This window comes from Primorskyibacter flagellatus (assembly GCF_900176485.1).
Classification (GTDB): domain Bacteria; phylum Pseudomonadota; class Alphaproteobacteria; order Rhodobacterales; family Rhodobacteraceae; genus Primorskyibacter; species Primorskyibacter flagellatus.
Genome location: NZ_FWYD01000004.1, coordinates 1 through 227,748 on the forward strand (window position 1 = coordinate 1; position 227,748 = coordinate 227,748).

Sequence of the window (227,748 nt, forward strand, 5' to 3'; positions counted from 1 at the left end):
CTACACTCAGCACTGGGTTGGAAAAGCCCCGTCGCTTTCGAACGAAAGGTGGCTTAAACGAGCACTTGGAGCGGCACAAAAGCGCGACAGGTCCATGAGGCCCAGCGCGGGCGACCTGAGCTTGTCCCTCATCCTGTTACGCATTGCCAAGATAACGTCACGCGGCAGCGGGTCGCGTTTATCCCATTCAGTGTCAGGTGCAGCGTTGGCTTTAGCAACCTCAAGCCCGTCAAAGGGATTATGAGCTTTCCCATGGAGGTCATGCTCGGTGATTGCGATGGAGACTATTGCCCTAATCATGTCGAGCTCACGCCTAACGGATGATGAGGACAGTGGCGAGCCATCCTTCTTCTTCGCGGCCAGCATGTCATCCCTGAGCTTTCGCGCATGCTCCCTCTTGAGGTCCACCAAAACGAGCTTGTCAAGGGAACCGAGGGAGCTCTCAATGCGCTTGCAAACGCGCTCGAGACGGTTCTTCTGATTGCGCCCGTGCGCCCCTGCCATGCGCTCGGTGCGATACATCTCTTTAGCGTCCAGCATCGTGATTGGCGGTTCCTCCGCCTCGGGAGACATCACAGCGCGATATAGGACAGGGTCAGCTCCCCGGCGCTTAAGGTCATCACCCACCACTTGCCGGGCTTCATCCTCGCTATTCACGCCAGAGACTCCCGCTACCAGTTCCTCCGCTTCCTTCACGGCCTCGCGCCAATGCTCAAAAGGCGAGAGCTGGCCATCCTCAGCAGCCTTGCGCCGAGCCTTGTCCACGATCTTCTCATATTCAGTGAGGAGCTTTGCGTGCTCGGTGAAGAGCTCCGCACCCTCACGGGCCTTCATGGCCACCTGAAAGACCGAGTCGCCCAGCGCCCGAGCAACAGCTTTCGGATACCTGCGGCGGAACCGCTTACGGCCCCCCGACAATTCGTCAACGTGTTTGAGTTTCATTACAACAACCATGCAAAGTGTCCCCAAAGTGTCCCAATTTGTGTCTCGGGAGGGGCGCTAGTGTCATGTTATGCTTGAAAAACAATACCCTCAAGGGGTGGTGATGGTGCGGTCGAGAAGACTCGAACTTCCACGGGTGTTACCCCACAGCGACCTCAACGCTGCGCGTCTACCATTCCGCCACGACCGCACATGATCAGGTAGTGACGCGCCGTATATCCAAGCCCGCGCGCGATGTGAAGGGCATTTTTGCGCAAAATCCACCGATCATCTGCAAAGCTGCCAGGTTCCGTCAGTTTTCTCATATATCTGGCGTGAAATTCGACTGAAATCCTGCACACCAAGGTCTGCGGTGTGACGTTCCACCGTTAGACGCTTTCCGTCTATTTCCAGTAGGTTGAGGTCGTTCGGCTCGCCTCTTACACGACTGGACAGACCAGTGCCTGCCTGAAGCAGCAAGATGCCCTCGGCGTCGCGAAGAATCCGCGTGCTCCATGTGTGCAGGTGTCCGCACAGAACGATATCCGCACCACAGCTGTTCAGCTCTCGCAAGCCGACTTCGGCATTGCGCATCGGGCGTTTATGGGTGTCCGGTTGATGTTCGGGCGGATGGTGCATCATCACGATGCCCAAGCGGTCGTCGCGGCGTCCATCAGGGCCGCACAGCAGATGATTGCAGACCCGGCGCAGGCTGGTCCGACGCAGCTTGCCACGCTGCCATGCACGGGAATCGGCGGTATTGATGCCGTTGACAAGAACATCGTCCGATTGCCAACAAGGCTCCAGATCGCGGGCGATGTGCTTGCGAAAGCGCGACCACGGCCACAAAAAACGTACAAGAAGGTTATCAAGCGGCGTGTCGTGATTGCCCGGCACCGACAGCACTTGCGGTGACAAGCGGTCAATAAAGGCCCGTGCGTCCTTGAACTGGCTATGGCGGGCACGCTGCGTCAAATCGCCGGACAGCAGAACAAGGGCCGCCCCTGACCCGTTGATGAAGCGCACCAAGGGATCCAGAAGTTCTGGCCGGTCCTTGCCGAAATGCAGGTCCGAGATATGAACGATGCGCGTCATGCCGGAGCGATCACCCGCAACGCATCATCCCGCAGTCGAAAATTGAACGGTCCGCTCATCGGAAAGCGTTCGCCGTCCATGGCGATCACATGGCTCGGTTGCAGCGTTTCAATCTGGATGTCATGTCCGCAGATCAGCTCGAAGTCACGCTGTGGGTCCATCCCCCTGCGTGCAAGCTTCAACGCGCCGATCAACAGTTGCATACGCGTACTGTCAGGTGCCAAAAACAGGGCGAACCCACCGTCCCGGATACATTCGGCCCCGTCCAGCCCGAAATGTTCCAGTTGGAATGCGCTCCGTGCCACAAAGGCCAGCGGAGTCTTGGCGCGGTGGACCTTGCCATCCACGGTGACTTTCATCCTCAGGGGGGAATGGAACGTGGCAAAGGCACGCAGCACCGACCAATGTGCCGCCAGTTGCGATCTGCCCCAGCGTCTGTAGGTGCCTTCGCGCTCCTTCAACACCTCGGGATAAACCCCAAGACTGGCATTGTTGACGAAAGGCCGACCATTCACCTCGCCAAGCGTGAAAGCGCGCGACTGCCCCTCCGCAATCAGATCTATCGCTTCATCGATCTGTTCCGGGATACCCAGCCCCCGTGCAACAAAGTTAAACGTCCCTTGCGGAATGATGCCCATCGTGCGTCCGGACCCGGCCAGCTGTCCGGCAATACCCGAGATCGTGCCATCCCCACCCGCAGCAACAATTGTACGAAACCCGTCCTTCATGGCCCGGCGACAGGTATCGGCAAGCAGATTGCCGCCGTCCAGCATCCGAAGTTCAAACATGCCGGGATGGCGCGCAAAGGCGGTTTTCAACGCCGCCATCGTGGCATCGGTTTCCCCTCGTCCAGACGACGCATTAAGGAGAACACAGACGTCTGCGGCAGGCTTGCCGTCCGGTCCCATTTTCATTGTCGCCTCATGCGTTGACACCGGTGCTCTCCTGCCATGCTGTACATCCAACGCCACGGAGCGTTATGGGTTCCTTTTTGTTCTGGCCTTCAATAAGAGTTGATCGGCAATTTCGGCAGGTCGCCACAGCGGAGCGCAACAAATGGTCGACTGGATCACCACCGATGGGCTGACTGATTACGAAGAGGCGGTCGCCTTCATGGAAGCCCGCGTCGCAGCCATTGCGGCGGGGACTGCCGACGAATGCGTCTGGCTGCTGGAGCATCCACCGCTTTACACGGCCGGGACGTCGGCCAAACCCGATGATCTAACCGATCCGGACCGTTTTCCCGTCTACCAGTCCAAACGCGGCGGACAGTATACCTATCACGGACCAGGCCAGCGTGTGGCGTATGTCATGCTGGATGTCGGACGTCGTGGACGCGACGTGCGCCAATTCGTCAAGACGCTGGAAAACTGGGTCATCGCAACATTGGACGAATTCAACCTGCGCGGCCACATCCGCGACGGTCGGGTCGGCGTCTGGATCGAGCGCGACGACAAACCGCTGACCGCCACCGGTGCCAAACAGGAAGACAAGATCGCCGCCATCGGCATCCGCTTGCGCAAATGGGTCAGCTTTCACGGCATTTCGATCAATGTAGAGCCCCAGCTTGATGATTTCAGTGGCATCGTGCCCTGCGGCATCACCGAACATGGCGTGACCAGCCTGGTCGATCTGGGCTTGCCGGTGACCATGGCAGATCTCGACGTCGCCCTTCAGCACAGTTTTGACACGGTGGTGGGCGAGATCCCCGGCCGCCAAGGTCAGCACCGCATTTGACCGGCCCGCACCGGCAGAAAAAGAAAAGGCGCATCCCGCGATGCGCCTTTTACCTTCATGTGAAATCAGAAACGTTCAAAGGGTGCTTGAAAAGGTCTTGGTTGTAAGATCGGGAACAGGATAAATCTGTTGTCGAAATGTCTTTCAGGCAAAAACGTGCCAAAGAATGTCAGCGCGTCGCATGCCAAGCCGCGCCAATGCGTCATCGTCCAGTGCCCGCAACCGTTCGACTTCGGTCCTGAGGGCATCGTGGCGTTCGTCAAACGGCGTTCTCAAAGAAAATCGCAGGGCGTGAAGAAAACCAACCAATCGAGCAGGCATCCATATGGAGAAGGGCCGCGATACCGGCTTCAGACTGTCCTGATACGTCATCGTCATTCTTCTCCCTTGGGGCAGGCCCGGTTTGGTCCGGACCCGGAGGTTGTGGCAGCAACCTGCGTTAATATTACAATAACAAGTGCCCGAATTATTCGACAGTCAGGTATTCCTGACTGTCGCATGTACTGGCGCAAGGGAATCCATGCCCTTCGCCAGACCCGCCTGCGACAAAAATGTTTGATCTGCGTCAAAGTCTGACATTGCCCATGCCGCCACCGCATTCTAAAACGTGCATAGATTATCGGGGCGAGTGCGGGCTGTGCGCGTCCCTGTCACCATACCAGCAGGAGGCAAGACATGGCTGACGCCGCCATTCACGGCCACGAACACGAGGACGAGCGCGGTTTTTTCACGCGTTGGTTCATGTCGACGAACCACAAGGATATCGGGATACTCTACCTGATCGTTTCCGGCCTTGCGGGATTCATCTCGGTGGCATTCACCGTCTACATGCGGTTGGAGCTTATGGATCCGGGCGTGCAATACATGTGCATGGAAGGCGCGCGGCTGATTGCTGCGGCAGCCGGCGAATGTACGCCCAACGGACATTTGTGGAACGTGCTGATCACCGGCCACGGCATCCTGATGATGTTCTTCGTGGTTATTCCGGCCCTGTTCGGCGGTTTCGGCAACTATCTGATGCCGTTGCAGATCGGCGCGCCCGACATGGCATTCCCGCGTCTCAACAACCTGTCCTTCTGGCTTTATGTCGCGGGCACCTCGCTGGCAGTCTGTTCGCTGCTGGCCCCTGGTGGCAACGGTCAGGCCGGTTCCGGCGTCGGCTGGGTGCTTTACCCGCCCCTGTCGGTCCGCGAAGGCGGCATGTCGATGGATCTGGCGATTTTTGCGGTTCACGTGTCGGGTGCAAGCTCGATTCTGGGCGCGATCAACATGATCACAACATTCCTGAACATGCGTGCCCCCGGCATGACACTGTTCAAGGTGCCGCTGTTCTCGTGGTCAATCTTCGTCACCGCCTGGCTGATTCTTCTGGCGCTGCCGGTTCTGGCCGGTGCTATCACCATGTTGCTGACAGACCGCAACTTCGGGACCACCTTCTTTGATCCTGCGGGTGGCGGCGATCCGATCCTCTACCAGCACATCCTCTGGTTCTTCGGTCACCCTGAAGTGTACATCGTGATCCTGCCCGGTTTCGGTATCATCAGCCACGTCATCGCGACCTTCGCCCGCAAGCCGATCTTCGGCTACCTGCCGATGGTCTGGGCACTTATCGCGATTGGCGCACTGGGCTTCGTTGTCTGGGCCCACCACATGTATACCGTCGGCATGTCGCTGACCCAGCAAAGCTACTTCATGCTGGCGACGATGGTCATCGCGGTGCCCACAGGGGTCAAGATCTTCTCGTGGATCGCAACCATGTGGGGCGGGTCGATCGACTTCAAGACACCGATGCTCTGGGCGTTCGGCTTCCTGTTCCTGTTCACCGTCGGTGGCGTGACAGGCATTGTTCTCAGCCAGGCAGGCGTCGACCGCGCCTATCATGACACCTACTACGTTGTGGCGCATTTCCACTATGTGATGAGCCTGGGTGCCGTGTTCGCGATCTTTGCGGGGATCTATTTCTACTTCCCCAAATTCACCGGCAAGATGTATCCTGAATGGGCAGGCAAGCTGCACTTCTGGGCCTTCTTCATCGGCGCGAACCTGACCTTCTTCCCGCAGCACTTCCTGGGCCGTCAGGGTATGCCGCGCCGCTATATCGACTATCCAGAGGCGTTCGCCACATGGAACGCAGTGTCGAGCTGGGGTGCCTTCCTGTCCTTCGCGTCCTTCGTGTTCTTCATCGGTGTCATGGTCTACTCTCTGCGTTCTGGATCGAAATGCACCGCAGCGAATCCCTGGAACGAATATGCCGATACGCTGGAATGGACCCTGCCCAGCCCGCCGCCCGAGCATACGTTCGAGATCCTTCCGAAGCAGGAAGACTGGGACAAGGGCCACGCGCATTAGTGGCAGCGCCCGACTGAGGCAATCGAAGGGCCCCGGACTTGATCCGGGGCCTTTTGCGTTCTGACTCTCAATCCTGCGCCCCTGATATTTCAGGACATCAGGGCACCGTCCACCCTGCCCCAGAGGCGTCGAGCCCACACCCTCACTGCGCGCCGCCAGCAGCCCAGGCCAACGGGTGCGGCAGAATGCCCATCGGCGTTGCGACACTTAACATCACGCTCAAACGTATTATTCTTGGCCCCATGCCCTATTCTTGGTCAGAAAATCCGCGCCCCACAGCCGAGACCGTACTGCGCCTCTGGCCGCACAACTCGCTTCCGCGCAAAGGATTCGCGGCGTTCATCCTCGCAACCTTTTTGCTAATCAGCATGCCACTCTTCGGTCTTTTGGGGACGGTTCTGCTTTGGGGCCTTCTGCCTTTTGGAATGCTTGCCCTTGCGGGTTTGTGGTACGCCCTGCGTCGCAACGAGGCTGATCGCGAGATTCTCGAAACCTTGACGATCGGCGCGGACAGCATTCACCTGGTACGGACAAATCCGCGCGGTGCAGAGCAGGAATGGCAGTGCAATCCGTACTGGGCAAAGTTGACCATGCATCCCCAAAATGGCCCGGTGCCGCATTACATCACCCTCTCCGGTGCGGGACGCGAGGTTGAAATCGGCGCGTTTCTAAGCGAAAACGAAAGAATGGCGCTTTACTCCGAACTCACAGACCGGATGCGACGCATCACGTCGTTTCAGAAAGATTAGTCATGGCGCAGGCCCCGGCCTCTCCGAAATTGAAGCGCGCGGCTCTGCTGGCGGCGGCGGCGGTCGTGGGTCCAAAGCGGGCCGGTGGAGGCGAGGCGCAGGCCGCGTCCGAACGTGCTGCGCTGCGCCTCAGGGCACCGGCACAAGGACACGAATGGGCCGCTCCGCAACAGGTGGTGTTCCTGATCCCGCTGGTCGGACAGGATCATGTCGGAGATTGGCAAGCTGTGGTGCTGCGGCTCCGCCTTACGCTAAGCAGTCTGATCGCGCAGGACAATCCAAACTGGTGCGCTGTGATCTGCTGTCAGCAACGCCCCGCCCTGCCCGACGATCCGCGCATAAGTTACCTGCCCTTCGACGACCCGGCACCCGGTAATGACAAATGGCGCAAGCTCGCCTGCCTGTACGATCACTTGCCAAGCCTCGACATCAACGCGGGCTATGCCATGAGCTTTGATGCGGACGATCTGTTGCGCCAGGGCACCGTGGCAGAAATGCTGAGCCGGAACGTCAAAGGCGGCTATCTCGTGCAAGCCGGCTATGTGATGGATGCCAGAACGGGCGCGGTGGGGCTGGCAGATGCACCGGATCTAAGGCAACCCTTGCGCAAACCGTTCTGGAAGCTCTGCGGATCCTGCGCCGCGTTGCGGTTCGATCTGTCTTTGCCCGGCATGGTAGATTTTCTGCGCGAGATGACCCAGCACGAACATCGCATGTTTCCCTACCTTGCCCGTTTGGCCGGACAAAGGTTGCAGCCGCTATCGCGACCTTCGGTGCTTTATGTGCTGAACCACGGCGAAAACTTCGGTGCCCGCAGAGGGCGCGTCGGGTTCAAGAGCCGTTTCGTTGTCCGTTTTCAGATAGACGATCCCACCGAACTGGACGCGATCAAGGCCGATTTCCCCGCCCTCTAATCATAAGGGCACCAGATCAGCCTGCGCAGCGCCGCTAGGCTGACAGGCGTTGCTTGACCATCGGGCCGACGGCACCAAAATCCATTTGTCCAGTATACTTGCTCTTCAGCACGGCCATGACCCGGCCCATATCACGGATTGAATCTGCGCCAACTTCCGACATTGCATCGTTGACGGCCTTCTCGACGTCTTTGTCGGACAGTTTGCGTGGCAGAAATTCCTCGATCACTTCTATCTCGGCCAGTTCCCGCTCTGCCAGATCCACGCGGCCACCCTCTTCGTAGGTGCGTGCGCTTTCCTGCCGTTGCTTTACCATTTTTCCAAGGATCGCAAGCACTTCGGAATCAGGCACCCCGTCATCTCCGCCTTCGCTTCGGGCCGCAATGTCCTTGTCCTTGATTGCCGCATTTACCAGGCGCAGGGTCGAAAGTCGCATGGTCGCCTTGTCCCGCATCGCTTGTTTCATGGCGGAGTTGACCCGCGTACGAAGTTCCATTGTCGATCCCATCCCCATGGTTTACGCGAAATCTAAAGATACCTAATCGACGCCCAAGGCGCAACCGCTCGTTATTTCTTATAACCTACTGAATCAAAACAATATCATCTTGCCTCTTGCCACTTGACCACCGTCGCCAGCCCCCGTAGGTTCGCGCAAATCCACGCCAGAGAAAGAGTCGCGCCATGGTCTCCTCGTCCCATGCCAAGCCCACCGCCTGCCTCGCGCTTGCGGATGGAACGGTTTTTTACGGTCAAGGCTTTGGCGCGACCGGCGTCACGGTGGCAGAGCTGTGTTTCAACACCGCCATGACCGGCTATCAGGAAATCATGACCGATCCCTCCTATGCCGGGCAGGTCGTCACCTTCACCTTCCCGCATGTCGGCAATGTCGGGGTCAACCCTGACGATGACGAAACTGCGGATCCGGTCGCCGCTGGCATGGTTGTGAAATGGATGCCCACGCAATCCTCCAACTGGCGCGCTGTTCAAGAACTGGGCGATTGGCTGGCAGCGCGCGGACGCATTGCGATCGGCGGCGTTGATACGCGGCGGCTGACCCGTGCGATCCGCCAGCAAGGCGCGCCGCATGTCGCACTGGCGCATGATCCGGACGGCAATTTCGACACCGAGGCGCTGGTCGCCCAGGCGCGCGGGTTTGCCGGGCTTGAAGGTGTTGACTTGGCCCGTGATGTGACCTGCGCACAAAGTTATCGCTGGGATGAGATGCGGTGGGCATGGCCCGATGGCTATGCCAAACAAGAGTCACCGCGCCACAAGGTTGTTGCGGTGGATTACGGTGCCAAGCGCAATATCCTGCGCTGTCTCGCCTCTGCGGGCTGCGATGTGACCGTCCTGCCCGCCACCGCCACCGCCGAGGAGATCATGGCGCATGAACCGGACGGTGTGTTCCTGTCCAACGGTCCCGGCGATCCGGCAGCGACCGGGGAATATGCCGTGCCGATGATCAAATCCCTGCTGGAGCAGACTGATCTGCCGATCTTTGGCATCTGTCTGGGCCACCAGATGCTGGCACTGGCGCTTGGCGCACAGACCGTCAAGATGAACCACGGCCATCACGGTGCCAACCACCCCGTGAAGGATTACACCACCGACAAGGTCGAGATCACCTCGATGAACCACGGATTTGCCGTCGACAGCCAGACCTTACCGGAAGGTGTGGAAGAGACGCATGTTTCGTTGTTTGACGGGTCCAATTGCGGTTTGCGTGTAAAGGACCGCCCGGTATTCTCTGTCCAGCATCACCCCGAGGCCAGCCCCGGACCGCAGGACAGTTTTTACCTTTTCGAACGGTTTACGGACTACATGTCCGCCCGGTGAAAGCCATTCTCTAAAGGCCGGTTAAGCCTCCCTTAAGTTTCTACCGCCAAAACTTGGACGGTAGAAACCAGGGTGGCGGCTCAGCGATGAGTGAACCGAAGCTAGACCTTTCACGCGCGGAGCTTCCGGTTCAGCACGGTCGCCCAGTGGGGCAAATGCTGCTGGAGGCAGGCGCGCTGGAAACCGGCGACCTGTTGAATGCGCTTGCAGAAAAAGGTCGCAGCGGCGCAAGGATTGCGCGCATCTGCGAGGCTGATGCCTTGGCGGATCCGTCGCAGATCGTGGCCGCGCAAGCGCGTCACTGGGGCGTCATGGCGCTTGACCGGGACGATCAGCCGCCCGATCCCGACTTACGTGACATGCTCAGCGCTGAGTTCTGTCTGGAACATCTGGTCCTGCCTTGGCTGCGCATCGGCAAGACATTGGTGATTGCCACCGCCCGCCCCGATGCGTTCGAAACCCTGCGCACGCGTCTTCCCGACGGTATCGGCTCGGTCCAAATGGCTGTGACCCACGAGGCCGACATCCATGCGGAGATTGCCGCGCGTCATGGCGCTGCACTGATGCACGCGGCCGAAACGCGCGTCCGCACCGACGAAAGCTGCCGGGACCTTGCCCTGATGACACGTCCCAGGGCCATTCTTGCCGGTCTACTGGGGCTTGGGGCGCTTTCGTTGCTTGCACTCATGCCGGGGCTGTTTTTCGCCTGTCTCGCAAGCTGGGCGATCGTCGCATTGATCCTGTCGGGCTTGTTGAAAGGCGCAGCGTTTGTCGCGCAGTTCCGCCACAGGCCGGTTCATCGTCACGACCCACCACCATTCCCATGGCCGACCGTTTCAGTAATGGTGCCATTATATCATGAGGATGATATTGCCGGAACGCTGGTCAAGCGGCTGTCACGACTAACCTATCCGCGCGCATTGCTGGATGTGGTACTGGTGCTGGAAGCCAAGGATGACCGCACGCGCAAGGCACTGGTTCCGGCGCTGCTGCCACCCTGGATGCGGGTAATCGAAGTCCCCGACGGCAGTGTCACCACCAAACCGCGCGCGCTGAACTACGCGCTGGGATTCTGTCGGGGCGAGATTGTCGGCATATACGATGCCGAGGATGCCCCCGCCCCTGACCAGCTTGATCGGGTGGTGGCGCATTTCAACCGTGCCCCCGCAAAGACCGCCTGCCTTCAGGGCATTCTCGATTTCTACAACCCGCGCGCCAACTGGCTGTCGCGCTGCTTTTCCATCGAGTATGCAAGCTGGTTCCGCATCCTGCTGCCGGGTTTTGCCCGCTTGGGATTTGCAATACCTCTGGGAGGCACGACAGTGTTCTTTCGCCGCAAGGCATTGGAACATGTCGGCGGATGGGATGCACACAACGTCACCGAAGACGCCGATCTTGGTTTCCGGCTGGCGCGTTACGGCTATCAAACCGAACTTTTGGCCTCGGTCACGCGCGAGGAAGCCAACAACCGGTTCTGGCCCTGGGTCAAACAACGCTCGCGCTGGCTCAAGGGATACATGATCACATATCTCACGCATATGCGCTCTCCCCGCAAACTCTGGCGGACGTTGGGACCGTGGAAGTTCACCGGTTTTCAGGTGTTTTTCCTGACCACGATCAGCCAGTTTCTGCTGGCACCGATCATGTGGTCCTTCTGGCTGGTGCTCTTCGGCATGCCGCATCCGATGTCCGCGCTTCTGGACAATGCGGGATTGCGGGTACTCACCGGCATTTTTCTGGCATCCGAGGCATTGGCGATTGTCATCGGACTTGCCGCAGTTGCGCGAACGCGACATCGCGGGTTGTGGATGTGGGTGCCTACTTTGTTGATCTACTACATGATGGGCTGGCTTGCCGCGACGAAGGCCGCCTATGAGCTGCTTGTCCGGCCTTTTTACTGGGACAAGACCGCCCATGGTCATTCCCCCCCCGATGCCGGCCAAGATACCCCGTCCAGGCCAGCCCAACAAACAGGCGCGGCACGCTGAATTGACCAAGACGGAAACGCATGTAATTGTCGAAACCAACGGTCTTTCCACGCTGTCGGAACCGGGGCGACTCCTCAATCGGTTACTCTTCTGCCAACCCCTGACTGTCCTGTTTCAGCCGTGTCACGAAAGCCGCTGAAATATGGTCGCGTAACGCCGCGTAGGCCGCGTCCTCATCGCGCCGGGCAATCGCATCGACAATCGCCAGATGCTCTTCAAGCGCATTCGCGCCCCGGCCCTGTGCCGCCAACGAGGTCGTCGCCATCAGCGCCATCGACCGGTAGACCAGATCAAGCTGCTGAACCAGATAACGGTTATGAGAAGTCAGGTGGATCTGCTTGTGGAAGCGCCGATTGGTGCGCGCCAGTGCCGCCGGATCCGACAGCAGCGCGCGATCTTCGATCACCATATCGCGCAGGACCTGCACTTCTTCTTCGGTTGCATGTCGCGCAGCCAGCCGCGCGGCCAGCCCTTCAAGCTCTGTGCGCACGACATAAAGTTCTGCCATCTGGTTATGATCCAGTGACGCCACGATCAGGCTGCGCCCATCGCGCGCCAACAGTGATTGCGTTTCAAGCCGCTGCAACGCTTCGCGAATCGGCGTCCGGGAAACGCCGAACCGATCTGCCAGATCGCTTTCCACCAACCGGTCGCCTGGGCGAAACACGCCAACGTCGATCGCGTCGAGGATCAACGAATAGGCATCCTTTTGCGGCGGTTTAATCTGGTTCATGGCGCGATCTTGTCCTCCGGGAATGCGCGTCAGGATAACCGCTCGCCGCAAGCAAGGCCACCCATTGCGCGCCTCAGTGCGGACCATTACATTTGCCCGATGACACGCGCCGCCTTCTCTCATATCCGCCAATGGGTGTTCGATCTGGACAACACCCTGTATCCGCCCGCCGCCCGACTTTTCGAGCAGATCGAAACACGGATGACGTCTTTCGTGATGTCGGCACTTGGGGTCGAGCAGGACCGCGCCAACCATCTGCGCAAACATTACTGGGCAACATATGGCACGACTCTGGCCGGGTTGATGCGTGAACATCAGGTCGATCCCGGTCCCTATCTGACACAGGTTCACGACATTTCCTTCGACAGCCTTCAGCCTGATCCATATCTTTGCGAAACCATTGCGCGCCTTCCCGGCCGCAAGATCGTCTATACCAATGGCACCGCACCCTATGCCGCACAGGTGCTCAAGGCCCGCGGTCTGGAGGCCGCGTTCGATGCAATCTATGGCGTCGAAGAGGCCGGATTTCTACCCAAGCCCGAACGCGCCGCCTTCGAGGCCGTGTTCGCGATGGACGGTATCACGCCAAGCGCCGCCGCGATGTTCGAAGACGACCCGCGCAACCTTGCCGAACCTCATGCGATGGGCATGCGGACGGTTCATGTCGCGCCGGAGCGGCTGGAGGCACCACATATCCAGCATCACACCGGGGATCTGGCCGCATTTCTGGCACGGCTGACCTAGCGCCGCGCGACCAAAAGCCTGATCTGTCGCATGGATGGCCCCTTCCCTCCGCGCTAGGTTTGCACACGGCAAGACGGAGGCGCATATGAACTACGATATTGTGATCAGCGGCGGCGGAATTGCCGGCCTTGTGGCGGCTGCCGGATTCGGGCAAGCCGGGTTTTCTGTATTATGCGTTGATCCCGCAGCGCCGATAACTGACCGCGATGCCGCCGGATCGGACCTGCGCAGCACCGCATTTTTGCAACCGGCCCAGACCTTTCTGGACCGGATCGGGCTTTGGGACAGGCTCGCGCCCCATGCCACGCCTTTGCAGGTAATGCGCATCGTCGATGCAGGCGGCCCAGCACCAGAGCCGCGCCTCATCAAGGAATTTGACGCCGCAGATATTTCCGACAAGCCCTTTGGGTGGAACCTGCCAAACTGGCTGCTGCGCCGCGAAATCCTTGCGACGCTGAAAGATCTGCCCAATTTCGAATTTCGTCCCGGCATCGGCGCCACTGCCCTGTTCACCCGGATGGCAGAGGCACGCGTCACGCTCAGCGATGGCAATCGCATCCGCACCCGGTTGGTGATTGCCGCCGACGGACGCAATTCTCCGATGCGCGCGGCGGCGGGTATCCGGTCACACACCACCCGTTTCGGCCAAAAAGCACTGGCCTTCGCCGTCACGCACCCGATCCCGCATGGCAATGTCTCCACCGAAATCCACCGCACCGGCGGGCCTTTCACGCTGGTCCCTCTGCCCGATTGGGAAGGCCGCCCCTCTTCCGCCATTGTCTGGATGGAGGAAGGCCCAAAAGCCAAGGCGCTGATGGAATTGGACAACTACGCTTTCGAAGAAGAGATGAGCGCACGATCGTGCCACCTGTTCGGACCGCTGAAGCTGAATTCACGCCGGACGATCTGGCCGATCATCAGTCAAAAGGCCGAACGGCTGGCGTCGGAACGGCTGGCACTGGTGGCCGAAGCCGCGCATGTCGTGCCACCCATCGGCGCGCAGGGCCTGAACATGAGCCTGACCGACATCAGCACCCTGCTTGATCTGGCCGAAGCAGCACCAGAATCGCTGGGCAGTTCAACGATGCTGGACAGCTATCATAACGCCCGCATCGGCGACATTCGTACCCGCGTCGCCGGGATCACGCTGCTCAACCGCACGTCCATGCTGGCGAATCCGCTTCTGCGCAACGCACGGGCCGCCGGGCTTGGCGCGCTTTACGATCTCAAACCGCTGCGCCAATCCGTGATGCAACTGGGCCTGGGTGCCCGTCAGGGTTAAGCGCCCCGTTCACGGTCCTGCGCCGGGGGAGGTCGCCTTGGCGACCGGGGGCGCAAGCCCCTGCTGCGTGCGAACGCGAACTTTCCGGCGCGCCCCGCCAAGGGGCGCACCTTGCGGTCAAACCCGGCAGCCTCAGGTCTTCGCCAGAACCGCGTCCAGCGCCGTTTCCAGCCGTGCGACGGTGGCATCGACATCCGCCAGCTTATCCAGTCCGAAAAGCCCCAGACGGAAGGTCGAAAACCCCTCAGGCTCGTCGCATTGTAACGGCACGCCTGCCGCGATCTGCACGCCCTCGGCGACAAAGGCCTTGCCCGACTGGATGTCCGGCGACCCGGTGTAGCTGACCACAACACCCGGCGCGGCAAAACCGTCCGCCGCAACCGAGGCAATCCCGCGCGCAGCCAGCGCCGCTTGAACCTTTGTCCCCAGATCCCATTGCGCGTCCCGCATCTTCGCGAAACCCAGTCGTTTGGTCTCTGTCATCGTGTCACGGAAGGCGCGCAGACCATCGGTGGGCAATGTCGCGTGATAGGCATGACCGCCGCCCTCATAGGCCTGCATGATCTGCCGCCATTTTTTCAGATCAATGGCAAAGCTGTCCGACGTGGTCTCGGCCATCCGCGCCTCGGCCCGTTCCGACAGCATCACCAGCCCCGCGCAAGGCGTCGAGGACCAACCCTTTTGCGGTGCCGAGATCAGCACGTCCACGCCCGTCGCTTTCATATCGACCCAGATGCAACCCGACGCGATGCAATCCAGCACCATCAGCGCGCCGACCTCATGTGCCGCTTCCGCCATCTGCCGAATATAATCGTCAGGCAGGATCACACCCGAGGATGTCTCGACATGCGGTGCAAAGACAATATCCGGCCGGTCGGCACGGATGCGGGCAACTACTTCGTCGATCGGCGCGGGTGCAAACGGGGCCTGTGTTTCGTTGCCCATGCGACGCGCCTTCATCACGGTCGTGTCATTGGCAATGCCGGACGCGTCGAAAATCTGGCTCCAGCGGAACGAAAACCAGCCATTGCGCACCACCAGTACCTTGGCGTCCTGCCCGAACTGGCGCGCCACGGCCTCCATCCCGAAAGTGCCGCCACCGGGCACCAGCGCCACGCCATCGGCATTATACACCTCGCGCAGCATCTCCGAGATGTCCCGCATCACCTGCTGGAACGCCTTGGACATGTGGTTGAGCGACCGGTCGGTGAAGACAACCGAAAATTCAAGCAACCCGTCGGGATCGACGGTATCAAGCAAAGCAGCCATTTTTGGACCTCCATAGCGTTATCACTAGCGCTAGCAAGTCAGCGGCGGAATGGCAAAGCCTACCTGCGCCTTGGGTGCGGCTAGACCGTCAACCCAACGGTCCGGGGCGTCTTTCCTCGCTCAGCAACACATTGGCATCGACACTGCCCACCCCCGGCAATGTCATCAGCCGCCGTCGCAACACGCGCTCGAAATCAGGAATGTCGCGCGCCACCACCCGCAAGCGATAATCATACATGCCCAACACATGTTCGACCGTCTGCACCTCGGGGACGGCCGCGACAGCGCGTTCGAAATCCTCAAGGCTGACGCGGCCCTTGGTTGCCAGCTTGACCCCCAGAAACACCGTCACACTGAATCCAAGTGCCGCCTTGTCCAGATCCAGCCGCACGCCGCGAAACACACCCGCCTCGCGCAATCGCTTGATCCGCCGCCAGGCCGCAGGCTGCGACAGGCCGAATTGCCGACCCAACGCGCCCGCGCTGGCCTGCGCATCCTGCGCAAGCGCGCGGATCAACCCGCGGTCAATCTCGTCCATATCCATCATAAGGGCAGCGTCTCATCCGTTTTCAACCGCGCCACATGCATCAGCGCATCCAGATCCGAGATATGCGGCAAGGTCAGGATGCGGCTGCGATAAAGGTCCTGATAATGCGCCATGTCCCGCGCGATCACCGAGAGGCGCACATCGACCTGCCCCAGAAAGGTCTGGATCTCGATCACTTCGGGAACCTCGCGCGCGGCTTCGATGAAGTCGTCGAACGCGCGGGGCTGGGTCTTGTCCAGCGTCACCCTCAGGCTGACCTCGACCGTGTAGCCCAGAACCGGCCAGTTGATCTCTGCCCGCGCGCCGCGCAGCACGCCCCGCGCGCGCATGCGCTCCAACCGGCGCGCCAATGTGCTGGACGTGACCCCTGCCCGGTCCGCCAGATCGGCCGAGGCCGATTCCGGCGCGGCCTGAAAATGCCGCAGAATGCGTCTGTCGATATCGTCCAGCATGAATTTACCGAATTTTTTCCGTTATACGAATGGAACCTCCTACAATTTCCAGATTTACGCGAAAAACGCAAACACTATCGCGGCATGGTGGGTAGAGTGCGCCCAAACAAACACCAAGGAAGGATTCCTCATGCGCGTTTACTACGACCGCGATTGCGACATCAATCTCATCAAGGACAAGAAAGTGGCCATTCTGGGCTACGGCTCGCAAGGCCATGCCCACGCGCTGAACCTGCGCGATTCGGGTGCCAAGAATGTCGTCGTCGCCCTGCGCGAAGGCTCCCCCTCTGCCGCGAAGGCCGAAGGCGAAGGGCTCAAGGTCATGGGCATCGCCGAAGCTGCGGCCTGGTGTGACCTGATCATGTTCACCATGCCCGACGAACTTCAGGCCGACACCTACAAGAAATACGTCCACGACAACCTGAAAGAAGGCTCCGCCATTGCCTTTGCCCATGGTCTGAACGTGCATTTCGGCCTGATCGAGCCCAAGCCCGGCGTTGACGTCATCATGATGGCGCCCAAAGGCCCCGGCCACACCGTGCGCGGCGAATACACCAAAGGTGGCGGCGTGCCCTGCCTCGTGGCAGTCGAGAATGACGCCACCGGCAAGGCGCTGGAAATCGGCCTGTCCTACTGTTCCGCCATCGGCGGCGGGCGGTCCGGCATCATCGAGACCAACTTCCGCGAGGAATGCGAAACCGACCTGTTCGGCGAGCAGGCCGTGCTGTGTGGCGGACTGGTCGAACTGATCCGCATGGGGTTCGAGACGCTGGTCGAGGCAGGGTACGAGCCGGAAATGGCTTATTTCGAGTGCCTGCACGAGGTGAAGCTGATCGTGGACCTGATCTACGAAGGCGGCATCGCCAACATGAACTACTCGATCTCCAACACGGCCGAATATGGCGAGTATGTCTCCGGCCCGCGCATCCTGCCCTATGCCGAGACAAAGGCACGGATGAAAGAGGTTCTGACCGACATCCAGACCGGCAAATTCGTGCGTGACTTCATGCTGGAAAACGCCGTTGGCCAGCCGTCCTTCAAGGCGACACGCCGCATCAATGACGAGCACCAGATCGAAGCCACCGGCGAAAAGCTGCGCGGCATGATGCCCTGGATCTCTGCCGGCAAGATGGTCGACAAAGCAAAGAACTGATCTGATCCACAGGATCAGCGCGAAGGGGCGCCCCTTGTCGGGTGCCCCTTTTTCGTTCCACCGCGCCAATGCCTCGGTTCACTGACTGAAATTTTGAAGCCCCCGCAAAGCTTACAAGGTCATCGCATGACGCAACCTGCCGAGATCACTTCGAGAAGTTGGTTCATGGTGCTGGCCCTGGGCGTGGTCTGGGGGGCGACCTTCCTTGTCATCGAACTGGCGTTGCAAGGCATCACCCCCTTTTGGCTGGCCGCCGCGCGGATCGCTTTTGCCGCCACTCTGACGGTGGCCGTCTGGGGCTTGCGCGGCTTTCCTTTATTCCTGACCGAACAGAAAGACTGGCCCGCCCTTGCCTTTGCCGGTGCGTTCAGCGCCGCCATTCCTTTCGCCCTGCTAAGCTGGGGGCAGCAATTCGTCACATCGGCATTTGCGGGCGTGTCGATGGCGGCGGTGGCGCTGATGGTTTTGCCACTTGCGCATTTTCTTGTGCCCGGAGAACGGATGACGCTGCGCCGCACGATCGGTTTTCTGATCGGCTTTGCTGGCGTCGCCGTGTTGATCGGCGGACAGGCACTGGCCACAACCGGCGCGGCATTGGAGCCTTGGGGCCGTGTCGCCTGCCTTGGGGCCGCCGCCTGTTACGCGATCAGTTCTGTCATGATGCGACGGCTGCCACCGATAGACGGTATCGGGCTGGCCGCGATGCCCCTGATCTTCGGAAGCCTCTTTGTTGTGCCCATGGCATGGATCGCCGAAGGGCCGCCGCCACTGCCCGATGGCCGGACCCTGATGTTGCTTGCCTTGCTGGGCCTGATCCCCACGGCAGGTGCCAACCTGTTGCGGGTCCTGGTGATTCGCAGCGCCGGACCGGTCTTCATGAGCCTGACCAACTACATCGTGCCGCTTTGTTCGGTCACGCTTGGTGCCCTGCTTCTGGGAGAGCCGCTGCACCGATCCCTGCTTCTGGCGCTTGTGCTGATCCTGACAGGCGTCGCGCTGAGCCAATACGGTGCGTTGCGTCGCATGTTCCGGCGCGCCGGCGAAAAATCCGGCTGAGGCGCTGGGGGTTACTTGTTCTTGGGGCAGTGTTTTGGCGACACGAAGGAAGCGAGGGGCCAGCCCCTCGCGCTCCCCGGAGTATTTTGACCAAGAAGAAGGGGGAAGGAGCGTTACGGCGAGGTTTCGATATGTCGCGCAGGCCTTAGATAACGGCTTCGACCGAGGCGACGACGTCGTTCACCACCCGGTCAAGCAGGTCTTGGTCTTCGGATTCGGCCATCACCCGGATCAACGGCTCGGTTCCGGATTTGCGGATCAAGAGGCGACCATTGCCTTTCAGGTCCGCTTCGGCCGCTGCGATGGCCTTTTGGACACTGGCAACCTCCAGAGGGGCGCGGTCCGCGGCGAAGCGCACATTCTTGAGCATTTGCGGCACCGGTTCGAAATTCCGCGCAAGTTCGCTGGCGCGTTTGCCGGATTTTACCATCGCCGCAAGGAATTGCAGGCCTGCCATCAGACCATCCCCGGTGGTGGCATAATCCGTCATCACGATATGGCCCGACTGTTCGCCGCCCAGGTTCCAGCCGCCACGGCGCATCGCCTCGACCACATAACGGTCGCCCACGGCGGTGCGTTCCAGCCTTAGCCCGCGCGCGTCGAGGAACCGTTCCAGCCCCAGATTGGACATGACCGTTGCGACCAGAACGCCATCGCGCAACCGCTGTTCCTCGGCCCAGCGAGCGGCCATCAGCGCCATGATCTGGTCGCCATCGGCGACCGTGCCGGTCTCGTCAATGATCATCACCCGGTCGGCATCACCGTCAAGGCAGATGCCGACATCCGCCCCATGTGCGACCACGGTTTCCGCAGCGATGCGCGGCTTGGTCGATCCGCAATCGTGATTGATGTTCTCGCCATTGGGTGACACGCCGACCGGAATCACGGTGGCACCCAGTTCCCACAGGACTTCAGGTGCTGCGCGGTAGGCAGCGCCATTGGCACAATCCACAACGACTTTCATCCGGTCCAATGACAGGCCTTGCGGCAATGTCGATTTCACACGTTCCTGATAGCGGAAACGCCCATCGTCGATCCGGCGGGCACGGCCGATCTCGTCCGCCGGGGCGACGTCAACCCCGGACGCGACCATCGCCTCGATCTGTGCTTCGGCGTCATCCGACAGTTTGAAACCGTCCGGCCCGAAGAACTTGATGCCGTTATCCTGGCTGGGATTGTGGCTGGCAGAGATCATGATCCCCAGATCGGCGCGCATCGACGGCGTCAGGAGGCCCACCGCAGGCGTCGGCACCGGCCCCAGCAGCAGCACGCTCATTCCGGTCGAAGTCAGCCCGGCCGTCAGCGCGTTTTCGAACATGTAGCCCGACAACCGTGTGTCCTTGCCGATCACTACGCGGTGAACGCCATCCCTGTCACGGCGAAAATAGCGCCCGGCGGCGGCCCCGATGGCCAGCGCCATTTCTGCGGTCATCGGATGGCTGTTGGCCCTGCCCCGGACACCGTCCGTGCCGAATAGCTTACGCCCCATACTGCTCTCCTTGTTCTATTGCCGACCAGAGCGCCAGTGCCTGCCGTGTCTCATCCACGTCATGTATGCGCAGGATCTGCACGCCTTGCGCCGCCCCTGCCAGCGCCACCGCGACCGAGCCCGCGACCCGCGCGCCCGCCTCTGCCGTGCCGCCAATCGTGCCAATGAATTTCTTGCGCGATGCGCCCAGAAGAATGGCGCAGCCCAGCCCGTGAAACAATGAGATGCCGTTCAGCAGCGCCAGATTGTGGGCTTGGGTCTTGCCAAAGCCGATCCCCGGATCGACGACGATACGTCCCCGCGGCACACCGAGTTGTTCCAATCGCGCCACGCGGGCGGCAAGAAAATCATACACATCCAGCAACACATCGCTGTAGCGCGGATCGTCCTGCATGACCTCTGGGTCGCCCTGGCTGTGCATCACGCACACCGGCAGCTTCGTGCGCGCGACATACCCCGCCATAGCGGCATCATGGTCCAGACCCGAGACATCGTTGACCAGCCCGGCACCAGACGCGACGGCCTGCTCGGCAACGGGCACCTTGCGTGTGTCGATGGAGATCGGGCCGATACTTGCCTTTGTCAGCGCAGCGATCACAGGCGCGGTGCGGGCGATTTCTTCTTCGATCGGAACGGGTTTGGCACCGGGCCGGGTGGATTCTCCGCCGATGTCGATCAGATCGGCACCCGCCTGCTGCATGGCGGTCGCATGGCAGATCGCGGCATCGTAACCGTCATGTTGTCCGCCGTCGGAAAAGCTGTCGGGTGTGACGTTGAGAATGCCCATCAGGCGTAGCCTGTCCAGGGCCAGCCCGGCCACATCAGCACGCGGCGCGGAGATTGCGGCTTGCCAAGCCGCTGGCACCGCGGACAACGGCACACGTTTTCGCGTTCCGTCGCGCAGCCGCATCTCGGCCTCGCAGAACCAATGGGGGCCGCCCGCCACGTCAAGCGCAGTGTCAGGGCGTGGGCCGTTACGGCAGATCAGCGGTCGGTAATATGCGTTCATGGGTCTTGAATGCGTCACACTCACGGGCTTGGCAAGAGATCAGAACAGCTCTGCCCCCTTGGTGAGCGCGCGCACCGGCACGGGCACATCGCCGGGCGGAGTTTCGCCGATCACCAGCATTTCGCAGGCACCTAGCAGCCCCGAGAACCATGCTGCAAGCGCAACGCCTTCGCTGTGCTGTGTGACCGGGCCGTCCACCGCGTCCAGCACGATCTTCGAAGGAGCCCATACACAGATCTGACCATTCTTCATCGCCCAGTCGAGCTCTGTCCGGGTTTCCACCACGACGCAGCGTCGATCAAGCCCTGCAAGCACCCAGCCATTCTGCTCGATAGCGAGCAGATCGATTCGACGTTGCGCGAGAGGCGCGCCCGCAATCGGTCCGGCCTGATCCGGGACACCAACACAGAAGATCAGCGGCGCGTCAGACGCCACCAATTTGTCGATCATCTTGCCAAGATCCGGATCGGCCATCGCCGCGTTGGACAGATAGACAACGCGCGGATGCGGAATATCATCCGGCAAGGGCCGCCTTGCCGAACTTTCACGCCGGGCGCGGACGATTTCCACGCCCAGGGCACCGGGACCACGGTCCAGCTTTTCGATGCGAACAAAGACGCGGATGGCCTGAGGTTCCAGAAGGATCCGCTCGGCAATGCGTTCTGCCAGAGTTTCCAGAAGATTGAGGCGTTCAGCACCCAGCTCGTGTGCGATCGCCTCGGTGACGCGGTCATAAGATAGAATGCGGTCCACGTCGTCATCGACATCGCCGGTCAGCGGCTGAACCTCGACCACGACATTGAAACAGATGCGCTGCGTGGTGCCGCGTTCTGCCTGAAAGGCACCGATCTCGATCTCGGCAATATGGTCGCGCAGCGAAATGCGGTCCAGCGGAGCGTGATCAGAACTCTCCTCTGCGCGTTCCTGTGGATGTGCAAAGGCAAGACGGACTTCGTTTGACATGCGCGAGACGCTCCGGTGTAGCAATAAAGTTGTGTCACATGAACAGAGCAGACGGGCAAGCGCGAATACCGGATGGCGGATCAGCCGCCCAAAACGGCCGCCTCCGCGATCAGTTGCTGGAGATCTGCGTACCCCGGCGGTAGAAATGATGCACGCCGATCGTGGCGGTCCGGGCAAATTTGCGCGCCCATTTCGGGCTGACGGCAGAGGTGTGATAAAATGTGGCACCATCGGTCAGATCCCGCGGTGCGCCGTCCAACATCGCGCGCGCGACCTTGCCGACGCGGCGGAAAGCGGCTGGTTCGCCGATATGTTCAGCGACGCCATCACAGGTATAGGTGAATTGGCAGCCAAATTTACGGCCTGTGCCCTGCTTGATCACACCGCAGACCGAATCGGGATAACGCGCACTGTCGACCCGGTTCATGATCACCTCGGCCACAGCGAACTGTCCTTTCAGCGTCTCGCCCCGCGCCTCGAAGTAAAGCGCCTCGGCCAGGCAGCGCCATTGCGGACCCCCCTGGGTCGACGGTTGGCCGGCAAGCCATTTGCTGCTGTAGCTGATCTCGTTTGGCGCAGGCTTGTAGGTCTCGGTCACAGATGCCGGTGTCGGCGTGACCATCCACTTCAACCGGGCGCGGTTTACACCCTGAAGGCTGGTTTTTTCCAGCCGGATCAATTCATGTGCAGCGTTGGAACTCAATTCAGCAAATGCGGGTTGAGTTGTCAGAAATGCAGCGGTAAAGGCAATTGTCAGGCAGCGAAACATCGGTCAGGTCCTCAGGCAGGGCAGCAGGTGATCACGGGCGCTGCCGCGATCAAACGATGTGTGCCTAAAGATTTTGTCTAGATCCGTCCAGCTTACGCACGGGAACCAGCAATTATCCGCCCGACGGAAATAATGCTGCGCAAAAACCTATGGAATCGGCATATTTGATGCCTTCATGGCATCCCGGATTGCCAGTTGTGCCGCAGCCAACCGAGCACCCGGCACGCGAAATGATGAGCAACTGACATAATCCACACCAAGCTGACGGCAATATGCTATCGATTCGGGGTTGCCGCCATGTTCGCCGCAAACCGACAAGGTGATGTCGGCCCGGCTTTTCCGGCCGCGTTCAACCCCCAGACGCAACAGCTCTCCCACACCTTCGATGTCAAGAATGTGGAACGGATCCTCGGGGAATACCTGTTGACGGACATATTCCGACATGAAGCGCCCGGCATCGTCGCGCGACAGCCCGTAAGTCATCTGCGTCAGGTCATTGGTTCCGAAGGACAGGAATTGCGCATGGGCCGCGATGTCGGCGGCGCGCAGACAGGCGCGCGGCGTTTCGACCATCACCCCCAGCCGGTAATCGAACTCTGTCTGCTGCTCGGCCTTCACGGCGGCGGCGACCGCATCTATCCGCTTGCGCACCAGTTCCACCTCGCGGCTGGCCGACACAAGCGGGATCATCACCTCCGGCACGACCGGGTCGCCGTCGCGGCTGGCCTCTATCGTGGCCTCGAAAATGGCGCGGACCTGCATGTCGTAGATTTCCGGCACGGTGATGCCCAGACGGACGCCGCGCATGCCCAGCATCGGGTTGTATTCCCCCATCGCCTCGACCCGGCGCGTCACATCGCTGACCGGCAGATCCAGCGCCTCGGCCAGATCGCGCAGGCCCGCGCGGTCCGAGGGCAGGAATTCGTGCAGGGGCGGGTCGAACAGGCGGATACAGACCGGCTGACCCTGCATGATGCGGAACAATTCGGTGAAATCGGCGCGCTGCATCGGGAGCAATTGTTCCAGCGCAGAGCGGCGGTCGTCAGGCGCATCGGCAAAGATCATCTCGCGCATCACCGTCAGACGGTCCGCCTCGAAGAACATATGTTCGGTGCGGCACAGGCCGATGCCCTGCGCATTGAAATTCCGGGCGGTCTGCGCGTCCATGGGCGTATCGGCATTGGCGCGGATGCCGATGTCGCGTTCTTCGTCAGCCCAGGCCATGAAGGTCTTGAAGCTTTCGCCAAGGGCCGCCTCGATCATCGGCGGCGCCCCGGCAAGCACCTCGCCATTGGTGCCGTCGATGGTGATCACGTCGCCTTCGCGGAAGGTGCGCCCGTCCTCTGCCGTCAGAAGGCCGCGCCGGATCTGGAACCGCATCCGCGCCGCGCCCACCACGCAAGGCAGCCCGATCCCCCGGCCAATCACCGCCGCATGGCTGGTGATCCCGCCGCGTTCGGTCAGCACCGCGCTGGCCGCATGCATGCCGCGAATATCCTCGGGCGAGGTTTCGCGGCGCACCAGCACACAGGACTCGCCCCGCGCCGCACTCGCCTGTGCGGCATTGGCCGAAAACACGATCCGGCCGGTCGCCGCGCCGGGGCTGGCATTGATCCCGGTGCCAAGCCTGTCACGCGCCGCCGCCGTATCGACCTGCCGGTGCAGCAATTCGCTCAGCGCCCGCGGCTCGACCCGCATCAGCGCTTCCTGACGCGAGATGATGCCGTCATTGGCCAGCGCAACCGCGATCCGCAAGGCCGCGCGGGGCGAACGCCGGACCCGCACCCCGTCCAGAATGAACAGCGCGCCATTGTCGATGGTGAACTCGATCTGCATTTCCTCGCGCAGCTTCCGGCGCATTAACGCCCCGTTCACCTTCAGCGCGGCGAACGCCTCGGGGGCGAGCTCCTCCAGCGACGGGCCGCGCGTGTCGCGCTCCAGATAGATCGCCTCGGGGCCGGACAGGGCTTCGCGGCCCTGGCTCTGGCTCAGGTAACGGCCGGTGATCTGCGGCAGCCCGGTATCGGAATTGACCATTTGCAGCACGCCGGAGCCGCATTCGGCCTGCCCCACGCCAAGCGCCATTTCCTGCACCACAAGCCCCAGCCCGGCATCGACCGGTGCGCCTTTGGCCTCGCGCAGAAGCCGCGCCGTGGTGCCGCCCCAGGCCCGCGCCATGGATCGCAACACCTCTGCCAGTTGCACGGCGGTCGATTGCGGAAACGCCTCTTCGGCCTCTTCCTCATAGGCGGCCAGCGCCTGCGCCAGCCTGCGCGGCCCGGCGCCGTCGATCCCGTCGAACATATCCGGATCAAGCCGCGCCACATGCGCCGCATAGGCCTGAATGAACCGCATATAAAGTTGCGCCGCCGCGTCCTGGCCAATCTTTTCGGTCAGATCGGCAAAGCGGGCGTCATTCATGCCGATATTCAGCACCGCCCCCGGCCCGCCCCAGTCGGGGTCTTCGGATGAGGGGCGCACACACAGCAGCGCACCGTCGGGAAATTCCTCCAGAATGGCGGGCACGTCCGGCATGCTGCCCTGCGCGATCTTCTGCACGGTATCAAAGGACAGCGCCACCGTCCGGGGCACCGGCAGATCGAGCCGCACCAGCCGTTGCAGGCATTTGGCACGGCCGCCATGGGTGGGCGCGGACACCGGAGAGGTTGGCGTGATCAGAGTGACGGCCGGATCATCATTGTGCACATGCAGCATCCTTGTATCTGCTGCGCAGCATACGCCGCCAGTGGCATATGCCAAGTGTTACGGTCATCGCAGACGCTCAACCTTCGATTGACGTAAGGTCCGCGACGGCCAGACAGGTCTGCCGGATCCGGCTGAGCAGGTTCAACCGGTTGCGCCGCAGCACCGCGTTGTCGTCATTGACCTGCACGGCCTCGAAGAACGCATCAATCGGCGCGCGCAGATCGGCCATGGCGGCCATCGCCTCGGCAAAGTCTTCCTTGGCCATCGCGGGTTTGATCCGGGCATCGGCGACATCAAGTGCGACAAACAGCGCTTTTTCCTCGTCGCTCTCGGCGAATTTCACATCCGCGCCGAAGGAATATTCGACGCCGTCGTTTTCCTCGGCGTCCTCCAAAATCTGAATTGCCTTAAGAAATAACTCATCATCTTCAACGCCGGCTTTCTTCATTTCATCTCTCCAAAGATTGTTGGCGCGCTTGAAGCCCTGCACCAGATTGGCCCCGTCTTCGGTTTTGAGAACATCCGACAAAGCCCGCGCCCGTTTCACCAACAGTGTCAGATCGTCATTGCCGGGCATGGCTAGGCAGGCGTCAATGGCGTCATGCCGAATACCTTCGTCGCGCAGGTGAACCTTGAGACGGTCGTGGATGAAGGAGAGGAGGTCGGCAGCCGTTGTCTGAAGTTTCATCAAATCGGCCTGAAACAAATTTGGTTCGACTGGTTCACCTTTGCCTTCTGACGAAAGTAACTCTCTAAGGTCCGATATTATCGCTTGTTTGACGGAAGAGTTGGGCGGTCTAACCGTACCTTTGCGTAAAACAAAAATGAATGTGATGTGATCAAGAATTATTTGGTCCATGCTGGCGTGAAGTTCATTTGCCAACAAAAGCCTGATCACCCCCAGCGCTGCTCGACGAAGGGCATAGGGGTCTTTCGAACCGGTGGGTTTTTCGTCGATCGCCCAGAAGCCAATCAGCGTGTCCAGTTTGTCGGCCAGCGCCACGGCGACGGAGACTGGGGCCGTTGGCACGTCGTCAGACGGGCCGAGGGGGGAGTAGTGTTCCTGACAGGCCGCCCCCACTTCGGGCGGCAAGCCTGCGGCGTCACTGTAATATCGCCCCATAAGTCCTTGAAGTTCTGGAAATTCATAGACCATTTCCGAGGACAGATCGGCCTTGGCGACCTTCGCGGCCTGTTCGGCCAGATCGGCATCGGCGCCCACCATCGGCGCAATCTCGCGCGCCAGCGCGCCGATGCGGTTGATCCGGTCGGCCTGACTGCCCAGCTTGGCATGGAAGGTCACATCGGCCAGACGGTTGGTCCAGGCGGTCATGCCCTCGCGCTTTACCGTGCGCAGGTCATTCTCCCAGAAGAATTTCGCATCCGCCAGCCGCGCCGACAGAACCTTCCGGTTGCCCGCAAAGATGGTCGCGCCTTGATCGGCGGTTTCGCGGTTGGCGACGGTCACGAATTGCTCGATCCGCCCGGTCTTGGCATTCCTGACGGAAAAGAACTTCTGATGCTCTTTCATCGAGGTTTGCAGCACTTCGGGCGGCAGGCCAAGAAAAGCCTCGTCAATCGCGCCCATCAGCACGACCGGCCATTCGACCAGCCCCGCAACCTCGGCCAGCAAGCCGCGATCCTCGACCACTTCCAGCCCGGATGCAAAAGCCATGTTGCTGGCCTCCTGCCAGATATGGTCGGCGCGCTCGTCTGGCGTCAGGATCACCTTGGCGCGCTTCAACTTCGCCGCGTAATCCTCGAACGACGTTACGGAAAACGCGCCCGGCGCCATGAAGCGATGGCCCTCTGTCACGTCTGCGGCCTTGATCCCGTCAATCTCCAGCGGAACAACTTCCGCGCCTGCCTCGGTGGTCAGGATGCACAGGATCCGGTGCAGCGGCCGCACCCAGCGCAGGCTGCCATCGCCCCAGCGCATCGACTTGGGCCACGGGAAGTTGCGCACAACGCCTTCCAGCACCTCGGCCACAATCACGTTTGCGTCGCGGCCCGGCTTTTCGACCACGGCAAAGAAGAACGTGCCTTTCTTCTCTTCGCGGCTTTCCAATTGATCGCGCGTCAGACCGGCACCGCGCAAGAACCCCTCGACGGCCTTTTCAGGCGCATCGACACGCGGCCCACGGCGTTCCTCGCGCAATGTAGGCGAGCGGCCGGTCAGGCCTTCGACAGCCAGCGTCAGACGGCGCGGCGTGGCAAAACCGGCCGCGCCTGCATAGGTCAGGCCCGCCTCGACCAGCCCTTCCGTCACCCGCGTCTTCAGATCCTCTGCCGCACGCGCCTGCATGCGCGCTGGAATTTCCTCGGAGAACAGTTCGATCAGAAGATCCGGCATCGGTGGCACCCTTGCGTCATCGCCCCCTGCCCACGGCAGGACGCCTCATTCGCGGTTTGGATAACGGCAAGGCTGGCGAGGGTCCAGTGCAAGCGCAGAAAATCGCACAGACAATCCGCATCCGTGCAAGGCCCGCCCGCCTTGCCATCAGTTCGGTCGGTCGGGACAGGTTTCATCGACCGGGCTGCCGTCATAGGCCTTGTCGCCGCAGTCGTTGATCTCGTGCCAGACAAAGCCGCGGCCATCGTCAAAGACCGCAACCACCCGGTCGATCCCGTATTCGATGTTGCGCTGCCCCAGAAAGGCCAGCGCGCTGCCATCGGCCAGCGCATCGCCGATTTCCTCGGCATCGAAACAGTCGAACCATCCCGGTGCCACGCGCGGGGCAGCGCCTTCATAGGGGGCAAAGGCACCGTCCAACGCGTCAAGGCTTTGCCGTGTGGAAAAACATGCGCGGTAACGGATTGGAGAGCTGTCCGCGTCAATCGCACGGAACGCGTCGTAAGGGATCGGCTCCCGCTCACCAGTGGTCATGGAGGTCAGCATCACGTCATCGGTGCCGTGCGGTTCGACCTCTGTATAAAAGCCGTAGACCTGAAAATAGTAGATTGCGATGCCCGCCGCGAGTGCTGACAGCAGGATGACCGCGCCAAGAAGCTTGCCCATCATCGAATCGTGTCCTGTCTTCTGAGGCAATGATTGCCTTGTTTCGCGGATTGTCCGCCCCTCGGCGTGCCCCGGTTTGATGGGCGGCGCAGGCCGTTCGATATGGACGGCATCAGGCTTGCCGGGACGTCAGGCCGCCCAACCCCCGGCGTCGGTCTGCACGAACGCATCGGCACATTGCTTGGCCAGCGCGCGGACCCGGCCGATATAGGCTTGACGTTCGGTCACGGAGATCACGCCGCGCGCGTCCAACAGGTTGAAAAGATGGCTGGCCTTGATGCATTGATCATAGGCTGGCTGCGCCATCACGATCCGCCGCCCGGTTTTGGGGTCGTCCTCGGGCTGGGCCAGAATGCGGTTGCATTCGGCCTCGGCATCCTTGAAATGCTGCATCAGCACATCGGTATCGGCCACGTCGAAATTCCAGCGCGCATATTGTGCCTCTGCTTCGCGGAACACATCGCCATAGGTCAGCGGGATCGGCGCGTCCGGGTCGTTGAACGGCATCAGATTGCCGTCGTCAAAGCCCAGAACATACATCGCCAGCCGCTCCAGCCCATAGGTCAACTCACCCGAGACGGGGTGGCAATCATGCCCGCCAACCTGCTGGAAATAGGTGAACTGGCTGACTTCCATCCCGTCGCACCAAACCTCCCAGCCCAGACCCCAGGCACCCAGAGTGGGGCTTTCCCAGTCATCCTCGACAAAGCGGATGTCATGCAGTGCCATGTCGATGCCGATCGCCTCCAGCGAGCCGAGATACAGATCTTGCAGATCCGGCGGGCTGGGTTTGATGATGACCTGATACTGATAATAGTGCTGCCAACGATTGGGGCTGTCGCCATAGCGCCCGTCGGTCGGACGGCGCGAGGGCTGGACATAGGCCGCAGCCCATTGGGTTGGCCCCAAAGCGCGCAACGTCGTGGCCGGGTGAAACGTGCCCGCGCCCACTTCCATATCGTAGGGTTGCAGCATGGCGCAGCCCTTGCTGGCCCAATAACTTTGAAGCCGCAGGATAATCTCCTGAAAACTGCGCGGTTTGCCTGAGCGTGCGTCCATGACCTGCCCCTTTGTGATCCACGGCCTACCTATTCTCAGGTGCGTCAAGCGTCAATCACGGCTCTGACCATAATTTGTAGTGCGCTCACCGTCCTATTTGATAAAACTGCCAAAAAGGCCCAAACCCAAAAAGACGAAGAGCAGGAATTACCATTCGTATGCCAAAGTTCATATTTTCGCTGGTCGCAGCATTTTTCATGGCACAGGCCGCTATCGCGCAGGACATGGCCTATATCCAGATCGAAGCACAACCCAGCCTGACACGCGCCGAGGATCGCGCGCGCGACTACGCGTCGGTGCTGAATGATGTGAACGGCTTTTCGCTTGGAGGCGGCTGGTACGGGTTGGCTCTTGGTCCCTATCCGCGCGCAGAGGCCGAGGCATTGCTGCGGCAACTGCGCGGGAATGGTCAGGTGCCGCGCGATTCCTATATCGAGGAGCCGGGCCAATACGGACGTCAGTTCTGGCCGGTTGGTGCCGCCCTGAACGCGCCGCGCCCCCAGCCGGTTCCGCAGGTCGAAACGCCAGAGCTGCCTCAACAGGCTGTGCAGACACCCGCGGCTCCAGCAGTCGTTGACGAAACCCCGCGTCAGGCCCGCGCCAGCGAGGCGCAACTGACCCGCGCAGAGCGTGAAGAGCTACAGATCGCCTTGCGGTGGGCCGGGGTTTACAACGCAGGCATAGACGGTGCTTTCGGGCGCGGAACCCGTGGGTCCATGGCGCAATGGCAACGTGACAACGGGTTCGAGGCGACCGGCATTCTGACCACGCGCCAGCGCGCCGACCTGCTGAAACAGTATAATGCGGTGCTGGACGGGATGGGCCTGCGGCAAGTGACCGAATCCAAGGCAGGCATCACCATGCAGCTGCCAATGGGCATTGTTGCATTCGATCATTACGAAGCACCGTTCGTACATTACACGCCGACAACAGACTTTGACGCGCGCGTCATCCTGATCTCGCAGCCCGGCGACCGCGACACGCTTTATGGCCTGTACGAAATCATGCAGACGTTGGAGATCGTGCCGCTGGAAGGCCCGCGTGAACGGCAGCGCAACAGCTTTACCCTGACGGGCAGCAACGCCCGCATCACCAGCCATACCGAAGCACGCGTCGTGAATGGCACCATTAAGGGCTTCACCCTGGTCTGGCCCGCAGGCGACGAAGAACGCCGCACGCGCGTCTTGGCCGAGATGCAGAAATCATTTGCCACCACCCCCGCCGTGCTGGACCCCGCTCAATTCAAGGATGACGCGCAGAACATTGATCTGGTCGCAGGGTTAAACGTACGTCGGCCGAAGATTTCGCGCTCGGGCTTCTATATCAGCCGCGATGGATCGGTCGCCACCACCAGCGAGGCCACGCAGCAATGCGCACGCATCACGCTGGATGGCGAACATGAGGCCACCGTGATTGCCAGCGACCCCGATCTTGGGATTGCCGTGCTGCGTCCTGCGTCGCAGCTGGCACCAATCTCGGTGGCATCCTTCCGCCAGACCCCTCCCCGGTTGCAATCCGAAGTGGCAATTTCCGGCTACAGTTTCGGCGGCGTTCTCAGCGCGCCGACCGTGACCTATGGCACGCTTCAGGATCTGCGCGGCCTGTCGGGCGACGAGCGGCTGGAACGACTGGCGGTGAACGCCCATCCCGGCGATGCAGGCGGCCCGGTCTATGACACGGGCGGCGCTGTTCTGGGCATGCTTCTGCCGCGTGACGAAGGCGGCAAACAATTGCCCGATGAGGTCAGCTTTGCCGCCGATGCCAACACCCTGCGCGAGTTTTTCGGCACGCTCGGCGTTACGATAGACCCCGCGGCAGCCGCCACACCAATGGCACCCGAAGACCTGACCCGACTGGCCAGCGGCATGACCGTTCTGGTCAGCTGTTGGGAATAACCTTCATGGCGCAATCTTCTTTAGGTTGCGTCAGATTGCCGCCAGACACCGGAATATCGCTTCTCGCGCCAATGTTACCGCTAATTCGCCGCTTGGCGCATCTATTTGTGATCCTTTCGTGACACTCGGCAGATCACCCTCTAAGACGGGGCACAAGATCTGACCTGGGATTCGGAGCCTTCTGTCTTGTCCAAGATCATGCCCACGACCGACCCTTTCGATGATGACAAACTGCGCGAGGAATGCGGTATCTTTGGCGTTGTCGGCGTCACCGATGCGGCCAATTTCGTAACGCTTGGCCTGCACGCGCTGCAACATCGCGGTCAAGAGGCCGGCGGCATCGTCAGCCACGACGCCGAGCAAGGTTTCAACTCTGCCCGGCGCTTCGGCTATGTCCGGGATAATTTCACCTCGCAATCGCTGATGGAAACCCTTCCCGGACCGCTGGCCATCGGGCATGTCCGTTATTCCACCGCCGGATCGAAGGGGCCGACGCAAATCCGCGACGTGCAACCTTTCTTTGGCGAGTTCTCGATGGGTGGTGCGGCGATTGCGCATAACGGCAATATCACCAATGCCGACGCGCTGCGCCGCGAGCTGATCGAACGCGGCTCGATCTTTCAGTCCTCAAGCGACAGCGAATGCATCATTCATCTTATGGCGCGGTCGTTGCAACGCAATATCCCCGAGCGGATGGAAGATGCGCTGCGCCGTGTCGAAGGCGCGTTTTCCGTGATTGCCATGACCCGGACAAAGCTGATCGGTGTGCGCGATCCGCTGGGCGTGCGTCCGCTGGTATTGGGCAAGATCGGAGACGGCTGGGCGCTAAGCTCGGAGACCTGCGCGCTTGACATCATCGGCGCGGAATATGTGCGCGAGATCGAGCCGGGCGAAATGGTCGTGATCACCGCCGATAAGGGTGTCGAAAGCATCCGCCCCTTCCGCGCGCGCAAGCCCCGCTTTTGCATCTTCGAGCATGTCTATTTCAGCCGCCCCGATTCGATCATTGGTGGCCGGTCTGTCTATGAAACGCGTCGCCAGATCGGTGTTGAACTGGCCCGCGAGGCACCGGTGGACGCCGATCTCGTCTGCCCCGTGCCCGATAGCGGCACACCGGCGGCCATCGGCTACAGCCAGGAATCTGGCATTCCCTATGCGATGGGCATCATTCGCAACCAATATATGGGCCGAACCTTCATTGAACCGACCGAGCAGATCCGCAACATGGGCGTCCGGCTGAAGTTGAACGTGAACCGCGCGCTGATCAAGGGCAAGCGCGTCATTCTCGTCGACGATTCGGTTGTGCGCGGCACCACCAGCCGCAAGATCAAGGAGATGATCCTTGATGCAGGCGCGGCAGAGGTGCATTTCCGCATCGCTTCGCCCCCCACGGCTTGGCCATGCTTTTACGGGGTCGATACGCCACAGCGCGAAAAACTGCTGGCCGCCACCATGTCCGAAGACGAGATGTGCGCACATCTTCAGGTCAACTCGCTGCGCTTCATCTCGCTTGACGGGTTGTACCGCGCCGTGGGCGAAGCCGAAGGCCGCGATCGCAAACAACCGCAATATTGCGATGCGTGTTTCTCGGGCGAATATCCGGTCGAACCTGCGGATATGATCGAAAAAGGCTTCAAGATGAAAACGGCCGCCGAATAAGGCAGGGCTCTGGCCACGGATGAACCTGCCGCGCCCGCATCTCGGCGCGCTTCCGGCGGAACTTTGCCGATACTAGGCGCGTTTACTCCTGCCTTTACAGCAGGAGAGTGTTTTTGGAAGAAGTTGACGCCAACCCCGGACTGATTTTCGACAAACTGGATGCGTGGCTGGACGGGTTGTTTCGCCTGCTGCCGAACATTGCCGTCGCCATCGTGGTCTTTGTCCTCTTCTATTTGATAGCGCTTGGGCTTGGAGGTCTGGTCCGTCGGTTCGCGCGCAAGCGTGACCGCCCCAGTCTTGGCGATGTCGGTGGCAGCCTGCTACGCTGGACCGTCACAATCATCGGTTTGATGCTCGCCGTCACCATCGTGGCCCCCAGCCTGACCCCCGGCGACCTGATCGCGGGGCTTGGCGTCAGTTCGGTCGCCATCGGTTTTGCCTTCAAGGACATCCTCCAGAACATGCTGGCAGGTATCCTTATACTTCTGCGTCAGCCCTTCGAGGTCGGCGACCAGATCGTTTCCGGCGGGCATGAGGGCACGGTCGAACGGATCGAAACCCGCGCCACCCTGATCAAGACCTATGACGGACGCCGCGTTGTGATCCCCAATGCGGAAATCTACACAGCCAGCGTGATCGTCAACACGGCCTTCGAAACGCGCCGTTCCGAATATGATATCGGTATCGGCTGCAATGATGACTGGAACGAGGCCCGCAAGCTGATGGTCAGTGCCGCAAGCCGCGTCGAGGGGGTGCTGGACGACCCAATGCCCGAAACCATTCCCGTGGAACTGGGCGATTCGGCCAATGTCGTCCGTCTGCGCTGGTGGACCAAATCCGACCGCGCGTCCCAGATCCACACATTTGGCGAGGTGCTGCAAGCGGTCTATATCGCGCTCGACGAGGCGGGCATCGATATGCCCTACCCGACCCAGGTGCATCTGTTCCACGATCAGACCGAGGAAACAGACGGCGACCGCGCAAAACAGCGCGAAGGTTGGCCCGCCACGGGCGACGACCCGAAACCGCGCGAACGCGTGCGGATGGAGGCCAGCAAAGGCTGAATCCGGGCGCTTTGCCTTACCGGACGGCGGTTTCCCGCCATCCGGATGCCGGGTTGAGCCAACGGGGTTTAATTATGCTGCATTGCAGCATAGATCCCGTCAGTCACAATCAGCACAAGCAAAGAACATGGCTCAATCAGAAACGACCTCCACGCCGCAATTTGTCTTCGACAAGGCGACCGAGCAGAGCAAGAGCAACCTGCGAAAGTTGATCCTGCTCGGCACCTTCGGGCCGGCAAACAATCCCAAGGCATTGCTGCGACTGTCCAGTGGACGGGTTGCGCGCGTCGCCATCGGCGACAAGATCGGCGGTGCCAAGGTGCTGGCCATTGACGAAGGCAAGCTGGCCCTCGCGCAAAATGGCAAGACCAACTGGCTGGCGGTGCCCTGATCGCCAAGACGGGCGCGGGCCTCCCCCTTGACCGCGCTGTGCTCTTGTCGCAAGACGCAGCCATGGATCAGAAAATCGCCCTCATCACCGGTGCCTCTCGAGGACTTGGCGCGGCTCTTGCCGAAGCGCTTTGCGAGACGCATCACATCGTTGCGGTTGCCCGGACGACCGGCGCGCTGGAAGAGCTGGACGACCGCATTCAGGCCAAGGGGGGCAGTGCCACCTTGGCACCGATGGATGTGACCAATGTCGATGCCATGGCCCAACTGTGCCGGTCGATCTATGATCGGTGGGGCCCCGGCTCGGAGGCCGGGGCGGGTCCCGTGGCACTTTGGGCGCACACGGCGATCCACGCCGCCCCCCTGTCACCGGCCTCGCATATGGATGCAAAGGATTGGGGCAAATCCGTCGACGTGAATGTGACCGTTATGGGGGCGCTGATCCCGTTTATCGCACCACTGCTGGGCAGTGACGGGCAAGCGCTGTTCTTCGACGATCCGCAAGCCGGGCGTAAGTTCTTCGGAGCCTATGGCGCGACCAAGGCGGCACAGATGGCCCTTGTCCGGTCCTGGGCGGCGGAATCGGTCAATACCGGACCACAGGTCCACGTTTTGACCCCGCAACCTATGCCCACCGCAACACGGGCACGGTTTTTCCCCGGAGAGGACCGAACGCCCCTTGCGCGTCCCCGAAGCGAAGCCGACAGACTACTGGCGCAGATCCGGTAAACGGTCAGACATTCGAACGCGCCAAAACCACATTGTCACCCCTCATGCCTGGCAACTCCGATTTCGCAACGCCGCGCCCGAATGGGCGCACGCCTTGCGAGGGCAGCAGGGAGGGTGGGCGGGCGCTGTCCGAGCAAGGCGTTCCGCCGCTTGCCCCGCGCGCGCCCCTCTACTATTGAGTGCCAAAGGCACCAGGGGGCAAAACATGCGTATTCTCATCACCAACGACGACGGCATCAACGCGCCGGGTCTGAAAGTTCTGCATGACATCGCCAGAGACATCGCAGGAGGCGACGGCGAGGTCTGGACCGTCGCCCCGGCCTTTGAACAATCCGGCGTCGGCCATTGCATCAGCTACACCCACCCTTTCATGGTCATCCAGATGGACGAACGCCGTTTTGCCGCCGAGGGCAGCCCGGCTGATTGCGTACTGGCGGGCCTGCATGAGGTGATGAAAGATACCCGCCCCGACCTTGTGTTGTCAGGGGTGAATCGGGGCAACAACTCGGCGGAAAACACGCTGTACTCGGGCACAATCGGCGGCGCGCTCGAAGCCTCCCTGCAAGGCCTGCCCGCCATTGCACTGTCGCAATATTACGGCCCCGGAAACAATATGCTCGATAATCCATTCGAGGCCGCAGCAAAACATGGCGCGGACACCATCCGCCGCATTCTCAATTCTAAACCATCCAATACGCCCGGCTACCAGACGTTCTACAACGTCAACTTTCCGCCGGTCCCGGCCGCGGATGTCAAAGGCACACGCGTTGCGCCACAAGGTCTGCGCCGCGATACGTCCTTCTCTGTCGAACCGCATGACAGCCCTTCGGGCCGTCGTTTTCTCTGGATCAAGGGCGGTGACCAGCGGGCGCAAACCGATGCAGGCGCGGATGCCGCCGTCAATCTTGACGGCTATATCTCGGTAACACCAATGCGCGCGGATCTGACGGCGCATGATCTTCTGGATCCGCTCAAAGACGTCTTCGCATGACAGCAGAGGCCACGCAGAAAATGCAGTTCCTCTACGCGCTGCGCTCCAAGGGCGTGACCAACTCGCGGGTTCTGACCGCGATGGAAAAGATCGACCGCGGTCCTTTCATTCGCGGCTATTTCTCCGAACGCGCCTATGAGGACATGCCGCTTCCCATCGCCTGCGGACAAACCATCAGCCAGCCCTCGGTGGTGGGGTTGATGACACAGGCGCTCGACCTTGGTCCTCGCGACAAGGTGCTGGAGATCGGCACCGGCTCTGGCTACCAGGCCGCGATCCTCAGCCAGCTTGCCCGCAGGGTCTATACGATCGACCGCCACCGACGACTTGTACAAGAGGCCCGCGCGATTTTCGAAAGCCTCGCCCTGTCCAATATCACCACATTGACAGCGGATGGCAGCTTTGGTCTGCCCGATCAGGCACCGTTTGACCGGATTCTGGTCACTGCCGCGGCCGAGGACCCCCCCGGACCGCTCTTGGCGCAGCTCAAGATTGGCGGTATCATGGTGCTGCCGGTGGGGCAGTCTGACACGGTGCAAAGCCTGATCAGGGTGACGCGCCACGAAGACGGGTATGACTATGATGAATTGCGCTCCGTACGGTTTGTGCCGCTGGTTGAAGGTCTGGGCAAGGACGGCTGACCAGCCCTTGAGTTAATTGCCATGACGCCCCGGTCCAACAAGGGGCGCATTGAGGATATCGAGATGACGCTTTACGCGACCCGACGCTTTCCCGCCGCACTGCTTGCCAGCAGCGCCCTTGTGCTGCTGACCGCCTGCGAACGCCCCTTGGATCTGGACCTGCGCGGCAGGATCGGCGGCGCGTTCGATACATCGGACGCCGCGCAATCGGCCACCGCATCAAGGCCGAAGCCGGATGATCGCGGCATCATTTCTTATCCGAATTATCAGGTTGCCATCGCCCGGCGCGGCGACACCCTGCAAAGCGTCGCAAACCGGATCGGCCTGCCTGCCGACGAACTGGCGCGTCACAACGGCATCCAACCCGGCGACTCGCTGCGTAGTGGGGAAGTCATCGCCCTGCCCCGCCGCGTTGCGGAACCCTCATCCGCCACCGGGACAAGCGCGGCCGGACAAATCAGTGTGACCGAACTGGCAGGTGCCGCAATCGACAGCACGCCCGCGACGCCCGCGCGTCCCACCGCCTCGCCTGCCTCTGGCCAGAGCGGGCTGGAACCGATCCGCCACAAGGTCGCACGCGGCGAGACCGCATTCACCATATCGCGGCTTTACGGTGTGTCGGTACGCGCCCTGTCGGAATGGAACGGGCTCGATGGGGAATTCACGATACGGGAAGGTCAATACCTGCTGATCCCACCCGTCACACAAGCGCCAAGCTCTGCCGCATCCGCGTCCTCCAGCCAGGCAATCCGAACGACCGAAGCTCCTGGTACCGGCAGTCCGACGCCAACGCCGCCAAGCGCCTCCAAACCGCTGCCGGCTGAAACACCGGCAGCGGCGTCAAAGCCGACACCCGCTCCGGCCTCGCCAAACCTTGCGGCGCAGACCACCCAGCCCACGTCGAATGCGAAGATGAGCATGCCGGTCGACGGCTCTATCATCCGCGAATACAGCAAGGGTAAATACGAAGGCATCGACATCTCTGCCAACCCCGGCACCCCGGTCAAAGCGGCTGCAAGCGGCAAGGTTGCGGCGATCACCACCGACGAGAACAATATCCCCATCGTGGTTGTCAAACACCCAGACAACCTGATGACGGTTTACATCCGGGTGGACGATATCAGCGTCTCCAAGGGCGATAATGTCAGCCGTGGTCAGTCAATCGGCAAAATCCGGTCGGGGAACCCGTCCTATGTGCATTTTGAGGTGCGCGAAGGCTTTGAAAGCGTCGATCCGACGCCGTATCTGCGCTAAGATTGATCCGCTAAACCAGTTTCTGCATGGCATTTCAGGAATGAAAGGCCATGCAACGAAGGTCATTCTCAGAAAAACGGTACCGAGGCGGCAGATCTTTTGGTGCCGCGTCTATAATCCGCACAGCTGGCCGGATTAGCTGTAAGCGACGCCCCTGCGCCCAGCCAGATCCGTGAAATATTGCCAGGCGACGCGGCCCGACCGGGCCCCTCGCGTGGCTTGCCACTCGATCGCTTCGGCACGCAATGTCTCGTCGTCGATCTCAACGCCATAAGCGTCACAATAGCCCCGGATCATTGCGAGATATTCGTCCTGACTGCACGGATGGAAGCCCAGCCAAAGCCCGAAACGGTCCGAAAGCGAGACCTTCTCTTCGACCGCCTCGGACGGGTTGATCCCGGACGAACGCTCATTCTCAATCATGTCGCGCGGCATCAGGTGGCGGCGGTTGGAGGTGGCGTAGAACACCACATTGTCCGGGCGCCCTTCGATCCCGCCATCCAGAACCGCCTTGAGCGATTTGTAATGCTGGTCGTCATGGCTGAAGGACAGATCATCGCAGAACAGCAGGAACCGGTGGTCAGAGCCGCGCAGCAGCGCCAGAAGACGCCCCACCGACGGCAGATCCTCACGTTGCAATTCGACGATCTTCAGCGGCAGCCCGTCTGCCAGAACCGACGCGTGAACCGCCTTGACCAGCGAGGATTTTCCCATCCCGCGCGCGCCCCAAAGCAACGCATTATTGGCGGACAATCCGCGGGCGAATTGCAGCGTATTTGCCAGCAACGTGTCACGCGACCGGTCAACACCGATCAGCAGCGACAGATCCACCCGGTTGACCCGTGGGACGGGTTGCAACCGATCGGGCGCGACATGCCAGACAAACGCATCGGCCTGATCGAAATCCGGGGCATCCAGCGGTGCAGGTGCCATACGCTCCAGCGCCTGGGCGATACGTTTCAGCGACTTGGATTTTCTCATTTATCGTCGAAGTCCTTCATCAGCGGATCTTCGATGTCCTCATCGTCATAGTAGCCTTCGGCGCGCAGACGTGCCTCGCGCTTGGTCTCTACCCGGCGGACCAGCCAGATCGAGATTTCGTAAAGCCCGTAGACCACGACGAACAGGATCACCTGCGTGATGACGTCAGGAGGCGTGACAAGGGCTGCCAGCACCAGAATGGCAACCACGGCATATTTGCGCACATTGCCCAGACCTTCGGCCGACACCAGCCCCGCCTTGCCCATCAGCGTCAGCAGGACAGGCAGTTGGAAACACAGCCCGAAGGCCACGATAAACTTGATCGTCAGGTTCAGGTATTCCTGCGCAGAGCCCTGAAAGGCGATGCCTGCCGTCCCATTGGACACCTCTTCGTTCAGCACCGTCCCCGGTTGCTGGAAGCCCAGAAAGAAATCAAAAGCCAGCGGCGTGACAATGTAGAACGCAAAGGACGCGCCCAGAAAGAACATGAAGGGCGAGGCGATCAGGAAAGGCAGGAACGCCCCCTGCTCGGATTTATACAATCCTGGCGCCACAAACCGCCACATCTGATAGGAGATATACGGAAAAGACAGCATCAGCCCGCCCATAAGCGAGATCGAAATCGCAACAAAGAAGCCCTCTTGCAGCTTGATCAGGATCAGCCCGCAATCGGCCGTGCCGCGCGCCGCCATCGCATCACACAGCGGATGCGTCAGAAAGTTGAAGATCGGGTTCCAGACGGTGAAACAGATGATCATGCCCAGAACGAAGGCAAGGGCCGAATGCATCAGCCGGGTGCGCAGTTCTGCCAGATGTTCGATCAGCGGGGCAGAGCTGTCCTCGATCTCGTCGTGATCGATTTGGGTCATGCGTCACCTGCCGGTTTGGCCGGGGTGTCATCCGGCGCGGGCTTGGGGGCCTCGGACGTTGCAAGCTCGGCCTCTGCCAACTCGGCGGCCTTAAGCGCGTCTTCTGCCTCGCGGGCCTTGCGTTCTGCGGCCTTGCGCGCGGTACCTGCCTTGATCTTGCGGGCGGCCTCGGCGCGTTCTTCAGCCAGCTTTCCAGTCTCGCTTTCCGGATCGAGCTTCAAATCGGTCATCGACCGCGCGGCATCCTTCACCCCGTCGAGCGCGCTGCCGACAGGGTTGGTCGCCGTGCGGATGGATTTTTGAATGTCCTTCACCCCAGCCTCGTCAGCCGCGTCTTCCATCGCACGGCTGAATTCGCGCGCCATGCCACGCGCCTTGCCAGCAAAGCGACCGACATTGCGAAACAGAACAGGCAGGTCCTTCGGGCCCACCACGATCAGCGCAACAACACCGATGACCAGAATTTCAGTCCAGCCCATCCCGAACATGGTTCAGACCTTGTCTTTGTGGTCTTCAGCGTTTTCAGGCGTCACGTCCTTGGCCTCTTCGGAGCGTTCGTCCTCAAGCTCTTGTGTGCCATCGCTGACACCTTTCTTGAAGGCCGTAATGCCCTTGCCAACCTCGCCCATGAGCGAGGAAATCTTGCCGCGCCCGAAAAGCACCAGCACGACAACGGCGATCAGCAGCAGGCCTGGCAGACCGATGTTGTTCAGCATCTTTCAATTCTCCCGTCTTTCGAGGCCACGCAGTCCATACAACGCCCCCTCAACCTTGATCGTTGTCTACGACAGTCATGGGACCAGTTGAAAGTGCCAAAACAGCACCATCAGCCGATTTGCTGCGCGGTTTGGTGCATTTTATGTCAGCATCTTGTCAGTTGTCAGAATTTTGTCAGAATACGGGTCTCGCCGGACAGGCAGGCACGTCGGAAAGGGCCGCATGAAACGCAGTGACAGGCTTTACGCGCTGATTGAGATTCTAAAGGATGGCAGGCTGCACAGGGCCGAAGACATGGCCAAACGTCTGGACGTGTCCATCCGCACGATCTACCGCGACATGGACGTGCTGGCCGCGTCCGGCATCCCCATCGAGGGCGAGCGCGGTCTGGGCTATACCGCACGCGCCGCGATCACCCTGCCGCCGCTGAACCTGACCGAGGCAGAGCTTGAAGCGCTGCACCTTGGGCTGGCAGTGGTTGGGGAAGGTGGCGACGAGACATTGCGAGGTGCGGCAAAGGCTCTGTCGGAAAAGATCGACGCGGTGCTTCCGGCCGATCTGTCCAGCGCGCCGCAAAGCTTTGGCTTTGCCACCGGACCGTTCGCAGACGCAGCGCGCGGCTTTCGTCACATGCCGGGCTTTCGCGCAGCGATACGCGCGCGGCAAAAACTTCGGATCAAACGGGACGATGCAGCCGCGCCGGAAACCATTCGCCCGCTGAAACTCGATTACTGGGGCCGCGTCTGGACCTGCGTTGCATGGAACGAAGACCTGTCCGATTTCATGACCTGCCGGATCGACCGGATTGAGACCTTGCAGCCCCTGCCCGGCCTGTTTGTCGATGAACCCGGCAAACGCCTAAGCGATTTCGAAGCCAGAGACACCTGACCAACGATCCGACGCAAACCAGCGCGAGGACCGGATCAATCCTTCGCGGAAAAAACGAAACAGCGGTCCCGGCGAATGGTCAACCAAAGCGGCTGGCCCTTTTTGGGAAGAAAGACGTTCGGGACGGTCGCACGCAACAAGGATCCGTCATGCGCCATGCGAAACTCGATCAGGCTTTCGGATCCCATGAACCGCGCCCGTTCGACAAATCCACGGGCTGGCGTTCCTTCGCGCGGTGTCGGGTTGGGGCCACGGCCATCGCGGTCAAAGTCGATGCCGACATGCTGCGGGCGAAAGACTATATCCACCTCTGCGCCGTCCGGCACGCCGGGACACAGGAACTGCCCAAAGGCGGTTTGCGCCAGCGCGCCCTGTACCGTGCCGCGCAGGGCGTTGATGTCACTGAAAAAAGCGACCGCCGCCTTGTCTGCCGGCGCATTGTAGATGTTGTAGGGGGCTCCCTGTTGCACGATCTGGCCGTCGCGCATCAAGGCAATCTCGTCGGCCATGCGCATCGCCTCTTCCGGCTCATGCGTGACCAGCAGGACCGAGGCGTCCTCGTCTTTCAGCAAGGCCAGCGTCTCGTCGCGGATGCCGTCGCGCAAGCGGTTGTCCAACCCCGAAAACGGCTCGTCCATCAGCATGATCCGGGGTTTCGGTGCCAAGGCGCGGGACAGGGCCACGCGCTGCTGTTCGCCCCCCGAAAGCTGATGCGGGTACTCGTCGATGAAATGGACCAGCCCGACACGATCAAGCAACGTCCTGACCCGCTCGCGTTTGGCAGCACCGCTGCCGCTCAGCCCGAAGGCGACGTTTTCGCCGACGCTGAGATGCGGAAACAGCGCAAAATCCTGAAACATCAGCCCGATGCCACGGCGTTCCGGCGGGACACGAAAGACCGTATCGCAGACCAGCTTGCCATCGACATAGATCTCGCCCGCATCCTGCATATCGACGCCGGCGATCATCCGCAAAGTTGTCGATTTCCCGCAGCCCGACGGCCCCAGCAGACAGGTCACATGACCCGGCTGAATGGACAGGGAGACGTCGTTCACCACAGCTTTGCCGTCATAGCGACGGACCAGATGCCGAACCTCAAGTCGGGGGGGGGCCTGTTCGCTCACCTCTGCCTCTCACGGAACCCGATGAAAAGCATCGGAATTGGCGCGAGCCGTATCAGCCCGCGCGAAGCATCGCAACCCTGCGCCTGCGCGGCTTTGCATGAGCCCTGTCACTCTGCCTGCTCCAGATCGAACGGCGTTTCAGCAATGATGCAGCCATTGACCTGAAGCTCTGCCCGGTGCGGGCCGGGATGAAGGCGAAAGGTCGTGGCATCGCCTTTCAACGGATGCCGACGCAGCAAGACAAGCGGCGTTCCAGCCGTCACCTCTGCCTGCTTCAGTTTGAACACCTTGCGGCCCGGTTTGCCGTTGGGGCGGTGAAAATGCAGCACATAATCGACCATCACCGGGAGGTCGGTGGCACAACTCACTTCGACCTCCAACGACAACACGCCGCCAATCTTCGCAGGCTGCGTTACCCTCAGTGTTGCCTGTACCGGCACATCTGTCCGGTAGCCAAGAAGCTGCAGCGCGCCGGGATGCCCCTGCTTGACGAGACTGCGCAACGCGTGGCGCGTCATCCAGGCCAGCTCTGCCGTGTCTTGCCGACCCTCGGCCCGCCAGCGTGTCAGCCGGTCCACCACAACACCCGGCGCGGTTTTTGCAATGTCGTTCAAGTGGTTGGCGACCGATCTTGTCACATAGCGGGTCGGGTCGGCATGCAGCACATCAAGAAACCGCAACGGCTCCAGCGGGTCCAGCGTGATCGCCCGTGCCCAAGGCAGCTTTGGCCGCGTCCCCTCGCTGACCAACCGCCGGACATGGTAGTTGTCGTCTTTCGCCCATAGGTCAAGCCGCGCCAGGGTGTCGTCCGGCCAGCGGTTCAGAAAGGGGCGTATATAGAATTCCATTGAAAAACAGCGCGTTGCGGCATGTAACAGATCCAGCGCTCGGTCATGATGCGCCTCCAATCCGTGCCGCACAGCCAACACGCCGTAGATGCCGTGGATGAAGCGCCCGAAATCATCGTCGGTCAGATCCGGGTCCAATGGCGGCGGCAAGGATGCTTCAAGACAGTCCGCCATTGCATTGAAATCTTGTGGTAATTGCGCCTCGGCGCAATCTGCGATCCAATCCAAGCGCGCCAGCAGCGTGCGGTCCGCCAGCCCTGACATGACCTCTGATGAAAAACGCGCGGCGTCGAAACCCGGAATGCCTGTCGCAAGTTCTGACGCCAGATCCCCGACGGATCCGGCGTTGAAAAGCTGGTCGGCGAGCGAGAACCCCGCACCGCCGCCCTTGCCATCCGGTCCGCGTGCCACGGACCTACATCGTCGTGATCAGCGCGCCACCATCCAGCAGCACGTTCTGTCCGATCATGTAGCCCGCATATTGCGAGCACAGGAACGCGCAGGTCGCACCGAATTCCTGCGCCGTGCCATAGCGCCCGGCGGGGATGCCTGATGCCCGCTGAGCCGAAGCCTCTTCCAGCGTGATGCCTTCCTTTTCCGCGACGCCAGTGTCCAAAGACTTCGCGCGATCCGTGGCATGGATGCCCGGCAGCAGGTTGTTCATCACAACGCCCTTGCCCGCGACCTGACGCGACGTGCCCGCGACATAGCCGGTCAGGCCCGCGCGCGCCGAGTTCGACAGCCCCAGCACCGCGATCGGCGATTTCACCGATTGCGAGGTGATGTTGACCACCCGGCCCCAGCCGCGATCCATCATCCCCGGCACCAGCGCCTTGATCAGCGCAATCGGCGTCAGCATGTTGGCATCCAGCGCCTTGATGAAATCCTCGCGCTCCCAATCTGTCCACATGCCCGGAGGCGGGCCGCCTGCATTGTTGACCAGAATATCCACCGCGCCTGCGGCCTTCAGCACCTGTGCACGCCCCTCTTCGGTGGTGATGTCGGCGGCCACTGCCGTCACCTTCACGCCATAAGTGTCCCGCAACGCCTTTGCTGTTTCCTCCAACGGTCCTTCGCTGCGGGCGTTGATGATCAAATCGACGCCAGCCTCTGCCAGCGCCTCGGCACATCCCCGGCCCAAACCCTTGCTTGAGGCGCAGACCAGCGCGCGCTTGCCCTTGATTCCCAGATCCATGACAGTCTCCCTTTGTCTTTTCAGGCAAATCCGTAACACCGGGCCGCGCGGCACGCCAGCACAACGCCGCAAAATACCGCGCATAGGTCGATACGACCCAAGCTTGCCAAGGCTTCGGCCCCGACCTATACGCGCGGACATGCTAGACGCCCTGCCAAACCGCCCCGACCTGCCTGCCGAGATTGCCCGCCGCCGGACCTTTGCGATCATCTCGCATCCCGACGCCGGCAAGACCACGCTGACCGAAAAATTCCTGCTGTTTGGCGGGGCCATTCAGATGGCCGGACAGGTCCGCGCCAAGGGCGAGGCGCGGCGCACGCGATCCGACTTCATGCAGATGGAGAAGGATCGCGGGATTTCCGTGTCCGCCTCTGCCATGTCCTTCGATTTCCGCGAGTTCCGCTTCAATCTGGTGGACACGCCCGGCCACTCGGACTTTTCCGAAGATACCTACCGAACCCTGACGGCGGTGGATGCAGCCGTGATGGTGATCGACGGCGCCAAGGGCGTGGAAAGCCAGACGCAAAAGTTGTTCGAGGTGTGCCGCCTGCGCGACCTGCCGATCCTGACCTTCTGTAACAAGATGGACCGCGAAAGCCGCGATACGTTCGACATTATCGACGAGATTCAGGAAAATCTGGCCATTGACGTGACCCCCGCAAGCTGGCCCATCGGCGTGGGCCGTGATTTTCTGGGCTGCTATGACATGCTGCGCGACCGGCTGGAGCTGATGGACCGCGCCGACCGCAACCGCGTCGCGGAATCGATCGAGATTGACGGGCTGGAGGATCCCAAGCTGGCCGAACACATACCCGCGCATCTGCTTGACCAGTTGCGCGAAGAGGTCGAGATGGCCCGAGAATTGCTGCCAAAACTGGACCCGCAGGCGGTGCTTGAAGGGCATATGACCCCGATCTGGTTCGGCTCTGCCATCAACAGTTTCGGCGTCAAGGAACTGATGGACGGTATCGGCACCTACGGGCCAGAACCGCAGGTACAGCGGGCCGAACCACGGCAAATCTCTCCGGATGAGAAGAAGGTCACCGGTTTTGTCTTCAAGGTGCAGGCCAATATGGACCCCAAGCATCGCGACCGCGTGGCCTTTGTCCGGCTCGCCTCGGGTCACTTTCACCGCGGCATGAAATTGACCCATGTGCGGTCGAAGAAATCAATGTCGATCACCAATCCGGTGCTGTTTCTGGCCTCTGACCGGGAACTGGCGGAAGAGGCCTGGGCCGGCGATATCATCGGCATTCCCAACCACGGGCAATTGCGCATCGGTGACACGCTGACAGAAGGCGAAGCGATCCGCGTCTCGGGCATTCCCAGCTTTGCACCGGAACTGCTGCAATCTTGCCGCGCGGGCGATCCGCTGAAATCAAAGCATCTGGAAAAGGCGCTGATGCAATTCGCCGAAGAAGGTGCCGCGAAGGTCTTCAAACCCGAGATCGGGTCAGGCTTCATCGTCGGTGTCGTGGGCGCGCTGCAATTCGAGGTTCTGGCCAGCCGGATCGAGCTGGAATACGGCCTGCCCGTGCGGTTCGAGCCGTCGCAATTCACCTCTGCTCGCTGGGCGTCGGGTCCGAAACAGGCGCTGGACAAGTTCATAGACGCGAACAAGCAGCACATCGCCCATGACAATGATGGCGACATCGTGTACCTGACCCGCCTGCAATGGGACATTGACCGGATTGGCCGCGACCATCCGGATGTGACCCTGTCAGCCACCAAGGAAATGATGGTCTGATCGGCGCGACGACCGGTCGAGGCGGGTGGTGCTCCCGCAACGCTTGCGCGTTGCTCCGCGGCGCGGCATCTTCGCGCCCATGAGCGAGCAAGACAACGGCACCTATCCGGGCGGTTTCCCGGCGATCCTTCGGCAGATGGATGGGCGGCGCAAGCCCCTGGCCTTTGGTCGGGACGAGGCGCTGCCCCCGTTGGATACCGACCTTACCGTGCTGCTGGAACGCGTGGTTCTGGACCCTGCAAGCGACCCGGACGAGCAAACGCCGCTCAATTCGTCGCATCAGCGTAAACGGCGCGAGATCCGGGCAGAGCTTGCAGGAGCGTCAGAGCTGTGCGCCCTGAACGGGTTGCTGGTCGCGCATCTGCGCAAGCGCGCGCAACCCGGCCATACCGCAGCGCTGTTCCACCGGCTCTGGGCCGAGCATGCCGATCACCTGCTGGCGGGACTCGATCTGCGGTGGTTGGTCTCGTCGATCACGACATTCGGCGATCACGGGCTGACGGATGCGCAACGCCAAACCGGGCAAGCGATGACCGTGCTGTTCGGCACGATGAAACTTTACGAGACGGAGCGGCTGTATTCCGGGTTTGCGCCCGGCCGGCCGTTCAAATTGTCGGGCAGGACGTCCGAGGCGCTGCCGATGCAAATGGATGCCTATTCCATGGCCTATGGCGGACTGGATGTGAACATGCTGGGGCGGCTCTGGCAGGATGCGGACCGGGACGCCGTCATCCGCCCGCTGGCGCATCACCTGCTGGACCAGTTGATCGCGGATGAACGCACCGTCTTTCGGCGGCTTGCGATGATGCGTCACCGCCTGGACCGCCGTCGCCGCCAAAAATCAGAGGCCAAGTCAGCGCCACCCCCCGCCCCGGCCCAGAGCCGGGGCCTCGCGGCCAACACCCCGCGCTGGGGTTTGGTGTCGACAGTGAAAGGTCCGCTACGCCAGATCGCCCGGTTTGCAGCACATCACATCGAACTGCGCGCAGACCGGATCGACCTTTACCTCGACGATCCTGACCCTGCCAAGATTGCGGCGCTGTCCCATCCCCGCCTGAACATGATTGCCTGCGATGACGTTTGGTGGCACGCGACGGGCAAGGAACGCCCCCCGCAACATCAGCTGCGCCAGGCCCATAATGCGACGCTCAGCTACCGGGCAAGCGATCTTGACTGGCTGGGCCATATCGACATGGACGAGTTTCTGCTGACCAACGCTCCGGTTGCCGCCACTCTTGGCGACGCGGACAAGACGTTCGGCCAGGTTCGCATGCTGCCGGCCGAAGTCCTGTCCTCGCCTGACGGCGCAATCCGCCACTTCAAACTGACGCGCGAAGCCGCAGGACAACCCGTCGCGGCGGCCGAAGAGATTTACCCGACATTCGGCATGCATCTGCGCGATGGGTTCATCAGCCACACGACCGGCAAGGTCTTTGCCCGCACCGGGATTGAAGACGCCCGGATGGGCGTGCATTCCCTGAAAGTCAGGGGCGCGCGGCTTGCCAGTACCGGCCCGCTTCCCGGCATTTTCGTCGGGCATCTTCATGCACCGGATTGGGCGCATTTCCGCGCGCATCTGGAGTTTCGGCGCGCCAAAGGATCGTATCGTGAACGTCCGGATTCGACCCGGCTGGGAATGGCACCACTGCTTGATTTTCTACGCGATGAAAGCGGCGAAGACGGGGTCCGGCGGATGTTTGACGAGCTTTGCCTGGACACGCCGGACCTGCGCGCCCGGCTGGCCAGCCACAATATGCTGCTGATCCACAACCTTGACCTCGACGCCGCTGTCGCCCGCGTCTTCGGCGACCTGCCCGATGGTTGATATGCGCTGGGGCATCGTTTCGACCGTCAAGGCACCGTTGGAGCAGATCCTCGACTTTGCCGCCTGGCATCTGGATCTGGGCGCGCATCGGCTGTTTCTGTATCTCGACGATCCAGACCCCGAAGCGATCTCCGTTCTGAAGGCGCATCCCAAAATACGCGTCACCGCCTGTGATGCGTCCTACTGGGCGAAAAAGGTACAGCGCCCCGCCAAACATCAGGCGCGGCAGTCACTGAATGCCCGTGACGCGTTCAACCGCAACACACAGGTCGATTGGCTGGCCCATATCGACGTGGATGAACTGTTGCACCCGGTCAAGCCCTTGGCCGAGCAGTTGCACGCCCTGCCCGCAGATTGCATGACGGCCCGCATCCGCCCGGTCGAGGCATTGGCACCGGGCACCGGCACCGCCGATGGCGAAACCGCGTTCAAGGCGTTCCACATTGACCAGAAGGCGCGTCAGGCCGCGTCCGAACGGTGCTTTCCGACCTGGGGGCGCTACCTGTCAGGTGGGTTTCTCAGCCATGTCGCCGGCAAGCTGTTCATCCGCACCTCGCTGCAAGATCCCCGGATCAAGATCCATAATGTCATCGCGAATGGCATCGAGAACCCCGGCGAACAGCCACTGCCCGACACGGATCTGCTGCATCTTCATGCCCCAAGCTGGCAAGACTGGCAGCGCACCTACCGGTTCCGGCTTCAACGTGGCTCTTACCGGGCAGAGCTGAAACCGCAGGTACGCAGCGTGGCGCAAATGCCGAACCTGCATGACCTTTTCACCCCGATCGAAGCGACCGAAGGCAAGGCCGGCCTGCGCGCGTTCTACGAAGAGGTCTGCACCGCACACGCGCCCCTGTGCCAAAATTTGCAGGACGAAGGCCTGTTGCGACGCCTGCACCTTGATCTGGCGACAAGGCGCGCCCGGCATTTTCCGGGCCATTGACCCGGCACCAAACTTCCCTGACCCTTTGTCCGGTCGCGTGACCAGTTCAAAACGGACCGTGTTGTCCTGCCGCATCCTGCCAATCTGGCGGTCCATCCGACCGGTTTCCGGTCAATCGAGGGCTATCGGCGAAAACTGCACGCATTTGTGTTGCCTTATCGCCCGATCCGACTAATTTCCTGTTCAGAACTGCTGCCAAAGCGCATCCGCATTGACCCCAAAGGTGCTTTTCGGCTACACACCGCGCGTGGATCGCGCATGTGGAAAACCACTGGGCCATACGGGCCTGATCCTCACCAGAAGTACGGGCCAGACAGTGTCCGTTATAATCGGATACAGATGACAAAATTCTCTGACCTGAACCTGAACCCCAAGGTTTTAAAAGCCGTAATCGAAACTGGCTACGAAACGCCCACGCCAATTCAGGCCGGGGCCATCCCCCCGGCGCTTGAAGGCCGTGACGTGCTGGGCATAGCCCAGACCGGCACCGGCAAGACCGCCGGTTTCGTATTGCCGATGATCACCATGCTGGCCCGTGGCCGTGCGCGTGCGCGCATGCCGCGCAGCCTTGTGCTGTGCCCGACCCGGGAACTGGCCGCGCAGGTGGCCGAAAACTTCGACACCTATGCCAAGCATGTAAAGCTGACCAAAGCTTTGCTGATCGGTGGCGTGTCCTTCAAGGAACAGGACGTCCTGATCGACAAGGGCGTTGACGTTCTGATCGCGACCCCCGGTCGCCTGCTCGATCATTTCGAGCGCGGCAAGCTGCTGCTCACCGGCGTGCAGGTCATGGTGGTGGACGAGGCTGACCGGATGCTCGACATGGGCTTCATCCCGGATATCGAACGCATCTTCTCGCTGACGCCTTTCACGCGGCAGACACTGTTTTTCAGCGCCACTATGGCCCCCGAGATCGAGCGTATTACCAACACCTTCCTGTCGAACCCCGCCCGGATCGAGGTTGCACGTCAGGCCACTGCCTCCGAGACCATCGAACAGGGTGTGGTCATGTTCAAAGGCTCACGCCGGGAACGTGAAGCGACCGAGAAACGCGCGGTTCTGCGCGCGCTGATCGAGGCTGAAGGCGAGAAATGCACCAATGCCATCGTTTTCTGCAACCGCAAGGTGGACGTGGATATCGTCGCCAAGTCGTTGAAGAAATACGGACTGGATGCGGCACCGATCCATGGCGATCTGGACCAGTCACAGCGCACACGCACGCTGGACGGCTTTCGCAATGGCGAATTGAAAGTTCTTGTCGCCTCTGACGTGGCGGCGCGTGGTCTGGACGTGCCTTCGGTCAGCCATGTGTTCAACTTCGATGTGCCCAGCCATGCCGAGGATTATGTGCACCGCATCGGCCGGACCGGCCGTGCCGGGCGCGACGGCAAGGCGATGATGATCTGTGCGCCACGCGACGAAAAGAACCTTGATGCCATCGAGAAGCTGCTCCAGAAAGCCATCCCGCGTCTGGACAATCCGCTGAAGTCGTCAAAATCTGACGAAGCATCGCCACAAGCCGACGATACCGCCGAGAAAAAGCCCGCGCGCACCCGCAGCCGGTCGCGGTCGTCGAAAGCGGCCACTCCGGCAGCGACAGAGACCACCGAAGCGCCCGCGACGCCGGCCAATCTGAAAGTGGTCGAGGCGGCCGAGAAGCCTGCCGACGCCCCTGCTGCGAAGGTCGAGAATACCGAAAACGGTGATCGCGACAGCCGGTCGAAATCGTCGCGCGGTTCCGACAAACGGTCAGATAAGCGGCCTGAGAAACGCCCGGACAACAAGGTTGTGGGCATGGGCGACCATCTGCCCAGCTTCATCGCGCTCAGCTTTGAAGAACGCCGCGCCAGCTAAAGGCTGCACCGAATTTTCTAAAAGGGCCGGTTTTCACCGGCCCTTTTTTGTTGTCTGCGGCCCGACCGAGCCAAGACACCGTTGGCGATCATTCGCAAACGGTGCCTCCGGTCCTAGCCCAGTCTGCTGACGATCACGGTGACTTCCGGCTTTTTGCCGATCTCGTCATTTGTGGTCTGGCGCGCGGTGCGGCGCAGCCCCTCTTCCAGCTTGCTGTCATCGGTCAGCGTCTTGGCACCTGCGCGGCCCAGGAACTGGCTCAGATCCGCCTCCAGCACATCGACCAAAGGCGCGTTTCCACGCCCCTGCGCGGGCAGGCCCATGACATCGCACCAGGGGTCGCCCAACGGTTCATCCTCTTCATCCAGGATGACTGTGACGATCACATGCCCGTTCAGCGCCATCCGGATACGGTCACGCACGACCCCGTCCATCGCGCCGATCTGCACGGAACCGTCAAGATAGGTGCGCCCGGTCTCGACATATTCGGCAACCGTCGGCGCATTGCCCGACAGGTTCAGCATCATGCCGTTGACCGCCACGATGCCTGCGCGCCCCTTGGATTCGGCAAGCTTGGCGTGTTCGCGCAAGTGGCGATGCTCACCATGCATCGGGATAACCATCTGCGGATTGACGATGTCATGCATTGCCGCCAGATCCGGCCGGTTGGCATGGCCCGAAACGTGATAAAGCCCATTTGAATCGTCGATCACATCAACGCCCAACTCAGAGAACTGGTTGATAATTCGGATCACGCCCCGTTCATTGCCCGGAATGGTCTTGGACGAAAAGAGGAACGTATCGCCCTCTTTCAACACCAACCCGTTATATTTTCCGCGCGCCAGCTGGGCCGAGGCCGCACGCCGTTCGCCCTGACTGCCCGTGACCAGCAGCATCACGTTTTCACGCGGCATCTGCACCGCGTCTTCGGGGCCGATCACGTTGGGAAAATTGGTCAGAACACCGGTTTCGATGGAGGCTTCGATCATCCGGCGCATCGCGCGTCCCAACAGACAGATCGAGCGGCCAGCCCGGTCGCCCGCCTCTGCCAGCGTTTTGACGCGCGCGACGTTGGACGCGAATGTGGTGGCAACCACCATGCCTGTCGCGTCGCTGACCAGCTTTTCAATATCAGGGCCAAGCGTGGCCTCCGACCGTCCGGCATGGGGCGAAAAGACGTTGGTGGAATCGCAGACCAGCGCCTTGACGCCCGGTTTGGCAACCTCAGCCCAAAGCGCCGGGTCATACGCCTCGCCCACAAGCGGGGTCTGGTCCAGCTTGAAGTCACCCGTGTGCACGATCCGCCCGTCCGGACAATCCAGAACCAACGCAGAGCTTTCGGGTATGGAATGCGAAATCGGCAGGAACGAGACCTCAAACGGCCCGGCCTTCACCTTTTCGGGCCACGCCCCCACCGTTTTGACCGCATCGGCACCAATGCCATATTCTTCCAGCTTGCGGCGCGCGATGTTTGACGTGAAGGCACGCGCATAGATGGGCACGCCCAACTGTTCATAAAAATGCCCGACCGCGCCGACATGGTCCTCATGCGCGTGGGTGATGAAAATCGCCTCCAGCCGATCGCGGCGTTCTTTCAGCCAAGTGATATCCGGCAGGATCAGGTTCACACCTGGAGTGCCGTCCATATCCGGGAAGGTGACGCCCAGATCCACCAGGATCAGACGTTCCTGATCCGGCTTTCCGTAGCCATAGACATAGGCGTTCATTCCGATTTCGCCAGCCCCGCCAAGGGGAAGGTAGATGGCGCGTTGCGCTACCATATGAGTTAGTCCTCGTGTTGATTGAATTTATGGATGACGGTCAGCCCGTGCATCGTGAGTGTGTCCTCGACGGCATCGAACAGCTCGTCGGTCTGCTGGAACAACGGCGCCAGCCCGCCGGTCGCTATGATCTTCATTGGGCGTTCGCGCTCTTGCTTGATGCGCGAACAGATTTCGCGGACGAGGCCAACATAGCCCCAGAAAACGCCTGACTGCATACAGGTGACGGTATTGGTGCCCACCACCTGTTGCGGCTTGGTAATATCCACATGCGGCAGGGCGGCGGCGGCCTGATGCAATGCCATGAGGGACAGGTTCACCCCCGGTGCGATCACTCCGCCGACATAGGCACCGTCTTCATCCACCACATCGAATGTCGTCGCCGTGCCGAAATCCACGACGATAAGATCGCCGCCGTACAGATCATACCCGGCCACGGTGTTGACCAGCCGGTCCGGCCCAACCTGAGTGCCTGCATCAACACGCACACCCACCGGCAGCGCGCAGTCGGGTTTACCCACCACCAGCGGACGGGTGTTGAAATAGCGATCCGCCAGAACGCGCAGGTTGAACACGACGCGCGGCACGGTCGAGCTGATGATCATGTCGGTGATCTGGGCGTCGATCTTCTGAAATTTCATCAAGGTCGATAGCCAGACGTAATATTGGTCTGCCGTGCGCTGGGTCTCGGTCGAGGTCCGCCAGGTGGCAATGAAACGCGCGCCATCCCAGAGCGAGAAGACCGTGTTGGTGTTACCGCAATCAATCGCCAGAAGCATCTCAACTCTCCTTGAAAAAGACATCAGCGGCGGGGATGGCCACTCTGCCCTGCGACGTGGTCAGAACCAGATTTCCCGCCTGGTCTACAGTCTCGAACACGCCGGTGGTCTCGGTTGTTCCGGTGCGCGCGGTGATGGTTTCACCTAGGCGCGCCGCACGGTCCAGCCAAGCCCGGCGGATCGGGGCAAACCCATGTGTTACGAACTGTTTTTCCAGTTCGGCATAAGACGTGGCAAGCGCATCAAGGAAAATCTCGGGTGCCACATCCAGCCCGGTTTCTCCCTGAAGGCTGACGGGCCGCAGAGCATGTGCCTCGACCTGCGCCGCCTCAGGGGCGTTGCGAAGGTTGACACCAGTGCCGATTGCCAAATGCCGCACGCCTCCGACCTCAAAGCTTTCAAGCAATATCCCCGCGACCTTACCGCCGTTCAGCAGCACGTCATTGGGCCATTTCAGCGAGAACGGCGCGACCCGACCGGTCAACACCACAAAGGCATCAAACAGCGCCAGTGCGGCCACGAAACTGCGCAGGGCGGTGACGTCGGGCGCATCATCCACACGCAGCACCAACGTCGCTGCAAGGTTGCCCTGTGGATCGGACCATGCCCGGCCGCGACGTCCTTTGCCAGCGGTTTGACGCAGCGCGCAGATCCACTCTGGCCCGGCAAGGGTTGCGGCGATCCGCACCGCTTCGGCATTGGTGCTGTCAAGCTCTGGCAGAATGCGTCGTCCGTATCCGGCGGGCCAGTTCATTGGCAGCGCCTCGTGCGAAACTCGTGGCAAGTCAGAACCTTCACCGCGTCCGGAAAACGAAAGCGACGCGCCCTTGGCGCGCCACGTTCGAAAACCGTATGGGCGGGTCGCTTAGTTGACAAGCGTCGCAGCCGCTGCCGCAGCCGCCCCTTCTATTCCGAAAAGGTTCACGACACCCAGCAACATGATCGCCGCAGAGACCATCAGGAAACCCGAAAGAATCGCTGATTGTCCGCCATCCAGGGCATCGTCGGTCTCTTCTCCGAAATACATGTAGAACACGATCCGAAGATAATAGAATGCACCGATGACCGAGGCCACCACACCGGCAACCGCCAACCAGGCCAACCCGCCCTCATAGGCGGCGCGCAGAACATAAAGCTTGCCGAAGAAACCGACCAGCGGCGGCACGCCTGCAAGGCTGAACATCAGGATCAGCACGGCCAATGCCTTGGCTGGCTCTTTCTTCGAATACATGTTCAGGCTTCTGATGTCAGTGACCGGCTGGCCGTCGCGTTCCATCGACAGGATAAACGCAAACGTGCCAACATTCATCGTCACATAGATCGCCATGTAGATCAGCAGCGCCTGCACACCAAAGGCCGTGCCCGCAGCCAGCCCCATCAGCGCATAGCCCATATGGGCGATCGAGGAATAGGCCATAAGGCGTTTGATATTGGTCTGTCCGATCGCCGCAACCGCACCAAGAAACATCGACAGAAGCGACAGGAAGGCGATCACCTGTTGCCAGTCCCCTACAGCGCCGCCGAATGCATCATGCAGCACCCGCGCGAACAGGGCCATCGCCGCGACCTTCGGGGCCGTTGCGAAGAAGGCCGTAACCGGTGTGGGCGAGCCTTCGTAGACATCCGGCGTCCACATATGGAACGGCACGGCAGAGACCTTGAAGGCCAGACCGCAGGCGATCAGGACCAGGCCGAACAGCAGGCCAAGCGAGACATGGCCTTCGGTCGCGGTCTGCACGATGCCGGAAAACAGCGTGGTCCCCGCAAAGCCGTAGGTCAGCGACGCGCCGTACAGCAGCAGGCCCGAGGACAGCGCGCCCAGCACGAAATATTTCAACCCGGCCTCTGTTGATTTTGCGCTGTCACGACGAATGGCCGCAACGACGTAAAGCGCCAGCGATTGCAGCTCCAGCCCCATATACAGCGCCATCAGATCGCCCGCGGACACCATCATCATCATGCCGACAACCGCAAGGGCAATCAGCAACGGGAATTCAAACCGCAGCAGACCGCGGCGCGACAGGTAGTCCTGGCTCATCACCAGAACGGCCGCCGCCGATAGAAGCAAGGTCACCTTGGCAAAGCGCGCGAATCCGTCGTCGATGAACATCCCGCCAAAGGCCGGACGAATGCCCTCGCCACTGGTGCCGATCCACGCGGCCAGCAGGACAAAGACGCCTGCCGTGGCCCAGGTCAGCATCGGGGCCAGCGCATCCTTGCCCGTATAGACCGCGCCAAGCAACGCGAGCATCGCGTAGACCGAAAGCACGATTTCGGGAAGGATAATTGTCAGGTCAGCCTGTAGCATGTCCAAGATCCCTCAGTGCGACGCCACCTGGACGGCGTCGGAAGACGCGGCCAGTGCGGTGTCGTAGTTTGAAACCAGCGCCTCTACCGAGGGGCCGATGATGTCTGTTACCAGGCTGGGATAGACCCCCAGCAGAAGCGTCATGGTCACGAGCGGCGCAAAGATCCACTTCTCGCGGCGCGTCATGTCGGAGATCGAACGCAGGCTTTCCTTGATCAGGTCGCCCATCACGACCCGGCGATAGAGCCACAGCGCGTAAGAGGCCGACAGGATCACCCCTGACGTCGCGACCACCGCCACCCAGGTGTTGACCTGGAATACGCCCATCAATGTCAGGAATTCACCGACAAAGCCCGACGTGCCGGGCAAGCCGACATTGGCCATGGTGAAGAACATGAAGATCAGCGCATAGGACGGCATCCGGTTCACCAACCCGCCATAGGCGTCGATGTCGCGGGTGTGCATCCGGTCATAGATCACGCCGACACACAGAAACAGCGCACCCGAGATGAAGCCATGGCTGAGCATCTGGAAGATCGCCCCGTCAACGCCCTGCTGGTTGGCCGCGAAAATCCCCATCGTCACATAGCCCATATGGGCGACCGACGAATAGGCAATCAGCTTTTTCATGTCTTCCTGCACCAGCGCAACAAGGCTGGTATAGACGATGGCAATCGCGCTCATCCACAGGACCAGCGGGGTCAGCACATCGGCCCCCACCGGGAACATCGGAAGGCTGAACCGCAGGAAGCCATAGCCGCCCATCTTCAGCAAGATCGCCGCCAGCACGACCGAACCTGCCGTCGGGGCCTGAACGTGCGCGTCGGGCAACCATGTGTGGACCGGCCACATCGGCATCTTGACCGCGAAGCTGGCAAAGAAGGCCAGGAACATCAGCGTCTGCATCCCGCCGACGACATGGATCCCAAGAACAGAGAAACCGGCGGACGAGAACTGATGCGTCATTAGCGTCGGGATGTCGGTGGTTCCGGCCTCTGCGAACATCGCCACCATGGCGACCAGCATCAGGACCGACCCGAGGAAGGTGTAAAGGAAGAACTTGAAGCTCGCGTAAATGCGTTCCTTGCCACCCCAGATACCGATGATCAGGAACATCGGTATCAGGCCGGCCTCGAAGAAGACATAGAAGAGAACCAGATCCAGCGCCATGAACACGCCCAGCATCAGCGTCTCAAGCAGCAGGAATGCGATCATGTATTCCTTGACGCGCGCCTTGACGCCCCAGCTTGCCGCAATGGTCAGCGGCATCATGAAGGTGGTCAACAGCACGAAAAGCACGGAAATCCCGTCCACGCCCATCTTGTATTTCAGCCCAAGCAGCCAGGCACCCTCTTCCACCATCTGAAAGCCGGTATCGGCGGGGTTGAACTGAAACAGGATGAACAGCGAAATCAGGAAGGTCGCCCCAGTCGCAAACAGCGCCAGCCATTTGGCATTGCGATCCGCCGCCTCGTCTCCGCCACGCAGGAACACGGCGAGGATCAGCGCTGCCAGCGCGGGCAGGAAGGTGACAATCGAAAGAAGGTTGTCCATCAGTGCGCTCCTCCGCTGAGCGTCATCCAGGTGATGAAGATCGCTACCCCGATCACCATGGCGAAGGCATAGGTAAAGATGTAGCCGGACTGAGCGCGCCCCGCGAGCCGTGTGAAGAAGGGCACAATCCCCATTGCGACACCATTCAGCGACCCGTCGATGGCCTTGCCGTCACCGCCCTTCCACAACAGGCGGCCAAGCGATTTTGCAGCGCGGATGAAGATCACATCGTACAGCTCGTCGAAATACCACTTGTTCAGCAGGAACAGGTACAACGGACGTTGCTGCTCTGCCAACTTGCGCGGCATGGCGGGGTTCACGATGTAGAACCAGTAGGCCACGACAAAGCCGATCAGCATGGCGATGAACGGGCTGACCTTGACCCAGACGGGTGCGTGATGCGCGTCGTCCATGACATGGTTGGCCGGTCCGGTGAAGATCGCGCCTTGCGGCGCCATCCCGGAAACAACGGGCGCATGATCCGCGTCTGCCTCACCATGCGCTTCATCAACCAAAGCGTCCCCTTGCGCAGCCTCCGCCGCAACAGTTTCGCCATCGGCCGCGGGTTCAGCATCACCGGCATCTGCAACAACCGCTTGGCCATCGGTGGCGGATTCATCATCCCCGGTGTCGGCAACAACCTCTTGGTCGGTTGCGGCGGGTTCAGCTTGGCCCGCCTCGGCAGTGGGAGCCTCATTGCCGGTATCGGCGGCATGATCTTCGGTCGCGGCGGTTTCGCCGTGCCCCTCGGACGCCTCGGCATGGGCCGGGACACCGAAGAAACGGTTAACGGTATTATGGTCGCCGAAGAAACTGTTATACCAGACCATCCCGGCCAGCACCGAACCGACCGCCAGCACACCCAGCGGGATCAGCATCACTTTGGGAGACTCATGCGCATGTTCATGCGTATGACGGTCGCCGCGTGCCTTGCCGTAAAAGGTCAGGAACATCAGCCGCCAGCTATAGAAACTGGTGAAAAGTGCCGCGACCACCAGCATCCAGAAGGCATAGCCGCCTTGCGTACCGGCCCAGGCGCTTTCGATCACGGCGTCTTTGGACAGGAATCCGGCAAAGCCGATATGGGTCAGCGGAATGCCCACCCCGGTGATGGCCAGCGTGCCGATCAGCATCGCCCCGAACGTATAGGGGATCTTTTTGCGCAGGTTGCCGTAGTTCCGCATGTCCTGTTCGTGATGCATGGCGTGGATCACCGAACCGGCCCCCAGAAACAGCATCGCCTTGAAGAACGCGTGTGTCAGCAGGTGGAACATCGCCACCGAATAGACGCCGACACCGGCGGCCACAAACATATAGCCAAGCTGCGACATGGTCGAATAGGCGATCACACGCTTGATGTCGTTCTGTACCAGACCGATCGTCGCCGCGACAAAGGCGGTAGACGCCCCCATGAAGGTGATGAAGGTCAAGGTTTCAGGCGCGTATTCCATCAAGGGTGACATGCGACAGACAAGGAAGACACCGGCAGTGACCATCGTCGCGGCGTGGATCAGCGCCGACACCGGCGTCGGACCCTCCATCGCGTCGGGAAGCCATGTGTGCAGGAACAACTGCGCCGATTTCCCCATCGCGCCGACAAAGAGCAGGAAGGCAATCAGGTTTGCCGCGTTCCACTCGGTCCACAGAAAGGTCAGTTGCGTATCGGCCAGACCGGCAGAGGCGGCAAACACGTCGTCAAGCCTGATCGAGTCCGTCAGGTAGAACAGCCCCAAGATCCCCAGCAAAAAGCCGAAATCACCGACCCGGTTGACCACGAAGGCCTTGATCGCGGCGGCATTGGCGCTTGGCTTGCGGTAGTAGAAACCGATCAGCAGGTATGAGGCGACACCGACGCCTTCCCAGCCAAAGAACATCTGTACAAGGTTGTCGGACGTGACCAGCGCCAGCATGGCAAAGGTAAAGAAGGACAGGTAGGCGAAGAAACGCGGCTTGTAGACTTCACCCTCGCTCCATTGCGGATCATGATCCATGTAGCCGAAGCTGTAGAGATGAACCAGCGCGGAAACGGTTGTCACAACGATCAGCATGATCGAGGTCAGACGGTCCAGACGGATCGACCAATCCGTCGACAGCGACCCGGATTCGACCCAGCGCAGGATCTGAATGTGTTGTGTTTCCGGGCCATGGGTCAGAAAGACGATCCACGAAAAGAAACAGGCCACGAACAGCAGACCGGTGGTGATCCACATGGCCCCACGCTCGCCGATCAGACGCCAGCCGAAACCAGCGATCAGGGCACCGACCAAGGGCGCGTAGAGGATGATCGTTTCCATGTCGGTCAGCCTTTCATGACGTTGACGTCTTCCACGGCGATGGTGCCGCGGTTCCGGAAGAAGCAGACGAGGATGGCAAGGCCGATGGCCGCCTCGGCCGCGGCGACGGTCAGGACGAACAGCGTGAATATCTGCCCCACCAGATCGCCCAGAAAGGACGAAAAGGCCACAAGATTGATGTTCACCGCCAAGAGCATCAGTTCGATGCTCATCAGCAGGATGATCACGTTCTTGCGGTTCAGGAAAAGCCCGAAGATGCCGATGACAAACAGCGTCGCCGCGACCGTCAGGTAATGTTCAAGTCCGATCATCTTGTCCCTCAAGAAGTCTTGCCCGGATTTCCGGGTCGTTTCGGCGTCCGGCGGTCAGCCCAGAAAGGAGTAGCCGCCCAACACGATGATCAGAACGACCACCACGATGATTATTGTATTTGTCGACATTACATGTCCTTTCGTTTCCAGACAGGGCGCGATCGCGAGATCACAACCCCTGCCCCGGTTTCACGTCACGCAGTTCCATCGCCTTGGCCGGATCACGCATCATCTGCGCGATAATATCCTGGCGCTTTACATCCTTGCGGTGGCGCAGGGTCAGCACGATGGCACCGATCATGGCGACCAGCAGGATCAGCCCGGCCAGTTGGAACAGCAGGAAATACTGATCGTAAAGCAGCAAGCCCAAAGCCTCGGTGTTGTGCCGCCCGTCGGGCATCACTGCCGCGCGCATGCCTTCGGCAGCGTCGGAGGTCTGCCAGACCCCAAGCGCCATGCCAAGCTGCATCAGGATGATCACCCCGAACAGCAGTGCCAGTGGCATGTAGCCCGCCATTTCGGCCCGAAGTTCGGCAAAATCCACGTCCAGCATCATCACGACGAAGAGGAAAAGCACCGCAACCGCGCCAACATAGACGATGACCAGCAGCATCGCGACGAATTCTGCCCCGAGCAAAACAAAAAGCCCGGCCGAGCTGAGGAAAGCCAGGATAAGCCACAGCACAGAATGCACCGGGTTTCGGCTGACAACGGTGAACAGTCCACCGGCAATCGTGCACAGTGCGAACAGATAGAAAGCGAACACCATCATGTTTCGTTATCCTTGTTATCTTCCATCACCGCGCGCGCAAGATCCATCGCGCGGGTCATGGCCGGAATGCCCGCGAACATCGACATCTGGGCGATGGTCTCGGCAATCTCGTCATTGGTTGCGCCGGCTTCCATGGCGTGTCGGACGGTCATGCGCAATGGGGTTTCTGCCTGCGCGCCCTGCATGGTCAGACCTGCCAGCGTCAACAAAAGCCGCGTCTTGGCGTCCAGCCCTTCCTTGCTAAGGCCCCGCCCGAACCACATTTCCATGCTGTCCTTGGGCATGGTCGGCCAAAGCTTCTCGAAGCCCTTGGGATTGAACGTCTCCATCGCCGGATTGAAGGCCTTGGCCATTTCCTGCGCCTGAGCCATCATCAGTTCGAAAGGGGTCTTTGCATCCGTCATAGCGTGCCTCCATTCAACCGTTCCCTGAGCCCGTTCACAACGCCAAGCCATTCGGCCAGCGAATCCGACTCCGTCCACATATCGTAAAGCTCTGACGTACCGTCATCCGTCACGACAACATCAACCGTGCGGGGTGCCAGACCTCGCGCATCCGCCGAACCCGCCACATCCGCTTCGTGCAGGCGGATCACATTACGCTCATCCTCACCCAGGTCATCCGAGGGTTGCCCGAGGCTGGTGCCGACGATCTCGGCCGCCGCTAGACCGATGGCTCCGACATCGGCATCGACATAGCCCGCCGAGGCAGACGCGATCACGTCTTCAAACGCCTCAATCACGGCACCGACGCCCCCGGCCTCGTACTCCCCCAGGAAGTCCGCCGCGTCGTCATTGTCGAATATTCCGATGCCCCAGGCACCCATGTCGTTTCTCCCGGCGTTAGCGGTAGGGCGCGTCCAGTTCGAGATTGCGGGCAATCTCTGATTCCCACCGGTCGCCATTCGCAAGCAGCTTTTCCTTATCGTAGAACAGCTCTTCGCGGGTTTCCGTCGAAAATTCAAAATTCGGGCCTTCGACAATCGCATCCACCGGGCACGCCTCCTGGCAGAAGCCGCAATAGATGCACTTGGTCATGTCGATGTCGTAACGTGTCGTGCGGCGGCTGCCGTCGTCACGGGGTTCCGCGTCAATCGTGATGGCTTGCGCCGGGCAGATCGCCTCGCACAGTTTGCAGGCGATGCAACGCTCTTCACCGTTGGGATAGCGGCGCAGCGCATGTTCGCCACGGAAACGCGGGCTGAGCGGGCCTTTTTCATGCGGGTAGTTCAGCGTCGCCTTCGGAGCGAAGAAATACCGCAGCCCCAGCTTCATGCCGATCACGAAATCCCAAAGAAGAAAGTATTTCGCGGTCCGCCTGTAGTCGATCTGGGTCATAGCACCACCTCTGGGTCAGCTTTATAACAGTTTGCCAGCGTGTTCATCTCAGGCCCCCGTCGACCAGCGGGCGAAGATGCCCCAGAACCAGCCGAACTTTGCGGCGAAGGAGACGAAGACCACCCAGAACAGGCTGAACGGCAGGAACACTTTCCAGCCAAGGCGCATCAGCTGGTCATAGCGGTAGCGCGGGGTGATCGCCTTGACCATCGCGAAGAGGAAGAAGAAGAACGCCATCTTGCCGACCATCCACAGCGCCCCGTCCGGCAGGCCCGGAATGGGTGACAGCCAACCGCCGAAGAACAGCAGCGAGGTCAGTGCGCACATCAGGAAGATAGCGATATATTCGCCGGCCATGAACAGCAGGAAGGGCGTCGCGGAATATTCCACCTGGTAGCCCGCAACCAGTTCCGATTCCGCCTCTGGCAGGTCGAATGGCGGGCGGTTGGTTTCTGCCAGCGCCGAGATGAAGAACAGGAACACCATCGGGAAATGCGGGATCCAGTACCAGTTGAACAAGCCGAAATCGCCGTCCTGTGCCCGGACAATGTCACCAAAGTTCAGCGATCCGGTCGAAATGATTACCCCGATGATGATGAGGCCAATCGAGACCTCATAGGAAATCATCTGCGCCGCCGACCGCAACGAGCCGAGGAACGGGTATTTGGAGTTCGAGGCCCAGCCGCCCATGATGACGCCGTAAACCTCCAGCGAGGAGACAGCGAAAACATACAGCACGGCGACGTTGATATCCGACAGCACCCAGTTGTCGTTGAACGGGATCACCGCCCAGGCGATGATTGCCAGCACGAAACTGGTCATCGGCGCCAGAATGAACACGGTCTTGTCGGCACCCGCAGGCACGACAACTTCCTTGAGAACGTATTTCAGCGCGTCGGCCACCGATTGCAGAATGCCGAACGTACCGACCACGTTCGGACCCCGACGCATCTGAACCGCAGCCCAGATCTTTCGGTCGCCATAAACGAGGAACAGCAGCGAAATCATCACGAAACCGGTCATCGCCAGGCATTGCGCGGCGACGATCAGCAGGATCCCCAGCGGGGTGGAAAAGAATTCAGCCATCAGGTCCTCACACCATCGGTATTCCGTTCTGAGCGCAGGCTTCGGCGACGACTTCGGCGTCGATCGTCATCAGCCCGCGCGGCAGCGTTGGCGAGATGGTGTAAACCGCATCTCCCCGCCAGAGGCCACCCTCTTCTGTCACATTCGTGCGCAAATGACGCGCAAAACCGTAGTCCCGGTCAAGGGTGTAGCGCGACACGGCACATTCGGCGTAGCGCTCGATGTCTTTCGGCCCCTGCCCGCCCTTCAGCGCGACAAATACATTCACCAGATCATCATCCAGCGCCTCGGTCTCGATTCCCATATATTCAGGCGCGATCGCAGGCTCTGCCAGATCGGTCGTGTCCTTGGCACCGCAGGCCGAGACTGTCCCGGCCAGCGTCAGCGCGCAAAAGGGTATCAAGCGGCGACGGCTCATTCCGCTGCCATTGGTTTTTTCGCACGCGCCGCCGCGTTTGCGGACAGTTCGGCCATCAACTGGCTGGACCGCGCAATCGGGTTGGTCAGGTAGAAATCACCAAGCGCGTGACGGAATGTCGCCTCGCCCAATTCGCCCAGATCCAGCGGAGTCCACGCGTTTTCAGGCACAGAGTCGATCTCTGCCAGATGCGGCACCGCCTCGACCAGCGCGTTGCGCAGTTGCGCCAGGCTGTCGAAGGGCAGCTTTGCGTCCAACTCGGCTGACAAGGCGCGCAGGATGGCCCAGTTTTCCTTGGCCTCGCCGGGGGCGAACCCCGCCCGAAGCGCCAGTTGCGGGCGGCCTTCGGTGTTCACGAACAGGCCGCTTTCCTCGGTATAGGCGGCACCCGGCAGAATGATGTCGGCACGGTGCGCACCGCGGTCGCCATGGCTGCCCTGATAAATCACGAAGGCACCGTCGGCGATATCCACCTCATCCGCGCCAAGGTTATAGACCAGTTCGGCGTCTTTCAGTGCGTCCATGCCACCTTCGGTCACAGCCCCCACATCTAGCGCGCCGACACGCCCGGCCGCCGTGTGCAGGATCAGAAAGCCGGACCCGGTGACATCAGCGAATTTCATCGCCTGCGCCAGAACCGCAGCACCGTCAGCTTCCTGCAAGGCACCCTGCCCGACGATCACCAGCGTGTTCTTGTCCTTTGCCTCGCCCTCATGGTCCTTGGTCATTTTCTCAAGTGCCGCGCGATCATCGCCCGCGTGCCAGTATTCGTAGGACAGATCCAGCTTGGGTCCGACAACGCCAACCTTCGCGCCGCGCAGCCACGCCATCCGGATGCGCGCGTTCAGCACCGGTGCCTCGATTTCCGGGTTGGCGCCGATCAACATGATCGCATCGGCGCTGTCGATGTCCTCGATCGCGGCCGTTCCGACATAGGCGGACCGGTTGTCAGCGGGCAGCTTTGCGCCATCCGTCCGGCATTCAACGCTGCCGCCCAGCCCTTCGATCAGTTGCTTCAATGCGTAGGTCGCCTCGACCGGGGCCAGATCGCCGATCAGCCCGGCAACTTTCTTTCCCTTCATCGCCTCTGCCGCCGCAGACAGGGCCTCTGGCCATGTCGCGGGCTTCAGCTTGCCGTCCACGCGGATATAGGGCTTGTCCAGACGCTGACGCCGCAGACCGTCCCAGACAAAGCGCGTTTTGTCGGAAATCCATTCCTCGTTCACGCCGTCATGGTTGCGCGGCAGGATGCGCATGACTTCGCGCCCCTTGGTATCGACGCGGATGTTCGACCCGAGCGCATCCATCACGTCAATCGTCTCGGTCTTGGTCAATTCCCAGGGCCGCGCGGTGAACGCATAGGGTTTCGACACCAGCGCTCCCACCGGACACAGATCAATGATGTTGCCTTGCAGGTTCGAATCCAGCGTCTCGCCCAGATAGGACGTGATCTCGCTGTCTTCGCCCCGGCCGGTCTGGCCCATCTGGGTGATGCCCGCGACCTCTGTCGTGAAGCGCACGCAGCGGGTGCAGGATATGCAACGCGTCATATGCGTCTCGACAAGCGGGCCGAGGTTCAGGTCGTCCACCGCGCGCTTGGGTTCGCGAAAGCGGCTGAAATCGACACCGTAGGCCATCGCCTGATCCTGAAGGTCACACTCACCGCCCTGGTCGCAGATCGGGCAATCCAGCGGGTGGTTGATCAGCAGGAACTCCATCACGCCCTCGCGGGCCTTCTTGACCATAGGCGAGTTGGTCTTGACCACCGGCGGCGCGCCTTCCGGGCCGGGCCGCAGATCGCGGACCTGCATCGCGCAGGAGGCCGCAGGCTTGGGCGGGCCGCCCACGACCTCGACAAGGCACATCCGGCAGTTGCCCGCGATCGACAGACGCTCATGGTAGCAGAAACGCGGAATTTCCACGCCCGCCTGCTCGCATGCCTGGATCAGGGTCATTGCCCCGTCCACTTCAACTTCCTGCTCGTCGATGATGATCTTGCGTAGGTCCGACATCGGTCTCACTTTGCTCTGAGCAAGGCGCCAACCTGGCTGTTCCTTGCGATTTCCCTGCGCCCCAGCGCGCAAAATCCGCTCTCGTTCGTGGCCCCGTTGGCCACCAGAAAGGCCTTTGCCTCGGCCTCAAGACGTTTACGATCCGCCTTGCTTTTCACGAAGTCCTCGATCTCATCCTTGCTGTAGCCCTGCGCCTGCGCATGGTTTTCCAGCTTGTTGATGAATTGCAGCGCCGCAATCATCCGGGCCCCGATGGACCCGCAATTGCTGCGGATCTCATCCGCGATCGCAATGTTGCGCAACCCGTCATTCACAAACTTCACCGAGCTCAGCGGCGGCTGGGCCGCAGAGGCCGTTCCCGCCGCCAGCAGCGCGAGGATCAGGGGCAATTTCAGTGCCATATCGTTATTCCTTTCCATGTCCTGGAAAGCCCGCGCGAAACGCGGACTCCACCACTTGGCGACATGGGTCACAGCTGCCTGTTATACAATAACAGACCCCGCAACCACCTGATATGACATACCCTTTTATCATTCAACACAACGTCCGACAAAGGTCAGCGTATCGTCGGATACGCGTAGCTGATCGGCCGGGGTATCCGGGCCGATCGTCCAGTCGATGTTGGACGTGCCGTAATACCGGATACAGTATTTCGTCCCCTGATGACGCCCGGCTTCGCGCGCCGCGTCCAACCCGCTGGAGACCGGACGCGCCGTCGCTGTGAAGTCGTGCTTGTCATCACCCGAACCGCGCGCCTTGCCCGAGAAATACTGGCCGTCGATCACGCTTTGGTTTGAGCGCAGCTTGGAGCATCCGCCCAAGGTCAGCGCGACACAGGTCAGGATCAGAATTGTCCGCATTGGCCTACTCCGCCGCCACGGCGCTGACGCGGCCTGTGCGTTTCGCCTTGATCCGGTCCTCGATCTCGTCGCGGAAGTTGCGGATCAGGCCCTGAATGGGCCAGGCCGCCGCGTCGCCAAGAGCGCAGATCGTGTGGCCTTCGACCTGCTTGGTGACGTCGAACAGCATGTCGATTTCCTCGACCTCCGCCTCGCCCCGCACCAGACGCTCCATGACGCGCATCATCCAGCCCGTGCCTTCGCGGCAGGGCGTACACTGTCCGCAGGACTCGTGCTTGTAGAATTTCGCCAGACGCCAGATCGCCTTGATGATGTCGGTGTCCTTGTCCATCACGATCACCGCCGCCGTGCCCAGGCCAGAGCCAAGCTCGCCACGCAGGTAGTCGAAATCCATGATGGCGTTTTTCATCTTTTCGCCGCGCACACAGGGCACGGACGATCCGCCGGGGATGACGGCCTTGAGGTTGTCCCAGCCGCCACGGATGCCGCCGCAATGCGTCTCGATCAATTCCTCGAAGGAGATCGACATCGCCTCTTCAACCACGCAGGGGTTGTTGACATGACCGGAGATCGCAAACAGCTTCGTGCCCGCATTGTTCGGACGCCCGAAGCCCGCGAACCATTCCGCGCCGCGCCGCAGGATCGTCGGCACAACGGCGATGGATTCGACGTTGTTCACCGTCGTCGGGCAGCCATACAGACCCGCGCCCGCCGGGAAAGGCGGCTTCATGCGCGGCATGCCTTTCTTGCCCTCAAGCGATTCCAGCAGCGCAGTTTCCTCGCCGCAGATATAGGCACCCGCGCCATGCGCGACGTAGATGTCGAAATCCCAGCCCGACCCGGCCGCGTTCTTGCCGACCAGCCCGGCGTCATAGGCCTCGTCGATCGCGGCCTGAAGCGCCTCCTTCTCGCGGATATATTCGCCGCGGATGTAGATATAGCACGCGTGCGCCTGCATCGCGAAAGAGGCGATCAGGCAGCCCTCGATCAGCGTATGCGGATCGTGGCGCATGATCTCGCGGTCCTTGCAGGTGCCGGGTTCGGATTCGTCGGCATTCACCACCAGATAGGACGGCCGCCCGTCGCTTTCCTTGGGCATGAAGGACCACTTCAATCCGGTGGGGAAGCCCGCACCGCCGCGACCACGCAGGCCAGAAGCCTTCATCGTGTCGACGATCCAGGGTGCCCCCTTCTTGATGATGTCGGCCGTGCCATCCCAATGGCCCCGCGCCTGCGCGCCCTTCAGCGTACGGTCATGCATCCCGTAGAGGTTGGTGAAGATCCGGTCCTGATCCTGCAGCATCGCGTGCCTATCCTTCATTGTCCCGGCGTTTCCGCCAGATCTGGTATGTCACGACCATCGCCCAGAAGAGCGCGGCCAGTACGGCGAGATCTATGAGCAGGGCATACCGTCCCGGCAAACCCAACATCGGTCCCACCCATTGGGCCGCAATCCAAAACAGCATAGAGCCAGCAATGACAAGGGCGACAAACCGTCCCTGCCGCGCCGTTTGCTGATCTTGGTCACGTCCCATCGTATTCAGTATCCGTCAGTACACGTCGCCCTTGTCGACGCGTTTGGAAAATTCGGTGTCCCCGCCGGCAGCGAGGATTTTGGCCTGTTCGACCCAATCGTCTCGGCTGACACGCCCCTTGAAGCCTGACAGGTTGGCATCCACCCACGCCACCTCGCCCGCCGTCCAATTGGCGACCTGATCGAAGTGGTAAAAGCCCATTTCATTCAGCAGGGTTTCCAGTTTTGGCCCCACGCCCTTGATTTCCTTCAGGTTATCAGCACCGCCATCGCGCGCCTTTGTCAGCGTCTCGGGCTTGGAGCCTTCAAGCGCGTCACCGCCGTCATGATCACCACCGCTATCGGCCGATGTCGGCTCAGCCTTGGCCGGGTTGCTTGCGTCATCCGGCTTGGCGGCCTCATATTTCCAGCTGCCCTTGCGGCTGGACAGTTCCGCCTCACCCGAAAGGACAGCAGAGGGTTTCACAACGGGCCCGTTCGCCGTCTTATCACCGGCGGCTGTCTTCGGCGTCGCGGCATCCGCGTTCTTGGCTTTGGCTGCGGCATCGTCTTTCGCTTTGGCCTGCGGTTTATCTGCTGTCGCTGCCTCCGTCGGCGTGGTTCCGGCGCTGGCTTCGCTTGCCCCATCGGTGGCAGTTTGGCCCACCACCTTCTTTTCAGCTGGCGCTGGTTCAGCCGTCTTGGACCCTTCGGCATTGGGTGTCGACGACTTGGCCGCCGGGCGTGCAGATTCCGTTCCGGTCACGCCCTCCAAGGACATAGGACTGTCGGAACCGCTACCGGCGCCAGCAGTTCCCGGCCCATTTGATATGCCTTTGGCACGCATGCTCTGCCCCAGCTTGGGAACGTCCGAGCACATCAACCAAGTCAGCAGAAGCCCCAGCAAAGCCACCACAAGCACCCCAAGGAAAATCGATGTGCCCCACCCATATCCCCTGACGCTGAGCGCCAGGATCAGTGTGACAACACCAAGTGCCGCGGCCAAGCCCCAGCATTTGGTCTGACAGCTATATCCAGAACCGGATTGGGTCATCGTTACTCTCCCTGAAAAATCTTATGCGGTGGTTACGTTTCGTCTTTGCCACCTTTCTTAACACGCGCCGAAAATTCCGTCTCTCCCCCCTCGGCCAAGGTTCTTGCCTGCGACACCCATTCGTCGCGGGTCACACGCCCTTTGAAGCCTTCGAGGTTCTCATCGACCCAGGCAATTTCCGCCTCGGACCAGTTTGCGATCTGGTCAAAATGATAAAAACCAAGCGAATTGCACATTTCTTCAAGCTTCGGACCGATGCCCTTGATCTGCTTGAGGTCGTCGGCCTTGCCGTCACGCGGACCATCCAACGCTTCCGGCCGGGAGCCGGAGGTCGAAGACGTATCCGCTGTCGCCGCAGCCTCGTCAGATGGCGCTTTCTTGGCTGGCGCATCACTGCTGTCGGTTGTCCCGGAAGCGGCCGCTTTGCCGGATGTGTCAGATTTCTCGGGCTGGCCGGCCGTATCCGCGGTTCCTTTTTCTGCGGCGGGTCTGGTCTTGGTCGAGTCCGCCGCCTTCGCACTGGCAACGGGCTTGGCCACGGTCTTTGCTTCGGCCTCGCGCTTGTCTATTCCCGTCTCGTCGATCGTCTCATCCGCGCCGGGTTTCGGTTGTTTGGCAGGGCCAGCCGAATCCCGGACCGGTCTATCCACCTTGTTCTGCCAAGGTGCCAGCAAGGGCACTTCGGTGCCGTCGATACGTTTGATCGTATCGCCGATATCCGTCGCAAGCTGGGCGCTCGCGTTATATTTGGTATGGCCGCTGTCATATTCCTTCAGGCTGGTCAGCCCCGATTTCGGTTCCGAGGCAAAACGGCCATTCTGCGGTCCCGGCACCGGCACCTTGCCCGCGGCCAGTTCGTCCAGAATTTCGGCCAGACGTTCGGTCGTCAGATCCTCGTAGTAATCCTTGCCGATCTGCGCCATCGGCGCGTTGGCACATGCCCCGGCGCATTCGACCTCTTCCCAGCTGAACTTGCCGTCAGCAGAAAGCTCGTGCGGCTTATCGGCAATCTTTTCGCGGCACACGGCCATCAGATCCTCGGCCCCGCAAATCATGCAGGACGTGGTGCCGCAAATCTGAATATGTGCCACAGTCCCAACAGGTTGCAGCTGGAACATGAAGTAGAACGACGCCACTTCCATGACCCGCATATAGGCCATGCCCAGCATCTCGGCGACAGCCTCGATCGCAGGGCGGGTCAACCAGCCTTCTTGTTCCTGCGCGCGCCACAGAAGCGCGATGACCGCGCTGGCCTGTCGGCCCTCGGGGTATTTGGTAATCTGGGCTTCGGCCCAGGCCAGATTTGCATCTGTGAAGGCGAAACTTTGCGGTTGGTCGTGATACAGGCGTCTCAGCATGGTCGTTCCTATTGCGTCAGCACGCAGGCGACGGGAATGTTTGGCACAGTCCGGTCGGGGTTTTCTCCGTTCAGCTCGGCCACCAGCGCTTGCTGGCGAATGGCAGAGTCGGTCATGTTGTCAGCGATGAAGCACAGGTAGAGATCCGCGCCCTTCTGCATTCCGAAGGTCGCGCCGCCGGTGCTGCTTGTAGCAAAAGGTTCAAAGCCTTGCGCGGCCAGATCCGACACATAGACAAAATCGCTTTTGCCGGCCTCCGAGGCAAGCGCGGGCGCGGCACACAGAGCCAGTATGCAGCCGATGCGGATCATGCCGCGCAGGCCCCCGTGGTCAGCCGCACGCCGCCATCCGACAGTTTTACCGCCTCTTCGCGGGCCAACTTGTACTCGGTGACCTGAATCACCTGCTCACGCGTCAAACCGGTCTGAAGTTCCACCGGCAGATAGTCGCTTTCGGCCACCATATCGCAGCCGATAGAGGTTACGGCCGCGTCATATGCGGCAATCTGCTCGGCCGACACACCGTCGGGCGGCAGGGCAAGACAGCCGCTCAGGCCAAACGCTGCAATGGTCAAAAGGATCGTCGGTCGCGTCATGGTCATTCCTTCATCGATCAATCTCGCCGAAGACCACGTCCATCGTGCCGATGATCGCCGCCACATCGGCCAGTTGGTGACCGCTGGCCACATAGTCCATCGCCTGCAAATGCAGAAAGCCCGGTGCACGGATCTTGGAGCGATAGGGTTTGTTGCTGCCATCCGACACCAGATACACGCCAAACTCGCCCTTGGGCGCTTCGACGGCGGCATAAACCTCGCCTGTGGGGACGTGAAAGCCCTCGGTATAGAGCTTGAAGTGATGAATCAGCGCCTCCATCGAGGTCTTCATCTCGCCGCGCTTGGGCGGGGTGATCTTGCCGCGGGCCAGAATGTCGCCCTGGCCTTCGGGGGCTTGCAGCTTTGCGATCGCCTGTTTGATGATGCGCAGAGATTGGCGCATTTCTTCCATCCGCACCAGATAACGGTCAAAGCAGTCGCCATTCTTGCCGACAGGGATCTGGAAGTCGAACTCGTCGTAGCATTCATAGGGCTGGGCGCGGCGCAGATCCCAGGCAAAGCCCGACCCGCGCACCATGACGCCCGAGAATCCCCAATCCAGAATGTCCTGCTCGGAAATGATGCCAATATCGGCATTGCGCTGCTTGAAAACCCGGTTCTCGGTCAGCAGTTCGTCAATGTCGTCCAGAACTTTCGGGAACTCATCGGCCCATTCGTCAATGTCGACCAGCAGTTGTGGTGGCAGGTCCTGATGCACGCCGCCGGGACGGAAATAGGCCGCGTGCAAACGCGCACCGCAGGCCCGCTCGTAGAAGACCATCAGCTTTTCGCGTTCCTCGAAGCCCCAGAGCGGCGGCGTCAGCGCGCCCACATCCATTGCCTGCGTCGTCACGTTCAGCAGGTGGCTGAGAATACGCCCGATCTCGGAATAGAGCACCCGGATCAGACTGGCGCGGCGCGGCACCTCGACCCCGGTCAGCCGTTCGATGGCCAGACACCAGGCATGTTCCTGATTCATCGGTGCCACGTAATCCAGCCGGTCGAAATAGGGCAGGTTTTGCAGGTAGGTCCGGCTCTCCATGAGCTTTTCCGTACCCCGGTGCAGCAGGCCGATATGCGGGTCGCAGCGCTCGACGATCTCGCCGTCCAGCTCCAGCACCAACCGCAAAACACCATGCGCTGCAGGGTGTTGAGGCCCGAAGTTGATGTTGAAATTGCGGATCTTCTGCTCGCCCGACTGCGCGTCGGTGCTGCCGTCATCGAATTTGGAGCCGTCCATCATGAACACACCCTTTCGTTTGTGAACCTATGCACATTTCGTAAACGTCGGCAGTCGCCATAAAAATCAAAAGGTTGGGATGTCACTTGAACCTGAGAACACTTCGTATTCGCCAACAGATTTTTTAAAAAAGGCAGAGATCCGGCCAACAGCAGCCCAGCGACCAGTAACTCCAGAACCTCAGTCAGAAACGGGATCATCTCAACGCTTCTCCAACTCTTGCAGCTTCACGCCCATCCACCACAGCAGCGCAATCGTGCCGAGGGGGACAAGACAGGCCGCTGCCCAGTATTTATTTATGCCGAAGAACGGCAGCAGCTTGACCATCGGAATGGCCGTCAATGCCGACAGAACAAGCCACCAGAAACCGCCCATTACTTCGCCTCTTCCTGCTTTTCATCGCCCGGCAGAATGTAATGCGCGCCTTCCCAAGGGGACATGAAATCAAACTGACGATATTCCTGCACAAGGCTGACCGGCTCGTAGACGACGCGCTTCTTCGACTCGTCGTAGCGCACTTCGGTATAGCCCGTGGTCGGAAAATCCTTGCGCAGCGGATAGCCCCGAAACCCATAGTCGGTCAGGATGCGCCGCAGGTCCGGATGACCGGAAAAGAGAATGCCGAACATGTCGAACACTTCGCGTTCGAACCAGTTGGCAGATGCATGCACATCCGTGATCGACGGCACCATCTCGTCATCGCGCACCGCGACGCGCAGGCGAATGCGGTGGTTCTGATACATCGACAGGAAGTGATAAACCACGTCAAACCGCTGCGCCCTCTCGGGATAATCAACGGCGGTGATATCAACGAGGGTCGAGAACTGGCACGTCCGGTCAGCTTTGAGAAACTCGACAAAGCCGACGATGTTGGCGCGGGCCACATCCACGGTCAATTCATCAAAGCTCACATCCCAGGACAGCACGCAATCGGGGCGCTTGATCTCGATATGGGTGCCAAGCTCTTGCAGGGCGGTGGTCATCAGAATGCCTCCGGTGCTGAAAGGTATTTGCCGCAGCGGGCGCTGAATGCGGATGTCGAAATCATCGCATGATCGTCCCGGTCCGGCGGATCTTTTTCTGCAAGGCCATCACGCCATATAGCAGCGCCTCTGCGGTTGGCGGGCAGCCGGGCACATAGACATCCACCGGCACGATCCGGTCGCAGCCCCGCACCACGGAATAGCTGTAGTGATAATAGCCGCCGCCATTGGCGCAGGACCCCATGGAGATCACATAACGCGGCTCCGGCATCTGGTCGTAAACCTTGCGCAGCGCGGGTGCCATCTTGTTGGTCAGCGTGCCCGCAACGATCATCAGGTCCGACTGGCGCGGAGAGGCGCGTGGCGCGGTGCCAAAACGCTCAAGGTCGTAGCGCGGCATTGCCGTATGCATCATTTCAACAGCGCAGCACGCCAGCCCGAACGTCATCCAGTGCAGCGATCCGGTACGCGCCCAGTTGATGATGTCCTCGGTCGAGGTCAGCAGAAACCCTTTATCCTGAAGCTCTGCGTTCAGGGCCTGGGTCGCGACCTCGTTATCGCCACCGGCGGTATTGTTGCCGTAAGGAGCCAGCGCGGAGGGTCCGGATTTGATGCGGTCCGCCTGTTTGCCGTCGCCCTGCACCTCCGTGACAAGCGGCTTGTCGTCGGTCACTCCCATTCCAGGGCTCCCTTTTTCCATTCATAGGCAAAGCCGATGGTCAGCACGCCCAGAAATACCATCATCGACCAGAAGCCTGTCATGCTCACATCCTTGAAGGCCACGGCCCAGGGAAAGAGAAAGGCTATTTCCAGATCGAAGATGATGAACAGAATGGCCACAAGATAGAATCGGACATCGAATTTCATCCGCGCGTCATCGAAGGCGTTGAAGCCACATTCATAGGCCGACACCTTCTCGGGGTCCGGGTTGCGCACGGCCAGAACCACCGCAGCAAGAATGAGCACAAGGCCAAGTCCGATCGCTATGGCCATAAAAACGAGAATGGGGAGGTACTCCCTCAGCATCTCTTCCATGTGACAGGCTCCTTTCAGGTCGCGCCGCAGCGCGCCTTCGCAAGACGGTATGGGCTAGAGCAGGTTCTAGCCCCGGCACCGGTCAGGGTCAACCGCGGGCACATATATTCACGGCACCGAAACGAATTTGAATTTCATCGACTTAGGCCAAGAAATCGCGGCCAGACAACATCGGTTGCGGCAAATTGTCAGCCAGACCGCGAAATCGCCGCGCAGCGTCGGGGTCGCATTGCTCCGGCTGCACGCACATTCCCGCAGGGCTGACCAACGCGCTGGCCCAGACGTAAACCACGCGTTTGTCCGGTCACACCATTGCCGGTGCCGACGCTTGGCATCGCGTCAATCAGCCCTGCGCGACCTCGCGGCAAGCGATGTCAAACTTCTGGCGCGTCGGTTTCCTCTTCAAGCCGGATCACCGCGGCACCTGCCGCGACCTGATCCCCCTCGGCGACCAGCACCTCCGCAACGATACCGTCGCGCGGTGCCTGCAAGGCGTGTTCCATCTTCATCGCCTCCAGCACAGCAAGACGATCACCTCTGGTCACCGCCTCGCCGACACGGGCCGTAACCATCCGGACCAATCCCGGCATCGGCGCCTCGACCAGATCACTGCCACCCGACGCATCCAGCGCCCGTTCCAGCGGATCGACCATCGTAAACCGCTGGCCATAATCGGCAAATACGGTGACGTCGTGCCCGGTGGTGATACAACCATGCCCGGCCTGACCGTCAAAGCGCCACTGCCCATCGACGCGCGTGGCAAGGATTTGGGATCCGTTCACCGTCACCCTGCGTTGATCCCGTGACAGGACCTCGACTGTCGCCGCATGCGCGGTCTCGCCTTGCTCCAGGTCGAACTTGCGGTCGACCGGCGTCCAAAGATGCACACCCTGGACGGCATCGCCCGGCCCCAACAAGCCAAGCAAGGCCAGCGCCGCTTCGGCCACGACGGCATCTGACACTTCGGGCACGGCGGTCAGCGCGTCGATGTCTCGCGCGATCAGCCCGGTATCGACCTCTCCGGCCGCAAATCCCGCATGACGCGCCAGACGTCCCAGAAACGCGAGGTTGGTCACTGTCCCGGCGACTTCGCAAGTCTCGATGGCGCGGGCCAGACGTTTCAGCGCCACGTCCCGAGTCGGACCATGCACAATCAGTTTTGCAATCATCGGATCATACCAGGGGCTGATCTCGTCCCCTGCCCGGACACCGCTGTCAGCGCGCACGCCTTCCGGAAATTTCAGATGCGACAAACGTCCCGTCGCGGGCAAGAAGCCTTTGGGAACATCTTCAGCATAAAGCCGTGCCTCGAAGGCGTGGCCGTTGATGCGCAAGTCCTCTTGCCGGGCGGGCAATGGCTCGCCAGCGGCAACACGGATCTGCCATTCCACCAGATCGACACCGGTGATCGCCTCTGTCACCGGATGCTCGACCTGAAGACGCGTGTTCATCTCCATGAACCAGAACCCGTCAGACCGAAGCCCGCCCGAGCCGTCCACGATGAACTCCACCGTACCCGCCCCGGAATAGCCGATGGCCTCGGCCGCGCGGACCGCCGCCTCGCCCATCGCGGCGCGCATCTGGGGTGTCATGCCGGGGGCTGGCGCTTCTTCGATCACCTTCTGATGGCGGCGCTGCAACGAACAATCCCGTTCGAACAGATGCACCGCGCGGTTGCCGTCGCCAAACACCTGCACTTCGATATGCCGGGGCTGTTGCACGAATTTTTCCACCAGCACGGCATCGTTTCCAAACGCGCCACGCGCCTCGGATTGTGCACTGGCCAGGGCGTCGGCGAATTCCTCGGGCCGCTCGACAAGGCGCATGCCTTTGCCCCCGCCGCCCGCCACGGCCTTGATCATCACAGGATAGCCGATCCGCTCCGCCTCCTGCGCCAGACGCGCGGGATCCTGATCCTCACCGTGATAGCCCGGAACGACCGGCACACCTGCCTTTTCCATCAGCGCCTTGGCCGCATCCTTCAGCCCCATAGCCCGGATCGCCTTTGCGGATGGACCGATAAAGGTCAGCCCCGCCGCCTCTACCGCCTCGACGAAATCCGGGTTCTCGGACAGAAAGCCATAGCCCGGATGGATCGCCTGCGCGCCCGTCGCCTCTGCCGCCGCGATGATGGCATCCCCGCGCAGATAGCTGTCAGCCGGGGCCGCCCCGCCCAAGCTAATGGCCGTATCGGCCATCGCCACATGCGCAGCCCCCGCATCCACATCAGAATGTACCGCCACGCAGCGAAGCCCCATGGCTTGCGCCGAGCGTATCACCCGGCAGGCAATCTCGCCCCGGTTGGCAATCAGGATCGTGTCGAACATCGCATTTCCTCCGCGCGCTTCACGCATGTTGTCTTTTCATACCGCCAGAACACAGGTTGCCCCACCCGTCGCCCGGCGATCCGTCCCGCAACGTTCTGCCCAACAGGAGCGGCACAGACCGACCGGGCAAAGCCCCGGCACGGGCGCGGGGTGGGCGGGTGGGCGCGCCCGTGCCGGGGCGACGGGTGCCACCGCTCACATCCGGAAGACACCAAAGCGCGTCTCCTCGATCGGTGCATTCAGCGCCGCCGAAAGCGACAGCGCCAGTATATCGCGCGTCTTGCGCGGATCGATGCAGCCGTCATCCCAAAGCCGCGCCGAGGCATAAAGCGGATGCGCCTGGCGCTCGAACATCTCGACTGTCGGGCGCTTGAATTCCGCCTCCTCCTCGGCAGACCAGGTGCCGCCCTTCCGCTCGATCCCGTCGCGTTTGACCGTGGCAAGAACGCCGGCCGCCTGTTCCCCGCCCATGACAGAGATCCGGCTGTTGGGCCAACTCCACAGGAAGCGCGGCTGATAGGCGCGCCCGGCCATGCCGTAATTGCCCGCGCCGAAGGATCCGCCGACCAGCAGCGTGATCTTGGGCACGCTTGTCGAGGCCACCGCCGTTACCATCTTGGCGCCATGCCGCGCGATACCCTCGTTTTCGTATTTCCGGCCGACCATGAATCCGGTAATATTCTGCAAGAAAACCAGCGGGATACGACGCTTCGAACACAGCTCGATGAAATGCGAGCCCTTCTGCGCGGCCTCGGAAAACAACACGCCATTATTGGCGATGATCCCGACCTGAACGCCCATGACTTCGGCAAACCCGCAAACCAGCGTTTCTCCGAAGCGCGGCTTGAATTCATCGAACCAAGACCCGTCGACGACGCGCGCAATCACCTCGCGGATGTCATAGGGTGTTCGCAGGTCAGCAGGCACGACACCCAGAATCTCTGCCGGATCATAGGCCGGATCGGCCCCGCCCGGCAGCGCAAGAAACGGCGCATTCTCGGGTCCGACAAGGCTGCGCACGGCACGACGCGCCAAAGCCAGCGCATGCGCGTCATCCTCGGCCAGATAATCCGCCACGCCCGACAGCCGCGTGTGCACGTCACCGCCGCCCAGATCCTCGACCGAGACAACCTCTCCGGTCGCGGCCTTGACCAAAGGTGGACCGGCCAGAAAAATCGTGCCCTGCTCGCGCACGATGATCGTCACATCCGACATGGCCGGCACATAGGCACCACCCGCCGTACAGGACCCCATGACGACAGCGATCTGCGCGATGCCCTTGGCGCTCATCCGCGCCTGATTGTAGAAGATCCGTCCGAAATGGTCGCGATCCGGAAACACCTCGTCCTGATTGGGCAGGTTCGCGCCACCGCTATCGACAAGATAGATGCAGGGCAGATGGTTTTCCTCGGCGATCTCCTGCGCGCGCAAATGTTTCTTGACGGTCATCGGATAATAGGTGCCGCCCTTCACGGTGGCATCGTTGCACACCACCATGACCTCGCGCCCCTCGACCCGGCCGATCCCGGCGATCACGCCGGCCGCAGGGGCCACGCCATCATAAAGCCCATGCGCTGCCGTCGCGCCGATCTCCAGAAACGGCGAGCCGGGATCAAGCAGGTTCGCCACCCGGTCCCGCGGTAACATCTTGCCGCGGGACAGGTGCCTTTCGCGCGCCTTTTCTCCGCCGCCTGCCGCAGCCTGTTCCGCCGCCGCACGGATAACCTCCAACGCCTCCAGATGGCCCTTGGTATTGGCCTTGAACGCGTCCGAGGACGGGATCGCCTGGGATTGAATCTTCATGGTGCAGTCTCCGTTACGGACAGGGGCGCGAATTGAGGGACGGCCTTCCAGGCGCGGCGGCGATCATTCGTGACGACCGTCACCCCATCGCTCCCATCATCTCGCGGCCCACCAGCATGCGGCGGATCTCGGACGTCCCAGCGCCGATCTCCATCAGCTTGGCGTCGCGGAACAGGCGCGCGACGGGGGCGTCTTGCAGAAAGCCCGCACCGCCCATGGCCTGCACGGCCTGATGCGACTGAACCATCGCTTGCTCGGACGCGTAAAGACAGCAGGCCGCCGCATCTTGCCGCGTCACGTCACCCCGGTCGCAGGCCTTCGCGACCTCGTAGACATACGCGCGGGCAGAGTTCATCGCGGTGTACATATCCGCGATCTTGCCCTGCATCAGCTGAAAACTGCCAATCGGTTGGCCGAACTGTTTCCGCTCTGCCATGTAGGGCATGATCTCGTCCAGACAGGCGGCCATGATACCGGTGCCGATGCCTGCAAGCACCACACGCTCATAGTCCAGCCCGGACATGAGAACGCGCACGCCGCGACCCTCTTCGCCCAGTATGTTCTCGAACGGCACTTCCACGCCGTCAAAGATCAACTCGGCCGTGTTGGACCCCCGCATCCCAAGCTTGTCGAAATGCGGCGAGGTGCTGAACCCGGCCATCGACCTTTCGATCAGGAACGCGGTGATGCCTTTCGACCCGGCATCCGGATCGGTCTTTGCATAGACAACAAGCGTCTCGGCATCCGGGCCATTGGTGATCCAGTATTTATTGCCGTTCAGCACAAACCGGTCATTCTTCTTCTCCGCCCGCAGCTTCATGCTGACAACGTCGGACCCTGCCCCTGCCTCTGACATAGCCAGCGCGCCGACATGTTCGCCCGAGATCAGGCCGGGCAGGTATTTGCGCCGCTGCTCATCCGTGCCGTTCAGCTTGATCTGATTGACGCACAGATTGGAATGCGCGCCGTAAGACAGGCTGACACTGGCAGAGGCGCGGGCGATCTCTTCAACCGCGATCACATGCGCAAGGTAGCCCATGCCTGCACCGCCGTACTCTTCCGGCACGGTGATCCCCAGAAGGCCCAGATCGCCCATCTCGCGCCACAGCTCCGCCGGGAAGGTGTTGGAACTGTCGACCTCGGCCGCGATCGGCTTGACCCGCTCCTGCGCCCAGCGATGCACCATCTCGCGCAGCGCATTCACGTCCTCACCAAGATCGTATTGCATGACAGCGTTGTACACAGGCGCCTCCCCTCGCTTTATTGAACACTTGTTCAAATACTACGCGTCCCGGGTCTTCCGGTCAAGCGTTCTGGTCGATCACAAGGAACCGCAACGCTGCATGGCGCGTTGGAATGCCAAACGGGAATGATGAAAGGTAAGCAGCAATGGCACAGATGGAAAAGAACCTGAAAAACGACTTCTGGACCCGCATCGAGAACGTGCAGGCGGGCATGATGACTGCTGAAGGCGGACGCGCGGTTCCGATGTCGCCCATGGCGGACAGCGACAATAACGCCGTCTGGTTCATCACCGCCCATGGTACAGACGTGGCGGACGCGGCCGTGCGTGGAAGCTCGGCAACGTTTCTGGTGGCGGACCCAAAGGCGAATATCTACGCCAGCGTGATTGGTCATCTGGAAATTGTCGACGACGCTCAGAAGCTTGACGAACTGTGGAACGCGGTTGTCGCGGCATGGTTTGAAGAAGGCCGCGACGATGATAAGGTGCGCCTGGTAAAGATGACCCCCACCACGGCAGAGATCTGGGCCACGGATGGCGCGGCAGGCTTCCTGTACGAGATTGCGAAAGCGCATATGAGCGACGAGAAACCCGATATGGGTGATCATGGCACGGTGACCTTTTGATGGGTCGCCTGCGTGTTGCCGCCCTGTTGTCCTGTCTGCCGCTGCTTGCCCAAGCAGAGCAGGTGGGCGAGATCGGCGTCGACTGGGTTGGCAATGACATCATCATCGAGGCCGTTGCCGACCCGCAAGTCGAGGGCGTGACATGTCACATCGCTTATTTCGACCGTGGGTTGATTGATCGTCTGTCAAAGGGCAATTGGTTTGAGGATCCGTCAAACGCCTCGATCGCGTGTCGCCAGACCGGACCGATCACACTGGGCGACATTGATCGTGACGAGAGCGGCGAAGACGTGTTCCGCACCTCGCGCTCGATCATCCTGAAAAGCCTGCGGGTCAAGCGGATCTATGACGAGGCGAACCGCACATTGATTTACGTCGCCCACGCAGCAGAGTTGACCGACGGGTCGGCTAAAGTGGCGATCTCTACCGTGCCGCTGTATCAACCGGGCCAGTAGGTTCGGCGACCTGACCCAGGCAAAGGCATTAAAAGGGAAAGGACAGCTATGTCTCTTTTCCCGAAATGCCTTGTCATGCGCAGATCTCGCGCGCACCGCCGGGGTGTTCCGGGTTGGTTTGGCATCCTGCCCTCATATGGCTGAAAACCACGGCCAGCCAGCGCGAAACGTCGTCAGTTTTTAAGCAGTTCAGAGGCGAGCCGCGTGACTGTCCGGTCCAACTGCGCCACCGAGGATTCCCGGCAATCCGCGAGGTTCAGGATCATCAGCCAGTCCGTCAACCCGCCATGCACCTCGCGCCAGTAAACCGGCCAGAGGAACTCAAACCCTGCGCGCTTGTTGCGCAGTCGGGCGACCATCAACTCCTCCTGACACTCCGGCGATTGGATATATTCGGGGCTGAGCAAGCACAGGACCCTGTCGCTTTCGGCAAGCGCCTCATCGATGCGGGATTGATAGGAGACGCCGATGGGAATGTCGCGGCGGAACTCGAAAACCTTGACGCCGGGCGACGCCATGTGGAAGCCATCAAGCACCCGCCTTGCCGCTTTGGCGTCTGTTGACGAATAACTCAGAAAGATCTTTTTATCATACCCGACAAGTTCAGGCGCATCCAACTTGTCGAATTGTCTGTTCGACGACGGCACCAGACCGAGCCTGGAAAGACTGTCTCTGATCCACCAGACATAGAGACCCGCCACCAATCCTACGCCGATCGCCGCCGACACGATCGCAGTCCAGGATGGCGGCCAGACGGACCGGTATTGCAGGTCGATCACTGCGACGAGGAAAAAAGGAGCAATCGTCATCAGCGCGAATAGAAGGGTTTTGGTTCTTGATTGCCCAAGTCCGAATACGCGCTTCCTGCGGACTTCCAGTCGATAAGCGGGCAAAAGACCCAATAGCATCACGCCGAGAAGTCCCAACGACAGCAGGTCAACTGCATCGGCACCGATCAGGACCCACGACAAGCCAGACAGCGCGAGCGCCACCAACAACGCGAACTGTAGGCTGACCGACCCGCGAGAACGGCCACGCGAACTCCACACGGCGGAGTCGAAGCCGGCTTGCTGACCGCTTACCGGAACGTCGGCTTCCTTAAGGTTATCGTCTTCAAACGCAAATTCCGACGCGACTGGCGCAAACGTCCCCGAGGCTGGCGGATCATCTTCCTTGAACTCGGAAAAAGCCGCTTTCATAGCAGCTGCCTTTGGCGCGTTATGCGCCACGATATACAGCGTCGAGATCGGCAGCCCAAGTTGCAGCCAGCGCGTTGCGGCCTCCAGCAGCGGCGCCATCATCTGACTGTCGCTCCAGCCCGCATCCCCCGTGGCAAGCAGCGGCATCGCGACAGAGTGATCGCGGTTTTCGTCACCATCCAAAGATTCGAGAAACGGAAACAAAGCGCGAAACAGCTCTCCAACCACGACGGGCGGCGCGCCGAGCGTTTGTGGCTCGAAACAGACCAACCGGTCAAAGCCCGCAGCCTCCACCGGGCGCGACAGCCACGCACCGCTTTCGGCGCGCAGATCCATCGCTTTCATGCTGGCAAGCTCTGCCACGGACACGCCGTTGCGCGCCAACTGTCCGACCATAGAGGTCGGCGTCGGCGTATAATCGCCCGGAAAGGCCGAGATCACCAGAAGATCAACCCGTTGCGCCGCATCAATGCGTGCAAGATTGCCCTGCGCCAGAACAATGCTGCGCGTCTTGCCGTTTACGACTACGTCAATCCGGTCCAGTTCTTTCAACATCGCTTCAGTAAAGCAGCGAGAGATGTGCCGCACAAGCGTGGCATGAGGCGCGGAGTGTCACGCGGCCTGCCAGACCGCGCTGACCTCGGCCCGGATGATACGGGCGATCAGCGCGCAATCCTCCAGACTGAAGGTCAAGGGCAGACGCAGATCCACGATCCCCGCCAGAACGCGGTCGGTGGCGGGCATGGCTTCCGCATCCGCGTAGCGCCAACTGTCATAGCGAGAGGTATAGCCTGCGGGTTCTGGCGCGCCGAACCACTTCAACTCCACCCCGCGGGCGGCACAGCGGCGCAAGACATCCGTCACCTTTTCTGCGGGCCAGTCGAGCAGAAGGAACTGGAACGACGACGCGACAAAGCGCTCTTGTTCCGACCGCGAGATCAGCCGCAGACCCGCCGTGTCGCGAAGCCCTTCTTCGATCACTGCGTATCGGGCGTTCCAGCGTTCTTTCTGCGCCTCAAGCTGGCGCAGTTGCGGCCGCAGAATCGCGGCGCGCAGATTGTCCATTCGGCCCGAAATGTTGGGCGTGTCGTATTTCGCCTGGGCAAATGCCTCTGGCGGCGGTCCGGCAAGGTGCCGGTCAAACAGCATATAGGACCCCGACAGCATCACCGCTCGCGCCATGACGTCCGCATCATCGGAGACCAGAAAGCCGCCCTCGCCGGAATTCACATGCTTGTAGGTTTGCGTGGAATAGCAGCCGATCAGACCGTGGCGACCGGATGGCACGCCGGCCCAGTCCGCGCCCATCGTATGCGCGCAATCCTCGATCACGGTCACGCCGTGCGCGTTGCAGATCGCCATAAGCGCATCCATGTCGCAGATATGCCCGCGCATATGGCTGAGCATCAGCACATCGGCGCGGTCCAGCTTGGTGCGCAGATCCTCCAGGTCGATCACCAGATCCTCTGTCACGCCGACGAAAACCGGCCGCGCCCCGACGCTGGCAATCGCCCCCGGTACAGGAGCCAAGGTAAAGGCATTGGTCAGCACCCGGTCGCCCGGTGCCACCCCTGCTGCACGCAGCGCCGTGGCCAGCGCATAGCCGCCCGAGGCGACGGCAAGGCAAAACCGCGCGCCGGTCATGCGGGCGAAATCCTGTTCCAACAACGCGGTTTCGCCCGCCTCGCCCTCGGCCACGTTGTAACGGTGCAGGCGCCCGCTGCGCAGCACCTCCAGCGCGGCGGCGATGGCCTCTTCGCTGATCGGTTCCTGCTGGGTGAAACTGCCGGTGAAAATTTCGCTCATGTCGCAATCTCTCGTCAGCGCGCGCATTGGTCAATCACGGAATGCGCCGGTTGGTCAGGTGATAAAGTCTGGCGGCAGGTCACGCCGCCACGACCGGCAGCAGACGCGCGACAAGCGCGGGCAGGTCGTCATAATGCGCAAGCAGCTCTTCCGGCTCCAGCGCGGCAACATCCCCACCCGTGGGTCCAAAGGTCACCAGCACGCAAGGCACCCCGGCGGCGCGGGCGGTTTCCCGGTCGGTCGTGGTGTCGCCAATCAGGCAGCTTTGCGCCACCGACCCGCCTGCACGCTCGACCGCCGCGACATAGGGCGCAGGATCAGGTTTGCGCACCGGCAGGGTATCGGCCCCGATCATCGAGGCGAACGCATCGCGCACCCCCAGCCGGGTCAGCAAGGTATCGGCCAGCCTTTCGGGTTTGTTGGTACAGATCCCCACCCGCACACCGGCGTCGCGCAGGGCCGTCACAGCCTGCATCGCGCCGGGATAAAGCGTCGTGTGAACGTCAATGGCCGCGCCATAGGCCGCCAGAAGTTCCGGATACCAGCGCTCAACCTCACCGTCCGAGTGTTTTTCCAGCCGCGTCAGCCCCAGCGACAGCATCGCCCGGCCGCCGTGAAAAGCCGTGGCGGCATCGGCCACCGGATCCAGCACATCGCCCGCCCCCATCGCCCGAAAGCAATGGTTGGCGGATGCAATCAGGTCCGCGCTGGTATCCGCCAACGTGCCATCAAGGTCGAAAATCACTGTCCGCATTGTCTGTCCCTACCCGATTACCTGTCACAACCCGCAATCAGACGTGATACCACGCTGCTTGCAGTCCATCACCAGACCGATAAAACGGGCCGCAAGAAATAACAAAGAGAAACCGCATGAGCATCGCACTTGTCATCCTTGCCGCAGGCAAAGGAACCCGGATGCAATCCGACCTTCCCAAGGTGCTGCACAAGCTGGCAGGCGCACCGCTTTTGGCACATGCCATGCAATCGGGGGCAGCCCTTGACCCAGAGCATACGGTGGTTGTTGCAGGCCACGGTGGGGATGCCGTCACCGCCGCGGCACAGGATCAACACCCCGAGGCGCGCGTGGCTCTTCAGACGGAACAGTTAGGCACCGCACATGCCGTGGCGCAGGCGCGCACGGCGCTTGAGGGCTTCGGCGGCGACGTGATCGTGCTGTACGGGGATACGCCCTTCATTTCGGAAGACACGCTGCTGACGATGCTGGAGGCCCGCACCCGTGCCGATGTCGTGGTACTGGGCTTTGAGGCAAGCGATCCGGGCCGCTACGGCCGCCTTGTGACGGAAGGCACCACCCTGACCCGCATCGTCGAGTTCAGGGACGCGACCGAGGCAGAGCGCGCCATCACCCTGTGCAACTCCGGCGTGGTCTGCGCCGATGCGGACACGCTGTTTGATCTGATCGACGCGGTCGGCAATGACAATGCGAGCGGGGAATACTACCTGACCGACATCGTCGCCATCGCGCGCAACCGCGGCCTGAATGCCACCGCCGTGACCTGCGACGAGGGCGAAACGCTGGGCATCAATTCACGCCCCGAACTTGCCGCCGCAGAGGCCGCTTTTCAGACCCGCCGCCGTGCGGAACTGATCGAGGACGGCGTGGTCATGCAAGCCCCAGACACGGTGATTTTTGCCTTCGACACCGTGATCGGCAATGGCGCAGAGGTCGAACCCTATGTGGTCTTCGCCCCCGGTGTGACCGTGGAATCCGGGGCGCGTATCCGTGCGTTTTCGCATCTCGAAGGCGCGCATGTCAGCCAGGGGGCCATCGTCGGGCCGTATGCACGCCTGCGCCCCGGCACGGAACTGGACGACAATGTGCGCGTCGGCAATTTTGTCGAGGTTAAGAACGCGCATCTGCACGAAGGTGCCAAGGCCAACCATCTCAGCTATATCGGCGATGCAGAAGTGGGAGCCGCCGCAAATATTGGCGCGGGCACGATCACCTGCAACTATGACGGGGTGATGAAACACCGGACCAAGATCGGAGCGCGCGCCTTTATCGGCTCGAACACCATGCTGGTGGCACCTGTCGCGGTCGGCGACGAGGCCATGACCGGCAGCGGATCGGTCATCACGCAGGATGTGCCGGACGGGGCGCTGGCAATTGCGCGCGCCCAGCAGCAGACCAAGCCGGGCTTGGCGCGAAAGCTGGTTGAAATGCTCAAGGCCAAGAAGGCGAAGCAGAAAAAAGAGGCGTCATAGATGTGTGGTATCGTTGGGGTTCTAGGCAAACACGAGGCCGCCCCGCTGTTAGTGGAGGCCCTGAAACGGCTGGAATATCGCGGCTATGACAGCGCCGGCATTGCGACAGTCAACGAAGGCGCACTTGAGCGTCGCCGCGCTGTTGGCAAGCTGGTCAACCTGTCGGATCTGCTTGTGCATGAACCACTGGTTGGCAAAGCCGGCATCGGCCATACCCGCTGGGCCACGCATGGTGCCCCGACAGAGGTGAACGCGCACCCGCATCGCGCGGGCTCCGTCGCCGTGGTGCATAATGGCATTATCGAGAATTACCGTGAATTGCGCGCCGAACTGGCCGAGCAGGGCATCAAGTTTGTCACCGAAACCGATACGGAGACCGTGGCGCTTCTGACGCAGCACCACATCGCCCAGGGCAAGTCACCGGTTGAGGCGGCTATGGCAACGCTGGACCGTCTGAACGGCGCGTTCGCATTGGTGTTTCTGTTCGAGGGCGAGGATGATCTGCTGATTGCCACCCGCAAAGGCTCTCCACTTGCGATCGGGCATGGCGATGGCGAGGTCTATGTCGGCTCTGACGCGATTGCGCTGGGGCCGCTGACCGACCGCATCACCTATCTGGATGAAGGCGACCGCGCCGTTCTGACGCGCTCCAAGATCGAGATCCGCGACGAAACGGGCGCAGTGGTCGAACGTCCCGTCAAGAAAATCCGGATAGACGCCGCGCGCGTCGACAAAGGTGGCCACAAGCACTTCATGGCCAAGGAAATCGCCGAGCAACCCACGGTTCTGGCCGAAGCGATCCGGTCCTACCTGACGCCGGATGGCAAGGGCATCGCCCTGCCCGGCGACGGGATTGATTTCACCGCCGTTGACCGCCTGACCATGGTGGCTTGCGGCACGGCGTCCTACGCGTGCCTCACCGCGAAATACTGGTTCGAGCAATATGCGCGCATCCCAGTGGATGTCGATATCGCGTCGGAATTCCGCTACCGCGAACCGCCGATCCCCGCGCGCACAACTGCATTGTTTGTCAGCCAATCAGGCGAGACCGCAGATACGCTTGCCGCCCTGCGCTATTGTCAGCGCAAGGCAGAGCGGATCGTCTCGGTGGTCAACGTCCCCGAAAGCTCGATCGCGCGGGAAAGCGATCTGGCGCTGCCGATCCACGCGGGCGTAGAGGTCGGCGTAGCTTCGACCAAGGCGTTTACCTGTCAGCTGGTGGTGCTGCTATTGCTCGCGCTCAAGGCGGCATCGGACCGGGAGGAGATAACCGCCGAAGAGCTTGCCGCCCATCTGGCCGATCTGCGCGCATTGCCCGGCGTTCTGAACGCCGCACTCGATCGCGGCAAGGATGTCCGCAAGGTCGCCCGCAAGCTGGCAGAAGCCCGCGACGTGCTGTTTCTGGGTCGTGGCCTGATGTATCCACTGGCTCTGGAAGGCGCTTTGAAACTAAAAGAAATCAGCTATATACATGCCGAAGCTTATGCATCAGGCGAACTGAAGCACGGCCCCATCGCGCTGATCGACAAGACCGTTCCCGTGGTGGTCATGGCACCGCGCGATGCGCTCTTCGACAAGACCGTATCGAATATGCAAGAGGTCATGGCCCGTGGCGGCAAGGTCGTTCTGGTGACCGATGCCGAGGGCCTTCGGGACGCGGGCGATGGTGTCTGGCAACAGATCACCCTGCCGAGCGTTGCCCCGATCCTGACGCCGATCCTTTATGCCCTGCCCGCGCAGCAACTGGCCTACCATACAGCCATCGCCAAGGGCACGGATGTTGACCAACCTCGCAACCTGGCGAAATCGGTGACGGTGGAATGACAGCGGAAGGCTGGCTCGTTGTTCTGGAAGCACTAGCCGATCCGGCCTTCTTTGAAGGCTGAGGCAGGCAAGTCTTGAAGAAAAGTTCGCCCGCAACTGCGGACGCCAAAACGTCAGGACCCGTAGACTTCCAGTGTCGGCAGGTCAGTCAAGGGCGCGCCGATCAGTTGCATGGCTGACAGGGAAAGCTGACTGCCTGATCCGGGTGCCGCGTCCAACGGGATCAGATCCACCTGCGCCGATTTTCCGGACCCCGGAAACACCACCCGGCCCTTGCGCGCGGTCTTCACAAGCGGCGTCTTCATCCACAAACCGCTTTGCGAAGGATCGCCCAGCGACGCAACGGTGGTCCCCAACCGGCTTTCGCCACCCGACGGGACTTTCGCGGCTTCTGCGCGGTCTTCCAGGCTGACCGTATCGAAGGCTTCGGCCGTGCGGGCGTTTGCAGGCGGTTTCGGCGCGGGCCGCGCTTGAGGTCGCTGCGCTACATCGTCAGGCGCGCGGGATGTTCCGGGCGTGCCCGTAAGGCCATCGACGCAGCCTGCAAGGGCCACGACACAAAGCAGGGAAACTGGAAGCGTGAGTGTTTTCATGGCCGTGAAGATAGGACCAACGTCGCCCCGCGTCCAGACCGCGCAGCCCTTGCAGGCGGACCTCCGCGACGTTACCTTGATTGCATGAACACGCCATTGATAGACCCATTCCTGCGCCCGATCACCTACCTTCGGGTTTCGGTCACCGACCGGTGCGATTTCCGCTGCGTCTATTGCATGTCGGAGAACATGACCTTTCTGCCCAAGAAAGAGCTTCTGACGATGGAAGAGCTGGACCGGATGTGTTCGACCTTCATCGGTCTGGGCGTTGAAAAGCTGCGCATCACCGGGGGCGAACCTCTTGTGCGCAAGGGCATTATGACCTTCTTCAATGATATGTCCCGGCATCTGGAAAGCGGCGCGCTGCGCGAATTGACGCTGACGACCAATGGATCGCAGCTGGAACGGTTTGCTCAACCGCTTTGGGATGCGGGCGTGCGGCGGGTGAATATCTCTCTCGACACGCTGGACGAAGGCAAATTCGCCGAGATCACCCGCTGGGGGCGTCTGCCGCAGGTTCTGCGGGGCATAGATGCGGCACAGAAGGTCGGCATGCGGGTGAAGATCAATACCGTCGCGCTGAAAGGCTTCAACGAGGACGAATTGCTGCCGCTGGCAGAATGGTGCGCCGAACGTGACATGGACATGACCTGGATCGAGGTCATGCCGATGGGCGACATCGGCAATGAGAACCGTCTGGGACAATATTGGGCGCTGTCCGACCTGCGAGAGACACTTGGCCAGCATTACACGCTGACCGACCTGCCAGAGCGCACGGGCGGGCCTGCGCGCTATGTGCGGCTGGAAGAGACCGGGCAAAAGATCGGATTCATCACGCCGCTCAGCCACAATTTCTGCGAAAGCTGCAACCGTGTTCGGCTTACCTGCACGGGCGAATTGTTCATGTGTCTGGGCCAGGAAGACAATGCCGACCTCCGCTCCGCCCTGCGCAACCATCCCGGCAGCGATGCGGCCTTGCAGGACGCGATCCGCGACGCCATCGCGCACAAGCCTAAAGGGCACGACTTTGATTATTCCAGACAGGCGCTGGACGGCCAGATGTCACGCCATATGAGCCATACAGGCGGCTGAAAACGCCGCCTTGCGTCCGCGAAACGGGTGTCTGAGTGGCGAAATTTGGCGGGGCGCAGCATGATGCGAAAGCAGTTCCCGGTCCGATATACTGAAAGCACCATCCGGTCCGACAAGCTGACAGGATCAGGCCCAGTCCGGGCCCAGGTCGGCCTCCGCGCGATCAATCCAGTGGTCTTTCAGCCAGGCACAGGGCCGCGAGTGGCGGATCCACGATCCTTTGTACCCCGTCACCGCCTCTGACATTTTTGGACGTCCGTGAAAGCAGACGACGCGCGCCTCGGGTGGCAGGATGGGATCGCGCAGGTAGTTGATCGGCGGCAGGCCAAGACAATCATATTTGAAGCTGACCACCAGTTCGCCGGGGATATAGGCAAAATCACTGTTGTCCATCGCCTTGTGCGAGGTGTAGCGCTGCTCCGATCCGCGCGCCTTTTCGACCTCTGCATAGGGGTTCGCGGCAAGGTCATTATACAGATAGCCGTGCCGCGCCGGATCGAAGCGAAAGACAGAGCCATGCCCGGTCGGGCGGCCCTTGCGCTTTTCCGTCCAGTCATGGCGCATCGCGATCTTGTCGGCGGGCATCTGCCAGATCGGCGTCAGATCGCCGGTGATGACCACATCCAGATCGAACCCAAGGAATGGGCCATCCAGATCCGGCACAAGACCTGGCCGAAACAGCGAGACCTTGCGCATCGCACCCTGCCGGTTGGCCACGGCGAGGGCTGCCGCCATCGGCTCTGCGTAGGGTTCGACGGGCAGAGGCAGCACCTCTATATCCGGGTGCAGTCCGTCGGTTTCTTCTGTCATGCAAAAGAACCGCACCGGCTGGGACAGGTTGCGCCGCACGCCTGAATACAGGCGGTTGACGTATTCCGGCCCGAACAGCGTGCCCCATTTGATACAGATGATATTGGCGACCAAGCTGGGACCCTCCTGCGGCTTTCAGCGGGTGTTACTCTGGAACGATGCGGCATGCCAGAGGCGCGACACCGCTGCACAGGCAAATCACGATGGACTTTGCCAGAGCCATCGGACTTGCCGTTGATGATCTCAACAACGCCGGCACGGGGCGAACCGCGTCTCAGCTGAACGGTTCGCAGCGTACCGGCGATGGTCCATACCGCGCGGCGAACGTCATGCGTAAAGCCGGGATGCGCATAGAAAAACCTGCACCATTCGCTGATCTCCAACTATATCGCGAATGCGGTTCTTGACGGCATCTCAGGCCTCCTTCAGGCGGGACAACAGACGGCGCATGAAATCATGGCCCGCCTCGAACTGTTCAACGGTGATATATTCGTCGGGCTGGTGGGCCTGTGCGATGTCACCCGGCCCGCAGACAACCGCCGAGTAACCGGCATTCTGGAAATGCCCGGCCTCGGTGCCGTAGCTGACGACGTGGTTGCCATTGTCGCCTGTCAGCGCGCGCGCCAGTGCCTCGGCCTCGCCATCCTGTTCGGGCTGAAGGCCGGGGACTTCGTAGCGTTTGGTGATCTCGATATGGGTTTCGGGCCGGATCGCCTGCATGTCCGCCTCTATCTCGCGAACACGGGCCAGGTAGGCGTCCTTCCAATCCGTCAGAGACTCGCCGGGGACCACCCGAAAATCCATCCCCAGCCAACAGTGCTTGGCGGTGATGTTATGCGCAGTGCCGCCTTCGATCTCTCCGACATGGCAGGTCGTCCAAGGTGGATCGAACATCGCGCCCAAAGTCGATGGTGTGCGCGCGCGGTTCTCGGCATTGCGTTCATTCGCCCAGACGATCAGTTTCGCCGCCTCCATGATCGCATTCACGCCGGTATGCATCAGCGAACTGTGCACCTCGAACCCGACCACGCGGGTGTGAAACCCCTGACTGCCCTTGTGGCCGGTGACGGCCCGAAGCGTTGACGGCTCACCGATCAGCGCGGCGCTGGCTTTTGGCAGCTTGGCCGCCATCGCCTCGATCAGTGGCGGCGCGCCGGTGCAGCCGATTTCCTCGTCATAGCTGAGCGCCAGTTGCAACGGCCGCGCGACGCCATTGTGATGTGCCTCGACCAGCGCCCAGATCGCCAGCGCGTCAAAGCCCTTCATATCGGTGCAGCCGCGCCCGTAAAGACGCCCGTCGCGTTCGGTCACGGTCCAGGGGTCGGATGTCCAGGGCTGACCATCGACCGGCACGACATCGGTATGCCCCGACAGAACCAGACCGCCCTCGACCTCCGGGCCGACATGGGCAAACAGCGCGGCCTTGTTGCCATCCTCGTTATAGTGGCGATGGCAGGTGATGCCCTGCCCGGTCAGATAGGTTTCAACCCAGTCAATCAGGTCGAGGTTGCTGTCCCGGCTGACGGTGGGAAACCCCACCAATTTGTCCATGATCGCGCGTGGTGACAGTATATCAGACATTTGCCCTCTCAATACCCGCTATCCGATGTCAGCACCTTGTGACCTCCGCCCAGATCGGCATAGATCGACGGTCCGGGTTCATGGCCGACAGGGTGGATCGGAGACGGGATCGGTTTGAAATTCAACTCATGCTCGGATTTGCGGCGGCGTGGATCGGCGATCGGCACCGCCTTCATCAAGGCCTGTGTATACGGATGCTGCGGGTTTTCAAAGACCGCAGCGCGAGGGCCTATTTCGACAATCCGGCCCAGATACATGACGCCGACATGGTGGCTGACACGCTCGACCACGGCCATGTCGTGACTAATGAACAGGTAAGACAGCCCAAGATCGGCCTGCAACTCCATCATCAGGTTCAGCACCTGCGCCTGCACTGACACATCCAGCGCCGAGACAGCCTCGTCCGCGACGATCAGCTTGGGGTTCAGCGCCAGCGCGCGGGCAATGGCGATGCGCTGGCGCTGCCCGCCTGACAGTTCGTGCGGATAGCGGCGCAGGAAGCTGCGCGGCAATTCAACCCTGTCAAACAGCATCTCGACCCGCTCTTGCCGCGCGCGCCCGGTATGCGTTGTGTAGTTGCGCATCGGTTCGGCCACCTGATCCGCAAGCGTCATCTGCGGGTTCAGGCTGGCGAACGGGTCCTGAAACACCATCTGCATGTCCAGCCGCGCCTTGCGCAGATCACCCGCATTCAGCGCCACGATGTCCTTGCCGTCAATCTCGATCTCTCCGGACAGCGGTTCGACCAGCCGCAGGATCGACCGCCCGGCGGTGGACTTGCCGCACCCGCTTTCGCCTACCAGACTAAGCGTCTGGCCGCGATTGAGGTCGAAAGACAGATCCTCGACCGCATGCACATTGGCGATGGTGCGGCGAAAGAAGCCGCCCTTGACCGGAAAACGCGTGGTCAGGCCGCGCACTTTCAACAACACCTCGTTGCTTCCATGGATCGGCTTGGCGGCAAAGCGGTCATCGCCCAACAGGCGCATCGGTTCGGGACAGGCCGTCCCGCGCATTTCGCCCAGTTTTGGAACCGCCGCCAGCAACGCCTTGGTATAGGCGTGCTGCGGGTTCTCGAAAATTTCCTCGACAGTGCCTTCCTCAACCTTGTTGCCGCGAAACATGACCACGACCCGGTCGGCCATCTGCGCCACCACCGCCATATCGTGAGTGATGAACATCACCGCCGTTCCGGTTTCACGCTTCAGACGGTCGATCAGGGCAAGGATCTCGGCCTGAATGGTCACATCCAGCGCGGTTGTCGGCTCGTCCGCGATCAGCAGGCGCGGCTTGCAGGCCAGCGCCATGGCAATGACAACGCGCTGGCGCATGCCCCCGGACAATTCATGCGGATACTGCTTCAGCCGTCTTTCCGGTTCCGGAATTCGGACCTGCCGCATCAGATCCAGTGCCTCTGCCACGGCCTCGCTTTTGGTCATGTCCTTGTGCAGGCGCAGCCCTTCTGTCAATTGCCGCTCGACGGTGAAGACAGGGTTCAGCGCCGTCATCGGTTCCTGAAAGATCATCCCGATTTCATTGCCACGGATCGCGCGCATTTGGTCCTGATCGGCGTGCGTCAGATCGATTTTGTCCCCGTCCTTGGGATCAAACAGCAGGTGCCCGCCGGCAATGGTTCCGCCACCGTATTCCACCAGCCGCATCAACGACAGCGAAGACACAGATTTGCCGGATCCCGACTCTCCCACGACGCAGACGGTCTCTCCGGGGTTGATGTCGAATGACATATCCTCCACCCCGACCACGGTACCGCCCTTGGTCTCGAACGTAACCCGCAGATTCTCGATGCGGGCAATAGCGTGGTCGAGCATGACACGTCTCCGGGTTTCGCAGAGCCCGACGCTAGCGACAGAGAACATGTTGTGTCAAATCCGGACAGGTATTTCCCGCAGCCAAGTCTTGATTTTTTGCGAAAGTCTGTTTCGATAGGTAGATGAGGGATCGAAACCGATTGCAACGATTGGAAAAACGGCAAATGCGACCCGTCCTGCTTTTTACAACCGCACCGCGGCATTCTCTCCAAAAGTTCAACTCGGAGCTATGAAATGACACTGAAAACCTTCCTTATCGGTGCCGCGGCAACGACCGTTTTTGCGCCGATGGCCATGGCCGAGCGTGGCGCGGATGGCCATGTCGGGATCATTTACTGGCAGGCACCGTCGATCCTGAATGCCTATCTGTCGAACGGCACCAAGGACATCGAATCGGCATCACTGGTCAGTGAACCGATGGCGCGTTTTGATCCAACGGGGCAACTGGTTCCCTTTCTCGCGGAAACTGTTCCCACGGTGGATAACGGCGGGGTCAGCGAAGATCTGATGTCGATCACATGGAAGCTGAAAGAAGGCCTGCTATGGTCTGACGGGACGCCGGTCACATCGGCGGACGTGCTCTTTAGCGCAGAATATTGCATGCATCCCGAAGGCGGTTGTTCGCAATTTGCCAAGTTCGACGGCATCAAGGATATCGAGGTGCTCGACGAGCTGACCGTCAAGGTAAATTTCGAAGAACCCAAGCCCTACCCCTACACCGCCTTCATGGGCAACCAGTCGCCGATCATTCAGAAGGCGCAATTTGAAAGCTGCATGGGTGCCAAGGCCCCGGAATGCACCGAGGCAAATTTTGCGCCCATTGGCACCGGCCCTTTCGTTGTCACCGACTTTCGGCCAAATGACGTTATCCAGATGAAGGCCAATCCCCACTACCGCGATCCCGAAAAACCGGCCTTTGCAACGCTGACCTTCAAAGGCGGCGGCGACGCCATGGCCGCGGGCCGGGCGGTTCTGGAAACCGGCGAATTCGACTATGCATGGAATCTGCAACTGTCGCCAGACGTGCTGGCCGATATGGCGGACGGCGGCAAGGGCAAGCTGGTATCCGCCTTCGGCACGTTGGTGGAACGGCTGGAAATGAACTTGACCGACCCCTCGCCCGACCTGGATCCGGATATGCGCGCCACACGCGAGGCACCGCACCCGTTCCTGACGGATCAGGCCGTGCGCGAGGCGCTGTCGATGGCCATCGACCGTGATTTGCTGGTCGAGATCGGCTATGGTCAGGCTGGCCGGCCCACATGCAACCTGGTCCCCGGCCCCGAGATCTATGCATCCGACAACACCGGATGTCTCACCCAGGACATCGAGGGTGCCAAGGCGATGCTGGATGAGGCTGGCTGGGTGGACAGCAATGGCGATGGCATCCGCGACAAGGACGGTGTCGAACTGTCGATCCTGTTCCAGACCTCGACCAATGCCGTACGTCAGGACTTTCAGGCGCTGATCAAGCAGTGGTGGTCCGAACTGGGTGTCGAGACAGAGCTGCGCAACATCGACGCTTCGGTGTTTTTCGGTGGTGATCCGGGCAGCCCGGACACGTTCCAGAAATTCTATGCCGACGTTGAAATGTACGCCAACAATTTCGACGGCACCGACCCGCAAGCTTTTCTGGCCAACTATCGCTGTGACAAGGAACCCCAGCCGGACAACCAGTGGCAGGGACAAAACATCAACCGCTATTGCGATCCCGAATACGATACGTTGATCGACGAGCTGTCCAGAACGGCAGAAATCACTAAACGGTCGGAGCTGGCCAAGAAGCTGAACGACATGCTGACCAAGGAGACCTTCACCATCGTTCCACTGGTTGACCGTGGTCGCGTGTCCGCACATGCCAATGACCTTGGCGGCGTGCGGCTTAATACATGGGACTCCGAGATCTGGAACGCTGCGGATTGGCACCGTATCAAGTGATCTCATGCCTTGGGGCGGGCCAAAACCCGCCCCATGACTGACCCGCCGCAACGCCCCAACCCTGTGGCGCAAATTCAGTCACTCCGACAGCAAGACTGACCCGCAAAGGCGCCGTGCATGCTGACCTTCACGATCCGACGACTGGTCCTGTCGATCCCGACGCTTTTGCTCATCAGCCTTGTGATTTTTCTTCTGCTGGAACTTGCACCGGGCGATCCCACGGCCGCACAACCCCTGACAATCCCGCCCGAAGTCAGAGAGCGTCTGCGCGAGGCGTTGGGACTGGGCGAGCCGCTTCATGTCCGCTTTGTCAAATGGATCGTGCAGTTTTTCTGGGTCGAACCGCAGGTCCTGATTGACCATGTGTTCGGCACCACATTCTCTGAAGGCAAGCAGCGGCTGATCAGCTGGCAAACCCGTTCGCCCATCATGGACATTGTGGTGCAACGCATGCCGCAAACGCTGTGGGTGGTGGGGCTAAGCTATGTCGTCGGTGTCTTGATCGCCCTGCCCATCGGCATTCTTTCCGCCTACCGGCAATATTCCATTTTCGACCAGATCGGCACATTCGTGTCGATGCTGGGCTTTTCGGTGCCGACCTTCTTTACCGGCGTTCTGTTGATCGTGATCTTCTCGGTCCATCTGGGCTGGTTCCCGTCGATCTACGACACCACGCTTGTGGTAAATTCATGGGATAACTTCCTGGCGCAACTGCGCCAGATGGTGATGCCGGTCTTTGTGCTGGCGCTGTTCAATGCCGCGCAGATCAGCCGGTTCATGCGCGCCTCCATGCTGGACAACCTCAATCAGGACTATGTGCGCACGGCACGCGCCAAGGGCCTGTCCGAACGGGTCGTCGTGCTGGTCCACGTGCTGCGCAACTCCATGATGCCGGTGGTCACGGTGATCGCGCTTGGCGTGCCGCAGGTCTTTGGCGGCGCGATCATCACCGAACAGGTGTTCAAGGTGAACGGGATCGGGCAGTTGCTGATCACCGCCATTCAGGCCAATGACCTGCCGATGGTGCAGACCCTGACCTTCATCTTCGCAGTCCTCATCGTGCTGTTCAACCTGATCGCGGACGTGCTTTACGGCGTGCTTGACCCCAGGATCCGCTATGACTGAGCCCACCTCCAAGGTCATTCCCGGATCAGGCGGGGCAACCCCGGCGGGGGCATTGCCCGACCCGATCCCGGTCACACCGCCGCGCAGCCACTGGCGCGATGTCTGGGACCAGTTCAAGCGCCACAAAGGTGCCTTGCTGGGCGGGATCATCTTTATGCTGATCGTTCTGGCGGTTTTCCTGGGCCCGTTTTTCTGGTCGATCGACGCCGGTTACATCGACATTCGCGCCCGCAATCAGGGCCCGAGCCTCGCCCATCCGTTCGGCACCGACCAACTGGGCCGGGACACGATGGCGCGGATGATGGCGGGCGGGCAAACCTCTGTCGCGGTGGGCATCACCGCAATGGCGCTGGCACTGGTGCTGGGCAGCTTCGTAGGCCTGATCGCGGGCTATTTTCGCAAACTCGACGGGCCACTCATGCGGCTGACGGACCTGTTCCTTGCCTTGCCCCTGCTGCCGCTCCTGTTGGTCATGGTGATGCTGTTCCGAGGCGCGCTCAACCAGGCTTTCGGCCCCGAGACCGGCATCTTCATCCTGATCGTCGGTGCCATCGGCCTCACAAGCTGGATGCCCACGGCCCGGATCGTGCGCGGCGATGTGCTGGCGCTGAAAGAGCGCGAATTCGTACTGGCCGCGCGTTCGATCGGGACGACCAACACCAAGATGATCATCCGGCACATTCTGCCCAATGTGATGTCGCCGATCATGGTGTCCGCGACATTGGGCATTGCCAACGCGATCATCACCGAAAGCGCGCTGTCCTTTCTGGGGCTGGGCTTTCCGCCCGACTTCCCCACCTGGGGCCGGTTGCTGTTCGACGCAGTCGATTACCTCCAGCAATATCCAGAGCGGGTGATCTGGCCGGGCGTGGCGATCTCCTTGACGGTGCTGAGCGTGAATTATCTCGGCGACGGGCTGCGCGATGCGCTGGATCCGCGCATTCGTGGGCGCTAAGCGCGCCAACGCCAGAAAGGTCCAGTTTCCCACAACTGTCGAGCGTTGCAGTCCGCATGTTTCGTGCTGCTCGCTCGGCACGGACGAATACACCGCGCGGCCTGCCAATGTAGAACATCATTCCAAACACACGCATCCACACGGCCAATTTTTGCTTGATTGCAGCAAAAATTTGGCCCAGATGCGGACAGTTTTCCAAACAGGGGCCGCGCCATGTTCGAATCCTTCGGCTTTGAAGAAACCACCGCGAAACAGGCCAGCGTCGTGCTGGCACTGGTCATCGGACTGCTGTTCGGCGTCTTTGCCGAGCGCACGAAGTTCTGTTTTCGCCGTGGCCTTGTGGGCGAGGACCGTCGCGCTGCACTTGGTGTCTGGCTGACGGCGCTTGGTGTCGCTGTGATCGGCACGCAGCTCGCCGTGGCCTACGGATTGATCGGCTTTGACGGGCATCGTTTCATGGCCGCGGATCTGCCATGGCTGGCCATCGTCGCTGGCGGTGCGATGTTCGGCGCAGGCATGGTCCTGACGCGCGGCTGCGTGTCCCGGCTGACGGTCCTGACCGGATCGGGCAACCTGCGCGCCCTGCTGGTCCTGCTGGTCTTTGGCGTGGTCGCCCATGCCACGCTCAAGGGCGTTCTGGCGCCTGTCCGCACGACGCTTGGCGCAGTGACGCTGCCCCTGGGCGAAACTGTCAGCCTGGCGGCCCTGCCCGGCGGCGCAGTGCTTTGGGCCGCTATTGTCGGTCTGGCAGCATTGGCGGTGGGTTTGCGCTCGGGAAACCGCGCGGGGACGCTGCTGATGGCCGGACTGCTGGGCTTGCTTGTGCCTGCCGCTTGGGTCGGCACCGGGTTCATCCTGCTGGACGAGTTCGACCCGATCGCGATGGAAAGCCTGTCCTTTACCTCGCCCTCTGCTGACAGCCTGTTCTGGCTGGTCGCCTCGACATCTATCCCTGCGGGGTTCGGCGTGGGCCTTCTGGGCGGTGTGCTGGTGGGCGCATTGGCGTCTTCGCTGGTTTTCCGCAGCTTTCGCTGGCAAAGTTTCGAAAGCGCCGCACAGACCGGCCGCTACCTGACGGGCGCGGCGCTGATGGGCGTGGGCGGGGTATTGGCAGGCGGCTGCACCGTGGGCGCAGGCCTGTCGGGCGTCCCCACACTGTCCTTCGCCGCGATCCTCGCGATCCTGTCGATTGCGGGCGGCGCGCTGGCGGTCAATGTCGCGCTGCGCGGTGTCACTCCATCCGGGCGCGTATCCGACGGATTGCCAGCCACACCAGCACAACAACCGGCAGAGTGACCGCCGCCTGAAGCAGCCCCTTGCTCAGCCCGACAAGCTCTGCAAGCGGGTAAAGCAGATAGCCTGCAAGCGACACGGCGTAATAGCTGATCGCGACGACCGACAGACCCTCGACTGTCTCTTGCAGACGCAATTGCATATCGGCACGCTTGTCCATGCTTTCCAGCAGCTTCTGGTTCTGGGCAGAGCGTTCGACCTCGACCCGCGTGCGCAGCAGATCGCCCGCCCTGATCGCCCGGTCGGCCATCGCCTCCAGCCGCCGTTCGCTGGATTTGACGGTGCGCATGGCCGGATCGAAGCGGCGCATCATGAATTCGGCAAAAGTCTGACGGCCGCCGAACCGCTCTTCGCGCAGCACCTCGACGCGCTGACTGACAAGCGCCTCATAGGCACCGGTGGCACCAAAGCGGAACGCCGATTGCGCCGACAAGGACTCCAGCTCTGCCGAGACGCGCAGCAGCCCGCCCAGCGTTGCCTCTGAGGGATCGTCGCCAGAGGTCATCTGAACCATCAACTCGGAAAGTTCTGCGTCGATCACGCTCATTTGCGGCGCAAGTTCGCGCACCCGCGCAAAGCCCAGCATCGACATGGTCTTGTAGGTCTCGATCTCGCACAGGCGCTGCACCACGCGCCCGACCCGCCGCTCGCCGGTCTGTTCGCCCACAAAGGCGGCGAACCGGGAATGGCCCGCAGAGTCGATGCGAAAATCGCCCGCAATGACCACCTCGCCGTCCAGCACGTCACTGACGGCAAGGCTTTCCGGCACAAACCAGTCATTCACCTTGGCCGCCACATCTTCGTCGGAAATGCGACGTTCCACCCGGATCATTGCCGAGGTCATCCGAACCCCCGGCGCCGCCTGCAACCAGTCGTCGGGAAAGACGTCAAAATCGGTGGGATCGAATGGCCGTTGCCCAAGCCCGGACAGGAACACCGTGTAGGTCACGAACTCCGTATGACTTTCCCATTTGATCGAGTGTTTGCCGATCTCACCCGAGAAATGCGTGGCCCCCGGCTGAGGATGCGCAGCACCGTGACGATCCAGAAGATCCGTCAGATGCGCCAGATCGGCGGCGCGGTCCCGCGATGCGGCGTCGTCAGGTCGTTTGACCGCCAGAAACACCGCACGACATGGCGTGGTCAAAAACGGAAACGGCCGGGCGTGCAGTTCATTGGCCAGACGGTAGCGCAAATCATGGTCGGATATGGGCATCGGAGAAGCGGATCCAGATCAAGTCAGTTGCCCTCGCATAGGCAGAGCGCGTGGCGCTGTAAACAGAAATATTCAATTAATTCCACAAGTTACAGGAATACAACTGTATACCGAAAGCGCCTGTGCGGCCCAGAAACGCAGCATTCCACCGCTTTTCCAAAGGGATAGCGGCATCAGTCAACGCGGCGCGGATTTGCGACTGCTCCACAAGGCGGTCCAAAGCATCGCAAACGCTCAGGCGGGTTGCCACAACTCCACCGGATTGCCCTCCGGGTCGTGGATGCGGGCAAATTGCCCGACCTCGGGACTGTTCCATTCGTCACGGGTCTCAACTTCGATGCCCGCGCGTTTGAGTTGCGCGATCATACCCTCCAGATCATCGACGCGGTAATTCAGCATCCACTGCTGGCCAGAGCGGCTGAAATAATCGGTATCTGCCGGAAACGGCGCAAAAACAGTATAGCCTTCGCGCTGCTGCCAAGGCGCATCCGTCACCGGATCGACGCCAAGATGCTGGCTGTACCATTGCGACAGCGCCGCGGGATCTTTCGCCCGGAAGAACACCCCGCCAATGCCGTTAACCTTGTGCATGATCGTCTTCCCCAAAATCTCATTTCAGCCATGGAACGCGCCGTTCCCGCCCAGTGTGGCCATCTGGATACCGCCGCCGTCAGCGCCGAAACCCACCGACACGTTCGAAATAGACCGCGCCGAGCGGATCAAAGAGCGCACGCACAGCTTCGTTGGCAGGACCGTACACAACCAGCCGCGTGGACGTGAACACATCCGAAAACCGTGCGCCGAAATTTGGACCAAAGCTTTGCATATGGGCGACGGCTGAGGCATTGTCAGCATAGCGATCCTGAAGATGCACCAAATCGCCCGAGCGTTGAAATTCGTAGCGAAGCGTTCCGTCCTCGGTCTGGGTCGAGGTGATCATGTCGGCCATAAGTGTCTGGAACGCCTCCTCTTTCCCATCCTTGATTGTCACCTCGACAAGCAGTTGAATATCATCGGCGCTTTCGTCCGAATGGCCATCTGCATGTGCCGCACCGGAAAGCACGAAGATCACGCCGACGGCAGATAGAAAACGATGGAAATATCGGGTCATCTGTGGTTCTCCAAAAACTGGACGACGGCAGCAGGGCTGTAAAGATACTATGCGACGGTGACCCAAGGTTAACATCATTGCGCATTTCCGGCAACGAAAGCTGCGTCGCAAGCGACGTCTGAATGCAATAAGGCCCCGCGGATCAAAGCGGGGCCTCACGATGAAGGTTCAAAAAGGGGCGCGCTTAGCTGATCTTGGCCAGAAGCGCGTTCAGGCTGTCCTTGGCATCGCCGTAGAACATGCGCGTGTTGTCCTTGAAGAACAGCGGGTTCTCGATGCCGGAATAGCCGGTGCCCTGCCCGCGTTTGGAGACGAAGACCTGCTTGGCCTTCCAGCATTCCAGCACCGGCATGCCAGCGATGGGGCTGTTGGGATCGTCCTGTGCGGCCGGGTTCACGATGTCATTGGACCCGATCACGATGGCGACGTCCGTATCGGGGAAGTCGTCGTTGATCTCGTCCATCTCCATCACGATGTCATAGGGCACTTTGGCTTCGGCCAGAAGCACGTTCATATGACCCGGCAGACGGCCCGCAACGGGGTGAATGGCGAAACGCACGTTCTTGCCCTTGTCGCGCAGGCGTTTGGTCAGTTCAGACACCGATTGCTGGGCCTGGGCGACCGCCATCCCGTAGCCCGGGATGATGATGACGCTGTCTGCCTCGTCCAATGCGTTGGCCACGCCATCCGCGTCAATCGCGATCTGCTCGCCCTCAACCGCCATCTGCTCGCCCGCGGGGCCACCAAAGCCGCCCAGGATGACAGAAACGAAAGAGCGGTTCATCGCCTTGCACATGATGTAGGACAGGATCGCACCGGATGAGCCGACCAGCGCGCCGACCACGATCAGAAGATCGTTGCCAAGGCTGAAACCGATCGCAGCCGCCGCCCAGCCGGAATAGCTGTTCAGCATCGAGACAACCACCGGCATGTCGGCACCGCCGATGCCCATGATCAGGTGATAGCCGACAAACAGCGCCGCCAAGGTCATCAAGAACAGCGGGAAGAAACCGCCCGTATTCATGTACCAGATCAGGCAGAGCAGCGACAGAACCGCCGCCCCGATGTTCAGCAGATGCCCACCCGGCAGCTTCTTCGCCGCGCTGGTGACCTTGCCGGCCAGTTTGCCGAACGCCACAATCGAACCGGTGAAGGTGATCGCACCGATCAGGATGCCAAGGTAGAGCTCAACCCGCAGGATGCCCTGCTCGACGCCGTCTTTCTTGGCGATCAGCGCCGCAAAGCCGTCAAGAGCCAGTCGCGCGGTTTCGTCCATGGCCAGCACCCGACCCAGTTCGAAATGCGCGTTGAAGCCCACAAAGACTGCCGCCAGACCGACAAGGCTGTGCATCGCGGCCACCAGTTGCGGCATCTCGGTCATTCCGACGCGCTTGGCGATGATCCAGCCGATGGTGCCGCCTGCCGCGATCAGGATCAGGGACAATAGCCACAACCCCGAGCCCGGCCCGATCAGCGTTGCAAAAACAGCAAGCGCCATGCCGACGATGCCGTACCAGACAGCGCGTTTTGCGCTTTCCTGTCCTGAAAGCCCCCCCAGAGAGAGGATGAAAAGGACAGCCGCGACGACATAGGCCGCTGTTGTAAATCCGAATTCCATAACCCTGCCCCCTTACGACTTCTGGAACATGGCGAGCATGCGCCGTGTCACGAGGAAGCCGCCGAAAATGTTGATACCGGCCATGAAGACCGAAAGCGCGGCCAGCAGGATCACCAGGAACGACCCGGAACCGATCTGCATCAGCGCGCCAAGAATGATGATCGACGAGATGGCGTTGGTGACGGCCATCAATGGCGTGTGCAGGCTGTGCGCCACCCCCCAGATCACCTGGAACCCGACGAACACGGCCAGCACAAAGACGATGAAGTGCTGCATGAAGCTGGCAGGCGCGATCAGCCCCACACCCAGCACCAAGGCGCCACCGACCGCCAACAGGGTCACCTGCTGTTTGGTCTGTGTCTTGAAGGCCGCGACCTCGTTGGCGCGCTTCTCTGCTGCCGTCAGTTCCTTGGGCTTGTCTTTCTTCTGCGCCGCGATCGCCTTTACCTTGGGCGGTGGCGGCGGGAAGGTCACCTCGGATGCGTGAGCGATGGTTGCCCCGCGGATCACGTCATCCTCCATGTTGTGAACCGGATTGCCGTCCTTTTCAGGCGTCAGGTCGGTCATCATGTGACGGATGTTGGTGGCATAAAGCGTCGAGGATTGCGTCGCCATCCGGCTGGGGAAATCGGTGTAGCCGATGATGGTCACGCCATTGTCGGTCACGATCTTCTCGTCCGGCACGGTCAGTTTGCAGTTGCCGCCGCGTTCGGCGGCAAGGTCCACGATGACCGATCCCGGCTTCATCGCCTTGACCATATCCTCGGTCCACAGCTCTGGTGCTTCGCGGTTGGGGATCAGGGCAGTGGTGATGACGATGTCGATATCAGGCGCAAGCTCGCGGAACTTCGCCAGTTGGGCCGCCGCAAATTCGGGCGAGGATACGGCGGCATAGCCACCGGTTGCCGCGCCGTCCTGCTGTTCTTCCTCGAAATCGAGGTAGACAAATTCGGCACCCATTGATTCGACCTGCTCGGCCACTTCGGGGCGCACGTCGAAGGCGTAAGTGATCGCACCCAGCGAAGTCGAGGTGCCGATGGCGGCCAGACCGGCAACACCCGCACCGACGACCAGAACCTTGGCCGGGGGCACCTTGCCCGCCGCCGTGATCTGGCCGGTGAAGAAGCGGCCAAAGTTGTTGCCTGCTTCGATCACCGCGCGGTAGCCCGCGATATTGGCCATCGAGGACAGCGCGTCCATCTTCTGGGCACGGCTGATGCGCGGCACCATATCCATCGCAATGACGCTGGCACCCTTGGAGGCGCACAGATCCATCAGCTCCTTGTTGGAAGCCGGATAGAAAAACGAAATCAGGGTTTTATCAGCAGTCAGCCATTCGGCCTCTGCATCGCTGGGGGGTCGCACCTTGGCGATGATGTTGGACTCTTGCCACAACGATGCGGCGGTCGCTGCGATTTCGACTCCAGCGGCCTCATAGGTCGCATCCGAAAACCCTGCGGCCAGTCCGGCCCCGGTTTCAATTACACAATCATACCCCAGCTTTTGCAGCTGAAGCGCCGAGTCCGGAGTCATCGCGACCCGGTTCTCGCCGTCGAACACTTCCTTTGGCGTTCCTATCTTCAAGTTCCTGTCCCCCTTGCGTCAGAACGGGCAATTTCCCTAGCGGCAATGCCGCATCTTGATCGGTCTACAGTGCTGACCTACCCGCGACAAGCAGCCATGCCGCCGTTCAATGCTGCTACACAGCATATTAAGAGCAGAAGTTACACCCACCTTCTGACTTGTTGCGCGTATCGTGCGAATTGCGCAACGAACTTTCGTCGTAGACGCGCCTCTTCCGGAAGAATGAACCGCGTTTCGATCAACCAGACGAAAATCGGGACCAGAGGCAGTGCCAGCACGGCGTCCCAATGCAGGATCATTCCGGTCAAGATCATCGAATCGCCAAGATAGATCGGATTGCGTGTGCGGCTGAAAATGCCCGTGGTCACCAGCGCGTCAGGAATGCGGTGCGGCACGACGGTGGTCCGTTTCGACCGCATCTCGTAAACGGCAAGCACCATCAACAACAGCCCGCCGCCAACCAGCATGCCGCCCAGCAGATCGGCCCAGACCGGACCAAAGCTCAGCGCCATCGGTGCCCATGTCTTTTGCGCCCAGGCCAGACCCAGTGCACCGACCAACCAGACGGGCGGTAGATCAAGCCATTTCATGTCATATTCCGGACATCGGCAGGCGACGGTGCCCGCTCGTCCGCTGCCCCTATTCCCATTCCATTTCCTCAAAGACCCGGCCGGCATTCTTTGTCGCCAACTCCTCGAACGTATCCAGATGCGCCCAGTTCGTCTGATCGACGTAATAGGCCCCGGCCAGATCGCCCCCCTCTTCGAGATGCGCCCCAATCTTTGCGCGCAAATCCACCAGATAATCGTGCGTGTAACGCGTGACCTGCGCAAGGTTCGTCGGATGCCCATGCCCCGGAATGACATAGGTCGGGTTCAGTGGCACCAGCGCGGTCTCCCAGGTCTCGATCCAGCAAGAGGTGCAGGTATCGGCAAAAATCGGCGGCATCCGTTCGTGAAAGGCGATGTCTCCGGCGATCATCAGGCTCCATTGCGGAATCCACACCTGCGTGTCGCCCGGCCCGTGTGCGGCGCCAAGGTGAAGCACTTCCAGCGTCACATCGCCCATCTCGACGGCTTTGCGGTCCTCGAACGACATGTTCGGCACCGCCACGCGCGTGCCGTCTGCCTTGTCACGGTTGTAGCCCTGCATGGCTTGCAGAATGAAGTCGCCGTTTTCCTCGATTTCTTCGATGGCTTCGACATGGGCGAGTATATCGACGCCCTGATCGGCCCAATAGGAATTGCCCAACATCGCATGGCCTTGGCCGTTCTCGTTGATGACAAGCCGCACAGGCTGGTCCGTCACCGCGCGGATTTCATCATGCAGTGCGGCGGCCAGACGCGCGCTGGCGCCACCATTGACCACCACGACACCATCGCCTGTCACCACGAAGCTGAGGTTGTTGTTATGGCCGGAATTCTCATAGGTCGGCGGTGCCGTTGCCCCTATGGCCGAGAATACATGTGGGATCACCTCGACCGGCTTGGAGTAAAGTTCCGACTGCGGATATTGATCCGCAATATCCTCACTGGCCCAAACAGACTGCGCTAATACTGCGGCCACCGCGCCAATCAAAAAGGTTTTCATGCGACTCTCCCTGCGAATTTCGCCGTCACATTCACAGGAATGAATGCGTAAGTAAAGCGGCCCCTTGCTCCTGCCTCCGGCTGCGCTACTCTGCCCCGGAAAAGAAAGGACGCGCATGACACTCGCAGGAAAACACGCACTCGTCACAGGCGGCGGCACCGGGATTGGCCTTGCAATCGCCCGCGCGCTGGCAGAACGGGGTGCCGTGGTCACGATCACCGGACGCCGCCGCGCGGTGCTGGAAAAGGTTGCAGACGGCATCCTGCATCCGCTGGAAATGGACGTCCGCGAAGAAGCATCGGTCGTGGAGGGTATCGCAGGTGCCGTTGCCGCCCGTGGGCCTGTCCAGATCTGTGTGCCCAATGCCGGCATTGCCGAGGGTCGCGCCCTGCACAAGACGGACATGACGTTCTGGCGCGACATGATGGCGACCAATCTTGATGGTGCCTTTCTGACGATCCGCGAATGTCTTGCCTCCATGCATCAGACCGACTGGGGGCGCGTCATCGCAGTGTCGTCAATTGCCGGTGTTCGTGGCCTGAAAGGCGCGCCCTGCTACAGCGCCTCGAAACACGCCATGATCGGGCTGATCCGCGCGTTGGCCGCCGATTATCTTGGCAAACCCTACACGTTCAACGCGCTTTGCCCGGCCTATGTGGACACCAATATCGTGCCGCAAAATATTGACCGCATCATGGCCCGCACCGGCATGTCAGAGGATGACGCCCGCAAGGTCATGGTCGGTGCCAATCCGCATGGCCGCCTGATCGCCCCCGCAGAGGTTGCCGAGGCCGCGCTCTGGCTTTGCGGTGACAATTCCGGGAGCATCAATGGACAGGCAGTCCAGATCGCTGGAGGTGAAATGTGATGGATTTTACTGCAACCCGCGAGATGTTCGACCTGCCCGAAGGCGTGATCTATCTGGACGGAAATTCACTGGGCCCTCTGCCGAAAGCCGCCGCCGAGCGGATCTCGCGGACGGTGCAGGACGAATGGGGCGAGATGCTTATCACCGGCTGGAATCGCGCCGGATGGATGGCGCAACCTTCGGTTCTGGGCGACCGCATAGGCGCGTTGCTGGGCGCGCCAACGGGAAGCGTGGTGCTGGGCGACACATTGTCGGTCAAGATCTATCAGGCCCTCGCCGCTGCTTTGCACATGTGCCCGGATCGCAAGGTCATCCTGTCGGACAGCGGCAATTTCCCCTCGGATCTGTATATGGCACAGGGGTTGATCGCCGGGCTGGACAAGGGCCATGAGCTGCGGGTTGTTGCACCAGAGGAGGTGGCGGACGCCATCACCGAAGAGGTCGCGGCACTGATGATTACAGAGGTGGACTATCGCACGGGACGCCGCCACGACATGCCCGCGCTGACTGCCAAGGCGCACGACAAAGGCGCGCTGGCGATCTGGGATCTGGCGCATTCGGCGGGCGCCGTGCCGGTGGATCTGACGGCGGGCAAAGCCGATTTCGCCTGTGGCTGCACCTACAAGTTTCTGAACGGCGGCCCCGGCGCGCCCGCCTTCATCTATGTGGCTCCGCAACATGCGGACACCGCGCAGCCTGCTCTGTCTGGTTGGCTGGGGCATGAAGCGCCCTTTGCCTTCGACGCGGATTACCGCCCCGGTCAGGGGATCGAGCGGATGCGTGTCGGAACGCCTGCCGTATTACAGATGGCGGCGCTGGAAACCGCGCTTGATATCTGGGACGGGGTGGATATGCAGGCGCTGCGCAAGGCCTCCTTGGCGCTTGGCGATCTGTTCATCGCCGAAATGCGCGCCCCCTGCCCCGACCTGACGCTCGCCACGCCCGAGGCACATGCCATGCGCGGCTCTCAGATCAGCTTTCGTCACCCACAGGGCTATGCGGTCATGCAGGCCCTGATCGCCAGAGGCGTGATCGGCGATTTCCGTGCCCCTGACATTTTGCGGTTCGGTATCACGCCGCTTTATATATCGCAGGACGATGTCAGCGCCGCCGCAAAGATCCTTGCGGAGATTCTGGACCAAAAGCTTTGGGACCGGCCTGAATATCACAAGCGCGCCGCCGTGACCTGAACACGGGCACGACGCGCTGCAAGTCGGGTGGCTCAGGCAGTTCTCAGCGCGGCGCGCGCACCGCTCGCCCATGCCCGTACCGCATCGCCAAAGGCGGTGAACAGCGGGCGCGACACCGGATCATTGGCCGCGTCCCATTCCGGATGCCACTGCACCGACAGGGTAAAGCCCGCCGCACCTTTGATATAGGCGGCCTCGGCCGTGCCATCGGGGGCCAGCCCGTCAATCACGAAACGCGCGCCGGGCGTCTTGACCCCCTGCCCGTGCAGCGTATTCGTCATCACCTCGGACGTGCCCAACAACCGATGAAAGACGCCGCCTTCGGTAAAAGTGACCTTGTGGCGCAGCGCGAATTTCTCTTCGATCGTGCCGTCGGGCGGCATGCGGTGGTTCATCCGGCCCGGCAGGTCGCGGATTTCGGGATAAAGCGTCCCGCCCATCGCCACGTTCACCTCTTGATAACCGCGGCAGATACCAAGAAACGGCTGGCCCGCCTCGACGCAAGCCCGTACCAGCGGCAGGGTGATGGCATCGCGCGCCCGGTCGAACGCGCCATGCGCTTCGGTCGGTGTCTCGCCGTATTCCTCGGGATGGACATTGGGCCGCCCGCCGGTCAGCAGAAATCCGTCACAAGTCTGCATCAACTCCGCCACCGTCACGAAACGCGGATCGGCAGGGATCAGCAACGGAATGCACCCTGAAACACAGGCAACCGCCTCAGAGTTCATCGCCCCACCGGCATGGGCCGGATAGTCATCGTTGAGCAAATGCTGGTTGCCGATAATGCCGACAATGGGTCGTGTCATATTGGACAGGTCTCCGGAACGCTTCTGCGTCAATCTAATGCTCTCAGGGGTAAGAGAAAAGCCCGGATGCTACAGTTTGAGGCGGACACACACCCAAGATGGGCCGCGCTGCCCGGTTTCAAGGCAGTCGGTCGCCCTTTAACGCACCCGTAACCAACGCCCCCTCTGCGGCGCAGAAAATGGCGCGCCGTTGAGATGTTGCCTGCCGCGCCCGAACATCACCACCCAAGGACCGCTTTGACCAATTTTGAAACCATGCCTACTGTCTTGGTAATGATAAATGCAGGCGAACCGATGCTGACAAACGCTGACCTTGTTGAACTGACGCGCTTCCGCCGAGACCTTCACAGACGCCCGGAATTATCCGGGCAAGAGGTCGAAACGGCCCGTTCCATCGTCGCAGCGCTTCAATCGCTCTCCCCGGACCGAATTCTGCAAAATCTGGGCGGGCACGGGGTCGCTGCGGTCTTCGGCGGTGCCGTTGACGGCCCGACCGTCCTGTTCCGGGCAGAACTGGACGGCCTGCCGATACAAGAGCAGTCGGACAAGGCCTGGGTGTCCCAGATCCCCGGCCAAGGCCACCTGTGCGGGCATGACGGGCATACGACCATGCTGCTGGCGCTGGGGCGGCTGATCGCACGCAAACCGGTCGCGTCAGGACGGGTCGTGCTGATGTTTCAACCCGCCGAAGAGGACGGTCGCGGGGCCCGCGCGGTGGTGACAGACCCGACCTTCGCTGACATCGCTCCGGATTGGGCTTTCGCAATCCATAACGAGCCCGGCCGCGAATTTGGCCATGTTGCAACGCGGGCCGGCCTGATCAACTGCGCCTCTAGCGGTCTTGCGATAAAGCTGAAGGGAAAGACCGCCCACGCGGCCAACCCCGAGGACGGCATGTCACCGGCACGCGCCGTCGCTGAACTGATCCCTGCCTTAAGCGCCCTCGGCGCCGGAGGCGCGCTGAACGATGCATTCAGACTGGCCACCGTCACACATGTCCGCGTCGGCGAGCCGACCTTTGGCGTCGCCCCGGGTGACGCGGTGATCCATGTGACCCTGCGCAGCGCGAGTGATGATGCACTGGAAAGCATCGCAGGAAAGGCACGCATCGTTGCCGAGAAAATCGCCGAACGTGATGGGCTGACTATTTCGTTCGAGATCTGCGACGACTTTGCCGCCTCGATCAACGACCCCGATGCAACCGCTGTCGCAGTCGCCGCAATGACCGCAATCGACGTGGCAAATGGCGAGGACGGTTTGCCGATGCGCGCCTCAGAGGATTTCGGCGTGTTCGGCTGGAATGCAAAGGCTGCAATGCTCTGTCTTGGCACAGGGAAAGACTGCGCGGCCTTGCACAACCCCGATTATGACTTTGACGACAACCTTATTCCGATCGGCGCTGCGATATTCGAACGGATCGCGCGCGACCTTCTCGGGATAGCGTGACAACCGGGTGATCAACGCGGGCACGTTCTGGAACGTGGTCCGAAACGAACGAATACGGAAAGATTGGATCTACCTGCCGGATTGTCCCTGCACCCGCAGAGGCACGATCCGGCAGAAGAAATGGCCTGGACGCGATCACTGAATAGCTTCGACCGAGTTGCCCGGCTCAACCGGCTGCTTTCTTTTCCAGCCTGCGGGCGTGCAGAACCGGCTCGGTATAGCCGGAAGGCTGCACGCGTCCCTTGAACACCAGATCACAGGCGGCCTGATAGGCGACACCGTCAAAACCCGGCGCCATTGGGGCATAGGAAGGATCCTCTGCGTTTTGCCGGTCCACCACGGCGGCCATCTTTTCCATTGCCGTGGTCACTTGCTCTGCGCTGATCACATCGTGGTGCAACCAGTTGGCGATGTGCTGGGCGGAAATCCGGCACGTGGCGCGGTCCTCCATCAAGGCAACGTCATGGATGTCGGGCACCTTGGAGCATCCGATCCCCTGATCGATCCAGCGCACAACATAGCCAAGGATGCCTTGGGCGTTGTTTTCGACCTCTTGCAGGATCTGTGCCTCGGACCACATCCGGTAGCTGGCCAGCGGTATATCGAGGATCGTTTCGACATAGGCGCGCCGCCCGCCTGCCTTCAGCTTGTCCTGCACGGCGAAGACATCGACCTTGTGGTAATGCAACGCGTGAAGCGTGGCCGCCGTTGGCGACGGCACCCAGGCACAGTTGGCACCGGATTTCGGGTGTTCGATCTTGGCTTCCAGCATCGCGGCCATGGCGTCGGGCATCGCCCACATGCCCTTGCCGATTTGCGCCTTGCCCTGAAGCCCGCATTCCAGCCCGATATCCACGTTCTGGTTCTCGTACCCGCCGATCCATGCCTTGCGCTTGATAAAATCCTTGCGGCTGAACGGCCCGGCCTCCATCGAGGTGTGGATCTCGTCACCGGTCCGGTCAAGAAACCCGGTATTGATGAAGGCGACACGATGGCGTGCCGCGCGAATGCATTCCTTGAGGTTGACCGTGGTGCGGCGCTCTTCGTCCATGATGCCGATCTTCACGGTATTCGCGGGCAGGCCCAGCACCTTTTCAACATGATCGAAAGTCTCGCTGGCAAAGGCGACTTCCTCTGGTCCATGCATCTTGGGTTTGACCACATACACAGACCCGCTCAGCGAATTGCCACCGTCGCGGTTCAGGTCGTGCATAGCGATCAGCACCGTGATCATCGCGTCCATCAGACCTTCGAAAACCTCGTTTCCATCCTTGTCGAGAATGGCCGGGTTGGTCATCAGATGCCCGACATTGCGGATCCAAAGCAAAGCGCGGCCCTTCACGACCAGCTCGCTGCCATCCGGCGCGGTGTAGCTTTGATCCTTGTTCAGCCTGCGCGACAGGGTCTTGCCACCCTTGGTGAAGCTGGCCTCCAGATCGCCCTTCATCAGGCCAAGCCAGTTGGCATAGGCTTGTGCTTTATCCTCGGCATCGACGCAGGCCACGGAATCTTCGCAATCCATGATCGCGGTCACGGCGGATTCCATCACGACATCCGCCAAGCCTGCCTGATCACGCGCACCGATGAAATGTGTGCGGTCGAAGACCAGTTCCACATGCAAGCCGTTATTGCGCAGCAGCAGCGCCTCCGGTGCTTTGGGGTGGCCGCGATAGCCGACGAATTTTTCCGGTTGCGCCAGCGGCATATCATCCACCAGAAGCGCGCCATCACTGATGTGATAGCGCCGCGCATCTGCATGTGAGCCACCTTCGATCGGGAAAGCATTATCCAGAAACACCCGCGCCCTTGCGACAACCCGCGCACCGCGCCCCCGGTCATAGGGGCCTTTGGGCGCGGCATGTCCCATCGCATCGGTGCCGTAGAACGCATCGTACAGCGAACCCCAACGCGCATTCGCCGCATTCAGGGCAAACCGCGCATTTGTGATCGGGACGACAAGTTGGGGACCGGGCACAGACGCAATCTCTGGGTCGACATTTGCGGTGTCGATTTCAAAATCGCCGCCTTCCGGGAGAAGATAACCGATCTCTTCCAGAAACGCCTTGTAGGTCGGCAGGTCAAGCGTCTGCCCGCGTTGCGCTATATGCCAAGCATCAATCTTGGCCTGTAATTGGTCACGTCTGTCCAGAAGTGCGCGGTTTTCAGGGCCTTTCTCATGCAGCAGATCCGACAGCCCCGCCCAGAAATCATCGGCGGCAATGCCCGTTCCTGGCAGCGCGCGGTCCTCAATGAAATTGTACAGAACTTCGTCGATTTGCAGACCATTGCGGTCGATGCGATGTGTCATGGAAAACCTCTTGGCCTACGCGAGGCACGCGCCCCGGCAATTGTGCAAAAACGAGTAGGACAAAAATTTCCGTTAGGCAACATGGAGGTATCCATCCGATGCGCGGTCGCACCGTAGATCGTAGCCCTGAGCCCGGAAGTCCGCAAACTGCCTTGGGGCATCAGATCCGTTCTGAGAGGCCTGAGGCCACAAGATGACGGGTCAAGCCCGTCATGGGTCCGTCTTGTCGATCATTCGGATTGGACAGCCTCCCCGGTCCGCCCGTCAATCTGGGTCTCTGCGCCTTCCGGATCGTCAGCGGCGGCAAACACCCAGATAACGAACGCGATGAACAGCACCAACGCTGCGCCTACCGCGAATTTCATCCCGCCCAAAGCGGGGCGATGGTTTTTTTCCTGGGTCTCGACATTCGTTTTGGGGGCTGACATCGTATGCTCCTGTATTTGGCGTCAACATTTCGCGGCTTTGCGCGCGCTACTTGGTCAACAGCGTGGTGGTGCAAAAGTTCGGCGAAAATTCAGTTCTCACGGAGATGTGTGCATGAGAGACTCCCCCCCTCAGACGATTTATCTGAAGGACTACACCCCGCCCGCTTGGTTGGTGGAGGATGTGCATCTCACCTTTCGGCTTGCCGCCAAAACCACGCGCGTGATCAGCCGCATACGTTTTGCGCCCAATCCGGACAGGGTGGATCAGACGTTCTTTCTGCATGGCGAGGATCTGGTGCTGATCTCCAGCCATATCGACGGCGTGGCGGTCACGCCCACGATCACGGAAGAGGGGCTGAGTTGCGACGTCCCAGACGGCCCTTTCACCTGGGAGGCCGAGGTCGAGATCAGCCCGGCGACGAATACCGCGCTTGAGGGGCTGTACATGTCCAGCGGCATGTATTGCACGCAATGCGAGGCCGAAGGCTTTCGCAAGATCACCTATTATCCCGATCGGCCGGACGTGATGGCGCCATTCACCGTCAGGATCGAATCTGACCTGCCGGTAATGCTGTCAAACGGCAACCCGGTGGCTGAAGGTGAGGGCTGGGCCGAATGGCATGACCCTTGGAAAAAGCCCAGCTATCTGTTTGCACTTGTCGCGGGCGATCTGGTCAACCATCCAGATCGCTTTACCACCATGTCGGGCCGGGACGTGGAACTGAACATTTGGGTCCGGCCCGGCGATCTGCACAAATGCGCCTTCGGGATGGAAGCGCTGAAGAAGTCGATGAAATGGGACGAGGATGTTTACGGGCGCGAATACGATCTCGACATCTTCAACATCGTCGCGGTTGATGACTTCAACATGGGCGCGATGGAGAACAAGGGGCTGAACATCTTCAACTCCTCTGCCGTGCTGGCCAGTCCAGAGACCTCGACCGACGCCAACTTTGAGCGGATAGAGGCGATCATCGCGCATGAGTATTTCCACAACTGGACCGGCAACCGGATCACCTGTCGCGACTGGTTCCAACTATGCCTGAAGGAAGGGCTGACGGTTTACCGCGACAGCCAATTCACGTCCGACATGCGATCCGCCCCCGTCAAGCGGATCAGCGACGTGATCGACCTGCGCGCGCGGCAATTCCCAGAGGATCAGGGACCGCTGTCGCATCCGGTCCGGCCCGAGCGTTTTCAGGAGATCAACAATTTCTACACTGCCACTGTCTACGAGAAGGGTGCCGAAGTGATCGGCATGCTCAAACGGCTGGTCGGGGATGAGGCCTATGCGAAGGCGCTCGACCTCTATTTCGAGCGGCATGATGGCGACGCGGCCACGATCGAAGACTGGTTGCGGGTGTTCGAGGATGCAACAGGCCGCGATCTGACGCAATTCAAGCGCTGGTATTCCCAGTCTGGCACACCACGCCTGAAAGTTACGGAGGACTGGGCCGCCGCAGACGACGCGTCCCGGCCCCCGAGCCGGGACCTTGCGGACAACCCCGAGGCCCCGGATCAAGTCCGGGGCGGGGGCACTCCAAGCGGCACTTACACGCTGACATTCGAACAGCACACCCCGGAGGGATCTGGTCAGACCGAGAAGGAACCACAGGTGCTGCCCATCGCTGTTGGCCTTCTGGGCCCGAATGGCGACGAGGTCTTGGCGACAACGCTGCTGGAGATGACGCAAGCCAAACAAAGCTTCGAGTTCACCGGGCTGTCGGCGCGGCCAATCCCCTCGATCCTGCGCGAATTTTCTGCGCCGGTTGTGCTGGAACGCGAAACCAGCGCCGACAAGCGCGCCTTTCTGCTGGCGCATGACACCGACCCGTTCAACCGCTGGGAAGCCGGCAGACAGCTTGCTCGCGACGGATTGATCGCGATGATCCGCAACGGCTCCCCTGCCGACGACCGCTGGCTGGAAGGCATGAGCCGCGTCGTCCGGGACGATACGGCGGACCCGGCTTTCCGGGCACTTATGCTCTCGCTTCCAGCAGAATCCGAGCTGGCACAAGCCCTGCATGAACAGGGCACCACCCCGGACCCGGATGCCATCTGGCAGGCGCGCGAGACGGTCGCGCAGCAACTGGCGGAGACGTTGCAGGATGCCCTGCCCCGCTTGCAGGCAGAGATGACGGTCGAGGGGGCATATTCGCCCGATGCCGGCCCCGCCGGCCGTCGCGCGCTTGCCGGCAAGCTTCTGGGGTTGACGACACGGCTGGACGGAGGTGCGCAGGCCGCGCGGCAATACACGCATGCCGACAACATGACCTTGCAACTAACGGCACTGGCTTGCCTGATCCGATCCGGCAGAGGCGAGGATGCGTTGGCCGCGTTTTACAACCGGTGGAAAGACGACCGGCTGGTGATCGACAAGTGGTTCATGCTGCAAATCGCAGAGGCGGATCCGGCCCGCGCAGCGGATGTCGCCAAGACGCTGACCGAACATCCCGACTTTGACCTCAAGAACCCCAACCGGTTCCGCGCGACGATGGGCGCTCTGGCGATGAACCATGCCGGGTTCCACCGCGCCGACGGGGACGGATACGCCTTGCTTGCGGATTGGCTGATCCGACTTGACGCGCTGAATCCGCAAACCACGGCGCGGATGTGCTCGGTGTTTCAGGCCTGGCGCCGGTACGATGCAGATCGGCAGGCGCTCATGCGGCAAAACCTCGAACGTATCGCGGCCAAATCCGATCTCAGCCGGGACACCGCCGAAATGGTAGGACGCATCCTGGGATGAACACGTTCAGGACCATCGGTGCCCGCACGGGCATCGGTGGGCTTCGTACCCAAGTGGAACACAACGGGGGCACCCGAAAGGTTGCCGCACCGGTCCGGCGGTCGCTGTCTGAAAATTCCGCCCTTGTTACATAGACGATCGCAAGAAAGGGTGCTGGACGTTAATCACCTCAATAGCGGGTACGGCCTCGCAACGCGCGTGCCCTTAAAAGGCCGTTTCCCGCTGATAAAATCGTTCAGTTCGCTCCAGAACTTGAAAAAACGCAGCGCAGGGCCAATCTTACCCAATTGACGCCGCAGAACCGTGAACAGGTCAACATGTATGACCGGATAGATCCCCTTATCGAGGAACGTGCACCTTGGCTTTTCTCCGGGCGGCTTGGCACGCGTCCGGCCCGTGCCGCGCTGAACACCTTGCTGACATACAAGCGCACCGTTTCGCTGGCGGAGAGTTTCCGCCACACACCGAGCGCCCGGATCATGCAACAGATGGCACAGATGCTGGCGCGCGATGTGGTCGTCGCCGGACTGGACAATATTCCCCGGCAAGGCGCAGCCATGGTCGTGGCAAATCACCCGACCGGAATTGCCGATGGCATCATCCTGCACGCTGCACTGGCCCGGATTCGCCCCGATGCGTATTATTTCGCCAATCACGACATCCTGCGGGTGCTGCCGCAGATGCAGGACATGATCGCCCCAGTGGAATGGCGACCGGAAAAGCGCAGCCACGGCAAGACCCGCGAAACAATGGCCTATACGCGTCAAGCTGTGGCAGAGGATCGGCTGGGCGTGATCTTTCCATCAGGCAGGCTGGCAAAACGGTCCGGTCTGCGCCTGCACGAACGGCCGTGGATGCCATCGGCGGCTATGATCGCGCGCAAATTCGATCTGCCGGTGATCCCGGTCAATATTCAGGCGCGCAACTCGGCGATGTTCTATCTGTTTGACCTGATCCACCCGACATTACGCGACATTACTCTGTTCCACGAAACGCTGAACAAGCATCGCCAACCGTATCGTATCACCATCGGCGAGCCTATTTCTGCCGCCGCCCTTCCGGCCCGGTCGGACGAAGGGATAAAGCTTCTTCGTCGCGCAACTCTGGCGCTTGGCGGCGCGCATGCCCCGACGGTGTCGCTGGTGGATAGCTCGCGCAGGCCGTTCTGGATGAGACGGCGTGTAACGCCTAACTGAGCAATCCAACGGTCAGTTCGACGCAAGATCAACCGGCCGGGCAACCGGACGCACATATGGCACCGATTTGCAGTAGCTCTGCCTGCGCAACCAAGTCGCCATATCACGGCGCTTCGCGGCACTGTGGAAGGGCCCCCAATCGGCGGCGACACCGCGCATTCCGCGCGAAATCACCCCGTCCCGGCGGACCGTCCGGGTCATGATCCGCAATCCGCAGGACAGGTTCGCCGCACCATTCATCAGCGCCGCTCCGGTCCGGGCCTTGCAGCCATAGCCCCGCGCGGTTGCCGGCAGAATTTGCAACAATCCATACCAGCGCCCGCCGCCGCCCACAGCTTCGGGCCGGTAGGTGCTTTCATGTTTGGCCAGCGCCGACAGGAACCCCACCCAGAATGCCCGCCGATCGGCCAGACTTGCACTGGCGTAGCCCGGACACCAATCGACCACATCTTGCGGCACAGTGCGGGCCAGCGGCTCGGCATGCGCGGACAGTGCCGACAGGGCCGCGCGCGACCATGTCGGCCCCTTGTTCACATCTTGCCAGCGCGTTGCAGGAAGACGGTCGATACGGCGCTGGGGGCGCAATGACCGTGTCGGCGCAAGCACCGATGCCGTTACAATATTCCCCTGAACCGTCGCGGACCGCAGCAGCGCGACACCCACAGGTTTATCAGGCAACACCGTATCGGCCGCGTGCAGCGGTCCGGCCAATACTCCCAACATGATGAGGCACCTGAGCATCGTGACAGAATGCCCAAACGCCACCCGACGCGCAAGCATCCGACCACGGCTTGTACCCGAAGGCGCGCCTTTGACCCGCAGATGCGCAACCACCGGCCCATGCAGGTCGCGTCCCGGCCTTTGCGCCGGGACCTCTGCCCGGTCCATCAGGCCTGCCCGGCACCTGTTGCACCACCAAAGGACCGCAACCAATCGGATTTCGCCTCTCGACGCGTCTGCACTGCCTCTTGCTCCTGTCCCGGCTCTGACTTAGAACCCGCATCGACCCTTCTGGAAGGATATAGACCATGCTGGATCTGAGCTACGAGGCACCCAAGCCCAAGGTGATCGCCGGGGCGAAACACGACTGGGAACTGGTGATCGGACTCGAAGTCCACGCCCAGGTTGCCAGCAAGGCAAAGCTCTTTTCCGGTGCCTCGACCAAATTCGGCGCCGAACCCAATTCCAACGTCGCCTTCGTGGATGCCGCGATGCCCGGCATGCTGCCCGTCATCAACGAATTCTGCGTCGAACAGGCGGTGCGCACCGGGCTGGGCCTCAAGGCACAGATCAACCTGAAATCGGCGTTCGACCGCAAGAACTATTTCTACCCCGACCTGCCGCAGGGCTACCAGATCAGCCAGCTTTACCACCCCATCGTCGGCGAAGGCGAAGTGCTGGTCGATATGGAACCCGGCATCGCGCGACTGGTGCGGATCGAACGCATCCATATCGAACAGGATGCCGGCAAGTCGATCCACGACATGGATCCGAACATGTCCTTCGTGGACCTCAACCGCACCGGCGTTGCGCTGATGGAAATCGTCAGCCGCCCCGACATTCGCGGCCCCGAAGAGGCCGCCGCCTATGTGACCAAGCTGCGCCAGATCCTGCGCTATCTGGGCACTTGCGATGGCAACATGCAAAACGGCAACCTGCGCGCGGATGTCAACGTGTCGGTCTGCCTGCCGGGCCAATATGAGAAATATCAGGACACGCAGGATTTCAGCCATCTCGGCACCCGGTGCGAGATCAAGAACATGAACTCCATGCGGTTCATTCAGGCGGCGATCGATTATGAGGCCAAGCGTCAGATCGCCATTCTGGAAGCGGGCGGGGAAATTGACCAAGAAACCCGGCTGTATGATCCCGACAAGGGCGAAACCCGGTCGATGCGGTCGAAAGAAGAAGCGCATGACTATCGCTACTTCCCCGATCCCGACCTGCTGCCGCTGGAAATCGAGCAGGGCTGGGTGGATGATATTGCCGCGTCTTTGCCCGAACTGCCCGATGCCAAGAAAGCGCGTTTCGTGAAGGATTTCGGCCTGTCCGAATATGACGCGTCGGTTCTGACGGCCGACACTGCCAATGCCAGCTATTTCGAGCAAGTCGCCAGCGATACTGACGGCAAGCTTGCCGCCAACTGGGTGATCAACGAGCTGTTCGGACGTCTCAAGAAGGAAGACCATTCCATCGAGGAAAGCCCGGTCTCGCCCGCGCAACTGGCAGGCATCCTCAAGCTGATCCAGAAGGGCGACATTTCCGGCAAGATCGCCAAGGAGCTGTTCGAGATCGTCTACACCGATGGTGGCGACCCGGCCCAGATCGTCGAAGATCGCGGCATGAAGCAGGTCACTGATACCGGTGCCATCGAGGCTGCGGTGGACGAGATCATCGCCGCCAACCCCGCGCAGGTCGAAAAGGCCAAGGCCAATCCAAAACTTGCGGGCTGGTTCGTCGGGCAGGTGATGAAGGCGACGGGCGGCAAGGCCAACCCCAAGGCCGTGAACGAGATCGTGGCAACAAAGCTCGGCCAATAGGCCGGGCGCACCCAATTCCGGCGCTGTAGAAAAGAAGCGGCAGCCCAGACCAGCCGAGCCTTATGCGTGCGGACGCGCTTTCCAAGCGGCTATGCGCCGCTGAAAATCGTCAATACCTGTATGATCCCCCCTGTTTTGTGCGTCTGCGGCCACAATATCGAAGGGTTACGCCGATGAGTGCCGTCCGGCTTGGCGGATCGGATCCGTATTGCTAGTTTTTGGCAACGTTATCGCGGAGCCAACATGACTGCATTTGAGTACAAGGTTGTTCCCGCCCCATTCGAGGAGGCACAGGCAGACGGCTCTGACAGTGCCGAGCAACGCTATGCCCGCGCCCTTGCACAGGTGATGAATGCTCTTGGTGCCGAAGGGTGGGAATATCAGCGCGCCGAAGTCCTGCCCGTGGATCCGACGTTGGATGTGGCATCAACCTCGCAGGTCTTTTGCAACGTCCTGATTTTCCGCCGCCGTCTGAAAGACGTGCGCAGGACAACACGGGATGTCTCCCCCCGCGCGCCGCTTTTGTTAAAGCGCCAGTTGGTGACTGATGACACATCGCAGCCGAATGTAATGCTGCTTTCACAACCAGAAGGACCGGCAGATGCGACATCTATCGAACCGGCGGGCGGTCATGCGCCTGACGCGCCTTTGGCGACGCAGCCAAAGACGCATACTGCGGCGGGAACGGATGAAGCAGCGCAGGCACAACGCAAAGCGTCGCCACCAACGCCGATAGACCGGCCCGATGGCAAACCGACGCTGGTGACGGGAACCGCTACGCCCGACCAAGGCCGCGCGCAGATGAACACCCCGATACCGGGTGACGCCAAATCAGACATCCTGTCGTTAAAGAGATTTGCAGTGCCCGCTCTGGACCTGTCAGTCTGGGCCGCCCCGGCACCCGCTGCCCCGCGCCAAACCGAAACCCCGTCGACAGTCGCGTCAAGAGCGCTATCGCCAGACGCATCACGCATCGGCACCGCGCCCAAGACAGATCCCGGCCCGGCCCTGCGCAGCCGGGCTGCACAAATCAGGGCGCGCGATTCCGGTTTTGCGAAGGAATAATCGTTCGGCTCCTGTCCAGCTGGACCGCTGTTTTCTGTCACAGATATTTGCAAGCCGCGCGAACAGGTCGCCTGAACGTCAGCGTAAAACCACCTAAAGGCGATTCCCGCAAATGCAGCCAAAAGCCGCCTAACTGTTCAGATCAAGCGACAAGGCATGGATCTGCGACATCAGTGTCGCCCCCAACGCCTCATGCACCGCGCGATGCCGGGCAATGCGGGACAGCCCGTCAAACGCCTCGCTGCGCACCCGCACCGAGAAGTGACTTTCGCCGCCCTCCTGATAACCCGCATGTCCGCGATGCTTCTCACTGTCATCAACGACGTCCAGCTCTCGCGGGGCAAAAGCCTTTTGCAGCCGTTGGCGAATTTCTTCTGTTCTGGTCATTTTTTCCTGCCTGCCCCCTACACTCTGTCGGTGGATAGTCTAGAGTTGGTCGTCCGAGTCGAAAAGGTGTTCCTATGAGCAAACCAGATCCCTTCGGGTTCGATATGTCTGTATCAACCGCGAAGAAAAAGAACCCACGCGGACGGCGCGGCATGTCCGGTGCGTCCGAAACCTCTACCCGTCTGTGCGAGCACGAAGGCTGCGAACTGCCCGGAAAATTCCGTGCGCCCAAAGCGCCTGATGTCTTGGATGAATACAAATGGTTCTGCAAGGACCATGTACGCGAATACAACCTGAAGTGGAACTTCTTCCAGGGCCAAACCGAAGCCGAGTTGAACGCTCAGGCGACCAAGGACAAGGTTTGGGAACGCGAGACCAAGGATTTCCGCGACCCCGAGGCACGCGCCTGGGCACGGCTGGGCATCGAGGATCCGCATCAGGTGCTGGGCAACAACGCGACGCGCAATCCCGGCAAGCAAGGGGTCGGCACCCGCCGTCTGCCGCCAACCGAACGACGCGCGATCGAGATCCTCGACGCGCGTGACAACTGGTCAAAGGCCGACGTCCGCAAATCCTACAAGGCGCTTATCAAAGTGCTGCATCCTGACATGAACGGCGGCGACCGCAGTCAGGAGGACCAGCTTCAGGAAGTGGTCTGGGCTTGGGATCAGATCAAGGAAAGCCGCAATTTCAAATAGGCGTGATCCCGCCACCGCCGAACGCACGGTTAACGATACGTTAACAGTCAGAAGGGTAGCGTTGCCGCAGTGGTAAAAATGCAGGTGTGGCCATGAAGATCCTGGTTGTGGAGGATGATCGCGTTCTTTGCGATGTGTTCGCCACATCGCTTCGTGATGCCGGTCACGAGGTCCACAAAGCCTTCGATATCAATAGCGCGATCGACCGTCTGCGCGGGCGTGGTTATGGCCTGGTGATTCTGGACTACTACCTGCCCGATGGTATTTCCCTGCCGGTTGCAGAATACACTTGCGTGGCATGTCCCGATGCGCGGATCATCCTGCTGACGGGGTCCGGCGTGTTTCCCAATGGCGAAGCCAGCATCCTGGCACCCTGCGTGGACTGGATGTTGCGCAAGCCCGTGCCTCTTGAAGATTTACACGCCCTTGTCGACTACGCCGCCCTCAACGCGGAGTTGCGGCCCTCGTGACAAGAAAACGCCAAATCGACATGATGTCGGCGTTTGTACTTTGCGCCCTTGTTGCCGGGTTGACGTGGTTTTTGCTGGACAAGCAGCGCGAGCTGCGATTTCGGGAGCTGGCCCAGATTGAAACCGACTTTCGGCTTCGCGCGCTTGCTCGGGACGTCAAGGTTCGCGTCAATGCGATCCGCCACATTGCAGCATTGTGGCGCAAGTCCGATGCCGGTTCAGACGAGTTCACAGCAGAGACCCAAGACTATATCGACCAGTTCCCCGGCATCAGATCCGTGCGCTTTATCGACGAAACCCTTGTTGTCAAGTTTGTGACACCAGCGGATCAGCCTCCCGATACCGGAGTTCCTCTGACAGCGCTGGGTGCAAGACAACTGCGCGCATCCGAATTGGCGCGCGACAGCGGCGAAATCACCCTTTCCGGCGCGGTCGATCTGTATGACGGTTCCGGGCGGGGCTTTGTCGCTTATATCCCGATCCACCGAGGCGAAGATTTCCGGGGGCTTGTTTCCGTCGCCTTCAACGCCGAGGAATGGCAGCGCGAATTGCTGTTGCTGGACGACAATCCGCATTTCGGAAACGACTTTTCCATTCGTATCGAATTCGATGGCAGCTTGCTGTATGCGGACGCCGATTTTGCCAAGATGAGTTCGCTTCAGGTCGTATCGGAAACGGATCAGCTTTGGGGGCACGCGCTGCGCATGCAAAGCCATCCGACACCCAGCTTCGTGAAAGCAAACCGTGACATCATGCCAGAGATTGCGGCCTTGCTTTTGGGGATATTGTTGTTCGCGGGATATGTGCAGTTCACCCTGTTGCACCGGGGCAATCAAGCTGAAGCCCGCGCCGACGCCGGCAATGCTAGACTGCGGCAAGTCAATGAGGCGCTGGCGCTGGAAGTCGACGATCGCCGCAGGGCGGAGGCCGCCGCTCGCCAATCCCAGGCGGCGACGTCACGTTTCCTGACCACGATGAGCCACGAAATTCGCACGCCATTGAACGCGATCATGGGCATGTTTCAGCTGATTGAGGCGGCGGATATTCCCGAACGGCACCGCAAACAAGCCGCGGCAGGCTATGCCTCTTCGCAACGGTTGTTTCGCGGGCTTACGAATGTGCTGGAGGTGTCCCGTCTGGATGCCGGTGCGTTGACCATCGTCGAAGACCATGTCGAGCTGGAACCCTTGATAGCCAACTGGCACGCGACACTCGAAGGGAGCGTGATCCGAAGCGGCAAACCCTTGGATATGCATCTGGAACTGGGTGATGCGCTTCCGCAAACAGTCCATATAGACGCCGGGCGCGTGACGCAGATCGTGACCAATCTGGTGGATAACGCGGTCAGGTTCACCGCCACCGGCAGCATCACCCTGGCAGTGCATATGACAGGACGTTCCGGGAACAGCCTGGAAATCGAGGTGCGTGACACTGGCGAAGGCATCCCGGAAGAGCGTCGCCACACGGTGTTTCAGCGTTTTTATCAACTTGACAATGGGTTAGCACGCCAGCATCAGGGGTCAGGACTGGGCCTTTCAATTTGTCGGGATATCGCTCGATTGATGGGGGCAAATCTGACGCATTCGGACCGCAAACCGCTTGACGTAGGGTCTGGCTCGACATTCACGCTTAGGTTGCATAACGTCCATCCTCGTCGCGACGTCTTGTCAAAATAACGTCCGGCCCTGGGAGAGGTATTGTGAAGAAGATTATCGTAGTCGATGACGATGCCACCACGCGCTACATGATGTCAGAATTGCTCGACACGATGGGGTATGAATGTGAATGCGTGGCCAATGGCATGGCCTGTATCGCGCTGCTGCGCACATACCCGGAAAATTACAGCATGGTCCTCATGGACATTCATATGCCGGGCGTCACCGGGCTGGATACTGTATCCTACATCCGCACACTGGAAGAAGATCCGCCACGGTCCATTCCGATCGTCGCTATCACCGCCGACAGCAACTTCCACGCGCGACGCACCGTTCAACATTATGGTTTGAATGACGTCTTGCCAAAACCTGTGGACATGGCACAACTCAGCACTACGCTGAAAACCTATCTGGGCAAGGCGGCCTGAACGCCAGACGCCTGCCCGGATATTGTATCTCAAGCCGCTTGAAAGACCAGGCTGGCACCGTTCAGGCAGTGACGCTTGCCGGTGGGCTTGGGCCCATCGTCAAAGATATGGCCGAAATGGCTACCGCAGCGGCGGCAGTGAACCTCGGTCCGCACGCCAAAAAATGACCGGTCAGGTTTGGTCTCGACCGCATTCGGCAGGGATTTGTAGAAGCTGGGCCAGCCTGTGCCACTGTCGAACTTGTGTTCTGACGAGTAGACATCCAGATCGCAGCCGCGGCACTGATAGATGCCCGCGTCATAAACCTTGTCGAGAGGCGATGTCCCGGCCCTTTCGGTCCCTTCTTCGCGCATTACTTCATATTGCAAGTCGGTAAGCATGGCTTTCCACTCTGCCTCGGTGCGGGTGACTTCAAACCCGGCGGCAAGTGCGGTCGTGGATGTTGTGGCAGCGGCGAAGCCGCCACCGATGGCAGTAATCAGAAAAGCACGGCGTTTCATGATGATCCTCCTCAAGCATCGGATTTCGTTTCAAATAGTCACGCCACCCGCAATTTTGCAATCACGGGTGGCGCAAAATCATGTGACAATCACGGCGCATACCGGAACAGTGGGGGCTGTCCCGGCCCGCCAAGCCCTTACATCGCTGGCAGAAGAACCTTGTCGATCACATGAATGACGCCGTTGGACTGCTGTACGTCGGCAATTGTCACGGTCGCCATGCGGCCACGCTCGTCTTCCAGCATGATGGTGTCGCCATCATAGGTGGCTTGCAATGTGCAGCCGCCAACTGTTGGCACGGGATGCTTGCCGTTATCGTCGTCAACCATACCCATGATCGCGTCGGACATCGCATTTGCCGAAACAACATGGCACGTCAGGATTTTGGTCAACTGGTCCTTGTTCTCGGGCAGAAGCAGCGATTCAACGGTGCCGTCAGCCAACTCGCCGAAGGCTGCGTTGGTGGGGGCGAATACTGTGAAGGGGCCTTCGCCAGAAAGCGTTTCGACGAGACCGGCAGCTTTCACGGCAGCAACCAGCGTGGTGTGGTCGGCGGAGTTCACGGCATTCTCTACGATGTTCTTATCTGCGAACATCTCAGCACCACCCACCATTGGGTTTTCCATGCTGTGGCTTTCGGCCTGTGCGGCAACGCCGGCAAGACCGAGTGTGGCGGCAAGGGCGATTGTGGAAAGTGTTGATTTGATGGTCATAAGAAAAACTCCTGTAAGGCCCAACTTCCTTGCTGGGGGTACTGGAATATACGAGGCCACCTCTCAGGTAGTTTCAAAATCGTAGGTAACATGTTGATCACGCCTGGTCACGGGAACGAGAGCATCGTCAAGCTGGTCATGGTCGAGATGAAAACGGCGCGGTCCCATGGGGAGCACCGCGCCGTTTCTTCAACACATATAAGATCTCAGGCAGATATCGGCCTTATATCAGCGCGGACCGCGCAAAGCCCCATGTCAGGACTCGACTGACAACGTTCCCGCTGCGCGCACTGCCCCGGTCGGTGCCCCCGTTGGCGAGCCTCCCGGAGGTTCATCCGAGATCGCCAGCGTGGCACCGGGCAGCAATGAGGCCAATTCGGCCGGGACGGCCAGACGCGTATCGCCGTCAGGATCAAGCAGACCCAGAGACACCGGCGCATTGTCCCCGACGATCAGCCACATCTCGGCAACGCGGTCAGGCGGAAGGCTGCCCGCGTTCTGCACAACATGCAGTTCGCCTGCGCGGACATTATAAACAGCGGCCAACTCCAGCGTCCCTTCGACAGGGGCCAGATCGGCCCGCAATCCGGGCTCTGCGAATTGGTCCAGAACGCCCAGGCTAACCACACCCCAAGCCAACGCGGCTGCCGCAAGCGCGCCGGTGAAATACGGCATGAGCTGTTGAAGAACCGTCTTTTTGCGCCCGAACAACCGCCGGTTCACCGCCCTCAGGACATCTGATCGTGGCGTTACTTCGCGCGCGCCTGCTTCGAACTGCACGAAATACTCTGTCCAGAACACGACCTCATCGCGCAAGTCCGGATTGTCGCGCATCTCTGCCTCGAACGCTCGGGCGTTTCGTCCGTCCAGCAGTCCCAGGGCATACTCGGCCGCGCGGATCAGCGGAGCGTCATCTTCGGGGATATCAGGGGTTTCGTCGATCATCGGCTCAGACACTCCCGAAGATCCATCAGGCTGCGGCGTAACCAGGTGCGGACGGTGTTCAGCTTGGCATCCAGATGCGCGGCGAGTTCTGCATAGCTTTCGCCATGAAGATAGACCCTGCGCAGCATGTCAGCCCGATCCTGAGGCAATTCGTCAAAGCATTCATCAACTTGCGACTGGGTGCTTTTGGCAATCGCCTGCGCTTCGGGACCGGGGGACGGATCGGGCAATTCGTCCATGGCTTCGGACGGAGATGTGGCACGCCGCACCCGCGCGCGCCGACGATCAATCGCCAGATTCCGGCTGAGTGTTATCAGCCAGGTCATCGGGGACAGCCCGTTGACGCGGTAAAGACCGGCTTTATTCCAGATGCGCACATACACGTCTTGCAGGACCTCTTCAGCTTCGCTTCGGTTGTCCAAGACACGCAGCACAACGCCGAAAAGTTTCGCCGAGGTGCGTCTATAAAGCTCCGCAAAGGCCGAACGGTCGCCCAATGCCACTTGCGCAAGCAGTGCTTCGATCTCGTCCTGTGGTGTCATTCCGCTTACAAAACCCCCATTGTCAGTTGAATAAATCACAGCTTTCGAAGGCATGCCAGCCACTCGGATGGTTTAGTTCCCCTTGCCCCTGACACGGATATGTTGCACCACGTCCCAAAATCAAAGAGATGAGATCGAAGGAGCGGAAAACATGGCGGACGGCTTGATTGACATCAACGCGAAACCCACCGAGGAAATCTCGGTGCAGGACGTTTTCGGCATCGAAACGAATATGGCCGTCAAAGCCTTTGCCGATCGTTCGGATCGTGTCCCGGATCTCGACTCAACCTACAAGTTCGACCCCGATACCACGCTCGCCATCCTTGCAGGCTTTGCCCATAATCGCCGGGTGATGATCCAAGGCTATCACGGTACGGGCAAGTCCACGCATATCGAACAGGTCGCGGCGCGGCTGAACTGGCCTTGCGTGCGCGTCAACCTTGACAGCCATATCAGCCGGATCGACCTGATCGGCAAGGACGCGATCAAGCTGGTCGACGGCAAGCAGGTCACGCAATTCCAGGAAGGCATCCTGCCCTGGGCGCTGCGCAACCCCACCGCCATCGTCTTTGACGAATATGATGCCGGCCGTGCCGACGTGATGTTCGTGATCCAGCGCGTACTGGAAGTGGACGGCAAACTGACGCTTCTGGACCAGAACGAAGTCATCAATCCGCACAAGTATTTCCGTATCTTCGCCACTTCGAACACGGTGGGTCTGGGCGATACGACGGGTCTGTATCACGGCACCCAGCAGATCAACCAGGGTCAGATGGACCGCTGGTCACTGGTGGCGACGCTGAACTACCTGTCGATCGACGCCGAGGCCTCGATCGTTCTGTCCAAGACACCGCATTACAACACCGAAAAGGGTCGCAAGACGATTCGCCAGATGGTGACCGTGGCGGACCTGACCCGGACAGCCTTTATGAACGGCGACCTGTCCACGGTGATGAGCCCCCGGACGGTGATCGCATGGGCCCAGAACGCCGAGATCTTCCGCAACCTCGGCTATGCCTTCCGCGTGTCCTTCCTGAACAAATGCGACGAGCTGGAACGCCAGACCGTGGCCGAGTTCTACCAGCGCTGCTTTGACGAAGAACTGCCCGAAAGTGCGGCCAGCGTGAGTCTGGGGTGACCGTCCGGGCGGGCCCGATCCGACGGTCGCCTGCCCGACGCCTGAAATGCGCTGTCCTTGTGACTGCGCTGATCGGCGTCGCCTCTGGCGCGGCAGCGAAAGATCCGCTTTACCCTGCCGCACAATGTTCGGCTTTCTGGCTGGGCTATGCGGATTATGCAAAGGTCTCGGCCTATCTCGACCCCGACCCGAGTGACACAGAGGCTGCGGCAGCCTTCCGGTCCGTGGCGCGTCGGCAGGGCGGGACAGACGCCGAGATCGATGATTTCATCGCCGAACAACGCCCGTTGATGGTATTGATGATGGAAGGCTATATTTATGGAGGCGACCGCCAGAGCCGCGAGATGTTTGAACGCCTCACTGGTATCTGTCAGGACTTTGCAAAGCGCCATCCGGAAACACGGGATCTGAAATGACCAAAACCGACAACCCCGCCGACCCGTTCAAAAAAGCCCTCGCCGAGGCGACCAAGGTCATGGCGCATGACCCTGAACTGACGGTCAGTTACACTGTTGATCCCTCGGGCGTGTCGGGCGACGCGATGCGGTTGCCGCAGGTCAGCCGCCGGATGACCCGCGACGAGGTCATGCTGGCGCGCGGAACGGCAGACGCCCTGGCCATGCACCGCCGCTATAATGACGCGGGCACGCATGCGCGATACGCGCCTCCAGGTGACATGGCGCGCGAGCTTTACGAGGCCATGGAAACCGCCCGCTGCGAGGCGATGGGCGCGCGCGACATGCCCGGCACGGCCGGCAATATCGACGCCAAGATCGGCGCCGACGCGGCCAAGCGCGGCTACGATCAGGTCAAGCAAGCGTCCGACGCCCCGCTGCCGGTTGCCGCAGGCTATCTCATCCGGCATCTGGCAACGGGCCGTGATATGCCGAAAGGCGCGCAGAACGTCATGGACCTGTGGCGCGGCTTCATCGAAAATCAGGTTGGCGGCTCGCTGGACAACTTGCAGGACGTGCTGTCGGACCAAAGCGCCTTTGCCAGACTGACCCGCAAGGTGATCTCGGATCTGGGCTATGGCGACCAGTTGGGCGACGACCCCGACGAGGCAGACGAGGACGCATCGGACGAGGCCGAAGAAGGGTCGGACGACGAGGACGATCCCGATTCCACTGGGCAGGACGACCAGGACGACGACGAGGACGAAGCCAGCCCCGAGCAGTCCCAGGACGAAACACAGGATCAAAGCCAGGCTCAGGTGTCCATGGATGACATGGCCGAAGATGAGCTGGGCGAAGAGGCCGAGATGCCAGAGGGCGACGCCCCGCTGGAACCCCCGCCCCCTGCCCCGTTCTCTGATGCCGATCCCGACTACACTGTTTATGACACAGAATTCGACGAAGAGATCGCCGCCGAGGATCTGGCCGAGCCCGCCGAACTGGAACGCCTGCGCGACTACCTCGACCAGCAGCTTGAGCCGTTGAAAGGTGCTGTCTCGCGGTTGGCCAACAAGTTGCAGCGCCGCCTTCAGGCACAGCAGAACCGCAGCTGGGAATTCGATCTGGAAGAAGGCATTCTGGATGCCGGACGGCTGGCCCGCGTCGTGGTCAGCCCGACAACGCCGCTGTCCTTCAAGGTCGAAAAGGACACTGAATTCCGCGACACGGTCGTGACTCTGCTGCTCGACAATTCCGGCTCTATGCGCGGACGGCCAATCTCGATTGCCGCGATCTGTGCGGATGTTCTGGCGCGCACGCTGGAACGCTGCGATGTGAAGGTCGAAATCCTTGGCTTCACCACCCGTGCCTGGAAGGGCGGGATGGCGCGCGAAAAATGGCTGGGATCGGGCCGCGAGCAACAGCCGGGCCGCCTGAACGACCTGCGCCACATCATCTACAAGCGCGCCGATGCGCCGTGGCGGCGGGCGCGCGCCAACCTTGGCTTGATGATGAAAGAGGGCTTGCTGAAGGAAAATATCGACGGCGAGGCGCTGGAATGGGCGCATCGGCGGATGGTTGTGCGTCCCGAAGCGCGCAAGATCCTGATGGTGATCTCCGATGGCGCGCCGGTGGATGACAGCACGCTCAGCGTGAACCCCGCGAACTTCCTTGAAAAGCACCTGCGTGACGTGATCGCGATGGTCGAACGCCGCCGCCAGGTCGAACTGCTGGCGATCGGCATCGGCCATGACGTGACGCGCTATTATGACCGTGCCGTCACGATCACCGATGTCGAGCAACTGGCCGGCGCGATGACCGAACAACTGGCCGGGCTGTTCGACAGCGACCCGCGCGCACGCGCAAGGATCATGGGCATCAAACGGGCGAGTTGACGGCGGCCGGACCGGGCGTCGCGCGATGACCTTCGCATAGGTCGCGTTTCGTGCTCCCGCACCGGCACCTGCTTGTACCGGCATTTACAATTGCAAGGGCGAAGGCCCGAACCGGAGGGCTGCGATGTTTCAGAAATTCACAGAGACGGCGCAGCCGGAACAAGGCCCGAAGCGTCTGACCGCATTGCGCGCCGAGATCCGCGCAGAAGGGCTGGACGGGTTTCTGGTGCCGCGCGCGGATGTCCATCAGGGCGAATATGTGGCCCCGCGCGACGAACGCCTGTCCTGGCTGACGGGGTTTACCGGATCTGCCGGGTTCTGCGCCGCGCTGAAAGATGTTGCGGGCGTGTTCATCGACGGGCGTTACCGCGTGCAGGTCAAGGCGCAGGTTGCGAATGTCTATACGCCGGTGCCCTGGCCCGAGGTCAGCCTTGCCGATTGGCTGCGCGAACACCTACCGGAAGGGGGGCGCGTCGGATTTGATCCGTGGCTGCACACCCCTGCGCAAATCAAAGAGCTTGAAGAGGCGCTGGACGGCAGCAACATCGAAATGCGGCGCTGCGCCAATCTGGTGGATCGGATATGGCACGATCAGCCCGGCCCGCCCACGGCGCCGGTCATTGCGCACCCGCTGGAATATGCGGGCCAGGCGCATGACGCCAAGATCGGGCAACTGGCCAAGGAACTGTCCGACAAGGGGCTGACCTCTGCTGTGCTGACCCTGCCTGACAGCATTTGCTGGCTGCTCAACATCCGTGGCAGTGACATCGCGCGAAACCCGGTGGCGCAGGGCTTTGCCGTGCTGTCGGCAGAGGGTCGCGTGGTTCTGTATATGGCAGCCGAAAAACTCGCCGAGGTCAGGGACACTTTGGGCACGCTGGTCGAGATCCGCGCGCCTTCGCAATTTGAATCCGATCTCGCAACGTTGACCGGTCCGGTCGGCGTTGACCATGCGACCGCACCGCTTGCCGTTGTCGATGCGCTAGAGGCCGCAGGCGTCGAACAGCGCGATCTGACCGATCCCTGCATCCTGCCCAAGGCGCACAAGAACGCGACTGAAATCGAAGGTGCGCGTGCTGCGCATCGCCGCGACGGCGTGGCGATGGTGCGCTTTCTTGCCTGGCTCGACGCGCAGCCCGCGGGCAGCCTGACTGAAATCGACGTGGTTCGCCAGCTAGAGGACGAACGCCGCGCCACAAACGCCCTGCGCGACATCAGCTTCGAGACGATCTCGGGCGCGGGTCCACATGGCGCGATTGTCCATTACCGCGTGACAGAGGCGACGAATGCGCCGGTCGAGGACGGGCAGTTGCTGCTGGTCGACAGCGGCGGGCAATATCAGGACGGCACCACGGACATCACCCGGACCATGGCCATCGGCACGCCGGGGCGCGAGGAATGCGAGGCGTTCACCCGCGTGTTGCGCGGTATGATCGCCCTCAGCCGCGTGCGCTGGCCTGCGGGCATGGCGGGGCGTGATCTGGATGTGCTGGCCCGCGTGGCACTTTGGGAAGCGGGGCTGGATTACGGCCACGGCACCGGCCACGGCGTCGGCAGCTATCTCAGCGTGCATGAAGGCCCCGCGCGGCTGTCGCGCACTGGCACTGTACCGCTGGAACCGGGGATGATCCTGTCCAACGAGCCGGGGTTTTATCGCGAAGGGGCCTATGGTATCCGCATAGAGAACCTCGTCGTGGTCGAAGAGGCACCTGCCTTGCCCGGTGGCACCGTTCCGTCAATGTTGCGTTTCGAGACACTGACCTACGTCCCTATTGACCGTCGGCTTGTCTTGCCGGACATGTTGCCGCCAGCCGATCGAGACTGGCTCAACACCTACCACGCGCAATGTCGCGAGCGGCTGGCCCCTCTGGTTGGCGAAATGGTGCGCCCGTGGCTTGTGGCCGCGACCGCGCCGCTTTGACATCGAACCGTTATAAATCGGCGCTTACGCTCCGCCGAGCCCACTGAAAGGACGACATACATGGCAAGCCATATCAAAATTCGCAAGGCCGAAGGCACCTGGGTGGTGCGCGCAGGCGGCGCGGTTCTGGGTGAAAGCAATGACGTGCTGGAATTGCAGGAAGGTGACTATCCGCCGGTGATCTATTTCCCGCGCTCGGATCTTGCGATGGCGTTTCTTGAGCCGACCGATCACAAGACCACCTGCCCGCACAAAGGCGAAGCGAGCTATTTTTCCATCGTGACCAAAAGCCAGACGTTGGAAAATGCGGTCTGGTCCTATGAAGCCCCCAACGAGGATGTGGCCCGGATCCGCGATCATCTCGGGTTCAGCATTGGCGAATATCTGGCGGTCGAACAGATCTGATCGGCGAAGCGCCTGTCCCGAACCAAAACCTTCGGGAATGGCGGTGTTTGCCGCGCGAACGTGGATCACGGGACCATACAACGCGGAAACCTTGGGCTGCGTAACGCTGTGCAATTCCTGCATTGGCGGCTTTTTCACGTAAAAATCGCCAGCGTCTTGCACGAAGACGTTCCGAATTCAGTCTTTCTGTCTGGCCGACGCCTTGCGCCGCGCCAACAGCAACGTGTGGCCGGTACATTCCGGATCTTCGGGAACAAAATCCTCGCATTGCATCCCGGCCGTTTCAAGAATTGCCTTGTATTCGTCAGGTGCCAGTGAGGAATGGTACACTGTCTCGCCCGCGACCGTACCCGTAATCTCTCCGTCAGCGGGACCGACAGTCAGCAGCAACCGGCCGCCCTCGGCGACGTGATCGGCAATGCGTGGCAGGGCCGTGCGTTGCGCCTTTTGCGTGAGGTGAAAGAAGCTGCCCCAGCCGATCACGGCATCAAAACACCGCCCCAGGGGAAAGCCTGGTCTTATCGGCCAGAACCCATCTCGCATCGGGAAACCGGCGCGTTGCGATCCACAGCATCGGGGCCGCAAAATCCAGGCCGGTCACGTCGTATCCTAGCGCTATCAACCATGTGGCAATCGGATCTCCGCCGCCGCGGCCCAGATCAAGCACCGCGTCACCGGGCGGCACATCTGCGACCGCGCGCCCCAGCCACGCAGGTTCAAACAGCGAACGGTTGCGGGCCCGGTCCCAAGCCTCTGCCTGTCGCTCACGGTTGCGCGGACCGATCTGGACAGACGAACCATTTCTGACGCGTTGGACATCGGGTTACTCATGGCAATGCAAGCCCCCGAAACGGTGGGAAATCGGCATAGCGCTTGCGACGGGGTTCAAGCGGCTCTGACGGTTGTGCCCCGGCCCGCAGCAACGTACCGCGCGGCGCGATGTAGCTGTCAATCCGCCTCTGCGGTTTGGGGCGCCACGATATATTGAAGGCGCAGAGCTTGGGGAAGAACCAGATCTCGGAATAGGCCAAGTGGTCATGCAGCCACCATGCCAGATCGCGCCAGTCGCGGCCCCTGGCGTAGCGGTCGGCAAACCACGGGATCACGACCGACACGCCTGCAATCCGCGCGTTGCCTTCGCCCCGGTCCCAGATATGGCATTCCAGCGCATTGTCGTTGCGGGCACAGTTCAGTCGGTTCTCATTGCCGTAAGCGTTCAGCGCCGCCGAGCGATAGCCCGACCGGATGGCGATCCGTCCGAAGGTGTCCGTCAGCGGGTCCAACAGTGTTTCGCACAGCGCCCGCCCGGTCTCGATCGCCAGATCGGGCTTATCGGGGATGTTCGGGATGCCGTGAAAGCCGCTGATCTCGGAATACAGGAAATCACGCATGTAGAAGTGCCGCGACAGCCGGGTGCGGCCCAGCGTTTCCAGCGCCCACATGCTGCCGGGACGCCGCATTACCGCTGGCAGTCTTGCGATGCAACGGCAGGTCTGGCCAGCCGCGTCACAACATCAGTACCCGTTCCAGCGGAACGCGCCCTCCGGTCCCAGTGGCGAGAACGGGTTATGCGCGATCTCCCATATATGGCCGTCGGGATCGGCAAAATAGCCGTGATAGCCGCCCCAAAAAGACTCTGCCGCTGGTTTCAGGATTTTCGCCCCTGCCGCCTGCGCGTCGGTCATCACCGCGTCCACAGCGGCCCGGTCCGGCAGGTTATGCGCCAGTGTCGCGCCGCCGGTTCCCAACGTCTCGACCGCGACGCCCATATCGTCTGCCAGCGCGTCCAGCCCGAACAGGCCCAGCGTCTGGCCCAACAGGTCAAACGCCACCACACCGTCAGGGCTGTCCACGCGCGTCCAGCCCAAGGCCTCGTAGAAACCGGCAGAGATTTCCATGTCCCGCACGCCAAGCGTCACAAGACTGATGCGCTGCTCCATCGCGGTATCCTTTACGTATGTTCGCGCTAAGCCTGCCCGCTGCGCGACGGTCAGACAACCCGTTACCTGCATCAGGTCACGCATCCTCTTCGGCGCGGGCAATAACCTCTTCTACAGAGGACTCGATCAAGGCCAGACAGTCGGCATCCGAGAACCGGTGATCGGCTCCGTCGACCAGCACCAGCCGCATATCGGGCGATGCAGCATGATCCAGCAATTTCAGCGCCCGGTCGGGATGCACGGATGTGTCGGCGGTGCCTTGCAACAGGCGCACCGGAAATGGCAGTTCCAGCGCAGAACGCAGCACCAGATGATTACGGCCATCCTCGATCAGGCGGCGGGTGATGATATACGGATCGCCATACTCCGACGGCAGGGCGAGCTGCCCGTCCTGCATGATCGCCTCGCGCTGACCCTTGTCGAAATCCGCCCAGAACCCGTCTTCGGTGAAGTCGGGCGCGGCGGCGATCGTGACCAGCCCCGCAATATCGGCCAGCCGTTGCGTCAACAGTAGCGCGATCCAGCCGCCCATGGACGATCCGACCAGCAACACCGGTCCTTCGGTCACGGCTTCGATCACGGATTGCGCGTCCTCGGCCCAGTCGCCGATGCAGCCATCCTCGAACGTGCCGCCGGATGCGCCGTGACCGGAATAGTCGAACCGCAGAAAGGCACGGCCCGTGGCTTGTGCCCAATCCTCCAGATGCACGGCCTTGGTGCCTTGCATGTCGGATTTGTAGCCCCCCAGAAACACCACCGCGGGGCTGGTTCCGGGCGTGAATTCATAGGCGATGCGGCGGCCAGCGTCGGAGTCGTGAAAATCCATGTCAAATCCTTCGTCTTTGCCCGCGATCATGCAGGCGCGCGCGGCGGGCATCAACGCGATAGTGTACGCGCTCAGGTGCTCTCTACCTCGCGCAGACCCAGCGCCAACATTCCGCCAACTGCCGAAAGCGCCGCGAATCCGCACAAGGCCGCCACGGGGCCAAGCAGGCTAAGCCCGCCGCCAAGCGCGCCGGAGATCAAAAGCAGCACGCCAATCACCGTGTTGGCAAGGGCCGCGTAGGTAGACCGCTCATCCTCGGGCGACATATCGACAAGATAGGTAGACCGCCCCTGCCGGACGCCGTGATAGGCCAGCATCAAGGCGAACAGGATCGCCGGAATGACGAACTGGCTTTGCGCGACGCCCGCCCATGCCGCCAAGGGGGCCGCCCCGATGGCCAGCGCACCGCCGAACCCGCACAGCGCCAATACCCAGCGCGAGGACCGGTCCGACAGCCTGCCCCAGACATACGAGCTGACAAAGGATGCCGCGGCCGAGGCCAGCACCAATGCGCCCAGCTTTCCAAGCGCCGAGCCATCACCCCCGCTGAGCAGCACCAGATAGGGCGGCGCAAGTGCCGTAGCCGTCAGCGCGCCGCGCACAAGGATATAGCGGCGGAACTGCGCATCCTCGCGCAGCGGGGACAGGTCTATCGCGGGGGCATCCCCGTCTTCCGACGCGTCCTCTTTCAGGGTTGAAAACAGCAACGCCGCCCCCAGCCACAGACAGGCCGCCAGCCCTACCGCCACGGCGAGTGCAGAGACGCTCTGCAACCAGCCGCTCATCAGCAATAGCGCAAAAACCACCACACCGACCGCCGAGGCCGATCCGGCGACGCCGGTCACCGCGCCGCGCCGCGTCTTGGCCACGGTCTTGCCCAGCACATCCTTGTAGCTGACAGAGGCACAGGCCCGCGACACCGCCAGAACCGCCAGCAAGCCGCAGATCACCAGACCGGCAGCCGCGCCTTGCAGCGTCAGAGCCGCCAAAGCGATGCCCGCCGCCGAAACCCCCTGCCCGGCCGATCCCGCAATCCACGCCCATTTGCGGTACTTCATGCGCCGCACCCATCCCGCCAGAGCAAGCTGTGGCAACAACGCCCCGGCCTCGCGGATCGGCACCAGAAGCCCGGTCAGATAGGCGGGCGCGCCGATGGCGTTCAGCAGCCAACTCAGCACCAGCTTCGGGTCGATCAGGCCGTCGGCGACCTTGGTCATGCTCAGCGCGGCCATGTGGCGCAAGCCGTTGCGCGCGTCGCGTTGATCGGCCTTTGCCTTGCTGCCGGTCAAAGCCTGAAAAACAGCACCTTCCTGATGCTCTGCCATCGTGTGGTCTCTCCGCTACATCCGAACCCGCCGCGCCTTGACTCAGCCCGTGCCAATGGGCACATAGCGCGGGAAACACAACCCGCAACCGGGCGTTCCGTGGGCGCCAAACTGACGAGGAGCCGGCCAATGAGCCAGATTTCCCTGACCTTTCCCGATGGCAATGCGCGTGACTTCGACAGCGGTATCACCGCCGCAGAGGTGGCCGCCGCGATTTCAAAGTCGCTCGGCAAGAAAGCCATTTCCGCCAGCATCGACGGCGCGCATTGGGACCTGCAATGGCCCATCGAACACGATGCCGCCATCGCCATTCACACCATGGCCGACGCGCCTCAGGCGCTGGAACTGGTGCGCCACGATCTGGCGCATATCATGGCGCGCGCCGTCCAAGAGCTGTGGCCGGATGTCAAAGTCACCATCGGTCCGGTGATCGAAAACGGCTGGTATTACGATTTTGACCGCGCAGAGCCGTTCACACCCGAAGATCTGGGCGAGATCGAAAAGAAGATGCGCGAGATCATCAACAAGCGCGACCCCGTGACCACCGAGGTCTGGGAACGCGACCGCGCGATCAAGCATTACGAGGCAAATAACGAGCCCTACAAGGTCGAACTGATCGACGCCATTCCCGGCGACGAGCCGCTGCGCATGTATTGGCACGGCCATTGGCAGGATCTGTGTCGCGGGCCGCATCTGCAAAACACCGGACAAGTTCCGGCGGACGCGTTCAAGCTGATGAGCGTGGCCGGTGCCTATTGGCGCGGCGACAGCGACCGCGCCATGCTGCAACGGATCTACGGTGTCGCCTTTCAGAACAAGGAAGATCTGCGCAAATACCTGCATATGCTTGAAGAGGCCGCCAAGCGCGATCACCGCAAGCTGGGCCGCGAGATGGACCTGTTTCACATGCAGGAAGAAGCGCCGGGGCAGGTTTTCTGGCACCCGAACGGCTGGCAGATCTATACCGGGCTTCAGGATTACATGCGCCGCAAACAGCGTGCCGGTGGCTACCGCGAGATCAATACGCCTCAGGTGGTCGACCGCAAACTGTGGGAGGCTTCGGGCCACTGGGACAAATACCAGCACCACATGTTCCTTGTCGAAGTTGACGAAAGCCGCGACGGCGAGAATGACGATGCGGCGGTCAAGAACAAAGGCCAGACCCGGATCAACGCGCTCAAGCCGATGAACTGCCCCTGCCATGTGCAGATCTTCAATCAGGGCCTGAAAAGCTATCGCGACCTGCCACTGCGGCTGGCCGAGTTCGGGTCCTGCGCGCGGTTCGAGCCCTCGGGTGCCTTGCACGGCATCATGCGGGTGCGCGGGTTCACGCAGGACGACGCCCATATCTTCTGCACAGCGGATCAGATTCAGGAAGAATGCGCGCGCTTCATCGACTTTCTCGCCGATATCTACCGAGAGCTTGGCTTTCCGGAGTTCGAAATCCGCTTTGCCACCCGGCCCGAAAAGCGCGTCGGCTCCGAAGAGTCGTGGGACTATGTCGAGAATGCCCTTGAAAACGCCATCAAGGCGGTGGGCCGCGACTATACGCTGGAGCCGGGCGATGGTGCCTTCTACGGACCCAAGCTTGATTTCTACCTGACCGATGCGATCGGCCGGGTCTGGCAATGCGGCACTTTTCAGGTGGATCCGAACCTGCCGGAGCGTCTTGATGCCAGCTATATCGGGCAGGACGGCGACAAGCACCGCCCCTTCATGCTGCACCGCGCGACATTGGGCAGCTTTGAGCGGTTCATCGGCATCCTGATCGAGGAACACGCAGGCAAGCTGCCCTTCTGGCTGGCCCCGCGTCAGGTTGTCGTCGCCTCCATCGTGTCCGAGGCGGATGATTACGTTCACGAGGTCGTGGCGCAATTGCAGGCGCAGGGCGTTCGCGCCGAGGCGGATATTCGCAACGAGAAGATCAACTACAAGGTCCGCGAACACTCTGTCGGCAAGGTGCCTGTCATTCTGGCAATCGGACACCGCGAGGTTGAAGAGCGCACCGTGACAATCCGACGGCTGGGCGAGAAACAGACCTCGGTCGAGACGTTGGAAACGGTCGTGTCCGACCTCAAGGCCGAAGCAACGCCGCCGGATCTTCGGAAATAGCCGTTTCCACCTGCGCCTGAACGGCAACAGCGGAGCGAATTGAAGCTTGGCGCGCCCGGTGTTTTACGGACCCTGACGCGTCAAGATTTCGTGTTGCGCCCGTCAAACAGGATCGCGCGCAACAGCCATGCGCCGGCATCAGACGGTGCAGGTCGTGTTATTTGGAAAACCGGCACTACCCTGCGCGCAACCGATCAAACCCGGCGTTTGTGGCTGAACCAGGCGCATAAAAATGTTACAAATGCCGGATCAACGAAAGATCTGATCCTTGGCGAGGCCGCAATCTGTAACATTCGATCACGTCAGCTTGGAACTCACGCGCCGGCTTTATAAAGCGAATTTTCAAGAATTCAATGATCCCAAAGCTTTGCCGCACACGCAGCATGACGGAGGTCTCGCAAATCCTGACGCGCGCGTGATGCACAGCGCTGTGAGTAGCCAGAGTGCCCGCCTGGCGGGTACCTTTTCTTTATCGCATCTCGGCGATTATGAATTTCATCAACCCAGGAGGTACATCCATGTCAACATCCATGAAGACCGCAGCCATCGTCGGCGCCGTTGCCGCAACATTTGCCGCGCATGCCACAACTGCGTCCGCGCAGGATCAGGTGAAATGCTTCGGCGTGTCGCTGGCCGGTGAAAATGACTGTGCCGCAGGTCCGGGCACCACATGCGCCGGCACATCCAAGGTCGACTATCAGGGCAACGCATGGACGCTGGTCGATGCCGGCACATGCGAAGAAATGGAACTGCCTGCAATGGCCGACGGGTCCGCGCGCATGGGCTCGCTCGAAGCTTTGGACCGCGATCTGCCAAGCTAATAAACGACCAGCGGTCAGGGATCGCGCCGCACCCAAGCTTGCGCGATCCCCGGCTTGCAATCAAAACGCTGCTTTCCCGTCCGGCTGACGGAGAGGAATGATCCGCCCGAAGGAGCCACGCATGTTCGATACCGACCATGACGGCCTGCCCGCTATGCCGGGCGTCGGCTATAAGCCCCAACATTTCAACGATATTTTAAGGGATGCCGCGCCGGTCGGCTGGCTGGAAATCCACGCCGAAAACTATATGGGCGATGGCGGTCGGCCGCTGGCCCAGTTGCGGCATCTGTCCGAACGTTTTCCGATTTCCGTGCATGGGGTCGGCCTGTCGATCGGCGGTGAAGACCCGCTTGATCCGGACCACCTTGCTCGGCTGAAACATCTTGTCAGCTGGCTGAACCCTGCCAGCTTTTCCGAGCATCTGGCGTGGTCCACCCATGACAGTCAATTCCTGAATGATCTGCTGCCCCTGCCCTATACCGATACGACCTTGATCCGTGTCGCCGATCACATTGATCAGGTGCAAGAGGCGCTGGGGCGTCAGATGCTGTTGGAAAACCCCTCCAGCTATCTTGCCTTCACGCAAAGCACGATGAGCGAGACCGACTTTCTGCGCGAGCTTGCCCGCCGCACCGGATGCGGATTGCTGCTCGACGTGAACAACGTCTTCGTTTCGGCCACCAATCTGGGCTATTCCCCGATCGAGTATATCGACGCCTATCCGCTGGACAGAGTGAAGGAAATACATCTCGGCGGCCATGATGAGGACGAAGATGATCACGGCGCGCCTTTGCTGATCGACAGTCACGGCCGCGCGGTCGTTGATCCTGTCTGGACCCTTCTGGACGAGACCTTGGACCGCACGGGTGCGCGCCCGCTGCTGATTGAATGGGACACCGATGTCCCCGATTGGGCAACGCTGCGGGCAGAGACCGTGCGCGCGCAGGAAGCACTCACCCGAGTGCTGGCATGACCGAGCAACACAGTTTCCGCGCGCCGCTTTTGGACGCAGACCGCGCCATTCCCGAAGGTCTGACCGACGGGCTGGGGCGTCCGGCAGGCGCGCGCTACAACGTCTATCGCAACAACGTGGCTGTCAGCCTGACCGAGGCGCTGGAGACCGGTTTCCCGGCCATTGCCAAGCTGATCGGGCCCGATAACTTCCGCGCCGTGGCGGCGCGTTACCTGCGCGCCGCGCCCCCTACCTCGCCGCTGATGATGCATTACGGCGCAGGCTTTCCCGAGTTCCTGAAAACCGTCGAACCATTGGCGCATCTGGGCTATCTGCCCGATGTGGCGCGGCTGGAACTGGCTTTGCGCCGCAGCTTTCACGCCGCAGATCACACACCAGCCGATCCCGCCCTGCTGCAAGACGTGGACGACGACGCGCTGATGTCCTGTCGTATGGCGCTGGCCCCGTCTGCCCATTTGCTGCGCTCACCCTGGCCTATCGTGTCGATCTGGGCCTTCAACATGCGCCCCGGCAGTGCCAAACCACAGGCCCGGCCCGAGGACGCACTGATCCTGCGCGCCGAGTTTGATCCCGAACCGCTTGTCACGCCCGAAGGCGGCGCGGCTTTCGTAACAGCACTGATACGAGGCGAAAGCTTTGGCAGCGCCATGACCGCTGCGGGCGACAGTTTCGACGTGGGCGTCATGCTCAACCTGCTTTTTACGCACCGCGCCATCGCCGGCATTTCATTTGAGGACACGCCATGAACACGCTGATTACCGTGCACAATCAGATTTTCGAAAGGGTCGAGAGGCTAGATGGTTTGCTGCCCCTTCTGGCGCGGTTCCTGTTCGCCGCGATCCTGCTGCCGTATTTCTGGGCCTCGGCAGCGACAAAGCTGGGCGATGGGCTGTTCGGGTTCCTGTTTCCCGCAAGCGGCGCTTATGCACAGATATTTCCCAAAGCGTTCGAGGCGGCGAATTACAACACCGATAACCTAGGTGTCTTTCACTGGGTGGTGGTCGTTGCGGGCACATGGGCAGAGTTTCTGTTGCCACTGATGATCGTGTTGGGACTTGCCACCCGTTTGGCGGCGCTTGGGATGATCGGTTTCATCACCGTGCAAAGCCTGACCGACCTTTACGGCCATGGCGGGATTGCCCATGAGGGCACGCTTGGTGCTTGGTTCGATCGCGCGCCCGATGCACTGATCCTTGACCAGAGGGCATTCTGGATCTTCCTGCTTGTTCTGTTGGTCATCAAGGGTGCGGGTCTGCTGTCCGTTGACCGCGCACTGTTCCGACTTGGTCCCTGGGCGCCTGCAAACGCCTAGAAATGAGCGCGTGGCTCGTCCGGTTTGCCGGCTGCAAGTGCGAGCAGCGCCGCTATACCGGCAAAGGCAATGGGGAACATGGTGAACACGTTAAAGCCGTAGCCCCAATACATGCCTGCCGCGGATAGCGCCAAAAGCACACCCCCCCATAGCGCCCGCGCACGCGCCATGGCACCGCCTGCGATGGCCAGCATCGGCGACAGGACGGACACCACGCGAATGACTTCCGGGTTGGCAAAATTGCCGAAGGTCTCACCCAACTCGGCATGGGCGCGCACCAATTCCGTGTAGCCAAAGCCGAAAAAGCCCACGATCATCCCGAACACACCTGCAATGATGCCCAGTGTCAGCGCCGCGTTCCGCATCTTTCGTGCTCCTGTCCTGCGTCAGACGTCAAGGGCTGCCTGCACATCCTTGCCCCAGCCCAGATGCATCTCGTCACCGTCTGCGATCAGCGGGCGCTTCATCAATGTCGGGTGGACCACCAGCAGGTCGCGCTCGGGGCGCGCCCGCTCTGCCTCATCAAGGCCGCGCCAGGTTGTTGACCGGGTGTTCAGCAAGGCCTTGCCGAAACGCGCCAGGGCCGCATCCAGCACATCCGCAGGCATGCCATCTTCCCGCACATCAACAAATTCAATATCTTTCAAAGCCTTACGCGCCGCTCTGCATGTATCACAGTTTTTCAGTCCATAGAGGATCATGCCGCATTCCTTATCATTCTGGTCCAGATAACCACCCGGACGTCACTTTGCGACCCCGTTTTGCTTGATTTCCGCACCGGGTTTGCCAAAAATCGGGACGCGACAGTGGCCTTTGTGAGGTTCAGGGGCCGGACGTAAGGCAGAAGGAGACGCGAGATGCCCAGCGGCACCGTGAAATGGTTCAATACGACGAAGGGCTACGGCTTCATTGCCCCCGATGATGGCGGTAAGGATGTTTTTGTCCACATATCCGCGGTCGAACGGTCCGGAATGACCGGTCTGGCAGATAATCAGAAGGTTGAATATGAATTGAGCGAAGGTCGAGACGGCCGGGAAATGGCCGGCGATTTGCGCGCCCTCTGAGGCCTGCATGGCCTTACGGGATTGATCGGCTTTGCAGACCCGATGCGGCAGACGCTGCGCACATGTATTTTGCAGGACAAGAGAGTGTGCAGATGCGTGTCTGTTGAGATGGGCCAACAGAAAATCCGACCACGAGGCACCCGCTTTCGCGGGTGCGGGGTCACTGGTTCTGAAGTTTGGTCGCTTCGCTTCGCGCCAACGAGATCAGATCCGCCATATAGGGCTTGTCCACATCTTCTGCCCGGATCGCAGCGTAAAGCGTGCGGGTAATACCGTCCTTCGTCAGCGGGCGGGTCACGTAATCTGAGTTGTATTTCACCTCGCGCACGACCCAATCCGGCAAGACCGAAACACCGCGGTTTGAGGCAACCAACAGCAGGATGACGGCCGTCAACTCGACACGCCGAATGCTCGCCGGTTCAACCTTGGCGGGCATCAGCAATTGATTGAACACATCCAGCCGCACCCGGTCGACGGGATAGGTGATCAGCGTCTGGCCCTTGAAATCCTCGGCCTCGATAAACGGTTTCGCGGCCAGAGGATGGACAGAAGCAGCCACAAAGACGGGGTTATAGTCGAAAAGTGGCACGAAGGTGATGCCTGCAATCTCTTCGGGATCAGAGGAAACCACCAGATCAACGTCTTCCTTTTGCAGCGCAGGCAGCGCGTCGAAGGCAAGGCCCGCGCGGATGTCCACGTCAACATCGGACCAGTTTTTCCGAAATGATTCGAGCACCGGGAACAGCCATTCGAAACAGGCATGACACTCGATGGCAATGTGCAGCCTGCCCGACCGGCCCGCCCGCAACCCCGAGAACTCTTCCTCCAGCGACTCGATTTGAGGCAGGACCTGTTCGGCAAGGCGCAGAAGACGCAGCCCTGCCGCCGAGAGTTTCATCGGCTTGGACCGCCGCATGAACAGCTCGACCCCCGCCTGATCCTCCAACCCCTTGATCTGATGGCTAAGCGCGGATTGCGTGATGTTCAGCGTGTCCGCCGCACGCGCCAGACCGCCGGCCTGATGAATCGCCCTGATTGATTTCAGGTGTCTGAATTCGATGTGCAACCTATCACTCCGCTCATGTTCTTGATGAGATATATGAGTTTGTCTCACATTGGGCTTTGTGTCACAAGACGGCAACCCAGATACGGATGAACAACCATGACGCGCCCAGAGATTTCTTTTGAATTTTTCCCACCCCAGAACCTGGAGGCGTCGTTTCGCCTGTGGGACACGGTACAGGTTCTGGCACCCTTGGCACCGCGCTTCGTCTCTGTGACCTATGGTGCGGGCGGCACGACGCGCGACCTGACACGCGATGCTGTGGCGACATTGCACAAGTCCAGCGGTTTGCAGGTGGCGGCGCATTTGACCTGCGTCAACGCCACCCGCGACGAAACGCTTGGCATTGCCCGTGAATTCGCGGCGGCCGGCGTATCGGACATTGTCGCCCTGCGCGGCGACCCGCCCAAAGGTGCCGACCGGTTCGAACGGCATCCGGGCGGTTTTGCCGATAGCTGCGAGTTGATCGCCGCTCTGCGCGACACCGGTGATTTCACCATTCGTGTCGGTGCCTATCCGGACAAACATCCCGAAGCAGCCGATGCGGCAGCGGATGTCGCATGGCTGAAGCGCAAGTTCGAGGCCGGCGCGTCCGAGGCGCTGACGCAGTTCTTCTTCGACATCGACAGCTTTCACCGGTTCCGCGACGATTGCGCAGCAGCTGGCATCGACACCTCAAAGATCGTGCCGGGGATCCTGCCGATCGAGAATTGGAAAGGGGCCGTGCGCTTTGCCAACCGCTGTGGCACACCGGTTCCACAATGGGTCATCGACGCTTTCGAGACCGCAGAGCGTGACGGTCGCGAAGATCTTCTGGCAACCGCGATTTGCAGCGAGATGTGTTCCGACCTGCTGGATGCCGGTGTGGATAAACTGCACTTCTACACGATGAACCGGCCGGAACTGACCCGCGATGTCTGCCACGCGATTGGCGTGACACCCGAAGTCCGGTTGGAGAATGTGGCCTGAGCCGCAGAACGGAACAATCCGATAAAACAAACCGCCGGGTGCCTGATAGCGCCCGGCATTTTCATTTAAATCGACAGTCACAACGCAGAATTCGTCGCGGCGGATTACACGGAACCTGTGCCCGAAGATGTTTCCGTCCCGGGCTTGACCCGGGACCTTGCGTTTGGCGCTACCAGCTTGTCAGTCGCCTGCTTGTCTGCATCCGGGCAGAACCGGTCATACCAACAGTGCCCTTCAGTTTTGTGTTGCCCGCCATGCCACCTCTATGTTTCACGGTCAGATGCCAAATGCGCAGCACAGAGGTGCCGCACGCCACGACCGCAGCTTAGAACGCTTTGAACGTCATCGTGGTCATGGTGCGCTCCAGCCCGTCGATATCCAGCATATGGCTGTTGATGAACTTGCCGACATCCTCGCCCTCGGGAATATACAGCTTCATCAGCAAGTCATATTCACCGCTGGTCGAATAAAGCTCCGAGTGGATTTCCTTCAGCGCAATGGCATCTGCGACCAAGTAGGTCGTGCCGGGTTTGCAGCGGATCTGGACAAAGACGCAGGTGGTCATGCGCGCTCCTTGAATGGCGAGGTTGAGGTCACGCAAGGCTGGCACAGCCACAGGCCCGACACAATGGGTTTGCACCCTCTTGGCGCGGGCCGGGTGCGCGCCTATAAGCGCCCCACATGACCTGAGGAATGCCCCCAATGCGCCAAGCCGAGATCACCCGCAATACCGCCGAGACGCAAATCAGCGTTTCCGTCAATCTTGACGGCACCGGCAGCTATGACAACCAGACCGGCGTCGGCTTCTTCGATCATATGCTGGACCAGTTGTCGCGCCACTCGATGATTGACGTGACCGTCCGTGCGACGGGCGACCTGCATATCGACGATCACCACACGGTCGAGGATACCGGAATCGCACTTGGGCAGGCGCTGGCCAAAGCAGTGGGCGACAAACGTGGCATCCGCCGCTACGGCGAATGCCACCTGCCAATGGACGATGCACAGGTGCGCGCGGCGCTGGATCTTTCGGCGCGCCCCTTCCTTGTGTGGAACCTCGAATTTCCGACGGCAAAGATCGGCACGTTCGACACAGAATTGGTGCGGGAGTTCTTTCAGGCCCTGGCGACCCACGGCGGCATCACCTTGCATATCGACCAGCTACATGGCTTCAACAGCCACCACATCGCCGAAGCGGCGTTCAAGGCCGTCGCTCGCGCTTTGCGCATGGCCGTGGAACCCGACCCGCGCGCCGGCGACGCGCTGCCCTCCACCAAGGGTGCCCTTTAGAATTACCGCCCACCAGCCGCAACTGCGCCCCACCATCACGAAAGCACCACCATGCTGACAGTCATCATAGACTATGAAAGCGGCAATCTGCACTCCGCCGAGAAAGCCTTTCAGCGCATGGCGCGCGAGACCGGCGCTGGCGACGTGATCGTGACCGACAAGGCCGAAACCGTCGCCCGTGCCGACCGCGTCGTCTTGCCGGGGGACGGCGCGTTTCCGGCCTGCCAACGCGCATTGACCGGCCATTCGGGCCTGTATGAGGCGATGATCGAGGCGGTCGAGACCCGTGGCCGTCCCTTCCTGGGCATCTGCGTCGGCATGCAACTGATGGCCCGGACTGGACACGAATACGAAGAGGTGCCCGGCCTTGGCTGGATCGACGGCGAAGTCAGCCATATCTCTCCCGCCGATCCCGCGCTGAAAGTGCCGCATATGGGCTGGAACGATCTGGTGATCGACACGCCGCATCCGGTATTGGACGGTATCGTCACGGGCGATCACGCGTATTTCGTGCATTCGTATCACATGGCGATGCACGACACCGCGCAGCGGCTTGCCCATGTCGATTACGGCGGCGATGTCACTGCCATTGTAGGTGCGGGCAACAAGCTGGGTTTTCAGTTTCATCCCGAGAAAAGCGCCGATGCCGGCTTGCGGATGATCGCAAACTTCCTGCGCTGGACGCCGTAAGCGACCGCACTGGGCAGCCCGGCGCACCCATCAACAGTCCACGACCACATAAAATGATCGTGGACTGCATTTGGCGACAAATCAGTCGGTCGTCTCGGCGTGGAATGTCTCCAACTCGGGCCGTTTACCGATGGTGATATGGTCGATCTCTTCCATGGCAAACCCCCGTATCAGCGACGGGATCATCATGCAGACCAGCACAAAGATCGGCAGGCCGACCACGGTGATCACCTGTTGCAGTGCCGCCAGACCAGCGTCTCCTGCAAGGATGATCAGCATGGCCGCCACCAGACCTTCCGCAGCCCCCCAGAACACCCGCTGGCGGACCGGTCCGGGTTCTGCGTCGCCCGTACACAGCATATCCACCACCAGCGAGGCAGAGTCCGATGACGTGGCAAAGAAAATGGCCACAATCAAAACCGCAAAGCCCTGAATGAAGGTCGTGAAGGGGAAGTGTTCGAAGAAGGCAAACATCGCCAATGGCACGCTTTCGGCAACGGCGGCACTGATCTCTCCCGCCTGATCGCCCAGCGCGGCACGGGCCGCAAGGCCCAGACCGTCAAACTCCATCGCTTGCCAGCCGAAGATCGAGAACCAGATCAGGGTGAAGAGCGATGGTGCAAGTAGAACGCCGAACACAAATTGCCGGATGGTCCGCCCGCGCGAGATACGCGCCACGAAGATCCCGATGAAGGGCGACCAGGTGACGGTCCATGCCCAGTAAAAGACCGTCCAGGATCCTTGCCAGCCCCAGTTGGCATTCTCCGGGTTTTCATTCGCCAGCATGTCGTTCCAGAATGCCAGATGCGGGAGGTTTTCGAAATACAGGCCGAATGTCTCGACCAGTCCGCGCAGCAGAAATAACGTAGATCCGAAAACCAGCACGAATATCATCAGCCCGACAGCCAAGCCGATATTGAGGTTTGACAGGAACTTCACCCCTTTGTCGAGACCAACGACGATGGAGGAAATCGCCACCAGCGTGAGCGCTGTCAGAATCAGAACCTGAACTTCTGCACCGTCACCGGTCCCGAACAACTCGTTCAGCCCGGCCGCGATCTGGCTGGACCCAAGCCCCAGCGACACCGCCACACCGAAAAGCGTCCCGAGGATGGAGGCTACGTCGATGGCCTTGCCCACCGGGCCGTAGATCCTGTCGCGCAAAAGCGGATAGAATACCGACGACACGCGCACCGGCAGCTCGTAACGGTTGATAAAATAGGCAAAGGCCAACCCCGGCAGCGTGAAGATCGTCCATGTGTGCAAGCCAAGGTGATAAACAGCGATGGAGATGGCATCACGGGCGGCCTCCTCGGTGTAAGGTTCAACTCCCGGAAGCGGCGGATTGGCGAAGTGCGAAATCGGCTCTGCCACGCCCCAGAACATCAACACTGTGCCGATGCCACCAGCAAACAGCATGGTGAACCAGCTTAGATTGGAATATTCCGGACGCGATCCCTTGGGGCCAAGCCGGATGTGACCGTGCCGTGACATCGCTGCCCAGATCAGAAAGCCAAGCCAGACATTTACCCCCAGAATGAAAAACCATCCGAGGTTGGTGACAATCCACGCCCGTCCCGTTGCAAAGGCGTCGCCGATCTGGTCAGGGAAAAGAACAAGTGCGATTACAAAAACAAATGTTAACGCGGCTGCTGAGAAGAAGATGGCCGGATCAGTTTTCAATCCAAGTCGTTGGACAAGTGTTTGCACGGGTGCCCCCCACAATTTAGGTCAATTCGGGCATAACGCAGACGTGACTCATATTGTTCCCGGATAAGTTGAAATCTGAAAGAACCTCTATGTTTACCGCCTCTCGGTCTCAATCAAAGACAACGACGCATCAAGATCTTTCCTGACTGATCATGCCGGATGCGACCCATCATTGACGAAACCGTGACACACATGTCGGCAAACCCGCCGATGTTTTCCTCACCGACATTTGGGAAATACATCCCAGACATGAATAACGAAGGGCTGGCAAAAGCCGGCTCCGTAAACGAATGGGTTGGAAACGGCCTCACTTCAGATTGCCTTGTTTCGGAAACTCCCGCAAGCTGCGCCCTCTTTCAGACACCCCGGCTTTGGTTCCAGACGGCCCGCGGGATTGCCCTAAAGGCGAGCGCGGCAATATTGGCCTTGACCTGACGGGCATTCGTGCGAAACAGCGTGCATGGCACAGGCAGAACTGACGATTGATCTGGGCGCACTGGTTGCAAACTGGCAGGCGCTGAACGCATTGAGCGGGTGTGAAACCGGCGCGGTGGTGAAGGCCGACGCTTACGGCCTGGGGGCGGAACGTGTCGCTCCTGCTTTGGCTGCGGCGGGGGCGCGGTGTTTCTTCGTGGCGCTGGCCGAAGAGGGCGCGGCGCTTCGACAGATTCTTGGCAACGGCCCCGATATCTGCGTCTTTTCCGGCCACATGGCGGGCGATACCGCGCTGATCCGTGATGCGGACCTGGTGCCGATGATCAACTCCATCGATCAAATGTCCTGCCATATCGAAACGCTCCCCGATGCCCGTTTCGGTATCCAGCTGGACAGCGGCATGAACCGACTGGGGATGGAGCCTGCCGAATGGTCCGCCCTGCGTGAAGTGTCGCTCAACCAGCCTCCGGTTCTGGTGATGAGCCATCTGGCCTGCGCGGATGAGCCTGACCACCCGATGAACGCGCAGCAGTTGCAAACCTTTGTCGAGATGACCGACGGGATCGACGCACCGCGCTCGCTGTCTGCGACCGGCGGCATTCTGCTGGGCAAGGATTATCATTTCGAACTGACCCGCCCCGGTATCGGGCTCTATGGTGCCCGGCCCTTCGCAGACGCGCGCACCGTGGCGCATCTGTCGATCCCGGTGATCCAGACCCGAGAACTGACGCCGGGCGAAACCGTGGGATACGGCAACACCTGGATGTCGGATGCCCCCTCGCGCATCGCGACGATTGCCGCAGGATATGCCGACGGGATCATCCGCGCGATGGGCCCGAGCACATATCTTTGGGCGGGCGAGACGCGCTGCAAGATCGTCGGGCGGATTTCGATGGATCTGATCGGGGTCGACATCAGCCACCTGTCCGAAGATCCTGACAGTCTTCAGCTTCTTGGCCATCAACAATCCGTCGATACGCTGGCGGATGCCGCCGGAACCATTGGCTATGAGGTCCTGACCTCCTTGGGCAATCGCTATGCGCGCCGGTATGTCGGGCCATGACGCTGACCCGCCCCATTGCTGTTTTGGGTGGCAATGTCCTGCACCTTCTGGCCGCCATCGGGCGCGTGGTGATCTTCGCAGGTCAGACTGTCAGCCACCTGTTCCGCCCGCCCTATTATCACCGTGAGTTCCTTCAGGCACTGGTGCAGATCGGATGGCTGTCTTTGCCCGTGGTCGGCCTGACAGCCCTGTTCACCGGCGGCGCGCTGGCCCTGCAAATCTACGCGGGCGGTGCACGGTTTTCGGCAGAGGCGGTTGTGCCCTCCATCGTCGCCATCGGCATGGTCAGAGAGCTTGGCCCCGTTCTGGGCGGGTTGATGGTGGCCGCACGGGTCGCGTCCTCCATCGCGGCAGAGCTTGGCACGATGAAAGTGACCGAACAGATCGACGCGCTGGTGACCCTGTCCACCAACCCGATGAAATACCTGACGCTTCCCAGAGTGCTCGCCGCAACGCTGGCCGTGCCGGTTCTGGTGGCTGTGGGCGACGCCATCGGCATATTCGGCGGCTATATCGTCGGCGTGACGCGGCTGGATTTCAACGCCGCCGCCTATCTCAAGAACACCGTGGATTTTCTGGAATTCTGGGATATTGCCTCGGGTCTGTTCAAAGGGGCTGCCTTCGGGTTCCTCGTGGCATTGATGGGGTGCTATTACGGCATGAATTCGGGCCGCGGCGCACAGGGCGTCGGACGCGCGACCAAGGCGGCGGTGGTGTCTGCCTCTGTCCTCATCCTCGCGGCCAACTACCTTCTGACCGAGGTGTTCTTTTCGGCATGATAGAGTTGCGCGACATTCATAAAAGCTTTGGCACCAACCATGTCCTGCGCGGCGTCAACCTCAGCGTGGCCAAGGGCGAGTCTCTGGTCATCATCGGCGGCTCTGGCACCGGCAAATCAATCGCGTTGAAATGCATCCTTGGACTGGTCAAACCCGACAGCGGCCAGATCAGCGTCGGCGGAAGCGATGTGAATACGGGCGACCGCGACACGTTTCTGGCGCGTTTCGGCATGTTGTTTCAGGGCGGTGCGCTGTTCGACAGCCTTCCGGTCTGGCAGAATGTCGGTTTTCGCCTGCTGCGCGGCGCGCTCAAACGCCCGCATGACGAGGCCCGCGCCATCGCCGTCGAAAAGCTGCGCCGCGTCGGGCTGAAACCTGACGTGGCCGACAAGTTTCCCGCAGAATTGTCCGGCGGGATGCAAAAGCGCGTAGGCCTTGCCCGCGCGATCTGCGCCGATCCCGACATCATTTTCTTTGACGAACCCACCACCGGGCTGGACCCGATCATGGCCGGCGTCATAAACGAGCTGATCCGCGAGATCGTGGTCGAGATGGGGGCCACGGCGATGACCATCACCCATGACATGACTTCCGTGCGGGCGATTGCCGACAAGGTGGCCATGCTGCACAATGGCATCATTCAGTGGACCGGGCCGGTGACGGATCTGGACAACAGCGGCGATCCCTATCTCGACCAGTTCATCCACGGCCGCGCCGATGGCCCGATCGAAGCCGTGAGGTAAGCAAGATGTTCGAAGCCGACTTTCCCGTTGTGGCGCTGCTGATCGCCCGCAGATTCGTCTTTCCCGAGGCGATCCTGTTGCTGGCATTGCTGCGGCTTATCCTCGGTCAAGGATGGGTACGATTGCCTGCCGCCGCCGCTGTTCTGCTTGCTTCCGGGATCACCATCACTGTGTTCGCTCCGGCCTTGGGACTGGCGGGCACGGCGCTTTATGGGACCGCCGCCCGCGCCCTGGTGTCGGGCGGGGTGGCATTGCTGCTCGCCCCGTCGGCGCTGCTGCTGCTCGGCGCTTTCTCGCGCCGGCGGCCTTGGCCGTGGATAGAGATTGCCGTGGTGGCACTGACCCTCGCCTTCATCCTCCTTTGGGCCGCCACACGCATCTGACAGGCATCGCAATATGCCCGTTGTGCGGGTTTCTCCCCCCTTGAAGGACTGACCCCGTGCTGCGCTGGCTGAACCTGTCCCTGCTGATCCTCTACCCGGTCGCGTGGTGCGCACCGCTGATCCGCGCAGGCCTGCTACCACTGTTCGGACTAAGCGAGATTTCCGTTTTAAGTGGGCTTCAGTCGCTTTGGGAAACGGACGTCTTTCTGGCCTTGCTGGTTACGGCATTGGCACTGTTTGCGCCCTATCTGAAAACCATCGGTCTGGCGCTGATCCATTTCGGCATGATGCGCCGCCGCATGCTTGGCGCGTTGAACGTGCTGGGCAAATTGGCGATGGCGGATGTCTTTCTGATCGCGCTTTATATCGTTGTGGCCAAGGGCGTCGGTGTGGGCCGTGTCGAAACCGCCTGGGGTCTCTACCTGTTCACCGCTTGCATATTCGCCTCACTGGCGATCGGGTTGCTGACGACGAAAAATCTCCGGCGCTGATTGGGCTGAGGTACGCTCGGGATCATGTTTGCGGGCGCGTCGCCGATCACATCAACGCCCGCGCCTTGTCTGGAACCTGAACTTTTTCGACGCACACCGCGTAACGACCTCGCGCTGCCCTGATGGCAGGGCTTGCGGGTGCGGCCTGTTTGTTCCACAAGATCGCGCATGGCCAAAGCATCCCTTTCCTATGTCTGTTCGTCCTGCGGGGCCGCAACCTCCAAGTGGTCGGGCCGCTGCGAGGCGTGCGGCGCGTGGAATACGATCACCGAGGACGCAGGCATCAGCGCAGGCCCTCCCAAGAAAACGCTTGGCAAATCCCGTGGCCGCACTGTGCCGCTCACCGATCTGTCGGACGAAGAAGCCCCGCCGCCGCGCACCTCTTGCGGCATGAACGAGCTGGACCGCGTTCTGGGTGGCGGTCTTGTGCCCTCCAGCGCCATTCTCGTGGGCGGCGATCCGGGGATCGGCAAATCCACCCTGCTGTTGCAGGCTGCGGCGCAATTCGCCCGTGCAGGCCTCAAGGTGATCTACGCCAGTGGCGAGGAAGCCAGCGCACAGGTGCGGATGCGCGCGCAAAGGCTGGGGCTTGCCGATGCCTCGGTGAAACTGGCCGCCGAGACCAACCTGCGCGACATCCTCACCACGCTGGAGGCCGAAGCCCCGCAACTTGTGATCATCGATTCAATCCAGACCATGTGGGCCGATCACGTTGACAGCGCGCCGGGCAGCGTCAGTCAGGTCCGTGCCGCGGCGCATGAGCTGACCAGCTTTGCCAAGCGGCGCAATACATCGGTTATCATGGTGGGGCATGTCACCAAGGACGGGCAGATCGCCGGGCCGCGCGTCGTCGAACACATGGTCGATACGGTGCTGTATTTCGAAGGCGAACGCGGCCACCAGTTTCGTATCCTGCGCGCGGTCAAGAACCGCTTTGGTCCGGCCGATGAAATCGGCGTGTTCGAGATGACCGGTGCGGGACTGGCCGAGGTGTCCAACCCCTCGGCGCTATTCCTGTCCGAACGCGGGCAGCCGACACCCGGATCTGCCGTGTTTGCGGGGATCGAAGGCACGCGTCCGGTCTTGTGCGAATTTCAGGCACTGGTCGCGCCTTCGCCGCATTCACAGCCCCGCCGCACGGTCGTGGGCTGGGATGGCGGGCGTCTGGCGATGATACTCGCCGTGCTGGAGGCGCGCTGCGGCATCCCATTTGCCGGGCTCGATGTCTATCTGAACGTCGCGGGCGGCATGAGAATCTCTGAACCCGCCGCAGATCTGGCTGTGGCGGCGGCGCTACTGTCAGCGCGCGAAGACACGGCATTGCCCGCCGAATGTGTCGTTTTTGGCGAAATAAGCCTATCAGGGGCCTTGCGTCCGGTAGGTCAGACGGAAAACCGGTTGAAAGAGGCGCAAAAACTTGGTTTCACCTCGGCCATCGTGCCGGAAGGCGGCAAGTCGGGTGGGACCAGCGATATGGCCCTGACCCGGATGAGCGATCTGGCCGCCTTTGTGGGCGAGATCTTCGGCGCGGGTTAGGTACAAACAGAGGGACAGGGTTCTTGGAAGGTTTCACCATCATTGACGGCGTGGTGGCCGTTGTTATCATTCTGTCCGCGCTTTTGGCCTATTCCCGTGGGCTGGTCCGCGAAGTCATGGCCATTCTGGGATGGATCGCGGCTGCAATTCTTGCGTTCATCTTCGCGCCACAAGTCCAGCCGTTGGTCAAGGAGCTGCCCTTCGTTGGCGATTTCATCGCCGACAGTTGCGAATTGTCGATCATCGGCGGGTTCGCAGCCGTCTTTGCGGTGGCCCTTGTCGTCGTGTCGCTGTTCACACCGCTGTTTTCATCGCTGATCCAACGCTCTGCGCTTGGTGGTCTGGATCAGGGTCTTGGGTTCCTCTTTGGGGTCGTGCGCGGTGTGCTGTTGGTGGCGATTGCCTTTTTCGTCTACGACACCGTGCTTGCCGCGCAGGATGTGGCGATGGTGGATAACAGCCGCTCTGCCAAGGTGTTTTCACAGTTCACCGGCAATATCGAAGACCGCAACCCGGAACAGGCACTTGGCTGGATCACCACGCAATATGAACAGCTTGTCGGCGTTTGCGACACCCCGAGCTGACACTGTGCCCCCGTTTTCCGATACCGGCCCGTGCATCATCGCGCGGGCCGTTTGCATACCGGCTGTCGGTCAGGCCCCTGCCCCGGTGCGCCGGGACCGCGCCCCCCTGCGACGGAACGGCATGCGCAGGACACCGATCAGCATGGACAAGACCAGACTGCCCGCCAGAAACCCGGTCCCGGCAAATACGGCACCCTCAAAGGTCAGGGGTGCGGCAGGCTTGTAATCGCGCCATGCCGCGCGGGCGATCTGCGGGTCACTCAGATGCGCGATACGGCTTGCGCGGGTGAACGGCCCTGCGGCGCGCAAGGCGTCCAGATCAGCGGACAGATCGCGATGCCGTGCAATGGTCCGGGTGATGGTCTGGCTGCGCCGCGCGCCAAATGCGCCGCTCTGACCAAGTTCCGACAAAGCCTCTTGCCGGGACATCCCGACGGCGCTTGCATCCCGGTCGAACTGATGCACAACGCGGGCCAGTTCATCGACCGCCCCGCCAAGCCGTTGCGTGTATTGCTGCGAAAACTCGGGAAACTGCGACAGGCCCGCCGCGCCTGCCAGCCCGCCTGCCAAGGTGAGTGTCCGTACAATCATATGCCTGCCCTTTTTTGCCAGAGCATAGCATTATCGCGGTGCCGCGAACAGATTCGGGTGCCGCAAAACCCTAGACGGCAGCGCGCCCGTAGATCTGCGCGATCCGCTCGATCGCCTGTTCGGGCGGCAGTTCTTCGGATGTGCCCGTCCGGCGCGAGGTCAGTTCAACCACGCCGTTTTTCAACCCGCGCGGCCCGACGGTGATCCGCCAAGGCAGTCCGATCAGGTCCATACCGGCGAATTTCGCGCCCGCGCGTTCGTTGCGGTCATCATAGAGCGGCTCCAGCCCCAAGGCTGTCAGCGATGCGTAAAGCGCCTCGCAGGCACCGTCGGCCTCTTCGTCGCCCTGCTTGAGGTTGACGATCCCGCAATGGAACGGCGTCACACCCTCGGGCCAGATAATGCCCTTGTCGTCATGGCTGGCCTCGATGATCGCGCCCACCAGGCGCGACACGCCGATCCCGTGGCTGCCCATATGGACCGGCACGCGGTTGCCGTCGCTATCCGCGACCGTGGCGCCCATCGCCTCGGAATATTTGGTGCCGAAATAGAAGATCTGGCCAACCTCGATGCCGCGCGCTGTGCGACGACGCTCTTCTGGAACCTCATTGAACAGCGCCTCGTCATGCGTCTCGTCCGTACGGGCGTAGCGACTGGTGAATTCCTCCAGAACGGCCTGGCACTCTGCATGGCTGTCATAGTCAATCTCGCGGGAGCCGAATGTCAGATCGGTGATCTGGGCATCGTAGAACACTTCCGACTCGCCGGTGTCTGCCAGCACGAGGAATTCATGCGTGTTGTCGCCGCCGATGGGGCCACTATCCGCGCGCATCGGGATGGCCTGAAGCCCCATGCGTTCGTAGGTGCGCAGGTAGCTGACAAGGTGACGGTTATAGGCGTGCAACGCATCCTCTTTGGTCAGGTCGAAATTATACCCGTCCTTCATGTAGAACTCGCGTCCCCGCATCACGCCAAAGCGTGGGCGGATCTCGTCGCGGAATTTCCACTGGATCTGATAGAGCGTCAGCGGCAGGTCCTTGTAGCTGCCCACATGACTGCGAAAAATGTCCGTCACCAGTTCTTCCGCCGTGGGGGTGAACAGCATGTCGCGATCATGCCGATCCTTCATCCGCAGCATTTCCTGACCGTAAGCGTCGTAGCGGCCGGATTCGCGCCACAGATCGGCGCTTTGCATGGTGGGCATCTGAATGGCGATATGGCCTGCGCGGGCCTGTTCCTCGTGCACGATATTCTCGATCTTGCGCAGCACCTTGAAGCCCAGTGGCAGCCAGGAATAAATGCCCGCAGACGCCTGTTTGATCATGCCTGCGCGCAGCATGTAGCGGTGCGAGACAATCTGCGCCTCGGAGGGCGTTTCCTTGAGCACGGGCAGAAAATAGCGGCTGAGGCGCATGATGTGTCCTTGGAGAAAAATGACAGTCCGCAAGGGTGTAGGGCCTTGCCCCCTGTCTGCGCAAGCGGTGCCGCATCATTTTTTGGCCAGCCTCTGCTTGCATGACACGGCCAGTTGGGCAATGAGTGAGCCTGAGAGGGGCGCGTCGCATGGGTTTGCCGGTTCATTATCAGCTCAGATACTGGGGCGCTGCCGCCGCCGTGCTGGTGTTGCTGCTGTGGTTTCTGGGCGATGTTCTGCTGCCCTTCGTGCTGGGCGGCGCGATTGCCTATTTTCTTGACCCGGTCGCGGATCGTCTGGAACGCGCCGGATGCTCCAGAACTTTGGCCACGGGCATCATCACCGTGATGGCCATTATCATCTTCGTGCTGATGGCTTTGTTGGTGATCCCGACATTGGTGCAGCAGACGGTGCAGCTTTTCGAAGTCGCGCCGCAGCTGTTCCAGGATCTCCAGGAATTCCTGACAAGCCGCTTTCCATCGCTGATGGATCAGGACAGCGCTATACGTCAGTCGCTGTCCGGATTGGGAGAGACGATCCGCGATCGCGGCGGAGAGCTGTTGAACACGGTTTTGACTTCGGCGGCATCAATCCTGAACATCGTGCTGTTGTTTGTGATCGTTCCGGTCGTGGCGGTCTATCTGCTTTTGGACTGGGACAACATGATCGCGCGGATCGACGAGCTGTTGCCGCGCGACCACGCGCCGGTGATCCGGCAGCTGGGGCGCGACATAGACAAGACGCTGGCCGGATTCATTCGCGGGATGGGCACGGTCTGTCTGGTGCTGGGCGTCTACTATGCCGTCGCGCTGATGTTGGTCGGGCTGCAATTCGGATTGGTCGTGGGCGTGGTGGCGGGCTTGCTGACCTTCATTCCCTATATCGGCGCGATTTTCGGCGGCGCACTGGCGATTGGGCTGGCGCTGTTCCAGTTCTGGGGTGAATGGGTCTGGATCGCCGCCGTGGCCGCGATTTTCTTTCTGGGTCAGTTCATCGAAGGCAACTTCCTGACACCAAAGCTGGTGGGCAATTCGGTGGGTCTGCATCCGGTCTGGCTGCTGATGGCGCTGTCGGTTTTCGGGGCGTTGTTCGGATTTGTCGGCATGCTGGTGGCGGTGCCGGTGGCCGCAGCGCTTGGCGTTCTGGCGCGGTTCGGCGTGTCGCAATATAAACACAGCATCCTGTATCGCGGCCAGTCCGACCGCGACGACGGTTAAGCCATGTCGCAGCAACTCAGGATCACCTTGCCGGTTCGTCAGGCGCTGGGACGCGGGGATTTCTACGTCGCAGAGGCAAATTCCGTGGCCGTCTCGCAGATCGAGTGCTGGCGCGACTGGCCGGGGCGCAAGTTGGTGCTGGCGGGACCCGAAGGCTCTGGCAAGACCCATCTGGCGCATGTCTGGGCCTCCGAGAGCGGCGCGCGCATTCTTGAGGCCGCAAGCCTGACCGTCGAGGATGTGCCCCACCTCGTCAGCGGGCCGCTTTGCATCGAGGATGTGCCGGCCGTCGCTGGCGATGATCGCGCCGAACGGGCCTTGCTGCATCTGCACAATCTTGCGCTGGCCGAGGGGCAGACCCTGCTTCTGACCGCGGACCGCCCGCCATCGAACTGGGGTCTGGCGCTGCCGGATCTTGCCAGCCGGATGAACGGCACGCCGATGGTGTCGCTTTCTGAACCCGATGATTTGCTGCTGGGGGCTGTGTTGCTGAAGATGTTTGCAGACCGTCAGATCGTGCCCGCGCCGGATGCGGTGACATACCTCGTGCGCCACATGCACCGATCCTTCGCGATGGCGGGACAGATCGTCGATGCGCTGGACGAAGCCGCCCTTGCCCAGCCGAAAGGCATCAACCGACCGCTCGCGATCAAAGTCCTTCAACAACTTGATACGTTAGGTGACTAAACACCAAATCAGCTCAACGAACCCGAGAGAGATTGCGAATAAATGACCCATGCTGATTTCCTGAAGTCCCCCTTCCCGCCACCGCAAGAGCTTCCGGATTTGGATCTGACCGGTCCTGGGCGTTACTTCAATCGCGAACTTAGCTGGCTTGGGTTCAATTGGCGCGTTCTGGAAGAATCAGAAAACTTGCGCACACCGCTTCTGGAACGGCTGCGCTTTCTGTCGATTTCCGCAGCCAATCTTGACGAATTTTATACCGTGCGCGTCGCGGGCCTGCGAGAGCTGGCGCAGACCGGCAATACCACGCCGGCTTCTGACGGTCTGACACCGGCCCAGCAGCTTATCCTGATCGACGAGGACGCCCGCAAGCTGATGGCGCGTCAGCAAGAAGTGCTCAAGACCCTGCATGCGGAATTGGAAGCCGAAGGCATTGTTGTGACGAGTCCCGAAGACCTGGACGCGCAGGACATGGAACATCTCGAAGAGGTGTTCCTGACACAGGTTTTTCCGATCCTGTCTCCACTGGCCATCGACCCCGCGCACCCTTTCCCTTTCATCGCCAACACCGGCTATTGTCTGGCGCTGCAATTGGAACGCACCCGCGACAAGCGTCCCCTTCAGGCGCTTCTGCCGGTCCCACATCAGGTTGACCGGTTCATCACCCTGCCTGCGGATTCCGGCCGTCACCGGTTCCTGCTACTCGAAGACCTCTTGCTGCTTTATGTCTATCAGTTGTTTCCCGGCTATCGCACAAAGGCGCATTTCGGCTTTCGCGTGTTGCGCGACAGCGATCTGGAAGTCGAGGAAGAAGCCGAAGACCTGGTTCGCGAATTCGAGGTGGCGCTGAAACGGCGGCGCCGCGGACAGGTGGTGCGCCTGACGATAAGTGCAGGTGCGGCCGCAGGTCTGAAATCTGTGGTCATGCGCGAATTGCACGTCACCGATGGCGAGTTGATAGAGCTTGACGGCATGGTCGGTCTTGCCGACCTCAAGGAACTGGTTCTGGACGCGCGCCAGGATCTGCAATGGCCGGGCTTCAATCCCCGCGTGCCCGAACGTGTGCAGGACCATGACGGCGATATGTTCGCGGCGATCCGCCAGAAGGACATGCTGCTGCATCACCCCTATGAGACCTTCGACATGGTGGTGCGCTTTCTGGCGCAGGCCGCGCGTGACCCGGATGTGCTGGCAATCAAACAGACACTGTACCGGACGTCACGCAACTCGCCCATCGTCGACGCGCTGTGCGAAGCCGCCGAGGATGGCAAATCCGTCACCGCATTGATTGAGCTGAAAGCGCGGTTCGACGAAGCCGCGAACATTCGTCAGGCAAGGCGGCTGGAGCGCGCGGGCGCGCATGTGGTCTACGGGTTTCTCGACTGGAAGACCCATGCCAAGGTCTCGACCGTGGTGCGGCGCGAAAATGACAAGCTTGTGACCTACACGCATTACGGCACCGGCAACTACCACCCGATCACGGCAAAGATCTACACCGATCTCAGTTTCTTTACCTGCGACGCGGCCTTGGGGCGCGATGCAACCAAAGTGTTCAATTATCTTTCGGGCTATGCCTATCCCGAAGCGTTGGAAAATCTGCATATCTCGCCCCATCAGTTGAAGAACTTTCTGCTGGAACAGATCGAGGCAGAGGCCGCCCATGCAGAGGCCGGGCGTCCCGCCGACATCTGGGCAAAGGTCAATTCGCTGGTCGAACCCGAGGTGATCGACGCGCTGTATTCGGCCAGCCAACGCGGCGTGAAGATCACTCTTGTCGTGCGCGGCATCTGCGGGCTGCGTCCCGGTGTCAAAGGCCTGTCAGAGAATATCCGCGTGAAATCCATTGTCGGACGTTTCTTGGAACATTCGCGCATTGTCTGCTTTGGCAACGGTCGGGGACTGCCGTCGAAAAAGGCGCGTGTGTTCATGTCATCCGCCGATTGGATGGGCCGCAACCTCAACCGGCGGGTCGAAACGCTTGTGGAAATCAACAACCCCACCGTCAAGGCACAGATCGTCAGTCAGATCATGGCGGCCAACCTTGCCGATGTTGCGCAAAGCTGGGTGATGGGACCGGATGGCAAATTCAACCGCGATCCCGTCGAGGCAGGCACATTCGCCTTCAACTGCCACCGGTTTTTCATGGAAAACCCCTCGCTCTCCGGGCGGGGATCTGCCGGCGCGTCGGATGTGCCGCAACTTACCCATTCTGATGATTGACGCTGCATCCCATGCTGTCGCACCAATCCCTGCATCACTTACGAGGTTCGCATGACGAAACTGGCCGCCACCGCATTGCAAGTCGGAGGGCCGTTCGCCCGGCCATTGTTTGACGACCCGGAATCGCGCGATCTGTCGCGCGTCGGGGTTTTGGATATCGGATCAAACTCTGTTCGCCTGGTGGTGTTTGACGGCGCGGCCCGCAGTCCCGCCTATTTCTACAACGAAAAGCTGATGTGCGCGCTTGGTGCAGGCATGTCCGAAACCGGACGTCTGAACCCCGAAGGCCGCAAACGCGCGCTGTCGGCGATCATCCGGTTTCAGACGCTTGCCAACGGGCTGGCCATGGCACCGATCAGCGCCGTGGCCACCGCCGCCGTGCGCGAGGCCGAGGACGGCGCGGATTTCTGTGCCGAGGTCGAGGCCGAAACCGGACTCAAAATCTGCGTCATCGACGGTGAGGAAGAGGCCCGCCTGTCCGCGCAGGGTGTGTTGCTGGGCTGGCCCGGTTCTTACGGCCTTGTCTGCGACATTGGTGGATCGTCGATGGAACTGGCCGAGATCGCCCGTGGTCATGTCGGACGCCGGACCACCTCGCCGCTGGGACCGTTGAAGCTGCGTGACATTCCGGGCGGTGCCGAGGAACGGAAGGACTATATTCGCAAGACGATCAAGGCGGCGGCCAAGGTGATGGGGCCGCAGCATGACCGGCTGTTCCTTGTTGGCGGATCCTGGCGTGCCATCGCGCGGATCGACATGGACCGTTTGGGCTATCCTCTGCATGTGCTGCACGAATACCGCATGGACGCCCAGTCCATCGCGGAAACCCTGGCCTATATCGCGGCTTCCGATCTGGAAAAATTGCGCAGCCGCTGTTCGATCTCCAGCGCCCGGATGTCGCTGGTGCCCTATGCGGCCGAGGTGCTGGGCGAACTGATCGGCATCATCGACCCCAAGGACATTGCCATTTCCAGCTACGGGATCCGCGAAGGGTTGCTGTATGAACAGATGCCGCAACGCCTGCGCGACCGTGACCCGTTGATCGAGGCATGCTATTTCGCCGAAGCCAAGGACGCCCGCCTGCCCGGTTTCGGCCGCCGTCTGTTTGCCTTCGTCGCCCCGCTTTTTCCCACCGCCAGCGAGGCACAGATTCGCATCGTCAAGGCCGCATGCCTGCTGAACGATGTCAGTTGGCGCGCGCATCCCGATTATCGCGCCGAAACCTGCTTTGACAACGCCACCCGCGCCAATCTGGGCGGGCTGAAACATGCCGAGAGGATCTTTCTGGGCCTCGCGCTGCTGCATCGCTACCGCAACAAGCGCGAAGGCACCCGGTTCGAGGATCTTTACGACCTGATCGAACCCGAACAGCGGCAGGAAGCCGAAGTGCTGGGTAAGGCCATGCGTTTCGGCTCGATGTTGTGGATGTCGGACTTTTCCGCCACCGGTGCTGAGATGGAACTCGATACGGATGCGGGCATTCTGACACTGCGCCTGTCAGGCACGGCGCGGTTGCTGTTTGGCGAGGTGGCCGAGGCACGGTTCAAGTCGCTTGCCTCGTCACTTGGAGTAGATACGAAAGTTGTGGATGCCGCGTCTTAGCATGACGCTGGGTAGGCGAGTGAGCGGGGTGTTTCGCGCTTTGGTCCCTACAGATCAATCTCACCGTCTTTCAGCGGACGATCCATCGGGGCGGCATCCGGCTTTCTGCGGATCAGAATGTCTCCGTTTGGCAGGATCTCGGGCGCGTCATAGACCGACCAGTCCTCGACCTCGGTCATCAGGTCGCGCAATGCAGGCCCCATGTTGCGCGCGAAGTTCTTCATCGCGGGCGATACGTCCTGCGCCAGTCCCTCCAGTTCTTTCAGGGTCGGTCCCATTTCCTCCATGATGCCGCGCATGAACAGGCGGGCCCCCCGCTCCATCAAACTCGGGGCCTCGTCGACTTCAGGTGCGGTCTCTTGCGCCGTGGCAACAGCAGGCGTCAGGCAAACCGACAGGATCAGGGCAATCGGGATCAGTTTCATACCCACGAATATAGGCGCATTCAGCGCAAAGGTAAGGGTCTAGATCTCGATATCCAGCGATACCGGGAAATGGTCGGATGCTGTCAACAATGCCTCGCGCAGCTCTGGCGTCTTGTAGCATCCCAGATCGTCGAACGGATGCCAGATGCGCCATTTCGGGCTGGCGGCACGCAAATCCTCCGAGATCATGATATAATCCAGCAGCGCCTGAAGATAGCGCCCCTCATGCGACAGGAAAAACCGCGACGTTGTCGGCTGCGACCCGATCCGCCGCGCCAGCGCCTGTCTGGCATGCGGATCGAAAAGATGCGGCGCGTCAGACCCCAGCAAGATCTCGACCGAGGATCGCCCGAACAGGTTTTCATATTCATCAAGCCCCGGTCCGTCATTCAGGTCGCCCAGAAGGATCAGGCTTTCACCGGCGATCAGATGCGCCTTGATCCGGCGGTGCAGCCAGATTGCCTGCGCCAATTGCTTGCGGCGATTGGCAATCGATACCCGCATGATCGCGTCCCGCCCCTTCGCCCCGTGCGGTGCCTTTGATTTCAGATGCGCCCCGATCAGCCGCAGTTCCTTGCCGGAGGCCGTTCTGGCCGCAATCTCCAGCGGAGGTTTGGAAAACGCGACCCTGTCTTCGGTCGCGTCAATGTCCAGGTCAATGCGAAAATGGCCGTCAAAGCGCGGCACCTCACCGCCCACAGATCCGGGGGCGGGCTGGCCCACCGGATCATGGCGCGCCTCCAGCTTGTCGGGATCGTAAAGCAGCGCGATTTCCTGCTGCGTCTCATTGGCGAACCCGATAATGGCACGTCGTGCCCGCAACCCGAAGACCTTCGCAAAACCCTCCAGCGCCTTTGTTCCGTCACGGCGGGCATGGCTGTCCGGTGCCTCGATCACCATGATCGCGTCGGCATCCAGCGCGGTGAAAACAATCCCCAACGCTTCGGCCTGCTGCGCGCGGGTCACGTCATGGCGCGCTGACCAGTGGTCATCCACAAGCAACTGTCCGTCGCCGTCAAACAGCGCGTTGAACCATTCAACGTTATAGGTGGCGATGCGCATTCAGGCCTCTTGCCGCTGGGTCGAGATTTCTTCCCAGGCGCGATTGATATCGACCAGCCGTCGTTCCGACAGGCGCACGGCCTCGGCCGGCAGGCCCCGCGCAATCATCTTGTCGGGATGGCTTTCACGAACCTGCTTGCGCCAGACCTTGCGGATCTGGGTCAGGTCCATATCTGGCGTAACGCCCAGCACGCTGTAGGGATCAGGCTCGGCATCGGGCACAAACCGCGCACGCACGCCCCGGAACTCGGGCTGCGGCATCCTGAAAATCTCGGCCACGCGCGTCAGGAAATCATCCTCTTTGGGATGATAGCGCCCGTCCGCCACGGCAATATAGAACAGGCCCTCCATCAGGTGGAACAGCATGGTGCGGTCCTCGCGGAACATCCGCGCGATTCGGGTGGCGTATTCCTCGAATCCTGCCACATCCTGCCGGGCCAGGTTGAACACCCGCGCCGCCCCTTCCTCGTCAGCCGAGGCAATGTGAAAGACCTCGCGGAAGGCCCGAACCTCGGCGCGCGTCACTTGCCCGTCGGCCTTGGCCATCTTTGCAGACAGCGCGATCACCGCGATAGTGAAGGCGACGGAACGTTCCGGCGGCGTGCGCAGACGTTCGAACACGGCAGAGAGGCCCTCGCCCTTGGCAAGCGCCTGAATAGCCTGAGAGATGCGGGTCCAGATCGACATAGTTGAAATGCTATACGCCGCAGCGCAGCTTGTCAGTGCGACATTCAGAGAATCTTCTGTATCGGCGGAAAACCCATCCACCGTCAGAGCGTTAACCCGGCCTCCGGCAACCCGGCGACATGGACGAAACACACGCTGCATGAAAGCCAGTGGCATTGGCTTTGGCGCAGCAGCCCTCCGCCCAAAACGACCGCGCACCATCTTTTCGGGCGCGGGTTTTCAGCGCGGGCATCAACGCCTGACCTGCCCCAAAACCGCGCGCCGCAGGGTCCAGCACGATCATGCGAGGGTTCTGATCCCACCCGGCGTTTGAAACTCTGCAAGCAGCCCGGCAGTGCCGCGTTCAAACGCGATACGGGGGTCGTTCATATCAAGCCTTGTCACAAGCGCATCCGCCTCCGGATGAGACACCACCAGACGTTCAAGCGTGCAACCGCTGCCGGCAAGGGAGTCGCCCGGCGGCACCGGCACCTGCCACTCAAGCAGTGCCGGGAACATCCCGTCAAAGGGCAGTCGGCCATCTGTTGGCACGGCCATTCTCCAGCGCAGGTCACCACGCGCCAGATTGACCACATCGCCCGCTTCTGGCCATCGGGCAAGGGCCGCGTCCAGATCCGGCACCCGGCAGATCCAGTTGGTCAACCGTGCCGGACCGTCGAACATATCCAGCCCGAACCACCTTGGACGTCCCGGTGCGGCGGCATCTGGATCAATAGAGATCGCTTCAAGATAGAGACCGCCCGCCAAGCCCAGCAGCCGGTTATGCGTGCCAAATGCCTCATGGCGGCCACCGGGCAGACTGGGCACGCCCAGCGAAGCCTCCAGATGCGTGGCCGCAAGCTCCAGCGTCGTGCCGCTTACCGCCAGATGATCCAAGCTCAGCATATGCTATCCCCCTGTGATCTGCGTTCCTGATGCCCGCAATGACACCACAGAGGCGCGCGACCGAAGGGCGCGCGCCGGTCGGATCGCGTCAGCGCTCCGAAACACGTTACTCTGTCATCCCGCGCGCCGCCCGGATCAGTCGCAGAATGTCCTGCGCGGCCGTTGGAATGTTGGTGCCGGGCCCGAATATCGCCTTGACCCCTGCATCCTTCAGGAACTTGTAATCCTGCTGCGGAATGACGCCGCCACAAATCACCAGAATGTCGCCCGCGCCCGCATCCTTCAGCGCCTGCACCAGTTGCGGTGCAAGCGTCTTGTGCCCGGCTGCCTGACTGGAAATCCCGATCACATGCACGTCATTGTCGACGGCATCCTGCGCGGCCTCTTGCGGAGTCTGGAACAGCGGGCCAACATCAACATCGAACCCGATATCGGCAAATGCCGTGGCGATGACCTTGGCACCCCGATCATGCCCGTCTTGCCCCATCTTGACCACCAGCATACGCGGGCGCCGCCCTTCATCCTCGGCGAATTTCTCGACCGATTTCTGAATCTCGGCAAAGCCTTCGTCGCCCTCGTAGGCAGCGCCATACACGCCCGCCAGCGTCTTTACTTCGGCACGGTGCCGACCGAAAACTTTTTCCATCGCCATGCTGATCTCTCCGACTGTTGCACGGGCGCGCGCCGCTTCGACCGCGCCTTCCAGAAGATTGCCGCCCTCTTTTGCGCGGCGTTCCAATTCGTCCAGAGCCGCCGTGCAGGCGGCCTCGTCCCGCGTGGCGCGCATCTTTTCCAGCGCCGCCACCTGATTTTCGCGCACCTTGACGTTGTCCACGTCCAGAATGTCGATCGGATCTTCCGTTTCCTTGCGGTACTTGTTGACGCCGACAACCACTTCGTCACCCCGGTCGATCATCGCCTGACGAACGGCTGCACTTTCCTCGATCCGCAGCTTCGGCATGCCCGATGCGACCGCTTTGGTCATGCCGCCCATTTCTTCGACCTCTTCGATAAGCTCCCAGGCCTTTTCGGCAAGATCATGGGTCAGCTTCTCGACGTAATAGGATCCAGCCAGCGGATCGACGACGCGCGTCACCTGCGTTTCCTCTTGCAGGATCAGCTGTGTGTTGCGCGCAATCCGGGCGCTGAATTCCGTGGGCAGGGCAATCGCCTCGTCCAGCGCGTTTGTGTGCAGCGACTGGGTGCCGCCAAGAACGGCGCTCATTGCCTCATAGGCGGTGCGGATGACGTTGTTATAGGGGTCTTGTTCTTGCAGGCTGACGCCACTGGTTTGGCAATGGGTCCGCAGCATCTTGGACCGTGGGTTTTGTGCGCCCAGTTCGGTCATGATCCGGTGCCACAGGAAACGCGCGGCCCGCAGCTTTGCCGCCTCCATGAAGAAATTCATCCCGATGGCGAAGAAGAACGACAGCCGCCCGGCGAACTTGTCCACATCCATGCCGCGTTCAATCGCCGCTTTCACATATTCGCGGCCGTCGGCCAGCGTGTAGGCCAGTTCCTGAACAAGGTTCGCGCCGGCCTCTTGCATGTGGTAGCCCGAAATCGAGATCGAGTTGAACTTCGGCATCTCGGCGCTGGTATATTCGATGATATCCGCAATGATCCGCATCGAGGGTTCGGGCGGATACACATAGGTGTTGCGCACCATGAATTCCTTGAGGATGTCGTTCTGGATCGTGCCCGACAGCAGCGCGCGGTCATGGCCCTGCTCTTCGCCGGTGACGATGAAATTCGCCAGAATCGGGATCACCGCGCCGTTCATCGTCATGGACACGGAAACTTGATCCAGCGGAATGCCGTCGAACAGGATCTTCATGTCCTCGACAGAATCGATGGCCACACCGGCCTTGCCGACATCGCCCACGACGCGCGGATGATCGCTGTCATAGCCGCGATGCGTCGCCAGGTCGAACGCGACCGAAACCCCCTGCTGTCCTGCCGCCAGCGCCTTGCGGTAGAAGCGGTTGGATTCCTCGGCTGTCGAGAACCCGGCATATTGCCGGATGGTCCAGGGACGGCCTGCATACATCGTGGCCTTCACGCCGCGCGTAAAAGGTTGCTCGCCGGGCATCGTGCCCAGATGCGGCAGCCCCTCGACATCCTCGGCGGAATAGACGGGATTCACGTCGATGCCTTCCAGCGTTTTCCACGTCAGATCGTCCAGTGGACGGCCGCGCAGTTCTTTCTCAGCGACCGAACGCCATTGCTCTTTCTTGGATGTCATGGGCTTGTCCTCTTGCAATATGTCTGCCGGGATCCGCTATGCGGATCCCTGGCGAAGCGATTGGCGGAAAGTTTTTCGCGGCTTGCATGGGTTGCGACCTTCGCAATGGTGGCGCAAGGTCCTATATTCCTTAGTTACAGGAGTAAGTATGACCCTTTCCCGACAGCTCTTTTCCGCGATTTTCGCGACCGCTCTGGCGATCAGCCCCGCCATCACCGCCGCCGCGGAAGAGGTGGCGCAAGAGCTGTTGCTGAACCCGCCCGAAACCGAAGAATTGCCGCTGGTGCGCAGTGCCGAAGGAGTCGACCTGGCAGAGTATCTGTGGATCAAGCGGCCCATCATCGTCTTTGCCGACAGTTCCGCCGACCCCCGGTATGTCCAGCAGATGCAGTTCATCAATGACCGGATCGACGATCTGGCGTTGCGCGATGTGGTGGTGCTGACCGATACCGACGCCTCCACCGCCAGCCCGGCGCGGCAAAAGCTGCGGCCGCGCGGCTTCATGCTTGCGATCCTCGGCAAGGATGGCGGCGTCAAGCTACGCAAACCGCTGCCGTGGAGTGTTCGGGAAATCACCCGCTCGATCGACAAGTTTCCGACGCGCCGGCAGGAAATCCGCGACCGGCACCCGGCCCGGCCGTGACAGAGGGCTCTTGCGGCCTGTAGCGCCGTCGCCTGACGGTGCCAATCGACGTTTTCAGATGTCGATTGGCACCGAAACACACGCGACAAGACAGGCGTCGGCCAAGATGTAAGGCCATCGCGCGCCGCGTCGGCACTGACGCTTGTAAACCACCCATATGCCTGCAGTGACGCGACTATCTGGCCCGGCCTGAACATGGCGGTTTATTCAAACTCCATGATGATGTCATCAACGGCAAGATTCTCGCCAGCGGCGGTGTTGATCTTGGTGACGATGGCCTTCTTCTCGGCGCGCAGGATGTTCTCCATCTTCATCGCTTCGACAGTGCAAAGCGACTGGCCCTCCTGCACTTCCTGTCCGACCTCGACATCGACCTTCACGATCAGGCCCGGCATCGGACAAAGCAGCAGCTTGGACGTGTCCGGCGGCATTTTCACCGGCATCAACCGCGCAAGTTCGGCCTGGCGCGGTGTCCGCACATGAACCTTCAGATCGGCACCCCGGCTGCGGATGCGGAACCCGCCCGAGATCTTGCCGACCTTCAGCACCAGCGGCGTATCATCCACCGACATGCGCGCCAGCGCATCACCCGGCGTCCACTTGCCCGAAACCCGCAGCGCATCGCCATTGTCGAACGTCACCGTGGCACCCTTCGGATCGGCAGAGACGACGACATCGTAATCGACATCCTGCAAGGCGACATTCCACTTTTCCCCGACATGGCGTTCGTGGTTGTCCAACCGGCCCGATACCCGCGCGCGCCGGATCTCGGCCACCCGATTCATCGCCGCCGCAGCCGCAGCGATACGCTGTAAATCGGCTTCGGGCAGGGTCACGCCCTCGAACCCTTCGGGGTATTCCTCTTCGATGAAGGCCGTGGTCATATCGCCGCTGGTGAATTTCGGATGGTCCATCACCGCCGACAGGAACGGCAGGTTGTGGCCGATCCCCTCGACCTCAAAGCTATCCAGCGCGACGCGCATCTCTTCGATCGCCTGTTCGCGCGTGGGTGCCCATGTACACAGCTTGGCAATCATCGGATCGTAATACATCGAGATTTCGCCGCCCTCGAAAACGCCCGTGTCATTGCGCACGGCAGAGTAGGCATCGGCATGCTCTTCGGGTGGACGATAGCGGGTCAGTCGCCCGATTGACGGCAGAAACCCGCGATACGGGTCTTCGGCATAAAGCCTGTTTTCGATGGCCCAGCCGTTGATCTTGAGGTCATCCTGAACAAAGGACAGTTTCTCGCCCGCCGCGACACGGATCATCTGCTCCACCAGATCAACGCCGGTGATCAGTTCCGTGACCGGATGTTCCACCTGCAAGCGGGTGTTCATTTCGAGAAAGTAGAAATTCCGCTCGCCATCGACGATGAATTCCACCGTGCCCGCGCTGGCATAATCCACGGCCTGCGCCAGCGCCACGGCCTGATCGCCCATCGCCTTGCGGGTGGCCTCGTCCAGGAACGGGCTGGGGGCCTCTTCGACGACTTTCTGGTTGCGGCGCTGGATCGAGCATTCGCGTTCATGCAGGTAAACCGCATTGCCATGCGTGTCCGCCAACACCTGAATTTCAATGTGGCGCGGCTGGGTCACGAATTTCTCGATGAAGATACGGTCATCGCCAAAGCTGTTGGCGGCCTCGTTCTTCGAGGACTGAAACCCTTCGCGGGCCTCGTCATCATTCCAGGCGATCCGCATGCCCTTGCCGCCGCCACCGGCGCTGGCCTTGATCATCACCGGATAGCCGACCTGATTGGAGATTTTCACCGCATCTTCGGCATCCTCGATCAAGCCCATATAGCCGGGCACCGTCGAAACGCCCGCCTCCTGCGCCAGCTTTTTCGAGGTGATCTTGTCACCCATCGCCTTGATGGCCCCCACCGGCGGCCCAATAAAGGCCACGCCTTCAGCCTCCAGCGCCTCTGCGAATTTGGGGTTTTCGGACAGGAAACCATAGCCGGGATGCACGGCTTCGGCACCGGTCTGGCGGATCGCGTCCATGACCTTTTCAATCACGATATAGGATTGGTTGGCCGGAGCAGGCCCGATATGAACCGCCTCATCCGCCATCTTGACGTGCAGCGCGTTGCGATCCGCATCCGAATAGATCGCCACCGTCTTGATGCCCATCTTGCGGGCAGTCTTGATGACTCGGCAGGCAATCTCGCCACGGTTGGCGATCAGGATCTTCTTGAACATCTCCGGTCCCTTCACTGTAGTGTAGCGCAGGCCTGACCTGCGGTATCGGCATGAAAAAGGCCGCCCGTGCAATTGACTGCACGAACGGCCTTGGAATTATTTCTCTCTATCGCGCGCTGCGCTGTCAGCCGCGCCTTCGCAACACCCTGTGGTGCGGGTGTTCCGATGAACGCCGCACGGGCAGCATACCGATCAGCAGCGGTTCGGGTAGGTTCGGCAATAGGCGACGTTTGCCGCAGCCCCCACAGCCGCGCCGGTAAGCGGATCGCCATCCGTGACGACAGCACCCGCAGCCCCCGCGCCACCACCGATGATCGCCTGTTCACCAAGCGTGTCGCCACAGGCCGAAAGACCGATGATACCGGCCCCCAAAACGACCCATTTGATTGTGTTCGCGAACATGTCCTGTCTCCTTCACCTTTGTTCCGGAGGATAACACAGGAGCGCGCCAGCTTGTTCCAACACAAAGCCGATAATGACCCCGCATAGGCAAAACCTTGCCAATGCAAAGGTTTAAACTCATCATCACCCAAACAAAAAACGGGCGGCAGGCCTTGGGGAAGACCTCGCCGCCCGATAGGGGAAGGGTAACGGTGATCGGGTTGCATCGAAATGCCGCCCTCTCGCAATACGAGGACACTGCGCCGAAGAACCGCCATCGCCAAGCAGGTTTCTTCAAAACCGCTCAGGTCAGCGCAAAGCCGCCTATTCCACCCTAAGGTGAGCGGATTCATGCCCACTCGCCTTCGTCAAATGCTTGCGGAAAGGATGCGCGGGCAACGGCTTCGTCGATGACCAGAAGCGCCTCATAGTCTGTGGGATCGAAGTCATCCCCTACTGGTTTGACCTCGCGACCTAAAAGCCACCCCAAACGTCCCGCGTCCAGGTTGCCCCGTTCGAACGGCTCGGTGCCGAAATGCTCCCACAAAGCCGCCAGAAATGCCTCGTCGGCGCGGCGGTCCGGCGCACGGCGATCAGCATAGCGTTCGCGGCGCACTAGCGGCGACGCTCCCTTAGAATTTGCACGACGGACAGTAAACTGGAAATCTGAACCGGGAAGACGCCCCGGAAAGCCGCGATGCTTCAGCATGCCCACCCCTCCGTCATCGCAGAGGCGCGGTATGTGGGCTGGGGCGAAGCGGGCCTGATGGCCCGCTTCGCCAAGCGATTACTTGTATTTACCGGTGTAGGTCGGCTCTGTCGAAATGGGTTCCGGATCGACGACGACATATTCTTCCTGCGCAGGTGCGCAGGCCGAGATTGCGGCGACGAAGCCAAACATTGCGACGAGTTTGATGCTCTTGGACATCTGATTCTCCTGCCAATTTCAATGAATGCGGCAGAATCCTTTGATCCTACACGCCCTCGTTTGTGTATAACGGCTGCAAAGCTGCATCCGTTCCCGAGAATATCAAACCGCGCGACAAAAAGATACATGGCCGGTAACGCGTCAGCGGCATGCGTTGCAAAGACAGCAACACCAAATCCACATGCATTTAGACGCGCAACATCTTGTTTATACATCAATATATCTCCCAGGTGCAGCGACCGTCTTCGATGATATAGGCTTCGAAATATTGTATGTGATCAGGCGACATGACGCCGAAATCAACCGGCTGTTCCGACAAGCTGACAATGATGCGGTCCGGCGTGGCATCCAGCCTGTCAAGATTTGGAAGCGCAAACGCCTGGCAAAGCACCTGCATGTCCTGCGCCACGTCATCAAAGCTTAGCGCGTCTGGCCCTGCCGCGATCTGATGGGCCACGAAACGGAACCGGTAAACATGCCCCGCCCCTTCCTGCTGATCTTCTTGAAGTGCTTCGTGAAAAATCACGGACTGACCGGACGGCAAAATCAGATCGACAGGATCGCCGCTTGCCGCCTGTACCGAACCGACAGACATCAGCAGTGCCGACATGTAAAAACCCGCCAGTCGACCCGACAAATGTCTGACTTTCCTAAAGTTTGCAGAGATTAGCAGACAGCCCCGACCTTCTTTCGAAGCTCCTCCCGTCGGGGCCGTCTTGCCGCGCGGCGTACCCGCGCCTGCTTGCCGGCTGCGTAAGGCGGACATGATGCTCATGCGCGCCCCCGGCGTCTCTTCCCGGCCCATCTGGACCACCGCGCGCGATGCGCAGGGTCGGACAGAAGTTCCGCAAGATCCCGGTGTGCAGTAGGAGGAATTGCCGCGCCATTGGCCATCTGACCCCCGGCACGCACGATCACCCCCATTTGACCGCAGGTTATTTCTACCACAGGCGTGAAGCCACGCAAGCATTTTAGCGCCCGCCAGACATCCTGACGGACCTGACGGGCAAGCCGCGCGGGATCAAGAGGCGGAAACGCGCTGGTCGCTTCTATATCGAAGCGCGCAGGCAGTCTGCGGGCCAGAACATACCGGCCGTCGTCGCGCAAGATATGCCAACCGTTGCTCATCTCTGCATCCCCTTCGCGGCAGGACCAACCCCAGCGCGCGAAAGATCAGCGTCGTATGCGGCAACCTGTTGTCTCAGGTATTGCGAAGGGCCTCGATCAGATCGGCTTTGGTCATTCCAGACCTGCCCGAGACATCCAGTTCCTGCGCCCGCTCGTATAGCGCGTCTCGGGTCCAGTCCTCGTAGGGCTTGGCCTCGCCGCCCTTTTTCGAGGGATGCATGTTCTCGTTCGCCTGCGCATTGGCGATCCGCGCCGCTTTTTCCTTCGACGCGCCGTCCTCGCGCAGCGCCTGATAGGTCTCGTCGTCCTTGATGGATGGTCCGTGGTTGCGGGTCATGGCGCGCTCCTTTGCCCACCAACACGGACACCGCCGGGAAAGTTCCCGAAGATCCGTTGCAAACAGACTGTGGTCGCTGAGACATGGAAGACCCTTGGAATTGCAGTAAGTGCGGCGCGAAGGTGCACGACTACCACGGCGCATAACGCCGCGGCAGGTCCGATCAAAGCGGAATATTGTCGTGCTTTTTCCACGGATTGGTCAGTTTCTTGCCGCGCAAGGATGCAAAGGCACGGCTGACCCTGCGACGGGTGGAACGAGGCTGGATGACCTCGTCGATAAACCCGCGCTCTGCCGCGACAAACGGATTGGCGAACCGATCCTCGTAATCGGCGGCGTGGCTGGCGATCTTGTCAGCATCGCCAAGATCGGCACGGTGAATGATCTCTGTCGCGCCCTTGGCCCCCATCACCGCAATCTCGGCCGTGGGCCAGGCATAGTTGAAATCGCCGCGCAGATGCTTGGAGGCCATAACGTCATAGGCACCACCGTAAGCCTTGCGGGTGATGACCGTGACCTTGGGCACCGTCGCCTCGCCATAGGCAAACAGCAGCTTGGCACCGTGTTTGATGACGCCGCCATATTCCTGTCCCGTTCCCGGAAGAAAGCCCGGCACATCGACGAAGGTCAGGATCGGAATCTCGAACGCATCGCAGAAGCGGACAAACCGCGCGGCCTTGCGGCTGGAGTCAATATCCAGACAACCGGCAAGGACCATCGGCTGGTTCGCCACCACGCCGACGGTCCGGCCTTCCAGACGAATGAACCCGGTGATGATGTTCTTGGCGAAGTTTTCCTGAATCTCGTAGAAATCGGCCTCGTCCGCGACTTTCAGGATCAATTCCTTCATGTCGTAGGGACTGTTGGCATTTTCCGGGATCAACGTGTCGAGCGACGGCTCCATCCGGCCCGGCTCGTCAAAGAACGGACGGACAGGCGGCTTCTCGCGGTTGTTCAGCGGCAGTAGATCAATCAGGCGGCGCACTTCGGCCATCGCTTCGACGTCATTCTCGAATGCACCATCGGCAACGGAGGATTTTTTCGTATGGGTGGACGCACCGCCCAGTTCTTCGGCCGTGACGACCTCGTTCGTGACGGTCTTGACCACATCCGGCCCTGTCACGAACATGTAAGAGCTGTCCTTCACCATGAAGATGAAGTCGGTCATGGCGGGGCTGTAGACGGCCCCACCGGCGCACGGCCCCATGATGACCGAGATCTGCGGCACCACACCGCTGGCCATGATATTGCGCTGAAACACTTCGGCATAGCCGGCAAGAGAGGCGACGCCTTCCTGAATGCGCGCGCCGCCGGAATCGTTGATGCCAATGACCGGCGCGCCGTTCTGCATCGCCATATCCATGATCTTGCAGATTTTCTGCGCATGGGTTTCTGACAGCGATCCGCCGAACACCGTGAAATCCTGACTGAACAGATAGACCTGACGTCCGTTCACCGTGCCCCAGCCGGTCACGACCCCGTCGCCATAAGGGCGCTGCTTTTCCATCCCGAAATCGGTGCAGCGATGTGCGACGAACATATCGAACTCTTCAAACGAGTCCTCGTCCAGCAAAAGCTCGATCCGTTCGCGTGCGGTCAGCTTGCCCTTGGCATGCTGCGCCTCGATGCGCCTTGCCCCACCACCCAGGCGGGCATCGGCACGGCGGTCTTCCAGCTCTTGCAGGATATCTTTCATCGGGCGCTCCCATGTGTCATTTCGCTGGAAAATACAGCATGTTGCAAACGCAGCAAGCCTTATTCCGCAAATTTGCAAATCTTGAAAACCGACAGCAAAGCTAACTGCAAATAAGCAAACTGAACAGATCTGTGCAGATTCAGAATGGACAAGGCTCGATCCACGGCGTACCCCATGAGAAATGAATTCTCTGACACAGGTCCGTTACCTGGACCGCGCAACCCCGCCCCACATCTCTACATTGATCCTGCTTTCGGGCATGGCGGCGCTTGCGATGAACATCTTTCTGCCGTCGCTGCCGAAGATGACCGAGTATTTCGACACCGAATACGGTCTGATGCAGCTTTCAGTCGCGGTGTATCTGGCAGTGAACGCGGGACTTCAACTGGTCATCGGCCCGATCTCGGACACGTTGGGGCGGCGCAAGGTCATCCTGTTCGGGGTCGGATTGTTCTGCGTGGCCACGGTTGGCTGTCTGATCGCGACCAATATCTGGGTGTTTCTTGGCTTTCGGATGATGCAGGCGGTGATCGCAACTGCCATGGTTCTCAGCCGGGCCGTGGTTCGCGACATGTACCCACAGGACCGGGCCGCCTCGATGATCGGCTATGTCACGATGGGCATGTCGGTCGTGCCGATGATCGGGCCGATGATCGGCGGACTGCTGGACGAACTCATGGGATGGCAGGCAAATTTCTGGCTGCTGCTGGGGTTTGGCCTTGCGCTGTTTGTTCTGGCATGGCGCGATCTGGGCGAGACCGCGCAGAGCAGCGGGCTGACACTGCGCCAGCAATTCGGCGAATACCCAGAGCTTACAAGATCGCCGCGCTTTTGGGGCTATGCGATGGCGGCTGGGTTTTCTTCGGGATCGTTCTTTGCCTATGTCGGCGGCGCGCCGTTTGTCGGATCGGTCGTCTTCGGACTTTCCCCGTCAGAGCTTGGCTTGTTTTTCGGCTTTCCTGCCCTGGGCTATTTCGCCGGCAATTTCTTCACCGCGCGGTTTGCCACCCGGTTCGGTATCAACAAGCTGATCCTGTGGGGGTGCCTTTGCGTGACCTTTGGTATTGGACTGGCGCTGATCCTTTTCGCAGTGGGCCTGGGCAATGCATTCGTTTTCTTCGGTTCGATGTCCTTTGTCGGCATCGGCAACGGTCTGAGCCTTCCCAACGCCACGGCGGGCCTGCTGTCGGTGCGCCCACATCTGGCCGGCACCGCGTCCGGCCTTGGCGGATCGTTTCAGATCGGCATGGGCGCGGCGTTGTCAGCGCTGGCCGGTGCTTTGCTTGTGCCGGAATGGGGGGCGTGGCCGCTTCTGCTGATCCAGTTCGCGACCTCCGTGCTTGCCGTGTGCTCGATCCTGCTGGTGATCCGACGCGAACGGAAGGTCTTTGCCCAGCCATTATAGAGGCAGCCTTGCAGCGTTGACTTTGCAAAGCTAGCATCCGCCTATTGCTAATCCGCAAAGGGCGACAAGATGGCGACGCAGAAATTGTATGCCGGCGCAAAACTGCGCGAGCTGCGCACCCGTATGGGGCTGACGCAAAAGGATTTCGCGGCCAAGCTGGGCGTGTCCCTGCCCTATCTCAACCAGATGGAGAACAACAACCGCCCGGTGTCCACGACCGTGGTTCTGGCGCTGGTTCAACAGTTCGGCTTTGACGTCACCGAATTGGCGCAGGGCGATTCCGAACGGCTGGTCTCTGATATGCGCGAAGCGCTGGCCGATCCGGTGTTCAGCGATGCCACACCGCCGCTGGCCGATTTGCGGCTGACAGCATCGAATGCCCCGGCGCTGGCCCGTGCATTTCTGGAACTGCACCGCGCCTATCGCCAAACCCACGAACGGCTGGCCAGCCTTGACGAGGCGTTGGGCCGCGAAGGTGCACAGCTTCGCCCGTCGCCTTGGGAAGAGGTGCGCGATTTTTTCCATTATTGCGACAATTACATCGACGCCGTGGACCGCGCGGCAGAGAAATTCGCGGGCCTCGCGCTGGAACATGGCGACATGCGGACCGGCACCCAGATCCGGCTGGAGCGCATCGGTGTCACGGTGCGCTATGCCCGCGTCGGCCCGTTGCGACATTTCGATCCGGATACGCGCACACTGACACTGTCGGCGTTGGCAGCACCGGCTACACAGACCTTCCAGATGCTGCTTCAGGTGGCGCTGCTGCATCAGGATCAGTTGCTGGAGGCGACGCTGGATCTGGCGCGGTTCCAGTCAGAAGAGGCCAGATCAATCGCCAAGATCGGTCTGGCCAACTATTTCGCGGGCGCCGCGCTGATGCCCTACACCGCCTTTTTGACCGAAGCCCAAGAGGTCCGGCACGATCTTGAACTGCTGGCGACCCGGTTTGGCGCCTCGCTGGAACAGGTGGCGCACCGGCTGTCCACGCTGCAACGCCCTCAGGCGCGCGGCATCCCGTTCTTCTTTGTGCGGGTGGATCAGGCAGGCACGATCACCAAGCGTCACTCGGCCACGCGGCTGCAATTTGCGCGCTTTGGCGGTGCCTGTCCGCTCTGGAACGTCCACCGGGCGTTCGAGACACCGGGGCGGTTCTTGCGGCAATTAGCCGAAACGCCGGACGGCGTGCGCTATGTCTCGCTCGCGCGGGATGTCTCGAAACCCGGCGGGCATTACGGCGCGCCGGTGCGGCGCTACGCCATCGCGCTTGGATGCGAGGTCGCCCATGCCGCGCAGTTGGTCTATGCCGATGGGCAGGATCTGTCGCAGGACAAGGCGTTTGAGCCAATAGGCATTTCCTGCCGGATCTGCGAGCGCACCAAGTGCCACCAACGCTCTGTTCCCCCGCTGGAGCGGCGGTTGACCATCAGCCCCCATCACCGCGACACCCTGCCATACGAGGTGAGCTGAGCGGCGGAAAAAGCTGCCCCGCCGATGAGCACGTGTCGTCTGGCATGTGGTCAGGAGCGCCGCTTCCAATGCGACGGAAAGATCAAAGCTTGGTCGCCGTCGACACAGGCGTCAACGGACGCCGTTTCAGGACCGCCTCGCGCCATGTGATAAAGCTGACCGCAGCCAGAATGATCGAGCCGCCGAAAATCACCCACAGATCGACAGGCTCCGCGAAGACCAGCGCGCCCAACGCAACCGCCCAGACAAGCTGAAGATAAGTCACCGGCTGCGTCACGGTGATCGGTGCTTCGCGAAATGCCAGCGTCATCAGGAAATGCCCCAAGGTCGCCGCGCAGGCGACCCCGAACAGCACCAAAAGCGCATAGCCATCCGGCGTCACCCAGACCGGCCAGGCCAGCGGCACCAGCCCGATCGTGACCGAAACCGACAGGGTTGCCACGATCAGCGTTGCAGGCACCTCATCGGCAAGGATCTTCGCTGTCAGATAGCTGATCGCAAAAAACACGGATGTGGCAAGCATCGCCAGATGACCGGGCTCCAACGCCCGGAATCCCGGACGCACGATCACCAGCGCGCCCAGCAATGCACAGACTACTGCCAGCACCCGCCGCACCGCCAACCGTTCGCCCAGCACAAAGACCGCACCAACGGTCACAAAGGCGGGCGTGAGATAGCCCAGCGACGTCACCTCCGCCAACGGGATGCGGGTCATCGCATAGAACCACAGGCTGACCCCGACTGCATGCACGATGCCGCGCATCCCGATCAACCGCCATTGTCGCCCCGTCAACTGCGTTCTCAGAACGCCGCGCAGCATCGGCAGAAACAGCACCACCCCCATGATATAGCGCAGAAACGCCGCCTCAGAGGCCGGCACCCGCCCGTCCAACAGCTTGACCAGTGCAGTCACAGCGACAAAGCACAGCCCTGCCAGAAGCATCAGGAACGCACCCTTGTAGATATTCTGATCAGCCTGTGTCATGGCGCGCAACAGACCCTGCCATGCGGGCGTGTTCAAGGCGAAACAACCGCGTCCCGCAAAATTCTGCGGGACCATTTGCAGCCCCACCGCTCGGTCCGCATCAGCCCGATACCAAGGTCGCGGCGATGGCCCACATGATCACGCCGATCAACGCATCCAGCACCCGCCACGCCATCGGCCGGGCAAACACCGGTGCCAACAAGCGCGCGCCATAGCCCAATGCAAAGAAAAAGGCGAAAGAAGCCGTCACCGCGCCAATGCCAAATGGCCAGGCCGCGTATTGCGCGGACACGGATCCCAACAGAACCACCGTATCAAGATAGACATGCGGGTTCAGCCAGGTCAGCGCCAGGCAAGTCAGAAGCGCCGCGCGCAGGGATCCCGCGCCCTGCCCGGCCTCCAGCACTTCGCCGCCGCGCCACGCTGCCCAAAAAGCGCGCGCACCATAGAAAAACAGAAAAACCGCGCCGCCCCACCGCATCGCCGCACCAAGGGAGGGCATCGTTTCGATCAAGGCACCAAACCCGGCCACGCCCGCCACGATCAGCACGGCGTCGGACAGCGCACAGGTCAGCGCGATAGCAAACACATGCTGTCGCCGCAGTCCTTGGCGCAGAACAAAGGCATTCTGTGCGCCAATCGCCAGTATCAAGGAAAGCCCCAAGGAGAATCCAGCAACTGCCGACTTCATCATGTTCCGCTTGCGCCTTCTCTGTCAGATCAACAGGCCCGCAGCCTCCCAAAGACGCGGATCTCTCACCACAAGCGCCAGCGCGGTGCCGGAGGCGACGCCAACCAAACTGCGTGCCCGGAACGGGCACCCAATCAGGTCAAAACCGCTCGCGCATAAAGGTCAAAGCTGCGCCATAACCTCGTCGGAGGCTTCGAAATTCGTCGTCACGCGCTGCACATCGTCATCATCTTCCAGCGCGTCCACCAGCTTCATCAGCTTCTGCATGGCGTCCAGATCCAGTTCGGTGGTCGTTGTCGGTCGCCAGACCAGCTTGGTCGATTCCGACTCGCCCAGTTCCGCCTCCAGCGCGTTCGCGACATCGTTCAAATCGGTATCGGCGCACCAGATCACATGGCCATCCTCAGATGATTCCGCATCCTCGGCCCCGGCCTCGATCGCGGCCATCATCACCGTGTCGGCATCTCCGGCCTCCACGGCATAGGTGACTTCGCCCTTGCGTTCGAACATGAACCCGACAGAGCCGGTCTCGCCCAGATTGCCGCCATTCTTGGTAAAGGTGGACCGCACGGTGGACGCGGTCCGGTTGCGATTGTCGGTCATCGCCTCGACAATCACCGCAACCCCATTGGGGCCATAGCCTTCATAGCGGATTTCTTCGTAATCCTCGCTGTCGCCCGCCTGGGATTTCTTGATCGCGCGATCAATCACATCCTTGGGCACCGATTGCGATTTGGCTTCCTTGACCGCCAGCCGCAGGCGCGGGTTCTTCTCGGGATCGGGATCGCCCATCTTGGCGGCCACGGTAATCTCTTTGGACAGTTTGGAGAAAAGTTTGGACCGTGCAGCGTCCTGACGTCCCTTGCGATGCTGAATATTTGCCCATTTTGAATGGCCGGCCATGTGGTTCCTACCTGAATCTGCGCGTTTGGGGTTTATCGGGCTGTCTATATGACAGCAGCGGGGCGTTGGGCAAGACCGCCCGTTGCGACGCTCTCTGGTCAGCGCCCCGGCCGCGATCTATGTATGCTGGATGACAACGGATCAAATCCTGCTCTTCGCGCTCTTCGGCACAATCTTCGGCCTGCTGCTGTGGGGAAAGTTTCGCTATGACATGGTCGCGTTCGCGGGCCTGATGCTGGCCGTCGTGCTGGGGCTTGTGCCGTCTGAAAAGGCGTTTTCCGGATTTGGCCATCCCGCCACGCTGATCGTGGCGCTTGTGCTGATCGTCTCGGCCGGGCTGGTGCGTTCCGGCGCGGTCTATCTGATCACCCGGACGATGATCGACAGCACCCGCAATGTGGCGTCCCATATTGCGATCATGGGGGCTGTGGGTGGCGTATTGTCGGCCTTTATGAACAACGTGGCCGCACTGGCCTTGCTGATGCCGGTGGATATGCAGACCGCCCATAAGGCGGGGCGCGCACCGGGAAAGACTCTGATGGCGCTCAGCTTTGCCACGATCCTCGGCGGCATGGTCACCTTGATCGGAACGCCCCCCAACATCATCATCGCAACGATCCGCGAACAGACGCTGGGCACGCCTTTCGGAATGTTCGATTTTGCTCCGGTCGGTGCCGCCGCCGCGATCGCGGGGCTGCTTTTTGTGGCGCTTGTTGGCTGGCGCCTTGTCCCGGACCGGGGTGCCACCGGTGCCCGCGCCGCCGATCTTCAGCAATATGTCGCCGAACTTACAGTGCCGGATGACAGCCCCCTCATCGGCAAACGCCTGAACGAGTTGCGCCCCGAAGCGGAAGCCTCCGATGTCGCCATGCTTGGCCTGATCCGCGACGGCGAACGCCGTTACGGGCGGCAAGGCAACACGCCGCTGCGGGCGCAGGACGCGCTGGTACTGGAGGCAACCCCCGAAGCGCTTGACGAATTCCGCTCTGCCCTGAAGCTCGATTTCTCCGACACGCGTCGCGAAGAGTTGCTGGAGGTCGAGGGTGACGGGCTGCGCTTGATAGAAGTCGTGGTCCCGGAAAACTCTCCCCCTGTCGGGCGCACGATGCAAAGCCTTGGGCTGGCCTGGCGGCAGCGCACCGTGCTGATGGGCATTTCGCGGCAGGGCCGACGCCTCAGCCGTCAGGTCCGCAAGACCGAGATCCGGCCCGGTGACATTCTTCTGTTGCTTGCGCCGCGCGAAACTGCCGACGACGTGGTGACATATCTCGGCTGCCTGCCGCTTGCGAGCCGCAGGCTTGCAGTGACGCAGGATCGCAAGACATGGATCGCGATCGGCCTGTTCGGATCCGCCGTGGCGGCGGCATCATTCGGGCTGGTCTACCTTCCTGTCGCATTGGGGCTGGTGGTGATCGGTTATGTTCTGGCGCGTATTCTGCCATTGGCAGAGATTTACGATCATATTGAATGGCCGGTTGTGGTCCTTTTGGGCAGCATGATCCCGCTAGGCGCGGCGCTGGAGGACGCGGGTGGCACCCAGCTGATCGCACACGGCCTGGTCGGACTGACCGAAGGCTGGGCACCCTGGATGATCCTTGGCGTGTTGATGGTGGTGACCATGACCCTGTCGGATGTTCTCAACAACACTGCCACCACCATTGTCGCCGCCCCCGTCGGGATCGAAATGGCGCGGACGCTGGACGTGTCGCCTGATCCGTTTCTGATGGCCGTGGCGGTGGCTGCCTCTGCGGCGTTCCTGACGCCGATCGGGCATAAGAACAACACGTTGATCCTTGGCCCCGGCGGTTACCGGTTTGGCGATTACTGGCGCATGGGCTTGCCGCTGGAGATCCTTATCGTCGCGGTCACACTGCCGGTACTGATGATTGTCTGGCCGTTCACGCCCTGACAAGGTTTGATCTGACGGAGTGCGCGTGCCGCGCACACAGGGTTCATTTTTGCGTACACGCAGATGGGGCGCTGCCCCCGCCCATGCTGGCGCATGGTCTCCCCCGCGTTAAATTTAACTGACCGACCAGGCGATTGCTTGCGTCAAGCAGTTGACCCCTATAGCGGCCAGATCAGCGGGATCAGCAGTGCCGAGAGCAGACCCACCGACAGGTTCAGGGGGATGCCCACCTTCATGAAGTCGGTAAAGCGGTATCCGCCCGGCCCATACACAAGCGTATTGGTCTGATACCCGATAGGCGTGGCAAAGCTACAGGACGCGGCAATCATCACCGCCACGACAAGCGGTCGCGGATCGACGCCAAGCGCCTGCGCCAAACCGATGGCGATCGGCGTAACCACCACGGCCACCGCGTTGTTCGACACCAGTTCCGTCAAAACTGAGGTCAGCAGATAAATCGCCCAGATCAGCAGCGGCCCCGGCAGCATCCCCATATAGGGCGCCGCGCCGCGCACGATCAGCTCTACCGCGCCGGATGCCTGAAGCGCCGCGCCTATCGCGAGCATCGAGAAGATCAGCGACAGCAAACGCCCGTCCACGAAGGAGAACGCCTCATCCGCGTCAATGCAGCGGGTGAGAAACACCATCGCCACGGCAAAAACGGACAACATCAGGATTGGCGCGATGCCGAAAGCCGCAAGGATCACGATACCGAACAGGGCGATGATCGCAATCGGGGCGTGGTTGCGGCGAAACGCGCGGGCCGAGGGCTTGGTCACATCCACCAGTTCCATCTCGCTGGCAAGCCGCTGGATGTCGGCAGGCGCGCCTTCCAGAAGCAGCGTGTCGCCGACGCGCACCACCAACTCGTCAAGCTGACGACCGATATTCTGGTTCCGACGGTGCACAGCCAGAGGATAGACCCCGTAGCGACGGCGCAAACGCAACGCGCCAAGGCTGCGCCCGACCATCTTGCAGCCCGGCGTGATCAGCACCTCGACCGTCGACGTCTCTACCGCCGAGACCTGATCCACGCGCTTGAGTTCGCGGTTCGATTGCAGGCTGAGAATTTCTGTCATCTGCGTGCGTAACACCACGCGGTCGCCAACCTGGAGCGTGACCGCCTTGAGATCGCGGCGCAGCGATGTGTCGCCGCGCACAACGTCGATCAGCCGCACCCCTTCGCGTTTGAAAAGCTGCACGCCGGTGACTTCGCGGCCGATCAGGTTGCTGTCGGGGGGAATCACCGCCTCGGTGAAGAACTTCATCCGACTTTTGTCGGACAGCATCATCGCCATGCTGTCGCGGTCCGGCAGCAGGATGGGCCCCAGAAAGCGCAGATAGAACATCCCCCAGGCCACCAGCGCCAGGCCAAGCGGCGTGACCTCGAAGATGCTGAACGGTTCCAGCCCGGCAGAGCGCGCAACGCCGTCGACCAGCAGGTTGGTCGATGTCCCGATCAGGGTAAGCGTGCCGCCCAGGATCGCCGCATAGCTCAGCGGGATCAGCAGCTTCGAGGCCTGAATGCCCAAGGTGCGCGACAGTTGCACGAAAACCGGAATCATCACCACGACCACAGGCGTGTTGGATACAACCGCAGAAGAGGCCAGCACGAAGGCCAGCATCATGCCAATGGCCAGCCGCGGGTTCTTTTGCGCCTGCTTGTCAGCGAGAGAGGTGAACGCCTCCAGCGCGCCGGTGCGCACCAACGCGCCCATCACGATGAACATCGCGGCAATCGTCCATGGGGCGGGGTTGGACAACACGGCGAGCGCGTCGTCATAGGGCAAAACGCCGGTGGCCAACATGACCGACGCCCCCGCAATGGCCACCACCTCTGTCGGGTAGGTCTCACGCAGGAACAGCACGAACATGGCCGCCACGACAGCCAGGGCAAACATGGCTTGTCCGGTTTGCGACAATTCGAAGAGTTGCATCAGCCTGCCCGGCCCCCGCTCTTGTTTTCAGACTGCATTCTGACCTGTGCCGAGGTCGGGGGCAAGCGCCGCGCGTGGTCTTGGCTGCATAACCGCTACGCCGACCAGCAGACTTTTCGCAACCAGTTGCTGTAAAAACATCCCCCCGGACGGCATGTGCCCGGTGCCTCCGGCCAACATCGCCATCAGCGGCCGGGCCCTGCGCGCTGCCGCGGCACCGCCTTGGGTCAGCACGACAAATGACAGCGCAAGCGCACCTGTCATGGCGCGGCAGGCTCCAACCGGCCACCGCGGCGGATCATGTGGATTGAGGTCGCACGACCGGTGCGGTCATCCGTCTCGACCAACACGCCCGACAATGTCGCCTCGCCCCGTGCGGGCTGGAACCGTTCCTTGGCCATGCCGGTCACGAAACGGCGCATCGGTTCCGCCTTTTCCATGCCGATGACAGAGTTGTAATCGCCGCACATACCGGCATCGGTCAGATACCCCGTGCCGCCGGGAAGGATCTGCGCGTCCGCCGTGGGCACATGCGTATGGGTGCCGACGACAAGGCTGGCGCGGCCATCGCAGTAATGCCCCATCCCCATCTTCTCGGATGTGGCTTCGCAATGCATATCCACCAAAATCATCTGCGCCTGCCCACCCAGCGGATGCTTGCGCAGCACCTCGTCCACGGCGCTGAACGGATCGTCATAGGCGCGTTTCATGAAGACCTGCCCCAGAACCTGAAGCACCAGAACCTTGCGGCCCCGCCGATCCGTGAACAGGCCGTGTCCACGCCCCGGCGCGCCCTTGGCAAAGTTGAGCGGCCTCAGAATACGCGTCTCGCCCTCGATATGACGCAGCATGTCTTTCTGGTCGAAGGCGTGATCGCCGAGCGTGACACAATCCGCGCCCGCCTCTAGCAACAGCTTGGCGTGTTCACCAGTCAGCCCCATGCCGTGGGAGGCGTTCTCGCCATTCACGACGGTGAAATCGACGCACAGATCGGCCTGCAACTGACGCAAGCCGGTGCTGATAGCCGTGCGCCCGGCGCGGCCCATCACGTCTCCTAGGAAAAGTGTTCTCATACCCGATCCCTAGGCTGGCGCGGCGCGAAGGGCAAGGGGCGGCCAATCCTGCCGCCTCGTCTTTTGCGTCGCATCATTGTCAACTGGACCATGGCCGCCCGAGCGACGCAAAGCGCCAGACACGCGCTTGCCGGACGCATCTTGCGTCCGGCCCCGGGCGTCGCCCGCAGGGCGGCGCTGATCCAGTGCGCGCATGGCGCGCTCAATGTGGAAGCGGCCAACCGGCGGATCAGGGCGTGAGGATGCCGGTCTCGGTAACGATCATGTCCAGCTTCTGATCGGTGGGTTCAAGCGGCAGATCCGTCGCTTCCTGTGCGGCAAATGCAAACCCTATCGCCAGCGTCGGGCGATGCTCGCACAATCCCTCCAGCGTCCGGTCGTAGAACCCTCCACCATAGCCCAGACGGTCGCCCTTGCGCGTGAACGCAACCAAAGGAATAATCAGGATCTCAGGCACCATCAGACGTTCCGTTGCGGGCACCTGCGCCCCGAACGGCCCATCGACCAAATCACGATCCGGCTCCCACAGGCTGAACACCAATGGCTGCCCCGCCCCGCGGATCACCGGCACACCGACCGGACCGTGGGCGCTGGCTTCGGCCATTGCAGCCAGAGGGTCGATCTCGGTCCGCATCGGCATGTACCCAGCCAGAGGAACGCCGCGATACCCGGCCAGCACCTCTGACAGGGCCCCGGCCTGCCCCGGTGCGCGCATTTCGAACGCCTGTTTGCGGCGCGCAAAAGCGGCTTTGCGGGCCGCATCCTTTTGTTCCGCCAGTGTCATAGCAGCACCAGAACAGCGAGGCCCAGAAACGCAAGAAAGCCCACAATATCCGTCACCGTGGTGACGAACGCCCCCGATGCCAGCGCCGGATCGACGCCCACGCGCTGCAAGATCACCGGAATCGCGGTTCCCGCAAGACCAGCGATCACAAGATTGATGACCATGGCCGCAGCAATCACATAACCAAGCTGCCAGGAACCGAACCAGACAAGACCCACGATCCCCATGATCAGCGCAAAGATCAGCCCGTTGATCAGCCCGACCAGCACTTCACGTCGAAGCACTCGCCAGACGTTGGCCCCGGTCAGGTCCTTGGTTGCCAGAGCGCGCACCGCGACGGTCAGTGATTGCGTGCCCGCATTGCCCCCCATCGAGGCCACAATCGGCATCAGAACGGCCAGCGCCACAAGGCTTGCAATCGCGCCCTGGAACTGGGCAATCACCAGCGAGGCCAGCACCGCCGTCACCAGATTGACCCCCAGCCATGGCAGCCGCTGGCGCGTGGTTTCCAGCACCCTGTCCGACAGGCTCGATTCCTCGCCAACACCGGCCAGACGCAGGATGTCCTCTTCATGCTCTTCGTCCAGAACGGTCATCGCGTCGTCAATGGTGATCATACCGATCAGACGGCCCTCATCATCGACAACAGGTGCCGAAATCAGGTGATACTGGTTGAACGCATAGGCAACATCGCCCTCATCCTGCGTCACCGGAATGACCCGGAACATCTGCTCTGTCAGATCGCGCAGGGGCACGTCGCGTCGTGACGCCATGATCTTGCCAAGCGTGACATTGCCAATCGGATGCAAGCGCGGATCGACGAGGATCACATGGTAGAACTGCTCCGGCAGGTCGTCCTGGCCGCGCAGATAGTCGATCGCCTGGCCCACCGTCCAATGCTCGGGTGCCATCACCACCTCGGTCTGCATCAGGCGACCGGCAGAATATTCCGGATAGTTCAGCGACCGCTGCACCGCATCCCGGTCGGAATCCTCCAGCGCGTCCAGAATGGCGTCGTGCTGGGTCTCTTCGAGATCCTCCAGCAGATCGACCACATCGTCGCTGTCCATCTCGCGGACGGCATCGGCAAGCACATCCGGCTTGAGGATCGAGATCACTTCTTCGCGGATCACCTCATCCAGTTCGGACAGGATTTCGCCGTCGAATTCCTTGTCATAAAGCAGGATCAGACGGCGCCGGTCGAACGGATTGATCTGTTCAAGAAGGTCGGCAATATCGGCCGCATGCAGCGGCTCCAGCAGTTCGACAAGCTGTTCGCGGTCCTCGACATCGACAGCATAGAGGATCGCCGCGATCGCCTTTTTTTCCAGCGAGTAGGCCTGCTCTTCTGATTCTGTCTCGGGGATCAGGTCCTCGGTTTCTTCAGACATGCGCCCCCTCGGTTTGGTGTTGAATAGATGGTATCTGATTGACGTCGCGAACAACAGACATTGCAGAGATTTACCTTTGGAACAACGCATTTTACGGTGTTTCGGAAAAGGAACCGCACCATGACCGCAACAACCCTCTTGACCGGGCAGACCCTGACATTCAACGCCCGCCCCGGCCTGACCAGCCCGGAGGGCGCAGCGATTTACGACAGTGCGGGGGGCGTGCTGATCAAGGGCGGGAGGATCGTGGCGACCGGTTCCACGGCAAAGCTGCGTGCCGCCCACCCGGATGCCGAGGAAATCGCTTATGGCGATGCGCTGATCCTGCCCGGCTTTGTCGATGCGCATGCGCATTATCCGCAGACCGCGATGATCGCGAGCTGGGGCAAACGGCTGATCGACTGGCTCAACAGCTATACCTTTCCCGAAGAGATGCGTTTTGGTGATCCCGCCTATGCTTCAGAGATCGCCGGTCGCTATCTTGACTTGTTGCTGGCACATGGCACCACGACGGTGTGCAGCTTTTGCACCGTACATCCGCAAAGCGTCGACGCGTTCTTCGAGGCGGCGCAGGCCCGTGGGATGCGCGTGCTGGGCGGCAAGACCTGCATGGACCGCAATGCGCCCGAGGGTCTGACCGACAGCCCGCAGCAGGCCTATGACGAAAGCCGCGCCTTGCTGGACCGGTGGCACGGGGTTGACCGCTTGGGCTATGTCATCACGCCACGCTTCTCGCCGACCTCGACGCCAGAGCAGCTGTCGGCACTGGGGGCATTGTGGTCAGAGAACCCCGATTGCCTGATGCAGACCCATCTTAGTGAGCAGACCGACGAGATCGCCTGGGTAAAACGGCTCTTCCCGCAGGCGCGCGATTATCTCGATACCTATGAAATGTACGGGTTGCTGGGCGAAAACGGGCTTTACGGTCATTCGATCCATCTGGAACCGCGCGAACGCGACCGGCTGGCAGAGGTGGGCGCAGCACTGGTGCATTGTCCAACCTCCAACACGTTCATCGGCTCCGGCCTGTTCGACATGGCCGGCCTTGTCGCGGAAGGCCAGCGCATTGGGCTGGCCACCGATACCGGCGGCGGGTCGGATTTTTCAATGCTTCGCACGATGTGCGCGGCCTATGAGGTGGCGCAGTTGCGCGGTCAGCCCTTGCATCCGGCGTTTCTGTTGTGGCTGGCAACGGCAGGTTCGGCAGAAGCCCTGCGTCAGGGCGAGCATATTGGCGCGCTGGCACCGGGGATGGAGGCCGACATCTGCGTTCTGGATCTGAGTTCCACACCGGCAATCGCGCAGAGATCCCGCCGCGCAAACGACATTTGGGAAGCAGTGTTCCCGACTATAATGATGGGCGACGACCGCGCCATCCGTGATGCATGGATCGGTGGAAACCTGGTTTTTCCAAAAGGAGCGCGCTGAAGCGCACAACCTGTCACACTGCCCTACGGGCAGCGCCGAGGAGGCGATCAAGCGCATCTCTGCCCTCCATACTGTGGAAAGAGGCACGATACGAACCTGTTGAAGAACGCGTAGCCCTGCGGCAGGAAAAGACGAAACGGGCATTTGACGATCTTAAAACATGGCTCTCGCCGAAATTTCCTAATATCTCTGGAAAATCGATGTTGCAGCAGCCATCGATATGCGCTCGGCCGCACCCCAAAGGCGCGAACACATTTCAAAAGCCGCTTTCTTGAACGGGACAACAATATCTGTGTGCGCTCAATCACCCGGCGACTCTCGGACGCAAGGATTATCTGTTCATGTGATCAAAGGGCGGCGGTGACTTATAGAAAAATGGTGGGTGATAAGGGATTTGAACCCCTGACATCTTCGATGTGAACGAAGCGCTCTACCACTGAGCTAATCACCCGTTGCGCCGCGTCTTAGCGTCAGTCTTCGGTCTGTGCAAGAGGATCCTTGCCGCCGACTTGTGCCGCATTGTTCTGGCGCAGATGAAGCGTCGAGACCTGCGCATTGCCGACCAGTTTGCTACGCTTGATCTTGATCTTGCCCATCGGTTGCAGGTTGACCTCGCGCCCTGCTTTCAGCGCCTCGCCCAGAACAGCAAGGGCTGCCTCGATCGCGGGCTTGGCATCACGTTTCTTCACATCGCAGCGCGACACGACAAGTTCGATCAGCTCTTTCTTGCGAAGCTCCGATGCCACGTCGCCTATGGCCGAAACTCGCAGGCTCTCGGCCTCGACTGCGGCGATATCGGTTTGCGCCGGGGCCTGCGCTTTGGCCGCTGCGGGTTTTTTGGCTGTCGATTTTGCAGAGGTGGTTTGTGTGCCTGTCGTGCTGGGTGTGCGGGAAGCTGCCATAGTTGCTAATCCTACCTTTATTCTGCCGATGATCATCAGCGACTGCGTTATTCCAAGGTCTACACAGTTTACGGATGACGATCCACCAATCCGGTGAACTTCTGTCGTCAACACTTTGCCGATGCCCCACGCAGAATGAAAAATGGGCACGCCGAAGCATGCCCATTTCAGTCTTGCTTGTGTTCGCCAGCGATCAGTGCGCAGTCGCCTGCGGGCCTTTCCCATCGACTGATAACGCAGCGGCGGCGGCTTCTTCGGCGGCCTCGTCCCATTCGATCGGTTCCGGGCTGCGGATAAGCGCGCGTTCCAGCACCTCTGACACATGGCTGACCGGGATGATTTCCAACCCGCTTTTGACGTTATCGGGAAGCTCGACCAGATCCTTTTCGTTCTCTGCCGGAATGAGCACGGTCTTGACCCCGCCTCGCAACGCCGCCAACAGCTTTTCCTTGAGCCCGCCGATCGGCATCGCGTTACCGCGCAGCGACACCTCGCCCGTCATGGCGATGTCCTTACGCACCGGAATCCCGGTCAACACCGACACGATAGACGTGACCATTGCCAGACCGGCCGAAGGACCGTCCTTGGGCGTGGCACCGTCCGGAACGTGAACGTGGATATCCCACTTCTCAAAACGGGGCGGTTTGACCCCGATCTGCGGACTGATCGACCGCACATAGCTGGATGCGGCGTCAATCGACTCTTTCATCACGTCGCCCAACGTGCCGGTGGTCTTCATCCGGCCCTTGCCCGGCAGGCGCAGCGCTTCGATATGCAACAGATCGCCACCGACGGAGGTATAGGCAAGGCCCGTCACCACGCCGACCTGATGCTGTTCTTCCGTCAGTCCATAGCGGTGTTTCCGCACGCCGAGGAAATCATCAAGATTGTCCGATGAAACCTCAACCTTGTCGGTTTCGCGCTTCACGATCTTCGTCACGGACTTCCGTGCCAGCTTGGCCAGTTCCCGCTCCAGATTCCGCACACCGGCTTCGCGTGTGTAGTAGCGAACGATGTCGGTGATCGCTTCGTCGGTCACCTCGAACTCGCCCTTCTTCAGACCGTGGTTCTTGACCTGCTTGGACAGCAGATGCCGCTTGGCGATCTCCAGCTTTTCATCCTCGGTGTAGCCCGACAGCGGAATGATCTCCATCCGGTCAAGCAACGGCCCAGGCATGTTATAGCTGTTGGACGTGGTGATGAACATCACGTTGCTGAGGTCGTATTCCACCTCAAGATAGTGGTCCATGAACGTAGAGTTCTGTTCCGGATCAAGCACTTCCAGCATCGCCGAGGCGGGGTCGCCACGGAAATCCTGGCCCATCTTGTCGATCTCGTCGAGCAGGATCAGCGGGTTTGTCGTCTTCGCCTTTTTCAGCGCCTGAATGATCTTGCCCGGCATGGAGCCGATATAGGTCCGGCGGTGACCGCGGATCTCGGATTCGTCGCGCACGCCGCCAAGGCTGATGCGGATGAATTCGCGGCCCGTGGCGCGCGCAACCGACTTACCCAAGCTGGTTTTACCAACACCCGGAGGGCCGACAAGGCACATGATCGGGCCTTTCAGCTTTTTCGAGCGTTGTTGCACGGCGAGGTATTCGACGATGCGTTCCTTGACCTTGTCGAGGCTGTAGTGATCGTCATCCAGCACCTTCTGTGCCCGACCCAGATCTTTCTTGACGCGAGACTTCACGCCCCACGGGATCGACAGCATCCAGTCCAGATAGTTGCGCACCACCGTTGCCTCTGCGGACATCGGCGACATGTTTTTCAGCTTCTTGATCTCGGCATCGGCCTTTTCGCGGGCCTCTTTGGACAGCTTGGTCTTGGCGACCCGCTCTTCCAGTTCGGCAACCTCGTTCTGGCCGTCTTCGCCATCGCCAAGCTCCTTCTGAATGGCTTTCATCTGCTCATTCAGATAGTACTCGCGCTGGGTCCGCTCCATCTGACTTTTGACGCGGGTCTTGATCTTTTTCTCGACTTGCAGAACAGACATTTCGCCCTGCATCAGGCCGTAAACCTTCTCCAGCCGCTCGCTGACGGACAGCGTTTCCAAAAGCTCCTGCTTTTGCTCGACCTCGATGCCCAGATGACCGGCCACAAGATCGGCCAGTTTGGCAGGCTCGGTCGTGTCGGAGACCGCGCTCAGCGCTTCTTCGGGGATGTTCTTCTTGACCTTGGCATAGCGTTCGAACTCGTCGCCAACGGTGCGCAGCAGCGCGGAAATCGCTGCCGTGTCACCGGGGATCTCGGTCAGATACTCTGCCGAAGCCTCGAAAAAATCATCATTATCGACATAGTCGGTGATCCGCACCCGCGCCTGACCTTCGACCAGCACCTTGACGGTGCCATCGGGAAGTTTCAGCAATTGCAAGACGTTGGCAAGCACGCCTGCACGAAAAATACCGTCGCTGTCGGGATCATCGACGGCAGGGTCAATCTGGCTGGACAGCAGGATCTGCTTGTCATCGGCCATCACCTCTTCCAATGCCCGGACAGATTTTTCACGTCCGACAAACAGCGGCACGATCATATGCGGGAACACCACGATATCGCGCAGCGGCAGCACTGGATAGGATGCGTTGAGGGGCTGTTGCATGCTCATTCCTTATTATTGGCAAGACGGTCTGGCCCCGAATTTCGGCAGCGCTGTCCGTCTCCTGTCTGGTCTCAAGATTTGGGGCCTAGCGTCCCCGTTTTCAACCGTCTCCACGTTTTCACGCCAGAATGACCGCGTGACACGGGGACCGCAACCACGCAATTGTGGGTAAAGCCAAAAAACGGCAACCTGCGCACCCGACGACAACCCGTCGAGTGAGCAGGTGTCGGTCCCACCAACAAGGGCCAGGGTCGCAACAACCCAAATTGTCTAACTATCGGCGTTTTTTGTCAGCAGGTCTGCATTTGCAGAACTCATGCACAGTACATGCGTCGGCGCGGCGGGCGGTGCCTGCGTGCAGGTCTGGCCACCTGTGCTGCTGTCGATCCCGGTCATTTCCGGAGAGGTGCCGCCAATCATCGCGAGATGTATGGCCCAAACCGACCGAATGTAAAAAGCCGTTTTCCTTCCCCGCCGGGACCGGACAAGACTCCGATGACGGCCGCTACTGTTCGAAGATCTCTGTGCGGATCTAACAATAGCGGCTAGAGCTTTTCGATATCGCCCATCTCACGCTGGCGGTGGAAATCAACCTCCCAATCGGCGAACCTGCCTTGGGCAATGGCATCCCGCATTCCTTGCATGATTTCTTGGTAGTAATGCAGATTGTGCCAGGTTAGCAGCATGCCTGAAATCATCTCCTGCGCCCGGAAAACGTGATGTAGATAGGCGCGTGAATAGCCTTGGCAGGTCGGGCAAGAGCAATCTTCATCCAAGGGGCGCGGGTCATCGGCATGGCGCGCATTCTTGATGTTCACCTGCCCGCGACGTGTCCATGCCTGCCCGGTGCGCCCAGACCGCGACGGCAGCACGCAATCCATCATGTCGATGCCCCGCTTGACGGCACCAACGATGTCATCAGGCTTGCCCACGCCCATCAGGTAGCGCGGCTTGTCAGTGGGAAGCATCGCAGGCGCATAGTCCAGCACGCCGAACATCGCCTCCTGCCCCTCGCCCACGGCCAGCCCGCCGACCGCGTAGCCGTCAAATCCGATGACGGTCAGCGCTTCGGCGCTCTCGGCGCGCAAATGTTCCGTCACGCCCCCCTGCATGATGCCGAACAGCGCATGCCCCGGCCGGTCGCCAAACGCATCGCGGGATCGCTGCGCCCACCGCATCGACAGGCGCATGCTTTCGGCCACGCGCTTATCATCGGCAGGCAGGGCGGGACACTCATCGAAACACATCACGATGTCGGACCCCAGAAGCTTCTGGATCTCCATCGAGCGTTCCGGCGTCAGCTCATGCTTCGATCCGTCGATATGGCTGCGGAAGGTCACGCCTTTTTCGGTCAGCTTGCGCAGTTCGGCAAGGCTCATCACCTGAAAGCCGCCCGAATCCGTCAGGATCGGCCGATCCCAATTCATGAACTTGTGCAGCCCGCCCAGACGCGCGATCCGTTCCGCACCGGGGCGCAGCATCAAATGATAGGTGTTGCCCAGCAGGATGTCAGCGCCGGTCGCGCGCACCGAGTCCGGCATCATTGCCTTGACCGTGGCCGCGGTGCCCACAGGCATGAAAGCCGGTGTCCGAATGTCCCCTCGCGGGGTCGAGATCACACCGGTCCGCGCCGCGCCGTCCGTGGCAGTGAGAGAGAAGGAAAATCGCGTCATGCGCCCTCCTTTGCAGCAAGCGACGCAGCTTGCCAAGCCCCCGAACGTCGGGGCGCATTGTCTTGCGGGAAGCCGCTTGGCTTGATAGGTGCGGAAACTCACGCTTCACGCGAAGGACAAACGTCATGACGGAAACACTGACCTTCGGCTGGGAAGAATGGGTTGCCCTGCCCGATCTCGGATTGCCTGCGCTCAAGGTCAAGGTCGACACCGGGGCGCGTACCTCGGCCCTGCATGCGTTCGACATTGAGACCTTCGGTCCGGCGACGCGCCCGAAAGTGCGTTTCACCATCCACCCGATACCGGGACGGGACGACCTGATCATCCCGTGTTCCGCACCCATAATCGACCGACGCGACGTCACCTCGTCGAATGGCGAGGCCGAACCCCGCTATGTCATCTCGACGCCGATGAAAGTGGGCAATGAGAGCTGGGACATCGAGATCACGCTGACCAACCGCGCCAATATGGCCAGCCGGATGTTGCTGGGCCGACAGGCGCTGAAAGATCACATCCAGATCGTCGCGACCGATCGGTTCTGCCAACCGGAACTCAGCTATGACGTGTATCATTCCACCAAGGTTCGCAAATCCGCGCCCAACCGCGCGCTGCGCATCGCCGTTCTCAGCCGCGAGAACAATTACTCCACCCGCCGCCTCGTCGAAGAGGGCGAAGAGCGTGGACATTCGGTAGAGGTCATCGACACCACGCGCTGCTACATGGCGATCAACCAACTGGCCCCCGAAGTGCATTACGACGGCAAACGCCTGCCCCGCTATGATGCGGTCATCCCGCGCATCGGCGCGTCCATCACGCCCTATGGCACGGCCGTGATCCGGCAGTTCGAAACCATCGGCACCTATTGCTTGAACGGCTCGGCAGGCATCACCGCCAGCCGCGATAAACTTCATGCCCACCAAGTGCTGGCCTCGCAAAAGATCGGGATGCCGACAACCGCCTTCGCAGCCAGCCCCAAGGACACGTCCAACCTGATCGGACTGGTCGGACAGGCCCCGCTGATCGTCAAACTGCTCGAATCCACCCAAGGCAAAGGCGTCGTCCTGGCGGAAACCAAAAAGGCCGCCGAATCCGTCATCGACGCATTTCGCGGCCTGCGCGCAAATTTCCTGGTGCAACAATTCGTGAAGGAATCCGCAGGCGAAGACATCCGTTGTCTGGTGATCGCGGGCAAGGTCGTGGCCTCGATGAAACGCACCGGTGCCGAAGGTGATTTCCGGTCCAACCTGCATCGCGGCGGCAGCGCCACATCTGTGCGCATCACCAAAGAGGAGCGCGACACCGCCCTGCGCGCTGCCCGTGCCTTCAACCTTGGCTTGGCCGGCGTCGACCTTCTGCGCTCTGACACGGGCCCAAAGGTACTGGAGGTCAATTCCTCGCCCGGCCTGGAAGGCATTGAAAAGGCCTCGAACAAAAACATTACCGGTCTGCTCTATGACAGCATCGAGGCCCGCGCCCGCCCCGCGCCGGTACGGCGCAGAAAGCTACCTGCCAAATCCATCCAGCCGCCTACGACCTGACCTCTCACCTCCCCCCCCAGCCAATTCTCATTGGCAAAAATACTCCGGGGAGTGTGAGGGGCTGGCCCCTCACTCCTGAAAGCGCCACATCCACCGCCGCCCGGTCAGCACGGCGACGTCGCCCCCCAAAAAGCCCTGTTCCCCTATCTATTGCCCAAAATGCCGCGCGGCATCTTTCCATCCGCCCCTTTACCCGGCACCTCCCATTTCCTATATGTTTGGTCAGGAAAGAACAGGACAGCCCAAATGAATGACGCGCAACCGCCCATGGAGGGCACGCCGCTGATCGAGCCATCCAGCACGGACCACCCGCTATATGACAGCGTGGTGGAAGCGTGCCGCTCGGTCTATGACCCTGAAATCCCCGTAAATATCTATGACCTCGGGCTGGTCTACACAATTGATATAAGCCCCGAAAACGAGGTCCGCGTTGTGATGACGCTTACCGCACCCGGTTGCCCGGTGGCAGGCGAGATGCCGGGATGGATCGCCGATGCGGTCGAACCGCTGCAAGGGGTGAAGCAGGTCGATGTGGATCTGACTTGGGAGCCGCCTTGGGGCATGGAGATGATGTCCGACGAAGCAAGGCTGGAACTGGGCTTCATGTAAGCAAGCGCGCCGCTTCGCGCCGCGCACCGCACCGCACTGATAGGCATCAACAAACCCTCGTTGTCTATATTGTGTCCAGCGGCGTCAATCGCGGTCAACGAAATCCGGCCGACCCCGCCAGATGCCAACGTTTCGCTTGAGCAGTGCCGCGGATCTCTTGAGAAATTCGAAACCGGGACCTATCTTGAGGTCAAGGCAAGGAGATATATCGAAATGTTCGGCATTCCCGGAAAGTCCCCGATCAGCATGACCCCCAATGCCATTCGCCAGATCACCCGGTTGATGGACAAGGAAGGGCGCGCTGGTTTGCGCATCGGCGTCAAGAAGGGCGGCTGCGCGGGCATGGAATACACCATGGACTACGTCGATCAGGCCGATCCGAATGACGAGGTCGTCACCCAGGACGGGGCCTGCGTCATGATCGCTCCGATGGCCCAGATGTTTCTCTTCGGCACCGAGATTGATTACGAAACCTCGCTGCTTGAATCCGGGTTCCGCTTCAACAATCCCAATGTCGCCGATGCCTGCGGCTGTGGTGAATCCATCAAATTCAAGGATGTCGAAGAACTGGATCCTGACGCGATCACCACAACGCGCTAGGGGCTTTTCCTGCGCCGCCAACGCGATATTCCATCTCTGATCGCGTACCCTTCTGTCCCCACAAGCCGCTTGCCCTTGACGGCCCGTCTTACGCCGCCATGATGTGCGCAAATCGCATGCCGCCATGATGTGCGCAAATCGCATGAAGGGACCGAGATGAGACGCAAACTTGCCGCCGGAAACTGGAAGATGAACGGTACTGCCGCCGCTCTGGAAGAGTTGGCGGAGATCGCCAATGGCCCCGAGCCCGCCGCCTGCGATGTGCTGATCTGCCCGCCTTCGACGCTGTTGTCACGCGCCGCCGAGGCAATCCAAGGCAAACCTGTCTCCATCGGCGGCCAGGATTGTCATGCCGAGGCCACAGGCGCGCATACCGGCGACATTTCCGCTACCATGCTGGCGGATGCGGGGGCGACCCATGTCATCTTGGGTCATTCCGAAAGGCGTCAGGACCACGACGAGCATGACGACGCCATCCGCGCCAAGGCCCGCGCTGCGTTTGATTCCGATTTGATCGCGGTGATCTGCGTCGGTGAAAGCCTTGCAGAGCGCGAGTCGTCCAACACGCTCGACATCATTGGCGGACAGCTTTCAGGCTCTGTCCCGGACAGCGCCACCGGCCACAATCTGGTGATCGCCTATGAACCGATCTGGGCCATCGGTACTGGCAAGGTTCCGACAACCGACCAGATCGGCGAGGTGCATGATTTCATCCGCACGCGACTGGAGCGGCGCTTTGGCGCGGGCGTCGGGCGGTCGGTCCGTATCCTCTATGGCGGGTCGGTCAAAGCCTCGAATGCCGAAGAGATTTTCGCGGTGTCGAATGTCGATGGCGCACTTGTCGGCGGGGCCAGCCTGAAGGCCTCGGACTTCCTGCCGATCATCGCCGCACTAGACGCGAGCGCGACATAACCGGACCTTTACTTACGCAGGAATTTGCCGCGCGCCCCTCGGGTCGCGCGGCGTTCTTTTGTCAGGTCAGGGGATCAGCACCGAAGGCAACCATGTGGCCAGTGCGGGAATGTAGCTGACGGCCAGCAGCACCAGAATATTGGTCGCAAGGAATGGCAGGATGGCCACCACCACCGGCGCCAAAGGCAGGCGCGCGATGCCTGCGCAGACAAAAAGGCACACGCCCACCGGCGGCGTTGTCAGACCGATCATCAGGTTCAGCACTGCGAAGGTGGCAAAGTGCAACGGGTCAATCCCCACAGCCTGCGCCAGCGACAGAAGCGGCACAAACAGGATGATCAGTGCGGCAATCGTTTCCATGAACATGCCAACGAACAGCAACAGCAGGTTGATGATCAGGATCACCATGAACTTGTTGCCTGTCAGCGAAAGCACGCCCTCGGCGATTGCCTGCGGGATATGTTCCGACACCAGAATCCAGCCAAACACATTGGCAAAGCCCACCAGCGCAAGGATACCCGCAGCCGACACTGCACTGTCCACCACGATGCCCGGCAGTTTGGACACTTTCAACTCGCGGTAGATGAAGGCCCCGACCATGAAGGCGTAGACCGACGCAACAACGGCCGTTTCTGTCGGCGTGGCCAAGCCCGACAGCAGACCGTAGATGATCAGGAAGGTCATCGCCAGCGCCCAGAAAGCCCCGCCGAAGGACCGGACGACCTCACCCGCACCTTGCCACGGCTGGCGCGGAAAATCGCGGCGCGCCGAAATCACGAAGCAGGTCACCATCATCGCCAGCCCCATCAGGATACCCGGTACGGCACCCGCAAGGAACATCTTGCCGACCGAGATACCGGACAGCGCGCCGACAATAATCATCGGCACAGAGGGCGGAATGATCGGCCCGACGGTCGATGAGGCTGCGGTGACTGCGGCAGCGAAATCAGCGGGATAGCCCGCTTTCTTCATCCCCGGTATCATCACCCCACCGATCGAGGCCGCATCGGCCACAGCCGTGCCGGTGATGCCACCGAACAGCATGGAGGCAGCGATGTTTGTCAGACCCAGCCCGCCGCGGATCCAGCCGACCAGCGAATTGGCAAAGCGGATGATACGCTCTGTTATGCCGCCCTGATTCATCAGGTTGCCCGCAAGGATGAAGCCCGGAATCGACAGCAGCACGAAAACATCCATGCCCGCATACATCTTTTGCGGCATGACGACGGGCGGTATCCCCGCCAGCAGCAGATAGGCCAACGACGAGACCCCAAGCGTGATCGCAACCGGAACGCCAGCGACTAGGCCGCCGACGAAGACCAGAAACAAAACCGTGACATCCATTGCTCAGTCCTCTTCGGGCTTGCGGGGTTTGCCATCTTCGGTGCCGGTCAGCATTCCGACGACGCGCAGGCTTGCAAACAGGGCCAGCAGCGCCAGCATCAGCCAGACCGTAAAATGGACGTAGTGCATTTTGATCCCCAATGCGGGGGCGGTCTGCATCTTTCCGATGGAGACGTATTTCCAGGCATGCGGCAGCAGGTAGATCGCCAGCCCAGCGGTGACGATGCCCGCGAAGAGGCGCAGCAACCAAGGCATGCGACCCGGCAGCGACTCGCAGACGACATCGACGTTCACCAGATCACCGGTGCGAAAAGAAAGCCCCGCACCAAATGCCACCGAGAACAGCAGCGCGTAACGCGTCAGTTCCTCGGTCCAGACCGGAGAGCTGCCGATGAAGCGCCCCACCACCTGTATCAACACCGCGCCGATCAGCACCGAAAAGGAAATTCCGGCCCCGATCCGCGCAAGCTGCACAAGGAGGTCGATTAGTCTTTCTGCGCGTTTCACCATGAGCCCCCTGGACTGAAAGGACAGCGCCGCCCGTCCGGGGCGACGCCGCTTGATCTAGATGTAACCTGTCGCTTATTCAGCGAACAGGCCTTCGACGATCGGCTTGATCTCGTCGCTGACATTGGCCAGCACCGCATCCTTGGCTTTTGCCTGGAAGGCGGCACCATCAACCTCTACGAATGTCATGCCGTTTTCCTCCAGATAGGCACGGTCGGCGGCGATGCTTTCGTTGAACAGTTCCCGCTCATAGGCCTGCGCGCGCGAGGCGGCCTCCATCACGGCACCCTGATCTTCTTCGGACAGGCTCGCCCAAGTGCTTTCCGCGATGGTCAGGTAAATCCACGAACGGACATGCTCTGTCATGTTGACGTGGCTCTGCACTTCGTTAAAGCTCGCTGACCGGATCAGTGCCAGCGGGTTCTCCTGCGCCTCGATGGTGCCGTTCTGAAGTGAGGTGAACACTTCGGAGAACGCCATCGGGCCGGGGTTCGCGCCAAGCGCCTTCCACACGTCGATGAACAGCGGCACGTTCGGCACGCGCATTTTCAAACCGTTCAGATCATCCGGCGAAGTGATCGGCCGGTTGGATGTCAGGTTGCGCGGTCCGCGCGCGAAATGCGCGATGGGGCGGATCTGCACCTTCTCGATGATCTGCGCCTTGATCTGATCGCCGATCTCGCCACTGGCGACTTCATCCATGTGCTCCAGCGACTTGTAGGCATAGGGAACCGCCAGCAGGGCTGCCATCGGTGCCCAGTTTTGCAGGGACTCTCCGGTGATGGTCATGTCAACCGTGCCAAGCTGCATGCCGTTGATCAGGTCGATTTCCTTGCCCAGGCTTTCATTCGGGAACACCTCAACGGTAATGCGCCCGTCTGTCAGCGCGGTCAGCTCTTCGCCGAACCTGACCGAGGCCATGTGCCAGGGATTGTCCTCATTGGCCAGATGGCCCAGCTTCAGCGTCATGTCCTGCGCGAAGGCAGGCGCTGTCAACAATGCCGCCACGGTCGCGGCAACGGCTGGAAGTTTCCAATTGAACGTCATGTATCCACTCCTCATAGGATAGGTGCATTGACCGGTTGGGGAAGCTCCCCCGCCGGCAGGTCGAAAAACTCGGGATGCGCGGCAACGATCTGGGTAAGGTCGGAAAGAACCTCGCGCAAATGGGTGCGGATCGCAACATTGGCACCGCGGCGGTCACCATCGGCGATGTGGTCGACAATGGCTTCGTGCTGACCGATCAGCTTGGCCACGGGGAATTGCGACAAGGAAAGATACCGCACACGGTCCATCTGCGATTTCAGCCCCTCCACTTGCTTCCACGCCCCGCCCTTGCCTGCGGCCGCGGCGAGCGTGAAATGAAAGCGTTCATCCAAATGAATGAAATCGCTTGAATCTTTTGGGTCCAAGGCGCGCTGGACATCAAGCTGTTTGCGCAGATTCGACACCAGGCCCGCATCCGGCGACTGCGCCAGAATGCTGACAATATCGGCCTCTATCGCTTCGCGCAGAAAACGCGCGTCCAGAACGACCGAATAGGCGATCTTGTTGACGATCGTGCCGCGCTGCGGACGCACGGCCAGAAGCCCCTGCTCTGCCAGCTTGATAAAGGCCTCACGGACCGGTTGGCGACTGACCTGATGAAGTGCGGCAATTTCGGATTCGGAAATCCGGTTTCCAGGGGTCAGATCATTGTGGATAATACGGTCGCGCAGGATACGGTAGATCTGTGGCGTGATTGGCAATGTCGGGTCCAAAGCCCCTATACCTGTGACAGATGCCGTCATGATTCTACCTCCACGCGCTGAATAACATACTTCCATACTTCCATACTAGGCATTAAACGCAGGGTCTGTTATCACTCAATCATCGCACGACTCGGGAGGAAGTAATGAAACAAACCTGGCGCTGGTTCGGACCAAAAGATCTTGTGTCCATAGATGACGTTGCCCAGGCGGGCGCGACCGGCATTGTCACCGCCCTGCACCACATCCCGACGGGGGATGTGTGGTCCAAGGAAGAGATTGCCGAACGTCAACGCGTGATTGCGCACATGAAAGACGGACGCCCCTCGGGTCTGGCATGGGATGTGGTCGAAAGCCTGCCTGTCAGCGAGGATATCAAGAAGCAGACCGGCAACTGGCGGACCCATATTGCCAATTACCGCGAAAGCCTTGGCAATCTTGCCGATGCCGGGATCGAGGTGATCTGCTACAACTTCATGCCAATACTGGATTGGACCCGCACGGATCTTGCCTGGCGCCTGCCCAACGGTGGCACTTGCATGCGGTTCGACCTGACCGACTTTGCCGCATTTGACCTGCATATCCTCGAACGTCCCGGCGCTGCCGAGGAGTATGATAAGGCGCTTAAGGATGCCGCAGGCAAACGCTTTGCAGAGATGGATGACGCCCATCGTTCGCAACTGCTGCGCAACCTCGTGTTCGGCCTTCCCGGCGCGGCCGAGAATTTTTCGCTGGAAGATGTGCGCACGCATCTGGCCGAATATGCCGCGATCAGCGAGGATCAGTTGCGCGCAAATCTCGTTACCTTCCTCGAAGAGGTCGTGCCCACGGCGGAAAAGCTGGGCTTGCGGCTGTGCTGCCATCCTGACGATCCTCCCGTACCGCTGCTGGGCCTGCCGCGCATCATGTCGACCGAGGCGCATTACAAGGCGGTAATGGATGCTGTGAACTCGCCCGCCAGTGGCATCACACTGTGTTCCGGTTCCCTTGGTGCGCGGCCTGACAACGATCTGCCGGGTATGATGGAGCGTCTTGGCGACCGGGTGCATTTCCTGCATCTGCGCAACGTCAAACGAGAGTCGGACGAGATTTTCGGATCGTTCTATGAAGCCGAGCATCTGGGCGGCGATACCGATATGGTGGCGCTGGTAGAGGCTGTCTTGCACGAAGAGGCGCGGCGCAAGGCTGCTGGCCGTACCGACTGGTCACTCCCCTTCCGGCCGGATCATGGGCAGGACATCCTTGACGATCTGGGGCGCAGTGCGCAGCCGGGCTATCCTTCTATCGGACGGTTGAAGGGCCTTGCCGAATTGCGCGGAATAATCGCGGCGCTCTCTCCACGCATCACCGCAGAGACATGACAAGCTGCGCCTGACTGACCTTGATCGGGCGAAAGGGACACCCCTTCGCCCTTTCGCGAACATTAAAACCCGATCACCTAGCGCAGGTGCAGGTTGACGCGGCGATTCTGGCGGCCTTTATTTTCGATCTTGCCCAAGCGGATATGACCGATTTCTCCGGTCCGGGCGACATGCGTACCGCCGCAGGGTTGCAGGTCAACCTGACCGCTCCCCTCGCCAATGCGGACAAGGCGAATGACGCCCGCGCCGCGCGGCGGTTGCACCGACATGGTCTTGACCAAACCGGGATTGGCATCCAGCTCTGCCTCGGTGATCCAATCCTCGGTGACTTGCAAATCGCGATCCACAAGCGCGTTAAGCGCGTCTTCAATGGCATCGCGATCCTCTGGCGCTTCTGGCATGTTGAAATCCAGACGCCCGCGATCTGCACTGACCTGACCACCGGTCACAGGCAGAGCGATGACAACCGACAGTAAATGTAACGCAGTGTGCATCCGCATATGGCGGTGACGGCGTTCCCAGTCGAGCCGCTGCGTGACATGTGCCCCAACGGGCGGCAGCATGACCGGTTCCGCCGCGACCAGAACACTGCCGCCACCATCCGCCTTGACCGCCGTGGCAATCGGGATTTCCACGCCGTTCCAGTCCAGAACGCCGCTATCGCCCGGCTGGCCGCCGCCGGTCGGGTAGAACAGCGGGTTATGCACGACAAGGCCGCCCTCGGGTGTGTGGCCGGTCACGATACCGGGTGCATCCCGCCGATAAGGCTCTGTCAGGTAAAGCGCTTCAGTCATGTGTCGCCATCTCCGTCTCCGTCGCTTGACGCCTGATTGGGTTCGCTCGGGATCGGATTATGAACGGGGTCCGACTGGTCCTTGTTGTCATCGTCCCGAACATGCTCCGCTTCGGATTGCGGTGCGCCCTTGCCCTGCATCAACGTTTCGGGGTTGCGCAGCCAAACGTCGCGCTGTGCGAATGGAATTTCGAAACCCTCCTTCGCGAAGGCCTCGACGATCTGATGGTTCATCTCTGTTTTCACGCCCATAATTTCGTTGACGTCCGACAGAATCGCGCGGATTTCGAAATCCATCGAATCGGCACCGAAGCCCTTGAACAGCACATAGGGTGCCGGGGTCAGCATCACCAGCGGGTGGAAACGGGCAATGCGCAAGAGAACCTCTTCGACCTTGCGGGTATCTGTCCCGTAGGCCACGCCCACGGGAACGATGATCCGTCCCAAGGCATTTCCACGGGTGTAGTTTGACACTCGGCCAGAGACAAAATCGGCGTTGGGGATGATCACGTCGTAGCGGTCGAATGTCTCGATCCGTGTGGAACGGACAGAGATGCTTCGGACGGTGCCATGCGTTCCACCGACCTCGATCCAGTCGCCTTCGGAAATCGGCCGCTCGATCAGCAGGATGATGCCCGAGACGAAGTTGGACACGATGTTCTGTAGGCCGAAACCGATCCCGACCGACAGCGCACCGGCGACGATTGCCAGGGAGGACAGATCCAGCCCCGTGGCCGTCACCGCGATCAGCGCGGCGAGGAAAATCCCCAGATAGCCAACACCCGAGACGATGGCATTCTGCCCGCCGATATCCAGCTTGGTCTTTGGCAGCACCGATCCGCGCAGACCGCCCTGCAACAGCCGCGTCGCGGCGTAACCGATGACGAAAACGATGGCAAAGGTCAGGAAATCGGTTGGCGCGATGCGGGTATCGCCAAAGGTAAAGCCCTCGCGAAACCGCGCCCAAAGCTCTGTCAGGTCAGCAACGCGCGCGCCCCAGATCAGCGCCAGTACCGGCAGGGATGCCAGCGTCAGCACAAACGCCCCCAGAACCGGCAGCAACCCGTCGCCGTCCTCGTCGCCGCGCCCGGTAATCAACGCATAAAGATCGAAAACAAAGCGCTGCAATACCAGCAGCACACCGAGAAGAGCGAAAGTCTGCACAGTCGGGAAAATCATCGCCTCACCGGCATTGGCATAGCCAATCGCTGACATGACCGGGCCAATCACGGCCAGCACCATGGCGACCTGGCCAAGAAGGCGGACCATGCGAATCCGGAACGCCGCTTCCGTCGTGTCGGGATTGTCACGTTCCTGGGCAACGCCGACCTGGCGCAAGATGAGACCCAGACGGAACAGCACGATGCCGGCCAACACGATGATCGGAAGCTTCAGCACCGCAATTGTGGCAATGCTGTACTCCTCGGCGGCGGCGACCTTGACGATCACGTCTTGCGCCACCAGCAACACGCCCAGAATGCCGACATCGATGCGGGCCTCGGTGCGCCGGTAGCGATCAAGCGGCAGGGATCCGACATCGTCCATGCGCGAGAACGTCTGGTCGCCCAACCACCACACGCCAAGGATCGTCATCGCCCAGCCGGGAACAGCCGACAGCAGCAGCGCGCCGCGTTCACCCAGCATCCCGGTTGCAAAAATCGCCAGCGTCAGGGCAATGATGCCCACCATCGGCACGATGATCTGACCAAGCGAGACCAGAAAGCTCCAGACGCCGGTGCCTTTGCGGGTCAATTTGCGCAAACGTTTCACCGCACCGCCGATCCAGACCCGGCCACGCAGCATCAGCAACAGGCCCAGCGCGAGCAGAAACAGCACCAAAGGCAGTTGGGCCTTCGCCTGGCTACGCTTTTCGTCTGACGCCCAGTTTTCTTCAACCTCGACGATCAGCTCATTCACTGAAGCCAGCAACGACTCGATCGCTGCGGGCCAGAGCGCGGGGTTGATGGGGGATGGGCCCAGTTCCAGCAACGCCGCGGCCTGTCGTTCACGAATGATCGTGTCGATTTCCGAGATGATGGCGTTGGCGCGGTTATAGGCCTCTTCGGCGCGGCGAAGGGGAGCACGCAACTCTTCCATCTGCTCGTTCAAGGCAGAGCGCCTGTCGGCCAGTTCCGCAGGCTCCTCGGTGCCTTCCTCGGGTTTCGGACCAAGCGCATCGATCTGCCCCTGAAGGGTATCTATGCGCGGTGTGCTGACATTGCTGGCCGCAAGAAACTGCTCTCGCCACTTGGCAATACCGGCGCGCAGGGTTTCAAGCTCTGTATCCGTGGCACTCTCGGCCTCGACCACGGATTCGGCGGATGTTGCCTGCTTGGCCCAGGTGTCGTAATCAACCGGGTTCTGGGCAAATACCTGAACCGCCAGCATCAATACCAGCAGCAGCGGCAACAGGGCCGCTTTGAAAAAGACCAATGGGTTGGGCATCAGACCTCCTGGAAAACGCCTGGAATGGAGGCGGGAGCACGGTCCATCCAGCCGGGCACGGGCAGGCCCTTGTCCTTCAGGAAATCGGGGTTGAACAGTTTCGACTGGTAGCGTGTGCCATAGTCGCACAACACCGTGACGATCGTGTGCCCCGGCCCCATTTCCCGCGCCATGCGCACAGCGCCGGCCACGTTGATACCGGACGACCCGCCAAGGCACAGGCCTTCTTCTTCCAGCAGGTCGAACACCACGGGAAGCGCCTCGTCATCGGGGATCTGGTAGTTGAAATCCGGGGTGAACCCTTCAAGATTGGCGGTGATCCGCCCCTGCCCGATACCTTCGGTGATCGAGCTTCCCTCGGCCGCATGTTCGCCCGTGGTATAATAGTTGAACAGGGTGGCCCCCATCGGATCGGCAAGGCCGATCTTGACGCCTTTGGGTTGCAGCGCCATCGCCACGCCCGCCAGAGTGCCGCCGGAGCCGACCGCACAGATGAACCCGTCAACCTTGCCGCCGGTCTGGTCCCAGATCTCCGGGCCGGTGCCTTCGATATGGGCCTGACGGTTGGCGGTGTTGTCGAACTGGTTGGCCCAGATCACGCCCTTTTCCGACGTCGCGGCCAGTTCCTCGGCCAGACGGCCGGAATAGCGCACATAGTTGTTGGGATTGCGGTAGGGCGCTGCGGGCACCTGCACCAGTTCCGCGCCGGCCAGTCGGATCATATCCTTCTTTTCCTGGCTTTGCGTCTCGGGGATGACGATGATCGTCCGGAACCCCATCGACGCGCCAACCAGCGCCAGCCCGATACCGGTATTGCCGGCCGTCCCCTCGACAATCGTGCCACCGGGTTTCAGAAGGCCCTTTTCCACCGCGTCGCGGATGATGAAGAGGGCAGCACGGTCCTTGACCGATTGGCCGGGGTTCATGAACTCCGCCTTGCCAAGGATTTCGCAGCCCGTCGCCTCGCTGGCGCGGCGCAGCCGGATCAGTGGTGTGTTGCCGATCGCTTCGGCCAGATCACCTGCAATGCGCATGCGGCGCCTCCTTTGTCATCGTCTGTTCTGTCAGCCATCAGATGTAGGGCGCAACGGGGGGGGATATCAACCCACCGGACGCATGCCGGACCTCAAGTTTGGCCGCTCACGCGCCAACCATAGCAGCATCATCGCCAAAGGACCCGCGTTCACTTCTCCGCTATCAAGCAGCGCCATGGCCGCCGGGAAGCGCAGAACATGGCTGCGGATATCCTCGTGTTCGGTGTCCAGTCCGCCCAGCCCGGCATCTTTTGGCGACAGATCGCACAGTCCAAGGAAGCAGTGAAAGAACTCGCTGGAATAGCCCGGAGAGGCATAGACAGCCGGCATTGGGCGCATCTCGCCCAGTGTCAGCCCGGCCTCCTCCACCGCCTCGCGCCGCGCGCAGGCCTCTGGCGTCTCGCCCGCATCGACAAGCCCTGCCACCGGCTCCAGCACCCAGGGTGCCGGATCGCCCCGCATCAGCGGACCATAGCGCATCTGTTCAATCAGCATCACCCGGTCGGTTGCGGGATCGTAGGGCAGCACCAGCGCTGCATCGAAGGCCACAAAGGCCTCGCGGTTCATGGTCTCGCTCCAGCCGCCTGCGAAGGTCCGGTGGCGCAAGCTGAAGGCACGCATCCGGAAAAAACCGTCAAAGCCGGGTCGTTCCGCGGTAATCTCGACATCCTGATCGGTCATTTGCGCGCGCAAGGTCTGCGGTGCGGGTTGCACCGCCAGTCGCCGCGCCCAGGCCCGCGACCGAATGAACGGGAAAAGCGCGCTGATCTCTTGCGGCGAGGCCTTGCCGTAGCGGCCCATCACCTCGCGCGCCGCGTCACAGCTAAGCTGCCCCCATTGATCGACCCAGTCTTGCAGCGACCAGAAATCACCCGGCGTCCAATGGTCCCCGGCCGGAAAGTAGACCTGGGCCATGATCGCGCCCTCATCCGTTTCGACTGGCAGACCCCTGGTATCGAACTCAAACCCGGCTTCATAGAAATCCAGCCGGGCAATGTCCTGCGGATCCAGTCCACGCACCAGCAGGCCCTGTGTCTCTGCGCCCTGTTCGGCACCTATGGTGGGAAATGGTCCTTCCGCGACAGCGCGCACCGCATGGTCGGGAAGGGTTGCGGGCTGCATATCGATGCCCCCGGCGGCGCGGCCAAGCACGATCTCCAGCAGCGGCACATGGCGCAGGCTGCCATAAAAAAATAGCGATGTCATAGGGTTGCTTTCACCGGACCTTTACGTTCCCGACCGCATAACACGTTAGGGATACACACACCACGACCGCAGGAATCAGGCGGGCCGTGTCAGGGTTATCTGGGTCACGTCGCAATTTCCGCTGTGAAAAGTCGCCGCGCAGGAGGTCAGATAGAAGTTCCACAATCTTTGAAAGCGCTTGTCAAAGCCCAGTTCGGCAATCTCGGACCAGCGATCATTGAACGTGTCGTGCCAGCGTCGCAAGGTCTGGCTGTAGCTTTCGCCAAACTCGACCGATCTGGCGATCCGCAGCCCGGCCTTTTCGACCTCGGCCCGCAAGGCACCGGGGCTGGGCAGCATGCCGCCCGGGAAGATATGCTTCTGGATGAAATCCACGCCGCGACGGTAAACCTCCCAGCGTTTGTCCTGCACCGTGATAATCTGAAGCGTCGCATGCGCGCCGGGTTTCAGCCGCTCGCGCAGCGTGTCGAAATACACCGGCCAGTATTTTTCACCCACCGCCTCGAACATCTCAATCGAGGCGATGCCGTCATAGGTTCCGGTCTCGTCGCGGTAATCTTGCAGCTTGAACTCCACCAGATCCGTCAGCCCCGCAGCCGCAATCCGCGCCTGCGCATAATCGAACTGTTCGCGGCTGATCGTCAGGCCGGTCACCCGAAGCCCACGCTCTTTGGCGGCATATTCGGCAAACCCGCCCCAGCCGCACCCGATCTCCAGCACATGATCGCCGGGTTTTGCGCCCATCTCGTCCACAAGCTGCGCATATTTCGCGATCTGCGCCTTTTCCAGACTTTCCTGCCCGGTCTCGAACAGGGCCGATGAATAGGTCATGGTCTCGTCCAGCCAAAGCCCATAGAAATCATTGCCCAGGTCGTAGTGATGGGCGATGTTCTTCTTCGCTTGGCGGCGCGAGTTGGAGTGCAACCAGAACCGCGCTCTCTCGAACGCGCGCACCAGCCCCATACCGGGGAAGCCATCGAAAATCACATCATTGTCGGCATGGATCAGGTCCATGAACGCCATCAGGTCCGGCGTGCTCCACCATTCATCCAGATAGGCGTCTGAAAAGCCCAGATCGCCGTCGCGGATCAGCCGTGCGAATATATCGGGGTTGTGAATATCAAGCTGCGCAACGGGTCCGGGTGCGCGGCCTTCGGCACGAAAGATGCGCCCGTCCGGCAGCACAAAGTCGATGCGGCCCCGGTTCATCCCCTGGGCAATGTCAAAGACGCGGGCGAAATAGCGCGGCAGGTCGGGCTGGTTCTGGGTTGTCGTCAGGATCATGTCATTCCGGTGGTCATGTTGATGGCAGATAGCTTGGCGCAGGCATGGCGTTTGGGCAAGAAGATCGTGCGTCACAGGATCAAAAATCCCTGTTTTCATAGGCTTGCAGCGCCTTTTCACGCCCATCGGACGCGGAAACGACAGGCTCTGGATAGCTGTCCTGCGCCGACAGCCCCCAGCGTCGCGGCACGGCGTCGAAGTAGCTCAGGGCAGTGTCGGTCGGGGTCTGCCGATCCTCTGCGATCCATGATTTAGCGTAAATGCCGTCGGGGTCGAATTTCTTCAACTGGGTGACAGGGTTGAAGACCCGAAAATAGGGTGTGGCATCCGGACCCGAGCCTGCCGACCATTGCCACCCCATCGCGTTGCTGGCCGGATCCCAGTCGATCAGGCAATCCTCGAACCAGCGCATCCCGATCTTCCAATGGCACATCAGGTGCTTAGTCAGATAGCTGGCCACAACCATCCGGGCGCGATTGTGCATTCGTCCCGTGACATACATCTCGCGCAGGCCCGCATCGACAAAGCGGATACCGGTGCGGGCGTGTTTCCAGGCCTGCACCTCGGCGCGTCGTTGATCCTCGTTCCACGGGAAGGCGTTCCAATCCTCGCGCCAATTATCGGTCAGAATGCGCGGCGTGTGATACATCAAATGATAGGCAAACTCGCGCCAGACCAGTTCTTTCAAAAAGGTCTCGGCCCCGCGTTTGCCCTCTTCCCGCGCACGGATGCCCGCATGCCAGCATTGCTGCGGGCTGATCTCGCCAAGGGCAAGGTTCTCGGACAGGCCAGAGGTTCCATCAACATCGGGCCGGTTGCGATCATCGACGTAATCCGCAACCCGATGCGCCATGAACGCCCCCAGCCGGGCTTGCGCCGCACTTTCCCCCAAGCGCACATACGGACGCACGATTTTTGCGCCGCGCTGCATGGCCTGAGCCATCTGCCAATCGCCAAGGTTGTCGCTTTGTGGCCACGTCTCAGGCGGCTGGATCTTACCCGGTGTCGGAAGTGGCGTGTCAACGTCACGGCCCTTCACCGCATTCCAGAACGGCGTGTAGACCTTGTAATAGCTGCCCTGCCCGGTCTCAACCGTCCACGGTTCGAACATCAGATGGCCGCCAAAGCTCTGCGCCTGGATGCCGTCGTGTTTCAACGTCTGCTTTACGGACGTGTCCCGCGCCATGCTGTCCGGATCATAGGCGCGCGTCCAATAAACCGTGCCTGCGCCGGTTTGCTCGATCAGCTCGCGCAAGACGGGCAAGGCCGCACCGCGCCGCAGGATCAGTCGGCTGCCCTTGTCGGCAAGCGCGTCTGACAGGTTCTCCAATCCCAGCCCCAGCCGCCATTTAGGCGCGGCCCCCAGCCCTTTGACAAGATCATCCAGAATGAAGACCGGAATGACAGGGCGCCCGGTTTTACACGCGGCAGACAACGCCGGATGGTCCGACAGTCTCAGATCTCGGCGGAACCATAACAGTATCGGGGAAGTATCGCTCAACGGTCTGTCCTTTTTCCGTGTAATAGCAATACGGAGCGCGTCGTCGCCCGGATCAATGATCATAGCTTTGCGTTGGTCGGGTTCAGAAAGTTCCCGTCAGACAAGACGCTTGCATCAACCTCAGATCGCCGCAAATGGCCCAGTATTTTATCGAAAGATAGCGGGGCTTTTCGGCGGGCCAAGTCACAAATGACCACTGCTTCTGATCCGGACTGGATGGCGCAAGACAGGTCGAGGACATTCCTGCCTTTACGTCAGGCGCCTGACACACATAACGGCCGCTTTCGGGGCCGCATAATCAACAAGGGCGCGAAGCCGAAACAACGCGCCCTTGTTCTGTTCTTTGGGGGGGCGTCGCTTTATGCGAAACCCATCCTCAGCGTCAGTGCGCTTCGGTGCTCAAACCTTTCCAGATCGCCCAGCACATCATCAGCAGGACAACCGTGAACGGAAGCCCCGTAGAGATCACCATGGATTGCAGTGACTTCAAGCCGCCTGCACTTAGCAGCAGCACAATGGCCACCGCGCCTTCGAAGACACACCAGAAAACACGCTGGGGCACAGGCGCGTCAACTTTACCGCCTGCCGTGATCGTATCAATCACCAGCGAGCCGGAATCCGACGACGTCACGAAGAACACAATCACCAGCACGATGCCGATCAGCGATGTGATCTGCACCAAGGGCAGTTGATCCAGCATTTTGAACAGCTTCAGTTCCAGCGCGGCCTCTTGAGCCACGGTGTAACCGTCCGAGACCACCTGATCGATCGCAATGCCGCCGAAAACGCTCATCCACAACACGCAGACAAGGCTTGGGATCAGCAGCACGCAGATGACGAATTCGCGCACGGTCCGGCCACGGCTGACGCGGGCGATGAACATGCCGACGAAGGGTGACCAGCTGATCCACCAAGCCCAGTAGAACGCGGTCCAGCCTTGGGTAAAGTTGACATCCTCGCGTCCCAGCGGGTTCGCCAGTTGAGGCAGATATTGCACATAGGCCACCAGGTAATCGACGAACCCGGTCAGCAACAGAAGCGTCGGACCGACCAGCAGCACGAAGATCAACAGGGCAATCGCCAGTCCCATGTTGATTTCCGACAGAACCTTCACGCCGCCATCCAGACCGCGCAACACCGAAATCAGCGCCACTGCGGTGATCGCCGAGATCAGAATGACTTCGGTCGTGGATCCGGTGGGCACGCCGAACAGCTCGTTCAAACCGGCATTTGCCTGCGTCGCGCCAAAGCCCAGCGAGGTCGCCAGACCGAACAGCGTGGCAAAAACCGCCAGAGTGTCGATCACATGGCCCCACCAGCCCCAGACACGTTCGCCCAGGATCGGGTAGAACGCCGAGCGGATCGTCAGCGGCAGGCCCTTGTTATAGGAGAACAGCGCAAGGCTGAGCGCCACGACAGCGTAGATCGCCCAAGGATGCAGACCCCAGTGAAAGATCGTTGCGGCCATGCCCAGACGCACGGCCTCAACCTGATCACCTTCGGCACCTCCAAGTGGTGCCCAATCCGTGCGCACCCCGTCTTCGCCCATCGCAACTCCACCGAAGGAGCTGCTGAAATGGCTCATCGGCTCTGAGACACCGTAGAACATCAGGCCGATGCCCATGCCAGCGGCGAACAGCATCGCGAACCAGCCAATATAGCTGTAATCCGGCGTCGCGTCCGCGCCGCCCAAACGGACGCGGCCATATGGCGTGACGATCAACAGGAAGCAGAACAGAACGAATATGTTGGCGGCACCAATGAAAAACCAGTCGAAACTAGTCGTTACAGTGGTGAACAGCCAACTGAAAACCACGCCGGACTGCTCGGGCAATGCGAGCGTGTAAAACACGAAAAGCACGATGCTCAGGCCGGAAATCATGAAAACCGGGTTGTGAATATCAAAGCCGAACGGCCCAACCGAACCGTCAACATTATCTTGTCCGATTTCATAATCGGTCTCAATCAAAGCAACCTCGCCTTCCGGCTCCGGTATGCCCTGATTTTCAGAATCGTCGGTCATTTTTGACCCCCTGTTACGTTACATCATTACACAGGTATTGCGCCCGCTCGATAATTAGTCGCGTACCACCATGACAGAGGCATCGGCATGTCCGGCAATGGTCCCGCCATTGGACGGCCAGATATAGTCAGTCAGGTTCGGGATATGGCTGGCCATGACCACCAGATCGGCGCGGGTCTCTTTCACCGCTTTCAGCAATGTCGGATCCAGATCGGTGGCCGGGTCATGGCTGATCATGGCATGTGCCTCGGCGGCGATCCCGTGCATTTCGGCCTGCGAGGCGGCAAATTCAGCCATTTTCTTTTTGAATTCCTCTGGTGAATGGGCGATCGAACTGGGCGTCGCGGCGGCGACACCAACATAGATCACCTTGGCTTTGTAATGGCGGGCCAGGTCAGCGGCACATTGCAGCGCTTTGCTCAGCCTGTCCTGATGCGCCAGATCCACAGGGATCATAATTGTGTTGAACATCTCTTCCCTCCTGTCGCGTGCTGTCGAAGGGCGGCAGCCCTTTTTTGCACATCTCATTTGGTTTCCAGGGGTGCCGCGGTGTCTCCGCCGACACGTCCACCTGCGGTTCAGCTTGGCGCGGAACCGTCTCGACCTGCCCCTCAGAGCGGCATTTGACACTTGCCAAGCGACACTCGGCGGCGCACCCGTATCGGCCTGAGCACCACGGTGCAACCCGATGTTATGTCATGCTACATGGTGCAAAGGCGTGTGGCGACAAGAAAACCGCCCGATTGACCATATGCCATTACCTTGCCCAGCAGAGCCGCCAGCCAGATCAATGCCGCGCCGCAACGTCATGGTGGTCAAAACCGCTTCGGTCATGGTGCCTACAGCCGGCTCAGCCCAAAGCGACGATCACAGCCAGGGACCGCTGTCGGGCATGAATGCCAGATCCGACACGGGTGCCGTCTCTTTTGCCGCGGTGACCATCCCGTGTACCTGCCCGCGATGATGTGTCTGGTGATTGAACATATGTGCCACGCACAGGCCTTTGGGTTTCGAGACATCCGCCTTCAGCACACCCGAATGCCATTTCAATGCGCCTTTCAGGTCATCCGGTTTCAGCGCTTCCGCCCAGTGCAGAATGCGCCCGTCAGTGCGAAACCGTTCCGCGCTCCACGCCGCAAGCGTTGGCTGAAACCTCGGGCTTTCGGGAACACCGCCCTTCGGTGCCTTGCCCCCATCCAGCCGCGCCATCCATATCTGGTCTGCCCAAAGAAGATGGTTCACGGTCTCAAAGATGGACCGGAAGAACACGCCGCGATCCTGCCGAAGCGCCGCATCGGTCATACGTTCCAACGCACCGCGCAGCTGGCGGTTCTGCCAAGCATTGTATCGTGCCATCGTCAGCACATAGTCCGGCGAAATCATCCCCACCTCTTTTCATATGAAGGCGCGCTCAGGCAAGAAACGCGGTTCAGATTTTACACGCCGCCCCTGTCGCAGACCCAGTTTGCCGGATCGTGCGAACAAGTTGCAAGGAAAAACCCGGTAGCGACGCGACAATCCGCGCCTGGTACAAATGAAATTTGCAAACTTTGCCCCCACCCCCTTTGCAGCCCCGTCAAAGCGCCCTATATTCATCTTGTTCCTTCGGGAACTATGGACATAAACGCGCTCGTAATAAGCGGATCGGACCCGGGGGCGGTACCCGGCGGCTCCACCAAACATCCTTCATTTGGGGATCATGGGGCCGAAACAGGATCGACGAACGTCTAAAGGGGTTATGCTTTGTCCCGGTGAGTTACCACCGTTATCGGTACAAATCGTACAGTTGCAAATGACAACCGTGCTCCGACAATGGCTCTGGCTGCGTAAGCAGTTCGAGTTTGTCGAACTTTAAGCCCTTGCGCCTAGCAGCGTAAGGCGGGGTTCGCAGGCACCTGGCAACAGAAGCCTGCACTTAATTCCCCCGCCCCGCATAGTTGTCGTCGTTTACGCGTATCCCTGATGGTGTTGCCGCGTCCGCCTTTTTCGCCGTATGTCGGCAAATTTCGGCGGTGTTCGGCCGCCCTGTTCCGGCCTCGGCAGGACGGTGAAATTTTCACCCCGCACGGTCTTTTGTTTTCCGCCGGATCGCATATGCTGTCCGCGAATTTGCAGGGAAAGAGACATATGTCCGGCAGCATAGACTACGGAAATCTGATGCATCGCGCGATGCGGGGGCTGATCAAGGAAGTTCTGACCGATGTGGCCGCGGACGGGCTGCCGGGGGAACATCACTTTTTCATCACCTTCGACACGGGTCATCCGGATGTCCAGATCGCCGATTGGCTGTCCGACCGCTATCCCGGCGAGATGACCGTGGTGATGCAGCATTGGTATGACAACCTGAAAGTGGGCGACGAGGGGTTCGGCGTCTCGCTGAATTTTGGCGACGCACCCGAGGCGCTGTTCATTCCCTACGACGCCATCAAGACCTTCGTCGATCCATCGGTTGAATTCGGTCTGCGATTCGAGAACCAGGACAGCGACGAGGACGAGGATGACGCCCATGGTCCCGAGATCGTCCGCGACGAAGGCTTGCCCTCGGAGGCCTCTTCGAAGGCTTCAAAAAAGGACGCGCCAAAAGACGCCGAGGTGGTCAGCCTCGACAGTTTCAGAAAATAGCCGTCTGCGGTGCCCTGCCCTTGCCCTGCGCGCCTGTGGCAGATTGCGGATGGCAAGGATCGGCGCTAAACGGCATGCGATTGCATACGACAGGAGCGTTCCATGGCCCAGACCCGCACCGAAACCGACAGCTTCGGCCCGCTTGAGGTTCCCTCAGACAAGTATTGGGGCGCACAGACCCAGCGCTCGATCATCAACTTCCCGATTGGCTGGGAAAAGCAGCCCGTGCCGATCATTCGTGCCCTGGGTGTGGTGAAGCAGGCCTGCGCGATGGCGAATCTGGAACAGGGCGGGCTGGAGAAAAAAGTCGGGGATGCGATTGTCGCCGCCGCGGGCGAGGTGATCGACGGCAAGTTCGACGACAATTTCCCGCTCGTGGTCTGGCAAACCGGTTCCGGCACGCAGTCGAACATGAACGCCAACGAGGTGATCTCGAACCGGGCGATCGAGATGCTGGGCGGCGAGATGGGGTCAAAATCGCCCGTCCACCCCAATGATCATTGCAACATGGGGCAATCGTCGAATGACACCTTCCCCACCGCGATGCATGTCGCCATCGGAATGCAGGCGCGCGACGTGCTGCTGCCGGGGCTGAAAAAACTGCATGCCGCACTGGCTGCGAAGTCCGAAGAGTTCAAGGACATCATCAAGATCGGTCGCACCCATACGCAGGACGCGACGCCGCTGACCCTGGGCCAGGAATTCGGCGGCTACGCGCATCAGGTGGCGCAGGGCATCAAGCGTGTCGAAATGTGCCTGCCCGACATTTATGAACTGGCCCAGGGCGGCACGGCCGTCGGGACCGGGCTCAACACCCGCAAGGGCTGGGCCGAAAAGGTCGCCGCCAACATGGCCGAAATCACCGGCCTGCCCTTCGTGACAGCCCCCAACAAGTTCGAGGCCCTCGCGGCGCATGACGCGATGGTGATGTTCTCGGGTGCGCTGAAAACCGTGGCGGCGTCGCTGTTCAAGATCGCGAATGACATGCGGCTTCTGGGATCTGGCCCCCGCTCCGGTCTGGGCGAGTTGATCCTGCCGGAAAACGAGCCCGGCTCGTCGATCATGCCGGGCAAGGTCAACCCCACGCAGGCAGAGGCGCTGACCATGGTCTGCGCGCATGTCATGGGCAATGACACCGCCGTGGGCATCGCCGGCTCGCAAGGCCACTTTGAGCTGAACGTCTACAACCCGATGATGAGCTACAATGTCCTGCAATCCATGCAATTGCTTGGTGACAGCGCGTCTGCCTTCACCGACAATATGGTGGTCGGCACAAAGGCGAATGTAGAACGCATCGAGAAGTTGATGAAAGAATCGCTGATGCTGGTGACGGCTCTTGCGCCCACCATCGGCTACGACAACGCCACCAAAGTCGCCAAGACCGCCCACAAGAATGGCACCACTCTGAAAGAAGAGGCGATTGCCCTTGGCTTTGTCGATGAAGAAACCTTCGACCGCATTGTGCGTCCCGAAGATATGATCGGACCCAAAGAATGAGCAACCTGACGAACCTCAACAAGGCACGCAAGGACCGCAAGCGCGATTCCGAAAAGCGCGATGCCAATATGCATTCGGCAAAATTCGGGCGCAGCAAGGAAGACAAGCAGGCGATGGCCGCAAAGCTGGCCAAGGCTGCGAAATCGCTCGACGGGCATAAGGCCGACGACAAGGACGCATGAGCGCCCGACCGGTCAAACGGTCCCTGACCCTGCGCGGCCACCGCACCAGTGTCTCGTTGGAGGATGCCTTCTGGCACGCCTTCCGCGAGATCGCCGTGGCCGAGTGCAAACCCCTGAACGTGCTGGCCGCCGAGATTGATGAAAAACGCGGGGTCGAGGCCGGATTGGCCTCTGCCATCCGGGTTTATGTCTTGGGCTACTACAAGACTCGCTAACCGTGATCCGCCAACATGGCGACATGGCTCAGATCCAACATGTCTTTCTGCCAGAGGCATGGACGGTCAGACGCGCTCAACAACGCGCAATCGTATGCCATCGCGGGACCGGACCGTCAGATGCGCAACCGGTTCCGGCATATCCACCACCGCCACCCTGAAATCCCGAAGCACCAGCGACAGAAGCAACGGTCCTTCGATCATCGCGAAACCCGCCCCCGGACAGACACGCGCCCCGGCAGAGAACGGGATGAACGCCTCGCGGGCGCATTTCGTGCCATTCCGCGTCCCCCAGCGCGCCGGATCAAAGCCATCCGGATCGTCCCAAAGCCTCTCATGGCGATGCAAATGCCACGGGCTGATGACCATCTGAGCGCCCTTGGCAATGTCCCTGTCCCGGAACCGCTCTGGACAACTTGCCTCTCGCACCATCATCGGGACGGGTGGATAGAGCCGCAAAGCCTCTCGGAACACGTCCCGGCTGATCCGCAGCGCCGACATTTCCGAGAATGCGCCGGTTTCAAGCTGCCGCGCCTCCTGTGCCACCTGCTCTTGCCAGTCAGGGTAACGCGCCATCAAATACAGCGCCCATGCCAGCGCCGAGGCCGAGGTCTCGTGTCCCGCCAGAAAGAAGATCGCCACCTGATCGACCATTTCCCCGACCGAGAAAAGCTCTCCGGTGTCGGGATCCGGGGTTGTCATGATCTTGGTCGCCAGATCATCGGGGGCGGTGCCTACGTCAATCTCGGCGCGGCGCGCTTCGGTCAACTGGGTTATCAGCGCCCGGATCTTGCGCGCCGAGGCTTTGGTCCGGCGCGAGAAGAAGCGCGGCATCCAGCGCGGCAAGGGCACGAAGGCAGCAAGGTTCAGCAACGGCTGGCTGCATTGATAGGTGCGGAACTCCCGGAACACGGCCTGCGCCATCCGGTCCTCGATCGGGATGGAAAACAGCGTGCGAAAGATCACATCCGCGGCGACATGGCTGGTGACTTCTTCGATCTCGACGTCGCGCCCTGCCCGCAACCGCAGCCGTGCCACGGCCTGCTGTCCGGCGGCCCACATGGCAGGATAAGTGTCGCGCAATCGCCCGCCCTCGAATGCCGGATCAATGATCCGCCGCTGCCGTTTCCAAGCTTCGCCAATGGTCAGAAACACGCTGTTGCCAAGCAGGGGCCGCAAGCCTTCGCTGATGCGGTCGGATTTAGGAAAATCATCCGGCCGCTCTTTCAGGACGGCCTTCACCAAATCGGGTTGATTAAGCAGATAGGACCGGAAGAAGGGTGTGCGAAACTCTGCCATCCACGCGCGGTACAGGCGTGCAGGCTGGGCCGAAAGAATATCCTGCCGAAACAGCCGCATATAACGCCACAGCGACACCTTGTCGGGCCGCGACGGGGGTTTGGGCGGCAGATCCCTCATGCCGCCATCGACGTGTATTTCGACACCGCTTTTTCCAATCGGGACTTTGACGGTGCGCGTCCAGCAAAGCGCGTGGCAAGGCTAAGCGGCCCCGCGGTGATCCGGAAATAGTCATAATCTCCGGGACGGTCGAAGGCGCAGAGATACTGAAAATGCAGACGAAAGAACCGCCAGCGCAGCTCTTTCCAGCGTTCGGGCGAAAGTGTCTGGGTAAAGGCCGCCGACAGGACCAAAGGCCAGCGCTTGTCCTCCGGTGCCACGCCCGATACGGCAACAGGATCGCAAAGGGCGAAAGCACACCCATCGCCCGGTGCGGTCACGTCCACCCAGGTAAGTTCTTCCCGGGCTGACAGATAGTGCAGATCGGCGCGCAACTGATCGGCGCGCGGCAGGAAAGACACCATCGGCACCACTTGTCCCAATGACAGAAAGCCAAGCTTTGGCCCATTGGCACGGACCCCGCCCCGCCGGATAAGGTCCGCGAGGATCGACACGCCAAGATGCGCGCCGGAGGAATGCCCGACCACAAGCACCTCATCGAAATCTTGGGACAACGAGGCGGCAATCTCGTCGGTAAATTCGACCATCCGCGCCCGAAGCTCCGGCGAATTGGCGCCTCTGTGGAGGGCCGAATAGGCAAAATCATGCATCAGGTAATAGGCAAACAATTTGCCATCCTGCCGCCTGAACCATGCGATCACGCCGCAGGTCAGCCCGACCCCAGCAACAGCCGCAAAAGCGGCCCCGGACCATGCGGGCAAGAAGTCCAGAAGATTGATCAGAACATGATATGCGGCCCAACCCGCCAAGGCTGCCAGAAAAGCCTGCAATAGCAGAAACGCAACCGGGTAAAGCGCCGCGATCACCGGCCCCTTGCGCAGCCGCATCAGACGCCACAGCGCGCCAGATCCAATGTAGATCCATGCCGTGCGGACAAGCTGACCATATGTCGCCAGACTGCCCCGCGCCATTGACGCGCGCACGAGGTCCGACCAAACCAGAACCTTGACCTCTGCCAGAACTTCGCTGCCGTCGATCCGGCCTTGCACGCGCCAGCCGAAACGCCCTGCCCCGGTGCCATCGCGCGGCAGCAACGCAATCTCGTAGCCGCTGATCGCGGCCTGAGCGGCACTCTCTTTGCGATACAACTCGCGGTATCGGCGGGGATGTATCGGATCGTAGCCGGGAATGTAGAAAACCCGACGCCGACGCACCTCTTGCCCTTCACTTGCCATGCTCAACTCTCTTTTGAGGTCATGTTACATGAAGCGCGTAGCACAGGTAAGCTGTCTGGTCTTTCCGCGCCTGCAACGAGTACAAAATCACCATCAGGACGAATTCGCAGAGGTTTCAGGCCTGCGGTTGCCCGGCTCTATGGACGCCAGGCCAGAACCAGTGCGTCAGCCCAGCGTCGCCAGCGCCGGGAAAGTCTCCAGCAGCCAGAACGAAAACGCGGAAAAACCGCCCGTCAGCATCAGCAGGCCAATGGTCCACAAAAGCAGTCCCATCACCCGTTCGATCTGTTCCATATGGCGCTTCATCCAGCCCATCACGCCGGTCAGTTGCGGCAGGAAGGCCGCCACCAGCAGAAACGGTATGCCAAGCCCCGCAGCATAGATGCCCAGCAACAACGTACCCTTGCTGACAGAAGCCTCGGACGCCGCAAGAGACAGGATCGCGCCCAGTTGCGGCCCGATGCAAGGTGTCCATCCGAACGCAAAGGCCAGCCCCAGCACATAGGCCCCAAAGGCCGATCCACCACGGTCACCCGCGTCCATCCGGGCTTCGCGGTCAAGGAAACCTATACGGTAGATGCCGATGAAATGCGCCCCGAAGATCATCACCAAAATGCCCGCAATGGTATTGAACGTGCCCTGATATTGCAGGAACACCGTGCCGATCACGGAGGCGGTAAATCCCAGCAGCAGGAACACCGTTGACAGGCCCAGCACAAAAAACAGCGCGGGCAGCAGCATTTTGCTACGCCGCCCAGCGTTTGCCTCGCCGATCGAGACACCGGACATATAGGCAAGATATGGCGGCACAATTGGCAGCACGCAGGGGCTGAGAAACGACAGCACCCCAGCGAAAAGCGCTACCAGCATGGCGGGCAACAGCCCCGCGTCGATCAGGTCAATTCCAAACATGACCCCCGCTTAGATCATCCAACGCGCGGCGTCACGCTACATGCTGTCACATCCTCGTGGCAGCACTGAAACACAGGTGCTGAATCACCGCCCCCGGCGCGATGGCCGGGGGCGAAGGTCGTGGGTATCAGCGTCCCAAGGACCACCAACCACGTCTCTTGGGCTTGTCCTTGTCATCGGCTTCCGCAGTTTCGGTGTCCGCCGATGCCGTCGCCAGTTCCTTGTCCTCATGCACAACCGGTTGGGGGGCGGCGACCTCGCTCATCGGTTCCGGTGCAGCCTCTGGTTCCGGTGCTGCCACAGGTTCTGGCTGCGGCGGCGTTTCCACGACCGTTTCGACCGACGGCTCTGACACGGTCGGGCTTTCCGGCACAGTCAGATCCGAGACGTCGAGTGTCGACCCCGGTGTCGGATCTTCGATCTGGGCCACATCCGCGATAGGTTCAACCGAGGTTTCGACCGGTGCCGGAGTGTCCGTATCGTTATCGGCTGTCTTCGGCTTCGCCCGCGAACGCGTGGTCCTGGGTTTGGCAGGCGCTTTCGTCGCGGTGGACTTCGGTTTTGCTCTCGATCGCGTCGCAGGTTTCTTGGGCGCGGCAACGTCCGCCTCGCCCTCGCCTGGCTGCTCGCCCTCAACAGCCGTTGTTTCGGGTTGTGCCGACGCATCAGCCGTCACGTCAGTCTGCGTGGCCTCTGCCGCCACCGCAGGAACCTCAGCAGGCGCGTCTATGGCGACCTTATCGTCCTCCGGGACATTCTTGCTCTGTGGTTCTTCGGCATCAGCCGCAGGTTTAGCCTCTTCGCCAGGCGTGTCGTCGGACCGGTTTTCGCCGTTCTCGCCATTGCCATCGGACCCGTTAGACTTTGAACGACCGCGCCGACGCCGACGCCGACGCTTTTTCGGCTTGCCGTCTTCGTCAGCTTCATTGTTTGAATTGTCATCAGACGATTTCGCTTCGGTAACGGTCGCTTCTTCTGCCTCTTCTTTCTTGGTGTCGTGGCTTTCGTCCTCGTCGATCTGATCCATCAAGGACGTATCGACCGAAACGACAGGCGCGACAATCTCGGCGACCTTTCGCGTTGCCGTCTTGAACTTCTCAAGAGTGAAATCGGGCGAAACAAGCGCCGGTTCGCCCTCGATGCGCACGGACATGCCGTAGCGCGCTTCGATCTGTGCGATGTGTTCCCGCTTCTGGTTCATCAGGAAGTTGGCGATACCGACCGGGCATTTCACCAGAACCTCGCGCGACCGTCCGCGCGTGCCCTCTTCCTCGACCTGACGCAGGATCGACAGCGACAGGTTGTCATCGGACCGGATCAAGCCGGTGCCGTGGCACGCCGTACAAGGCTGGGTCGTTGCCTCGATCATGCCCGGGCGCAGCCGCTGTCGGCTCATCTCCATGAGGCCAAAGCCGGAAATCCGCCCGACCTGAATGCGCGCACGATCGGTTTTCAGCTTGTCCTTGATCTTCTTCTCGACCGAGGCGTTGTTCTTGCGCTCGTCCATGTCGATGAAGTCGATCACGATCAGGCCGGCAAGGTCACGCAGACGCAATTGGCGCGCCACTTCTTCGGCGGCCTCCATGTTGGTCTTCAACGCGGTTTCTTCGATCGAGCCTTCCTTGGTGGCGCGGCCAGAGTTCACGTCAATCGCCACCAGCGCTTCGGTCACGCCGATCACGATATAGCCGCCGGATTTGAGCTGCACCGTCGGGTTGAACATCGACGACAGGTACGACTCCACCTGATAACGCGCAAACAGCGGCAGGGTCTCGGCGTAATGCTTCACGTTCTTGGCGTGGGACGGCATGATCATTTTCATGAAGTCCTTGGCGATGCGGTAGCCACGCTCGCCTTCCACGAGAACCTCGTCAATCTCGCGGCTGTAGAGATCGCGGATCGAGCGTTTGATCAGATCGCCTTCCTCGTAGATCTTCGCAGGCGCGATGGATTTCAACGTCAGTTCGCGGATCTGCTCCCACAGCCGTTGCAGATATTCATAGTCGCGCTTGATCTCGGATTTGGTGCGTTTCGCCCCGGCGGTCCGCACGATCAGTCCAGCGCCCTTGGGCACTTCGATCTCGGAAGCGATCTCCTTGAGTTTCTTGCGGTCCACGGCATTGGTGATCTTGCGGCTGATACCGCCCCCGCGCGCCGTGTTCGGCATCAAGACGCAATAGCGCCCGGCCAGCGACAGATAGGTCGTCAGTGCAGCGCCCTTGTTGCCACGCTCCTCCTTGACCACCTGAACCAGCAGGATCTGCCGGACCTTGATGACTTCCTGGATCTTGTAGCGACGGGGACGCGGCTTGCGGACGGGCCGGATGTCTTCCTGATCATCCTCGTCTGCCACGGATTCGATGGAACTGTCGCGCGAGGACGCGTCGTCATTGGCGTCATCCTCCTGCTCGTCGTCACTCTCGGCGTCGTCGGTTTCGTCGTCGGATGCATCCTCAGCACCCTCCACCAACGCGGCATCCGTCTCGGCCAGGTCGGTCGCCTGTTCCGTCACCGTCTCGCTTGGTTCTTCGACGGGCGTTTCGGCCACGGTCTCCATCGGAGAGCTGCCCTCCGGCACCTCGTCCTCATCAAGATCGATCGTTTCCATCCCCGAGATCTGACCCTCGGGCTTTGCAACTTCCTGCGTCACCTTCAGGTCGTCCGGCTTGGCATTCTCGGGTTTCGCGCTTTTACGCGACCGGCTGCGGGACCGCGATGATTTAGGCTTTTCCTCATCCTCGTCCCGCGCCCGCATTGCCTCTGCATAGGCGCGCTCTTCCTCCATCAGCGCCTCACGGTCGGCGACGGGGATCTGATAGTAATCGGGATGAATTTCCGAAAAGGCCAGGAACCCATGCCGGTTCCCGCCGTAATCGACAAAGGCCGCCTGAAGCGACGGCTCCACGCGTGTGACTTTCGCCAGATATATGTTGCCAGCTAGCTGGCGTTTGTTTTCAGACTCAAAGTCGAATTCCTCAACCTTGGTTCCGTCAACCACCACAACGCGGGTCTCTTCCGCGTGGGTGGCATCGATAAGCATTTTCTTGGCCATGTTTTCCGTTCGCACGCCGCAACCGTCCGCATCCCGGGGGGACCGGACGGTTCACGGCAATGACTTTTCTGGGCGAGAGACGGCGCGACGCTGGTGGAAGACGCTCGGTCCCCCACTGCCAGCCTCAAATCATGCGCGCGCTTCATCGCGGTTCTTCTCCGACGCCTGCCACAAGGGTCAAGGCGCCCATTTACGACCCGTCGCTTGCGCGTTCCGGGCATTCGGTGCGGCCTTTCGGCCCGATCGGTCTGGTCAGATCCGTCAGGGATTTCCTGACGCCACATCTGACCAGCGAAACTCTCATCGGCGCGTTCCGCCTGGGAAACTGCGCCATCACGCCAGCATAAAGCGTCGACGACGTGAAATACAATCCACAATCGCATGTCGCGCCGGGAAAACCCGCACACGCCGGAGTTGTGCATCAATAATTACACCAATCGGCTCAGGGCACGCCTCTTTCATAATTCTTCTTGGTTCAAATACTCCGGGGAGTCCGAGGGGCAGGCCCCTCGGTCCCGTCGCATCCGCGGACGCGAACATCAAACGCCTTTCAGCGCCGCCGCATCAACGCGAACGGTCTGTCTCATCGCGTTTCCAAAGCCCGCAAGCGGCGGATCAGGCTGGATGTGTCCCAGCGTCCACCGCCCAGCTTTTGCACGTCCTTGTAGAATTGATCGACCAGCGCGGTGACCGGCAGGCTGGCACCGGTCTCATCGGCCGTATCCAGACAAATGCCCAGATCCTTGCGCATCCAGTCCACGGCAAAGCCGTGCTCGAATTCGTCAGCAATCATCGTCTCGTAGCGGTTGGACATCTGCCAGGATCCGGCGGCCCCCTGGCTGATAACCTCGACCACGGCGGCCCCATCAAGCCCGGCTTTCTCGGCAAAATGCAGCGCTTCGGACAGGCCCTGCACAAGACCTGCGATGGCAATCTGGTTGCACATCTTGGTCATCTGCCCGGCACCGCTGTCGCCGACACGGCGGCAGATGCGGGCATAAGCGGCAATCACGGGCTCGGCCTTGGCATAGCTGTCGGCATCACCACCGCACATGACCGACAAGACGCCATTCTCGGCCCCGGCCTGCCCACCGGAAATCGGCGCATCGACAAATCCCAACCCGGCCTCACTGGCGGCTGCGTACAACTCAGAGGTGACTTTCGCCGACACGGTCGTATGATCGACAAAGATCCCACCCGACGTCATTCCGGCAAACGCACCCTCCTCGCCCAGACACACTCCGCGCAGATCATCGTCATTCCCAACACAGGACATGACGAAATCAGCACCTTTGGCGGCCTCGGCCGGGGTTGCGGCAGAGGCACCTCCGTACTCGTCCACCCATTTCTCGGCCTTGGCTGCGGTCCGGTTGTAGACCGTCACCTCGTGCCCCGCCTTCTGCAAATGCCCGGCCATCGGATAGCCCATTACACCCAGACCCAAAAACGCCAGCTTCGCCATATCACTTCTCCTTCAATTCCTGTCTGCCGAGTTGTGTCGCGCCGGCGCTTGGTTGACAAGGGGCCATCCCTGCCGAACACAAGGACGGGCACGCGAACGGAGGCGGACATGGTGACGGTTTTCAGATGGTTGGTGCGGATCACCGGCGCGGTGCTGGTGCTCAGCTGCCTTGTCATCGCTTTGGTCTACTACCTCGCATCGCAATCACTTCCCGACTATGACAAGACGTTGAAAGTTGACGGCACCACGACCGAAATCGAGATCGTGCGCGACCACGCCAATGTGCCGCATATCTTCGCCGGTGCCGACCGCGATGTGTTTTTCGGCCTCGGCTACGCCCATGCGCAGGACCGCCTGTGGCAGATGATGATGTTGCGTCGCACGGTGCAGGGCCGCCTGTCAGAGATGTTCGGCGCGCGCACTGTCAATATCGACAAGCTGCTGCGACGTCTGGATTTCTACCCCCTTGCCACCCGCTCGGTCGAGGCGCAGGACCCGCGGACAATACGCGCGCTGGAGGGCTATGCCGCAGGTGTCAACGCCCGCATCGCCGAGATCAACCGTGACAGTCTGGGCCGAGGCGCGCCAGAGTTCTTCCTGTTCGATACCGCCATCCCGCCCTGGCGACCGGCGGATTCCGTTGCCATCGTCAAGCTGATGGCGCTTCAGCTGTCCGGGCAGCTCTCGACCGAGGTTCTGCGCGCCCGCACATCGCTGCTCTTGCCCGACGAAAACCGTCTTGCCGACATCCTGCCCGACATGCCCGGCCCCGGCATCGCCGCCCTGCCCGACTATGCGACGCTGGTTCCGGGCGTTCCGCGCTATGCCAAGGCAAATCCCCGCGACGACACCCTGCTCAATCCGGTGAAACGACGCGGCTTTGCGGGTGCCTCCAACGGTTGGGCCGCGGCCCCTTCCCGCTCTGCCTCGGGTGGGACGCTATTGGCCAATGACCCGCATCTGGAATTCACCGCCCCTTCCACCTGGTATCTTGCGCGGCTGGAATTGTCCGCTGGCGGTGTCATCGGTGCCACGATCCCAGGCATTCCTGCGGTCCTGACCGGACGCAGCGATCGGCTGGGCTGGGGACTGACTTCTGCCTATGTAGACGATCAGGACGTGCGCATAGAGGCGCTCAACCCCGACAATCCCGAAGAATACCGTACACCCGACGGGTTCAAAACCTTCGAGACGCGCAAGTCGATCATCTCCATCAAGGATGACACACCGATCACCATGACCCTGCGCTGGACCGATAACGGGCCGGTCTTGCCAGGCACGCATTACGATCTGGACACGATCACGCCGCCGGGCCATGTGGCCTCGCTGTCGTGGACGGCCCTCAGCCCGCGCGACACGTCGATGAC

The 227,748-nt window shown here is 60.9% G+C and carries 216 protein-coding genes, 2 tRNA genes and 1 other RNA gene (1 of these 219 only partly in view); 85 read left to right on the forward strand and 134 right to left on the reverse strand.

Annotation, left to right across the window (positions count from 1 at the left end; all coding sequences use genetic code 11):
- Positions 1-6 precede the first annotated feature (6 nt).
- The 4 genes from B8991_RS08005 to B8991_RS08020 all read right to left on the reverse strand — a co-directional run bounded on the left by B8991_RS08005 (position 7) and on the right by B8991_RS08020 (position 2,930).
- Positions 7-942 carry a hypothetical protein gene (locus tag B8991_RS08005; RefSeq protein ID WP_143514523.1) on the reverse strand — a complete coding sequence of 312 codons (936 nt, stop codon included), beginning with the start codon at positions 940-942 and terminating at the stop codon, positions 7-9.
- A 104-nt stretch (positions 943-1,046) separates the two neighbouring features.
- Positions 1,047-1,132 (reverse strand) — tRNA-Leu (locus tag B8991_RS08010).
- A gap of 77 nt (positions 1,133-1,209) precedes the next feature.
- A complete protein-coding gene (locus B8991_RS08015; protein ID WP_084352275.1) occupies positions 1,210-2,016 on the reverse strand; it encodes a metallophosphoesterase family protein in 807 nt (268 codons plus the stop codon).
- Complete coding sequence (locus B8991_RS08020) at positions 2,013-2,930, reverse strand: diacylglycerol/lipid kinase family protein (RefSeq protein ID WP_084352277.1); 918 nt, start codon at positions 2,928-2,930, stop codon at positions 2,013-2,015. Before B8991_RS08020 ends, B8991_RS08015 begins: the two co-directional genes overlap by 4 nt.
- A gap of 142 nt (positions 2,931-3,072) precedes the next feature.
- On the opposite strand from B8991_RS08020, the gene lipB reads away from it, so the two are divergent.
- A complete protein-coding gene (gene lipB, locus B8991_RS08025; RefSeq protein ID WP_084352279.1) occupies positions 3,073-3,753 on the forward strand; it encodes a lipoyl(octanoyl) transferase LipB in 681 nt (226 codons plus the stop codon).
- A gap of 144 nt (positions 3,754-3,897) precedes the next feature.
- Here lipB and B8991_RS08030 read toward each other — a convergent pair whose 3' ends face one another.
- Positions 3,898-4,131: a hypothetical protein gene (locus B8991_RS08030; protein WP_084352281.1), complete on the reverse strand. Its 234-nt coding sequence runs from the start codon at positions 4,129-4,131 to the stop codon at positions 3,898-3,900.
- A 297-nt stretch (positions 4,132-4,428) separates the two neighbouring features.
- Between B8991_RS08030 and ctaD the strand changes: the two genes are divergently transcribed.
- The 3 genes from ctaD (at position 4,429) to B8991_RS08045 (ending at position 7,765) form a co-directional block, all read left to right on the forward strand.
- A complete protein-coding gene (ctaD, locus tag B8991_RS08035; RefSeq protein ID WP_084352283.1) occupies positions 4,429-6,102 on the forward strand; it encodes a cytochrome c oxidase subunit I in 1,674 nt (557 codons plus the stop codon).
- Between the two features lie 242 nt (positions 6,103-6,344).
- The gene (locus B8991_RS08040; RefSeq protein ID WP_084352711.1) at positions 6,345-6,851 is read left to right on the forward strand and encodes a DUF2244 domain-containing protein; all 507 of its coding nucleotides are present in this window, start codon (positions 6,345-6,347) and stop codon (positions 6,849-6,851) included.
- Positions 6,852-6,853: 2 nt separating this feature from the next.
- Entirely contained in the window at positions 6,854-7,765 is a 912-nt protein-coding gene (locus B8991_RS08045) for a hypothetical protein (RefSeq protein WP_084352285.1), read from the forward strand.
- 34 nt (positions 7,766-7,799) lie between these two features.
- On the opposite strand, the gene B8991_RS08050 is transcribed toward B8991_RS08045, so the two are convergent.
- Entirely contained in the window at positions 7,800-8,261 is a 462-nt protein-coding gene (locus B8991_RS08050; protein WP_084352287.1) for a GatB/YqeY domain-containing protein, read from the reverse strand.
- A gap of 185 nt (positions 8,262-8,446) precedes the next feature.
- Here B8991_RS08050 and carA point away from each other — a divergent pair, with 185 nt between their 5' ends.
- Both carA and B8991_RS08060 read left to right on the forward strand, forming a co-directional pair.
- Positions 8,447-9,601 (forward strand): glutamine-hydrolyzing carbamoyl-phosphate synthase small subunit, encoded by a 1,155-nt coding sequence (gene carA, locus B8991_RS08055; protein WP_084352289.1) that lies wholly within the window; start codon positions 8,447-8,449, stop codon positions 9,599-9,601.
- Between the two features lie 86 nt (positions 9,602-9,687).
- Complete coding sequence (locus B8991_RS08060; RefSeq protein ID WP_235866581.1) at positions 9,688-11,589, forward strand: glycosyltransferase family 2 protein; 1,902 nt, start codon at positions 9,688-9,690, stop codon at positions 11,587-11,589.
- 82 nt (positions 11,590-11,671) lie between these two features.
- Here B8991_RS08060 and B8991_RS08065 read toward each other — a convergent pair whose 3' ends face one another.
- Positions 11,672-12,322 (reverse strand): GntR family transcriptional regulator, encoded by a 651-nt coding sequence (locus B8991_RS08065; protein ID WP_084352293.1) that lies wholly within the window; start codon positions 12,320-12,322, stop codon positions 11,672-11,674.
- Positions 12,323-12,421: 99 nt separating this feature from the next.
- Between B8991_RS08065 and B8991_RS08070 the strand changes: the two genes are divergently transcribed.
- Positions 12,422-13,066 carry a pyrimidine 5'-nucleotidase gene (locus tag B8991_RS08070; protein ID WP_084352296.1) on the forward strand — a complete coding sequence of 215 codons (645 nt, stop codon included), beginning with the start codon at positions 12,422-12,424 and terminating at the stop codon, positions 13,064-13,066.
- An 85-nt stretch (positions 13,067-13,151) separates the two neighbouring features.
- Positions 13,152-14,348, forward strand: a complete 1,197-nt coding sequence (locus B8991_RS08075) for a UbiH/UbiF family hydroxylase (RefSeq protein ID WP_084352298.1) — start codon at positions 13,152-13,154, stop codon at positions 14,346-14,348.
- Positions 14,349-14,480: 132 nt separating this feature from the next.
- Here the strand turns inward: B8991_RS08075 and B8991_RS08080 are convergent, their stop codons facing one another.
- From B8991_RS08080 to B8991_RS08090, 3 genes are all read right to left on the reverse strand, one after another.
- Positions 14,481-15,617: an aminotransferase class V-fold PLP-dependent enzyme gene (locus B8991_RS08080; RefSeq protein WP_084352300.1), complete on the reverse strand. Its 1,137-nt coding sequence runs from the start codon at positions 15,615-15,617 to the stop codon at positions 14,481-14,483.
- A gap of 88 nt (positions 15,618-15,705) precedes the next feature.
- Entirely contained in the window at positions 15,706-16,164 is a 459-nt protein-coding gene (locus B8991_RS08085; protein WP_084352302.1) for an Lrp/AsnC family transcriptional regulator, read from the reverse strand.
- Positions 16,161-16,616 carry an Lrp/AsnC family transcriptional regulator gene (locus B8991_RS08090; protein ID WP_084352303.1) on the reverse strand — a complete coding sequence of 152 codons (456 nt, stop codon included), beginning with the start codon at positions 16,614-16,616 and terminating at the stop codon, positions 16,161-16,163. The genes B8991_RS08085 and B8991_RS08090 overlap by 4 nt, the downstream gene beginning before the upstream one ends.
- A 130-nt stretch (positions 16,617-16,746) precedes the next feature.
- Between B8991_RS08090 and ilvC the strand changes: the two genes are divergently transcribed.
- Positions 16,747-17,769 (forward strand): ketol-acid reductoisomerase, encoded by a 1,023-nt coding sequence (ilvC, locus tag B8991_RS08095; protein WP_084352712.1) that lies wholly within the window; start codon positions 16,747-16,749, stop codon positions 17,767-17,769.
- 126 nt (positions 17,770-17,895) lie between these two features.
- Positions 17,896-18,825 carry a DMT family transporter gene (locus B8991_RS08100; protein ID WP_179141445.1) on the forward strand — a complete coding sequence of 310 codons (930 nt, stop codon included), beginning with the start codon at positions 17,896-17,898 and terminating at the stop codon, positions 18,823-18,825.
- 145 nt (positions 18,826-18,970) lie between these two features.
- Here B8991_RS08100 and glmM read toward each other — a convergent pair whose 3' ends face one another.
- From glmM to B8991_RS08140, 8 genes are all read right to left on the reverse strand, one after another.
- A complete protein-coding gene (gene glmM, locus B8991_RS08105) occupies positions 18,971-20,314 on the reverse strand; it encodes a phosphoglucosamine mutase (protein ID WP_084352305.1) in 1,344 nt (447 codons plus the stop codon).
- Entirely contained in the window at positions 20,304-21,323 is a 1,020-nt protein-coding gene (folP, locus tag B8991_RS08110; protein WP_084352307.1) for a dihydropteroate synthase, read from the reverse strand. The genes glmM and folP overlap by 11 nt, the downstream gene beginning before the upstream one ends.
- Positions 21,324-21,362: 39 nt before the next feature.
- Positions 21,363-22,286: a dihydroneopterin aldolase gene (locus tag B8991_RS08115; protein WP_084352309.1), complete on the reverse strand. Its 924-nt coding sequence runs from the start codon at positions 22,284-22,286 to the stop codon at positions 21,363-21,365.
- A 109-nt stretch (positions 22,287-22,395) separates the two neighbouring features.
- Complete coding sequence (locus tag B8991_RS08120; RefSeq protein WP_084352311.1) at positions 22,396-23,055, reverse strand: cell wall hydrolase; 660 nt, start codon at positions 23,053-23,055, stop codon at positions 22,396-22,398.
- Positions 23,056-23,202: 147 nt separating this feature from the next.
- The gene (locus B8991_RS08125; RefSeq protein WP_084352313.1) at positions 23,203-25,770 is read right to left on the reverse strand and encodes a putative PEP-binding protein; all 2,568 of its coding nucleotides are present in this window, start codon (positions 25,768-25,770) and stop codon (positions 23,203-23,205) included.
- Between the two features lie 67 nt (positions 25,771-25,837).
- A complete protein-coding gene (glyS, locus tag B8991_RS08130; protein WP_084352315.1) occupies positions 25,838-28,114 on the reverse strand; it encodes a glycine--tRNA ligase subunit beta in 2,277 nt (758 codons plus the stop codon).
- Between the two features lie 147 nt (positions 28,115-28,261).
- On the reverse strand, positions 28,262-28,780 hold the full coding sequence (locus B8991_RS08135; RefSeq protein WP_084352714.1) for a DUF6446 family protein: 519 nt from the start codon (positions 28,778-28,780) through the stop codon (positions 28,262-28,264).
- A gap of 129 nt (positions 28,781-28,909) precedes the next feature.
- Positions 28,910-29,839, reverse strand: coding sequence for a glycine--tRNA ligase subunit alpha (locus tag B8991_RS08140; RefSeq protein WP_084352317.1), 930 nt, complete (start codon positions 29,837-29,839; stop codon positions 28,910-28,912).
- A gap of 158 nt (positions 29,840-29,997) precedes the next feature.
- Between B8991_RS08140 and B8991_RS08145 the strand changes: the two genes are divergently transcribed.
- From B8991_RS08145 to B8991_RS08180, 8 genes are all read left to right on the forward strand, one after another.
- Positions 29,998-31,734 (forward strand): trypsin-like peptidase domain-containing protein, encoded by a 1,737-nt coding sequence (locus B8991_RS08145; RefSeq protein WP_084352319.1) that lies wholly within the window; start codon positions 29,998-30,000, stop codon positions 31,732-31,734.
- Positions 31,735-31,932: 198 nt separating this feature from the next.
- Complete coding sequence (gene purF / locus B8991_RS08150) at positions 31,933-33,393, forward strand: amidophosphoribosyltransferase (protein ID WP_084352715.1); 1,461 nt, start codon at positions 31,933-31,935, stop codon at positions 33,391-33,393.
- Positions 33,394-33,506: 113 nt separating this feature from the next.
- Positions 33,507-34,457, forward strand: coding sequence for a mechanosensitive ion channel family protein (locus tag B8991_RS08155; protein ID WP_084352321.1), 951 nt, complete (start codon positions 33,507-33,509; stop codon positions 34,455-34,457).
- Positions 34,458-34,584: 127 nt separating this feature from the next.
- A complete protein-coding gene (locus B8991_RS08160; protein ID WP_235866582.1) occupies positions 34,585-34,848 on the forward strand; it encodes an amidophosphoribosyltransferase in 264 nt (87 codons plus the stop codon).
- Between the two features lie 62 nt (positions 34,849-34,910).
- A complete protein-coding gene (locus B8991_RS08165) occupies positions 34,911-35,576 on the forward strand; it encodes an SDR family NAD(P)-dependent oxidoreductase (RefSeq protein WP_084352324.1) in 666 nt (221 codons plus the stop codon).
- Between the two features lie 205 nt (positions 35,577-35,781).
- Complete coding sequence (gene surE / locus B8991_RS08170; RefSeq protein ID WP_084352326.1) at positions 35,782-36,567, forward strand: 5'/3'-nucleotidase SurE; 786 nt, start codon at positions 35,782-35,784, stop codon at positions 36,565-36,567.
- A complete protein-coding gene (locus B8991_RS08175) occupies positions 36,564-37,208 on the forward strand; it encodes a protein-L-isoaspartate(D-aspartate) O-methyltransferase (protein ID WP_084352328.1) in 645 nt (214 codons plus the stop codon). The genes surE and B8991_RS08175 overlap by 4 nt, the downstream gene beginning before the upstream one ends.
- 21 nt (positions 37,209-37,229) lie before the next feature.
- On the forward strand, positions 37,230-38,462 hold the full coding sequence (locus tag B8991_RS08180) for a LysM peptidoglycan-binding domain-containing M23 family metallopeptidase (protein ID WP_412780601.1): 1,233 nt from the start codon (positions 37,230-37,232) through the stop codon (positions 38,460-38,462).
- Positions 38,463-38,597: 135 nt separating this feature from the next.
- Here the strand turns inward: B8991_RS08180 and B8991_RS08185 are convergent, their stop codons facing one another.
- From B8991_RS08185 to B8991_RS08200, 4 genes are read right to left on the reverse strand one after another with little or no spacing between them, the layout of a single operon-like run.
- On the reverse strand, positions 38,598-39,443 hold the full coding sequence (locus B8991_RS08185) for an ATP-binding protein (RefSeq protein ID WP_084352330.1): 846 nt from the start codon (positions 39,441-39,443) through the stop codon (positions 38,598-38,600).
- Positions 39,440-40,312: a twin-arginine translocase subunit TatC gene (tatC, locus tag B8991_RS08190; RefSeq protein WP_084352332.1), complete on the reverse strand. Its 873-nt coding sequence runs from the start codon at positions 40,310-40,312 to the stop codon at positions 39,440-39,442. The genes B8991_RS08185 and tatC overlap by 4 nt, the downstream gene beginning before the upstream one ends.
- On the reverse strand, positions 40,309-40,800 hold the full coding sequence (gene tatB / locus B8991_RS08195; RefSeq protein WP_084352334.1) for a Sec-independent protein translocase protein TatB: 492 nt from the start codon (positions 40,798-40,800) through the stop codon (positions 40,309-40,311). The genes tatC and tatB overlap by 4 nt, the downstream gene beginning before the upstream one ends.
- 3 nt (positions 40,801-40,803) lie before the next feature.
- The gene (locus tag B8991_RS08200; protein ID WP_084352336.1) at positions 40,804-41,028 is read right to left on the reverse strand and encodes a twin-arginine translocase TatA/TatE family subunit; all 225 of its coding nucleotides are present in this window, start codon (positions 41,026-41,028) and stop codon (positions 40,804-40,806) included.
- A gap of 223 nt (positions 41,029-41,251) precedes the next feature.
- Here B8991_RS08200 and B8991_RS08205 point away from each other — a divergent pair, with 223 nt between their 5' ends.
- Positions 41,252-41,917 carry a helix-turn-helix transcriptional regulator gene (locus B8991_RS08205; protein WP_084352338.1) on the forward strand — a complete coding sequence of 222 codons (666 nt, stop codon included), beginning with the start codon at positions 41,252-41,254 and terminating at the stop codon, positions 41,915-41,917.
- A gap of 35 nt (positions 41,918-41,952) precedes the next feature.
- Here B8991_RS08205 and B8991_RS08210 read toward each other — a convergent pair whose 3' ends face one another.
- The 3 genes from B8991_RS08210 to B8991_RS08220 all read right to left on the reverse strand — a co-directional run bounded on the left by B8991_RS08210 (position 41,953) and on the right by B8991_RS08220 (position 45,084).
- The gene (locus B8991_RS08210) at positions 41,953-43,041 is read right to left on the reverse strand and encodes an ABC transporter ATP-binding protein (RefSeq protein WP_084352340.1); all 1,089 of its coding nucleotides are present in this window, start codon (positions 43,039-43,041) and stop codon (positions 41,953-41,955) included.
- A 107-nt stretch (positions 43,042-43,148) separates the two neighbouring features.
- The gene (locus B8991_RS08215; protein WP_084352342.1) at positions 43,149-44,300 is read right to left on the reverse strand and encodes a hypothetical protein; all 1,152 of its coding nucleotides are present in this window, start codon (positions 44,298-44,300) and stop codon (positions 43,149-43,151) included.
- A gap of 4 nt (positions 44,301-44,304) precedes the next feature.
- Positions 44,305-45,084: an SDR family oxidoreductase gene (locus B8991_RS08220; protein WP_084352345.1), complete on the reverse strand. Its 780-nt coding sequence runs from the start codon at positions 45,082-45,084 to the stop codon at positions 44,305-44,307.
- 139 nt (positions 45,085-45,223) lie between these two features.
- Between B8991_RS08220 and B8991_RS08225 the strand changes: the two genes are divergently transcribed.
- From B8991_RS08225 to B8991_RS08240, 4 genes are all read left to right on the forward strand, one after another.
- The gene (locus tag B8991_RS08225; RefSeq protein WP_084352347.1) at positions 45,224-46,831 is read left to right on the forward strand and encodes a peptide chain release factor 3; all 1,608 of its coding nucleotides are present in this window, start codon (positions 45,224-45,226) and stop codon (positions 46,829-46,831) included.
- 79 nt (positions 46,832-46,910) lie between these two features.
- Positions 46,911-48,656 (forward strand): glycosyltransferase family 2 protein, encoded by a 1,746-nt coding sequence (locus B8991_RS08230; protein ID WP_084352349.1) that lies wholly within the window; start codon positions 46,911-46,913, stop codon positions 48,654-48,656.
- Entirely contained in the window at positions 48,649-49,599 is a 951-nt protein-coding gene (locus tag B8991_RS08235; protein ID WP_084352351.1) for a glycosyltransferase family 2 protein, read from the forward strand. Before B8991_RS08230 ends, B8991_RS08235 begins: the two co-directional genes overlap by 8 nt.
- Positions 49,600-49,938: 339 nt before the next feature.
- A complete protein-coding gene (locus B8991_RS08240) occupies positions 49,939-51,453 on the forward strand; it encodes a DEAD/DEAH box helicase (protein WP_084352353.1) in 1,515 nt (504 codons plus the stop codon).
- A gap of 113 nt (positions 51,454-51,566) precedes the next feature.
- Here B8991_RS08240 and B8991_RS08245 read toward each other — a convergent pair whose 3' ends face one another.
- The 30 genes from B8991_RS08245 to B8991_RS08385 form a co-directional block, all read right to left on the reverse strand.
- Entirely contained in the window at positions 51,567-53,234 is a 1,668-nt protein-coding gene (locus tag B8991_RS08245) for a ribonuclease J (RefSeq protein ID WP_084352355.1), read from the reverse strand.
- A 5-nt stretch (positions 53,235-53,239) separates the two neighbouring features.
- Entirely contained in the window at positions 53,240-54,013 is a 774-nt protein-coding gene (locus B8991_RS08250; RefSeq protein ID WP_084352357.1) for a type III pantothenate kinase, read from the reverse strand.
- Between the two features lies 1 nt (position 54,014).
- On the reverse strand, positions 54,015-54,767 hold the full coding sequence (locus tag B8991_RS08255; protein WP_084352359.1) for a biotin--[acetyl-CoA-carboxylase] ligase: 753 nt from the start codon (positions 54,765-54,767) through the stop codon (positions 54,015-54,017).
- Positions 54,768-54,878: 111 nt separating this feature from the next.
- A complete protein-coding gene (gene nuoN / locus B8991_RS08260) occupies positions 54,879-56,321 on the reverse strand; it encodes an NADH-quinone oxidoreductase subunit NuoN (RefSeq protein WP_084352361.1) in 1,443 nt (480 codons plus the stop codon).
- Between the two features lie 12 nt (positions 56,322-56,333).
- Positions 56,334-57,875 carry an NADH-quinone oxidoreductase subunit M gene (locus B8991_RS08265; RefSeq protein ID WP_084352363.1) on the reverse strand — a complete coding sequence of 514 codons (1,542 nt, stop codon included), beginning with the start codon at positions 57,873-57,875 and terminating at the stop codon, positions 56,334-56,336.
- Positions 57,875-60,169: an NADH-quinone oxidoreductase subunit L gene (gene nuoL, locus B8991_RS08270; RefSeq protein ID WP_084352365.1), complete on the reverse strand. Its 2,295-nt coding sequence runs from the start codon at positions 60,167-60,169 to the stop codon at positions 57,875-57,877. The genes B8991_RS08265 and nuoL overlap by 1 nt, the downstream gene beginning before the upstream one ends.
- Before the next feature lie 5 nt (positions 60,170-60,174).
- Positions 60,175-60,480 (reverse strand): NADH-quinone oxidoreductase subunit NuoK, encoded by a 306-nt coding sequence (nuoK, locus tag B8991_RS08275; RefSeq protein ID WP_084352367.1) that lies wholly within the window; start codon positions 60,478-60,480, stop codon positions 60,175-60,177.
- A gap of 169 nt (positions 60,481-60,649) precedes the next feature.
- Entirely contained in the window at positions 60,650-61,252 is a 603-nt protein-coding gene (locus B8991_RS08280; RefSeq protein ID WP_084352369.1) for an NADH-quinone oxidoreductase subunit J, read from the reverse strand.
- Positions 61,249-61,656: a carboxymuconolactone decarboxylase family protein gene (locus tag B8991_RS08285; RefSeq protein ID WP_084352371.1), complete on the reverse strand. Its 408-nt coding sequence runs from the start codon at positions 61,654-61,656 to the stop codon at positions 61,249-61,251. Before B8991_RS08285 ends, B8991_RS08280 begins: the two co-directional genes overlap by 4 nt.
- Positions 61,653-62,078 (reverse strand): DUF4259 domain-containing protein, encoded by a 426-nt coding sequence (locus B8991_RS08290; protein ID WP_179141446.1) that lies wholly within the window; start codon positions 62,076-62,078, stop codon positions 61,653-61,655. The genes B8991_RS08285 and B8991_RS08290 overlap by 4 nt, the downstream gene beginning before the upstream one ends.
- A 16-nt stretch (positions 62,079-62,094) precedes the next feature.
- The gene (gene nuoI / locus B8991_RS08295; RefSeq protein ID WP_084352375.1) at positions 62,095-62,589 is read right to left on the reverse strand and encodes an NADH-quinone oxidoreductase subunit NuoI; all 495 of its coding nucleotides are present in this window, start codon (positions 62,587-62,589) and stop codon (positions 62,095-62,097) included.
- A 48-nt stretch (positions 62,590-62,637) separates the two neighbouring features.
- Positions 62,638-63,675, reverse strand: coding sequence for an NADH-quinone oxidoreductase subunit NuoH (gene nuoH, locus B8991_RS08300; RefSeq protein WP_084352377.1), 1,038 nt, complete (start codon positions 63,673-63,675; stop codon positions 62,638-62,640).
- A gap of 7 nt (positions 63,676-63,682) precedes the next feature.
- Positions 63,683-64,093 carry a hypothetical protein gene (locus B8991_RS08305; RefSeq protein WP_084352379.1) on the reverse strand — a complete coding sequence of 137 codons (411 nt, stop codon included), beginning with the start codon at positions 64,091-64,093 and terminating at the stop codon, positions 63,683-63,685.
- Positions 64,090-66,105 carry an NADH-quinone oxidoreductase subunit NuoG gene (gene nuoG, locus B8991_RS08310; RefSeq protein WP_084352381.1) on the reverse strand — a complete coding sequence of 672 codons (2,016 nt, stop codon included), beginning with the start codon at positions 66,103-66,105 and terminating at the stop codon, positions 64,090-64,092. The genes B8991_RS08305 and nuoG overlap by 4 nt, the downstream gene beginning before the upstream one ends.
- 5 nt (positions 66,106-66,110) lie before the next feature.
- Complete coding sequence (locus B8991_RS08315; protein ID WP_084352383.1) at positions 66,111-66,506, reverse strand: DUF5333 domain-containing protein; 396 nt, start codon at positions 66,504-66,506, stop codon at positions 66,111-66,113.
- Positions 66,507-66,635: 129 nt separating this feature from the next.
- Positions 66,636-66,965, reverse strand: coding sequence for a hypothetical protein (locus B8991_RS08320; protein ID WP_084352385.1), 330 nt, complete (start codon positions 66,963-66,965; stop codon positions 66,636-66,638).
- A gap of 4 nt (positions 66,966-66,969) precedes the next feature.
- On the reverse strand, positions 66,970-68,268 hold the full coding sequence (gene nuoF / locus B8991_RS08325; protein ID WP_084352387.1) for an NADH-quinone oxidoreductase subunit NuoF: 1,299 nt from the start codon (positions 68,266-68,268) through the stop codon (positions 66,970-66,972).
- Positions 68,269-68,275: 7 nt separating this feature from the next.
- Entirely contained in the window at positions 68,276-68,500 is a 225-nt protein-coding gene (locus tag B8991_RS08330) for a DUF5337 domain-containing protein (RefSeq protein ID WP_084352389.1), read from the reverse strand.
- Positions 68,501-68,515: 15 nt separating this feature from the next.
- On the reverse strand, positions 68,516-69,532 hold the full coding sequence (locus B8991_RS08335) for a hypothetical protein (protein ID WP_084352391.1): 1,017 nt from the start codon (positions 69,530-69,532) through the stop codon (positions 68,516-68,518).
- Positions 69,533-69,564: 32 nt separating this feature from the next.
- On the reverse strand, positions 69,565-70,890 hold the full coding sequence (locus B8991_RS08340) for an NADH-quinone oxidoreductase subunit E (RefSeq protein ID WP_084352393.1): 1,326 nt from the start codon (positions 70,888-70,890) through the stop codon (positions 69,565-69,567).
- Between the two features lie 8 nt (positions 70,891-70,898).
- A complete protein-coding gene (locus B8991_RS08345; RefSeq protein WP_084352395.1) occupies positions 70,899-71,201 on the reverse strand; it encodes a hypothetical protein in 303 nt (100 codons plus the stop codon).
- Entirely contained in the window at positions 71,198-71,485 is a 288-nt protein-coding gene (locus B8991_RS08350) for a hypothetical protein (protein WP_143514534.1), read from the reverse strand. Before B8991_RS08350 ends, B8991_RS08345 begins: the two co-directional genes overlap by 4 nt.
- 10 nt (positions 71,486-71,495) lie before the next feature.
- Positions 71,496-72,725, reverse strand: a complete 1,230-nt coding sequence (locus B8991_RS08355) for an NADH-quinone oxidoreductase subunit D (protein ID WP_084352718.1) — start codon at positions 72,723-72,725, stop codon at positions 71,496-71,498.
- Between the two features lie 201 nt (positions 72,726-72,926).
- Entirely contained in the window at positions 72,927-73,100 is a 174-nt protein-coding gene (locus B8991_RS21430) for a hypothetical protein (protein WP_179141447.1), read from the reverse strand.
- Positions 73,100-73,708, reverse strand: a complete 609-nt coding sequence (locus tag B8991_RS08360; protein ID WP_084352399.1) for an NADH-quinone oxidoreductase subunit C — start codon at positions 73,706-73,708, stop codon at positions 73,100-73,102. The genes B8991_RS21430 and B8991_RS08360 overlap by 1 nt, the downstream gene beginning before the upstream one ends.
- Positions 73,709-73,769: 61 nt before the next feature.
- On the reverse strand, positions 73,770-74,387 hold the full coding sequence (locus tag B8991_RS08365; RefSeq protein ID WP_235866583.1) for a NuoB/complex I 20 kDa subunit family protein: 618 nt from the start codon (positions 74,385-74,387) through the stop codon (positions 73,770-73,772).
- Positions 74,378-74,743, reverse strand: a complete 366-nt coding sequence (locus tag B8991_RS08370; protein ID WP_084352401.1) for an NADH-quinone oxidoreductase subunit A — start codon at positions 74,741-74,743, stop codon at positions 74,378-74,380. Before B8991_RS08370 ends, B8991_RS08365 begins: the two co-directional genes overlap by 10 nt.
- A gap of 374 nt (positions 74,744-75,117) precedes the next feature.
- A complete protein-coding gene (locus B8991_RS08375; RefSeq protein WP_084352720.1) occupies positions 75,118-77,070 on the reverse strand; it encodes an acetyl-CoA carboxylase biotin carboxylase subunit in 1,953 nt (650 codons plus the stop codon).
- Between the two features lie 195 nt (positions 77,071-77,265).
- Positions 77,266-78,873, reverse strand: coding sequence for a carboxyl transferase domain-containing protein (locus tag B8991_RS08380; RefSeq protein WP_084352403.1), 1,608 nt, complete (start codon positions 78,871-78,873; stop codon positions 77,266-77,268).
- Between the two features lie 79 nt (positions 78,874-78,952).
- Entirely contained in the window at positions 78,953-80,116 is a 1,164-nt protein-coding gene (locus tag B8991_RS08385; protein WP_084352405.1) for an isovaleryl-CoA dehydrogenase, read from the reverse strand.
- A gap of 146 nt (positions 80,117-80,262) precedes the next feature.
- Between B8991_RS08385 and B8991_RS08390 the strand changes: the two genes are divergently transcribed.
- A complete protein-coding gene (locus B8991_RS08390) occupies positions 80,263-80,742 on the forward strand; it encodes a pyridoxamine 5'-phosphate oxidase family protein (RefSeq protein WP_235866584.1) in 480 nt (159 codons plus the stop codon).
- A complete protein-coding gene (locus B8991_RS08395; RefSeq protein ID WP_084352406.1) occupies positions 80,742-81,197 on the forward strand; it encodes a CreA family protein in 456 nt (151 codons plus the stop codon). Before B8991_RS08390 ends, B8991_RS08395 begins: the two co-directional genes overlap by 1 nt.
- A gap of 173 nt (positions 81,198-81,370) precedes the next feature.
- Here the strand turns inward: B8991_RS08395 and B8991_RS08400 are convergent, their stop codons facing one another.
- The 3 genes from B8991_RS08400 to B8991_RS08410 all read right to left on the reverse strand — a co-directional run bounded on the left by B8991_RS08400 (position 81,371) and on the right by B8991_RS08410 (position 84,956).
- Positions 81,371-82,951: a toll/interleukin-1 receptor domain-containing protein gene (locus B8991_RS08400; protein ID WP_084352408.1), complete on the reverse strand. Its 1,581-nt coding sequence runs from the start codon at positions 82,949-82,951 to the stop codon at positions 81,371-81,373.
- Positions 82,952-83,008: 57 nt separating this feature from the next.
- Complete coding sequence (locus tag B8991_RS08405) at positions 83,009-84,202, reverse strand: DegT/DnrJ/EryC1/StrS family aminotransferase (RefSeq protein ID WP_084352410.1); 1,194 nt, start codon at positions 84,200-84,202, stop codon at positions 83,009-83,011.
- 79 nt (positions 84,203-84,281) lie between these two features.
- The gene (locus B8991_RS08410) at positions 84,282-84,956 is read right to left on the reverse strand and encodes an HAD-IA family hydrolase (RefSeq protein ID WP_084352412.1); all 675 of its coding nucleotides are present in this window, start codon (positions 84,954-84,956) and stop codon (positions 84,282-84,284) included.
- A 116-nt stretch (positions 84,957-85,072) separates the two neighbouring features.
- On the opposite strand from B8991_RS08410, the gene glmU reads away from it, so the two are divergent.
- Both glmU and glmS read left to right on the forward strand, forming a co-directional pair.
- Entirely contained in the window at positions 85,073-86,428 is a 1,356-nt protein-coding gene (gene glmU / locus B8991_RS08415; protein ID WP_084352414.1) for a bifunctional UDP-N-acetylglucosamine diphosphorylase/glucosamine-1-phosphate N-acetyltransferase GlmU, read from the forward strand.
- The gene (gene glmS / locus B8991_RS08420; RefSeq protein WP_084352416.1) at positions 86,429-88,252 is read left to right on the forward strand and encodes a glutamine--fructose-6-phosphate transaminase (isomerizing); all 1,824 of its coding nucleotides are present in this window, start codon (positions 86,429-86,431) and stop codon (positions 88,250-88,252) included. It begins immediately after the preceding gene.
- A 113-nt stretch (positions 88,253-88,365) separates the two neighbouring features.
- Here the strand turns inward: glmS and B8991_RS08425 are convergent, their stop codons facing one another.
- Positions 88,366-88,845: a hypothetical protein gene (locus B8991_RS08425; protein WP_084352418.1), complete on the reverse strand. Its 480-nt coding sequence runs from the start codon at positions 88,843-88,845 to the stop codon at positions 88,366-88,368.
- Positions 88,846-88,929: 84 nt separating this feature from the next.
- Between B8991_RS08425 and moaA the strand changes: the two genes are divergently transcribed.
- The gene (gene moaA, locus B8991_RS08430) at positions 88,930-89,937 is read left to right on the forward strand and encodes a GTP 3',8-cyclase MoaA (protein ID WP_084352420.1); all 1,008 of its coding nucleotides are present in this window, start codon (positions 88,930-88,932) and stop codon (positions 89,935-89,937) included.
- A gap of 126 nt (positions 89,938-90,063) precedes the next feature.
- On the opposite strand, the gene B8991_RS08435 is transcribed toward moaA, so the two are convergent.
- On the reverse strand, positions 90,064-90,861 hold the full coding sequence (locus tag B8991_RS08435; RefSeq protein ID WP_084352422.1) for a glycosyl transferase: 798 nt from the start codon (positions 90,859-90,861) through the stop codon (positions 90,064-90,066).
- Between the two features lie 89 nt (positions 90,862-90,950).
- On the opposite strand from B8991_RS08435, the gene B8991_RS08440 reads away from it, so the two are divergent.
- On the forward strand, positions 90,951-91,154 hold the full coding sequence (locus B8991_RS08440; RefSeq protein ID WP_084352424.1) for a hypothetical protein: 204 nt from the start codon (positions 90,951-90,953) through the stop codon (positions 91,152-91,154).
- A 7-nt stretch (positions 91,155-91,161) separates the two neighbouring features.
- Here the strand turns inward: B8991_RS08440 and argE are convergent, their stop codons facing one another.
- Complete coding sequence (argE, locus tag B8991_RS08445; RefSeq protein WP_084352426.1) at positions 91,162-92,328, reverse strand: acetylornithine deacetylase; 1,167 nt, start codon at positions 92,326-92,328, stop codon at positions 91,162-91,164.
- Positions 92,329-92,336: 8 nt separating this feature from the next.
- Entirely contained in the window at positions 92,337-94,157 is a 1,821-nt protein-coding gene (locus B8991_RS08450) for an ABC transporter ATP-binding protein (RefSeq protein WP_084352428.1), read from the reverse strand.
- A 234-nt stretch (positions 94,158-94,391) separates the two neighbouring features.
- Here B8991_RS08450 and B8991_RS08455 point away from each other — a divergent pair, with 234 nt between their 5' ends.
- The 4 genes from B8991_RS08455 (at position 94,392) to B8991_RS08470 (ending at position 99,471) form a co-directional block, all read left to right on the forward strand.
- Entirely contained in the window at positions 94,392-96,095 is a 1,704-nt protein-coding gene (locus tag B8991_RS08455; RefSeq protein ID WP_084352430.1) for a peptide ABC transporter substrate-binding protein, read from the forward strand.
- 117 nt (positions 96,096-96,212) lie between these two features.
- Positions 96,213-97,220, forward strand: coding sequence for an ABC transporter permease (locus B8991_RS08460; protein ID WP_084352432.1), 1,008 nt, complete (start codon positions 96,213-96,215; stop codon positions 97,218-97,220).
- Positions 97,213-98,175 (forward strand): ABC transporter permease, encoded by a 963-nt coding sequence (locus tag B8991_RS08465; protein WP_084352434.1) that lies wholly within the window; start codon positions 97,213-97,215, stop codon positions 98,173-98,175. Before B8991_RS08460 ends, B8991_RS08465 begins: the two co-directional genes overlap by 8 nt.
- Positions 98,176-98,388: 213 nt before the next feature.
- Positions 98,389-99,471, forward strand: a complete 1,083-nt coding sequence (locus B8991_RS08470; protein WP_084352436.1) for a YeeE/YedE family protein — start codon at positions 98,389-98,391, stop codon at positions 99,469-99,471.
- Here B8991_RS08470 and B8991_RS08475 read toward each other — a convergent pair.
- The 7 genes from B8991_RS08475 to B8991_RS08505 all read right to left on the reverse strand — a co-directional run bounded on the left by B8991_RS08475 (position 99,407) and on the right by B8991_RS08505 (position 106,587).
- Complete coding sequence (locus tag B8991_RS08475; RefSeq protein WP_084352438.1) at positions 99,407-100,684, reverse strand: DUF3422 family protein; 1,278 nt, start codon at positions 100,682-100,684, stop codon at positions 99,407-99,409. The genes B8991_RS08470 and B8991_RS08475 overlap by 65 nt on opposite strands.
- A 234-nt stretch (positions 100,685-100,918) precedes the next feature.
- Positions 100,919-101,275, reverse strand: a complete 357-nt coding sequence (locus tag B8991_RS08480; RefSeq protein WP_084352440.1) for a VOC family protein — start codon at positions 101,273-101,275, stop codon at positions 100,919-100,921.
- Positions 101,276-101,354: 79 nt separating this feature from the next.
- Entirely contained in the window at positions 101,355-101,795 is a 441-nt protein-coding gene (locus B8991_RS08485; RefSeq protein WP_179141448.1) for a putative quinol monooxygenase, read from the reverse strand.
- 184 nt (positions 101,796-101,979) lie between these two features.
- Positions 101,980-103,413 (reverse strand): NAD(P)(+) transhydrogenase (Re/Si-specific) subunit beta, encoded by a 1,434-nt coding sequence (locus B8991_RS08490; RefSeq protein ID WP_084352444.1) that lies wholly within the window; start codon positions 103,411-103,413, stop codon positions 101,980-101,982.
- A gap of 12 nt (positions 103,414-103,425) precedes the next feature.
- Positions 103,426-104,997: a Re/Si-specific NAD(P)(+) transhydrogenase subunit alpha gene (locus tag B8991_RS08495; protein WP_084352446.1), complete on the reverse strand. Its 1,572-nt coding sequence runs from the start codon at positions 104,995-104,997 to the stop codon at positions 103,426-103,428.
- A 140-nt stretch (positions 104,998-105,137) separates the two neighbouring features.
- Complete coding sequence (locus tag B8991_RS08500) at positions 105,138-105,587, reverse strand: methyltransferase family protein (RefSeq protein WP_084352448.1); 450 nt, start codon at positions 105,585-105,587, stop codon at positions 105,138-105,140.
- Positions 105,588-105,636: 49 nt separating this feature from the next.
- Complete coding sequence (locus B8991_RS08505) at positions 105,637-106,587, reverse strand: MBL fold metallo-hydrolase (RefSeq protein WP_084352450.1); 951 nt, start codon at positions 106,585-106,587, stop codon at positions 105,637-105,639.
- A gap of 115 nt (positions 106,588-106,702) precedes the next feature.
- On the opposite strand from B8991_RS08505, the gene B8991_RS08510 reads away from it, so the two are divergent.
- Together B8991_RS08510 and kynU are read left to right on the forward strand one after the other, a co-directional pair.
- Positions 106,703-107,455 carry an SDR family NAD(P)-dependent oxidoreductase gene (locus tag B8991_RS08510; protein ID WP_084352452.1) on the forward strand — a complete coding sequence of 251 codons (753 nt, stop codon included), beginning with the start codon at positions 106,703-106,705 and terminating at the stop codon, positions 107,453-107,455.
- Entirely contained in the window at positions 107,452-108,645 is a 1,194-nt protein-coding gene (gene kynU / locus B8991_RS08515; protein ID WP_084352454.1) for a kynureninase, read from the forward strand. The genes B8991_RS08510 and kynU overlap by 4 nt, the downstream gene beginning before the upstream one ends.
- A 32-nt stretch (positions 108,646-108,677) precedes the next feature.
- Here kynU and B8991_RS08520 read toward each other — a convergent pair whose 3' ends face one another.
- Positions 108,678-109,451 (reverse strand): gamma-glutamyl-gamma-aminobutyrate hydrolase family protein, encoded by a 774-nt coding sequence (locus B8991_RS08520; protein WP_084352456.1) that lies wholly within the window; start codon positions 109,449-109,451, stop codon positions 108,678-108,680.
- Positions 109,452-109,745: 294 nt separating this feature from the next.
- Here B8991_RS08520 and B8991_RS08525 point away from each other — a divergent pair, with 294 nt between their 5' ends.
- The gene (locus tag B8991_RS08525; protein ID WP_084352722.1) at positions 109,746-110,897 is read left to right on the forward strand and encodes an amidohydrolase; all 1,152 of its coding nucleotides are present in this window, start codon (positions 109,746-109,748) and stop codon (positions 110,895-110,897) included.
- Between the two features lie 166 nt (positions 110,898-111,063).
- Here B8991_RS08525 and B8991_RS08530 read toward each other — a convergent pair whose 3' ends face one another.
- Together B8991_RS08530 and B8991_RS08535 are read right to left on the reverse strand one after the other, a co-directional pair.
- Positions 111,064-113,205: a malate synthase G gene (locus tag B8991_RS08530; RefSeq protein WP_084352458.1), complete on the reverse strand. Its 2,142-nt coding sequence runs from the start codon at positions 113,203-113,205 to the stop codon at positions 111,064-111,066.
- 230 nt (positions 113,206-113,435) lie between these two features.
- A complete protein-coding gene (locus B8991_RS08535; protein ID WP_084352460.1) occupies positions 113,436-113,633 on the reverse strand; it encodes a hypothetical protein in 198 nt (65 codons plus the stop codon).
- 112 nt (positions 113,634-113,745) lie between these two features.
- Between B8991_RS08535 and pepN the strand changes: the two genes are divergently transcribed.
- Complete coding sequence (pepN, locus tag B8991_RS08540) at positions 113,746-116,382, forward strand: aminopeptidase N (protein WP_084352462.1); 2,637 nt, start codon at positions 113,746-113,748, stop codon at positions 116,380-116,382.
- A 317-nt stretch (positions 116,383-116,699) separates the two neighbouring features.
- The gene (locus tag B8991_RS08545; protein WP_084352723.1) at positions 116,700-117,578 is read left to right on the forward strand and encodes a lysophospholipid acyltransferase family protein; all 879 of its coding nucleotides are present in this window, start codon (positions 116,700-116,702) and stop codon (positions 117,576-117,578) included.
- 12 nt (positions 117,579-117,590) lie between these two features.
- Here the strand turns inward: B8991_RS08545 and B8991_RS08550 are convergent, their stop codons facing one another.
- Positions 117,591-118,301 (reverse strand): transglycosylase SLT domain-containing protein, encoded by a 711-nt coding sequence (locus B8991_RS08550; RefSeq protein WP_084352724.1) that lies wholly within the window; start codon positions 118,299-118,301, stop codon positions 117,591-117,593.
- A 305-nt stretch (positions 118,302-118,606) separates the two neighbouring features.
- Here B8991_RS08550 and gatB point away from each other — a divergent pair, with 305 nt between their 5' ends.
- Both gatB and B8991_RS08560 read left to right on the forward strand, forming a co-directional pair.
- Positions 118,607-120,118, forward strand: coding sequence for an Asp-tRNA(Asn)/Glu-tRNA(Gln) amidotransferase subunit GatB (gatB, locus tag B8991_RS08555; protein WP_084352464.1), 1,512 nt, complete (start codon positions 118,607-118,609; stop codon positions 120,116-120,118).
- Between the two features lie 243 nt (positions 120,119-120,361).
- A complete protein-coding gene (locus B8991_RS08560) occupies positions 120,362-121,183 on the forward strand; it encodes a DUF4177 domain-containing protein (RefSeq protein WP_084352466.1) in 822 nt (273 codons plus the stop codon).
- A gap of 129 nt (positions 121,184-121,312) precedes the next feature.
- On the opposite strand, the gene B8991_RS08565 is transcribed toward B8991_RS08560, so the two are convergent.
- Positions 121,313-121,570 carry a BolA family protein gene (locus B8991_RS08565; RefSeq protein WP_084352468.1) on the reverse strand — a complete coding sequence of 86 codons (258 nt, stop codon included), beginning with the start codon at positions 121,568-121,570 and terminating at the stop codon, positions 121,313-121,315.
- A 74-nt stretch (positions 121,571-121,644) separates the two neighbouring features.
- Here B8991_RS08565 and B8991_RS08570 point away from each other — a divergent pair, with 74 nt between their 5' ends.
- From B8991_RS08570 to B8991_RS08585, 4 genes are all read left to right on the forward strand, one after another.
- Positions 121,645-122,268: a J domain-containing protein gene (locus B8991_RS08570; protein ID WP_084352470.1), complete on the forward strand. Its 624-nt coding sequence runs from the start codon at positions 121,645-121,647 to the stop codon at positions 122,266-122,268.
- Positions 122,269-122,360: 92 nt separating this feature from the next.
- A complete protein-coding gene (locus B8991_RS08575; RefSeq protein WP_084352472.1) occupies positions 122,361-122,738 on the forward strand; it encodes a response regulator in 378 nt (125 codons plus the stop codon).
- A gap of 23 nt (positions 122,739-122,761) precedes the next feature.
- Entirely contained in the window at positions 122,762-124,414 is a 1,653-nt protein-coding gene (locus tag B8991_RS08580) for a sensor histidine kinase (RefSeq protein ID WP_179141449.1), read from the forward strand.
- A gap of 23 nt (positions 124,415-124,437) precedes the next feature.
- Complete coding sequence (locus B8991_RS08585; RefSeq protein WP_084352476.1) at positions 124,438-124,821, forward strand: response regulator; 384 nt, start codon at positions 124,438-124,440, stop codon at positions 124,819-124,821.
- Between the two features lie 29 nt (positions 124,822-124,850).
- On the opposite strand, the gene msrB is transcribed toward B8991_RS08585, so the two are convergent.
- From msrB to B8991_RS08610, 4 genes are all read right to left on the reverse strand, one after another.
- Entirely contained in the window at positions 124,851-125,321 is a 471-nt protein-coding gene (gene msrB, locus B8991_RS08590) for a peptide-methionine (R)-S-oxide reductase MsrB (RefSeq protein ID WP_084352478.1), read from the reverse strand.
- Between the two features lie 137 nt (positions 125,322-125,458).
- A complete protein-coding gene (locus tag B8991_RS08595) occupies positions 125,459-126,034 on the reverse strand; it encodes a fasciclin domain-containing protein (protein WP_084352480.1) in 576 nt (191 codons plus the stop codon).
- A gap of 255 nt (positions 126,035-126,289) precedes the next feature.
- Positions 126,290-126,979, reverse strand: coding sequence for an anti-sigma factor (locus tag B8991_RS08605; protein ID WP_084352484.1), 690 nt, complete (start codon positions 126,977-126,979; stop codon positions 126,290-126,292).
- The gene (locus B8991_RS08610; RefSeq protein WP_084352486.1) at positions 126,976-127,521 is read right to left on the reverse strand and encodes a sigma-70 family RNA polymerase sigma factor; all 546 of its coding nucleotides are present in this window, start codon (positions 127,519-127,521) and stop codon (positions 126,976-126,978) included. The genes B8991_RS08605 and B8991_RS08610 overlap by 4 nt, the downstream gene beginning before the upstream one ends.
- Before the next feature lie 151 nt (positions 127,522-127,672).
- Between B8991_RS08610 and cobS the strand changes: the two genes are divergently transcribed.
- The 5 genes from cobS (at position 127,673) to B8991_RS08635 (ending at position 133,272) form a co-directional block, all read left to right on the forward strand.
- Positions 127,673-128,659, forward strand: coding sequence for a cobaltochelatase subunit CobS (gene cobS / locus B8991_RS08615; protein ID WP_084352488.1), 987 nt, complete (start codon positions 127,673-127,675; stop codon positions 128,657-128,659).
- Between the two features lie 59 nt (positions 128,660-128,718).
- Entirely contained in the window at positions 128,719-129,075 is a 357-nt protein-coding gene (locus B8991_RS08620) for a hypothetical protein (protein ID WP_143514526.1), read from the forward strand.
- Positions 129,072-130,946, forward strand: coding sequence for a cobaltochelatase subunit CobT (gene cobT / locus B8991_RS08625; RefSeq protein ID WP_084352492.1), 1,875 nt, complete (start codon positions 129,072-129,074; stop codon positions 130,944-130,946). The genes B8991_RS08620 and cobT overlap by 4 nt, the downstream gene beginning before the upstream one ends.
- 124 nt (positions 130,947-131,070) lie before the next feature.
- Positions 131,071-132,867, forward strand: a complete 1,797-nt coding sequence (locus B8991_RS08630) for an aminopeptidase P family protein (protein ID WP_084352494.1) — start codon at positions 131,071-131,073, stop codon at positions 132,865-132,867.
- A gap of 60 nt (positions 132,868-132,927) precedes the next feature.
- A complete protein-coding gene (locus tag B8991_RS08635) occupies positions 132,928-133,272 on the forward strand; it encodes a DUF427 domain-containing protein (RefSeq protein WP_084352496.1) in 345 nt (114 codons plus the stop codon).
- A 177-nt stretch (positions 133,273-133,449) separates the two neighbouring features.
- Here the strand turns inward: B8991_RS08635 and B8991_RS08640 are convergent, their stop codons facing one another.
- The 5 genes from B8991_RS08640 to B8991_RS08665 all read right to left on the reverse strand — a co-directional run bounded on the left by B8991_RS08640 (position 133,450) and on the right by B8991_RS08665 (position 137,363).
- Positions 133,450-133,815 carry a class I SAM-dependent methyltransferase gene (locus tag B8991_RS08640; protein ID WP_143514527.1) on the reverse strand — a complete coding sequence of 122 codons (366 nt, stop codon included), beginning with the start codon at positions 133,813-133,815 and terminating at the stop codon, positions 133,450-133,452.
- A gap of 284 nt (positions 133,816-134,099) precedes the next feature.
- Positions 134,100-134,714, reverse strand: coding sequence for a hypothetical protein (locus B8991_RS08650; RefSeq protein WP_084352725.1), 615 nt, complete (start codon positions 134,712-134,714; stop codon positions 134,100-134,102).
- Between the two features lie 72 nt (positions 134,715-134,786).
- Positions 134,787-135,212 (reverse strand): VOC family protein, encoded by a 426-nt coding sequence (locus B8991_RS08655; protein ID WP_084352726.1) that lies wholly within the window; start codon positions 135,210-135,212, stop codon positions 134,787-134,789.
- Positions 135,213-135,288: 76 nt separating this feature from the next.
- A complete protein-coding gene (locus tag B8991_RS08660) occupies positions 135,289-136,038 on the reverse strand; it encodes an alpha/beta hydrolase (RefSeq protein ID WP_084352727.1) in 750 nt (249 codons plus the stop codon).
- Between the two features lie 71 nt (positions 136,039-136,109).
- Positions 136,110-137,363 (reverse strand): MFS transporter, encoded by a 1,254-nt coding sequence (locus B8991_RS08665; protein ID WP_084352502.1) that lies wholly within the window; start codon positions 137,361-137,363, stop codon positions 136,110-136,112.
- A 129-nt stretch (positions 137,364-137,492) separates the two neighbouring features.
- Between B8991_RS08665 and thrS the strand changes: the two genes are divergently transcribed.
- The 5 genes from thrS (at position 137,493) to B8991_RS08690 (ending at position 142,581) form a co-directional block, all read left to right on the forward strand.
- On the forward strand, positions 137,493-139,475 hold the full coding sequence (thrS, locus tag B8991_RS08670) for a threonine--tRNA ligase (RefSeq protein ID WP_084352504.1): 1,983 nt from the start codon (positions 137,493-137,495) through the stop codon (positions 139,473-139,475).
- Between the two features lie 518 nt (positions 139,476-139,993).
- Entirely contained in the window at positions 139,994-140,296 is a 303-nt protein-coding gene (locus tag B8991_RS08675; protein WP_084352506.1) for a BufA1 family periplasmic bufferin-type metallophore, read from the forward strand.
- Positions 140,297-140,417: 121 nt separating this feature from the next.
- Positions 140,418-141,269, forward strand: coding sequence for an MNIO family bufferin maturase (gene bufB / locus B8991_RS08680; RefSeq protein ID WP_084352728.1), 852 nt, complete (start codon positions 140,418-140,420; stop codon positions 141,267-141,269).
- Positions 141,266-142,015 (forward strand): HvfC/BufC N-terminal domain-containing protein, encoded by a 750-nt coding sequence (locus B8991_RS08685; RefSeq protein ID WP_084352508.1) that lies wholly within the window; start codon positions 141,266-141,268, stop codon positions 142,013-142,015. Before bufB ends, B8991_RS08685 begins: the two co-directional genes overlap by 4 nt.
- Positions 142,012-142,581: a DoxX family protein gene (locus B8991_RS08690; RefSeq protein ID WP_084352510.1), complete on the forward strand. Its 570-nt coding sequence runs from the start codon at positions 142,012-142,014 to the stop codon at positions 142,579-142,581. Before B8991_RS08685 ends, B8991_RS08690 begins: the two co-directional genes overlap by 4 nt.
- On the opposite strand, the gene B8991_RS08695 is transcribed toward B8991_RS08690, so the two are convergent.
- Positions 142,578-142,946, reverse strand: coding sequence for a hypothetical protein (locus B8991_RS08695; RefSeq protein WP_084352512.1), 369 nt, complete (start codon positions 142,944-142,946; stop codon positions 142,578-142,580). The two genes, B8991_RS08690 and B8991_RS08695, sit on opposite strands and share 4 nt — an antisense overlap.
- 21 nt (positions 142,947-142,967) lie before the next feature.
- Positions 142,968-143,282, reverse strand: a complete 315-nt coding sequence (locus tag B8991_RS08700; RefSeq protein WP_084352514.1) for an ArsC/Spx/MgsR family protein — start codon at positions 143,280-143,282, stop codon at positions 142,968-142,970.
- Between the two features lie 156 nt (positions 143,283-143,438).
- Here B8991_RS08700 and B8991_RS08705 point away from each other — a divergent pair, with 156 nt between their 5' ends.
- A complete protein-coding gene (locus B8991_RS08705; RefSeq protein ID WP_084352516.1) occupies positions 143,439-143,645 on the forward strand; it encodes a cold-shock protein in 207 nt (68 codons plus the stop codon).
- Between the two features lie 160 nt (positions 143,646-143,805).
- Here B8991_RS08705 and B8991_RS08710 read toward each other — a convergent pair whose 3' ends face one another.
- Positions 143,806-144,711, reverse strand: a complete 906-nt coding sequence (locus B8991_RS08710) for a LysR family transcriptional regulator (protein ID WP_084352519.1) — start codon at positions 144,709-144,711, stop codon at positions 143,806-143,808.
- A gap of 96 nt (positions 144,712-144,807) precedes the next feature.
- On the opposite strand from B8991_RS08710, the gene metF reads away from it, so the two are divergent.
- A complete protein-coding gene (metF, locus tag B8991_RS08715) occupies positions 144,808-145,677 on the forward strand; it encodes a methylenetetrahydrofolate reductase [NAD(P)H] (RefSeq protein ID WP_084352521.1) in 870 nt (289 codons plus the stop codon).
- Positions 145,678-146,002: 325 nt separating this feature from the next.
- Here the strand turns inward: metF and B8991_RS08720 are convergent, their stop codons facing one another.
- Positions 146,003-146,242, reverse strand: coding sequence for an Lrp/AsnC ligand binding domain-containing protein (locus B8991_RS08720; protein WP_084352523.1), 240 nt, complete (start codon positions 146,240-146,242; stop codon positions 146,003-146,005).
- A gap of 137 nt (positions 146,243-146,379) precedes the next feature.
- Here B8991_RS08720 and hisB point away from each other — a divergent pair, with 137 nt between their 5' ends.
- Positions 146,380-146,967 carry an imidazoleglycerol-phosphate dehydratase HisB gene (hisB, locus tag B8991_RS08725; RefSeq protein WP_084352525.1) on the forward strand — a complete coding sequence of 196 codons (588 nt, stop codon included), beginning with the start codon at positions 146,380-146,382 and terminating at the stop codon, positions 146,965-146,967.
- Between the two features lie 51 nt (positions 146,968-147,018).
- Positions 147,019-147,657 carry an imidazole glycerol phosphate synthase subunit HisH gene (gene hisH / locus B8991_RS08730; RefSeq protein WP_084352527.1) on the forward strand — a complete coding sequence of 213 codons (639 nt, stop codon included), beginning with the start codon at positions 147,019-147,021 and terminating at the stop codon, positions 147,655-147,657.
- Between the two features lie 81 nt (positions 147,658-147,738).
- On the opposite strand, the gene B8991_RS08735 is transcribed toward hisH, so the two are convergent.
- Complete coding sequence (locus tag B8991_RS08735; protein WP_084352529.1) at positions 147,739-149,367, reverse strand: BCCT family transporter; 1,629 nt, start codon at positions 149,365-149,367, stop codon at positions 147,739-147,741.
- A 460-nt stretch (positions 149,368-149,827) separates the two neighbouring features.
- Here B8991_RS08735 and alr point away from each other — a divergent pair, with 460 nt between their 5' ends.
- The 7 genes from alr (at position 149,828) to B8991_RS08770 (ending at position 155,381) form a co-directional block, all read left to right on the forward strand.
- Positions 149,828-150,865: an alanine racemase gene (alr, locus tag B8991_RS08740; protein WP_084352531.1), complete on the forward strand. Its 1,038-nt coding sequence runs from the start codon at positions 149,828-149,830 to the stop codon at positions 150,863-150,865.
- Positions 150,862-151,644 carry an MlaE family ABC transporter permease gene (locus B8991_RS08745; protein ID WP_084352533.1) on the forward strand — a complete coding sequence of 261 codons (783 nt, stop codon included), beginning with the start codon at positions 150,862-150,864 and terminating at the stop codon, positions 151,642-151,644. Before alr ends, B8991_RS08745 begins: the two co-directional genes overlap by 4 nt.
- The gene (locus B8991_RS08750) at positions 151,641-152,387 is read left to right on the forward strand and encodes an ABC transporter ATP-binding protein (protein WP_084352535.1); all 747 of its coding nucleotides are present in this window, start codon (positions 151,641-151,643) and stop codon (positions 152,385-152,387) included. Before B8991_RS08745 ends, B8991_RS08750 begins: the two co-directional genes overlap by 4 nt.
- Positions 152,388-152,392: 5 nt before the next feature.
- On the forward strand, positions 152,393-152,770 hold the full coding sequence (locus B8991_RS08755; protein ID WP_084352537.1) for a hypothetical protein: 378 nt from the start codon (positions 152,393-152,395) through the stop codon (positions 152,768-152,770).
- A 56-nt stretch (positions 152,771-152,826) separates the two neighbouring features.
- The gene (locus B8991_RS08760; RefSeq protein WP_084352539.1) at positions 152,827-153,261 is read left to right on the forward strand and encodes a paraquat-inducible protein A; all 435 of its coding nucleotides are present in this window, start codon (positions 152,827-152,829) and stop codon (positions 153,259-153,261) included.
- A gap of 168 nt (positions 153,262-153,429) precedes the next feature.
- Positions 153,430-154,797 carry a DNA repair protein RadA gene (gene radA, locus B8991_RS08765; RefSeq protein WP_084352541.1) on the forward strand — a complete coding sequence of 456 codons (1,368 nt, stop codon included), beginning with the start codon at positions 153,430-153,432 and terminating at the stop codon, positions 154,795-154,797.
- Positions 154,798-154,820: 23 nt separating this feature from the next.
- Complete coding sequence (locus B8991_RS08770; RefSeq protein ID WP_084352543.1) at positions 154,821-155,381, forward strand: CvpA family protein; 561 nt, start codon at positions 154,821-154,823, stop codon at positions 155,379-155,381.
- A gap of 69 nt (positions 155,382-155,450) precedes the next feature.
- Here B8991_RS08770 and B8991_RS08775 read toward each other — a convergent pair whose 3' ends face one another.
- Positions 155,451-155,972, reverse strand: coding sequence for a DUF2937 family protein (locus B8991_RS08775; protein WP_084352545.1), 522 nt, complete (start codon positions 155,970-155,972; stop codon positions 155,451-155,453).
- Positions 155,973-156,042: 70 nt separating this feature from the next.
- Complete coding sequence (proS, locus tag B8991_RS08780) at positions 156,043-157,386, reverse strand: proline--tRNA ligase (RefSeq protein ID WP_084352547.1); 1,344 nt, start codon at positions 157,384-157,386, stop codon at positions 156,043-156,045.
- A 149-nt stretch (positions 157,387-157,535) separates the two neighbouring features.
- Here proS and B8991_RS08785 point away from each other — a divergent pair, with 149 nt between their 5' ends.
- Genes B8991_RS08785 through B8991_RS08800 form a run of 4 tightly spaced genes read left to right on the forward strand, consistent with a single transcriptional unit; the run spans position 157,536 to position 163,109 of the window.
- Positions 157,536-158,603, forward strand: a complete 1,068-nt coding sequence (locus B8991_RS08785) for an AI-2E family transporter (protein WP_084352549.1) — start codon at positions 157,536-157,538, stop codon at positions 158,601-158,603.
- 3 nt (positions 158,604-158,606) lie between these two features.
- Positions 158,607-159,290 carry a P-loop NTPase family protein gene (locus tag B8991_RS08790; protein WP_084352551.1) on the forward strand — a complete coding sequence of 228 codons (684 nt, stop codon included), beginning with the start codon at positions 158,607-158,609 and terminating at the stop codon, positions 159,288-159,290.
- Positions 159,291-159,332: 42 nt separating this feature from the next.
- Positions 159,333-161,507, forward strand: coding sequence for an RNA degradosome polyphosphate kinase (locus tag B8991_RS08795; RefSeq protein ID WP_084352553.1), 2,175 nt, complete (start codon positions 159,333-159,335; stop codon positions 161,505-161,507).
- Positions 161,508-161,558: 51 nt separating this feature from the next.
- Positions 161,559-163,109 carry a Ppx/GppA family phosphatase gene (locus B8991_RS08800; protein ID WP_084352555.1) on the forward strand — a complete coding sequence of 517 codons (1,551 nt, stop codon included), beginning with the start codon at positions 161,559-161,561 and terminating at the stop codon, positions 163,107-163,109.
- Positions 163,110-163,156: 47 nt separating this feature from the next.
- Here B8991_RS08800 and B8991_RS08805 read toward each other — a convergent pair whose 3' ends face one another.
- The 6 genes from B8991_RS08805 to scpA all read right to left on the reverse strand — a co-directional run bounded on the left by B8991_RS08805 (position 163,157) and on the right by scpA (position 168,413).
- Complete coding sequence (locus tag B8991_RS08805) at positions 163,157-163,534, reverse strand: hypothetical protein (protein WP_084352557.1); 378 nt, start codon at positions 163,532-163,534, stop codon at positions 163,157-163,159.
- A gap of 39 nt (positions 163,535-163,573) precedes the next feature.
- Entirely contained in the window at positions 163,574-164,596 is a 1,023-nt protein-coding gene (locus tag B8991_RS08810; RefSeq protein ID WP_084352559.1) for an endonuclease/exonuclease/phosphatase family protein, read from the reverse strand.
- On the reverse strand, positions 164,597-165,283 hold the full coding sequence (locus B8991_RS08815; RefSeq protein ID WP_084352561.1) for a molecular chaperone DjiA: 687 nt from the start codon (positions 165,281-165,283) through the stop codon (positions 164,597-164,599). It lies immediately after the preceding gene.
- 91 nt (positions 165,284-165,374) lie between these two features.
- On the reverse strand, positions 165,375-165,566 hold the full coding sequence (locus B8991_RS22285) for a GNAT family N-acetyltransferase (RefSeq protein WP_084352563.1): 192 nt from the start codon (positions 165,564-165,566) through the stop codon (positions 165,375-165,377).
- Positions 165,563-166,165, reverse strand: coding sequence for a VOC family protein (locus B8991_RS08825; RefSeq protein ID WP_084352729.1), 603 nt, complete (start codon positions 166,163-166,165; stop codon positions 165,563-165,565). The genes B8991_RS22285 and B8991_RS08825 overlap by 4 nt, the downstream gene beginning before the upstream one ends.
- A gap of 109 nt (positions 166,166-166,274) precedes the next feature.
- The gene (gene scpA / locus B8991_RS08830) at positions 166,275-168,413 is read right to left on the reverse strand and encodes a methylmalonyl-CoA mutase (protein ID WP_084352565.1); all 2,139 of its coding nucleotides are present in this window, start codon (positions 168,411-168,413) and stop codon (positions 166,275-166,277) included.
- Between the two features lie 148 nt (positions 168,414-168,561).
- On the opposite strand from scpA, the gene B8991_RS08835 reads away from it, so the two are divergent.
- Positions 168,562-169,056: a DUF4174 domain-containing protein gene (locus B8991_RS08835; protein ID WP_084352567.1), complete on the forward strand. Its 495-nt coding sequence runs from the start codon at positions 168,562-168,564 to the stop codon at positions 169,054-169,056.
- A 203-nt stretch (positions 169,057-169,259) separates the two neighbouring features.
- On the opposite strand, the gene B8991_RS08840 is transcribed toward B8991_RS08835, so the two are convergent.
- The 8 genes from B8991_RS08840 to B8991_RS08875 all read right to left on the reverse strand — a co-directional run bounded on the left by B8991_RS08840 (position 169,260) and on the right by B8991_RS08875 (position 175,730).
- The gene (locus B8991_RS08840) at positions 169,260-171,260 is read right to left on the reverse strand and encodes an acetyl-CoA carboxylase biotin carboxylase subunit (protein WP_084352569.1); all 2,001 of its coding nucleotides are present in this window, start codon (positions 171,258-171,260) and stop codon (positions 169,260-169,262) included.
- Positions 171,261-171,452: 192 nt separating this feature from the next.
- The gene (locus B8991_RS08845) at positions 171,453-171,662 is read right to left on the reverse strand and encodes a hypothetical protein (protein ID WP_084352571.1); all 210 of its coding nucleotides are present in this window, start codon (positions 171,660-171,662) and stop codon (positions 171,453-171,455) included.
- A gap of 328 nt (positions 171,663-171,990) precedes the next feature.
- Entirely contained in the window at positions 171,991-172,350 is a 360-nt protein-coding gene (locus tag B8991_RS08855; protein WP_084352575.1) for a hypothetical protein, read from the reverse strand.
- Positions 172,351-172,428: 78 nt separating this feature from the next.
- The gene (locus tag B8991_RS21435) at positions 172,429-172,569 is read right to left on the reverse strand and encodes a hypothetical protein (protein WP_179141450.1); all 141 of its coding nucleotides are present in this window, start codon (positions 172,567-172,569) and stop codon (positions 172,429-172,431) included.
- Between the two features lie 214 nt (positions 172,570-172,783).
- Positions 172,784-173,179, reverse strand: a complete 396-nt coding sequence (locus tag B8991_RS08860; RefSeq protein WP_084352730.1) for a DUF6497 family protein — start codon at positions 173,177-173,179, stop codon at positions 172,784-172,786.
- A 161-nt stretch (positions 173,180-173,340) separates the two neighbouring features.
- The gene (locus B8991_RS21695; protein ID WP_084352578.1) at positions 173,341-173,697 is read right to left on the reverse strand and encodes a hypothetical protein; all 357 of its coding nucleotides are present in this window, start codon (positions 173,695-173,697) and stop codon (positions 173,341-173,343) included.
- 73 nt (positions 173,698-173,770) lie between these two features.
- A complete protein-coding gene (locus B8991_RS08870; RefSeq protein ID WP_084352580.1) occupies positions 173,771-174,034 on the reverse strand; it encodes a DUF7218 family protein in 264 nt (87 codons plus the stop codon).
- Between the two features lie 163 nt (positions 174,035-174,197).
- Positions 174,198-175,730 carry an acyl-CoA carboxylase subunit beta gene (locus B8991_RS08875; protein ID WP_084352582.1) on the reverse strand — a complete coding sequence of 511 codons (1,533 nt, stop codon included), beginning with the start codon at positions 175,728-175,730 and terminating at the stop codon, positions 174,198-174,200.
- Between the two features lie 181 nt (positions 175,731-175,911).
- Here B8991_RS08875 and B8991_RS08880 point away from each other — a divergent pair, with 181 nt between their 5' ends.
- Positions 175,912-177,135 carry a multidrug effflux MFS transporter gene (locus B8991_RS08880; protein WP_084352585.1) on the forward strand — a complete coding sequence of 408 codons (1,224 nt, stop codon included), beginning with the start codon at positions 175,912-175,914 and terminating at the stop codon, positions 177,133-177,135.
- A 69-nt stretch (positions 177,136-177,204) separates the two neighbouring features.
- Positions 177,205-178,605, forward strand: a complete 1,401-nt coding sequence (locus tag B8991_RS08885; protein WP_084352587.1) for a helix-turn-helix domain-containing protein — start codon at positions 177,205-177,207, stop codon at positions 178,603-178,605.
- An 82-nt stretch (positions 178,606-178,687) separates the two neighbouring features.
- On the opposite strand, the gene B8991_RS08890 is transcribed toward B8991_RS08885, so the two are convergent.
- The 3 genes from B8991_RS08890 to B8991_RS08900 all read right to left on the reverse strand — a co-directional run bounded on the left by B8991_RS08890 (position 178,688) and on the right by B8991_RS08900 (position 181,184).
- Positions 178,688-179,590, reverse strand: coding sequence for a DMT family transporter (locus B8991_RS08890; RefSeq protein WP_232824859.1), 903 nt, complete (start codon positions 179,588-179,590; stop codon positions 178,688-178,690).
- Positions 179,591-179,690: 100 nt separating this feature from the next.
- Positions 179,691-180,281, reverse strand: coding sequence for a LysE/ArgO family amino acid transporter (locus B8991_RS08895; protein WP_084352732.1), 591 nt, complete (start codon positions 180,279-180,281; stop codon positions 179,691-179,693).
- 162 nt (positions 180,282-180,443) lie between these two features.
- Positions 180,444-181,184 (reverse strand): YebC/PmpR family DNA-binding transcriptional regulator, encoded by a 741-nt coding sequence (locus tag B8991_RS08900; RefSeq protein WP_084352589.1) that lies wholly within the window; start codon positions 181,182-181,184, stop codon positions 180,444-180,446.
- Positions 181,185-181,314: 130 nt separating this feature from the next.
- Here B8991_RS08900 and B8991_RS08905 point away from each other — a divergent pair, with 130 nt between their 5' ends.
- Positions 181,315-183,093, forward strand: coding sequence for an SLC13 family permease (locus tag B8991_RS08905; protein ID WP_084352733.1), 1,779 nt, complete (start codon positions 181,315-181,317; stop codon positions 183,091-183,093).
- Between the two features lie 158 nt (positions 183,094-183,251).
- On the opposite strand, the gene B8991_RS08910 is transcribed toward B8991_RS08905, so the two are convergent.
- From B8991_RS08910 to mgtE, 5 genes are all read right to left on the reverse strand, one after another.
- A complete protein-coding gene (locus tag B8991_RS08910) occupies positions 183,252-185,030 on the reverse strand; it encodes an SLC13 family permease (RefSeq protein ID WP_084352591.1) in 1,779 nt (592 codons plus the stop codon).
- A 27-nt stretch (positions 185,031-185,057) separates the two neighbouring features.
- Complete coding sequence (locus B8991_RS08915; RefSeq protein ID WP_084352593.1) at positions 185,058-185,294, reverse strand: hypothetical protein; 237 nt, start codon at positions 185,292-185,294, stop codon at positions 185,058-185,060.
- Positions 185,291-186,103: a TIGR00282 family metallophosphoesterase gene (locus tag B8991_RS08920; protein ID WP_084352595.1), complete on the reverse strand. Its 813-nt coding sequence runs from the start codon at positions 186,101-186,103 to the stop codon at positions 185,291-185,293. Before B8991_RS08920 ends, B8991_RS08915 begins: the two co-directional genes overlap by 4 nt.
- Positions 186,104-186,332: 229 nt before the next feature.
- Positions 186,333-186,887, reverse strand: a complete 555-nt coding sequence (locus B8991_RS08925) for a 5-formyltetrahydrofolate cyclo-ligase (protein ID WP_084352597.1) — start codon at positions 186,885-186,887, stop codon at positions 186,333-186,335.
- Positions 186,884-188,278: a magnesium transporter gene (gene mgtE / locus B8991_RS08930; protein ID WP_084352599.1), complete on the reverse strand. Its 1,395-nt coding sequence runs from the start codon at positions 188,276-188,278 to the stop codon at positions 186,884-186,886. The genes B8991_RS08925 and mgtE overlap by 4 nt, the downstream gene beginning before the upstream one ends.
- Before the next feature lie 120 nt (positions 188,279-188,398).
- Between mgtE and guaD the strand changes: the two genes are divergently transcribed.
- The gene (guaD, locus tag B8991_RS08935; protein ID WP_084352601.1) at positions 188,399-189,706 is read left to right on the forward strand and encodes a guanine deaminase; all 1,308 of its coding nucleotides are present in this window, start codon (positions 188,399-188,401) and stop codon (positions 189,704-189,706) included.
- 376 nt (positions 189,707-190,082) lie between these two features.
- Here guaD and B8991_RS08940 read toward each other — a convergent pair.
- From B8991_RS08940 to tgt, 4 genes are all read right to left on the reverse strand, one after another.
- Positions 190,083-190,157 (reverse strand) — tRNA-Val (locus B8991_RS08940).
- Between the two features lie 19 nt (positions 190,158-190,176).
- Positions 190,177-190,608, reverse strand: coding sequence for an HU family DNA-binding protein (locus tag B8991_RS08945; RefSeq protein WP_084352603.1), 432 nt, complete (start codon positions 190,606-190,608; stop codon positions 190,177-190,179).
- A gap of 193 nt (positions 190,609-190,801) precedes the next feature.
- The gene (gene lon / locus B8991_RS08950; protein WP_084352734.1) at positions 190,802-193,207 is read right to left on the reverse strand and encodes an endopeptidase La; all 2,406 of its coding nucleotides are present in this window, start codon (positions 193,205-193,207) and stop codon (positions 190,802-190,804) included.
- A gap of 545 nt (positions 193,208-193,752) precedes the next feature.
- Positions 193,753-194,880: a tRNA guanosine(34) transglycosylase Tgt gene (tgt, locus tag B8991_RS08955; RefSeq protein ID WP_084352605.1), complete on the reverse strand. Its 1,128-nt coding sequence runs from the start codon at positions 194,878-194,880 to the stop codon at positions 193,753-193,755.
- Positions 194,881-195,005: 125 nt separating this feature from the next.
- Between tgt and rimK the strand changes: the two genes are divergently transcribed.
- The 4 genes from rimK to tpiA all read left to right on the forward strand — a co-directional run bounded on the left by rimK (position 195,006) and on the right by tpiA (position 198,539).
- The gene (gene rimK / locus B8991_RS08960; RefSeq protein WP_084352607.1) at positions 195,006-196,418 is read left to right on the forward strand and encodes a 30S ribosomal protein S6--L-glutamate ligase; all 1,413 of its coding nucleotides are present in this window, start codon (positions 195,006-195,008) and stop codon (positions 196,416-196,418) included.
- 246 nt (positions 196,419-196,664) lie between these two features.
- Positions 196,665-197,027: an SUF system Fe-S cluster assembly protein gene (locus tag B8991_RS08965; RefSeq protein WP_084352610.1), complete on the forward strand. Its 363-nt coding sequence runs from the start codon at positions 196,665-196,667 to the stop codon at positions 197,025-197,027.
- 213 nt (positions 197,028-197,240) lie between these two features.
- Positions 197,241-197,627, forward strand: a complete 387-nt coding sequence (locus tag B8991_RS08970; protein WP_084352735.1) for a HesB/IscA family protein — start codon at positions 197,241-197,243, stop codon at positions 197,625-197,627.
- 156 nt (positions 197,628-197,783) lie between these two features.
- Positions 197,784-198,539 (forward strand): triose-phosphate isomerase, encoded by a 756-nt coding sequence (gene tpiA / locus B8991_RS08975; RefSeq protein ID WP_084352612.1) that lies wholly within the window; start codon positions 197,784-197,786, stop codon positions 198,537-198,539.
- Between the two features lie 66 nt (positions 198,540-198,605).
- Here the strand turns inward: tpiA and B8991_RS08980 are convergent, their stop codons facing one another.
- The 4 genes from B8991_RS08980 to B8991_RS08995 all read right to left on the reverse strand — a co-directional run bounded on the left by B8991_RS08980 (position 198,606) and on the right by B8991_RS08995 (position 202,180).
- The gene (locus B8991_RS08980; RefSeq protein ID WP_084352614.1) at positions 198,606-199,883 is read right to left on the reverse strand and encodes a TRAP transporter large permease; all 1,278 of its coding nucleotides are present in this window, start codon (positions 199,881-199,883) and stop codon (positions 198,606-198,608) included.
- A 3-nt stretch (positions 199,884-199,886) separates the two neighbouring features.
- The gene (locus B8991_RS08985; protein ID WP_084352736.1) at positions 199,887-200,390 is read right to left on the reverse strand and encodes a TRAP transporter small permease; all 504 of its coding nucleotides are present in this window, start codon (positions 200,388-200,390) and stop codon (positions 199,887-199,889) included.
- Between the two features lie 75 nt (positions 200,391-200,465).
- On the reverse strand, positions 200,466-201,437 hold the full coding sequence (locus tag B8991_RS08990) for a TRAP transporter substrate-binding protein (RefSeq protein ID WP_084352616.1): 972 nt from the start codon (positions 201,435-201,437) through the stop codon (positions 200,466-200,468).
- Between the two features lie 11 nt (positions 201,438-201,448).
- Positions 201,449-202,180 (reverse strand): GntR family transcriptional regulator, encoded by a 732-nt coding sequence (locus B8991_RS08995; protein ID WP_084352618.1) that lies wholly within the window; start codon positions 202,178-202,180, stop codon positions 201,449-201,451.
- Between the two features lie 104 nt (positions 202,181-202,284).
- Between B8991_RS08995 and uxuA the strand changes: the two genes are divergently transcribed.
- Positions 202,285-203,499: a mannonate dehydratase gene (gene uxuA, locus B8991_RS09000; RefSeq protein ID WP_084352620.1), complete on the forward strand. Its 1,215-nt coding sequence runs from the start codon at positions 202,285-202,287 to the stop codon at positions 203,497-203,499.
- Between the two features lie 77 nt (positions 203,500-203,576).
- On the opposite strand, the gene B8991_RS09005 is transcribed toward uxuA, so the two are convergent.
- From B8991_RS09005 to B8991_RS09045, 9 genes are all read right to left on the reverse strand, one after another.
- Positions 203,577-204,293, reverse strand: coding sequence for an alanyl-tRNA editing protein (locus B8991_RS09005; RefSeq protein ID WP_084352622.1), 717 nt, complete (start codon positions 204,291-204,293; stop codon positions 203,577-203,579).
- The gene (locus B8991_RS09010) at positions 204,290-206,737 is read right to left on the reverse strand and encodes a DUF3772 domain-containing protein (protein ID WP_084352624.1); all 2,448 of its coding nucleotides are present in this window, start codon (positions 206,735-206,737) and stop codon (positions 204,290-204,292) included. The genes B8991_RS09005 and B8991_RS09010 overlap by 4 nt, the downstream gene beginning before the upstream one ends.
- Positions 206,737-207,771 carry a cysteine synthase A gene (locus B8991_RS09015; RefSeq protein WP_084352626.1) on the reverse strand — a complete coding sequence of 345 codons (1,035 nt, stop codon included), beginning with the start codon at positions 207,769-207,771 and terminating at the stop codon, positions 206,737-206,739. The genes B8991_RS09010 and B8991_RS09015 overlap by 1 nt, the downstream gene beginning before the upstream one ends.
- Before the next feature lie 66 nt (positions 207,772-207,837).
- On the reverse strand, positions 207,838-208,977 hold the full coding sequence (locus tag B8991_RS09020) for a gamma-glutamylcyclotransferase (protein ID WP_084352628.1): 1,140 nt from the start codon (positions 208,975-208,977) through the stop codon (positions 207,838-207,840).
- Positions 208,978-209,052: 75 nt separating this feature from the next.
- Positions 209,053-210,261: an SAM-dependent methyltransferase gene (locus B8991_RS09025; RefSeq protein ID WP_084352737.1), complete on the reverse strand. Its 1,209-nt coding sequence runs from the start codon at positions 210,259-210,261 to the stop codon at positions 209,053-209,055.
- Positions 210,262-210,340: 79 nt separating this feature from the next.
- Positions 210,341-211,762 carry a cryptochrome/photolyase family protein gene (locus B8991_RS09030; protein WP_218673195.1) on the reverse strand — a complete coding sequence of 474 codons (1,422 nt, stop codon included), beginning with the start codon at positions 211,760-211,762 and terminating at the stop codon, positions 210,341-210,343.
- Positions 211,763-212,144: 382 nt separating this feature from the next.
- The gene (locus B8991_RS09035; protein WP_084352632.1) at positions 212,145-213,785 is read right to left on the reverse strand and encodes a BCCT family transporter; all 1,641 of its coding nucleotides are present in this window, start codon (positions 213,783-213,785) and stop codon (positions 212,145-212,147) included.
- A gap of 54 nt (positions 213,786-213,839) precedes the next feature.
- Positions 213,840-214,256 carry a universal stress protein gene (locus B8991_RS09040; RefSeq protein WP_084352634.1) on the reverse strand — a complete coding sequence of 139 codons (417 nt, stop codon included), beginning with the start codon at positions 214,254-214,256 and terminating at the stop codon, positions 213,840-213,842.
- Positions 214,257-214,652: 396 nt separating this feature from the next.
- On the reverse strand, positions 214,653-215,168 hold the full coding sequence (locus tag B8991_RS09045; protein WP_084352636.1) for a DinB family protein: 516 nt from the start codon (positions 215,166-215,168) through the stop codon (positions 214,653-214,655).
- 177 nt (positions 215,169-215,345) lie between these two features.
- Between B8991_RS09045 and ssrA the strand changes: the two genes are divergently transcribed.
- The 5 genes from ssrA to B8991_RS09070 all read left to right on the forward strand — a co-directional run bounded on the left by ssrA (position 215,346) and on the right by B8991_RS09070 (position 218,301).
- Positions 215,346-215,701, forward strand: a transfer-messenger RNA (tmRNA) gene (gene ssrA, locus B8991_RS09050).
- Between the two features lie 211 nt (positions 215,702-215,912).
- A complete protein-coding gene (locus B8991_RS09055) occupies positions 215,913-216,407 on the forward strand; it encodes an SspB family protein (protein WP_084352738.1) in 495 nt (164 codons plus the stop codon).
- Between the two features lie 102 nt (positions 216,408-216,509).
- Positions 216,510-217,904, forward strand: coding sequence for a class II fumarate hydratase (gene fumC / locus B8991_RS09060; RefSeq protein ID WP_084352638.1), 1,395 nt, complete (start codon positions 216,510-216,512; stop codon positions 217,902-217,904).
- Positions 217,901-218,086 carry a DUF4169 family protein gene (locus tag B8991_RS09065; protein WP_084352640.1) on the forward strand — a complete coding sequence of 62 codons (186 nt, stop codon included), beginning with the start codon at positions 217,901-217,903 and terminating at the stop codon, positions 218,084-218,086. Before fumC ends, B8991_RS09065 begins: the two co-directional genes overlap by 4 nt.
- Positions 218,083-218,301, forward strand: a complete 219-nt coding sequence (locus tag B8991_RS09070; RefSeq protein WP_084352642.1) for a ribbon-helix-helix domain-containing protein — start codon at positions 218,083-218,085, stop codon at positions 218,299-218,301. The genes B8991_RS09065 and B8991_RS09070 overlap by 4 nt, the downstream gene beginning before the upstream one ends.
- 66 nt (positions 218,302-218,367) lie before the next feature.
- On the opposite strand, the gene B8991_RS09075 is transcribed toward B8991_RS09070, so the two are convergent.
- The 5 genes from B8991_RS09075 to B8991_RS09100 form a co-directional block, all read right to left on the reverse strand.
- Complete coding sequence (locus B8991_RS09075; RefSeq protein ID WP_084352644.1) at positions 218,368-219,720, reverse strand: cytochrome P450; 1,353 nt, start codon at positions 219,718-219,720, stop codon at positions 218,368-218,370.
- Positions 219,717-220,955: a hypothetical protein gene (locus B8991_RS09080; protein ID WP_084352646.1), complete on the reverse strand. Its 1,239-nt coding sequence runs from the start codon at positions 220,953-220,955 to the stop codon at positions 219,717-219,719. Before B8991_RS09080 ends, B8991_RS09075 begins: the two co-directional genes overlap by 4 nt.
- A gap of 165 nt (positions 220,956-221,120) precedes the next feature.
- Positions 221,121-221,867 carry a cytochrome c biogenesis CcdA family protein gene (locus B8991_RS09085; protein WP_084352648.1) on the reverse strand — a complete coding sequence of 249 codons (747 nt, stop codon included), beginning with the start codon at positions 221,865-221,867 and terminating at the stop codon, positions 221,121-221,123.
- A gap of 127 nt (positions 221,868-221,994) precedes the next feature.
- A complete protein-coding gene (locus B8991_RS09090; protein WP_084352650.1) occupies positions 221,995-224,919 on the reverse strand; it encodes a ribonuclease E/G in 2,925 nt (974 codons plus the stop codon).
- A 583-nt stretch (positions 224,920-225,502) separates the two neighbouring features.
- On the reverse strand, positions 225,503-226,381 hold the full coding sequence (locus B8991_RS09100; protein ID WP_084352654.1) for an NAD(P)-dependent oxidoreductase: 879 nt from the start codon (positions 226,379-226,381) through the stop codon (positions 225,503-225,505).
- A gap of 108 nt (positions 226,382-226,489) precedes the next feature.
- Here B8991_RS09100 and B8991_RS09105 point away from each other — a divergent pair, with 108 nt between their 5' ends.
- Positions 226,490-227,748, forward strand: partial view of a penicillin acylase family protein gene (locus B8991_RS09105; RefSeq protein WP_084352656.1) — the 5' portion only. 1,201 nt of this gene lie beyond the right edge of the window; the window shows 1,259 of its 2,460 coding nt (coding positions 1-1,259); its start codon is at positions 226,490-226,492; its stop codon lies off the right edge, out of view.

What these genes read in the sequence shown, in the direction of transcription:
- B8991_RS08675 (WP_084352506.1), top strand. Translation starts at nt 139,994, where the DNA reads ATGTCAACATCCATGAAGACCGCAGCCATCGTCGGCGCCGTTGCCGCA.
- B8991_RS08405 (WP_084352410.1), bottom strand. Translation starts at nt 84,202, where the DNA reads ATGAGCGAAATTTTCACCGGCAGTTTCACCCAGCAGGAACCGATCAGC.
- B8991_RS08060 (WP_235866581.1), top strand. Translation starts at nt 9,688, where the DNA reads ATGAGTGAACCGAAGCTAGACCTTTCACGCGCGGAGCTTCCGGTTCAG.
- B8991_RS08685 (WP_084352508.1), top strand. Translation starts at nt 141,266, where the DNA reads ATGACCGAGCAACACAGTTTCCGCGCGCCGCTTTTGGACGCAGACCGC.
- B8991_RS08280 (WP_084352369.1), bottom strand. Translation starts at nt 61,252, where the DNA reads ATGATGGTGTTCGCTTTCTATCTGTTCGCACTGTGCACGATTGCCGGT.
- B8991_RS09055 (WP_084352738.1), top strand. Translation starts at nt 215,913, where the DNA reads ATGTCCGGCAGCATAGACTACGGAAATCTGATGCATCGCGCGATGCGG.
- B8991_RS08580 (WP_179141449.1), top strand. Translation starts at nt 122,762, where the DNA reads ATGTCGGCGTTTGTACTTTGCGCCCTTGTTGCCGGGTTGACGTGGTTT.
- B8991_RS21435 (WP_179141450.1), bottom strand. Translation starts at nt 172,569, where the DNA reads ATGTCCAAGAGCATCAAACTCGTCGCAATGTTTGGCTTCGTCGCCGCA.
- B8991_RS09025 (WP_084352737.1), bottom strand. Translation starts at nt 210,261, where the DNA reads ATGATCCTGACGACAACCCAGAACCAGCCCGACCTGCCGCGCTATTTC.
- B8991_RS08135 (WP_084352714.1), bottom strand. Translation starts at nt 28,780, where the DNA reads ATGGGCAAGCTTCTTGGCGCGGTCATCCTGCTGTCAGCACTCGCGGCG.
- B8991_RS08545 (WP_084352723.1), top strand. Translation starts at nt 116,700, where the DNA reads ATGTATGACCGGATAGATCCCCTTATCGAGGAACGTGCACCTTGGCTT.
- B8991_RS08355 (WP_084352718.1), bottom strand. Translation starts at nt 72,725, where the DNA reads ATGGACGGCTCCAAATTCGATGACGGCAGCACCGACGCGCAGTCGGGC.
- B8991_RS08895 (WP_084352732.1), bottom strand. Translation starts at nt 180,281, where the DNA reads ATGAAGTCGGCAGTTGCTGGATTCTCCTTGGGGCTTTCCTTGATACTG.
- B8991_RS08390 (WP_235866584.1), top strand. Translation starts at nt 80,263, where the DNA reads ATGGCACAGATGGAAAAGAACCTGAAAAACGACTTCTGGACCCGCATC.
- B8991_RS08165 (WP_084352324.1), top strand. Translation starts at nt 34,911, where the DNA reads ATGGATCAGAAAATCGCCCTCATCACCGGTGCCTCTCGAGGACTTGGC.
- B8991_RS08240 (WP_084352353.1), top strand. Translation starts at nt 49,939, where the DNA reads ATGACAAAATTCTCTGACCTGAACCTGAACCCCAAGGTTTTAAAAGCC.
- B8991_RS08630 (WP_084352494.1), top strand. Translation starts at nt 131,071, where the DNA reads ATGTTTCAGAAATTCACAGAGACGGCGCAGCCGGAACAAGGCCCGAAG.
- rimK (WP_084352607.1), top strand. Translation starts at nt 195,006, where the DNA reads ATGACGGAAACACTGACCTTCGGCTGGGAAGAATGGGTTGCCCTGCCC.
- B8991_RS09045 (WP_084352636.1), bottom strand. Translation starts at nt 215,168, where the DNA reads ATGATTTCGCCGGACTATGTGCTGACGATGGCACGATACAATGCTTGG.
- B8991_RS08505 (WP_084352450.1), bottom strand. Translation starts at nt 106,587, where the DNA reads ATGAAAACCTTTTTGATTGGCGCGGTGGCCGCAGTATTAGCGCAGTCT.
- B8991_RS08365 (WP_235866583.1), bottom strand. Translation starts at nt 74,387, where the DNA reads ATGGGAGTGACCGACGACAAGCCGCTTGTCACGGAGGTGCAGGGCGAC.
- msrB (WP_084352478.1), bottom strand. Translation starts at nt 125,321, where the DNA reads ATGAAACGCCGTGCTTTTCTGATTACTGCCATCGGTGGCGGCTTCGCC.
- B8991_RS08690 (WP_084352510.1), top strand. Translation starts at nt 142,012, where the DNA reads ATGAACACGCTGATTACCGTGCACAATCAGATTTTCGAAAGGGTCGAG.
- B8991_RS08800 (WP_084352555.1), top strand. Translation starts at nt 161,559, where the DNA reads ATGACGAAACTGGCCGCCACCGCATTGCAAGTCGGAGGGCCGTTCGCC.
- B8991_RS08125 (WP_084352313.1), bottom strand. Translation starts at nt 25,770, where the DNA reads ATGCTGCATGTGCACAATGATGATCCGGCCGTCACTCTGATCACGCCA.
- B8991_RS08835 (WP_084352567.1), top strand. Translation starts at nt 168,562, where the DNA reads ATGACCCTTTCCCGACAGCTCTTTTCCGCGATTTTCGCGACCGCTCTG.
- B8991_RS08175 (WP_084352328.1), top strand. Translation starts at nt 36,564, where the DNA reads ATGACAGCAGAGGCCACGCAGAAAATGCAGTTCCTCTACGCGCTGCGC.
- B8991_RS09035 (WP_084352632.1), bottom strand. Translation starts at nt 213,785, where the DNA reads ATGACCGACGATTCTGAAAATCAGGGCATACCGGAGCCGGAAGGCGAG.
- B8991_RS08805 (WP_084352557.1), bottom strand. Translation starts at nt 163,534, where the DNA reads ATGAAACTGATCCCGATTGCCCTGATCCTGTCGGTTTGCCTGACGCCT.
- B8991_RS08410 (WP_084352412.1), bottom strand. Translation starts at nt 84,956, where the DNA reads ATGCGGACAGTGATTTTCGACCTTGATGGCACGTTGGCGGATACCAGC.
- uxuA (WP_084352620.1), top strand. Translation starts at nt 202,285, where the DNA reads ATGAAACAAACCTGGCGCTGGTTCGGACCAAAAGATCTTGTGTCCATA.
- B8991_RS08880 (WP_084352585.1), top strand. Translation starts at nt 175,912, where the DNA reads ATGAATTCTCTGACACAGGTCCGTTACCTGGACCGCGCAACCCCGCCC.
- B8991_RS08485 (WP_179141448.1), bottom strand. Translation starts at nt 101,795, where the DNA reads ATGACCCGATATTTCCATCGTTTTCTATCTGCCGTCGGCGTGATCTTC.
- B8991_RS08475 (WP_084352438.1), bottom strand. Translation starts at nt 100,684, where the DNA reads ATGCCCATATCCGACCATGATTTGCGCTACCGTCTGGCCAATGAACTG.
- B8991_RS08335 (WP_084352391.1), bottom strand. Translation starts at nt 69,532, where the DNA reads ATGACCCAATCCGGTTCTGGATATAGCTGTCAGACCAAATGCTGGGGC.
- B8991_RS21695 (WP_084352578.1), bottom strand. Translation starts at nt 173,697, where the DNA reads ATGAGCAACGGTTGGCATATCTTGCGCGACGACGGCCGGTATGTTCTG.
- folP (WP_084352307.1), bottom strand. Translation starts at nt 21,323, where the DNA reads ATGAACGCATATTACCGACCGCTGATCTGCCGTAACGGCCCACGCCCT.
- ctaD (WP_084352283.1), top strand. Translation starts at nt 4,429, where the DNA reads ATGGCTGACGCCGCCATTCACGGCCACGAACACGAGGACGAGCGCGGT.
- B8991_RS08965 (WP_084352610.1), top strand. Translation starts at nt 196,665, where the DNA reads ATGAATGACGCGCAACCGCCCATGGAGGGCACGCCGCTGATCGAGCCA.
- B8991_RS08015 (WP_084352275.1), bottom strand. Translation starts at nt 2,016, where the DNA reads ATGACGCGCATCGTTCATATCTCGGACCTGCATTTCGGCAAGGACCGG.
- moaA (WP_084352420.1), top strand. Translation starts at nt 88,930, where the DNA reads ATGAACACGCCATTGATAGACCCATTCCTGCGCCCGATCACCTACCTT.
- B8991_RS08815 (WP_084352561.1), bottom strand. Translation starts at nt 165,283, where the DNA reads ATGTCGATCTGGACCCGCATCTCTCAGGCTATTCAGGCGCTTGCCAAG.
- B8991_RS08070 (WP_084352296.1), top strand. Translation starts at nt 12,422, where the DNA reads ATGACACGCGCCGCCTTCTCTCATATCCGCCAATGGGTGTTCGATCTG.
- B8991_RS08255 (WP_084352359.1), bottom strand. Translation starts at nt 54,767, where the DNA reads ATGAACTGGCCCGCCGGATACGGACGACGCATTCTGCCAGAGCTTGAC.
- tatB (WP_084352334.1), bottom strand. Translation starts at nt 40,800, where the DNA reads ATGTTCGGGATGGGCTGGACTGAAATTCTGGTCATCGGTGTTGTTGCG.
- B8991_RS08875 (WP_084352582.1), bottom strand. Translation starts at nt 175,730, where the DNA reads ATGAAAGATATCCTGCAAGAGCTGGAAGACCGCCGTGCCGATGCCCGC.
- nuoF (WP_084352387.1), bottom strand. Translation starts at nt 68,268, where the DNA reads ATGCTGCAGGATCAGGACCGGATCTTCACCAACCTCTACGGGATGCAT.
- B8991_RS08320 (WP_084352385.1), bottom strand. Translation starts at nt 66,965, where the DNA reads ATGCGGACAATTCTGATCCTGACCTGTGTCGCGCTGACCTTGGGCGGA.
- hisB (WP_084352525.1), top strand. Translation starts at nt 146,380, where the DNA reads ATGCGCCAAGCCGAGATCACCCGCAATACCGCCGAGACGCAAATCAGC.
- B8991_RS09085 (WP_084352648.1), bottom strand. Translation starts at nt 221,867, where the DNA reads ATGTTTGGAATTGACCTGATCGACGCGGGGCTGTTGCCCGCCATGCTG.
- B8991_RS08370 (WP_084352401.1), bottom strand. Translation starts at nt 74,743, where the DNA reads ATGGAAGAGATGCTGAGGGAGTACCTCCCCATTCTCGTTTTTATGGCC.
- B8991_RS08120 (WP_084352311.1), bottom strand. Translation starts at nt 23,055, where the DNA reads ATGTTTCGCTGCCTGACAATTGCCTTTACCGCTGCATTTCTGACAACT.
- hisH (WP_084352527.1), top strand. Translation starts at nt 147,019, where the DNA reads ATGCTGACAGTCATCATAGACTATGAAAGCGGCAATCTGCACTCCGCC.
- B8991_RS08660 (WP_084352727.1), bottom strand. Translation starts at nt 136,038, where the DNA reads ATGGATTTTCACGACTCCGACGCTGGCCGCCGCATCGCCTATGAATTC.
- B8991_RS09075 (WP_084352644.1), bottom strand. Translation starts at nt 219,720, where the DNA reads ATGAGGGATCTGCCGCCCAAACCCCCGTCGCGGCCCGACAAGGTGTCG.
- B8991_RS08565 (WP_084352468.1), bottom strand. Translation starts at nt 121,570, where the DNA reads ATGACCAGAACAGAAGAAATTCGCCAACGGCTGCAAAAGGCTTTTGCC.
- thrS (WP_084352504.1), top strand. Translation starts at nt 137,493, where the DNA reads ATGAGCCAGATTTCCCTGACCTTTCCCGATGGCAATGCGCGTGACTTC.
- fumC (WP_084352638.1), top strand. Translation starts at nt 216,510, where the DNA reads ATGGCCCAGACCCGCACCGAAACCGACAGCTTCGGCCCGCTTGAGGTT.
- lon (WP_084352734.1), bottom strand. Translation starts at nt 193,207, where the DNA reads ATGCAACAGCCCCTCAACGCATCCTATCCAGTGCTGCCGCTGCGCGAT.
- metF (WP_084352521.1), top strand. Translation starts at nt 144,808, where the DNA reads ATGACGCGCCCAGAGATTTCTTTTGAATTTTTCCCACCCCAGAACCTG.
- B8991_RS09020 (WP_084352628.1), bottom strand. Translation starts at nt 208,977, where the DNA reads ATGACATCGCTATTTTTTTATGGCAGCCTGCGCCATGTGCCGCTGCTG.
- nuoL (WP_084352365.1), bottom strand. Translation starts at nt 60,169, where the DNA reads ATGGAAACGATCATCCTCTACGCGCCCTTGGTCGGTGCCCTGATCGCT.
- B8991_RS08560 (WP_084352466.1), top strand. Translation starts at nt 120,362, where the DNA reads ATGACTGCATTTGAGTACAAGGTTGTTCCCGCCCCATTCGAGGAGGCA.
- B8991_RS08340 (WP_084352393.1), bottom strand. Translation starts at nt 70,890, where the DNA reads ATGCTGAGACGCCTGTATCACGACCAACCGCAAAGTTTCGCCTTCACA.
- cobS (WP_084352488.1), top strand. Translation starts at nt 127,673, where the DNA reads ATGGCGGACGGCTTGATTGACATCAACGCGAAACCCACCGAGGAAATC.
- B8991_RS08795 (WP_084352553.1), top strand. Translation starts at nt 159,333, where the DNA reads ATGACCCATGCTGATTTCCTGAAGTCCCCCTTCCCGCCACCGCAAGAG.
- B8991_RS08090 (WP_084352303.1), bottom strand. Translation starts at nt 16,616, where the DNA reads ATGCTGGACGATATCGACAGACGCATTCTGCGGCATTTTCAGGCCGCG.
- B8991_RS08920 (WP_084352595.1), bottom strand. Translation starts at nt 186,103, where the DNA reads ATGAGAACACTTTTCCTAGGAGACGTGATGGGCCGCGCCGGGCGCACG.
- B8991_RS08040 (WP_084352711.1), top strand. Translation starts at nt 6,345, where the DNA reads ATGCCCTATTCTTGGTCAGAAAATCCGCGCCCCACAGCCGAGACCGTA.
- proS (WP_084352547.1), bottom strand. Translation starts at nt 157,386, where the DNA reads ATGCGCCTCAGCCGCTATTTTCTGCCCGTGCTCAAGGAAACGCCCTCC.
- B8991_RS08465 (WP_084352434.1), top strand. Translation starts at nt 97,213, where the DNA reads ATGACTGAGCCCACCTCCAAGGTCATTCCCGGATCAGGCGGGGCAACC.
- guaD (WP_084352601.1), top strand. Translation starts at nt 188,399, where the DNA reads ATGACCGCAACAACCCTCTTGACCGGGCAGACCCTGACATTCAACGCC.
- B8991_RS08245 (WP_084352355.1), bottom strand. Translation starts at nt 53,234, where the DNA reads ATGGTAGCGCAACGCGCCATCTACCTTCCCCTTGGCGGGGCTGGCGAA.
- bufB (WP_084352728.1), top strand. Translation starts at nt 140,418, where the DNA reads ATGTTCGATACCGACCATGACGGCCTGCCCGCTATGCCGGGCGTCGGC.
- B8991_RS08810 (WP_084352559.1), bottom strand. Translation starts at nt 164,596, where the DNA reads ATGCGCATCGCCACCTATAACGTTGAATGGTTCAACGCGCTGTTTGAC.
- B8991_RS09040 (WP_084352634.1), bottom strand. Translation starts at nt 214,256, where the DNA reads ATGTTCAACACAATTATGATCCCTGTGGATCTGGCGCATCAGGACAGG.
- B8991_RS08990 (WP_084352616.1), bottom strand. Translation starts at nt 201,437, where the DNA reads ATGACGTTCAATTGGAAACTTCCAGCCGTTGCCGCGACCGTGGCGGCA.
- B8991_RS09010 (WP_084352624.1), bottom strand. Translation starts at nt 206,737, where the DNA reads ATGCCCAACCCATTGGTCTTTTTCAAAGCGGCCCTGTTGCCGCTGCTG.
- B8991_RS08500 (WP_084352448.1), bottom strand. Translation starts at nt 105,587, where the DNA reads ATGAAATGGCTTGATCTACCGCCCGTCTGGTTGGTCGGTGCACTGGGT.
- B8991_RS08290 (WP_179141446.1), bottom strand. Translation starts at nt 62,078, where the DNA reads ATGGGTGCCTGGGGCATCGGAATATTCGACAATGACGACGCGGCGGAC.
- tpiA (WP_084352612.1), top strand. Translation starts at nt 197,784, where the DNA reads ATGAGACGCAAACTTGCCGCCGGAAACTGGAAGATGAACGGTACTGCC.
- B8991_RS08510 (WP_084352452.1), top strand. Translation starts at nt 106,703, where the DNA reads ATGACACTCGCAGGAAAACACGCACTCGTCACAGGCGGCGGCACCGGG.
- B8991_RS08700 (WP_084352514.1), bottom strand. Translation starts at nt 143,282, where the DNA reads ATGATCCTCTATGGACTGAAAAACTGTGATACATGCAGAGCGGCGCGT.
- B8991_RS08840 (WP_084352569.1), bottom strand. Translation starts at nt 171,260, where the DNA reads ATGTTCAAGAAGATCCTGATCGCCAACCGTGGCGAGATTGCCTGCCGA.
- B8991_RS08610 (WP_084352486.1), bottom strand. Translation starts at nt 127,521, where the DNA reads ATGACACCACAGGACGAGATCGAAGCACTGCTTGCGCAAGTGGCATTG.
- B8991_RS08480 (WP_084352440.1), bottom strand. Translation starts at nt 101,275, where the DNA reads ATGCACAAGGTTAACGGCATTGGCGGGGTGTTCTTCCGGGCGAAAGAT.
- B8991_RS08890 (WP_232824859.1), bottom strand. Translation starts at nt 179,590, where the DNA reads ATGACACAGGCTGATCAGAATATCTACAAGGGTGCGTTCCTGATGCTT.
- alr (WP_084352531.1), top strand. Translation starts at nt 149,828, where the DNA reads ATGGCACAGGCAGAACTGACGATTGATCTGGGCGCACTGGTTGCAAAC.
- B8991_RS08050 (WP_084352287.1), bottom strand. Translation starts at nt 8,261, where the DNA reads ATGGAACTTCGTACGCGGGTCAACTCCGCCATGAAACAAGCGATGCGG.
- B8991_RS08145 (WP_084352319.1), top strand. Translation starts at nt 29,998, where the DNA reads ATGCCAAAGTTCATATTTTCGCTGGTCGCAGCATTTTTCATGGCACAG.
- B8991_RS08400 (WP_084352408.1), bottom strand. Translation starts at nt 82,951, where the DNA reads ATGTTGAAAGAACTGGACCGGATTGACGTAGTCGTAAACGGCAAGACG.
- B8991_RS21430 (WP_179141447.1), bottom strand. Translation starts at nt 73,100, where the DNA reads ATGGGCGGTTTCTGGTGGCTTGTTCTGTCGGCATTGACGGCCATTCCG.
- B8991_RS08695 (WP_084352512.1), bottom strand. Translation starts at nt 142,946, where the DNA reads ATGCGGAACGCGGCGCTGACACTGGGCATCATTGCAGGTGTGTTCGGG.
- tatC (WP_084352332.1), bottom strand. Translation starts at nt 40,312, where the DNA reads ATGACCCAAATCGATCACGACGAGATCGAGGACAGCTCTGCCCCGCTG.
- B8991_RS08870 (WP_084352580.1), bottom strand. Translation starts at nt 174,034, where the DNA reads ATGACCCGCAACCACGGACCATCCATCAAGGACGACGAGACCTATCAG.
- B8991_RS08915 (WP_084352593.1), bottom strand. Translation starts at nt 185,294, where the DNA reads ATGACAGGTGCGCTTGCGCTGTCATTTGTCGTGCTGACCCAAGGCGGT.
- B8991_RS08980 (WP_084352614.1), bottom strand. Translation starts at nt 199,883, where the DNA reads ATGGATGTCACGGTTTTGTTTCTGGTCTTCGTCGGCGGCCTAGTCGCT.
- B8991_RS08530 (WP_084352458.1), bottom strand. Translation starts at nt 113,205, where the DNA reads ATGACACATCGCATCGACCGCAATGGTCTGCAAATCGACGAAGTTCTG.
- B8991_RS08640 (WP_143514527.1), bottom strand. Translation starts at nt 133,815, where the DNA reads ATGCGAGATGGGTTCTGGCCGATAAGACCAGGCTTTCCCCTGGGGCGG.
- B8991_RS09015 (WP_084352626.1), bottom strand. Translation starts at nt 207,771, where the DNA reads ATGCGCATTGCAGGTGATCTGGCCGAAGCGATCGGCAACACACCACTG.
- B8991_RS08525 (WP_084352722.1), top strand. Translation starts at nt 109,746, where the DNA reads ATGCTGACAAACGCTGACCTTGTTGAACTGACGCGCTTCCGCCGAGAC.
- B8991_RS08635 (WP_084352496.1), top strand. Translation starts at nt 132,928, where the DNA reads ATGGCAAGCCATATCAAAATTCGCAAGGCCGAAGGCACCTGGGTGGTG.
- B8991_RS08330 (WP_084352389.1), bottom strand. Translation starts at nt 68,500, where the DNA reads ATGGGACGTGACCAAGATCAGCAAACGGCGCGGCAGGGACGGTTTGTC.
- B8991_RS08225 (WP_084352347.1), top strand. Translation starts at nt 45,224, where the DNA reads ATGCTAGACGCCCTGCCAAACCGCCCCGACCTGCCTGCCGAGATTGCC.
- B8991_RS08860 (WP_084352730.1), bottom strand. Translation starts at nt 173,179, where the DNA reads ATGTCGGCACTGCTGATGTCTGTCGGTTCGGTACAGGCGGCAAGCGGC.
- B8991_RS08380 (WP_084352403.1), bottom strand. Translation starts at nt 78,873, where the DNA reads ATGAAGATTCAATCCCAGGCGATCCCGTCCTCGGACGCGTTCAAGGCC.
- B8991_RS08945 (WP_084352603.1), bottom strand. Translation starts at nt 190,608, where the DNA reads ATGGCAGCTTCCCGCACACCCAGCACGACAGGCACACAAACCACCTCT.
- B8991_RS08020 (WP_084352277.1), bottom strand. Translation starts at nt 2,930, where the DNA reads ATGAAAATGGGACCGGACGGCAAGCCTGCCGCAGACGTCTGTGTTCTC.
- radA (WP_084352541.1), top strand. Translation starts at nt 153,430, where the DNA reads ATGGCCAAAGCATCCCTTTCCTATGTCTGTTCGTCCTGCGGGGCCGCA.
- surE (WP_084352326.1), top strand. Translation starts at nt 35,782, where the DNA reads ATGCGTATTCTCATCACCAACGACGACGGCATCAACGCGCCGGGTCTG.
- B8991_RS09100 (WP_084352654.1), bottom strand. Translation starts at nt 226,381, where the DNA reads ATGGCGAAGCTGGCGTTTTTGGGTCTGGGTGTAATGGGCTATCCGATG.
- B8991_RS08065 (WP_084352293.1), bottom strand. Translation starts at nt 12,322, where the DNA reads ATGAACCAGATTAAACCGCCGCAAAAGGATGCCTATTCGTTGATCCTC.
- mgtE (WP_084352599.1), bottom strand. Translation starts at nt 188,278, where the DNA reads ATGTCTGAAGAAACCGAGGACCTGATCCCCGAGACAGAATCAGAAGAG.
- glmS (WP_084352416.1), top strand. Translation starts at nt 86,429, where the DNA reads ATGTGTGGTATCGTTGGGGTTCTAGGCAAACACGAGGCCGCCCCGCTG.
- B8991_RS08205 (WP_084352338.1), top strand. Translation starts at nt 41,252, where the DNA reads ATGAAACGCAGTGACAGGCTTTACGCGCTGATTGAGATTCTAAAGGAT.
- glmM (WP_084352305.1), bottom strand. Translation starts at nt 20,314, where the DNA reads ATGGGGCGTAAGCTATTCGGCACGGACGGTGTCCGGGGCAGGGCCAAC.
- B8991_RS08030 (WP_084352281.1), bottom strand. Translation starts at nt 4,131, where the DNA reads ATGACGATGACGTATCAGGACAGTCTGAAGCCGGTATCGCGGCCCTTC.
- B8991_RS08250 (WP_084352357.1), bottom strand. Translation starts at nt 54,013, where the DNA reads ATGCTTCTGGCGATTGATTGCGGTAACACCAACACGGTCTTCTCGCTC.
- B8991_RS08785 (WP_084352549.1), top strand. Translation starts at nt 157,536, where the DNA reads ATGGGTTTGCCGGTTCATTATCAGCTCAGATACTGGGGCGCTGCCGCC.
- ilvC (WP_084352712.1), top strand. Translation starts at nt 16,747, where the DNA reads ATGCGCGTTTACTACGACCGCGATTGCGACATCAATCTCATCAAGGAC.
- purF (WP_084352715.1), top strand. Translation starts at nt 31,933, where the DNA reads ATGCCCACGACCGACCCTTTCGATGATGACAAACTGCGCGAGGAATGC.
- B8991_RS08775 (WP_084352545.1), bottom strand. Translation starts at nt 155,972, where the DNA reads ATGATTGTACGGACACTCACCTTGGCAGGCGGGCTGGCAGGCGCGGCG.
- B8991_RS08900 (WP_084352589.1), bottom strand. Translation starts at nt 181,184, where the DNA reads ATGGCCGGCCATTCAAAATGGGCAAATATTCAGCATCGCAAGGGACGT.
- gatB (WP_084352464.1), top strand. Translation starts at nt 118,607, where the DNA reads ATGCTGGATCTGAGCTACGAGGCACCCAAGCCCAAGGTGATCGCCGGG.
- B8991_RS08005 (WP_143514523.1), bottom strand. Translation starts at nt 942, where the DNA reads ATGAAACTCAAACACGTTGACGAATTGTCGGGGGGCCGTAAGCGGTTC.
- B8991_RS08755 (WP_084352537.1), top strand. Translation starts at nt 152,393, where the DNA reads ATGTTCGAAGCCGACTTTCCCGTTGTGGCGCTGCTGATCGCCCGCAGA.
- B8991_RS08425 (WP_084352418.1), bottom strand. Translation starts at nt 88,845, where the DNA reads ATGAAAACACTCACGCTTCCAGTTTCCCTGCTTTGTGTCGTGGCCCTT.
- B8991_RS08180 (WP_412780601.1), top strand. Translation starts at nt 37,230, where the DNA reads ATGACGCCCCGGTCCAACAAGGGGCGCATTGAGGATATCGAGATGACG.
- B8991_RS08745 (WP_084352533.1), top strand. Translation starts at nt 150,862, where the DNA reads ATGACGCTGACCCGCCCCATTGCTGTTTTGGGTGGCAATGTCCTGCAC.
- B8991_RS09065 (WP_084352640.1), top strand. Translation starts at nt 217,901, where the DNA reads ATGAGCAACCTGACGAACCTCAACAAGGCACGCAAGGACCGCAAGCGC.
- B8991_RS08185 (WP_084352330.1), bottom strand. Translation starts at nt 39,443, where the DNA reads ATGAGAAAATCCAAGTCGCTGAAACGTATCGCCCAGGCGCTGGAGCGT.
- B8991_RS08080 (WP_084352300.1), bottom strand. Translation starts at nt 15,617, where the DNA reads ATGGCTGCTTTGCTTGATACCGTCGATCCCGACGGGTTGCTTGAATTT.
- B8991_RS08305 (WP_084352379.1), bottom strand. Translation starts at nt 64,093, where the DNA reads ATGAGCCGTCGCCGCTTGATACCCTTTTGCGCGCTGACGCTGGCCGGG.
- B8991_RS08705 (WP_084352516.1), top strand. Translation starts at nt 143,439, where the DNA reads ATGCCCAGCGGCACCGTGAAATGGTTCAATACGACGAAGGGCTACGGC.
- B8991_RS08100 (WP_179141445.1), top strand. Translation starts at nt 17,896, where the DNA reads ATGACGCAACCTGCCGAGATCACTTCGAGAAGTTGGTTCATGGTGCTG.
- B8991_RS08315 (WP_084352383.1), bottom strand. Translation starts at nt 66,506, where the DNA reads ATGGCACTGAAATTGCCCCTGATCCTCGCGCTGCTGGCGGCGGGAACG.
- B8991_RS08455 (WP_084352430.1), top strand. Translation starts at nt 94,392, where the DNA reads ATGACACTGAAAACCTTCCTTATCGGTGCCGCGGCAACGACCGTTTTT.
- tgt (WP_084352605.1), bottom strand. Translation starts at nt 194,880, where the DNA reads ATGACGCGATTTTCCTTCTCTCTCACTGCCACGGACGGCGCGGCGCGG.
- B8991_RS08460 (WP_084352432.1), top strand. Translation starts at nt 96,213, where the DNA reads ATGCTGACCTTCACGATCCGACGACTGGTCCTGTCGATCCCGACGCTT.
- B8991_RS08845 (WP_084352571.1), bottom strand. Translation starts at nt 171,662, where the DNA reads ATGTTCGCGAACACAATCAAATGGGTCGTTTTGGGGGCCGGTATCATC.
- B8991_RS08995 (WP_084352618.1), bottom strand. Translation starts at nt 202,180, where the DNA reads ATGACGGCATCTGTCACAGGTATAGGGGCTTTGGACCCGACATTGCCA.
- B8991_RS09090 (WP_084352650.1), bottom strand. Translation starts at nt 224,919, where the DNA reads ATGGCCAAGAAAATGCTTATCGATGCCACCCACGCGGAAGAGACCCGC.
- B8991_RS08235 (WP_084352351.1), top strand. Translation starts at nt 48,649, where the DNA reads ATGGTTGATATGCGCTGGGGCATCGTTTCGACCGTCAAGGCACCGTTG.
- carA (WP_084352289.1), top strand. Translation starts at nt 8,447, where the DNA reads ATGGTCTCCTCGTCCCATGCCAAGCCCACCGCCTGCCTCGCGCTTGCG.
- B8991_RS08970 (WP_084352735.1), top strand. Translation starts at nt 197,241, where the DNA reads ATGTTCGGCATTCCCGGAAAGTCCCCGATCAGCATGACCCCCAATGCC.
- B8991_RS08905 (WP_084352733.1), top strand. Translation starts at nt 181,315, where the DNA reads ATGACAACGGATCAAATCCTGCTCTTCGCGCTCTTCGGCACAATCTTC.
- glyS (WP_084352315.1), bottom strand. Translation starts at nt 28,114, where the DNA reads ATGCCGGATCTTCTGATCGAACTGTTCTCCGAGGAAATTCCAGCGCGC.
- lipB (WP_084352279.1), top strand. Translation starts at nt 3,073, where the DNA reads ATGGTCGACTGGATCACCACCGATGGGCTGACTGATTACGAAGAGGCG.
- B8991_RS08885 (WP_084352587.1), top strand. Translation starts at nt 177,205, where the DNA reads ATGGCGACGCAGAAATTGTATGCCGGCGCAAAACTGCGCGAGCTGCGC.
- B8991_RS08265 (WP_084352363.1), bottom strand. Translation starts at nt 57,875, where the DNA reads ATGGACAACCTTCTTTCGATTGTCACCTTCCTGCCCGCGCTGGCAGCG.
- B8991_RS08665 (WP_084352502.1), bottom strand. Translation starts at nt 137,363, where the DNA reads ATGGCAGAGCATCAGGAAGGTGCTGTTTTTCAGGCTTTGACCGGCAGC.
- B8991_RS08200 (WP_084352336.1), bottom strand. Translation starts at nt 41,028, where the DNA reads ATGCTGAACAACATCGGTCTGCCAGGCCTGCTGCTGATCGCCGTTGTC.
- B8991_RS22285 (WP_084352563.1), bottom strand. Translation starts at nt 165,566, where the DNA reads ATGATCGTGCTGGACCCTGCGGCGCGCGGTTTTGGGGCAGGTCAGGCG.
- nuoI (WP_084352375.1), bottom strand. Translation starts at nt 62,589, where the DNA reads ATGACCCAGATCGACTACAGGCGGACCGCGAAATACTTTCTTCTTTGG.
- B8991_RS08605 (WP_084352484.1), bottom strand. Translation starts at nt 126,979, where the DNA reads ATGATCGACGAAACCCCTGATATCCCCGAAGATGACGCTCCGCTGATC.
- B8991_RS08085 (WP_084352302.1), bottom strand. Translation starts at nt 16,164, where the DNA reads ATGATGGATATGGACGAGATTGACCGCGGGTTGATCCGCGCGCTTGCG.
- B8991_RS08140 (WP_084352317.1), bottom strand. Translation starts at nt 29,839, where the DNA reads ATGGACGCACGCTCAGGCAAACCGCGCAGTTTTCAGGAGATTATCCTG.
- B8991_RS08595 (WP_084352480.1), bottom strand. Translation starts at nt 126,034, where the DNA reads ATGACCATCAAATCAACACTTTCCACAATCGCCCTTGCCGCCACACTC.
- B8991_RS08490 (WP_084352444.1), bottom strand. Translation starts at nt 103,413, where the DNA reads ATGGAATTCGGATTTACAACAGCGGCCTATGTCGTCGCGGCTGTCCTT.
- B8991_RS08855 (WP_084352575.1), bottom strand. Translation starts at nt 172,350, where the DNA reads ATGCTGAAGCATCGCGGCTTTCCGGGGCGTCTTCCCGGTTCAGATTTC.
- B8991_RS08910 (WP_084352591.1), bottom strand. Translation starts at nt 185,030, where the DNA reads ATGCAACTCTTCGAATTGTCGCAAACCGGACAAGCCATGTTTGCCCTG.
- nuoH (WP_084352377.1), bottom strand. Translation starts at nt 63,675, where the DNA reads ATGGCTGAATTCTTTTCCACCCCGCTGGGGATCCTGCTGATCGTCGCC.
- pepN (WP_084352462.1), top strand. Translation starts at nt 113,746, where the DNA reads ATGAGAGACTCCCCCCCTCAGACGATTTATCTGAAGGACTACACCCCG.
- B8991_RS08790 (WP_084352551.1), top strand. Translation starts at nt 158,607, where the DNA reads ATGTCGCAGCAACTCAGGATCACCTTGCCGGTTCGTCAGGCGCTGGGA.
- B8991_RS08350 (WP_143514534.1), bottom strand. Translation starts at nt 71,485, where the DNA reads ATGACGCGACCGACGATCCTTTTGACCATTGCAGCGTTTGGCCTGAGC.
- nuoK (WP_084352367.1), bottom strand. Translation starts at nt 60,480, where the DNA reads ATGATCGGACTTGAACATTACCTGACGGTCGCGGCGACGCTGTTTGTC.
- B8991_RS09070 (WP_084352642.1), top strand. Translation starts at nt 218,083, where the DNA reads ATGAGCGCCCGACCGGTCAAACGGTCCCTGACCCTGCGCGGCCACCGC.
- B8991_RS08535 (WP_084352460.1), bottom strand. Translation starts at nt 113,633, where the DNA reads ATGTCAGCCCCCAAAACGAATGTCGAGACCCAGGAAAAAAACCATCGC.
- glmU (WP_084352414.1), top strand. Translation starts at nt 85,073, where the DNA reads ATGAGCATCGCACTTGTCATCCTTGCCGCAGGCAAAGGAACCCGGATG.
- B8991_RS08575 (WP_084352472.1), top strand. Translation starts at nt 122,361, where the DNA reads ATGAAGATCCTGGTTGTGGAGGATGATCGCGTTCTTTGCGATGTGTTC.
- nuoN (WP_084352361.1), bottom strand. Translation starts at nt 56,321, where the DNA reads ATGCTACAGGCTGACCTGACAATTATCCTTCCCGAAATCGTGCTTTCG.
- B8991_RS08925 (WP_084352597.1), bottom strand. Translation starts at nt 186,887, where the DNA reads ATGACACTGGCGGAACAAAAGGATGCGGCCCGCAAAGCCGCTTTTGCG.
- B8991_RS09005 (WP_084352622.1), bottom strand. Translation starts at nt 204,293, where the DNA reads ATGACTGAAGCGCTTTACCTGACAGAGCCTTATCGGCGGGATGCACCC.
- B8991_RS08395 (WP_084352406.1), top strand. Translation starts at nt 80,742, where the DNA reads ATGGGTCGCCTGCGTGTTGCCGCCCTGTTGTCCTGTCTGCCGCTGCTT.
- B8991_RS09080 (WP_084352646.1), bottom strand. Translation starts at nt 220,955, where the DNA reads ATGGCAAGTGAAGGGCAAGAGGTGCGTCGGCGTCGGGTTTTCTACATT.
- B8991_RS08655 (WP_084352726.1), bottom strand. Translation starts at nt 135,212, where the DNA reads ATGGAGCAGCGCATCAGTCTTGTGACGCTTGGCGTGCGGGACATGGAA.
- B8991_RS08520 (WP_084352456.1), bottom strand. Translation starts at nt 109,451, where the DNA reads ATGACACGACCCATTGTCGGCATTATCGGCAACCAGCATTTGCTCAAC.
- B8991_RS08045 (WP_084352285.1), top strand. Translation starts at nt 6,854, where the DNA reads ATGGCGCAGGCCCCGGCCTCTCCGAAATTGAAGCGCGCGGCTCTGCTG.
- B8991_RS08075 (WP_084352298.1), top strand. Translation starts at nt 13,152, where the DNA reads ATGAACTACGATATTGTGATCAGCGGCGGCGGAATTGCCGGCCTTGTG.
- B8991_RS08720 (WP_084352523.1), bottom strand. Translation starts at nt 146,242, where the DNA reads ATGACCACCTGCGTCTTTGTCCAGATCCGCTGCAAACCCGGCACGACC.
- B8991_RS08160 (WP_235866582.1), top strand. Translation starts at nt 34,585, where the DNA reads ATGGCTCAATCAGAAACGACCTCCACGCCGCAATTTGTCTTCGACAAG.
- B8991_RS08115 (WP_084352309.1), bottom strand. Translation starts at nt 22,286, where the DNA reads ATGTCAAACGAAGTCCGTCTTGCCTTTGCACATCCACAGGAACGCGCA.
- cobT (WP_084352492.1), top strand. Translation starts at nt 129,072, where the DNA reads ATGACCAAAACCGACAACCCCGCCGACCCGTTCAAAAAAGCCCTCGCC.
- argE (WP_084352426.1), bottom strand. Translation starts at nt 92,328, where the DNA reads ATGTCTGATATACTGTCACCACGCGCGATCATGGACAAATTGGTGGGG.
- B8991_RS08375 (WP_084352720.1), bottom strand. Translation starts at nt 77,070, where the DNA reads ATGTTCGACACGATCCTGATTGCCAACCGGGGCGAGATTGCCTGCCGG.
- B8991_RS08345 (WP_084352395.1), bottom strand. Translation starts at nt 71,201, where the DNA reads ATGATCCGCATCGGCTGCATACTGGCTCTGTGTGCCGCGCCCGCGCTT.
- B8991_RS08550 (WP_084352724.1), bottom strand. Translation starts at nt 118,301, where the DNA reads ATGTTGGGAGTATTGGCCGGACCGCTGCACGCGGCCGATACGGTGTTG.
- B8991_RS08470 (WP_084352436.1), top strand. Translation starts at nt 98,389, where the DNA reads ATGTTCGAATCCTTCGGCTTTGAAGAAACCACCGCGAAACAGGCCAGC.
- B8991_RS08285 (WP_084352371.1), bottom strand. Translation starts at nt 61,656, where the DNA reads ATGACGGATGCAAAGACCCCTTTCGAACTGATGATGGCTCAGGCGCAG.
- B8991_RS08650 (WP_084352725.1), bottom strand. Translation starts at nt 134,714, where the DNA reads ATGTGGGCGCTGGAAACGCTGGGCCGCACCCGGCTGTCGCGGCACTTC.
- B8991_RS08570 (WP_084352470.1), top strand. Translation starts at nt 121,645, where the DNA reads ATGAGCAAACCAGATCCCTTCGGGTTCGATATGTCTGTATCAACCGCG.
- B8991_RS08220 (WP_084352345.1), bottom strand. Translation starts at nt 45,084, where the DNA reads ATGGATCTGGGAATCAAGGGCAAGCGCGCGCTGGTCTGCGCCTCAAGC.
- B8991_RS08450 (WP_084352428.1), bottom strand. Translation starts at nt 94,157, where the DNA reads ATGCTCGACCACGCTATTGCCCGCATCGAGAATCTGCGGGTTACGTTC.
- B8991_RS08360 (WP_084352399.1), bottom strand. Translation starts at nt 73,708, where the DNA reads ATGACCACCGCCCTGCAAGAGCTTGGCACCCATATCGAGATCAAGCGC.
- nuoG (WP_084352381.1), bottom strand. Translation starts at nt 66,105, where the DNA reads ATGTCGGACCTACGCAAGATCATCATCGACGAGCAGGAAGTTGAAGTG.
- B8991_RS08440 (WP_084352424.1), top strand. Translation starts at nt 90,951, where the DNA reads ATGGACTTTGCCAGAGCCATCGGACTTGCCGTTGATGATCTCAACAAC.
- scpA (WP_084352565.1), bottom strand. Translation starts at nt 168,413, where the DNA reads ATGACATCCAAGAAAGAGCAATGGCGTTCGGTCGCTGAGAAAGAACTG.
- B8991_RS08230 (WP_084352349.1), top strand. Translation starts at nt 46,911, where the DNA reads ATGAGCGAGCAAGACAACGGCACCTATCCGGGCGGTTTCCCGGCGATC.
- B8991_RS08750 (WP_084352535.1), top strand. Translation starts at nt 151,641, where the DNA reads ATGATAGAGTTGCGCGACATTCATAAAAGCTTTGGCACCAACCATGTC.